Source organism: Bacteroides sp. HF-4919, from assembly GCF_018860125.1.
This window is the reverse complement of the sequence record NZ_JAHKNF010000010.1, coordinates 1-230,686: the sequence shown is the minus strand read 5'-3', so window position 1 is coordinate 230,686 and position 230,686 is coordinate 1. Positions and strand designations below refer to the sequence as shown.

Below are 230,686 nucleotides of genomic sequence, written 5' to 3'. Positions count from 1 at the left end.
TGGAATGCCTTTGTATGCGGCAGTGGTAATGAAGGGAGGAGCAGTTTTTATCGAACAGATTTTTCAGATTGATTTTAATGTCTCGCTTTTGATATTCACCCTGGTGATAGCAGCCTATGTGATAGCTGGAGGTATGAAGGGGGTGATGTATACGGATGCTTTGCAGGCGGTTATTATGTTTGGCTGTATGCTGTTCTTGCTTTTTTCATTGTATCGGGTACTGGATATGGGCTTTACGGAAGCTAATCAGGCGCTGACAGATATTGCTCCTTTGGTTCCGGAGAAATTCAAAGCGTTAGGACATCAAGGATGGACTGCCATGCCTGTTACCGGTTCACCTCAATGGTATACATTGGTCACTTCTTTGATTCTGGGAGTTGGGATCGGTTGTCTTGCTCAACCTCAACTGGTGGTTCGTTTTATGACTGTAGAGAGTAGTAAACAACTGAACCGGGGAGTCTTTATCGGATGTTTTTTCCTGATTATCACCGTAGGTGCTATTTATCATGCAGGGGCACTAAGTAATCTTTTCTTTCTTAAAACCGAAGGTGTAGTGGCTACAGAAGCAGTCAAAGATATGGATAAAATTATTCCATACTTTATAAATAAAGCAATGCCGGACTGGTTTGCCGCACTTTTCATGCTTTGCATTCTTTCTGCCAGTATGTCTACACTGAGTTCACAGTTCCATACGATGGGTGCCTCGGTCGGTTCTGATATTTATGGTACTTACAAGCCTCGTTCACGTGGCAAACTGACTAATGTAATTCGTCTGGGAGTGCTGTTCTCAATATTAGTTAGTTATATCATCTGTTACATGTTGCCCAATGATATTATTGCCCGTGGAACTTCTATTTTTATGGGTATCTGTGCAGCAGCTTTCCTTCCCGCATATTTTTGTGCCTTATATTGGAAACGCGCTACCCGGCAGGGAGTGATGGCAAGCCTTTGGATAGGAACTATAGGAAGCTTATTTGCTTTAGCCTTTCTTCATCAGAAAGAAGCGGCAGCTATGGGGGTATGCAGATGGCTTTTCGGTAAGGATGTGTTGATTGAAACCTATCCTTTTCCGATGATAGATCCTATATTGTTTGCATTACCATTGTCAGTGGCAGCTGTTATCATTATAAGTTTGCTGACAGGAAAAGGAAAAAAATAAAAATGCGTTGTCAAGAGTCTGCAATTTTTTTGATTGCAGACTTTAGAAGCATTTCAGCTTTTTATTTTTTTCTTGTACGATTCGTACCTCGAATTGATATCTCTCACAAAATTATATGTTTCTATTCCACGAAAATATCCGTTTTTACACACCGGATCGGTGAAGTACTCTTCATTGCTTTTCAGTAGGATGTAATTTTCTACATTATCGGTCCATACCGTTTTATTTTTGCCATATTTATCTGCCAGTGCAATAGCGTCAAAAATATGTCCCAATCCGGCATTATATGAAGCGAGGATAAATTTAATCCGCTCCTGTTTATCTGGAACCATACTCAGACTACGGTCTGTGGCTGCAATATATTTTACGGCAGCTTTGATACTTTCTTCCGGATTTTGCTCTTTTCCCGGTGGGACTCCCATTGCACGTGCGGTAGCGGGCATTAATTGCATCAATCCCTTTGCTCCTGCCCATGATACGGCAGTTGTATCGAAGTTGGATTCTGTATAAGCTAAAGATGCCAGCAGGCGCCAGTCCCAGCCTATCTCTTTGGCGTATTTTTTGAATAAGTTATCGTAGTGAGAGATTTTGCCTTCTTTTAAAGACAAGATGGGAGAGTGGGGCATTGCTTTGCTGATTTCGAAATATCTTTTCATACTGGCTGTATACGCAGGTGAGGTCATATTTTCTTTATGCCATTTGTTTGCTGCTTCTGCCAGTTGCGGGCAATCTTTACGCACTGCCCATGCAGCCCGTTGGTCAAAACTGATAGAAAGGCCGGTATTCAGATTGGGATAATAAGTAGCATTCAGTTTGGCTACATCATTATCCGCAACTGTATAGGGGATTTTACCTTGTGCAACCTGAGTTATCAGGTCTTCAGCGGTAATGCTGTCATTAGTTACTTTATGAATATGAATACCTCCGCCAAGCTCTTTATCCAGATTGACCAACCGCTCGTAATATTTGCCAGGTTTCACGTATATATCTTTGCCGATCAATTCGGTTACATCCTTCAGTGGTTTTATTTTTCCGGTGTTTCGTTGAACAATCACCTGGTGGGTGATCACTTCTTCACCGCAATAAATCAGACTGTCTTTTAATTCTTTGGTAATTGGAATATTATATGCGATAAGATCTCCTTCACCATTCAGCAATTTCCGGATTAATTCCGGTACATTCTTGGCAACCTCTATGCGTAATTTTACGCCTAAATTTTTAGCGAATTGTTCACTGAGCTCATACTGGAAACCCATGTCTTGCCCACGGTAAATGAAATAAGATGTTGAACTGTAAAGAGTGAGAACGACGAGTTCGCCACTATCTTTGATTTGCTCCAGATCGTGTGCCGAGGTATCTTCTGTAACGATTACCTGCTTATTACGGCAGGACAGTATACAGAAGAGCAGGAAAAAGAGAGAGTAAACTACGAGGTGCCGTTTCATGACTAACCGATGTGTTTTTTGATGTACATGGTCAATATATCGATAGCTACTTGATTGCTTCCCCCTTCAGGGACAATCAGGTCGGCATAACGCTTACAAGGTTCGATGAACTGCAAATGCATGGGTTTCAGGACGCGTGTGTATCGTTCCATTACAGCTTCTGCCGTACGGCCCCGTTCCACTACATCACGTTGGATGACGCGTATCAGCCGTTCATCAGGATCGGCATCGACGAATATTTTCAGGTCCATCATATTACGCAGTTTTTTGTCGCATAGGGCCAGTATACCTTCGATAATGACAACTTCACGTGGCTCAATATGTATCGTTTCGGGCTGACGGGTACAGGTCAGATAGGAATAGGTGGGCTGCTCAATGCACTTGCCTTCTCTCAGCATGGAAACATGTTTAGACAAAAGGCTCCACTCAAAAGCGTCCGGATGATCAAAATTGATGTTCTGCCGTTCCTCCACCGGCACATGACTGCTGTCTTTATAGTATGAATCCTGTGGCAGTAATACTACTTCGCCAGCCGGCAGACTCTCAATGATTTTCCGTACGACGGTGGTCTTTCCTGAGCCTGTTCCGCCTGCTATTCCTATTATTAACATCCTTTTATAGTGTATATTTGAAACAAATAGAGTAATTTTGCAATTGTAAAAAACAACTTCGGCTGACAAATATAAAAACAAATAATTAAAATAACAACGTAATGGTAAAACACATTGTATTATTTAAGTTAAGAGACGATGTTTCTGTAGAAAAGAAACTCGTTGTGATGAATAGTTTTAAAGAAGCTATCGAAGCATTGCCTGCTAAAATCTCTGTGATCCGTAAGATTGAGGTCGGGCTGAATATGAATCCGGGGGAAACCTGGAATATTGCGTTGTATAGTGAATTTGATAATCTGGATGATGTAAAGTTCTACGCTACCCATCCCGAACATGTGGCTGCCGGTAAAATTCTGGCGGAAACGAAAGAGAGCCGGGCGTGTGTAGATTATGAATTTTAGTTATAAAAAATGATAGCTATTTAAGATTTGCCGAAAACTCAAACCTGGAAATTTCGATAGCTGTTATATTTTTAGAAACATCATAAAAAATTAAAGAATGAAGAAATTATCCTCTTTTCTGCTTTTACTGCTGGTTGTGTTTACGACACAGGCGCAGATACAAGAGCCTGTAAAGTTTAAAACAGAGCTGAAAACCCTATCGGGTGCTGAAGCCGAAATCGTTTTTACTGGTACGATTGAAGCCGGTTGGCATGTATATTCTACCGATCTGGGTGATGGTGGTCCTATTTCTGCTACTTTTAATGTGGATAAGATATCAGGTGCCGAAGTGGTTGGTAAATTGACCCCGAGGGGAAAAGAAGTTTCGAGCTTTGATAAGCTATTCGAAATGAAGGTGCGTTATTTTGAAAAGACAGCCCAGTTCGTACAAAAGATAAAGTTTACCGGCAATGATTATTCAATTGAAGGTTATATGGAGTATGGAGCTTGTAACGATGAAAACTGTTTACCTCCTACACAAGTCCCTTTCAAGCTTTCGGGTAAGGCGGCTGTAACTGCTGCAACTTCGGTAAAAGAGACTCCTGCAGCATCGGTTGAAGAGCCTGTCGCATCAGTTTCTGATAGTATTATAGAACCGGCAGCTACTGCTGTTACTCCTGCTGTAGGCAGCATTGATTTATGGAAGCCGGTTATTAATGATTTGAAGAAGTTCGGAGAAGCAAATTCTCAGGAAGATATGTCTTGGATCTATATCTTTATTACAGGATTCCTGGGAGGTTTGCTGGCCTTGTTTACTCCTTGTGTATGGCCTATCATACCGATGACGGTAAGCTTCTTTTTAAAAAGGAGCAAAGATAAAAAGAAAGGTATCCGTGATGCATGGACTTATGGTGCATCTATCGTTGTGATCTATGTGGCATTGGGACTTGCCATTACTTTGATATTTGGTGCCAGTGCGCTAAATGCTCTTTCCACCAATGCGGTCTTCAATATTCTGTTCTGTCTGATGTTGATCGTATTTGCCGCCTCTTTCTTTGGAGCTTTCGAACTGACACTTCCTGCAAAATGGAGTACGGCTGTAGATAGTAAAGCAGAAGCTACCAGCGGATTACTGAGTATTTTCTTGATGGCATTTACATTATCGCTTGTATCTTTCTCTTGTACAGGCCCTATTATCGGATTCCTGTTAGTACAGGTTTCTACTACCGGCAGCGTAGTTGCTCCTGCGATTGGTATGCTCGGTTTTGCCATTGCGCTGGCTCTGCCGTTCACTTTATTCGCCTTATTCCCGTCTTGGCTGAAATCAATGCCTAAGTCAGGAGGCTGGATGAATGTGATTAAAGTAACATTGGGCTTTTTGGAATTGGCTTTTGCTCTAAAATTCCTGTCTGTTGCCGATTTGGCATATGGATGGAGAATTCTGGATCGTGAAACTTTCCTTGCTTTGTGGATTGTGATTTTTGCTTTGCTTGGTTTTTATCTGTTAGGCAAGATCAAGTTTCCACACGATGACGATGATACGAAAGTGAGCGTTCCTCGTTTTTTCATGGCACTGATCTCTTTGGCTTTTGCCATTTATATGATTCCGGGCCTGTGGGGAGCACCTTTGAAGGCTGTCAGTGCGTTTGCACCACCTATGAAGACTCAGGACTTTAATCTTTATACCAATGAGGTACATGCTAAGTTCGACGATTATGACTTGGGTATGGAATATGCCCGCCAGCATAACAAACCGGTGATGCTCGATTTTACAGGATATGGTTGTGTGAACTGTCGTAAGATGGAGCTTGCCGTATGGACTGATCCGAAGGTAAGTAGCATTATCAATAATGATTATGTATTGATTACCCTTTATGTTGATAACAAGACTCCACTTACTGAACCGGTGAAGATTACAGAGAATGGAACAGAACGTACTCTGCGTACGGTAGGTGATAAATGGAGTTATCTGCAGCGTGTGAAATTTGGTGCCAATGCCCAGCCTTTTTATGTTTTGATTGATAATGAAGGTAAGCCGCTGAACAAGTCATATGCTTATGATGAAGATATATCCAAGTATATAGACTTCTTGCAGACCGGACTTGAGAACTACCGGAAAGAAAAATAAATAGTGTGTTCAATAAATGAAAAGAAAGGCTGCCTTCGCATAAAGCGGGGCAGCCTTTCTTATGTTTTATTATTGCTTTATCGCATTGGTACTTCCATTAACAATAAAGTTGCTTCCTGGATTACCTCCACTTTAAAGTTCTTCGTATCCCAGAGTCCGATACCGTCACGCTTTGATAACAGATTATCTGCAACCTTCACATCCCCTTCGATGATGAAGATATAAACTCCGTTGCCTTCTTGGTGCAATTTGTATTCAAAGCTTTTTCCGGCATCAAATGTTCCCATGGAAAACCAGGCATCTTGTTTGATGGAAGCAGGTACCTTACCGTCAGGCGAGATAATCAAGATCGGTTCGTTTCTTTTCAGTAAGGGGCGGATATCGTAGTTGTTATATTCCGGTTCTGTATTCTCGATTCTCGGAAATATCCATATTTGTAGGAATTCTAACTGTTCTTTATCGCTGCCATTATATTCGCTGTGAAAGATACCTTTACCCGTACTCATTACTTGGATATCGCCGGGAGTGATGGTTTGGGTGTTTTTTACACTGTCACCATGTCTCAGATAACCTTTCAAGGGAATAGAAATCACTTCCATATTCTGGTGAGGATGTGTATCAAATCCCATTGATGGAGCTACACTGTCATCATTCAGCACTCTCAATGCGCCAAAATGCATTCTCGATGGGTTGTAATAGTTTGCAAAGCTAAATGTATGGTAGGTTTTAAGCCAGCCATGATTGAAATAACCTCTGGAGGAGGCTTTGTCTACTACTGTTTTCATATTTTTCCTTTCTTCAATAGAATATTCGTATAACAAATGAATGATAGATAAAGTTCTGGTAGCGAGAATTGTGCATTTTACAAAAAGATTTATATCTTTGAGCGATTTAAAATAGGAAAGTATGAAAAAGATTATTAATCCTTGGAAGGGAATGGAAGGATATAATTGCTTTGGTTGTGCTCCCAACAATGAAGCCGGTGTGAAAATGGAATTTTATGAAGAGGATGATGAAGTGATAAGTATCTGGCGTCCGCGTCCCGAATACCAAGGATGGATTGATACGTTGCATGGAGGCATTCAGGCGGTACTTCTCGATGAAATCTGTGCCTGGGTGGTTCTCCGGAAGTTACAGACGACAGGAGTGACATCGAAAATGGAAACTCGCTATCGTAAGTCGATCAATACTAATGATTCGCATGTAGTACTCAAGGCACATATTAAAGAGGTGAAACGCAATATTGTACTGATAGAGGCACGTCTTTATAACAAAAATGGAGAATTGTGTACGGAAGCGATCTGCACTTATTTCACTTTTCCGAAGGAAAAAGCTAAAGAAGAGATGCACTTTTTATCATGTGGAGTAGAAGATGAAGAGATACTCCCTTTGATTTGAAAGAAAAACGGAAGTTTTTCTGATAATTGTTTGGTGATTCGGAACTAATAGTTTATTTTTGTCGCATAAAGAATGAAGATATGAACATTACTATTACACATCGCCATCATCATTACTCGATCGAATAACTCGGTGGGCAGGATGATATTGTGTATATATATGATAGAATACGAGGCTTACCGATAAGGTGGGCCTTTTTTATTTTCCGGATATTGAATTTAAATTGTAAATTAAGATATTGTAATTATGTTAAGAATCGCAGTACAAGCCAAGGGGCGCCTTTTTGAAGAAACGATGGCCCTTCTTGAAGAATCAGACATCAAACTGAGCACAACTAAACGTACTTTACTCGTACAGTCGTCTAATTTTCCAATTGAGGTGCTTTTCCTCCGTGATGACGATATTCCACAATCTGTGGCTACGGGAGTTGCTGATCTTGGTATAGTGGGAGAAAATGAATTCGTAGAAAAACAAGAAGACGCAGAAATTATTAAGCGTCTTGGATTCAGCAAATGTCGTTTATCTCTGGCTATGCCCAAAGATATTGAATATCCCGGTCTAAGTTGGTTTAATGGAAAGAAAATTGCTACTTCATATCCGGGAATTCTGGATAATTTCATGAAAAGTAATGGAGTTAAAGCCGAGGTTCATGTCATTACCGGATCTGTAGAGGTTGCTCCAGGCATCGGACTGGCGGATGCCATTTTTGATATTGTCAGTTCCGGTTCTACGTTGGTCAGCAATCGTCTGAAAGAAGTGGAGGTCGTGATGAAGTCGGAAGCTCTGCTGATAGGCAATAAGAATATGAGTAAAGAGAAGAAAGAGGTATTGGACGAATTGCTTTTCCGTATGGATGCCGTGAAAACAGCCGAAGATAAAAAATATGTATTGATGAATGCACCTAAAGATAAGTTGGATGATATTATTGCCGTATTGCCGGGGATGAAGAGTCCTACCGTAATGCCATTGGCACAGGAAGGCTGGTGCTCTGTGCATACAGTACTTGATGAAAAACGATTTTGGGAGATTATAGGCAAACTGAAAGCACTGGGAGCGGAGGGAATTTTAGTATTGCCTATTGAAAAGATGATTATTTAAGCGAGTCTGTTTGTTGAACTTTTAATTAAAAAAATAATGAAACTGATTAAATACCCCGATAGATCGCAGTGGGATGAAATTCTGAAGCGGCCCGTACTCAACACAGAAAGCCTTTTTGATACTGTACGTGATATTATTAATCGTGTAAGAGTTGGTGGGGACCGGACGGTGATGGAGTATGAAGCTATGTTTGATAAAGCCGAACTCACTTCACTGGCCGTTACACTCGAAGAGATTGAAGAAGCTGAAAAAGAGGTTCCTATAGAATTGAAAGCTGCCATTTATCTGGCTAAACGCAATATTGAGGCTTTCCATGCTGCACAGCGTTTTGAGGGGAAAAAGGTAGATACTATGGAAGGGGTTACTTGTTGGCAGACGGCAGTAGCCATTGAAAAGGTCGGCTTATATATCCCCGGAGGAACGGCCCCTTTATTCTCTACCGTGCTTATGCTTGCAATTCCTGCCAAGATTGCCGGCTGCAAAGAGATTGTACTTTGCACACCACCTGACAAAAATGGGAAAGTGCATCCGGCAATCCTTTTTGCTGCCCATTTGGCCGGAGTCAGCAAAATATTTAAGGTGGGTGGAGTACAGGCCATTGCTTCTATGGCATACGGAACAGAGAGTATTCCTAAGGTTTATAAGATATTTGGTCCGGGAAACCAGTATGTTACAGCAGCCAAACAACTTGTTAGCTTGAGGGATGTAGCCATTGATATGCCGGCCGGACCTTCAGAAGTAGAAGTGCTGGCTGACGAATCTGCTAATCCAGTGTTTGTTGCCGCTGATCTTCTGTCTCAGGCGGAACATGGAGTGGATAGTCAGGCTGTGTTGATTACGACGTCTGAAAAATTGCAAACGGAAGTCGTATATGAAGTTGAGCGACAGTTGGGCTATCTGAACCGCCGCGACATTGCCGAGAAATCTTTGGCCAATAGTAAGTTGATATTAGTGAAGGATATGGATGAGGCGCTGGAATTGACTAATGCTTATGCGCCAGAACATCTGATTATTGAGACTAAGAATTACATGGAAGTATCCGGACGGATCATTAATGCCGGTTCTGTATTCTTGGGAGCCTTCTCTCCCGAAAGTGCAGGTGATTATGCTTCGGGAACTAATCATACCCTGCCAACGAATGGTTATGCCAAAGCTTATAGTGGGGTAAGTCTCGACAGTTTCATCCGTAAAATTACCTTTCAGGAGATACTTCCTGATGGAATGGCTGCTATTGGTCCGGCTATCGAAGTAATGGCTGCAAATGAACATTTGGATGCACACAAAAATGCAGTAACCGTTAGATTAAAGGAGATAAGAAAATGAGAACATTGCAAGAATTAACCCGGTCGAATATCTGGAGGCTAAAACCTTATTCTTCGGCTCGTGACGAATATAACGGAGCGGCTGCATCCGTCTTTTTGGATGCTAACGAGAATCCCTATAACTTACCGCACAATCGTTATCCCGATCCGATGCAGCGGGATCTGAAATCGGAGTTATCTAAAATCAAAAAAGTACCTCCCGCCCATATATTTCTCGGGAATGGCAGTGATGAAGCTATCGACCTGGTATTCCGTGCTTTCTGTGAACCGGGTGAAGATAACGTAGTAGCCATTGATCCTACATACGGCATGTATCAGGTTTGTGCCGATGTCAATGATGTGGAATATCGCAAAGTGTTACTCCACGATGATTTCCAGTTTTCGGCTGAAGAGTTGTTGGCGTCGGCGGATGAACGGACAAAGATGATTTTTATTTGTTCTCCTAATAATCCCACGGGAAACGATCTGCTTCGTTCTGAGATAGTAAAGGTCATTGGCGGATTCGAAGGATTGGTTATTTTGGATGAAGCTTACAATGACTTCTCTGACCAACCGTCATTCTTATCCGAGTTGGATAAATATCCGAATCTGGTTGTTTTACAGACCTTTTCCAAGGCATTTGGGTGCGCAGCCATTCGTTTGGGAATGGCCTTTGCTTCCGAAGGGATTATCGCAATCCTGAACAAAATTAAATATCCGTATAATGTGAATCAGTTGACCCAGCAGCAAGCTATAGAGATGCTTCACAAATATTACGAGATAGAACGTTGGGTAAAAACGTTGAAAGAGGAGAGGGGATATCTGGAAGAAGCTTTTATTGAGCTGCCTTGCGTGTTACAGGTGTTTCCGTCGAATGCGAATTTTTTCCTGGCGCGTGTAACCGATGCGGTGAAGATTTATAACTACCTGGTGGGAGAGGGAATTATTGTACGTAACAGAAATTCCATTTCATTGTGTGGTAATTGTCTTCGTGTAACTGTAGGTACACGGGCTGAGAATGCCAGACTGATTGGAGCACTGAAAAAATATCAATAGGAAAAATGAAAAAAAAAGTACTGTTTATAGACCGTGATGGCACTCTTGTCATCGAACCTCCCATCGACTATCAACTCGATTCTTTGGAGAAGCTTGAGTTTTATCCTAAAGTCTTTCGTAATCTGGGATTTATCCATAGTAAACTCGACTTTGAATTTGTTATGGTGACCAACCAGGATGGACTGGGTACTTCTTCTTTTCCGGAGGAGACATTCTGGCCGGCCCACAATCTGATGCTGAAAACTTTAGAGGGAGAAGGTATTACGTTCGATGATATATTGATAGACCGTAGTATGCCGGCAGATCATGCACCTACGAGGAAGCCGCGTACCGGTATGCTGACTAAATACATTTCTAATCCGGAATATGATCTGGAAGGCAGTTTTGTCATAGGTGACCGTCCGACAGATGTCGAACTTGCCAAAAATTTAGGTTGCCGTGCTATCTATCTTCAGGAGAACACTGACTTATTGAAAGAAAAGGGATTAGAATCCTACTGTGTCCTTGCTACTACAGACTGGGACCGGATAACTGAATTTCTTTTTGCAGGAGAACGAAAAGCAGAAGTGCATCGTACGACAAAGGAAACGGATATTTGGGTAGCTCTCAACTTGGATGGTAATGGTGCCTGTGAAATTTCTACCGGATTGGGCTTTTTCGACCACATGCTTGAGCAGATCGGTAAGCACTCCGGCATGGATCTGAGCATTCGGGTGAAGGGTGATCTGGAGGTAGACGAGCATCATACCATAGAGGATACGGCCATAGCTTTGGGCGATTGTATTTATCAGGCGCTGGGCAGTAAACGTGGAATTGAACGTTATGGCTATGCTTTACCCATGGATGATTGCCTTTGCCAGGTATGCCTTGATTTCGGAGGTCGTCCTTGGTTAGTATGGGATGCCGAATTCAAACGTGAAAAAATAGGAGAGATGCCCACTGAGATGTTTCTACACTTTTTTAAGTCGTTGAGCGATGCTGCCAAGATGAATTTGAATGTCAAAGCCGAGGGACAGAATGAACATCATAAGATAGAAGGTATTTTCAAAGCTTTGGCCCGTGCACTGAAAATGGCATTGAAACGGGATATTTATCATTTTGAATTGCCATCCAGTAAAGGGGTACTGTAAAGAATCAAGGATTATCTTTGCTTTTTTAATTATAAATCCCCCTTTTGTAATAAATGCACGTTTATTATAAAAGGGGGATTTATGAATAACTCTGTAACTTTCCTTATAGAACGTTTTGTGTAAGCTGAAAAAGAAGGATCTCTATTTCTTTTTCACGAACGAGTCCGGATAGGTGCAGACATTTAGCTTTTCCGTATTTTCTTTCTCACGAAGCCAAGTGTCGAATTCCCGTTTACCTTCTTTAAGAACGATCATACGGCTGCCGGGTGTTTTGTCACCATAAGTGTTTTTACCGCCCGAAGCGCGTCCGTACCCCAAAGCGATATTGTAAAGTGTAGCGATGTAGTCGTTCACATGGTCATGACCGGCAAAAATTCCCATCACATCACCGCATTCCAGCATTTGGGTAAACATTCCGCTATTTATGTTTGGGCTGCATTCTTTCTCGTTGCGGTCGCCGTATCGTTTGGTATCAAATGACTCCCATGCCTGAGTATATTCCGGCAATGGAATATGGAGGAAAGCTAATGCGGGCAGAGGTTGTCCTCCGTTCTGCTCGGTATATTTTTGGCTTTCACGGGTATACCAGTTGATTTGTGATTGTCCGATCCAATCGTATCCTTTCACTGTTTTGAGTTTTGAGTAGGCATTCGTGTCCAGACAGTAGAGCAGTGCAGCTACTTTTTTGTTATCTGCCGAACCATAGATTGGGATAATGTGATTACCTTCTCCCTTAATACCTTCAGCGATGTTTTTTATCATACAATAAGGTTGTTGCTGGATGATACGTATAATCTCATCCCGTTTTACTGCATATTCATCATCGTGGTTACCCAAGACGGCAGTCCAGGGGAGCTGGCGAGTGGCGAGTTCGCCGGCTATGGCTTCCCATGCCTGGCTGACCTCGTCCATCGTGGTAATGTCTCCTGTGAAAACCACAAGATCCGGCTTTTCAGAGTCAAGTACTTCTTTTATCATGTCTGCTACAATCATGTTTTTTTCCTGGTCATGTCCCAGGTGCATATCGGTAAACTGTGCAATCTTGAATTCTCCGTTCTTATTGAAGTTTATTTTTTCTGGAGCCTGTTGTGCCTGTCCGCATAAGCTTGCCAGTAGCAGTGCACTGCTTAGAATTATTTTTTTCATCGTTATAACTTTTTTGAATTTGGGTTAGTCTTTTTTTTGCCACCAGGTGGTTTGATTGATTTTATCATTTCCTGTACCAAACTGCCGCATGATGGCCGCTTCTACGTTAGCTCCGTTATTGTCGTACTCACCTTGCGGATACATCCAACGTTTAGGGATCTCTGTTCCGGCAGGCCGGCGGAAGTCCGGGTAACCGGTGCGCAATTGTTCGTAGAAAGAATCCCAGTTGCCTTGATAGAAGGTTACAAGGTACTTTTGCATAATGATGCGCTCTATCTGTTCGTCTACGTTGGCAGCTTTGTCGAAGGCGACCAAAGGTTCCTGTAAGTATCGGTTGACCGCATCGGCATTGAGATAAGAGGCGTAGGCTTTGGCATGTGTTTCATAAAAGGAGAAAGAGGCACGGATACCATTCTCATAATATGTTTGCGCATTGCCATTGATCCATCCTCGTACGACAGCTTCGGCGAGAATCTGTTGCAGTTCTGCATACCCCATTAACATGGTTGGTTCTACAATAGGGTCTGTGCGGAAACGGTCATTGATAGGTGATATGGTTCCTTCACTTACTTTAATGATAGCATCACTGTAAGGAGCTGCCGGGTCACCTCCTTCGTAAGAGCTGAAATCGTCGATGGCCTTTCCTTCAGTCTTTCCTTTATTGGTTTGTGCGCTGAAGATAAAAAGCCGTGGATCCCGACGTTCACGCATTCGTTGGATAAAAGTATCATCCATGTAATAGCCGGACCATTGTGCGTTAAACTGAGGGTATCGATTCCCTTGTTGATCCAGATAAACCAGCTGCCCGTTGTCGGTCAGGCTTTCCATTAGTGGGCTGCCTGTTGCAATGGCCTTGAATTCGGAGGCAATATTAAGATTCCCCACAGTCGTATGGTTCGAAAGAGTCATCAGTACTTTCAACCGGAAAGAGTTGATCAGCTTTCTCCATTGATTGCCATTACCATTGTAAATAATATCACCATCAATTACAGAGGCGTCATTTGCCAGTATTTCATCTGCCTCTTTCAGTTCTTGAAGGATGCCCGTGAAAACATCTTCCTGAGTATCGTATTCAGGAGTATAGATCTCTTCTTTTTCTCCTTTTAAGGCTTGGCGGTAAGGAATGTCCCCAAAGCGTAAGGTCAGTTCGTAGAAGTAATAGGCACGGAAGAATTTGGTAAGCGCCGTATATACCGGAGCGTTCACACGTTCGGCTTCTTCACCCATTTTTTGTACATTTCTCAGGTTATTGTAGTAGCCAAAGCTTCCCCGTGTCCATTTGTAGTATTGGTCGGCACTTTCTCCGTCAGTCTGAATCACTTTTTTAGTAGCATACATTCCGTCGGTTCCTCTTTTGAATGCATTCATACTGATTTGTGTCAGCAAAAGTTTGGGATGGGTTTGAGTGGCGTTGTCCGGATCTATATTCATCTTTTCCAGGTTTCCGCAGGATACGCACATCCATATGGATGCCATAAATAATAATATCTTTTTCATTTTATAAATTCTTATTGGTTTCATAACATGTTTAGAATTTTATGTTGACTCCCATACCGATATAGCGTGCAGTAGGATCGTTGGCCCCTCCGTCATTGCTGTCTCCCGTATAGTCAGGATCGACGAAAGGAACTTTCTTCCATACAGCAAGATTGTTGCCGAAGATTGTGGCAGTCAGTCCTTTCACGGGACTTTGTTTTGAAAGTAATTTAGTGAAGTTGTAGGTCAGGGCTACTCGGCGCAATTTAATGTAACTACGGTCGAATACATTGGCAAACTTCGCATTCTCTTTGGATGACACATAAGCCTGATAAGGGTAATTCTGACACCATTGCTGCCAATCGACGGCTGTTGTATTACGTCTGTATGTACGGGTATCCGAGATGACATTTCCGTCAATGTCACGTTTCAGTTCACCTCCGGTTACCACTACACCGTTGGGCACATATACCGGATGTCCGGCTGCGTATTGTGCATCTCTGTATTCAACAGACTCCGGATGTTTACCACCCCACCATAACTTTTCGCTCAGTACGGAATAGATGACTCCTTTGTACGCACCATCCAGATCGACAGACAGGGTGAAGTCTTTATAACGGAACGTATTCTGCATACCCATACGGAAGTTGGGGTCCAGATGTCCCAGATATTGCTTGTAGGCGTCTTTGGTCGGCATGCCATTTTCATCGAGAATCAGTTCTCCATCAGCACTTTTTTGCCATTGTGAACCGTAGAATGCGTCGGCACGGTCGCCTACTTTCAAGTCACCGAATTTTTTTTGTCCACCATATATTTCTGTCAGCTTCTTTATGCTTTTGCTCCAGTTCAGGGCAAATTCCCATTGGAAATCTCTATTTTGGATTGCCTGTACGTTTGCCATGATTTCCCATCCGTTAGTGGTATATTGATTACCGTTCACTTTACGGCTGGTGAAACCCGAAGCATTCGATATGTTCAGGTCGATGATCTGGTTCTCGTCAATCGTGTGATAATATGTCAGGTCGAAGGAGAGACGGTTCCGGAAAAAAGAAGTTGATAAACCTGCTTCCCAAGAGGTCGTTTTCTGGGGTTTGATGTAATAGTTCACCAGAGACGAGGGATAGGAGATAGACGGGTTTGAACCATAGTTGGTATCTTTAGTGTAGGTAGATATAATCTGGTATGGAGACAAGTCGGTAGAAACGACTGCCCATGAGCCATACATTTTAAGATAATCCATGAATGTAGGTAGTTTGACATATTCAGACACCATTGTACTGATTGCTACGGAAGGATAAAAGTAAGAATTGCTGCCTTTTGCGAGAGTGGATGACCAGTCATTACGTCCCGTCAGGGTCAGGTAAGCATATTTATAAAGGTCGAGGTTGACAGAGCCATAAATACTGCGGATGGATTTCTCGTTCCGGTTGGCATCGGTAATGGATGGTCCTTGGGTGTTTTTGATACTGTATACGAAAGGAACGATCAAACCGTCGGTAGACTGGTACTCTTGACGGTAATTTCGGTAAAATACAGAGCTACCCGCATTCAGTGTAAAAAGAATATCGGGAGTAAGATCTTGTGTATAGGTAGCCAGTACATCAGCATCCACATTGGTCTGGTGGTCATTCCAGACTTTGTAGTCGCCTTCACGTGAGTCACCATAGTTCATGTAAGTTTTGGGAACTTTCATTTCCTGTAGAATTGTCTTCTGACGTAAGGCTGCGCGTCCCTGAATGTTCAGGTTGGGCAGGAGTTGATAATTGAGACGTAGCTGACCGTTCACTACATCACGGTTTTCCGACTGCTGAAGCTCTTCGGCGGCAAAATAAGGGTTGTTGTACCATGCGTAGTTATAGCTGGCCTGGCGATATCCCTCCTGTCCCGGAACATATTTATGTTTACGGAGTTCTTTACCGTTCACATCGTCTCCCATCCATACAACAATGGTGTACATATGGTTTTTAGGTCCGTATCCATAGCGTGGATAGCTTGGAGAAACCACCTTGTTATACGCCAGATTGGCGTCAAGTTGCAGGTTTTGAGCAAGATCGAAAGTGGAGTTGAAGTTGACCCCTCCGCTGTGCATTTGTGTAGAGGGTACCTGTCCTTTTTGATAAGCATACTGTCCGGTTACAAAGTAGCGTGCTTTCTCTCCTTTATAGGCGATAGAGATGTTGTTGTTGGTTACTAATCCTGTTTGCAGGAAGTCTTTCAGGTTATCATGAGATACCCAGTCGATAGGAACTCGTTCATAGCGTGATTTGTCATCATATTGAGTCCCTTTCACATCTCCCCACCAAGAAATTTCTTTCCCGGTCACTTTGTCTCGGATGGGGCTATTCCATTGGGCTACTTTGGTCCCGACGTTTAGTTTGGGACCCCATGTCATATCACCATCTGAGATACCACCGTCGGCACCGTCCCAAAATTCGTATTTGCCGTTCGAACCACTACCATATTGATGCTGTGTTTCGGGTAATACGGCAAAACCGGCAGTAATCATATTGTTGGTGGAAAAGTTGATTTCCAACCCTTCTTTCTTGGCTGTTTTGCTGGTAATTAAGATAGCTCCGTTTTTTCCGCGTGAACCATATAACGCCGAAGCTGCTGTACCTTTCAACACGTTGACACTTTCGATGTTTTCACTCGATATATCGAAAAAGTCCGTTTCTACCGGAACACCGTCTAATACAATCAAAGGAGTATTACCGCGTAATTTGAAACTTGGTGCCTGAAAAATACCGGTCGGATTGGCTACCAATAAGCCGGCTACTTGCCCGGAAAGTGCAGAACCGACATTCAGGCTGGGAGTTGCATTCAATACGTCACTATTGATTTGCTGGGTGGTGTAACCGATCTTTTTCTTTTGTTGTTTGATACCGATAGCAGTTACTACTACTTCATCTATAGCCTGTACATCGTCTGTCAGTTCAACGTTGATCATAGGATTATTGCTTTTCACTTCTTTTTCTACCGTATTGTATCCGACGAAAGAGAAAGTCAGGATATCACCTATGGAGGCCTCGAGACGGTAACGTCCGTCTATGTCGGTGACCGTACCGTTCGTTGAGTTTTTTACCATGATTGTGGCACCGATTACCGGTCCCATTTTGTCTGTTACTGTTCCTGTTACTTTGATTGTCTGTGCAAAAGCAAGTGATGTGCACAAAAACATACAACAAAGAAACAGATAAAATTTACTGTTCATAAGTTATGTACTAATTTAGTGTTTGGGCATAGCAGATGCCGGGACAAGAGATTTACCATTGTCCGAGGCTTGCTACAAGTATAAGTTTACCTATTGAAAAAGTTTAAATATCGGTTAGTTTTACGTTTTGGAAAACGGAAAGAAGGGCGGCTGCATTTTTGCGATTTTGTTGTAAAGCGTCTTCGAATGATTCGGTTTCAGAGTCGAAAGCAGAGATGGCTATTTTGAGTACATTTGTAAATTCGGCAGTTACTTGTTCCTGCCCCATTTTGTTACTTTTGAGTTCTCTGTTCAGTTGTTTTTCGATAGAACGTACGGCATTGTAGATAGTAGGTTTCCGAATGACGGTACGACGGGTAGGATCACCCGGAACTACTTCTTCCCTTACCACATAGATATTCATGAACTGGTTATAGAGATAACCGGCTTCTTGTCCGAATTTGTAATTAGTTACATTGGCCAGTGCTTCTGCCGATGGCTGTTTAATGGCAGAATAGAACTCCCATGTTGTTTTTACGACTGAGCTTACTTCCGCTTTATTCTTGTTGTCGGATTTGTCATCATCCGGCACTGAATTTGCAGCGTTCAGGGCAATACTGGATACAAATAGTACAAATGCTAAAATAAATTGTCTTTTCATAACTTTACCTCTTTTTAATATGACGTTGCAAAGGTCGCGACATCATATTAAAAAGAGGTATCGTCATTGTTACAATTCGGATACTTCTTTCAGCCATGCAGCCGAACTGGCATCGCTTGGCATACGCCAGTCACCTCTCGGACTGATGGAGACACTTCCTACCTTTGGACCATCGGGCAGACACGAACGTTTGAATTGTTGATTGAAGAACCGGCGGAAAAAGGTTTGCAGCCATTTTTTTATGGTTTCAGCATCGTATATTCCGTTGAATACGGTTTGTGCCAGAAAGTATATTTTCGACGGGCGGAAGCCGAATCGCAGAAAATAGTACAGGAAAAAGTCGTGGAGTTCATAAGGACCTACCAGATCTTCCGTTTTTTGTTTGATTTCTCCATTCTCATCTGCCGGTATCAGTTCAGGACTGATAGGAGTGTCTACAATGTCCAGCAGGGTTATTTTAGATTCCCCGTCGACTTCATTTTCAGCTACCCATTGTACAAGATGTTGTACCAGTGTCTTGGGTATGCTTGCATTGACGCCATACATCGACATGTGGTCACCGTTGTATGTGGCCCATCCCAATGCAAGTTCAGAGAGGTCACCCGTCCCGATTACTAATCCACAGATTTGGTTGGCTACATCCATCAGGATTTGCGTGCGTTCGCGCGCTTGTGAGTTTTCGTATGTTACATCATGTACGTTGAGGTCATGTCCGATGTCCTTGAAGTGCTGGATACATGCTTCCCTAATACTGATTTCGCGAATCGAAATCCCTAACGAGTTCATCAAAGCGATGGCGTTATGATAAGTGCGGTCGGTCGTTCCGAATCCCGGCATGGTTATACCTAAAATGTCTTTACGGGATAATCCCAGCTTGTCGAATGTTTTGACGCATACTAATAATGCCAGTGTAGAGTCGAGCCCTCCGGAAATTCCCACTACAGCTGTTTTGGCTCCTGTATGTACTAAGCGTTGTGCCAGTCCGGCGACCTGTATGGAGAAGATTTCTTCGCAACGATTGTTGAGTTCAGCTCCTTGTGGAACAAAAGGGTGTGGGTTGAATGTACGGGTAAGATCCAGGTCTTTACTGTTGGTATATTCCGTAGAGACTCTGATTGCTTCTTTACCTGGGCAATTGGCTTTGTTGGCAGCAAAAGTTGTATTAATACGGCGTTCGGCACGGATACATTCTACATCTATTTCGCTGATAACTAATTGCTCTTCCAGGCAGAACCGTTCACTTCGTGCAAGCAGGCCACCGTTTTCGTATATGAGTCCGTTTCCTGCAAAAACCACATCCGTCGTTGATTCGCCGAAACCACTGGATGAAAAAACATAACCGGAGAGGCACCGTGCGGATTGCTGGCTGATCAGAGAACAAAGATAGCTATGCTTGCCGATCCCTTCATCGTCGGCAGAAAGATTAAAAATGATTTCAGCCCCTTGCAGCGCCAGTGAAGAACTTGGAGGAACCGTAGACCAAAGGTCTTCGCATATTTCTATTCCAAAAGTTGTTTCTGCTGTTTCAAACAACAGGTTGTTGCCCATCGGAACAATTTGTCCACACAAACGTACGCTGGTTTCCGAGACCTGCAAAGCAGATGTAAACCAACGCTGTTCATAAAACTCTTTATAATTAGGTAGATAGGTTTTAGGTACTACTCCCAGTATTTTGCCTTTCTGGATAGCGACTGCGGCATTGATAATCGTGGAATTGACTACTACCGGCATACCCAATATAGAAATGATGTCCAACTGGCGGGTATTGTTCAGAATCTGCATTAACGCCATTTCTGCTTGTTCAAGCAGAAGTTGCTGGGCGAACAAATCTCCGCAGGTATATCCGGTAATACACATTTCGGGAAAAGTAAGGATCTGCACCCCTTTGCCTTCGGCAATGGCAATAAGACCCTCCAGTCTTTCTGAATTAAATTTGCAATCTGCAACCTTTACGCGGGGAACAGCCGCCGCAACTTTTACGAATCCGTAGTTCATTTTCTATCAGGGTTTATCATTTCTACTGGCAAAAGTAGGCATTTTAATCGAATCTTTGTATTTTTGTCAAATTTGAATTGATACATTATAATATTAAATCGCACAAAAACATGAAGAAGATGCTTATGGCTGCCGGAATGGCTGCCGTGATGACTGCTTGCGGCACAAGTGCACAGAAAGCAGCCACCGATGCCGGAAACCCTTTTCTGGCTGAGTATTCAACTCCTTTTGGTGTTCCACCGTTCGACCTGATCAAAGTAGAGCATTACAAAGAGGCTTTCCTGAAAGGGATGGAAGAGCAGAAAAAAGAAATCGATGCTATTGTAAATCAACGTTCGGTTCCGGATTTTGATAATACTATTGCTGCATTCGATCAGAGTGGAGAGTTATTAAATAAGGTGAATACAGTATTTTATGGGTTGAACAGTTGTAATACGAACGATGAAATGCAGGCCCTAAACAAAGAGCTTACCCCATTGCTTTCGGCACACCGTGATGATATTAGTCTGAACCCTGCTCTGTTTGCTCGTGTGAAAGAGGTTTATGAACGACGCGAGCAATTGGGTTTAGATAAAGAACAGAATAAATTACTGGAAGAGACTTACAAGAAATTTGTTCGTGGAGGTGCTAATCTCGATTCTGTTGACCAGGCAAAGTTGCGCCAGTTGAATAGCGAGATTTCAATGTTGCAGTTGACTTTTGGGCAGAATCTGCTGAAAGAAACCAATGCTTTCCGGTTGGTTATAGATAAGGAAGAGGACCTTGCCGGATTGCCGGAAAGTCTCGTGGCATCTGCAGCCGAAGCAGCTAAGTCAGAGGGGCTGGAAGGAGAGTGGCTTTTTACTTTACACAATCCGAGTGTGATGCCTTTTTTGCAATATGCGGATAATCGTGAGTTGCGTGAAAAGATATTTAAGGGATACATCAATCGTGGCAATAATGGTAACGAGACAGACAATAATGAAATTGTGAAGAAATTGGTTACTTTACGTCTGGAGAAAGCTAAACTGATGGGATATGCCGATTATGCTTCTTATGTTTTGGAAGACCGTATGGCGAAGAACGAGGAGAATGTGTATCGTTTACTGAATCAGATCTGGACTCCTGCAGTTGCGAAAGCTAAGGAAGAGTTAGCTGACATTCAGGCTGAAATTAAAAAAGAAGGAGCTAACTTCACCCCTGAAGGATGGGACTGGCGCTACTATTTTGAGAAAGCAAAGAAAGCAAAGTTCAGTCTGGACGAAAATGAAATACGTCCCTATCTTGAATTGAATAATGTTCGTGACGGCGCCTTCTATGTGGCTAATAAACTTTATGGTATCACTTTTTCCGAAATAAATGACATACCAAAACCGCATGAAGAAGCACAGGCTTTCGAGTGCAAAGATAAGGACGGTAGTCATCTGGGGGTGCTTTATATGGATTTCTTTCCCCGTTCAAGCAAGCGAGCAGGTGCATGGTGCGGGACTTACCGCTCTCAAACCTATCGTGACGGCAAACGTTTGGCACCGGTAGTAACAATTGTGTGCAACTTCACCAAACCCTCTTCGGGTCAGCCTGCTTTGCTCAGTGCAGATGAAGCCAGCACTTTATTCCACGAGTTTGGGCATGCATTGCACAATTTGTTTAAAGATGTACGTTTTTATGGAGTATCCGGAGTGCCGCGCGATTTTGTAGAGCTACCGTCCCAAGTTATGGAACATTGGGTATTTGAGCCGGAAGTACTGAAGGTATATGCAAAACATTACCAGACCGGTGAGGTGATTCCTTCTGCTTTGATTGAAAAACTTGATAAGAGTGGCAAGTATGGACAAGGATTTGCTACGACCGAATATCTTGCTGCTTCTTTGCTTGATATGGATTATCATGTGCTCAAAGAAATTCCCGGAGATATGGATATCGTTAAATTTGAAACAACTGTACTTAAAGAACGAGGGTTGCCGAATCAGATACCTCCCCGTTATCGTACTACTTATTTTAACCATATTATGAATAGTGGATATACGGCTGGTTATTATAGCTATATTTGGGCTGAAGTGCTTGATAGTGATGCTTTTGAAGCCTATAGGGAGACTGGAGATCTTTTTAATCAGGAAGTAGCATCCAGATTCCGTCGCTATATTCTCACTCCGGGAGGAATTGACGATGCTATGAATATGTATAAGAACTTTCGCGGAAAGGAACCGGGTATAGAACCTTTGTTACGGAACAGAGGATTGTAGATTGGCTTATACAGGGCTTTTACATTGTACTATAGGGGAAGAAACAATCTTCCCCTTTTATTTTTTGCTAAAAATAAACGCAGAAAATATAAAAAATACAAATAATAGTTATTATATTTGCAGCGGTTTATTGAAATAAACACAAAATACCAACAATTATTAACTATTAAAAGAATTAGAAAAATGAAAGAGTACATTGATGTTTTGAAGAAGTGGAAAGACTTTGACGGAAGAGCCAGAAGACGTGAATACTGGATGTTTGTCTTGTTTATGGCTATTTTCGCTATTGTTGCAGGTATTATTGATGGCATTTTAGGTACAGTTTGTGTATTTGTAGGGCTTTATTATCTGGCTATGCTCCTGCCTATGATTGCTGTTAGCGTGCGTCGTATGCACGATATCGGTAAAAGTGGATGGTGGTTGTTTATCACTTTTGTGCCGGTAATCGGTAGCCTTTGGTATCTCTTCCTGACTATCCAAGATGGACAGCCGGGCAGCAACCAATATGGTGAAAACCCCAAAGGAGTTTAATACGTACATATTATTGTCATAAGAAACGGCATGCAAAAGTCATTTTGTATGCCGTTTTTCTATTTTATCAAAAAAATATCCGTATTTTGTTTGCGAAAATAAAAGAACTCTTTATCTTTGCATCAGATTTAAAATTGTAATGAATACAATTTTGTAAAAGAGGAAGAAGATGGAATCATACAACCGATTATTAGAGCATAACATCAAACCGTCCATGCAGCGTATTGCTATCATGAACTATTTGATGGAACATAGGACACATCCGTCGGCTGATGAAATATACACTGCATTATCTCCCTCTATGCCAACACTTTCGAAGACAACGGTTTATAATACTCTTAGACTGTTTTCGGAACAGGGAGCGGCACAAATGCTTACTATCGACGAACGGAATACCAATTTTGACGGAGATACTTCACAACACGCTCATTTTTTGTGTAAACGTTGTGGACGTATTTATGATTTGAAGTGCCAGGTTGAAATGAAACAAATAGAAGGACTTCAAATGAATGGACATGAAGTAAGTGAAATGCATTACTATTATAAAGGTATTTGTAAGAATTGTTTAAATGATATACGTATTGACTAATTAATTTAAAATTAAGACGAAATGAAAAAGTTTAGATGTACTGTCTGCGGTTATGTTTATGAAGGTGACGCAGCTCCTGAGAAATGTCCTTTGTGTAAAGCTCCTGCAAGCAAATTCGTAGAAGTTGTTGAAGAAGAAGGTGGTGCACTCACTTTTGTTGACGAGCACGTAATCGGTGTGGCTAAGGGTTGTGACGAAGAAATGATCAAAGACTTGAACAATCACTTCATGGGCGAATGTACTGAAGTTGGTATGTATCTGGCTATGAGCCGTCAGGCTGACCGTGAAGGCTATCCTGAAGTAGCTGAGGCTTTCAAACGTTACGCTTGGGAAGAAGCTGAGCATGCTTCTAAGTTTGCCGAACTGCTGGGAGATTGCGTATGGGATACTAAGACAAACCTTGAAAAGAGAATGAATGCTGAAGCCGGTGCTTGCGAAGATAAAAAGCGCATTGCTACACGTGCTAAAGCTTTGAATTTGGATGCTATCCATGATACAGTGCACGAAATGTGTAAAGACGAAGCTCGTCACGGTAAAGGTTTTGAAGGACTTTATAACCGTTATTTCGGTAAGAAATAAATCATATAGATGATTATAGAAAAAGGCTTGTATCTATACGGATACAGGCCTTTTTTGTTAAACTTTCTTTTGAAATGGGGCCGTTAACTGATGATTTTTTTATATTTGTATTTCACTTAAAAGAAAAAGGATTATGAAAAAACTACAGTCTTTAGTGTGTTTTCTTCTTTTGTCAATGACAATTTATGCTGCCGATCAGGTGATTCAGCTGCCCAAGCCCAATATAAATCGTAGCGGACAGTTAATGAAAGCGTTATCCGAGCGCCATTCTGTCCGTGAATATGCTTCCCAAGCTCTGAGCAACACCGATTTATCCGACCTGTTGTGGGCCGCCAATGGGATTAGTCGTCCGGCAGAGGGCAAGCGCACTGCTCCGTCGGCCATGAATCGTCAAGATGTTGATATCTACGTAGTCCTTCCGCAAGGTACTTATTTGTATGATGCTAAAGGACATAAGCTTAACTTGATTTCTGAGGGCGATTATCGTTCGGCAGTTGCAGGGGGACAGGCTTTTGTCAATAGTGCTCCGCTATCATTGGTACTGGTCAGTGATTTATCAAAATTGGGAGATGTGAAAAATAATCGCACTCAAATGACAGGAGCTATGGATGTAGGGATTGTTTCTCAGAATATTTCATTATTTTGTTCCGCAGCGCGACTGGCTACGGTTCCACGCGCAACAATGGATACAACCCGGCTCAGAAGTGCCTTGAAATTGAAAGATGGTCAGATTCCGATGATGAATCATCCGGTTGGATACTTTAAGTAATTGATAAAAGGGTATGGTTTGCCAAAGACGGCACCATACCCTTTTATCATGTTTTTTATTAAAACTTTATTTCTGTTTCAGCAAAAATTCGTCTATTGCTTTTTTATAAGTGGCTTTATCTGCTGCTCCACGGAACAATTGAGGTTCGCCTTCCATGGGAATAAATACAAAAAGAGGAATGCTTGTTGCATTGAACAGGGCAGCCAATTCTTTTTCTTTATCTACATTCACTTTATATATCACGATCTTCCCGTCATACTCTTTAGCGAGCGATTTCATGATAGGGGCTGTCATGCGGCAAGGACCACACCAATCGGCATATAAGTCGATGATAGCTGGTTTATCACCTTTGTATTTCCACTCTTTTGAGTTTTGGTAATCAAACACATCGTTGATAAACATCTCTTTATTCATCACAATGACTTCACCGCTTTTTGCTTCCTTTTTGTTTTGATTTGTCTTGGCTCCATCGTTTACAGCAAACATAATGGTGCTGATCATGGCCAAAGCTACTAATGATAATACTTTCTTCATTCTTTGTCTTTTATTGTGTATTGTTCAATAACTCCTTTCAGTTCGCTACCTTGGATCATACCGGAATGTCTCCAGACTGCTTCTCCCGTTTTGAAAAGGATGAAAGTAGGCACTGCCTGGATTCTGTATTTTACCGCCAAGTCCTCATGGGTATCCACATCTATTTTTACAATGCGGGCTTTTTCTCCTATCTGTTGTTTCAAATCTTCAAGAATCGGTTTCATTGCTTTGCAAGGTCCACACCATTCTGCAAAAAAATCTACTAAAACGGGACTTTGTGACTGTATCAAATCTTCGAATTTTTCCATAATTTTTTCCTTTCTTTTGATAAATATAAGCCCTCGTTTAGACAGGGCAAATATAGCTATTTGTTTTATTATAATAACAGAGAAACCCCGATTTTGTTCATCATATAGTAACCTTGCATTCATCCTCCTGTAATCTGGAAACAGGATCTTTGCGTAACGAAAAAACAAAAAGTTATGCATTTACGCACGTATTATCCCACAGTAGTTCTTTCGGATATTCATCTGGGAACACAGCATTCCAAAACAGAAGAGGTTACTCACTTTTTGAAATCGATTAATTGTGACCGCCTGATCCTGAATGGTGATATCATCGACGGATGGCATTTACAGAAAAGCGGTTTGGGCAAATGGAAAGCTAAACATACGGACTTCTTTAAAGTGATTATGAAAATGATGGAGAATTTCGGAACACAGGTGATTTATGTTCGTGGCAATCATGATGACTTTCTGGATAATCTGGCACCTTTGAACTTTTATAATGTCCAAATTGTGAAAGACTGCATCTATGAGAGTCATGGCAAACGTTATTATGTGACCCATGGAGATATTTTCGATACAGTGACCACCCAAATGAAGTGGTTGGCGAAACTGGGAGACACTGGATATACTTTTCTGTTGTGGTTGAATAAAGTTTATAACGCCCGCAGAATGAAGCAGGGTAAGCCTTATTATTCTCTTTCTCAATCTATCAAGAATAAAGTGAAGACCGCTGTTTCTTATATTTCTGATTTTGAAAAAGAGCTTGTAGGACTGGCAAAAGTTAAAAGGTGTGATGGGGTGATATGCGGGCATATTCATCACCCTGCCAATACTTATTGTGATGGTATTCATTATCTTAATTCGGGTGACTGGGTAGAAACACTTTCAGCTTTGACAGAAGATGAAGAAGGAAACTGGACTATCCGTTATTTTGATAGTGAACTATTGAAAGAAAATAATAACAAAGAGAAAAAAACTACACCAATAACTAAAGCATCATGAAATTTTTGTTTATCGTTCAAGGAGAGGGGAGGGGACATTTTACCCAAGCCATTACTCTGGAAGATATGTTGTTGCGTAATGGACACGAAGTAGTGGAAGTACTTGTCGGGAAAAGTTCATCACGTACTTTACCCGGTTTCTTTAACCGGAGTATTCAGGCACCCGTAAAGCGCTTCACCAGTCCGAATTTTTTGCCTACCACTGAAAATAAGCGGGCTAATCTGAAAAAGAGTTTTGTTTATAACCTGATACGTACACCGGAATACTTTCGCAGCATGTGTTATATCGATCAGCGTATTAAGGAAACAGGGGCGGAAGTCGTGATCAACTTCTACGAACTTCTGACCGGACTTACCTACGCACTCTTCCGTCCCTCTGTTCCTTATGTCTGCGTCGGGCATCAATATCTGTTCTTGCATAAAAACTTTGAGTTTCCACGGAAATCTATGATCCAACTTTCCATACTTCGCTTTTTTACACGTTTGACGAGTCTGCGTGCCAATAGGCGGTTAGCGCTTTCTTTCCATAAGATGAATCCGGACCGGGCAGAAGGTATAACCGTCGTTCCTCCTCTGCTTCGTAGGGAAGTGACTGCCATCCAACCGGAACAAGGCAATTATATTCACGGATATATGGTTAATTCCGGTTTTGCAGATAGTGTAGAAGCCTTTCATGTCTTACATCCTGAAGTACCTATGCATTTTTTCTGGGATAAACAGGATGTTGACGAGGTAATCAAGGTAGATGCTACCCTAAGTTTCCATCAGATTGATGATGTGAAATTCCTCAACCGAATGGCCGGTTGCAGAGCATATGCCAGTACGGCCGGTTTTGAATCTATTTGTGAGGCAATGTATTTGGGAAAACCTGTACTGATGGTACCTGCCCATATCGAACAGGATTGCAATGCCTATGATGCTTACCGGTCCGGTGCCGGAATTATTGGCGAATCTTTTGATTTGGAGTCGTTGCTACGTTTTGCCGGGACGTATGTTCCCAACAAAGAGTTTATTCGTTGGGCCCGTAGTAGTGAGCGGCAGATTATAGGAGAACTCGAACGACTTATCGACCAGCAGTCGGTCATTACTGTACCTACATTAACTAATTATTTTCCGATATGAAATTGAATAAAACTGATTATGTGCTTGAACGTACATCCGATGGAGGTTATTATGCCTGGCTTACTGTAAGTATGCAGTGTAATGCGTATGGTGATTCACCTGAAGAAGCGGTAATAAATCTGGAACAAACCATAGAAGATATGGTTGAAGAGATGTATTTGGTAGAAGATTTTGTCTGAAGCTATCAGGTAATCAGTGGGAGTGAAGAATTTTATTGAAAAATACTTCCATTGATATTTTAAAGAAAGAGAGTACACTTTAAGTGAAGTGCACTCTCTTTTTATATTATTCCACAATATCGAGTTCTTTGATGATATGTGAAGCACCTGCATATTTATCAATAATAAATAGAGTATAGCGGATGTCAACCACTGCTGCACGTTGTGAAGAAGGACGGAAAGCAATATCTCCTGTCAAACCTTCATAATTACGGTCGAATCCGGTACCAATCAGTTGACCTTTTCCATTGAATACCGGACTTCCGGAGTTTCCTCCTGTGTTGTCTGTATTGACAATGAAACATACTGGCATTTCTCCGTTTTTCATAGCGTAGCGTCCGAAGTCTTTCGCCTGATATAGTTGTTTCAGTTTGGTGGGTACTACAAACTCCCAATTGCCAGGATCTTCTTTCTGCATCACACCTTTCAGAGTCGTATAGTAGTTGTATACTGTTCCGTCAGCAGGTTCGTACGGCAATATCTGACCATAAGTCAATCTGAGAGTCGAGTTTGCATCCGGATAGATAGGTGTGCCGGCGGCCTGGCGCATGTCCATCATGCCTTTCACCCATACTTTGTGGGCGGCATCATAGTTTTTATTGGCATCTTTCATTGCGAGAGCTGTTTGCAGCAATCCGTCTGTGATGGAGTATTTGAAGAGAACCATCCAGTCCTTATCGAGCTTGTTCAGGGTAGGACGAGCGATAAACTTGTCGAAGTTTTCTTTCGACCCGAAGATTGAATACTTGAAGCAAGCATCGATAAAGGCATTCTTGTCTCCTTTGAAACGGCTGTTTATTACTTTGAAAATACCGATCTGTTGATCTTCCGGAATATATCCGGCATAGGTTTCGAGCATTTTTTTGCCTACGATTTGTTCTACTTTCGGGAAAGGGACAGATGCAAAATATTTATCTGCTGCAATTTTCAGTTTATCGGTTTCTTCTTTAATTTTTGAAGCATTTTTACTTTCAAGCGCTTTTTTCAATCCGTCGGTTGAAGGGATTTTCATAAAATCAAGTGCAGTTACCAATGCTTCGTTAATAGCCTGTTGATGATACATCGCATCATGGCGGTGAGCTACAATCGAACGTATTTCGTCGAAGGCCTTCTGGTAAGAATCATCTTTCTTCTCACGTCCCATTGCCAATAACTGTTCTTGTTGCTTTTCTTTGGTATCCAACACTTTCAGGCGAACAAGCCCTTCGTTCATGCCAATGGCATTTTTCCAGTAATTAGCTGAAGAGGCATATTTGCTTGCGTAATGTATGCGCACCGCAGGATCTTTCAGCATTTGTTCCATCAGTACAGCTTGTCTTGCTTCGCGTACATGATGGCGCATGAAGTTAGTGGTTTGCATCCGTTCTTTTACTTCGTCGGCAATCATGTAGCGCCAGTTACGTCCGGGAAATCCCATAACGAAGGTGAAGTCACCCTCTTTTACTCCTGCCAAACTAATTGTCAGGTGTTTTTTTACTTGTAGGGGCACGTTGTCTTTAGAATATTCTGCCGGCTGGCCACTTGGGTCTGCGTAAATGCGGAATAAAGAGAAGTCTCCTGTGTGACGCGGCCACATCCAGTTATCTGTGTCAGCTCCGAATTTGCCAATAGAGGAGGGAGGAGCACCTACCATGCGGATGTCACTGTAGACGGTCTTTACAAACAGATAGTACTTGTTACCGCCATAAAACGGTTTCAGTTCCAGGCGTGTTGCCGGTGTGATTTGGATTTTTTCCGCCTTTGCGAAACGGTCGGCAACCGTTGCCAGATATTTGGGAGACAAATAATTGACTCCGTTAGGATCATCATCTTTTTTGAGCTGTTCATTTACATAGTCCGTTACGTCGAGAATACGGTCGATAAAGGTTACTGTCAGTCCTTTGCATGGTAACTCTTCGTTTCGGCTCATTGCCCAGAATCCGTCTGTCAGATAGTCATGATCTACACTGCTGTGTTGCTGGATCGCCCCATATCCGCAATGGTGGTTGGTCAGTACCAATCCTTCCGCTGAGATAATTTCACCGGTACATCCGCCTCCAAAATGCACAACAGCATCTTTTAAAGCTATTCCGTCCGGATTGTAAACCTCTTCAATGGGGATTTGTAATCCAAGGTCCATCATGGCAGCTTCATTCTGCGCTTTCAGGTCAGTAAGCATCCACATTCCTTCGTCGGCACTGATGGTCAGTGCCATCAGTGCGAACGTAGTAGATAATAATTGCTTTTTCATCATTATTCAACAATCGTCATTTCGTTAATCAAATGTCCGCATCCTCCCAGTTTTTCAAGAATAAATAGTACATAGCGAATATCCAGATTGATACAGCGTTGCAGGTTGTTATCGAAATTGATGTCGCCACTCAGTGACTCCCAGTTACCATCAAACGCACAGCCAATCAGTTCTCCATTTTCATTCAATACCGGACTTCCGGAGTTACCACCGGTAATATCGTTAGTAGACAGGAAGCAAACAGGCATTTCACCATTCGGTAATGCGTAGCGTCCGAAGTTCTTTTTCTCAATCAGCTCTTTCAGTTTGGCCGGGACCACGAACTCACGGTCTTCCGGGTTCTCTTTTTCAAGGATTCCATCGGTTGTTGTGTAATATTTATAATATACACCATCTTTGGGGCTATATGGCTTCACATTTCCGTAAGTCAGTCGGATTGTGAAATTTGCATCGGGATAAGATGGTGTAGGCAATTTCATTTCACCCAATCCACGGATATATGTTTTATGTAATAAAGTCAGTTCTTCCGGCAGTTTGCCCATCTGTGCAGCCAGGTCGGTATATTTATCAAATTTAGCACGTGAGTATTGTGTGGCTATATCTTTTTCGATTGCCTTTACAGTTGGCTTTTTGATAAACTTATCAAAATTAGACTGATTTGCTAAAATTGAAGTATCATACATTGCATCCACGTATGCATTGTAGTCTCCTTTATATTCTTTTTCAATCACCTCGTAGATAGCGGGACGCTGTCCGGCAGGAACCATCTCTGCATAAAGTGGTAGCAAAGCTTTGGCTACTTTACGATCTACTTCGTGGTCGTAATCTTTATTATGGATGTTGTCAAACACCTCTTTTAATACCTTGATGTTAGCCTGAATATTAGAGTCGTTTTTCTGCTCTAACGCTTCTTTCAGTTTATCCATCACCAGATAAGGACTGCCAAATTCAATACCGCCGAAGAATGTTTCGGTCAGGCAGGTCTGCTGATATTTGATCGGAGAGGTTTTTGATACGGCTTCATTGATCTTAGATACAACCTGCATATAGTCAGTGTTATTTTTTTCTTTGGCGAATTGTGCAAATTTTGCTTCCTGGTCTGCTTTCGTGCCTAAAACATTATTATCGATAATGGCTTTGTTCATACCGATAGAATTTTTCCAATAATTGCTGGAACCTGCATATTTGTTGGCATATTGAATACGTACTTTGTCGCTGGCATTCATGGCTTCTTTCAGTACGTCCTGACGGGTGCCGCGGATGCGGATACGGGGAGCATTGCTTGCTTCCATACGCTCTTTTACTTCCGATACAGTGAGGTAACGGCTGGTACTTCCCGGGAATCCCATAATCATTGCATAATCTCCCTCTTTAAGCCCTTTGATAGAAATGTTCAGGTGCTTTTTAGTTTTCAAGGGTACATTGGAAGCATTGTATTCTGCCGGTTCTCCGTTGGCATCGGCGTAGATTCTGAACATTGAGAAGTCACCGGTATGGCGTGGCCACATCCAGTTGTCGGTTTCTCCGCCGAACTTGCCGATTGATGAAGGCGGGGCGGCAACCATGCGTACATCCGGATATACTTTCTTATAAAACATGTAGAATTTGTTTCCGGCATAGAAAGGCAATGCTTGCGGAACGATTCCTTTTTTTCCTTTCAGGTCACTCTTTTCGAACAATTCCTTGGCCAGTTTATTGAGAAAAGCACTGCTGAATGATTCTGTCTCGGTGATTTCTTTTGCAGCGATTTTGGCATTTACGATATTAGTGATGTCTTCTATACGTTCGATAAATGTAAACTTTAACCCCGGTGTAGGCAGCTCTTTGTCTCTTGAGGTTGCCCAAAAGCCATCTGTCAGATAATCGTGTTCAACAGAACTATGTTGTTGGATAGAAGCGTATCCGCAGTGATGGTTAGTTAATATCAATCCTTCCGGTGAAATGATTTCTCCGGTACATCCCCCACCGAAGATACCTACAGCATCTTTCAGTGAAACTCCGTTCGGATTATACAGGTCTTGGGCTTCAAGTTTCAGTCCCTGTTTTTTCATCATATCGATAGAGTGTTGTTCCTGCATCAGTTGCAGTAACCACATACCCTCGTCCGCCTTTGCGGAACAAACGACCAACGCAGTCAGCGCCAGTAAGTAAAGTTTGAGTCTGTTCATTAGTTTATTAAAAAATTAGTATGATTTGTTGCTTTTCTATTTTAATCTATGATCAATTTGTTTCCTTTGATAGCGTCCATCACATTAGCGGGCGGACGTTGGTTTATTAGTTCATTTTTCATAAAGTCCATGTAAGGAGCCACATGTTTGAAGAACTGATGATATCCTTTGCACAGGTAGTTGAGCCCCGGTTCGCCGTTTGCTGTGCGGCTGAAACGATTCTTAGGGCATTCGCCGTTGCAGGCAAACAGAAATTCGCATTCCTTACATTGGGTGGGCAGTGAGTTCTGTTTCATTTGTCCGAAAGACGTCTGGCGTTCGCTGTACATCATTTCCACCAGAGTCTGATTGTAAATGTTTCCCAATTTGAATTCCGGAAACACAAAATGGTCACATGAATATACATCGCCATTGAACTCCATTACACCGGCATGTCCGCAAGTTTTTGCCATAGAACAGACACCCGGTTGTTCTCCTACCCAGTTGGCAAGCGTTGAGTCGAAAAGTTGGATATAATAGTTACCTACATCTTCTTTCACCCACTCGTCGAAAAGTGTACAGAGAAAGTTTCCCCATTGTTCAGGAGTAACGGAGAATTCAGCTATTTTTCCATCTTCCCGTTGTGTCAGGGATGCCAGATGGCGTCCGTCTTTATGGGGAAAAATTCGTTCCACTATTGGGGCAAACTGAATATAATGGCAATCTAACTCCTTGAAAAAATGATAAAAGTCGAGCGGATAGTCTGCATTAAAATCGTTCACTACCGCCATGGCATTCCATTCTACTCCATGCTCTTTTAAAAGATTGATACCATTCATGACTTTCACAAACGATGGCTTTCCAAGTTTGTTCTTTCGGTATTCGTCGTGAAATTCCTGAGGCCCATCTATCGAAACTCCTACCAACCAATTGTTCTCACGAAAAAAATCGCACCACTCGTCAGTTAGCATGGTACCGTTGGTCTGTATACAGTTGTCTATGCTTCTTCCGCGAGCATATTTCTTTTGCAGTTCCATCGCTTTCTTATAGAAAGAGAGTGGACGCATCAATGTCTCTCCTCCGTGCCAGGTGAAGAGTACCTGCGGCATAGTTTGCGAATTGATGTATTGTTCGATGAACTTTTCGAGTAATTCATCACTCATCACATGTTTGGGATTTTCTTGATAAAGTCTGGACTTTTCCAGATAATAACAATAATCACATGCAAGGTTGCATACAGCCCCTACGGGCTTGAGCATTACGTATAGCGGCTTGGCAAAGGGTGCGTAGGTAGTAGACATTTTCTATATTATACGATTACAATTTTACGGGTTAACGGGCTGACTAATTCAATAACTCATTGACTATTTGTCAACTCCGAAAGTGCAAATTTAGATAAAGTAAATGAAAAATCCGTCCTTATATAGATGTTTATAAGGATTATTAAAGAAAAGAGTCTTACAAGTTTTAAATATTGATAAAATGTTTCATTTGCTTACGAATCCGTTGTACCTTTGTCACCGAAAAAGTTGTGTATCCTATGAATAAAGTATTGCCTTTTTTACTTTTGCTTTTTGTTTTCACTTCTTGTAGCCGTAAGTATAAGATTGAAGGCGCCTCTTCTGTAACCAGCCTGGATGGTAAGATGCTTTTTATTAAAGTGCTTCAGAACGGTGAGTGGCTTAATATTGATTCTGCAGAAGTGATACATGGATTGTTTTCGATGAAAGGCAAAGTGGATTCGGTAGTGATGGCTACACTTTATATTGGCGACGAGAGTATCATGCCTTTGGTAATTGAAAAAGGTAATATTCAAGTTTCAATTACAAATACTGAATTGGTTGCGAAAGGCACCTCCTTGAACAATGCACTTTATGCTTTTATTGATAAAAAGAACTCATTAGATATCCAGATAGAAGAGTTGCAACGTAAAGAGGCACGCATGGTGATGGATGGTGCTGACTTGGCAGATATTCATGAACAACTGACTCACGAAGGTGATTCGTTGATGCAGGATATGAATGGTTTTATCAAAAAATTTATTTCCGATAATTACGAAACGGTTTTAGGTCCAAGTGTATTTATGATGCTTTGCAGTACTTTGCCTTATCCGGTTATGACTCCTCAAATTGAGGACATCATGAAAGATGCTCCTTATTCTTTTAAAAATAATAAATTAGTAAAAGATTTTATTACAAAAGCGAAATCAAACATGGAGCTGATTGAAGAGCATCAGCGCATGGAACAAAATGCAACTTTAAATCGTTAAACTTTAAGTTTTTTCCGTATTTTTGCGAAAAACTTAATGAAAATGAACACGCACTTACGATTTGGTTATCTTTTTGTTGTTTTATTTGGTCTTTTGGTTGTATCATGTCATTCGACACCGGATACAGTTGTATTATCATTGTCTCAAGCTGAGAGAATAATGGAATCTGATCCGGATAGTGCTATGACTATTTTAAAGCACATCCCAACTCCTGAAAGCCTTCATGGCAAAGCTCAAGCAGATTATAGCCTGCTAATGACTCAGGCTATGGACAAGAATTACATGAAATTTACTTCGGATTCCCTTATTAAATTTGCGGTTGGTTATTATGGATCTTATACTGAAGATATTGTATCCAAAGGAAAAGCTTTCTATTATTATGGAAGAGTGATGGAAAGTCTTGATAAAGTGGAAGACGCTATGAAATTTTATTTGAAGGCGAAAGATGTACTTCAGAATACTAAGCAGTTTAAATTGTTAGGGTTAGTGTCAGAAGGAATAGGAGATTTGAACAGAAGGCAAAAATTATTTGATGCAGCATTGAATGACTATAGATTATCTTTTGCTTACTATTCTGGTATTTCAGATTCACTTTGTATGACATATGCTAATAGAAATATAGGAAGGGCGTTTTTATATAAGAATCAAATAGATAGTGCATATTATTATTATGATAAGGCTTTGTATATTTCTAGTCAGAAAGAATATTCGGCTGTGGGATCTATACTTTTAGAATTGGGGGTTATTCATCGTTCTCAAGGGGATTATGTTGGGGCTGAATATTATTTTCTGTCTTTCTTGAAGAAAGAAAAGGATCAGGAGAAATTATATTCTGGATATTTAGCTTTAGGTAATTTATATTTGTATATGGGTAGGTTGAAGGATGCAGAAATGTATCTTGCATTGTGTCTTGAGAGTGCGAATTTAATAGTAAAGAGAGATGCTTGTGAGTGCCTATATGATTTGAAAAAAGAATTGAATGATTTTAAGAGTGCTGTTGGATATAAGGATATAGCAGATTCTTTACAAATAATAACTCGAGATATTGAAACTCGGAATAACATAGCGGACTTGCAGGGTAAGTATGATAGTGAAAAATGGCAGAAAGAAAGTTTGCAAGCCAGTATTGAGAAAAAGAACATTCTCTTGATCGGTTCGTTTATAGGCTTTATTGCTATATTGGTTATTGTATACATCTATTATAAATATCGAACCAATCAGAAGTTGATCAGAGATATTAGCCAAAGAATTCGTCAGAACGTTACCGAGATAGAAATGTATCAAGAGCAAATACTCAATTATAGAAACTTGCAAAAAGAGACATTACGAGATTATCGAAATCAGATAGGAGAATTACAAGGAAAGGTGTCCGTTCTTGAAGATCAGAATAGAACATTATCTGTTCATTTAGTTGAGAAGAAGGGGAATATACCAGATAGTGATGATGGTGATCTTTATGCTATCTACATGCAAGGACTTCGTATACTACTAATGTTGAGAAAGAAAGAGGACATGGAAAATGCCTCTGATAAAAAACAACTTTTGGATGGTGATTGGGATAAGTTATTTCATCTATCCAATGCTTTACACAATGATTTCATTATACGTATTAAAAAGGAATTTCCTAATTTGACTAAGCATGATATCGAAATTTGTTGCTTGTTGAAATTTGGCATTACACATGAAGTTTTGGGACTCGCTTTTCTAACGACTTCTGAGTCGGTGACAAAAGCTAAAGGACGTTTAAAAAAACGATTAAATTTATCAGTATCCGATGATTTGGATGATTTCTTGCAGAAATATTAGTTTAATTTTATGCTATCTGTCCGGGTATATGCCTCTACTTGTTTGTGTAAACTGTTTATATATAGTGTTTTATGTGGTATTAACCCTTGCTGTATTTGTCCGGGTGATTTGTTTTGCTATCTTAGCCAAATGCGCTATATTTGACGAAACCAAAACAAATAAAATATGAAATTGCGTGTTATTTTATCATTGATTGTGGCATTGTTCATTGGACAATCCATGTATGCTATGTCAAATGAAGTCCTTCGTAGACCTATTATCTTGGATGGAGAAATTATAGAGGAAGGTAGCCGTTCCATCAATCCACTCATTCCTATTTCTGCAGATATCGATGGTTCTACCTTATTTATTAAGTTCTCAAAGGCTATAGGTAATGTAGATATCGCAGTGAAAGAAATTACAGATGCTAAAAAAGAAGTTTATTCGTCTTCTATGGATGTAAATGCTGCCGGTCAGATTACTTCGTTCTCTATTGCTGATTTAACTCCGGGAACTTATGTGCTTGAATTTACCAATGCAGCTGGTGGGTATGTATATGGACAGTTTATTGTAGAATAGTTGTTATAATGAAGAGAATTTTATTATCAACATGCGACAGAACGTATACGCAATTAGGTAATCTGGAAGCCTTGGTTTCCTTATTGAAAGGTGCGGGGTATGACGTGAACTATACATCGGAAGTAAGTGAACAAGAGTGGGTAAATTATCCTTTGATTATCACTTTTAAAGATGAAGAGTATGTTCGTGTTAAAGAAATGAATTTGCAAAACAATTTGTTGTCAGTCAATGAATTAATGGGTGATACTTGTTTGTTGCCCTCTCGTGACAGATGGACGAATAATGTGAATGATAATGAAAAGAAATCTATTTTGATTTGGGTTAATGAGTTTCATTCTATATTGAGGGTCTTAGCTCTGCTGAAAGGATATTCCACGTGGAGTACTACGTCTGTAGTCGATTTGAAACTACGTGATTTCACTCGGGTTGTACAAACTTTCCAAGCGCAGCTATGCCAGACCTCCGAAGTGATGGAGCATGCTTCGAAGGCTGATTTAATCATAAGTGATGGACTTTTCGCTGCTCAAGCTGTTTTAAATCATAAGCCTGTGATTATTGTTGATTCTTATGGTTGGAATGGTTTAGTTACTGATGCTACGTTTATGAGTCAATATGTTGCCGGTTTTACTGCAAAACCTGTTCAGAGTGATAGAGGGTATTTTCCATTATATGATTTATCTATTGCGATAAATAAGGCATTTGAAATGGAGCAGTCTGAGTTGAAAAGTTGCTCTAATAAACTCCTACAGGAGAATGAGTATATGTGTGAGAAAATTCTAAGAGTAGTTTCATCTCGGTGTTAACATTGATGTAACACTGGATTGGGACTTGTTTTTTTATATAGTACTATCATATGTTTTTAGTTTAATTGTTTAATACTTAAATGGTTGCTGTGTGCGGGGTGCGTGATGTATCTCGCACATTTTTTTATTCTGTATGCTTTTAGGGTTCTTATGGAGAGGAAGAAATCAATAAGATAGTCTACAAGAAGTTAACATCGTAATTTTACGAAGTTAATTTCTTGCAATTACGATGTTAACTTCGTAAAGTTACAATGTTAACTTCCTGTTTTTATGTAGTTTTGTCATCTACCAATATATAACATTCTTCGTTTTTTTTATCTGTTATGATCGTATATTTGCTGCCTATTTCTTCTAAAATTCTTTTTAATTTGTTGATGGCACTTGTCATATTATTGGTTGGATCAGCATTTTGAGGCCAGAATTCTTTCTTTAAATCACTTTTGTTTATTCTGTAATTTGGACTGTTTAAGAAAAAAGTTAATATTTTTTGTTGCTGATTAGGCATTTTGATCGGATGGTTGTTGAATAAGACAAAATCTTTTTCAAAAACAAATTGATCCTTTAATGATAACTCTTCTTTTATAGTAGAATTAGTTTGCTTTTCTGTTTCTACACTACTGCCGACTGGTATGGTTTCGATGATATGAGGTGCAGGCTCTGCTGTATCGGCTGCTGGTACTGATGTCTTTTTTCGATACTTCCTATGATACCGTATAAACAGAATGATGATGTAGATGAGAATCAGTTCCACTATTAAATTGATGTAGATATTGGTTTTAGGCATTCGCTTCCACAAAGTTGAGAAACTATAGTCGATATACATAATGTAATCTACGCTAATAATTTCATCCTCCAAATGGTAGATAATCTTTTCTGAATTATGAGGGATACTACTTGGGGGCTGACTCCATATTTCTCTCTGTAGATGTTTGGAAACAATGATTCCGGTATTGACATATCCCTGTATATCGTTTTTATTTAAGTGCTTAATTATTAGATCTTCTATATCATAGCTTTGTAAACGCTCCATCATAAGTAACCCTAATTGGCGGGCGAAGAATATTTCGGTATCGATATCTTGAATTTTATGTTGATAAGTAAATAGCGTATCTTTTGAACAAAAAGTACGAGTTTCGTATGTTCCTATTTTTTTAGGTGAATTACTAAGTCCATTCAAAGGTAAATCCTTGCACTTTTGAGCTATGCTGTTAATTACCGCTTCTTTTAAAATATTTTCGACTTGTGGCTTGAATGTTTCTTTTTCTTTTTGAATAAGGGAGTGGATAATTGTATAGGTTGAAGCACCCATAGCAATCATAATAAATAGTATAATGACTCCGATTATTAAAAATATTCTTTTATTCATATTGCCATATCTTGTGTTGGTGCTGCAAAGTTACTTTAAAAGTTTTAATTTACCGCCTTATTTGTTGAATTAGTGATAAAATCAATTACTACTTTATTAGAACTTAATATATTGATATTTAGACGTCATCAAATAAAATGACGTTATCAATAAAAGTGTTGACGTAGAATGTTTGCATGCTTTTGTCTGCTCGCTTATCTTTGCTGATATTTATTAATTTATTGGTAAAATGAAAATAAAGATTTTGGCAGTATTGGCCGTTATTACAGTAGTTATAGTCTCTATGTTTATAAGAGAAAAGAGAGAAAATCCTTCATCATTAGTAATGATGAACATAGAGGCATTGGCGACAGGTGAAGGGACTTCACCTGCTATATGTTTTGGATATGGTTCAGTGGTTTGTCCCAATGACGGATCCAAAGTATTATATTATCGGTAATTAAGAATTATGAAATACTATCTGACATTTCTCGTTCTTTTGGTAATATTTACCGGGTGCACTTTGGATTTGCCGAAAGATCGAGTGTTGTATGCTTCTTTCCCTAAGGAAGAGACACTACACTCCAAGGTCATTCAGCTTGATTCAGTTTATATGCGTTATCCGTTTCGGATTCATGTGTCCGGTGATCAGGCGGTCGTTTTGGATTTACATGGTAGTGATGTGTATTGTCATCTTTTTCATTACCCTGATTTCCACTATCTGTCTTCGTTTGGCAGGCGGGGAGACTCACCGGAAGAGATGCTTTCAGTAGAAACAGTGAAATGTATAGATGGTTCGTATTGGACTTTAGATGCCAACAAAGGCGAGTTAACTAGGTTTGAGTTTGTTTCGGATAGAGATTCGCTTCTGCGTGCAGAAGCGATCTCTTTCGATAAAGACAGCATTCTGCGTGCTCTTGATTTTGTTGCATTCAATGATACTACTTTTCTAATACCCGATTATTCGGGAGATAGTCGTTTTTGCTGGGTGAACCGGCAGGGGAAGTTCTTGAAGAAAAGTGGGACAATTCCTTCTTCCAATGAAGAAGCCTTGAAGGAAGCTCGTCCGGCTTTGGCACAAGCTTGGCGTAGTTTTATTGACTACAATCCTCACAATGGTGTGTTGATTGCCGCTACTCAATTAGGAGAGGTTCTTGAAATTTATAATCTTCAAAATGGTTCTCATAAAGTCTGTCAAGGTCCAAAAGGGGAGCCGGAATTTAAGTTGGCAGGTGGTTATGCAATTCCTGACGGGATCATGGGATTCTCGGATGTACAGGTTACAGATGATGCTATTTATGCTATTTTTCATGGACGCACATTTAAAGAGATCATGGCGCAACACCAGAAGGAAGGAAGAGCTACAGACGGTGGACAGTATATTTATGTATTTAATCTTGAGGGTGAACCTTTGTGTAAATACACCTTAGATCGTTATATCACAGGTTTCCATGTAGATGAAAAAAATAAGACTATTACAGCGACAGATGTTAATAATGACCAGCCCATTGTGGAGTTCCGCTTTAGTTAAGGTCAAGTGTAACAGGTTCGAAAAGGAGCGGGTAAAGCCGACTTGTCGATAGGGAAGCTATTTCTCCGCTCCTGACAACCTTTAGAAAAGGAGGTTTAACAGGCACAAATATAATAAAAAAAACTGATGAAAAACATTAATGAGGCATTTCGATTTTCTGCCGGAGGGAGTTGGCTCTTCCGAGAAAGGAGGCAGAAAATGTTTAGTCTTTAATTTATATTAATTTGGAAAAATGCAAAAAAAAATATTTGCGATACCGATAGTCGCTGTTGTTGCACTGTTTACAGGTTACAATATTTATCAGGGCCAGAGTGCGGAAGCCACTTTGTCGGATTTGGCTTTAGCTAATGTTGAAGCATTGGCTACAGGAGGTGGTGAACCTGGTACTCATAATCATGGTCCAACAAGAAATCCTTTCTTAGGAAAAAAATATTGTAAAAATGAGAATCAGGTAGATTGTGCTTATTAAATGTATGGCATATCATAAATACTGATAAAGAGATTTATGATATGCTTTTACTACTTTTTATATAGATGTATGAAGAATAGAATCTTTTATTTATTTTTGATTATAACTTTAGTATTAACAGCTTGTGATCAAAAACTTAAAAATAAGTCGGCGTTAATTAGTAACATTCGTGTTGATTTCAGTGAAGCTTCTTTTGAAAATTTCAAGAGATTAAATGTGGTAGATACAACTTTGTTAATAGCATTAGCAGAAGATGTTGAAAACGATCTTGTTTTAGGACAGTTAGATAAAATAATCATTTTAAATGATACTATTTATATTGCTGATACTTATCTGAAGCGATTGCTTATGTATGATATGCAGGGAAATATATTAGGAAAAATAGGAAATTTAGGTGGGGGCCCCGGAGAGTTTGCTTCTTTATCGGATTTTTGTGTAAAAAAAGATGGGAGCATTTATATTTATGATAGTGCGAGTAACAAAATACTTGTATATGGTAAAGAATCAAATTTTTTGAGAGATTATCCGATATCATTTAAGGCAGAACAATTTCAGGCAACTAAAGATGGATTTCTATTTGGATTGGCTCCATATAATCAGGATGATATGACATTAGGCAAGCAAATAGCGTATACTGATAATGAGTTTGCTCTTCTTGCCACGGCATTGGAATATGATAAAAATATAGATAGTAATTATGAATTTTTCTCTCCAATGATTCCTGTTGGTGATGATGTAATTTACAATCGTGTCATAAATAATAATATATATATATTGGGAAGCAAAGGTGAAAATAAGCAGATTCTTCACTTTGATTTTGGCGATTATAATATTGTTGCGGAGGATTTGAAAGATATCAATGCTCTACTGGATTCGGATAAAGATTATTGCTACATAGCTTGCCCACCGGTTATGATTGATAGTATGATAATGGGGGTTCTTAATAAGAAAGGGGAATTGTATACTTTCATTTATGATCAGAAACGAGATGAAATGGCTTTAAATAGGTTAGCTGATTTTTCTTGTAAGAATATTAATCTTCCGATTACTTCTATAGGATCTAATTTTTTGGTATCTTATTTTAATAAAGATATATATTCGAGCTATTCTCAATCAGATGAATTGAACTTTGAGTTAAAAAACAAGATAGATCAAGGGGCATTTGTCTTATGTTTGAATAAAATAAGAGGTGAGATATAAGAAGTTTTTTATCTATTTATTATAGTTATGTACAAGATTGCTTTTTATATTATTTCTGTTTTAACAGTGTTTACTTCCTGTACATCCACAGATGTACCTGATAAAATGAGTTTACAACCTCAGGTAATGAATGATAGTCTTTTGACGACTATGCCTGGTGATTTATTGCTGATAGACGATTATTTAGTATGGTCTGATCCTTTCTCTGATAACAAGTTTCTGCATGTACATCGTTCTTCCGATGGAAAATATATCGGTTCTATGGGGCAGAAGGGAGAGGGTCCGCAGGAATTTGTAAGTCCTTTGATCAATCGCTTTTCCATTAATCGCTGTATTGCTGCTCATGATGCTAACGGGAAAACCAGGGGCTATTTATCTATTGACAGTTTAATTGCCGGAAAAGAACCTTTTATGTCTTTATCAGATTTTGACCGGAATATACAAATGGCTAAACTGGACAAACAACTGTATCTGATTGAAACAGAAAATGGCGAGAACGATTATTTCAAGGTGAGTTCAAATGGGAAAGAATCTACATTTGGAGTCTATCCGGTTCGTGAAGTGAAACAGCATATGGGTACTTATAAAACATACGATAAAGATCGTGGACTGCTTGCTTTTGGTCCTTTTAATTTTTCTTATTTGGCCTTATATAAAAAGGAAGGAGACAATTTTAAGTTATTATGGGAACGTATGCCTGAAAAAGAAAACTATTCTGTTGTTGATGGGGCAATTAGGTTTGATCGTAGTGTGATGGGAGTGAGAGACATATGCATGACTAAAGAGTATATTGTTACTCTGGAGCGCGACCGGGAAGTTGATCCGTTGGATGAAAGGACTGTTGGACGTAATGCAAGTAAATGTCCCCGTACGGTTTTTGTATATGATTATAATGGCAAATTACTGAAAATAGTAGATTTGGGCATGCCTGTAATGCGTATTGCTGCTGACGGACGAAGCAATGCCCTGTATGCGATAGGAGTTAATCCTGATTTTGTGTTGGCGAAATATGATTTATAGAAATTGGCTTGGGGGCATTGGGATAACTTGTGTACTTTTTGTCTCATGTAAACCCGCGGAGGTTGATGTACCTGTTACTTATTGTTCGTCTTTCCTTTTGAAAGATACTACTGTTATGCTTTCTGAAGTAGAGATGAATCCTATACAGGTAAATGCACGGTGTATGGTGTGGGATGGTGATAAGCGGGTATTGGTTCGTACGTCGACTTCAGATTCTATTTATGCCGTGTTTGCTTATCCGGAAATGAGATTTTTAAATTACACAGGTAATCAGTCGGAGTTTGTAACACCATTAGTGGGATATGATAAGGCATTCTCTTTAGTAAATGGAGATTCTTTATATATATATGAATTGACAAATGATAATCAGTTGGAAAAAAAGTCTGTTCATTTTTTATGTAATTGGAATTATAGAAGAGTGTTAGGACTGAAAAGAATGAATGATATATTGTATGTTTATTCAGGTTCTTCTGATGATGCCGGACTAAATGAATTTTTTGTACTGAATGCAGAAACACATACTTTATCTTCAAAGGGACGTTATCCGGAAAGTTCTACCAGTAGATTTAAATCAATATCAGATTTTAAGTTTGCTTATGCGCATGAAATACAGGTAAAGCCCGATGGAGACCGCATATTGGTTTCTTATATAAGGACTCGGCGATTTCGTATTTATGATATAGATTTTAGATTATTGCACGATGTATGTCTTGATTATGCATCTAATAAATATGTTGTGGATGCAGACCCTAATCGTTGGACGACGTTTATTGAAGGCTGTTTTGTTACCGATAAATATATTTATTTGCTATGTCCGGAAGGTGAGAAATCCAGTCTGGTTATAGTAGATTGGGAAGGCAGGCCAATAGCGCGTTATCGTTTGAATGAAAAGATATTTTTCTTTTTTATCGATTCCGACCGAAATCTTTTTTGTGGTATTAATTCGAATCATGAGCGGTCCTTTTATTTTCTCGATTTGGATATAAATTAGTAGATATTTATGAAATATTTGTATGTATTGTTAGCTTTTTCCTTTTTGTTTTCTTGTAAAGATGAGAACAAGAAACAAGCGGAGTCTATTTTGAAAGAATGGATGAATAAGGAAATTGTTTTTCCAAAGAAAATGTATTTTAGTATTCAAGGTAAAGAGAATGTTGATTTTCGTATAAAAGACACCGAATATAAGATTGTCGCCTATGTTGATTCTGCCGGTTGCACCAGTTGTAAGTTACATTTATCTAAATGGAAAGAGTTAATTCACTATATGGATTCTGTGCAGCCTGAGCGTGTGCAGTTTTTGTTTTTCTTTTTTCCTAAGAATGGTAGAGATATATATCATACTATGCGGATGGATAAATTTACTTATCCGGTTTGCATTGATACTCTTGATCATTTCAACCAATTAAATCATTTTCCTTCAGATGTAAGATTCCAGACCTTTTTACTTAATCAAGACAATAAGGTTGTGGCAATGGGTAATCCTGTGCAAAATCCTCAAATAAAAGATTTATATTTAAATATTATTTCCGGTGATAAAGCTGATTTAAAAGAAAATCGCACTCAGACCGATGTCGAGCTTGAAGACACATTAGTGGATTTGGGAATTTTCGATTCTAAGAAAGAACAAAAATGTATTTTTACTATACAGAATACCGGTAAGAATCTATTAGTGATTGATGATATCAACACTTCGTGCGGGTGTACTACCGTAGAGTATTCAAAAGAACCGGTTCAATCAGGAAAATCGATAGATATAGCGGTAACTTATAAAGCTGAGCATCCGGAGCATTTTAATAAAACAATCACGGTTTATTGCAATTCGGAATCTTCGCCTTTGCAACTGAAGATAAAAGGAGACGCTAAATAAAGGTAAAAATATTGCCGGCTGACGATTGGGTTGTGGTGGACAAATAACCAAGGGGGGCGATTTTGTTCAATGGTTTATTTCTAGGAGTAGTTGGTAAACTTGCTGCAATTCATTGTAAGCCGGCTTTTTATGAAACATAGTATGATTGGGGTATTAGGAAAGAAGAAAATTATGATGAAGATCTATTTGCTTTGCGGATTATTGGGTGCTGTTGTCTGCTGTTCTTGTACGGAGAACAAGCGGCTGAAGTATGCTTTGGAGTTTGCCGGAGAGAATAGGGGAGAACTTGAGAAAGTTTTGGAACACTATAAGGATAGCGGGCTGAAACAGGATGCCGCACGATTTCTGATTGAAAATATGCCTCGTTATTTTAGTTATGAGGGGTGGCAGTTGGATACTTTAAAAGCAATTCATGCGGCTACAGTACATACGGATGGTTGGGTAAATAAGGAAGCTCGTAAAAAGTGGGAGCATTTCTCTTATCGGACTTTAAAAAGGGTATATGATGCTAAGGTAATTAGAGCTGAGTTCCTGATTCATCACATTGATCAAGCATTTGAGGTTTGGGAAAAACGACCTTGGAATAAATATTTGCCGTTTGATGATTTTTGCGAGTTGATTTTACCGTATCGGGTCGGGGATGAACCTTTAGAGGAGTGGCGTAGTTGGTATAAAGAGCGTTATGAATCTATATTGGATTCGCTCTACCAAGGGACAGATGTTGTGGAAGCTACTGATTGTTTGGGAGCCTATTTGCGTCAGGAAAAAGATTTCAGGTATAGTGTCGAGCTGGAACTACCGCATCTGGGTGCAGGATTTTTGCTGGCCAATAGGGTTGGAAGTTGTGAGGCTTCTTGTGATTTTACGGTTTATGTCTTACGTGCTCTGGGTATTCCCGCCGCTACAGACATTTATCATTATGGTCCTGGGAAAGGGGCCGGACATGTCTGGAATGTATTGAGGGATACAACAGGGGGATATGTACCTTTCTGGTTTATTCAGACTAAAGTGGAACGGGGAGGAAATGATAAACGTGAAAAAGGGAAGGTGTACAGGCAATGCTTTGGAGCGCAGCAGGAAAAGATATCGGGTATCCGGCGTGATCAGTCGGTTCCGTTCCCACTGAAAGATCCGTATCTGAAAGATGTGACTGATGATTATTTTCCGGCAAACCAGGTTGAAATCGAAATTGATTCTCAGGTTAACAAGAAATACATTTGTTTAGGCGTGTTTACGTTGGAAGGGTGTATGCCAATAGATATTACATCACAGAAAGGAAACAAAGCTACATTTACAAATGTGGAACCGGGCATTTTGTTTCAACCACTTTATTTTAATGGCATGAAGTGGGTAGCGGCCGGATACCCTTTTCTTGTGGATGAAAAGGGAGAGGTGAAGTATCATAAGCCTGATTTTTCCAAAAAAGAAAGTATGGATCTGAATCGTAAATTCTTGCTACGGCAATATCTGAAAGATTATCTCAGTGCTGTGGTGGGAAGTAAGATAGAAGGGGCTAATCATTTGGACTTCTCGGATGCTTGCCTGCTGTATCAGATAGTAGATACTCCTAAGGTAAGCTATCAGGCAGCTTATCCGCCATCGGAAAAGAAGTATCGGTATATTCGTTACACATCACCTCCCGATAAGCCACTTCAACTGGCTGAACTACAGTTGTTCCGAAATTCAGATGATCAAGAGAAGCTTTCTGCGAAAGTTGTTGGTGGCAGTCATACTTTTATTGCGGATGACCGGTTCGATAGTTTAAAAGTGAATGATGGCGATGGGCTGACTTTTTTTCTCACCAAAGAAAAAGGAGCTTTTGTGACACTTGATTTAGGGAAAACAGAAAAGATTGGAAAGATTGTCTATATGCCTCGTAACGATGATAACTTTATTCGGTTAGGAGATCAGTATGAGTTGTATTATCAGGATGGATTTAATGGTTGGATCTCGTTGGGTAAGCAAGTGGCCACAGAATTAACATTGCATTATGATAATATTCCCCAAAATGCAGTGCTTTGGCTCCGAAATTTATCAAGAGGAAGAGAGGAAACTGTATTTCGGAACGAAGAGGGCCGGCAGGTTTTCTTTGTGAAGTGGTAGAAAGATGAAAATATCAGACCATAAAAAGAAAGCTATGTTGATTTTCTTTGTCGGATATGATACAAACGCTCAAATGACCTGAATTTACTGCTTTTTGACCTGTAATTGTCCCTTAAAGCCCTTTTTTTTCTCAAACTTTGTGGTGTAAAGCTGACATAAAAGTTTGATGATCATGAAAAAAAAATTGAGAGTTCGTGGAATTTTATGGGTGATTCCATTAATCACGATATGGGGGCTTATTTCTTGCCAAACACTTGAGGAGAAACATCTTGAAGATGCTTTATCTCTCCCGTACGCTAATAAAGAAGAATTGCGAAAAGTACTGGATCATTATAAAGGAGATAGCTTAAAGTATCAGGCTGTTTGCTTTCTGATCCAGAGTATGCCTTTCCATGCCGGATATGAAGGAAATGCTTTGAAGCATTACTATCAATATTTTGATCTTTACGCCCAGGGAAAATTAGGACCGCATGAAGTGATTGATTCTTTAAAGGAAAATACGTTTTCTGTTTCGCAATTAAGACGGATAGAGGATATTGCCAATATAGATTCTTCTTTGCTGGTGCAGAATGTGGATTGGGCTTTTAAGGTGTGGAGAGAGCAGCCTTGGGGAAAGAATGTAAGTTTTGATAATTTTTGTGAGTTTATTCTACCTTATCGATTGGGAGATGAACCGCTTGGCTTCTGGCGGGAAGATATTTATAAACGCTATAATCCGATATTAGATAGTATCCGGTTGTTACCTCAAGCTCAGGATCCGTTGGTTGCTGCAAAGGTGTTGATGGATTCGCTTGTTGTGGAACAATCCCATTTTACCGGTCTGTTTCCCGCCGGTCCGCATTTAGGTCCTTCGGTAGTATCATGGCGTGCGGGGAGCTGTCGCGAGTTCGCCGATTTGGTAGTGTATGTAATGCGTGCTTTGGGCATTCCTTGCGGGACGGATTATATGGCGATGCGTGGCGATAATAACGTATCGCATTTCTGGAATTTTACATTGGATAAAGATGGCAAAACGTATATTACGGAATTTCCCGATCCTAACTGGAAACGGGCTGTGAGTATGTATAATCCTAAGGCAAAGGTATATCGGAATACGTATGGCTTAAACTGGAAAGATGTAAAGAGACAACAGGGAAAAATGATGCATCCGGCGTTTCGAAAACCTCTATATCAGGATGTCACGGCTGTGTATGCCGACAGCTTGAATCGTGATCTGGTAGTGTCTTCTGATATTTTGTGTAAGGAAGTTCACAAAGGAGATATTGTCTATTTTTGCCTTTCCACAAGGATGGATTGGGTACCTGTAGAATGGACTGTTTTTGAAGAAGACTCATTGCGCTTTCAAGATACGGAGGGTAGTGTGATTGGTTGTTTGGCTACATGGAATGGAAAACGTCTTGTGATGCAGTCCGAGCCGTTTACCTATGATAAGATGTCTGGAACGATTACTTTGCTCACTCCTCAAAATGAAAAAGAAGATATAACCTTGTATTTTAAGTTTCCGCTGTTCTGCGACTTAGGTATCCTTCGTATGCCCGGAGGAGTTTTCGAAGGAAGTAATGATCCGTTATTTCGCTCTGCAGATACATTGTATTATGTGAAAGAATGGCCTTTCCGCTTGAACAACACTATTTTCCCGGAGAAAGAAAAGTCTTACCGCTATGTTCGGTACAAAGGACCGAAGGGTAGTTACTGTAATATGGCAGAGATGGCTTTCTTTGAGGATACTTCGGATACGTTAGCATTGAAAGGGCGGATCATCGGAACTCCGGGTTGTTTTCAGGAAGATGGATCGCACGATTATTATAAAGTGTATGATGGGAATCCCTACACTTATATGGATTATAAGACACCTGATGAGGGATGGGTAGGGTTAGATTTGGGCACTCCCCACCGGATAAAGAAGTTTACTTATATCCCACGTAACTCCGATAATTTTATTCATAAAGGGGATGTGTATGAGTTATTTTATTGGCATGATAGGAAGTGGAACTCTTTAGGTCGGCAAACAGCGGAAGCTGATTCATTGAATTATGTAATTCCGAAAGGAGTAGCTTTGTTTTTAAAGAATCATACGCAGGGAAAGGATGAACGGATCTTTAAGAAGACAGATGGTAGACAACAATTTTGGTAGGAGATGAATGATAGTGGTATACGCCATCATTACTAAAATAGGAATATTTATTTAAAGAAGGAGGAGCTTCTGCCGGACTCTGCAAAGTATAGCTTCTGCTCCATCCTAAATTAGTCCGAGGAGGGACTTTTGAATGCAAACTTAGAGATAAAACAGGAATTATGCAATCGATAGATTGTTTTTTCCAATAGAAAGAAAGAGAAAAAGAAAATGAAATTAATAACCCATTAAAATAAAAACAGAAGTTATGGGAAAGAAAATTCTTACAGCAATGATTGTTGCTGTTGTAGCGGTTGTCACAGGTTATAATATTTATGCAGCACAGAAAGATATTACTTTATCGGAATTAGCACTAGCTAATATAGAAGCATTGGCTGAATATAATGAAGTGGATAAAGATGGTTACATTTGTTATACTACTTATACATCAGCAGATTGGTTTCATTCTGATCAAACATTTATTGATTGTGACAATTGTTATCAAAAGAAAGGGAGAAATTTGCAAGATAGATCTCATTGTAGAAAATAGAAATTAATTAGTTTGGCTCTCGGTTTATAATCGAGAGTCAGATACTTTAAAAGAGATAAATAATGAATGTTAGATGTTTTTTATGGGGGATTTTATTGATAACTGTATCAAGTTGTATAGAATCTGATAGGATTATGCATTATGCTCAATTTGAGCATACCATAAATTTGAAATCCGATAGAATACAGGTTCCTTCGGTGTTATTGTATCCACGGAGTTTAGTTTTATGTGATAGTAATCTGATAGTATTCAATGAAAAAATGGATACTATGTTTCAATGCTTCCATTTGCCGGATTTGACTTTTCAATATAGTTTTGGAACACAGGGGCAGGGACCGAATGATTTCGTTCTCCCTTCTATTACCCCTGTGAAATATCAAAAGAATGGATTTGTCATGTTAGACGGAATTAACCTGAAACATATTAGTGTTGAGAAAGATAAAGCTACCGTACAGACTTCGACTTTAAATTATGGATTTAATTGTTTTAATGACTTGATAAGTATTTCCGATAGCAGCTACTGTTGTAATGGCGGCTTTGAGAATGAAAAAGAATTTAGGTTTCTTTATCCTGACGGAAATCATGAATCATGGGGAGAATATCCCGAAACAGAGGAACGTTTCGGATCTGTTTTGGGCAGGAATCAAGCGTATATAAAGATGACCGTCGCCAAGCCTGATAAGAGTTGTTTCGTTTCGTTCTACCAACATATACGCCGTTTCAGAATTTATGGCCAGGATGGAAAACTAAAAAGAGATGTAATTTTAGATCTTTTCCCGGGACAGGAATGTCCGGAGGTAGATGATAATATGAGGCTTATACATCCTATATGTGTGTACACGACGGATAATTACATTTATTCGTTAAATCTGGATATGACAACAGAAGATGTAGAGGATAGGAAAACAACCCCTAATATTCAAGTCTTTGATTGGGAAGGGAAACCACTCATACAATATAAACTCGACTGTTTTATTAACACTTTTGCTGTTGATGAAGTTGCACATAAGATTTATGGCGTTTTTGTGGAGGACGAAGATCATATTTATGTATTCAATTTACCCCAGTTATGAAATTGACAGCTTTGCTTCTTTTAAGTTTTTTATTTTGTGCTCAGGTTGTTGCGCAAGTTTCTCAACCCCACGGAGATCGTTTGCGTGGTGAGACGTATGTGATTGAAGTGCCTAAAGGATGGAATCGCCCTTCTGCTGTGCGTTCCTGTGATGAACCTTTGAGGCGTACAAGAGAAGGGTATGAAACGACAAAGTTTATGAGGGTATATTCTAAGCGTAAAGATCGTTGTGGTTCTGTTTTGACTATTATAGAAGTACAAAACTGTAAATGTTATCAGGAAATATTTGAGAGGGACAGTGTTTCGGCATTAGCAGATGCTACTCGGGTAAAGGTTATATATAGATCGATTAATGGTAGAAAAAAGATGATTGTCTCTTCTTATAAAGCCGATCGCCATCCGGAAACTAATGAATTATCAGCGCTACAGAAAGTCGAATGGTATTTGCAAGGGAATAAATGCGTGTATTATATTAGTTTCTCATCCTGTTCTATGTTTCTGGAATTACTTCCACAGGTCAAAGGGATTGTAGCATCGTTAAAGGAAATCTGAGCGGAATTGAAAATTTAGTATAGTATAAATATAGCATTTTATTGGTATTATGATAATGATTAGGAGTTTTGTATTTGTAGTTTTATTGGGGATAGTTGTAGGTTCTTGTCAGCAGGATAAGAAAACTGTAATTCATAGAACTGATGATTATACATTAGTAGCGAAGGAAGATAAATGTTTTCCGTTGGACAGTGAAACGGTTCAATTATCAGATTATTTACAATTGATCTATATGGATGGAAAACTGGTTTTTTCGTTTATAAATAACTATGATAACTCGATTGTACTGTATGATTACGGGACTGTGAAAAATATGGGTAAGATTAAGTTTGAGCAGGAGGGCTCGAATGGAGTTGGCAGTATTACTTCATACTTGTTTTTGAATAAAGATTCGATTTATTTGTATGATAGGATGACACGTTATCTGTACCTGACGAATGATAGTAGTCATGTGAAAGATAAGAAACGAATAGACATTGTCAGACGTTTGAAAGGAGATTCCATTTTTGCACCTTCTGAATTGTTTCCACGTACAAATTCTCCTATTTTAAAAATAGGTGATGAATTATTGTTGTCCGGAACTCTTTTTTATGAATTTGAGGGTGAGAATGATTCAAATCGTCCTGTGATGGCTTTCTATAATTTGCAGAAGAACACTCTTAGGTATTCTGATAGTTATCCATCTATGTATCATTCTGGAAATTGGGGAGGAAGTTTTACATATCGTTTCCCTTATTATACCTTGTCTCCTAATAATGAACTGGTTATTAGTTTTGCTGCCGATCATAATATAAGAGTACATCATGTAGACTCACTGCAATATCATGAGTTTTATGCCGGAACTAAAGAAGATATCGTTATTGAACCAGTTGAGAAAAGTCTTGATTTCGAACATTTTTCTCCAGAAGCCGATAGAGATCACTATGTCCATAGTTTGAATTATGGATGCATTCACTATGACTCATATAGAGAGGTTTACTATCGTTTGGCAGGACATCCAGACAGTAGTATTGATCCTAAAGAGGGGGTGCTGCGCAAACCAATGTCAGTGACTATTTTAGATAAGAACTTTCAAATTGTGGGAGAAACAATGTTACCCCAAGAACTTTATTTATTAAATCAATGTTTTGTCGGTCCGGATGGATTTCACATTCAAGTGGAGTCAGAGGATGATGATATAATGCGTTTTAAAACATTTGAACTATTAAAATTATGAGGAAACTGGATATAGTATGGAAATATTGTGATTATATCTAATGTGGGCTGTGGTGGATGTATTTCGGAGTCAGAGGCTTTTTTGAAAAGGAATACAAATGATAGTATCTTTTTTGTTTTTACGAATATTTCATCTTTGAAAGCATGGCGTTTAAGAATGGGGGATAAGCTTCAGCAGAAAAATGTATATGTGGACGAAAATAATGATTTCTTGTTTAACGATGAGCGGATTGATAGTCATCCTGTAGTATTGCAGGTTAGCAATCCTAAAAAAGTAGAGTGGGATTTTGGGGATCCAGGGAACAGTTTTGAACAAACTATCCATATCCACAACGAAGATTATTCTAAAATGATATAGAAAATATTCCTTTATTAACACGCTTATAATAAGAATATTACGTCTTTATTCTGCACCGTTATCTAAGCCCGTGTACCCGGGCTTGTGAGCCTGTGTACCCGGGCTTATGGGCCCGCATACCTGGGCTCATGGGCACAGGTATGCGGGACGGGATAAAGAAAAGACCATTTTCACTAAAGATAGCAAGAAAAACAAAATACAATAATAGACATAAATAGATAAGAGGTTAGCTGTATGTGTCTGTGTATCAGATGTTTATTGTTTGTTTATCCCTTAAAAACGGAGGTGGAAGATGGAAGATGGAGGTGGAAGATAAATGGCTTAAAAACACGATCTTCCACCATGCTATTATATTGATTGTTAATAAATTAAACTTAAAAAGGTGGAAGATGGAAGATCGAAATGCGTTTTTTGTAGGAAAGTGTCTTTTCACCACAGGATTGCACAGGTTATGATACATCCTTATGATTAGTTTAGTCACTTCAAATAAAGCTATTATCGCTCAGATACGGAAACCTTCTTAATCTTTTGTTTCAATCATTTTTTAACAGGATCTAAAACATTTGGTAATGTTTTTACGAATAAGATGTGTTTATAATTTAAAATGTATTATTTTTGCGAGTATAGAAAAAATATCATAATATGTAGCCTTGACTAATATATGTGGAAGAAGTTGTTATTGTATGTTTGTTTAATAACTATTTTGTGTTCTTGTCAGAATCTAAAACCCGGGAATTTTATTTGCTCTCTTTTACTTTCGATTCTTGACAGGAGATCGTATTAAAATATATATGTAGATATGAAGAAAGAAGTTTGGGTGAAACTGGTGAAACGAATCGGAAACTGGATTGTGAATATCTGTTTCTATTCTTGTGTGGCTTTTGTAGCCTGGATGGTATTACAGGTATTTTGCTTGACTTCTTTCAAGATCCCTTCAAACTCGATGGAACCGGCCTTACTTTCGGGAGATAAGATATTAGTGGATAAATGGACCGGAGGGGCACGACTGTTCAATATCTTTGCATCGTTACGGGGTGAGGACGTTCCTATCTATCGTCTGCCGGGCTTTGGCTCGTTTAAAAGGAACGATGTGCTTGTATTTAATTTCCCTTATCAGGATGGGAGTGATAGTATCGGATTCGATATAATGAAGTATTATGTGAAGCGGTGCATTGCTCTTCCGGGAGATACGTTGGAAATACGCAGGGGATATTATCATATCAAGGGGATAAAAGACAGTTTGGGGAATGTGAAGGCACAACATCGGATTTCTCGGGTCAGAAGGGAGGATTCGCGAGGGATTGTGATAGATGCTTTTCCGTGGGACGGGCGTTTGGGATGGACCATTCAGGAGTTCGGTCCTCTTCCGGTGCCGGCAAAGGGGCAGGTAGTGAAGATTGATACGTTGTCCCGTTTACTTTATGGAAGATTGATTCATTGGGAACAGAAAAAGAGATTGCAACAAAAGGGGAATTCAGTTTGTCTGGGCGATAGTGTGATAAGAGAATATAAGTTTAGGGAGAATTATTATTTCGTATCGGGGGATAATATGGAAAACTCAAAAGATTCCCGCTACTGGGGCATGCTGCCCGAATCATATATTGTAGGAAGAGCATTTACGATATGGCGTTCGGATGATCCTTTGCGTGAAAAAATTCGTTGGGATAGGGTATTTAAAAAAATAAAATGACGGAGATGAAGGTAGATTATATACATATTATACTCCGTGGGGGACTTTTAGCGATAGTGTGCACATTGCTGTCTGTGGTATGGGTAAATGATCCGATGCTTCCGGCAGGTGAACTGTCCGGACAATGGGCTTATCTGGCAAAGGCCGCTATGGGGGCTGCTACAGGACTTTTATTGTTGGCTTTTGTCTATTATAAAAAGAGGTATGATATGGGGAGGGATTTTTATCAGGTAGTTGTCTGGAGTCTTATAGCGTTGGCTGCTTCCGAGGCTGTTTATGGATTAAGACAACTTTATGGTTTTACTTCTTCCCATCATTCTCTATACTCCCTGACCGGGTCTTTTTTTAATCCGGGGCCTTATTCCGGTTATCTGGCCATGGTCTTTCCGCTTTGTCTGGATCAATGGCTAAAATTGCGAAAAAGGATAAATAAAAACTGGATCGAGTGGACCGGATATTATGGGGCATTGGCAGTATTGTTTCTTATACTTTGTGTGCTTCCGGCAGGTATGAGCCGTTCGGCATGGTTGGCTACGATTGTTTCCGGTATTTGGGTATATGGTGTACATAAGTCCTGGCCGGTACATCTGAAGAGGATATGGATGCGTAAAAAAGCAAAGATGATAGCAATTGCTTCGGCTCTGTGCATAGTCGTGCTGGTGGGGGGAGTTTGTCTGTTTTATCTGAAAAAAGATTCAGCCAGTGGACGATTGTTCATGTGGAAAATCAGTACGCAGGCTGTTATGGAAAAACCATTTACAGGGTATGGTCAAGGGAGTTTTGCACTTGCATACGGGACAGCTCAGGAAACTTACTTTGCAAAAGGAGATTATTCTCTACGTGAAGAACTGGTGGCAGGAAGTCCGGAGTATGCTTTTAATGAATATTTGCAGATTGCAGTCGAACGGGGAATTCCGGTTTTGTTCTGTTTCCTGGCTTTTGTTGGTTTTTGCCTGTGGCGAGGTGTCGGCTTGAAGCGTTTAGGTGCATGTGGTGGAATAATCTCGTTGCTGGTGTTTGCTTTTTCTTCTTATCCGATGCAGTTGCCCGCCTTTGTTATCTCTTTCGTGGTTTTATTGATGGCTTGTGTCGCAGATCGTTTTCTTGCCTGGCAACTGGTCTTTGCCTGTGTATTGGGGATTTCCGGATACTATTGGCAGCAGGCGGACGTATATAAAGAGTGTAAAGACTGGGCTAATTGTCGCATGTTATATCAGGCAGGAGCTTATCAAAGTGCCAAAGAAGGCTATGAGCGTTTATATCCGAAGTTGAAGAAAAGAGGGGCCTTTTTATTTGAGTACGGGCATTGTTTGCATAAATTAAAGGAGGCGGATGCTTCAATCTTATTATTAAAAGAGGCTTCTACCCGAAGTTGCGATCCGATGATACTAAATATTATTGGTAAGAATTTTCAGGAAAAGGGAGAATATGCTGAAGCCGAAAAATGGTTATTACGTTCCACTCATTTATTGCCGGGCCGGATTTATCCATATTACTTGCTGGCAAAACTGTATGCTGTTCCTGAGTATTTACAACGGGATAAATTACAGAAAATGGCGGAATTGGTCTTGACTAAAGAACCTAAAGTGCAGTCGACTGCCGTAAGAGAGATGAGAGAAGAAATTAGGAAGCTACTTGTAAATGTAAGTAACGAAAAAATCGTAAAAAGCAGAAAAGTAAATGATTAATATGTTTTAAATGCAAAAAAAAGTCTGCTTTTTCTTTTGGCATTTTAAATATTAGCAATTATATTTAGGGTCTCGATTGAGGTCATTCCGGCTTTGGTTTCAGTGCCGGCTATATTTGTTCTCCGGAAATAGGATATCAGATAAGCAGGTTTCTACCGTGAAGAGGAATGAGTATAATAGTGAGAATAGATGATGAAATGCGATAGGATTATCTGATTTTTTACGGATTAACCGGGGTGAAATGTTTTTTGTCCACCTCTGTTAGTAACGTAAAAATCGTAAATGGCAAATTATCAGTGTTTTAATGACGGTGTGCCAGTAGGATTTAGTCCGCCATTTATTTTGTGTGTTAGAAAATAACCAACTATATTTGCAACCATAAATTAATAGAGAAAAGTTTAATAACATTATGAAAAACCAATATCCCTTCTATACGCTTTGCCTGGCATTGGCAATGCTGACAGCTTGTTCCGGTGAGAAGAAAGAAAGTGCTTCTGAAAAAGGAGTGGAAACTGTGTTGCCCGACACGAAAAATGAAGTGTCCGTTATGACCTTGAAGAAGCAGGTATTCAACCATGAACTGGTGAGTAATGGAAAAGTATCTGCCAAGGGAATGGCTGATCTGAGATTTGAAAGTGGTGAGGTGATAGCTCATATTTGGGTGAAGAACGGAGACCGGGTGCAGAAGGGACAAAAGTTGGCAGAGTTGGATAAGTTCAAACTTGACAATCTGTTGTCACAGGCAGAAGATGCTTTGAAAAAATCCGAGCTCGAGTTGCGTGATGTGCTTATCAGTCAAGGTTATCCGGCAGATGATATCAGTCAGGTACCCGAAGAAACCATGAAATTGGCGAAGGTGAAGAGTGGTTATGACCAAAGTAAATCGCAATATGAAATGGCAAAATACAATGCAGAGCATGCTACATTGATAGCACCTTTTGCCGGGGTAGTTGCTAACTTGTTTTCGAAGCCTTATAATTTGGCGAATACTTCGGAAATATTCTGCACGGTGATCGATATGCAGGGAATGGAAGTAGACTTTACCGTGCTGGAAAGTGAGTTGCCTTTAATAAAGAATGGAGATAAGGTGGTGATTAAACCTTATTCTGATGCGGCGACAGTACATGAAGGAAATATATCGGAAATCAATCCATTGGTGGACGATAAAGGAATGGTGAAGGTGAAAGCCCGGGTGAACGGGGCAGGCAGACTGTTTAGCGGAATGAATGTGCGTGTCAGTGTGCACCGTTCGTTGGGAGAGCAGTTGGTGATTCCTAAAAGTGCAGTGGTGCTTCGGTCGGGCAAACAGGTTGTGTTTACTTTGAAAGATGGAAAGATGGCTCAGTGGAACTATATTCATACCGCTCTGGAAAATGCTGACAGCTATAGTGTTGCCGATGGACTGACAGAAGGAGATACTGTAATTGTAACCGGAAACATCAATCTGGCACACGAAGCTCCGGTCACTATCATTGAATAAGGATGAATCACTAACACAAAACAATTATGATTAAATTCCTGATACAACGTCCCATTGCCGTATTGATGGCTTTTACGGCTTGCTTCATAGTGGGGTTGGTGACGTATTTCACGTTGCCGGTATCGTTGCTGCCGGATATCTCTATCCCAGAGATTACCGTACAGGTAGCAGCGAAGAATACTTCGGCACGTGAATTGGAAAACACAGTAGTGAAGCCTATCCGCCAGCAATTGATTCAAGTGGCTGCTTTGAAAGACATGTCCAGCGAAACACGTGATGGTGCAGGTATTATCCGGCTTAATTTTGATTTTGGTACCAATACGGATTTGGCGTTCATAGAGGTCAATGAAAAAATTGATGCGGCTATGAATTATCTGCCAAAAGATACAGACCGTCCGAAGGTGATTAAGGCAAGTGCAACCGATATTCCGGTGTTCTATCTGAACCTGACCCTGAAGACGGACAGTGCTTATGAAGAGACAGATCAAAGGGCATTTCTGAATTTATGTGAGTTTTCCGAATCGGTCATCAAGCGCCGTATCGAACAATTGCCCGAAGTGGCAATGGTAGACGTTACCGGATTATTGGAAAGACAGTTGCAGATTGTGCCTGATATGGACAAACTGGCTATGCTCGAATTGTCTATTGAAGATATTGAAACGGCTTTGGCACAAAACAATGTGGAGCCGGGGAGTATGACTGTGCGGGATGGATACTATGAATACAACATTAAATTTTCTACTTTACTTCGTACCTCGGAAGATGTGGAGAACATTTATATCCGGAAGGGAGACCGTATCATACAGTTGAAAGAATTCTGTCGCATAGCGGTGGTGCCGGTTAAAGAAAAAGGAGTATCCGTTTCGAACGGAAAGAGAGCGGTGACTCTTGCCATCATTAAGCAAGCTGACGAAAACATGGATAAAATGAAGGAGGCACTGTCGGAAACGATGGACTATTTCAAAAAGATCTATCCGGATATCGAGTTTAGTGTGAGTCGAAATCAAACTGAACTGCTGGATTATACGATATCCAATCTCCAGCAGAATCTTTCACTTGGTTTCTTCTTTATTTGTATTGTTGCCGTACTGTTCCTGGGCGATATCAAATCTCCTTTTATTATTGGACTGAGTATGGTGGTATCCATTGTCATCAGTTTCTTGTTTTTCTACTTGTGTAAGATGTCTCTCAACATCATCTCCCTGTCCGGATTGATCCTTGCATTGGGTATGATGATCGACAGTTCGATTATTGTAACTGAAAATATATCACAATACCGGGAAAAGGGCTATTCGTTGAGGAGAGCCTGTGTGGCAGGAACAAGCGAGGTGGTAACTCCTATGCTTAGTTCTTCTTTTACGACAATTGCCGTATTTGTGCCTTTGGTATTTATGAGCGGTATCGCAGGTGCTATTTTTTACGATCAGGCCTTTGCCGTAACGGTAGGACTGATGGTTTCATATTTTACAGGTATCATGTTGCTTCCTGTTTTGTATATGTTAGTCTATCGTACCGGAATAAAAGGAGGCCCGAAATGGCTGAGGCTGAAGATTAACAATCCGTTGAAAGAACATACCTTGGATCGTTTCTATGATAAAGGAGTCGATTGGGTATTTAGCCATAAAACGCTGAGTGTACTGTTCTGCGTTATTTCTTTCCCGCTATGTATTTTCTTTTTCTTCTTTATTGATAAGGAGAGAATGCCGGACATCGATGAAAATGAATTGATCACCCGTATCGAATGGAACGAGAACATCCATGTGGACGAAAATCAGCGTCGTGTAGACGAGTTGTTCCGTGAGTTGCAGGGGCAATCTGTAGAGCAGACGGCCTCCATCGGACTGCAGGATTACATCTTAAATCGTGAGCAGGAGTTGTCGTCATCAGAGGCAGAACTGTATTTTAAGACAGAAACTTCGAAGGAGATTGCTCCGTTGCAGTCAGAGATTTATAAAAGGCTGAAAGAGCGCTATCCCTTGGCGGTAATTTCGTTTTCTCCACCGGAGACTGTTTTTGAAAAACTGTTTGTGACAGGGGAGGCTGATATTGTGGCCGAGTTGTATGCCCGTAATAAAGACAAGGCACCCGAACCTGGTACCTTACGCGGACTGGAACAGACGTTCAGGCAAAAAACGGGAATACCTCCGACGGGTATTGCTTTCGAAAATCAGTTGAATCTTAGCATTAACCAGGAAAAGTTATTGTTGTATCAAATCTCTTATAATGAACTGTACCGGGTGCTGAGAACTGCTTTCAAAGAGAACAGTGTAGCTATGTTGCATTCTTATCAACAATATCTGCCTATCAGCATTGCAGGAGACGAAAAAACGGTCAATCAGGTTTTGCAGGAAACGTTGATTCAGACCCAGCCGGATAGTAAGACGGGAGAGGTGAACTTCATCCCCTTGCGTGAGTTGATAAAGGTAACTCCCGCCGAAGATTTAAAGAGCATCACGGCCGGAAGAAACGGAGAGTATATTCCTTATAAATTCTATGGAGTGGAGGATGCCGAACAGTTAATGACTGAGGTGAAAGAAGTGACTAATGAAACAGGAGATTGGGACATCGGCTTTTCCGGTAGTTTCTTTTCCAATCAGAAGATGCTGGACGAGTTGGTCGTGATTCTGTTTATTTCATTGTTGCTGATGTATTTTATTTTGGCAGCCCAGTTCGAGAGCTTTATGCAACCCTTGCTGGTGTTGATGGAAATACCGATTGACGTGGCGTTTGCATTGGTACTGCTCTGGATATGCGGACATACATTGAATCTGATGTCGGCCATCGGGTTGATTGTGACTTGCGGTATCGTGATCAATGACTCTATCCTGAAGTTGGATGCTATTAATGAATTGCGTAAAGAAGGGGTACCTTTGCTGGAAGCCATTCACGAAGCCGGGCGCAGAAGGTTACGTCCGATCATTATGACATCATTGACCACCATCTTCGCAATGGTCCCGTTGCTGTTCTCGTACGACCTTGGGTCCGAGCTTCAGAAGCCGCTTTCCATTGCCATGATTGGCACCATGACGATCGGTACACTGGTGAGTTTGTTTATCATCCCTTTACTGTACTGGTTTATTTATAGAAATAAAGTAAAACGATAGATATGAAGAAAAGATATTATATAGTAATGGCAACTTTGCTGCTTGGAGTTTCTGTAGCGAAGTCTCAGGATCATATAAAACTTGATTTGCAGAAAACGATACAATTGGCCAATGATAGTTCACTGGAAGCATTCCGCACACAGAATATGTATCTTTCCGGTTACTGGGAGTACCGGACTTACAAGGCCAACCGTCTGCCGAGCCTTACTTTGAATATGACTCCCGCCGAATATAACCGGGATATTACCAAGCGATACGATTCGGAAAATGACTTGGATGTTTATCGTAGTCAACAGTCGTTTTATGCTTCCGGTAATCTGGCTATCCAGCAGAATTTCGACTTGACGGGTGGTACTTTCTATCTGCAATCTCAATTGGGATATATGCGCAGTTTTGGCGGAAGTAAGTCGACACAGTTTACCAGTGTGCCCATCCGACTGGGATATTCACAAAGTCTGGTAGGATATAATTCGTTCAAGTGGGAAAGAAAAATAGAACCCCTTAAATACGAGAAAGTAAAGAAGGAGTTTGTATATAATGTGGAGGCTGTATCCGTGCAGGCTACTACCTATTTCTTTAACCTGGCAATGGCGCAGGCTGAATATAATCTGGCCAAAGAGAATATGGTGTCGTCGGATACGTTATACAGCATTGGAGTACAGCGTCAGAAGATAGCAGCCATTTCGAAGGCGGACCTGTTGACATTGAAACTGGATGTGGTAAATGCACGCAATACATTGCAAAATAAAGCGAGTGCCTTGAAACGTGCTATGTTTTCTTTGGTTTCTTTCCTGAATTTGGATAAGAATACGGTTATTGATATCGATTTGCCCGTACGTCCGCAGGAATTGGTGATACCTGTGGATAAGGCTTTGCAGATGGCACATGAAAACAATCCTCAGCTACTGGGATTGAAGCAGAATGTACTTGAAGCCGAACGCAATGTGGATAAAACCAAAAAAGAATCACGTTTTAATGCGAGTGTGAACGCCAGTATCGGTTTCAACCAGGTAGCTGATAACTTTGGGGATGTGTACCATAAACCCATGCAGCAGGATTTGGTGTCGGTCAGTGTCAGCATTCCATTGGTGGACTGGGGGGTAAGAAAGGGTAAGTATAACATGGCCCGCAATAACCTGAATGTGGTGAAGACTTCTGCCCGTCAGGATGAAATCAGTCTGGATGAAGAAGTGATTATGACTGTAAACGATTTCAATATCCAGCAAAACCTGATAACCAGTGCCGAAGAAGCACTTGATCTTTCCATTCTGGCTTATAACGAAACCCGCCAGCGGTTTATCATCGGGAAAGCGGACATCAACAGTCTGACTCTGTCCCTGAACCGTCAGCAGGAAGCACAGCAGAACTATATTTCCGCTTTACAGAACTATTGGCTGAACTATTATAAGATACGTAAACTGACGTTGCATGACTTTGCTACCGGAATCCCGCTGACTGAAAAGTTTGACTATGCGGGGGGACAATTGGTGAGATAGTGCTACCTAACATTGAAACGATGGATAATCCTTCTAAAATAAAAGCGCAGACGAAAGCCTCTTCTTTCACGCTGATTGTCGCCTTTATATGCGTGGCGTTGATTGGTTTGGCCTTGATTCCCCTGCTCCCCGTAAAACTGAATCCTTCAAGAACTTTACCGGGTTTTACGGTACAGTTCAGTATGCCCGGCACTTCGTCGAGGGTAGTGGAGATAGAGGCAACCAGTAAACTGGAGGCCATGTTGGCACGTATTAAAGGTATAAAGAACATCTATTCTACCTCCGATAACGGTTCGGGGAGCATTACCATTGAATTGGACAAGTATGCGGATATAGATGCGGTACGTTTTGAGGCATCAACCATTATCCGGCAGACCTGGCCTCAGCTTCCCGACGGAGTGAGCTATCCCTATATCAGGATGAAGCGTCCGGACGATAATGCCTCACGTCCTTTTATGTCGTTTACACTTAATGCTCCTTCTACTCCCATCTTGATTCAGCAATATGCCGATGAACATATCAAGACGAGGCTGGCACAGATTCAGGGTATCTATAAGATAGACTTGAGCGGAGCCACACCCATGGAGTGGGTGTTGGAGTATGATAGCGAACAACTGAGACGATTGGGTATTTCTTTGAGCGATATTCAGCAGGCTGTTGCCCGCTATTATCAAAAAGAGTTTCTGGGAACTTATAATATCGAGTCGGCTTCAGGTGGTAAAGAGTGGATCCGGCTGGCCCTGATGCCCGAGTATAAAGAGGAAGGATTCGATGCTTCCCGTATCCGGGTGAAAAGTACAGAAGGAAAATTGATCAGTCTGAACGAGCTTGTAACGGTGAGCCACATGGAGGAAGCTCCTCAGAGCTATTATCGTATCAACGGACTTAACTCCATTTATTTGTCGATTACAGCCGAGGAAACTGCCAACCAGTTGCAACTGAGTACACAGGTTAAAGAAGAGATGGAGGCGATACAGAAAGTGTTGCCAGCCGGATATGAGATCCACACAAGCTACGATGCTACGGAATTTATTCACGAAGAGCTGAATAAGATTTATTTGCGTACCGGGCTTACGGTCCTGATTCTGCTGTTTTTTGTGCTGCTTATCACGTTGAATCCACGCTATTTGTTTTTGATCGTGGTCAGTCTGAGTATCAATATAGCCGTAGCAGTGATTTTCTATTACCTTTTCGGACTGGAAATGCAGCTCTACTCACTCGCCGGTATTACGGTTTCGCTCAATCTGGTGATAGACAATACGATTGTGATGACCGACCATATCCTGCACCGGCGTAACCTGAAAGCCTTTATGTCCATTCTGGCTGCGACCCTGACTACAATGGGAGCTTTGGTCATCATTTTCTTCCTTGACGAGAAGATACGGTTGAATCTGCAAGATTTTGCAGCCGTAGTGATTATCAATCTGGCTGTATCTCTGTTCGTAGCTCTTTTCTTCGTACCGGCTCTGATCGAAAAGATCGGGTTAAGAAAGAGAAAGCGCCGTCAGACCAAATCCCGTTTCTTCCTTCTTCGTGCTTCTCTTCCGCGGAGAATAACAGTTTACTTTACCCGTTTCTATGGCTGGATGATACGTAAATTATGCCGTTGGCGTGTGGTTGTCTGCATCTTGTTGGTACTGTTGTTCGGACTTCCGGTATTTATGCTGCCGGAAAAGATGGAAGGTGAAGGGCGTGCCGTGGAGTGGTATAACAAGACCTTAGGATCATCTACTTACAAAGAAAAAGTGAAACCGGTTGTGGACAAAGCACTGGGAGGCAGTTTGCGCCTGTTTATCCAGAAGGTATACGAAGGCAGTTATTTCACCCGGAACGAAGAAGTGGTATTGTATGTTCATGCCAATCTTCCGAACGGCAGTACGTTGGAGCAGATGAATGAACTGATTAAAAAGATGGAGATTTATCTGAGTCAGTTTAAGGAAATCAAACAGTTCCAGACTTCGGTGTACAGTGCCCGTCGTGGTAATATTAATGTCTATTTTACCAAAGAGCATCAGAATAGCGGTTTCCCCTATACACTGAAAGCAAATATTATCAGCAAAGCCTTGCAATTGGGTGGAGGCAGTTGGGGGGTATACGGTTTGCAGGATCAGGGGTTCAGTAATGATGTGCGTGAGGGAGCCGGTTCTTTCCAGGTGAAGATGTATGGATACAATTACGATGAATTGTATGAATGGGCTGAGAAGTTGAAAGCCAAATTGCTGACTCACCGACGGATCAAGGAAGTTATAATAAACTCTTATTTCTCTTATTGGAAAGACGATTATCAAGAGTTCTACTTTGACCTCAACCGGGAACGTATGGCACAGGAGAACATCAATGCCAATATTCTGTTCTCTACGATCCGCCCTATTTATGGTAAGAATATGGAGATCGGATCGGTAGTGGCGGATAATGGTTCGGAAAAAATAAAGCTTTCCTCCAAACAGTCTCAGGAGTATGACATTTGGGCCATGCAATATTTTCCGTACGGAACGGATGACAAACAGTATAAACTGTCTGAACTGGCTACTATGGAAAAGGGACAAATGCCGCAACAGGTTGCCAAAGAGAATCAGCAATACAGGTTGTGCCTGCAATACGAATATATCGGTTCGGGGGAACAAGGAAATAAAATTCTGAAACGTGACCTGGAGGAGTTTAACAAAGAACTCCCGATGGGGTATACGGCTCAATCGGAGCGGGATAGCTGGGGATGGGGAAAGAAAGATAATAAGCAATATCTGCTTTTGCTGGTAGTGATTGCCATTATCTTTTTCACGACAAGTATCTTGTTTAATTCATTGAAACAGCCTTTGGCTATCATATTTATTATTCCGGTGTCATATATCGGTGTATTCCTGACGTTCTATTGGTTTAAGCTGAACTTTGACCAGGGAGGTTTTGCTTCGTTTGTTTTATTGTGTGGTATTACGGTGAACGCCAGTATCTATATTCTTAACGAGTATAACGCCATTCGTAGACGTTCTCCCCGAATGTCGGCCTTGAGGGCCTATACCAAGGCTTGGAATGCGAAGATCATTCCTATCTTCCTGACAGTTGTCTCTACGATCCTTGGCTTTATTCCTTTCATGGTAGGTACAGATAAGGAAGCGTTCTGGTTTCCATTGGCCGCAGGAACCATCGGTGGGTTAGTCATGTCAATCATCGGAATCTTCTTCTTCCTTCCGGTATTTGTGCTGAAGAAGAGAGTGGGGAAACGATGAACAAATACTCTTTCCACCACAGAGGGCACAGAGCAACACAGAGAAGAAATGAAGTTATTGATTGGGGATATTCCTAAAATAAGAAAATTAAAGGCAACTGATTCATTGCGAGTTAGTTGCCTTTTTTGTATCTTTAAGCAGGGACATTTACTGAATATCCCTGCTTAAAGATACAAAAACTTTGTGTTACTCTGTGCTCTCTGTGGTGAATCCTGTTCATCGTTCAAAACCGTTTATAAGTCCTGGTCTTCATTCTTCACCATCCCTTTGAATTTATCGGGGAGTGCACTTTCTACAGCAGTATAGGCTTCTGCCATGGTAGCTTTAATGTTATCCGCTCCCTGACCTTTGGGGGGGATAGGGTCATGTATGGTCAGAATCATGCGGTGGCGGTGAATCCATTTGCCGGTTCGTGGCAGGATTTCAAAAGATCCGTCTATGGTCACAGGAACTACGGCAAGTTGGAGGTCGTCCGCCAGTTGAAAAGCTCCTTTCTTAAAATATCCCATATGCCCGGTGAAAGACCGTGCCCCTTCCGGGAAGACCACTAATGACACACCGTCCTTCAGAGAGTCTTTGGCCTGGCGAATGGTTTCAAGTACCTTCTTCGGACCCGACCGGTCTACGAAAATATGTCCGGCACTTTCGCATGCTTTTCCTACAAAAGGTATTTTACGTAGACTTTTCTTCATCATCCATTTAAAGTTACGTCCTAAAAAGCCGTAAATGAGGAAGATGTCGAACGAGCCTTGATGATTGGGTACGAAGATGTAAGAGGTCCTTCCATGTAGCTTTTCGCGTCCACGCACTTTTACCGGAATCAACAGGAAAAGGCAGATCAACTGTGACCAGATTTTCCCCGGATAATATCCCCAGATGTGGGCACCTCCCAATAATGAACCAATGATGGTGACAATCGCCGTGAGGATAGTCAATACTAACAAAATGGGCAATGCAATGCAGATTTGATAAATATAGTATAGTATCTTCATAATGATTTTGATTTTAGCTTGTGCAAAAATAAACAAAATAATATTGCTGTCCTGAATAATTGCTAACTTTGTTTCAAATTTCAATAGCATGATACGTATACTACATACAGCCGATTGGCATTTGGGACAAACCTTTTTCGGATATGACCGGACACAGGAACATGAACACTTTCTGGACTGGCTGGCCGGTGTCCTGACTAAGAACAAAATTGATGTACTGATTGTTGCCGGAGACGTTTTCGATGTTTCCAATCCGTCTGCCGCCTCGCAGCGAATGTTCTATCGTTTCATTCACCGGGTGACAACCGAGAACCTGGGATTGCAGTTGGTCATTGTAGCCGGAAACCATGATTCGGCTGCCCGGTTGGAGTCACCTCTGCCGTTGTTGCAGGAGATGAGGACAGAGATTAAGGGGATTGTCCGTAAGCAGGACGGAGAGATAGATTACAGTCATTTACTGGTAGAACTGAAGAATGAATCGGGGAGGGTAGAAGCTCTTTGCCTGGCAGTACCTTTCTTGCGGCAGGGAGATTATCCGGTGGTGGAGACTGAAGGCAATCCGTATGCGGAAGGAGTAAAGGAACTGTATGCCCGTTTGGTGGAATATGCTTTGAAGAAGCGGACGGACGGGCAGGCATTGGTGGCTGTCGGACACCTGCTGGCAACCGGTTCGGAGATTGCCGAAAAAGATCATAGTGAGCGCATCATCATCGGTGGTCTGGAGAGTGTATCGCCCGAGTCTTTTCCCGAACAAATTGTTTATACGGCTTTAGGGCATATCCATAAGGCTCAGCGCGTATCGGGAAGGGAGAATATCCGTTATGCCGGCAGTCCCTTACCTATGTCGTTTGCCGAGAAGCATTATCACCACGGAGTAGTAAAAGTGATTCTGGATGAAGGGTGGGCAGTCGAAATAGAGAAACTTGAATATACACCTTTGGTACGTTTGCTGAGTATACCCGCCAAAGAGCCAGCGGCTCCGGACGAGGTACTGGATGAATTGTGCAGACTGGAACTTCCGGAGAATGGACCGAAGCCCTATCTGGAAGTCAAGGTGAAACTAAGTGAACCGGAGCCGATGTTGCGGCAGCAAATAGAAGAAATACTGGAAGGCAAGCCGGTCCGGCTGGCCCGTATTGTTTCTTCTTACAGGCAGGCGGCAGAGGGGAGCGTGGAAGAAGAAGTACTGGCTGCCGGATTGCAGGAGATGAATCCCTTACAGATTGTGAAAGCAACCTTTGAGAACAGTTACCAGGCGGAGATGCCGGAAGAACTGGTAAAACTGTTTCAGGAGGCTTGCCGGACAATCAATTTAGAATGAATCAAATAGGAATTCACCACAGATTACCAGAGATTACACAGATCACCATTAGGATTCACACAGATCTTTTAATCTTTACTATCAACGAGATCATCTATTGATCTGTGTTAATCCGTGTAATCTGTGGTGAAAGCAAACCGAATAACCATGAAGATACTAACCATACGATTAAAGAACCTGGCTTCCATAGAAGGAACCTTTGAAATTGATTTCCAAGCCGAGCCTTTACGTTCTGCCGGGATTTTTGCGATATCCGGTCCTACGGGAGCCGGAAAATCGACAATACTGGATGCACTCTGTTTGGCACTGTATGATAAGACACCTCGCTTTTCCGCTTCGGTCGAGAGTCTTTATATGTCAGATATCGGTGAAAGTCGGGTGAATCAGGCCGATGTGAAGAATATCCTTCGGAGAGGGACGGGAGAGGGATTTGCCGAGGTTGATTTTTTAGGAGCGTCCGGACACTGTTATCGTTCTCGTTGGTCGGTACGCCGGACAGGAAGCCGGGCTAACGGTTCTCTGCGGTCGCAGACGATACAAGTGACCGATCTGACTGCCAATCAGGAACTGCAGGGAACGAGGAAAGAGTTGTTGGCACAATTGGTGACTTTGGTCGGTTTGACTTACGAACAGTTTACCCGTACGGTGCTGCTTGCCCAGAATGACTTCGCTACTTTCTTGAAATCCCGTGAGTCTGCCAAAGCCGAGTTGCTCGAGAAGCTGACCGGAACGGAGATATACTCCCGTATTTCCAGTGAAATCTATCTGCGTAGCAAAACAGCCGATGCAGAACTGAATCAGCTGAAAAGCAATGCCGCCCTGATCGAACTGCTTTCCGAAGAGGAAATCACTCTTCTACGGACCGAAAAAGAGAGTCTGACCAACCTTCGTGAACAGGGAAGTAAAACCTTGGTAGAATTGAATGCGCAACTATCGGTGCTGCATACTTTGAAGTTGCAACAGGAGCAGCGTGATAAGAAAGTGCAGGACATGCGGCTGGATGAAGAAAAAAGTAAGAAGCTCCGGGAAGAACACACACGCCAGTCCGACTATCTTATTCACTTCAGGGAACAGTGCGAAGCCGTGCAACCCGATCTTAGCCGGGCACGTGAACTGGATGTTCAGATCCAATCACTGGTCAGCCAATCTAAGCAGGCGGAGGAGATACTGCAAGGTGCTGAAAAGGCAGCGACTGCACAAGCCGATAAATTGCAATCTGTGCAGGGAACTCTGCATACTTCCTGCCATGCGTTGAAGAACCTGACGGGAGAGATCGATCTACCGGTTACGGAAGAGATGGGGCTGTTTCTTGAATCTGTTCGGAATAGGCTGAAAGAGCAGGAAGACCACCTTGCCATTCTTCAGAAAGAGAACGAAGAGCGTGTGAACCGTCTGAACGCTTTTGGGGTTGAAGCGGTGACCGACGAGCAAGCCCGATGGATACAGGAACAAACCCGTTTGCAGAATGCCCGCCAGCAAATGTTGGAATGGGGAAAGGCGAGGACAGAAGCCGAACGTCTGAAAGTACAGCAGGAAGAGGTGGTGCACAAACAAGAACAGATGCGGAAAGAAATGGCCGCTCTGACCACCCGGTTGGCGGAGAAGGAGACTGAACTGAAAGTGCTGCAACGCCTTTTTGAGAATGCCCGTATCGCGATGGGAAAGGACGTTCGGACATTGCGGCAGAATTTGCGTGAGAATGAACCGTGTCCGGTATGTGGGAGCATTGGTCATCCTTATAGAAACGAGGAGCAGGTAGTCCATACCCTGTATCATAACATCGAATTGGAGTATCAAACCGCATCTGGTGAGTATCAGCAACTAAATAACTGGAATATCGCCTTGAAACAGGATTTGCTCCATCAGACGGAACTGTCCGGACAGATAACCGTACAGTTGCAGGCGTTGCTCCAGGAGGTTGAACAGAAACGTCCTTCGTCGGAAGAAGAGCAGAATCCGGACTATTTTGAGAAACAACTGCATACCGTACAGGGGAAGCTAAATCTGCTCGCAGAGAAAATGCGCCAATACCAGCAACTCCATAAGGAATGGCAACAGCACGAGGAGCGGATCAGGACACTTCGCTCGGCTTGTGAGGCTTTGCGTGAAGGTGTAGCCCGCTGCCATCTGTTGATGCAGCAAGTTCTGGCTGCTAAAGAGCAATTTACGTTACTGAAAACGGCGGAGATGACTGCTCGGGAACAGTTCCGGGTGGTCAGTGAGCGGTTGATAACTCTCCGTCAGGAACGGGCTCCTCTGTTGAAAGGCAAATCTGTCGAGGATGCGGAAGCCGCTATTCGGAAAAAAGAGAAACAATTAAACGACTCCCTGGAACAGGTGCGCAAGGAGGGAGAAGAAGTCCAGTCGCGTATTTCCGGCATACAGGGAGAGATCAGGCAACTGAACAGTTCCATCGACGAACTGATGCTTCGGAAAGAACAGATAGCCGATCCGGAACATCTGCCGGAGACGATCGCCCGCCAGCAAGCAACCAATCAGGAGACGGAACGTCGTCTGTCCACCGTAGAGGCACGTCTTTTGCAACAGGAGCAAAACCAGAAGAAGTTGAAGCAACTGGAACAGGAACTGACCGAAAAACAGGAGACAGCCAACCGATGGGGAAAACTCAATAAGCTGATAGGCAGTGCGGACGGGACAAAATTTAAGGTGATTGCGCAAAGCTATACGTTGAATCTGTTGCTGATGCATGCCAACAAACATCTGTCTTATCTCTCGAAACGTTACCGTTTGCAGCAGGTGCCGGGAACACTCGCCCTGCAAGTGATCGACTGCGATATGTGTGACGAGGTGCGTACCGTCTACTCTCTTTCCGGCGGAGAATCTTTTCTTATCTCCCTGGCGCTGGCCCTCGGGCTGTCGTCTCTTTCGAGCAATAACCTGAGAGTGGAGTCACTTTTCATCGACGAAGGATTCGGTTCGCTCGATGCCGATAGTTTACGCACTGTGATGGAAGCTCTCGAGCAGTTGCAGATGCAAGGACGGAAGATTGGAGTTATCTCGCATGTGCAGGAGATGAGTGAGCGCATTGCCGTACAGGTACAACTCCATCGTGCGGCGAATGGGAAGAGTGCTATCACTTTGACAAATTGATAATTGGAAATCGTCAGGCTGCGTTTTTTCGGGGCGGACGGCGGGCTGAATGGAAAAAACGCCTTATTTTAGCTTTTCTGATTACCGGATGGAAAGAGAATTTTCGTGTTTGCCGGTAGAATGTAAGTGAGGCTCCGCAATCTCTTCCGTAACGTACGTAAGAAAGGAAAAACCGTGTCTTTTTATTGTTCGGGTAAACTCTTGTAAGGACTCATAACTGGAGAAAAAACAGGTCCGATAAGCTAAAAAAATGCTAACAACAGATGTAATGAACAAAAACAATAGGAGATATTTGAAAAAGAAGTAAGCATATTCCGAAAATGCTTACTTCTTTCGGACCGAATGCTTACTTCTTTTCCGGGAAATGCTTACTGCTTTTGCCGAAAATCCCGGCTCTTCATCTCTTCAACCCCGGCTCTTCACCTCCGTAAGACCGGTTTTCCGGCTTTTCTTCCCCTAATTTGCCGTTTTTTTAAGAGAGTCTGTTTGTAAAACAGCTTATTTCCTTTCTTAATGTATTCCTATCTGTCGTGATTCCTTTCTTTATGATATTCCCCCTGTCCCGGATATCGAACCCGGTTCTCCTCCGTATCCTCCTTTGTGGCGGATACTTTACTTGAACTGCTCTTCGTTCAGCGAGTAGTATTTTCCTTTCAGTGCGAGTAACTCCTGATGGCTGCCTTGCTCGATAATCTCCCCGTGTTCCAGCACCAGAATCGTATCAGCATTGCGGATGGTAGACAGGCGGTGAGCAATAATCAGGCTGGTGCGTCCTTGCATCAATTGGTCCAGTCCTTTTTGAATCAGTATTTCACTGCGTGTATCGATGTTGCTTGTCGCCTCGTCCAGCAGCAGGATAGCCGGATCGGCCACTGCCGCGCGGGCGATGTTCAGTAGCTGCCGTTGTCCCTGACTCAGGTTTGCCCCGTCATTTTCGAGTAGCGTGTCGTAGCCCTGTGGCAAACGTTTGATGAATGAATGGGCCGCTGTCAGCCGTGCAGCCGCCACTACCTCTTCATCGGTCGCGTTGAGGCGGCCGAAACGGATGTTCTCCCGTACCGTACCCGTGAAAAGATGTGTATCCTGCAATACAATGGCCATCGACCGGCGAAGGCTGTCACGCCTGATACGGTCGATGGGATGATTGTCGATGGTGATCTCTCCGGACTGAATGTCAAAGAAGCGCGGCAGCAGGTTCAGTATGGTTGTCTTTCCTGCTCCGGTAGCGCCCACCAAAGCTATCTTCTTTCCGGCAGCCGCATGCAGGGATACTCCTTTCAGGATGGTTTTTTCCGGACGGTAGCCGAAATATACATTCTTCAAGGCTACATCTCCTTTTGTTTTTTCGAGTGTGATGGCATCCGGCGCATCCTTCTGCTCCGGTGCTTCGTCTATGATCTCGAAGATGCGTTCGGCTCCGGCAATGGCTGCCTGTATGCTGTTGTAGAGGCTCGCCAGTTCATTGATGGGGCGTCCGAATTGCCGGGAATATTGCAGGAAAGCCGCCAGTCCGCCCACGTCGAACCCGCGGAAGATGGCCAGTAAGGCTCCCACGATGGTGATGATCACATAGTTCAGCGTATTCAGGTTTTGCATGACCGGCATCATCAGCCCCGAGTAGAATTGTGCCTTCAGCGATTTCTCCTTCAGGCTTTGGTTCAGTATCCCGAAATCCGTTTCCACTTTTTGTTCGTGTCCGAAGACCTTCACCACTTTCTGTCCGCTGATCATTTCTTCCACATAGCCGTTCATCATCCCCAATGACTCCTGTTGTGCTTTGAAGTATTTCCGGCTTCGTTTTACGATTCCTTTGGCGCTGAGGAACATCAGGGGGACGGTAATCAGTGTTACCGCTGTCAGTATCGGACTGATGAAGAGCATCAGACAGAAAATGCCCGCAACTGTCAGTGCGCTCGACAACATGTCGGACAGGCTGTCGGTCAGTGCGTCGCTGATACGGTCTATATCATTGGTGTACCGGCTCATGACATCTCCGTGCTGATGGGTATCGAAGTATTTGACAGGCAAGCGTTCCATCTTTCCGAACAGTTCTTCGCGTATCCGGGTTACGGTGCGTTGCCCGATCTTATTCAGCAGAATATATTCGATGTAAGTAGCCGCTACCCCTGTCAGGTAAATGCCTGCCAGTATCAGCAGGATGCGTACCAATCCGTGGAAGTCTCCCGGCAGGATGTAGTTATTGATAATCGGTCGGAGCATGTACGATCCGGTGAGATTGGCTGCGATGCTCACAACGATCAGTACACCGATTACGATCAGCAACCGTCGGTCGCAGGCCACGTATGATACCAGGCGGAGGAAAGTTTTCTTTCCCGCCTTAGGCTTTCCGCTGTATTTCAGATGATCTCCGTGTGCCATGGTCAGATAACGATTTGTTGTGAGTGATAGATTTCCCGGTACATCTCCGAGCATTCCAGCAATTCTTCCGGTGTTCCGATGGATTCTACCTCTCCGTCGTCCAGCAGAATGACCCGGTTGGCCGATTGCATGGTATATATGCGTTGCGTGATGATAAGCACCGTGGTATCGTGCAGCCATGCATTCAGGTTGTTCCGGATGCGGAGTTCTGTTTCAGAGTCTACGGCACTGGTGCTGTCATCCAGTATCAATATCTTGGGTTTACGCAGCAAAGCCCTGGCGATGCAGATGCGTTGCTTCTGTCCGCCGGAAAGGTTTACTCCGCCCCGTCCTAACTGGGTGTCATATCCGGCAGGCAGCGAGCAGATGAACTCATGGGCTTCGGCGGCACGTGCGGCCTCTTCGAGTTCTTCCTGTGTGGCATCAGGTTTTCCCCACCGCAGGTTTTCCGCAATGGTTCCCGTAAAGAGCTCGTTTTTCTGCAACACCATGCCGATGCGGGCATGAAGTTCGTGCAGGTTGTAGTCTTGTACGGGGATGCCGTCAATCCGTATTTCACCGGAACTGACATCATACAGGCGGGGGATCAGTTGTACGAGTGAACTTTTAGCCGATCCGGTAGCGCCTGCCACAGCCACCGTCTCGCCCGGACGGATGTGGAAACTTATGTTCCGCAGCACATCCGTCTCGCCTCCGCCATAACGGAAGCTGACCTTCTCAAAGCGAATCTCTCCCTTTTCGATCTGCCGGGTGCTCCGCATTCCTTCGGGCGTATCGGTCAGTGAAGGCTGTGTATCCAATACCTCCAGGATACGTTTCGATGACGCTGAGGCACGGGCATAAGTCATGATAATCATGGACAGCATCATCAACGACATCAGTACTTGTGCCAGATAGTTGACAAATGATATCAGTTCGCCCACTTTCAACTCTCCTGCCATCACCTTCTGCCCACCCATCCAAAGGATAGCGATGATCGACAGGTTCATCACCAGTTGCATCACCGGAAAAATGGCGACAATGATGTTGGAAGCGTGAATCACCGTGTCGCGCAGGCTCTCGCTCTTGTCCTTGAACTTGCGTGCTTCGAAGTCCTCCCGCACAAATGATTTCACTACCCGGATGTTGATCAGGTTTTCGCGTACCACTTCGTTCAGTTGGTCTACTTTCTGTTGCACTTTCAAGAAGAAGGGGAACCCTTTCCGCAGGATGAAGAATACACTGAAACCCAACACCGGGATGGCAGCCAGCAGGATGCCTGCCAGTTCCGGGTTGATACGTACCACGAAGAACACTGCCATGACGAGCATCAGCGGAGAGCGCAGCATCAGACGCATCGATACCTGGATAACTTGCTGAATGCGGCTGATGTCACTTGTCAGCCGGGTGATCAGTGAAGCCGTACTGAACCGGTCTATATCGAAAAAAGAGAGTTGTTGTATCTTGCCGAACAGCTTGGTGCGCAGGTCGGTCCCGAAACCGATGGAGGCTTGCGAAGAGACATATACATTGGCAATACTGAATATCAGTCCGACAATGGAGATAAGTACCATCTTTCCGCCTACGGCAGTAATGACGGAGAGATCCCGCTGCATCACTCCGTTGTCTATAATATCCGCCATGTACATCGGCTGAATGGTTTCGCACATTACAGACACGAGTACCAGTAGCGGACATGCCAGCAGACTTGCTTTGTAGCCTTTCAGTATTTGCCAGTATTTTTTCATTTATCCAGTGTAATCACGGTAATCTCCGGCCATGCCCCGAAACGGAAAGGCAGTCCGACGAATCCCATCCCTACGTTTACGTATAGTCCCCGGTTGCCTTCTTTGTACATGCCTCCCCATTCCGGATAGATCCAGGAAGCAGGTGAATGATGTCCGATGGCCAGCTGCATGGCATGCGTGTGTCCCGCCAGCATCAGGTCGATGTCCGATTCGGGCAACACTTCACGTCTCCAGTGTGTAGGATTATGACTTAATAACAGCTTGAACAGGCCGTTTGTTCCTGCCTGTGCCTTGGGCAAGTCACCGTGCTGTGAGAAAGGAGGTTCTCCTTCGTTTTCTACCCCGATCAGGGCGATGCTGTCGTTTCCGCGGTGCAGTAGAGTGTGCTCGTTGTTCAGTAACACCCAGCCCATGTCGGCTTGCCGTTTCTTCAGGTCGTTCAGGTTGTTTACCTGGTCGCGTTTACTTTTCCATCGATAGTAGGGGCCGTAGTCATGGTTTCCCAGGATGGAGTATACGCCGTCCCGGGCATGTAGTTGCGAGAGTATCTCTTCAAATCCGTCCAATTCTATGGCCCGGTTGTTTATCAGGTCACCGGTGAATACGATCAAGTCCGGCTTTTGCGCGTTAACCAGGTCCACCATCTGTTGCAGGCTCTTGGCATTTCCTTGCCAGCTCCCGATGTGTATGTCCGACAACTGGACAATGCGGTATCCGTTGAAAGCTTCGGGCAGGCGGGAAGAACGGAAGGTAACCTCTTTTACTTCAAAACGGTCTTTGCCCACCATCGAACCATAAAGTATCAGGACTGCGTTGAGCACGGCCAGTACCAGTCCGGTTGCTATAAAAGGAGTCCGGGGCCAGTGCAGCCATCGGTTGAACGGGCGTCCGATGATGGAACAGATCGTAAAGAGCAGTTTCGGAGAGGCAAACAAGAAGAAGACAACGGCGAAGCGTCCTATCCATAACGTATGTTGTTCGGCGTATTCATAGTTGGCAAAGAAAGCTAACGATACTACTCCCGCCATCAGGAAAAGAGTGGGGAAGAAGTAAAGGATTCGCCAAAAAAGACTTAGAGTCATTTGTTTGATAAATGTCCGGTAAATGTAAATGTCCGGCAATACAAGGATTACGATCAGAAAGCCTAAAACTCGTTGCAGCATATTTTCTTAGCTATGGGTTGAATAAATAAAAAGAGGCGTAGGATATGTCTCGGGGGGACTTGCGAACGCCTCTTCAAAGTTAGAGAGAATTTGTAAAGTACGGTTTAAGTTAAGCTGTATGATTTAATTCTTTTAACTCGTTTAGGTTCTTCTTTATTTCTTTTATATGTCTGAGGTTCCGGCGATACACCGACAGGCAGATTCCAAGTCCGACGGCCCACACGATCAGACTGCTGATGATTCCTGCAGCACCGTATTGCCAGACCTGTTTGTAGAAAGAGAAAAAGGTAGCCATCACAAGCAGGTAGAGTATGCCTATGATCCATTCGCGAACCATCCATCTGTGATATCGGTTGATACGGGAGATTACTGTGACCAGAGGCATTTCATCTATCCGGGTCCGTCCCAGGTAATGGGCGGAATACAAATCCCAGCAAAGGGCCGGGATGCACAGGAAGAGGGCGATCCAATAATAAAAGTCCGTAAGTGCATCATCACATATCCAGAAGATCACTGCCAATGCCAGTATGCCGATTGCGGCAAAACGCAGCTTTCTGTTGAACCGTTCTATGCTGTTAATGTTGTTCCGGGTGCGTCCCAACAATTGTTTCATTTCTTCTTCCTTGATGAACTCCTTGCCTTTGAGGTGTTCATCCAGTGCGTTCCACGATTTCTTCAGATCATCCAGTTCCATATCTTATTCCTCCTTTTTCATCTTTTTTAGTTTGTCTTTAATCCGGCTCAGCTTGGTTGCTACATTGGTCACTGTCAGTCCGGTAATTTCCGAGATTTCCTCGTAACTTTTCTCTTCCAGATAAAGCAATATGATCGACTTATCCAGTTGTCCCAGTTGATTGATCATCCGGTACAGTTGCCGGAGCATTTCCGTCAGTTCGTCTTTTTCTTCCGTCAGCCAGTCGGCTTCGCGGGTGAGTGCCACGATTTCCGGAATGTTTTTCTCTTTGCGGATAAAGCTGATGCAAGTGTTCAGTGCGATCCGGTAAATCCAGGTCGAGACTTTGCACTCTTTCCGGAATCTGGGATAAGCCTTCCACAGATTGAGAATCACTTCCTGATAAAGATCGCCGAGTGTGGCGTGCTGGGTGGTATAAAGATAGCACACCTTGTAAATCACCCGCTCGTACTCCCTGACTACGGAGAGGAACTCTTGTTCTACGGGTTCGTTGGCTTGCGGCGGACTGGTGGGGTTCATTGTCTTCTTTTCGGGATTACTTTTGTATGGTTAGTCGCAAAGGAAAGGAAATAATCACAAAATAAAAGCGGAAATTAGTGGGAATTTGGACTATTTCCGGATATTTATTATATTTGGAAACGATAAGAATCTGTGGGTGACGGAGTTTGTCAAGTATGAAACGTTTTAAATAAATCCGTATTTTTATGACTGGATGTACAAGTATGGCTTCAAATAGCGAGGACCTGAAGGCCTTTATTTTATCTTTGGAAGAACAAGCTCTGAAGTTATGGAATCGTGGAAACCCGGATGGGTTTATAGAACTGTCATCTGATGATGTTGTCTATATCGACCCCGCTTTCAAAAACAAACTGGAAGGTAAAAAGGCTCTGGAAGAGTATTATAACAGCATTCGGGGAAAAGTCGAGATTGACAGGTATAAAATGATAGAACCCACTGTATTGCTGTCATCCGATGTCGCTGTTCTGGCATATGATTATGAAGCTTATAGAGATGACCGGACATTCAGGATGCATTGTACGGAAGTATTTAAACTGGATTCGTCTGAACAGTGGAAAATCATACATACCCATTGGTCTTTTTGTCCTGTCTGATAATGGCGGACAGAATGGGAATGGCCGGATCTTTTCCCTACAGGAGGATGCCGGGATATTGAGTCCCATAATATCCCATCCATACCTGAATCATGCTTTCTTCACAACAGTTTGTCTCTGTATCTTTGTAATACTTCTTTCGGATATGTAGTTTTGTCACGTCTTCTTGTATGTTACTGGAAGAGAGGACAGAGGTACTTCGGATTTGTTTGGAATCAAAATGTTCTCTTTTGTTATATTTATAATAAATATTGTAACTTTGCCGGCAATTAACACTATAAATAGACAAAGATGAACAAGAGAAGATTACTGGGCTTGCTCTGCCTGATGGCATTGCTGGCCACCTCCTGTGACAATAAGGGGGATTATTGGGGAGCCATGGAAACTTCCAAGACAACATTGACGCTGGAGCGCATTTGTGATATGGCTACGCTTTCACAAGATTCCGTAAATCTGCTATCTGATATTATGGGAGTGAATACAGAAGAACTGTATCGGGCAGACGCTGTCATGATAGGAAAAGTGACAGGTGGGGAAGCAGGTCATTATTACTATCCCAGGTTTCTGATTGCTAAAGATAAAGAAATGAAGGAAGTGATTATGGAAGCCTATATCCGTCATAATACAGGAAATACCTTTTATGCTTTTCTGGATCCGGATATGCTGACTTTGGGCGAAACTTATTATTGTGCAATGAACGATTATCAGTATGGCTATAGCGGACGCCCGGGGTTGCTGGATCATGTATTGGGCGAAAATTCAAACAAAGAACGTTTTAGTGAAGTAAAAGCATTCCGCCTTTCTGGTCTGCCAAAACTGATTGTACACGATACCCAGTTCACAGGATACAGTTATTATTTATCTGCGGAAGTACGTTTTAAAACCGATGCCGGAATTATAGAGCAAGGTGCTTGTTATAGTTCAGTCAAAGAATTGCCGGAAATTACCGATCAGAAGGCATTGGCACGGGGAACCCGGATGTATAATTACTCGAATTTTGAGGTGGAGGTGATGGACCTGCTACCTGCTACCCACTATTATATACGCCCCTATGTGACTACTGAGGAGGGGACAGGCTATGGGCCGGTGGCTGAGTTCACGACCGAACGGGGTACAGAACCGGTTATCAATAATTTTTCGTTGTATCAATATAATGGTACGGCGGTAGAGTTGTATGCTTCTTTCTATACAAATGATTTCCTTATTACAAATTATGGTTATAGTTATGGCGTTTATTCACAGGAAACGGGAGTGGTGACGAATGAACAGATGATAGAAGTACCTTTTACTGATGATTATAGACAGACGTTTGATGAAATCGTTACCGGATTGCGTCCCGGGACGCTTTATGCTTTCCGTGTTTATGCGAAAAATGGAGTAGGGATTAGTTACAGTAATTACCGGACCATTGAGATCCCTGCAGAATAAAATATAGATTTAAAGAACGAAAACAAATGAAAAGAATAATAATAGGAGTGATTGCCTGTATTTGTGCAATCACCGTGATGGCCCAGGTACAGACACACGATGTAAAAGGAGTAGTATTTGACAGAAAGCAGCAACCCATTGTGGGGGCATTAGTCACAGCCAAAGGGACCAATATCAGCACAATAACCGATGTCGACGGTAAGTTCTTCTTGCAGGAAGTTCCTCTTTCGGTCAAAAAGGTGATTGTTACTTCCATCGGTATGGAGACCCGGGAAGTGGACCTGAATGTACCGGTACAGCTCACCGGAAAGCGTAAGAAGCTTTCGTTTGTGGCACATGCCGGGATCAGCATGAGTAAGTACACTACATATGGTTCCGATTTTAAGGTGGGATATGAGTTTGGTTTGGGTATTGAAGTGCGCATGTCAAAACGATGGGCTTTCCAGCCTACTCTGCAAATTTGTAACCGTGGAGCAGAGTTCAATGCCGAAAGAAACGGTGTGAAATATCAGGAAACTTGGAATCCGGTTTCATTGGATTTGCCGATGTTGTTCATTCTTCGTTATCCGGTAGCCCGTAAAATGAATCTGACCTTTTCTGTGGGACCTGTGTTTTCGTATGGCTTTGCAGGAAAAGTAAAAGCTACGGAAACAGGTAAACCCGATGAAGAGTATGACATTTATAGCAAAGAGTATGAATATGATTATTATGGCGGGAAACATTCTTTGTTACATCCTTTCAGCTTTGGTGTTGCCTATGGCATAGGTGTGGAATACAAGAAGTGGTTGGTAGGTGTTTCTGGAAAGAGTATGTGTTTGGGACAGGATGATGAAGGTTTTGAAGCGAAAGAACATAACCTGGCACTTACTTTGGGACTTACTTACCGTTTCTGATCAAGCGGATATGAATAATCGGATGTTGAATGTAAAAAATAAAAAGATATGAAAAGATATATAGCATTGGCATTGGTCTGCCTGGCACTGACAGACGTTATGGCCCAAAAACAAAAAGTGGTAGAGAAGATCGTGGATGAAGATTACTATCCGGTAGACGGGGCGGTAGTTACCTTGAAACGTACGAACCAACAGGCTGTCACCGATAAAAATGGAGTTTTTGTACTGGAAGAAGTACCTGTCTATTTCGACTCACTACAGGTGACAAAAGGTAAACGCAGCGGATATGTAGATCTCCCGATGCGTATACAAATGCGTACACAAGTGATGCAACGCTTCTCGTTGATCGTGAAGGCCGGAATTGGAGCAGGTAAGTTTATGCAAGGACCCGAATCGAAACTGAAAGACGGTCTTAGTATCTATGGAGGGGTAGGGGCCGATATCCGGATGTCGAAACACTGGGCTTTCCAACCCTCACTTTTGTTGGTTTCCCGTAAAATGAAAGGGTATGATTTCTATGATTATTATACGGAAAATAACGGTGATGGCTCTTCATCCGTTTCTTATGATCAGGTGAGTGGTACTTACAATCCGTTCTATCTGGAGATTCCTTTACTGTTTGCACTGAAGTATAGAATAGGAAATGATCTGAATCTGGTATTCAGTTTCGGTCCTTATATTGACTTGGGGATCAGTGGAGACGTTAAGAAAGAATTTCGCAAGCGTTCTTATGATAGTAGTGGAGATTATAATAGAGTGGAATATGTTACTGAAAACCAGTCATTGTTCGGCAAACGGTTTACCGGAGGATTTGCCTATGGAATCGGAGTGGAATACGGGCACTTCCTGATAGGAGGAACCGGAAGAGTGGGGTGTACTTCATGGAATCACTCGGAAGGTTTTCTGGATGTCGCTTTTGAAATAGGATATCGTTTCTAAGTTCACCATAGATTACACGGATTTTCACAGATTATTGGCAATTATGATCTGTGATAATCTGTGAAATCTGTGGTGATAACGTATTGTATTTAAAATCTGTATCCTACTGTCAGAATCCCTCCGATCGGGTAATGTTTCTCGGTATCGCCTGCGTACAGTGTTCCTCCTTTAACCGGCTCCATGAATCCGTGCTGGAAAGAGGCATTGACCAGGTAATGTTTCCATATTTCAAAACCGATGCCTCCCTGAACCCCGATGTCGAAACGTTTCAACAAGGCATCTTTATTTTTCGCTTCAGCTAAGGAAGAGTAGGATTTGAAAGGGTTATGCGACTCACCTTTATGGCCGCCTTTGTTCGTCAGTTCATACTTTCCACCCATGCCTACGGCTAAATAAGGTCCGATATTGATTACAAACTTAACATGGTTTGACACATCCATCTTAAAAGCTGCCAGAATAGGGATGTCCAGATAAATAGGAGCTATTTTGGCTTTATAAGAAATAGGTTCGGTAGACGAGGACAGCGGAGAATACCCGTCGTACTCGGCAGTTGCTCCTTTGCTGGTGACCATCAGTCCCGATTGGATAGCCCAATGCCTGCTGAAATTATATTCCGCACCGACACCGGCACTGAATCCGGTGCGTTCGTCCAAGCCGTCCGGGCGGCGAAAACTGAACAGGCTGACTCCCGCTTTCACATTCCATGAAAAACCTTTCTCTACGGGCTGGAGCTGAATATAGACGTTGGGAGCTACGGCTACCTCTTTGCGTTCCATGCCTACGTGATAGACAACAAGCTGCTGTGCTGAAGCAGGTGCTTCTGCTATTACAAACTTGCCATCCACGTTGGTTACGGCACCAATATTGGTGCCTTTGACAACAATGGCGGCACCGACGGCGGGTTGGCCGTCACCAACTACAACAGTACCCGCTATCCGCTGAGTCTGTGCAAGGATCACTACGCTACAGGAGGGAAGTAACCATAATAACAGAATAAGAACCTTTTTCATAACTTTTTCTATTTTAAAGTATAGGATCAGTTACAAATATATCGAAAGAAAAGATTTACTGCAAGTTTGCTGCCAGAAATTTACGCATCTCTCCAACGCTTTTTCCTCTTCGCGCGGCATAATCCGCCAATTGGTCTTCACCGATCTTCCCCACCGAGAAATAGTGAGAAGCCGGATGTGCAAACATTAATCCGCATACTGAAGCGTGAGGATACATGGCTCCGTTCTCTGTCAGGCGGATACCGATCTGTTTCATATCAAGAATTTCGTCGAGAATAAAGTTCACAGACTGATCGGGTAAAGATGGGTAGCCTACAGCAGGGCGGATACCCTGGTATTTTTCGACAAGAAGATCGGGAATAGAGAGATTTTCGTCTTTTGCATACCCCCATACTTCTTTGCGGACATATTCGTGCATCTTTTCGGTGGCAGCTTCGGCCAGACGGTCGGAGAGTGTTTGTACCAGAAGATGTTTATAAGGGTCTTGTTCGTAAAGTCCCTCCATATCCGCATCAATGGAAGAGGCAAAAACTCCTACTGTATCAGTGATTCCCGAAGTCAGAGGACGTACAAAGTCGCTGAGGCATAAGAAAGGTTCGTTCTCTTTTTTCTTGACTTGCTGCCGGAGCAGCGGGAAAGTGATACCGTCGATAATCAGGTTGTCTCCGTCGGCATTGGCCGGGCAAAGTTTAAAAACGCTTTTCACTTCAAAGTCCCTGTCCAATTCGTCCAGCATCCGGTTGGCTTCTTTATAGAGTTGCATGGCTTCGGAAGCTTTGCCCCGTTCCTCTTCCGGAAAGGTTGTCAGCCAGGAAGCACGACAGGCGTCACATCCGTGGATATTGGCTATGGCAGCATAACGCGGCTGAAACCCCCAGGCGTGAAAAAAATAAATCCAGTTGATGTAGGGGGATAAATCATGGACACTGAACGATAAACGGTTTTCAAACGCTGAACGATCAACTGTTTCTGAACGATGGACGGGGGATGATGACGGGTTATGCTTTTCCATATTTGACTGTTTTAATGCTGGTGATAATAAGTTTCATTGATCCGTTTGCGTTGGCAAACATGCTTGAATATTCAGTTTCAGATAAATATTCGGTTTTAAATAACAATTCTTTCATTCAGAGACTTATGTAGGTTTACGATTCGTATCGCGAAGGTCCTGCTTTTATCTTTCAATATATTTCCCATTCTTCTGCATTTATCGTTCCCGGTTTACCCCCTTCTCCTTGTTTATCATTTAGATGGTTGATCGTTCAGAAATTGTTCATCGTTTAAAATAGATTTCTTGTCCGCGATAAGCTTCATCTACCTGTCCGTCAGTATACAATAGGTGTCCGTTGGCAAATGTCTTTTCTACTTTCCAGTCAAAGGTACGTCCTTCGAGCGGACTCCATCCACATTTGCTTAAGATTTGTTCTGCACTTACCGTCCATAATGCGTCCGGCCGAACCAGTACCAGGTCTGCCTGATAACCGGGACGAATGAAACCGCGGTTATGGATATTATATATTTGAGCGGGTGCATGGCACATTTTCTCAACGACTTTTTCAATCGTGAAGATACCTTCGTTCACCAGTTCAAGCATACTGATCAGAGAGAACTGGATCATAGGCATGCCTGACATTGCCTTTAACGGGCCTCCTTCTTTTTCACTGAGCAGGTGTGGTGCATGATCGGTGGCAATCACGTCTATCAGGTTGGAGTTGACAGCCTGACGAAGTGCATCCCGGTTGGTTTTAGCTTTGATGGAAGGGTTACATTTGATACGTGTACCTAATTCCGCATAATCTGAAGAGTCGAATAACAGGTGCGAAACACAAGCTTCTGCCGTAATCCTTTTTTCTTCCAATGGAATATCATTATCAAAAAGAGAAAGCTCTTTGGCTGTGGAGATATGCAGGATATGCAGACGAGCGTCTGCAATGCGTGCCAGGCGTACAGCCAGTTCGGACGACTCGTAGCAGGCTGCTATCGAACGTATCTTTGCATGGTAACCCATCGGAAGGGTTTCGTGGTGAACATGGTAGTACTGATAAGGATATTTTTCAATATATTCTCTTACGTATTTCTCCGTATTCTTTTTAATTGTTTCATGATTCTCACAGTGGGCGGCAATCAGCAAATCGGTTCCATTGAAGATGTTCAGCAAGCTGTTCATCTTGTCTACCAGCATATTGCCTGTACTCGATCCCATAAAGAGCTTGATTCCGCATACACGGCTTTTATCCAGTTTGTCAAACTCGGTATAGTTATTGTTTGTTGCTCCGAAATAGCATGAATAGTTGACACTGCATTTCTCGGCAAGCAAATCGAACTTGGCATTGAGTGCGTCCAGTGTGGTGGTTTGCGGATTGGTATTGGGCATGTCCATAATAGAGGTTACCCCTCCTGCTGCAGCAGCCCGGCTTTCGGTAGATATGTCGGCCTTATGGGTTAGGCCCGGATCGCGAAAATGCACATGATCGTCGATGACACCCGGAAGCAGATAGCATCCGTTGGCATGGATTGTCTCTTCACAGGGAGTGACCGGTTTCTGTCCTTTCTCCAGTATCTCGGCTATTTTTTCACCTTCGATGACTACCGAACCGCGTGTGGAGCGTCCTTCGTTTACTATGATGGCGTTTTGTATTAATGTTCTTTTCATATCTTAATTCATTTTGTTTTCTGCGGAAATTTGTGGAACCAGCTGTTCACTTTCAGTTTGATAACTCCAAATACCGCTTCTCCGAAAATACTGCTATTCATTTTTGATGTGCCCAGTTCACGGTTAATGAAAATCACCGGTACTTCGATAATCTTGAACCCGCATTTGTAAGCGGTGAATTTCATTTCTATCTGAAAAGCGTAACCCTTGAAACGGATGTGGTCAAGATCGATGGTTTCGAGTACCTGACGACGATAACACTTAAAACCGGCAGTAGTGTCATGTATCGGTAGTCCGGTAACGATGCGAACATATTTAGATGCAAAATAAGACATGAGGACGCGTCCCATCGGCCAATTCACTACGTTCACTCCGCTTACGTAGCGGGAACCGATGGCTACATCTCCTCCTTGGTTGGCACAAGCATCGTAGAGCCGTGGCAAGTCATTGGGGTTGTGGCTGAAATCGGCGTCCATCTCAAAAATGTATTCGTATGAATGTTCCAGTGCCCACTTGAACCCAGTGATATATGCTGTTCCCAATCCCAGTTTTCCTTTGCGTTCTATCATAAAGAGACGGTCGGGGAACTCTTGCTGCAAGGTTTTTACGATGGTGGCGGTTCCATCCGGAGAGCCATCTTCTATGATAAGAATATGAAAAATCTTTTCCAGTCCGAAAACGGCACGGATAATGTTCTCTATGTTTTCCCGTTCGTTGTAGGTAGGGATGATTACGATGCTGTCCGATGTCTGCATATTGTGTCTAAATTTGAAGACAAATGTAACGCTTTTCCGCTACTAACCAAAGATAGCGCATTAAAACTAAGGATAATTTAGTACTTTTGCGGTGAATTTGCATCACGGGTTACATGGATTCACACAGATTGGAAATTGATTTTGAGCGATCTGTGTGAGTTGGTGCGTTTGTGATGGACTAAAATGCTATTTATGACGATTACTGAACTGCAACATCAATATGCCGGGCACCCGAATGTGGAAGCCTTGAACAAACTGTTAGGGGAGCCCGCAGTCAGACATATCTATTGCGGTGGCCTGTATGCTTCCGCTGCTTCCTTATTCGCTTCGGCACTGGTAGAGAAGAGTCCTTGCCCGTTTGTTTTCATATTGGGTGATCTGGAAGAAGCCGGTTATTTTTATCATGATCTTACTCAGGTATTGGGTACGGAGCAGATTTTGTTTTTTCCTTCTTCGTTTCGCCGTTCGGTGAAGTATGGACAAAAAGATGCGGCCAACGAGATATTGCGTACCGAGGTACTCAGCCGGCTTCAGAAAGGTGAGCAAGGGTTGTGCATCGTCACTTATCCGGATGCGTTGGCCGAAAAGGTAGTCTCGCGCCAGGAATTGAGTGAAAACACATTGAAGTTACATGTGGGCGAGAAGGTGGACACCGGTTTTATCACGGATGTATTACATAGTTACGGGTTTGAGTATGTCGACTATGTGTATGAACCGGGACAGTATGCTGTTCGCGGCAGTATTATTGACGTATTTTCTTTTTCGTCCGAGTATCCCTATCGTATCGATTTTTTTGGTGATGATGTGGAGAGTATCCGTACTTTTGAGGTAGAGTCACAGCTATCGAAAGAGAAAAAGGAAAGCATTGTCATTGTACCCGACCTTGCCGTAACCGGAAAAGTTACTACTTCTTTCCTTGACTTTATTCCGAAAGACACGACTCTGGCAATGCGTGATTTTCTCTGGTTGCGGGAACGCATTCAGGCTGTTCGCGATGAATCGCTTACACCACAGGCTCTTGCTGCACAAGAGGCGGAAGAGAACGGAGGCATCACTCTGGAAGGCAAACTGATTGATGGTAGTGAATTTACTGTCCGTGCCTTAGATTTCCGGCGGATGGAGTTTGGCAACAAGCCAACCGGTACACCGGATGCCACGTTGACTTTCCATACTACGGCACAGCCCATCTTCCATAAGAATTTCGATTTGGTGGCAGAGTCTTTCAAAGATTATCTGAGCCGGGGATACACACTTTATATCTGTAGTGACAGTACGAAACAGACAGACCGTATCAGGGCTATTTTTGAGGACCGTGGAGACCGGATTCAGTTTACAGCTGTGGAACGGACACTGCATGAGGGGTTTGCGGATGACACTCTGAAACTTTGCCTGTTTACGGATCATCAATTATTCGACCGTTTCCATAAATATAACTTGAAGAGTGATAAAGCCCGTTCGGGAAAAGTTGCTCTTTCACTGAAAGAACTGAATCAGTTTACTCCCGGCGATTATGTGGTGCATACCGATCATGGAGTAGGACGTTTTTCCGGTTTGGTGCGTATTCCTAACGGAGATACGACGCAGGAAGTGATGAAACTGGTTTACCAGAATGAAGATGTGGTATTTGTCTCCATCCACTCGTTACATAAAGTCTCAAAATATAAAGGGAAAGAAGGAGAAGCTCCCCGGTTGAACAAGCTGGGCACCGGTGCCTGGGAGAAGTTGAAGGAGCGTACCAAGACAAAGATTAAAGATATAGCCCGTGATCTGATTAAACTTTACTCACAACGTCGTGAGGAGAAGGGGTTTGCATACAGTCCCGACAGCTTTTTGCAACGGGAGCTGGAAGCTTCGTTCATTTATGAAGATACCCCCGATCAGAGTAAAGCTACGGCAGATGTGAAACAGGACATGGAACGGGATATGCCGATGGACCGGTTGGTGTGCGGAGATGTGGGGTTTGGCAAGACGGAAGTGGCCATACGTGCCGCGTTTAAAGCTGTAGCGGACAATAAGCAGGTAGCCGTCCTGGTGCCTACTACGGTATTGGCATACCAACACTTCCAGACTTTCCGTGACCGTCTGAAAGGGCTTCCCTGTCGGGTAGAATATCTCAGTCGTGCCCGTACGGCAGCACAGGCAAAGGCAGTTATCAGAGGATTGGAAACCGGAGATGTAAATATTCTGATCGGTACTCACCGTATTCTGGGTAAAGATGTCAAGTTCAAGGATCTTGGCCTGTTGATCATTGATGAAGAGCAGAAATTCGGTGTGTCGGTCAAGGAGAAACTGCGCCAGATGAAAGTGAATGTGGATACATTGACGATGACGGCAACTCCGATTCCGCGTACGTTGCAGTTTTCATTGATGGGAGCACGTGATTTAAGTGTGATTTCTACTCCGCCTCCCAACCGCTATCCGATACAGACGGAAGTGCATACGTTCAGTGAAGAGGTGATTGCCGATGCCATTAATTTTGAAATGAGCCGCAATGGGCAGGTTTTTCTGGTCAATAATCGTATAGCCAATCTCCCGGAACTCAAAGCGATGATTCTCCGTCGTATTCCAGATTGCCGGATTGCTATCGGGCATGGGCAGATGGAGCCGGTGGAATTGGAGCAGATTATCTTCGGTTTTGTCAATTATGATTATGATGTGTTGATTGCCACCACCATTATTGAGAGTGGAATCGACATACCGAATGCCAATACTATTATTATCAATCAGGCTCAGAACTTTGGTCTGAGTGACTTGCATCAGATGCGCGGACGTGTAGGACGTAGCAATAAAAAAGCTTTTTGTTATTTACTGGCTCCCCCGTTATCGTCGTTGACGCCTGAAGCTAAACGTCGTCTGCAAGCTATTGAGAATTTCAGTGATTTGGGGAGTGGCATTCATATTGCCATGCAGGATCTGGATATTCGTGGTGCAGGAAATATGTTGGGAGCCGAACAAAGTGGTTTTATTGCTGATCTGGGCTATGAAACTTACCAGAAAATATTATCCGAGGCTGTACATGAACTGAAAACAGATGAATTTGCAGAGCTCTATGCCGACGAATTAAAGGGGGAAGGCATCATAAGTGGTGAAGAGTTTGTAGAAGAGTGCCAGGTGGAAAGCGATCTGGAATTGTTGTTACCGGCCAATTATGTGACAGGTAGCAGCGAACGTATGTTACTGTATCGTGAATTGGACGGATTGACTCTTGATAAAGATGTAAATGCTTTCCGTTTACGGTTGGAGGATCGTTTTGGCCCTGTTCCTCCCGAAACGGAGGAATTGTTACGTATTGTACCGCTAAGGCGTCTGGCTGCACGTTTGGGAGTGGAAAAAGTATTCCTGAAAGGGGGGCGTATGACTCTGTTCTTTGTCAGCAATCCGGATAGCCCGTATTATCAGAGTGCCGCTTTTGGCAAGATGATCGATTATATGATGAAATATACCCGCCGATGCGATTTGAGGGAGCAGAACGGACGTCGGTCTATGTTGGTGAAAGACATTCCGAATGTGGAAGCCGCCGTCAGTGTGCTTCAGGAGATAGTGGCATTGCCGGTGAGAGAAAAAGAATAGACAGTTCACTTCGGAGGATACAGAGGATAAATTTTATCTTCAAAGAGCGAAACTTTTGTGTCCTCTGTGTTCTCCGGAGTGAATAAAGCATGAATTATCTTTTTCCGTACAACTTGTCTATCAGGTCTGCCCGTCCGATGCGGCGCAGTTCATTGATGATGTTCCGTCGTTCTTCCGGTTTATACCAAAAAAAGAATTGTCTTTGGGCCAATTTTTCCCGTTGGGTTTTGGCACTGAATACCGGTTCGAGTGTGTATGGGTGGAAGCCGGTGTACCAGGCTTCGGTAGCTACGGTCATAGGGGTGGGAGTGAAGTCCTGCACCTGTTCCAAATGAAAATCCTGCCGCTTGGTAATTACTGCCAGCTCTGCCATATCCTCTTCTCTACATCCGGGATGGCTGGAGATGAAATAGGGGATTAATTGTTGGCGTAAGCCAAGTTCCCGGTTGATTCTGTCAAATATCTTTTTAAACTCCCCGAATTGGCTGAAGGCAGGTTTACGCATGATACTCAGTACCCGGTCACTGGTGTGTTCCGGTGCTACTTTCAGGCGGCCACTGACGTGGCGTGCTATTAGTTCGCGGGTGTATTCCGCCGTACTTTTATTGACGGAAGGGTCTTTGCTTTGATGAAGCAGTAAATCATAGCGTACTCCGCTGCCGATAAAGCTCCGTTTGATTTCCGGTAAAGAATCTACTGCATGGTAGATATCCAGCAATGGCCGATGATCTGTATTGAGGTTCGGGCATACTTTGGGATGGATACACGAAGGACGTTTGCAACGTTTGCAAAGTGCCAGGTCTTTTCCACCCATTTTATACATGTTGGCAGAAGGTCCTCCTAAATCGCTAAGATTTCCTTTGAAGTCGGGTAGTTGTACCACCTCTTTTACCTCTTTCAGAATGCTCTCTTTGCTTCGGCTCACAATAAATTTTCCCTGGTGGGCGGAGATCGTACAAAAGGCACATCCTCCAAAACATCCCCGATGGATATTGATGGAGAATTTAATCATGTCGTAAGCCGGAATACGTTTTCCCTTGTATTTGGGATGGGGTAAGCGTGTATAAGGAAGATCGAATGAATGGTCCAATTCTTCCTGTGTCATCGGTGGATAGGGTGGGTTTACCACTACTACTTTGTTGTCTACAGCTTGAATAATCCGGGCTGCTGCATATTTATTGCTTTCTTCTTCAATGTGCCTGAAATTGGCGGACTGCTTCTTTTTGTCAGCGAGGCATTCTTCGTGGGAATGGAGGGCAATATCTTGCTCATCAGGCTCATATTCATCGGTCAGATAAGCAATTTGCGGAATAGTAGTCAGTGAAGAACGACAGATGTTAAACGGTGAAGTCGTACTGTCCCGGTATTCATTGTGTGTTGTTAATCTGCGGACCAGTTCGCAAATGGGCTTTTCACCCATACCATAAATCAGCATGTCGGCACCACTTTCACAAAGGATGCTTTTTTTAAGCTGATCTTGCCAATAGTCATAATGGCTGAGGCGGCGCATACTTGCTTCAATACCTCCTAAAATGACCGGTACATCGGGATAGAGTTTTTTCAGGATCTGACTGTACACGATTGAGGGGTATTCCGGTCGCATATCCGGACGTCCGTCCGGTGTGTAGGCGTCATCGCTGCGCAAACGTTTATTAGCTGTATATTTGTTCACCATGGAGTCCATGCAACCTGCGCTGATGCCGAAAAAAAGGCGGGGACGTCCCAGTTTGCGGAAGTCGCGCAAGTCGTCACGCCAATTGGGCTGAGGTACGATGGCCACCCGTAAACCTTCGGCTTCAAGGATACGGCCGATGACGGCCGCTCCGAAGGAAGGATGGTCTACATAAGCATCACCGCTAAAAAGGATGACATCCAGTTCGTCCCAGCCGCGAAGCTCTACTTCTTTCTTAGTGGTGGGTAACCAATCAGTAAGTCGATATTCTTTCATGGGAGCAAAGATACGGATAATTTTGCTATACGAGGGCACGGATAAAGCAGAAGATGAACCAACCACATACGGCCACCTTCAGCACAGTACCCAACAGAAAACCTGCAAATGCTCCGAATCCGGCTTTCAGGGCGTATTTGGTCTCTTTACCGCCCAGCAATTCGCCTGCTACTGCACCTACAAACGGACCGATGAATACCCCCCAGGGAGGAAACAGGAAAATACCGGCAAAGGTACCGATGATACATCCCCATTTACCCCATGAAGTACCTCCGAGCCTTTTCACTCCAAACATTGGAATGAAATAGTCGAGTATTTGTATCAGTACCACAATGAACAGCCAAAGGAACAGTTGCGGAATAGTGAAGGAAACTTTATCGGTGAAGTGTAGACATACCAATGCCAGATAGGCAACAGGAGGTCCCGGCAACATGGGGACAATACATCCGGCCAATCCGACAAGCAGGCAGATACTGCCCAAAATAATCAGGAATAAATTCATGCGCTCAGCCGATTCTTTTAATAATAGCAATGAATTCCTCGTTGGTCATTCCGAAGTCTTGCTCACGATAGTTCACGAAATCCTCCAGATAGTCGCTGGCTATGGTTTCAAGAACTTCCTTACCGTTAAGTCCTTCTTCATCAAGCATAAAACGGATCATACCCTGATAGGCATGAATCGTTTTTAAGCGCTGTTCGGCTCCGGCTACTCCCATCATTTGACAATGATGCTCGTTGCGGGCAATAAGATAAACGGTAGCGTAGAACTTTTCTGCGCTACCGAATGTATTTTTTATTTTTTTGATTGCCGTTACCGGCCATTTCTTTATTTGATTTTGTACTTCGCTCATAAGATAGTAAACTGTAAAGTCATCCGCTCTCCATCATATATTTCGCGGAATCCGATACCTTGTTCTGATAAATATTCCTTAAGATCCTGAAATGCGGCTACCTGATCCGTTACAATCTCCATCTTGTCACCGGAACTGGCATTACACATCGCTTTTATGGCCGGAATCAACGGGCTATAGTTTGTCATTCCGCAGGTATCAATGGTAATCATACTTCCTCCTCTTCTTCTGCTTCCTGCTTCGATAGCCAGGTGAGATAAAGTTTGATGAGTTGCTGCAACCCGAATGCTTTCATATTATTGTGATAAATCACGTCTATGCAGAGGTCGAGCAGGTCCTTACTGTCTTCTTCCTGGCTTGCTATCAGCGAACGTATATTCAGTTTCAGCTTCTCCAAAACGGCTTCATCTACGATGCCATTGCTGTCTATCAGATGCTGGAATAGAGAGTATTTTTCGATGGTTACCAAATTCTCTTCAGATATTTCCATGCTGCGTGTACCGCTCGGATTTGCTTGTATTGTGTACATAGTGTTTTTATTTTAATAGTTATTATTAGGAGCAAAGATAGAATTTAAAATGAAGAATGGAGTATGCAGCAGGGATTTTTTTTGATGAATTCATATTTTCATAGAATTCCCTCCGTGAGCAGACATGCTCACGGAGGGAACCTTATGACTGTTTATCCGTCAATTGTCAAGGCCATGGCTGAACAATAATCTGAATGGTTTGCCGTCCTAATGGGGGCTGCCCCGGATTGAGCGGATTGTACCATTTCATATTAACCTGATATCTTCCTGCCATAACTCCTTTTATACGCAGAATAATCATAGGCCCAAGTACGTATGACTCTTCCTGTTCTATGCCTTCCGGTGGATTATCGCATTCCCATACCATTGATCCAAACATGGGATATGGAATATCAGCTATTTCACCCACATGAAGAAAGACCTGAGTTGGCAGTGGGGGAGGCGGAACATGAGGAGGTGGAATATCTTGTTCGATTCCTTCCACCTTTAAAATCGGAATGTTCACGGAAGGGCTGTATGCATAAGCTACACCTCTACAAAGTAGCATGACTACTACTAAAAAAAACATTTTTGTTTTCATAATTATAAAAAATTGGTTCATCTAAAATGCCACAAATGATTATCCAATCATAAATAATCAGATTAGAAGACTCTATTATGAAATTAGAAAAAGATAAGATGGCAAAAACAGTAATGGTAATGGGACAACCGAATGACGGCAGGAACAAAAACGATAGCAGCCATTATGTCAGATGGCAGTAAATCTTAAAATAAATTCACGTAAATAACAGACATTATGACAGTTTTGTCTGCAAAGAACTTGTTCTTTGCAGACAAAAGACTAATACCAAATACCGGGACATAACCATGTTTATTGAAAGTTTATTTTTCTCCGAAGAATTTTAGTATTGCTGCCATTACTGTGGCACGGTCCGTTTCGCTTTCAATGCTTTCGAATGGGAATCCCATTGCGAATACCCGATAATCTCCTTTATAGGCAATTCCGGCACTGCGTTGCCCGGGTTGATATGCGAATACCGGGAAAGCAGAGCCTACCGGCACAATGCAGTCGGGAGCAGTTACCGCATAAGACTTTTCGTTAGGCAAGCGGGGAATCTGTATGGTACCTCCCAGGCCCGAGATCTGTCCGGAACGGGTATCACTTAATGAACTCTGATAGCCGTATTTCAGTACAGTCTCTGTGAATTCTCGGTTACCTTGCGAATTACTCATGTCGCTGCCTATATAGGATCCGCTGACAAGCAGGTTTCCTCCTGACTGGCAATAAGCTGTCAGTAAGCGCTGCATAGGTGAAGAGAATGTTTTATAATACGTTTTGCGGGCCGGATCACTTTGGATATCATCTTTCTCCAGGCCCAGAATGAAATCTACGATCGGATAGTGTTCCAGTTGGACACGTCCGTTTTCAACGGCTTCGTCACTGCATGAAACGAAGCTGTAGTTTCCGGCAGCCTGAATCGCTTTGCCATGTATAAATGGATAGTCGAAGGTATTCCCGGCAATTTTCATTCCTTCCAGTTCGCCGCCGCTATAACCCAGGCTTCCTTTTCCTTCTTTTCCAGCTTGAGAGCGATCAAAGTCTGTTTGTGCTCCGCAAAACGAAATATTATATTGGTAGGCGACACCGGGATCTTGTTCCAGATCAAAGCCTGCTTCATCCGGTGTGTCAATAACTGCCGGTCCGCTTAACCGATTGAAACCGTTAATGATAAGCACTTTTCCGTGTTCTCGCTTGGCTTTGTAGGCCGCCAGAATTTCAGACGGGAAACTTTCTCCTCCCCGATTGACAGCCGTAACCTTAAATGAATAAACCAGACCCGGTTCTATTTTTAGAGAGTACGAAGGCTTGTCCACACGTACCCCGTTGTCGAAACCACCATATCCGATGCGGGTGTATACTATATATTCACGAGGACGGGCAGTGGGTTCCGATGGATCATTCTCTCCCTGCCATGAAAGTTCCAGAGTATTTTTCTTTTTACCGAATCCGATGGCAAAGTTGCTTACGGGAAGTGGTTGTACCACATACTCTTTGTTGTGCTGGCTGCTGACAAATTGCAGTACGGCTTTATAAATGGCGCGTCCTACGGTAAACTTGAAATTCGGATCGTGTCCGAGTTTCATGTCGGCAAAGTTCTGGTGCGACAGTAACTCGATGATGGTGGATGGGGTGGCAGGCAGGCGGGTTTCGCTGTAATTGCGGTCCCACATGCTGCGTCGGGTCCATTGTATATTAAAGTTGGCACGAATATCCTTTTGTATTTGGGTAAGCATGAGGTCGGCCAGATCCCGCGAAGCATATCGGTTATTTCCCGAGTTGAGCAGTCCGTTATTGAAGTTGGTTGTATAGATGCCGAGTGACCCTACTATATCGTCCGTTTTACTGTATCCGGCATCACTGTGTAGTGCCACATTCATTTCTAACGGTACACCCAATCCTTTCTGTACGGGATTGAATACGGAGCCCCCCGACAGATAATTGATGGTGTTGGAGCGTGCATTGATGTCGTCTGCATAATCGTTTTCTCCCTGTTTTCCTCCGTAAACGTCATAAGGCATTCCTGCCCATTGGGTGGAATAACGCGCACCCTCCAGATAGCGGGGTAATCCGCTCACTGTAGTACCCCGGACAATGTTTCCCATTCCTCCGCCGAAACGTACGGCGTCGGCACAGACAACTCCGCTTTCATTGCTTTCATTGCTCAGTACCACCATGCCGTAATCATTGCTGCCTTTGTCAAACTCAAATGTACCAAGGTATACCCATGTGCCACTGCCTATCTTCTGGTTGACTTTGAATTCCGTTACACCACCTTTGTGAAATACCAGATACTTGGCGTCACTGACGCTATTGGGGAGTGTTTGGTAAGATACATATACCGCATAATTTCCCGCTTCGGGAATGGTAGGTATCCATTCGGCGAATGCCTTATTCTTTTTCTTTTCTGTACGGGTGAAGCGTGCGGTACCTGTCAGGAAGGGATTTTCTCCATCTTTGTAGACAGATTTTCTTTGTGCGAATCCATAACCGTTTGTTTGATTCCAACGGGCCTTGCGGCTTTTCATTTCCAGATAGATGGAACCGTTTCGGGTGTCATTGTCTACAATCACTTCATTTTTCTGAGTATCCCGTTCACGCGGAGTATAAACATTAGCTCCAGCGTTTTCAAGCATGGGAATGACATAAGGCAGGATGAAAGATTGCGTGAATAAGTCTTCTGTGGTACAGAACAGTCGCGGACGTTGCCAACTCCATTCGCCTTTATCGTTTTTGAAATATTTGCCATGGCTTTGCCAGAGGGAGATGTGACGGTTTTGCAGTCCTTTGGTTACTTCATAGGGGCGGGAAACATTTTTTACCCAAGGTGCTCCTTTGTATTCCGCATTCGAGAGTCGCGACTTATCTTTCTTTTTCCCACGAAAGAAGTTGGGGACTAACTCTTCGATGGGTTGGTCGTTGACATAAACCGTGGTTCGGAAAAAGCGTACAGGGCCCGGAAGTAACTCTGCTATCTGATGGTAGATTTCATCTACTGTTTCCGATAGAAAGGGCTGATAAGCAAAACTTTCGGAAGCATAGATGGATAGTTTTTTACCTTCAAAGTCAATATCTACGCTTTTTAACTTACTACTTCCGGTATTGGCAGATGCCGGGATGTAAGTCTCAAAGTAATTGCTAAGCCGTTCTTTTACGCTCTTTTCAATTTCTTGCGCAAATAAGATACCTGTGCCCGTAAGGAGCAACAGGAGGAGTATACATAGTTTTTTCATATATTCGGTTGAGTAATAGTCCGGGTACAAAAATAGAAGAAATAAATGAAAAACCGGTGATCCCGATAAGTCATTAGCAATTCAGACTGTTAATGAACCGTTTATTCGGTATACAACGCCCTTAGTCTGTCGATATCTGCTCCTAATTGATTTCTCAGGAAGTTCTCCAGACCTTGGTAATCGGAATCAATAGCCTGGAAGGCTGCTTCCAGATATTCCTTACGCACGGTGGTAAGAGGCGCGAATTCGGGATGGGCCTGTACGATCGCATCGTATTTGCCTTTTAGGTATTCGGCAGACAGCATATAATCTTCCATAATCACTTTTCTGTCTACACCCAATGCTCCCAATAATAATGCGGCGGCAATACCGGTACGGTCTTTTCCGGCCGAACAGTGAAATAAAAGAGGAGTGTTCCGTTCTTCCGAAACAATCCGGAAAAACTCCCGGTAAGTATCCTGGGCATTTTGGATGATATAGACGTATGCCTGTTCAAGTATTTTCGGAATGTTGTTCAGGTTGAAGTGAGCCATGTCGGTCATGTCACCGGCTTCGATGGACAGAGGAATGTATTGCGTTACCGTTGCCGGTATTCTGTCTGCTGCCACTTTCTTTTCCTGTATACTTCTGAAGTCAATATCCGTACGGATGGATAAAGAGGCAAGATAGGCCAGGTCGGATTCTGTCAGTTTATTGAGATCGCCCGAACGGATAAATGTTTTCCACTTTACGTGTTTATGGCCTGCTGCGGGATAACCTCCCAAGTCGCGCATATTATATGCTCCCTCGACAGGGAGAAGACGGAGATATTCTTCTTGTTTCATGTATGATTTGTCTTTTTATTAAAGAAAAGAAGAGTGAAGAGTCTCAAACTCCTCACTCTTCTTTATTTTTATTTCACTAATAAGCTCTGATTATAGTGGAATGTATTCCACAAATGCTTCCATTGCTTCGTAAGAGGCCAATCCCAAGCTGTCGTAAAGAGCTGCGGTACCCCGGTTGCGGTCTTCGCTACGTTGCCAGAACAGGCGTTCGTCATTACCCAGGAACGGAGCACTTTCCATCTGGGACTGGTGCTTCAGGATGGAGTTACGTTTTGCACGCAATTCTTCCGGACTGATAGGCACAGCCATTTCGATGTTTTCGATTTCCCATTCGGCCCATGCACCACGATACATCCAGATACGGCAATCTTTCAACCATTCGGCTCCTTCTTCTTTTTCAAGGTCTACAGCAGCAAATACGGCATCTGTACACACACGGTGTGTGCCGTGCGGGTCAGCGAGGTCACCGGCTACAAAAATCTGGTGAGGTTTCACTTCACGGAGCAGATTGCGGACGATTTCTACGTCAGCCTCGCTGATCGGATTTTTCTGGATTTTACCGGTTTCATAGAAAGGCAGATCCAGGAAGTGACAACGTTCCAGTGGGATATTATTATAGGTACAAGCTGTACGTGCTTCACCACGGCGAATCAAGCCTTTGATGGTCAGGATATCGCGTGTATCCATATCACCGTCTTTCTTATCCTTCAGGAATTTACGGATTTCGGCATATTTTTCACTGATCACCTGATCTTCACTGTTTATAAAGATTTGGTTGAATCCGTTGATGAAATGCATGAAACGAACTACTTCCTCATCACCTACGGCAATGTTTCCGGAAGTCTGATATGCTACATGGACTTCATGCTTCTGTTCTACCAGACGGCGAATCGTACCTCCCATGGAGATCACGTCATCATCGGGGTGTGGAGAAAATACGACAACCCGTTTCGGATACGGTTTGGCACGTTCGGGACGATAGGTGTCGTCTGCCTTCGGTTTGCCACCCGGCCATCCGGTGATGGTGTGCTGCAGATCGTTGAATATCTTGATATTTACGTTATAAGCAGATCCGAATAGGGCAAGCAGTTCGCTCAGTCCGTTTTCGTTATAGTCTTTGTTGGTCAGTTTCAGGATTGGTTTTCCGGTCAACTGGCACAACCATACAATAGCACTGCGGATCAGTTTATCGTTCCATTCGCAAGAGGTGACCAGCCATGGACGCTGAATACGTGTCAGGTTGGAAGCTGCCGACAAGTCGATGGCTACATGTGCATTGTTGTGAGTCTGTAAATAAGATGCCGGAATGGTATCTGTTACATTACCTTCCACACACTCTTTCACCATGTGCGCCTTTTCTTCACCCCATGCCAGCAGATAGATTTTCTTTGCTGCCAAAATAGTGGCCACACCCATTGTAATGGAACTGATTGGCGTATTATCAATGGTTCCGAATATTTTGGATGCTTCATTGCGTGAACCGCTGTCCAGCAAAATCAATCGGGTGGTAGAATTCAGGCGTGAACCTGGTTCGTTGAAAGCGATATTACCTACGCGGCCGATGCCCAGTAAGGCGATATCGATACCGCCGAAACTCTCGATGCGCTGTTCGTACAGGCGGCAGTATTCAAAGATGGTATCTTTAGCGATCGTACCATCCGGAGTGAAGATATTCTGCTTGTCAATATCAACGTGATCGAGGAACATCTCTTTCAATGCGTTGAAATTGCTGTTGATAGCGTCTTGGGACAATGGATAGTATTCGTACATATTGAATACGATTACATTACGGAAACTGAGTCCCTCTTCTTTGTGCATGCGAATCAATTCGGTGTATACGCTGCGTGGTGAATTTCCACCCGGCAATGCCAGTACGCAGAAACGTCCTGCTTTTTGTTTATCGCGAATGACCTGTGCTATTTCGCAAGCGATATGATTTGCACCTTCTTCCACAGACTCATAAATATCTGTAGGAATTTTCTCTAATCGGGTTAATACCGATCTCTCGAATGCATTCTCCGGTCTATAATACCTGGGGGAGACCCTGTTGAGTGTAATCTGAGAACTAAGATTTGTCTTCATAAGTTTGTTATTAATTAAGTTTGACTGAGTCTTTGTCGTTATCGGAAACTCTGAACAAATATATATAAAAACAATCAACTATGCGATAAGGTTGACAGGGAATTTAAATTAAAATCTTTTTTTACCTATAAATGGGGAGGAGGGGAGTGATAAAACGATGAAGGTTAAACGATAAACGGTGGACAATGAACAGGCTGCGTTATAATGGTCTGTTCATTGTTCACCGTTTATGTTCAAAAAACGTCTATTCGATTAAAACAGCGTATTGGTTTCAGGCACCAGCTTACCCATGGCCCATACGGCTCTTACGTTGAGGTCCTCATCGAGTACCAGGATATCGGCATCTTTGCCTTTTTGCAAGGAACCCTTACGGTCGTATACACCCATGATACGTGCCGGGGTTTCAGAAGCCATACGGACTGCGTCTTCCAGTGGAATTTCTGCTTTCTGTACGACGGTACGAATCAGGCGGTCCATTGTGGCAATACTTCCTGCCAAAGCAGAATGGTCGGCCAACTTACATACTCCGTCTTCGATAATAACACGCGGGTCGAAAGCTTCTTTGCTGTCACTGTCGGCGCAAGCAAGGGCATCTGTAATCAGGCAGGTTCTTTCTACACCTTTTATTTTATATACAAGTCTCAGGATAGTAGGAGGTACATGGATTCCATCGGCTACTACTTCTACGGTCATATCATCCAACAGATAAATACTTTCGACTGTACCTTCATACTTGTATTCTCTGCGCTTGTGGAAACCGGGCATTGCATTGTAGAAGTGGGTGGCATGGGTATATCCGGCTTCATATGCCGTACGGATGTCTTCAAATTCGGCTTGTGTATGTGCCACGGAAGGGAGAATGCCTTTGGCAGCAATATATTTTCCGAACTGCATGGCTCCCGGAAGTTCCGGAGCGGCGTCCCAGCGCTTGATGCAATGATACTGTTCTACGATCGGAATATATTCATTCGGATCAGGGTTCTTGATGTTCTCGGGAATTTGTCCTCCTGCCATTTTCATGTTCAGGTAATGACCTTCAAGGTGCAGTCCCAGAATAGGGCTGTTTTTCTCTTCCATCAGTTTGGTGCAGGTTTCAGCAGCTTGCTGGATCATGGGGACTGTAGATGATGAAAGTGTAGGAAAGATACTTGTAGTGCCATGTTTCATGTGAGTATGGACCGCTGCCCGGAAGGCATCTTCCGTGCATTCCATAAAGTCGCGGCCTCCACCACCATGCACGTGGATTTCTACCCCACCGGGAACTACATACATACCTTTGACGTCAATAAGTTCAGCTCCGATAACGGCCAGATCGCAGTTTGTGACTTCTAAAATCTTATTGTCTCTGATAAGCACGGAACCGTCTTTCATCCATCCTTGGGGGGTGAGTATACGTGCGTTAATTAATTGGGTTAACATTCGTGTTATGAGTTAAATTAGGGTTTGTTTTTTGGTACAATAAATTGATTGTCTGGCAAAATTAGATACTTTTTTGCATTTATATACTATAATTCAAGAGATATTTTTATTAAATGCGGAAATTATGTCCTGTAGATTTAATAAAGGAGAAAAGAGTCTGCGTCTTTCCAGCCGGGGAATTTATGGCGAAAGGCAGTGAGGGTTTCTATATCAAGTTCGATGGTTTGTATCTTTTCTTCTGAGTCGGGAGTCCCTGTCAGTATCTCGCCTTTAGGACTATACAAGGCTGAATATCCCGGATAGTGAAGTCCGTTGCCGTCTCGTCCTGTACGGTTCACACCGCATACGTAACATTGGTTCTCGATAGCGCGTGCGCAAAGTAGTGTATTCCATGCATGGATGCGTGGAGTAGGCCAACTGGCTATGTAAATAAGAAGGTCGTATTCGTTGTTTATATTCCGGCTCCAGACAGGAAAGCGAAGATCATAACAGACCTGAAGGCAGATATTCCACCCCCGATAGGGGACGATCACCCTCCGGTTGCCTGCCGAAAAGTGTTCAGTTTCGCATCCCATGCGGAAGAGATGGCGTTTGTCATAGTAAAATTCCTGACCGTCCGGAGTAATCAGAAAGGCCCGGTTATAATAAGCACCTGCTTCTTCGCAGATGAAACTTCCGACCAATGCGAACTGAAACTCTGCGGCATACCCTTTGAGGGTCCGGATGGTGAAACCGGAAATCGGTTCGGCCAATGTCCGGCTGTTCATGCTGAATCCCGTTGTGAACATCTCCGGTAAAACAACAATCTCCGTTGTTCCGCGAAGAGGAAGTAGCTTTTCGCGGAGCAAACGGAGATTTTCCTGTTTATTTTCCCAGATAATATCTGTTTGTACAATCGAGATTTTCATAAATCATTCAACGTCTCCAATAGAGAAGTTTTCGGGGTGTTTCCCTTTGAAATCTTTGAAATAAAGTTTTATTTCACGCATGTCCTTGTCAATATCTCCACTTGGCATGACTGCTTTAGTCGACGTAATGGTCTTGGTTGTATAGTCGATGCCGACCAGGACAATGGGTACCTGTGCTTTGAGCGCAATGTAATAGAAACCTTTTTTCCAGTTGGGGTTGCGTTTACGCGTTCCTTCGGGAGTAATAGCGAGGTGAAACTTTTTGCTGGTATTGAAGTGATGAACCATTTGCTCTACCAATGAGGTCTTGCGACTACGATCTACAGGAATACCTCCTACAGCTCTGAAAAGCAGCCCTAAAGGAAAAAAGAACCATTCTTTTTTCATCATGAAACTGGTCTTTCCTCCCATGGCACCGTAAAATAGTTTACCAATAAACAAATCTAAATTAGTGGTATGGGGAGCTGCGCAAACTACACATTTATCATATTTGGGTACTGTCACGTTCATCTTCCATCCCAGCAGGCGATAGTAAATAAAGCTATATATTGCTTTTTTCATTCTTAGTTCAGTTTCGCGATGGCGTCAATGATTTCGTTTACTTTTGCATTGAAGTCTACACGGAATTTTTTGTAGAATCCTTTCACATTTCCCGGTTCGGTGTGGCTGATACGGCTGATAAATTCATCCTGCATTTTCAGGATTTCCGCCATCAGTTCGTCAGCTTTTGCTTTATCTGTACCCGGTACGAACATGCTGTTGATCAAACACTCTGAAAATAATTCACCTGCGATATAGTTTACGTTCTTTTTAAGTTCTCTTCTCTTTGCCATAATTCTAAATGTTTTATGTGAGTATATAGAAAATATTTTCGGTAAAGATAACGACTTTCTTCGGTTCTGAGTAATAAATTTGAAATAATTAAATAATTCCGTGCTATGTCTGTCTTGTTGTTTGGTGGTTACAGACGCATTTTAGCAGAGGGTGTAGCCATCCGTATGCCGGGGCTACACCCTATTGGCGGGAGGGCTACACCCTTTACCTCGTGGGGCTACACCCCCTGCCGGAAGAAAGAGGTTGGTATTGTCAGAAAGAAAATCCCAGGTTTACGTAAAATCCTACGTCCTTGGATTGGTTGGAATACCCCAATGATGCTTCTAATGGACCGAACATGCTGTCCAAGCCATATCCGATGCTACAACCGTAAATCCGGTTGCCCTTCAGGATCTTGAAAAAATTATCGTCACTCAAGGCAAAGTTTCCGGCTAACGTTATATAATGTTTGCTCCCCATGCGTTGGCGCAGCTTTAGAGAAGCCACGGCAACGGAATTGTGCGTTAATTCTATATTGTAAATTCCGGCGAACGGGAGTTGCTGGGGCAAATAACGTCCGAACACGTCACTTCCCAACGCATTCTCGTAGGCATAAGGAATTTCCTGCCCGATCAGTACTCTGCCGTAAATAGCCGGGATCAGGGCCAGACGGTTGCTGACAGAGAACACACTTTCCCAGGAGGCACTGAGTGCGGAGAAGGGGGCATGTCCGTTATATCGGGCGAAGTTGTCCGTATACAATGAATAAGCACCGGAGAAGTTGCTGCCTTTGGATGGGAAGTATCCTTTGTCGAAGGTGTTGTAACGTAACTGCGCAAAATAACTGATGAAGTATTCGGAGTTGACATCCATTGTAAATTCCGGTTTCTTGAAAAGGAAATCTTTGTATTTGAAATACTCGATTCGTGCGCCGAATCCAAACCGGAGATTTTTATACCACACATCCGAAAATCCGAATTCACCCAGATGATATTTATAAGTTGTGTTGTAGGCACGGTCGCCATGATCATAAATGTTGATGTCATTGTACTGGAACATGTACGAGAAATTGATGTTTCTTTGTTGCATGGGTTCCAGGGTATAATCTACCCGGGCCATGTATCGTTTGCCCAGTCGTCCGGTAACAGAAACTTTGGAAGGAATGTGGGTCTTTAATTGTGCTGTGGCATTTATCAATAGCGAAGCTATCTCTTCCGAGTCGAAGCGGAGACCTACATTGATAGTTTTCTCATACTTTTTCTCTAACAGGAAGGTTAAATTATAGCCTTCAGGGGTATTGGTTAACGTGTAACTGGCGTTTGAGTAAGATTGGTTCCCGCGCAGAATGAATAGTGCTTGTTCAATCTGTCGCATGCTGATTTCACTGTTTTCTTGCAGTTTGCATTTTTTCATTAACCACTTCTTGTCGTTTTCTTCTACATCAGAGAAAGTAATTTCCTTCACTGGCAAAGTCCGGGTGCTTGAAAATAAGGTATAAGGACCATGTGACTCGGGTTTGAAAGTGTCTGCAATACCGATTTTCTTTTTAAGAGCGAGCAGGGAGTTCCATTGCTTACGAGCTGCCTCTTCTCCTCGGTGCATCAGAGAATCAATGGCCGAAGGGGTAAAACTGGCCGAAGAATATCCCTCAACGTTCACCTTTATATAGGTATCGGTCAGGCTGATATTTTTTTGATGATTGTTTTTGGTCGTCAGGTCAATGATTTGGGAGAGTATGTCCGGAGCACTGTTAAGTTTGTCGATCCCTTTCAAGTTGTTTTGCACATCTACACCGATGATAACATCGGCGCCCATCGATTTGGCTACATCTACGGGATAATTGTTAATCATGCCGCCGTCAATCAGAATCATGCTATCCTTGCGCACAGGTGTGAACACTCCGGGAATCGCCATGCTGGCTCGCATTGCTGTGGCAAGCACTCCATTGTGGAATACAATCTGTTCGCCATTTACGATGTTTTGTGATACGCACGCAAAGGGGATAGGCAGTTTGTTGAAATCAACGGAATCATGATAGCCTACTGTCAGTTCCGTAAATAGGTTGGCCAGATTCTGTCCCTTTATGATTCCACCGGAAACGGCGTCTTTGGGGCTTTTGGTAAAGGGGAATGAAAAGACATATTTTTCTGATTTTTCGCGTTCGTTGAGTGACATGGCACTACGCTTTACACGATCACTGAGTAAAAACATCCAGTCTTGTTTGCGTACCATACTGTCCAGTTGATGCGGAGTATATCCGATGGAGTATAATCCACCGATTATGGATCCCATACTGGTGCCTACTATATAATCGATTGGGATGCCGGCTTCTTCAATGACTTTCAGAGCCTGGATATGTGCTACCCCTTTCGCACCTCCTCCGCTGAGTACCACTCCGACTTTTTTACGTTGCTGTGCCATAGCGGGCAATGCCAGAAAAAAAGCCGGTAACAGAACTAATATCAGTGACAAATGTTTTTTCATTATAGTGTTATTTTTATGAATGCACTACAAATTTATATTATTATTTGGTAAGTAAGTAGTGAATGACACTAAAAGTGCAAGTTATGGAACTTATGCAGAAAAGAATTATCTTTGTGACCCTTTTGTGGAATAATTCCCCAATCAGGGACACAATTCCACACTTTGGATAAACGGCAGTTATGTTCGGAAGATCACTAAAACAGCTTCTTCAGGGCATTGGAGAGAGCTTTTTAGTTAAAAAGATATATTCGGGACATAGTTTGGTATCTGATTTGTAAAGTAGCTAAGAAAGGATAAGTTAATTTTAATAATACAAACAAGCATGAGACTATTTTTAACGAGAAAAGAGCTGAAACTAAGGAGAAAAAGAACAATAGTGGGCATCGTCTGTTTGGCTTTGGTGGTAGGCATTTACTGGGTTCTGACGCGGCCACATAAAGCAAAGCCGGAGATACCTACTGTGATTGTAGAACCGGCAGAAAGGGACAATGTAGAGATTTTCGGAGAGTATGTGGGGCGTATACGTGCACAACAGTTTGTCGAAGTTCGGGCGCGGGTGGAAGGATATCTGGAAAGTATGCTTTTTGCCGAAGGAACGTATGTGAATAAAAATCAGGTGCTGTTTGTGATCAATCAGGATCAGTATCGTGCCAAAGCAGATAAGGCACGGGCACAATTGAAAAAAGATGAAGCACAAGCATTGAAGGCAAAACGGGATTTGGAACGTATCAAGCCGTTGTATGCGCAAAATGCGGCCAGTCAGTTGGATCTGGATAATGCGGAGGCAGCTTATGAAAGTGCGGTGGCGACCGTCGCTATGAGCGAGGCAGATCTGGCACAGGCCGAGTTGGAACTGGGTTATACATTGGTTCGTTCTCCGCTGTCGGGTCATATCAGTGAGCGTAACGTGGACTTGGGAACTCTGGTGGGACCGGGTGGTAAATCGCTGTTGGCTACAGTTGTGAAAAGTGACACTGTACTGGTAGATTTCAGTATGACTGCTCTGGATTATTTGAAGAGCAAAGAACGCAATATTAATATCGGGCAACAGGACTCTTCTCGTTCCTGGCAGCCGAACATCACTATTACATTGGCGGACAATACGGTGTATCCTTACAAGGGATATGTGGATTTTGCCGAACCTCAGGTAGATCCCCAGACAGGTACTTTTTCAGTCCGGGCAGAGATGCCGAATCCGAAGCAGGTGTTGCTTCCGGGACAGTTCACAAAGGTAAAGCTGTTGCTGGATGTACGCGAAGGAGCGATTGTGGTGCCGCACAAGGCGGTAACTATCGAGAAGGGTGGAGCCTATATCTATACCATGCGCAGAGATTCAACGGTAGAGAAACGATTTATAGAGCTGGGACCTGAATTTGGCAATAAACTTGTAGTGGAGAGAGGATTGGCTGCAGGCGAAGAAGTGGTAATAGAAGGATATCACAAACTGACGCCGGGAATGAAGGTGAGGGCTACTTTACCTCAGTCACTAACCGAGAAAAAGGAGAGCGAATGACTCCTTTCCTGAGATAAATAAGAACGTATAATTTAAAAGAAACTCTTCCTCCCTCTCGTTGGGAGAGGGGTGGGGTGAGGCCTTATAGAATATGAAAGTTAGTTTTTTTATAGATAGACCTGTTTTCTCGATCGTTATCTCGATACTGATTGTCATTATCGGCATCATTGGTCTGACCATGTTGCCTGTCGACCAGTATCCTCAGATCACTCCTCCGGTAGTGAAGATCAGTGCTTCTTATCCGGGAGCCAGCGCATTGACGGTTTCACAGGCAGTGGCAACTCCTATCGAGCAGGAGATTAACGGAACACCGGGTATGCTTTATATGGAGTCGAACAGTTCCAATTCCGGAGGATTTTCGGCAACGGTTACTTTTGATGTTTCTGCCGATCCGGATTTGGCGGCCGTAGAAATCCAGAACCGTGTGAAACTGGCGGAAAGCCGTTTGCCAGCTGAAGTTATTCAGAACGGTATCTCCGTAGAGAAGCAGGCACCCAGCCAGTTGATGACCCTTACGCTGATGTCGTCTGATCCGAAGTTCGACGAAATTTATTTGAGTAACTTTGCCACGATCAATGTACTCGATGTAATCCGTCGTATTCCGGGAGTAGGACGTGTTTCGAATATCGGTAGCCGTTACTATGCCATGCAGATATGGGCGGAACCGGATAAACTGGCAAACTTCGGACTGACTGTACAGGATTTACAGAATGCGCTGAAAGATCAGAACCGTGAGTCGGCTGCAGGTGTACTTGGTCAGCAGCCGGTGAAGGGACTCGATGTAACGATTCCTATCACTACACAAGGACGCCTTTCTACTGTAGAGCAATTTGAGAACATTGTGATCCGTGCCAATACGAATGGTTCTATCATCCGTTTGCGTGACGTGGCACGGGTTTCTCTCGAAGCTTCTTCATACAGTACGGAGAGTGGGATCAATGGCAAGAATGCTGCCGTTCTGGGCATTTATATGCTTCCGGGCGCTAACGCGATGGAAGTTGCAAAAAGTGTCAAGGAAGCGATGGATGAAATCAGCAAGAACTTCCCGGAGGGGTTGAGCTATGAGGTGCCATTCGATATGACGACTTATATTTCCGAGTCCATTCATGAAGTATACAAAACCCTGTTTGAGGCGCTGGTTCTTGTGGTGCTCGTCGTTTATCTCTCTTTGCAGAGCTGGCGGGCTACGTTGATCCCGATAGTTGCCGTTCCTATTTCATTGATCGGTACGTTCGGTTTCATGTTGATCTTTGGCTTTTCGCTGAATATATTGACATTGTTGGGGCTGATTCTTGCTATCGGTATTGTAGTGGATGATGCCATTGTCGTGGTGGAAAACGTGGAGCGTATTATGGAGGAAGAGAAACTTTCACCGTACGAAGCTACGAAGAAAGCCATGAACGGATTGGCGGGTGCGTTGATTGCCACTTCTCTGGTGCTTTGTGCGGTGTTTGTTCCGGTGAGCTTCCTCAGCGGTATTACGGGGCAGCTTTACCGTCAGTTCACTATTACCATTGCTGTATCCGTACTGATTTCTACTGTAGTGGCGTTGACGCTGAGTCCGGTCATGTGTTCGTTGATTCTGAAACCGGATAACGGTAAAAAGAAGAACATTGTTTTCCGCAAAATCAACCACTGGTTGAACGTGGGCAATCATAAGTATGTAGTCGCTATCCGCCGGGTAATTGGTAATCCGCGTCGTGTATTGGCCGGTTTCGGGGTAGTACTGATCGGTATTCTGTTGATTCACCGTCTGATTCCGACAAGTTTCCTTCCGGTGGAAGACCAAGGCTATTTCAAGATAGAATTGGAGTTGCCCGAAGGGGCTACGCTGGAGCGTACCCGGGAGGTAACGGATCGTGCCATCACTTATCTGGAAAAGAATCCGTATATAGCGTATGTACAGAATGTGACCGGAAGCAGTCCCCGTGTGGGCAGCAACCAGGCACGGAGTGAGTTAACCGTAATTTTGAAGCCGTGGGAAGACCGCAAGAATACTTCGATAGACGAGATTATGACAAACGTTCGTCGCGATCTGAGTGAGTATCCGGAATGTAAGGTTTATCTCTCCACTCCTCCTGTCATTCCCGGTTTGGGAACCTCGGGTGGGTTCGAAATGCAACTCGAAGCGCGTGGTGAAGCTACTTTCGATAATTTGGTGCAGGCGGCGGATACTTTGATGTATTACGCTTCCCAACGCAAGGAACTGACAGGACTTTCCTCTTCACTTCAGTCGGATATCCCACAACTCTACTTCGATGTAGACCGCGATAAAGTGAAGATGCTTGGTGTGCCTCTGGCGGATGTTTTCTCAACCATGAAAGCCTATACGGGATCGGTCTATGTGAACGACTTCAATATGTTCAACCGTATTTATAAGGTATACATTCAGGCTGAAGCACCCTATAGGGAACATAAAGACAATATCAACCTGTTTTTTGTGAAGGCCTCTAATGGAGCGATGATCCCGCTGACTTCTCTGGGTAACGCATCGTATACCACCGGCCCGGGTAGCATTAAACGTTTTAATATGTTTACCACTGCTGTTTTTCGTGGTGAGGCGGCGCAGGGCTATAGTTCCGGTCAGGCTATGGAGATTATGGAGCAGATTGCACGTGACCATCTGCCTGATAATATTGGCTTGGAATGGAGTGGTCTCTCTTATCAAGAGAAAAAGGCAGGTGGGCAGACCGGATTGGTACTGGCATTAGTGTTCCTTTTTGTATTCCTCTTCCTGGCTGCACAGTATGAAAGCTGGACAGTGCCCATTGCCGTATTGCTTTCGCTGCCGGTAGCCGCTCTGGGGGCTTATCTGGGGGTATGGATTTGCGGACTGGAAAATGATGTCTATTTCCAGATCGGATTGGTGATGCTTGTCGGATTGGCGGCCAAGAACGCCATCCTGATTGTAGAGTTTGCGAAAGTGCAGGTGGACCGGGGAGGTGATCTGGTGCAATCAGCCATCCATGCGGCACAATTGCGTTTCCGCCCCATCTTGATGACTTCGCTCGCGTTTGTACTGGGTATGCTTCCGATGGTGTTGGCAACCGGTCCCGGTTCGGCAAGCCGTGCGGCCATCGGCACGGGAGTATTCTTCGGAATGATTTTTGCTATTGTAGTGGGCATTATCCTTGTTCCGTTCTTCTTCGTACTGGTCTATAAAACAAAAGCAAAACTGAGAAATGTGCCGAATGTGAACGTGAAGTTACCGTTCAAGTCTAAAAAGAAAATTGATTGAATTATGAAAAGAAGCTATTTATATATTACTCTCTTACTAACTGCATTTACCTTGGGTTCTTGCAAGATAGGAAAAAGTTATGTCCGTCCCGACCTTAACTTGCCCGATAGTCTGGCACAGCATCAGGATACCCTGAGCTTCGGAGATAGGGAATGGTGGCAGATTTATACTGACAGTACCCTCCGGAGTCTGATAGACCGGGCACTGGAGCATAATAAAGATATGTTGATAGCCGCTGCCCGTGTCAAGGAAATGGCAGCTCAAAAACGCATTTCGACAGCAAATCTGTTGCCGGACATTAAAGGTACGGTGACTGCTGAACGGGAAAACGAAAACCATGGTGGAGATGCTTTCAAACGTAGAGATACTTTCGAGGCGCAACTTCTTTTCTCCTGGGAGCTCGACCTCTGGGGAAATCTTCGTTGGGCACGTTCCGCCAGCATTGCCGAGTATCTTCAGTCCGTTGAGGCACAACGCGCTCTTCGGATGACTATTGTAGCTGAAGTGGCTCAGGCGTACTATGAACTGGTGGCTCTTGATACCGAACTGGACATTGTCCGTCAAACGTTGAAGGCACGTGAAGAGGGGATGCGCCTTGCCCGTATCCGCTTTGAAGGGGGACTGACCTCCGAGACTTCTTATCGCCAGTCTCAGGTAGAGTTGGCACGTACTGCTACGTTGGTACCCGATCTGGAGCGTAAAATCTCGTTGAAAGAGAATGATATAGCTTTCCTTGCCGGTGAGTATCCCAATAAGATTACACGTAGCCGCTTGTTGCAGGAGTTCAATTTTCCGCAGGAATTACCTGTCGGTTTGCCTTCAGGACTGCTTGAACGCCGTCCTGACATTCGTCAGGCTGAACAGAAATTGATTGCCGCCAATGCCCGGGTAGGGGTGGCCTATACAAATATGTTTCCACGCATTTCACTTACCGGCAGGGTAGGATCGGAGAGCACTGCACTTTCCGAGCTGTTGAAGTCGCCTTATAGTATAATGGAGGGTGCTTTGCTTACACCAATTTTTGGCTGGGGTAAAAATCGTGCTGCCCTCAAAGCTAAGAAAGCTGCTTACGAGGCTGAAGTGCACAGCTACGAAAAGTCTGTCCTGACCGCTTTCAAAGAGACTCGGAACGCGATTGTGAACTTTAATAAAATCAAGGAAGTATATGATCTTCGTGCCAAATTGGAACGTTCGGCTAAGAGTTACGTAGATCTGGCGCAATTGCAATATATCAATGGAGTGACGAATTATCTCGATGTACTCGATGCCCAGCGTGGGTATTTCGATGCCCAGATCGGACTTAGCAATGCGATGCGGGATGAACTGATTGCTGTGGTACAGGTGTATAAGGCACTGGGAGGTGGATGGCAGATAAAATAATGGAATCTCGATTTTAGTCACGCTCCCATGAACAGCATGAAAAGATTAAGATTCTTTTTTAGAAATCTCAGAGCCAGGTTGATATGCCGCTCTATTGCTTTTTCGGTAATAGAAAAATGTTCTGCTATTTCTTTGTTGCTCATGTGCAGCTCCCTGCTCATACGGAATACTTCTTGTTGGCGGGGAGGAAGTTGCATGACAAGTTCATCGATGTATTTCTTTAAGTCAGCGGCATCCAGTTCTCCTTCCATATCATAAGATTCCTCGACTGCTTGTATCGCAGTTATTTTGAGGGCTGTTTCTTTATAGTATCTGCGTGAATGATTGAATATAACATTCCGGGTTATGATAAAGAGATAGCCCTCAAAACTTTTGTTTTCATCTAAAAAATGGTGAGATTCCCATACTTTCACAAATACTTCCTGCACAATCTCCTCAATGTCCATTGAAGCGGTGAAATAAAGCTTTGTGAAATTATAGACCTGTTTCCAGTAATGATTGTATAAAAAAGCAAATGCTTCCTGATCGCCATGCTTTAATTTCCTGACTGTTTCTTTCTCTTGCATCTGTTTTAGTAATTAGAGGTGCAAAAGTAATCTTTTTGTTCTAAATAGATGCAGTTTCTACAAGAATATTAAAAAATAACATATTTTGTTTAATTGATATTATGTTATGATGGCTGTATTGTCTTATTATATGGACTTAATAGAATAATGTATCCACTTATTATATAAATAAAATAATAGCAACATATATTTATTGGATAAGTTCTAAAGGAACTATTCTTTTGTGAACTTTTTTGCATCTGTTCTCGATCTTATTCCATATCTGATTTCCAATCTCTGTATCTACCGGATTATTTTTGTTTTCATTCCATTGTTTTCTCATTTGTTTCTTTATCAAATTCGAATGATAGAGCTTTTTACGTCCTTTTTTGTCTAATCGATCTGATAATAGTTTTTTGATCAGATCGATTTCCTTGTTGTTTTTATCCATTTCTTAAATCTATTTTGTGTTATCTAAAACTAAATACACAACAGACCTGCTTACCACCACATGTGAATTATAACTTTTTAATTGAAAATCGTCTCTGATGATATCGATAGCATACATATTTTGGTTTTTATGGATGTTAATTCATTGTTTTATAGTGCTATATGTGGTTTTTGTCCGATAATAATAATTGCTTGTTTTTTTTATGCGTAATAACGTTAGTTCCTTTAGAACTATGGTATATCGCTGCTTCTGTAGCTCTTGTTCTGATCGTGGGTGGACTTTGGATGTACTCTAATACGGGTAGAACTCAAATAGAGAAATATATTGAATTTACGGCACAAGAAAGCAGAATGTATCTATTGCCGGATAGTTCGAAAGTATGGATGCAGCCGGGGAGCTCCATACGTTTTGCCGAAAACTTTAAAGAATGCAGGGATGTATGGCTGAAAGGCAATTCACTTTTTGAAGTTCGCAAGAATTCGGGTAGTAAATTCAGAGTATACATTGATAAAGCATTTATCGAAGTGAAAGGAACCTGCTTTCTGATAAGACAGAATAACCCTAATGCGAATGAAATTACACTATTTAATGGGAGCATTGAATTTAATATAGAATCCACCCATGATAAAATAGCAATGAAACCACTCCAGGAATTAGTGTATAATCCTGTTAGTGCAAGAACTCAGCTGAGGCGGATAGAAAACATAGAATGGCAAAACGGGCGCTATAACTTTACCCAATTTAATTTGGAACACTTAACCCGTATTATGAATCAAATGTATGGCTCTCATATCACCATTAGCGACAAAGTGAATAAAAATTGTGCTTTCACCGGAAGTATCCGCTATGATGAATCTTTGGAAGACGTTATTGATAAAATCTGTTTTAGCCTGAATCTTAGAAGCAAAGAAATGAATGAAGGAATTCTTATTTACAACTAATATTTATTAACCCAATGTTAAATCTAAAAATTGAAGCATGAACAAGTTTTTATTTTCTTGTCAGAAGCGGTGTCTTAAATACATCGTCATGGCTCTGCTGCTTTATCCGTTGTCTGCACTTGCTGCGCAAGGACAGATTGTGGTTAAAGGTCAGTCTCTCACCATTCCTCAAGCCATCCGGCTTATAGAGAAAAGTAGTACATATACTTTCTTCTACAACGCTAATGATTTGAAAAACACAAATCTCAAGAGTATCGATTGTAAAGGTTCCATTAACGACGTCCTGAACGAAGTATTTAAAGGGAGCAATATCAGCTATGTCATTAAAGGTAATGAGGTTATTCTTAAAGTAGAGAAAACGGAAAGCACACAACAAAAAAAAGCCAAAATTATCGGTGTGGTAACAGATTCTAAAACCGGTGAACCTATCATTGGAGCAACTGTACAGCTACTGGGTACTACTACAGGCGTTATTACCGATGTGGATGGTAAGTTTGAACTTGCGGCAACTCCTAAAAATGAAATACAAATTTCATATATAGGATATGTTACCAAGAAAGTGAAAGTAGGTAGCCAAAAGGTTATTTCGGTCACCCTATCCGAAGATGCCCAGCAGTTGGATGAAGTGGTGGTGACAGCGTTTGGTACAGGACAAAAGAAGGAGACTATCACCGGGTCTATTCAGTCCGTACGTCCTTCAGACCTTTTGGTGCCTTCCGCCAATCTTTCTTCTTCATTTGCCGGACGCCTGTCAGGTGTGATTGCTTACCAGCGTAGTGGTGAGCCCGGTCAGAATTCTGCCGATTTCTTTATTCGTGGTGTTGCGACGATGAATGGGGCGACTTCTCCTTTGATTATTTTAGACGGAGTTGAAGTGTCTAAAGCAGACCTGAACTCGTTGGATCCTGAAGTAATAGAAAGCTTCTCTGTATTGAAGGATGCTACGGCATCGGCGATGTATGGTACTCGTGGAGCCAACGGTGTACTTATTATTAAAACAAAATCGGGTAGTGATCTTGAAAGGCCGATCATTGGCGTGCGTATAGAAGGATATGTGAATACTCCGATCAAGAAACCGGAGATCGTTGACGGACCTACATATATGCGTTTGTACAACGAAGCGGTTACCAATCAGGGAACAGGAGCCGTACTTTATTCTGATGAAAGAATTAACGGTACAATTAATAATCTGAACCCCTATATTTATCCTAATGTAGACTGGTATAAAGAAGTCTTCAAAGATGCAACATTCAATCAAAAGGCGAATTTTAATGTACGTGGGGGTACTTCTAAAATCACTTATTTTATGAATGTCAATATGAACCATGAAACCGGTATGTTGAAGGATCGTTCCAGTGATTTCTTCTCTTATAAAAACAATATAGACTATATGAAATATGCGTTTCAGAACAACGTGGATTTTCATCTGTCAAAGTCTTCTACTATTTCGCTGCATCTGAATGTGCAGTTGAATGACATGCATGGTCCTTTGACTACAAAGGACGGAAATGGAGTAGGAGATATATTCAGTGCTATTATGGGAACCAACCCTGTTGATTTTCCGGTTATGTTTCCGCAAGGATCGGATACATGGTACCATTGGGGAGGTATTCTTGCAGGTAACTATCAACCGCTCAACCCGGTAGCCCTTTCAAGTGCAGGATATAAAGATACATTCGAGAGCACGGTAGTGGCCAATGTGAATTGGGACCAGAAACTGGATTTTATTACGAAAGGTTTGAGCTTCAGGGCTTTGGTCTCATTTAAAAATAGGAGCTACAATCAGAAGTTCCGTCTGCAGGGATACAATAGTTACCAGCTTTCCGACTATAAACAAAATGAAGACGGTTCCTATGATTTTACCAATACACCTATCGGTGAACCGAGCAATCATACGATGGATGCTTTCTTTGGTACTAACGGCGACCGCAGGTTTTACATTCAGGGATATCTTAATTACGAACGTTCCTTCGGTTCACACAATGTAAGCGGTATGCTGCTTTATAACCAGGATGATTATAATACAAATGTAAACAGCAGTCTTATTGGCTCACTTCCCAAACGTAAGATGGGCGTTGCCGCACGTTTGTCATATGATTACGATCACCGTTACATGCTTGAAGTAAATGCCGGATACAATGGTTCCGAAAGTTTTGCCAAAGGACATCGTTGGGGATTGTTTCCATCCATATCGTTGGGATGGAATATCAGTGAAGAGAAATTCTGGAAATCTATTAAACCGGTTATTTCCAATTTCAAAGTCCGTGGTTCGTATGGCTTGGTAGGTAATGACCAGATTGGTAGCGATCGTTTTGCTTATCTGGCAATTGTGAATCTGAACAGCAGCCCGTCTTATACAACCGGATATGGTGGGAGTACAACTTCATTATCGGGCCCTACCTATAATCGTTTCCAGAATAACGAACTTACATGGGAAGTGGGACATAAACTGAATGTGGGTGCCGATTTGCAGTTTTTCAATTCATTAAATATTACTGTCGACGGATTCAGGGAGATCAGGGATAACATTTTCCAACAGAAAAATTCGATACCGAATTACTTGGGGACTGCCAATACTAAAATCTATGGTAACTTTGCTAAAGTGAAGAATACTGGATTTGATCTTGCTTTGGACTACGGAAAACAGGTGAACCGGGACCTCTCTATCCAGATGAAGGGAACATTCACCTATGCGCACAATGAAGTTTTGAAATACGATGAAGCGGCAGGACTTCGTCCGGCATTGTCGCAGGTTGGAAAGAGCTTGAACTCGATTTGGGGATATGTAGCAGACGGGCTGTATATTGATCAGGCTGATATTGCCAATAACCCTCAGTCGACTATCGGCAATATTGCCATTGCGCCGGGAGATGTGAAATATGTAGACCAGCCGGATGCTAACGGAAATTATGATGGGAAAATAACATCGGATGACAGAGTGGTATTGGGGTATCCCACAATTCCGGAGATAATATACGGATTCGGCCCTTCTGTTACGTGGAAGAATTGGGACTTCTCTTTCTTCTTCCAGGGACAAACCCATGTGTCACTAATGATGAGTGGTTTCGAACCGTTTGGAACACAGAGTAAAAGTAATGTCCTGAAGTGGATTGCTGATGACCATTGGAGCAAAGATAACCAGAATCCGAATGCAAAGTATCCAAGGTTGACACAATATAATAATAACAACAATACTGCATCATCTTCCTATTGGCTGCGCGATGCTTCATTCCTGAAATTGCGGAATGCGGAAATTGGCTATCGTTTCAAATGGGCAAGAATCTATGTGAATGGAAGTAACCTGCTGACCTTTTCTCCATTTAAGTTGTGGGATCCCGAAATGGGTGGAGGTGCCGGTATGAAATATCCGACACAGCGTACATATAATGTTGGTATTCAATTAACTTTTAAATAATAAATACTTATGAAGATAATATATAAACTCCTGTTCCTGCTTTTCCTGATGCTGGGATATAGTTCATGTGATTTCCTGAATATCGTTCCTGATGAAATAACGACCGAGGAAGATGCATTTAAAGATCGGAATGCAGCAAAGAATTTTGTTTATTCTTGTTATGGTTATCTGCCTCAGAGCAATGTAGCGTCGGCAAGTCTTGATTTGCTGACGGGAGATGAAGTGATTACAGCTTTTGAACATGAAACGTTTGCCAGTTTTCCGAAAGGAAACTATACGGCTTCGTCGCCGGTGATTTCTTATTGGAACACATTCTTTCAGGGATTGCGCCAATGTTACCTGTTTTTAGAGAATGTCGACAAGGTACCCGATCTGACTGAAAGTGTGAAGGCTGATTATATTGCACAGGTTAAATTCCTGATTGCTTATTATCATTATCAATTGGCACGTTGCTACGGACCTATTATCTTGATTAAAGAACTGCCGAATGTAAATGCTTCGCAGGCAGAATATTTGCCTCGGACTCCCTATGACGAATGTGTAGAGTGGATATGTAATCTGTTAGATGAAGCCGCAGCTTCATTGCCTGCCATACGTACCAATAAAGAAGATTACGGACTGGCAACCAGTGTGGGAGCAAAAGCGGTGAAAGCTAAGATGTTGTTGTATGCAGCTTCTCCGTTGTTCAACGGAAACTCGGCATTCTACAGTAACTTTGCGGACAAATCGGGCAATATGTTAATGCCTGTTACTTACGATCCCAACAAATGGGTAAAAGCGAGAACAGCCATAAAAGAGGCGATTGACCTTGCCGAGCAGAATGGGCATGCTTTGTATACGAAGCAAGACTATAAGATAGGTAATGAGGATGCGAACCCTTATCCGGCAGCCGGTCCCGTAAGATGTCTACGTACCAGTTTGGTCGATTGGGACTCTCGTAATCCGGAAGTACTGCTTGCAGAAACCCGTAGCGAAGGTTCATACGGTATACAGAATAAGTCATTGCCGTTTGTGACTGATGGCTGGGCATGGAATGGTATCGGTCCGACATGGACTATGTTGAATCGTTTCTATACCAAGAACGGTTTGCCTTGGGATGAAGATCCGGAGTATAAAGATAAAGACAAATTGAAGATTGTAAATGTGGATGCTGACCATGCTGATGAGGCCCATGAAGGTAGTAAAACGCTTCTGTTCAATCTGGAACGTGAACCTCGTTTTTATGCTTGGGTAGCTTTTCAGGGAGGATATTACGAAGTAATGAACGGGTCGACTAATCCCGCTTATGTGATGAGTAACGGAAAAAAAGACAATTCGGACAGCAGATTAATATGTGATTTTGTTTTGGGAGGTAACTGTAGCCGTGGTACTGCGACCGTACAACGTCCCGGAAATTATACTCCAAGTGGTTATCTGAATAAAAAAGGAGTCGACCCCAGTACGGTTGTATCTACCAATTCGACCAACCTGAATACATATCCTTGGCCTATCATCCGTCTTGCAGACCTCTATCTGGCATATGCCGAAGCGTGTGTGGAAACCAACGATCTGGAAACTGCCAAACAATACTTGAATAAAGTAAGAGAGCGTGCCGGTATCCCCACGGTAGAAAATGCATGGAGTGGCGTTGCTGCATTGGATCAGACGAAGCTCCGTCAGATTGTTCGTCAGGAAAGAATGAACGAACTCTATCTTGAGAATCAGAATTTCTGGGATATGCGTCGCTGGTTGCTGGCAGAGCAATATTTTGGAACTAAAGCCAAGGGATTGAATATCGCCGCCACCACTATTGAAGATTTTGCGGCAATTAAGACGATTGACTTTGAACGTAAATTTGAGGCACCGACTCAATATCTGCTGCCGATACCTTCTGACGACATTAATAGAAATGAAAAATTAGTAAACAATCCGGGTTATTAATCTTTATAAAGAGAATTGAAGATGAAAAAAATACTGCTTGGCCTATGCGCGATACTGGGCCTGATAAATATGACAGGGTGCTCCAGTGACGAGAAGTACCCCATGCCGACCACTATAGACCAGAATTCACTGTCGGCTGAAGCCAAAGCCGGGGCTATAAAACTGAAATGGACAGTGCCGGCTGATTCCAATTATTATTATGTGAAAGTGACTTATACGTTGCCGGAAGACGGAAAGAAATGCCTGAGACTTGCGAGTGTGAAGAGCGATACCATGCTGGTGGATAACTTGTTGCACCGCTATGGCGACATTGACTTTACACTGCAACCATGCAACCGTGCGGGGGAAGGATCACAGAGTTGCAGTATAACAGCACGGGCCTTGCCTGCCCCGAAGCAGATTAAAACAGACCGGAGTGATGTGACTTTGTCCGCTAAACAGTTGTATACGGATGATCAGGAAAGCAGTGAAGGTCCTATCGCCAATCTGATAGATGGAAAGAACGACACTTATTTTCACATGTCATGGAGCAGTCCCACACCTTTCCCACATTACATTGTGGTCGACTTGGGTGAGGAGAATGCTTTGTCTACTTTCCTGTTCTCTTATGTTTGTCGTGATAATAATAATAAGGATAATCCCAAAGAGATAGATATTCTGGGAAGCAATACTTTTGATGGAAAGAATTACGATGAAAGCCAGACAACCCTGTTGGCGTCTTTAAGTGATTTGCCCAATACCAAGGCTGCATCTTACGAGTCGGATATTATAAAAGCGGGCGCGTCTTACCGTTATCTCTGGTTTAAGGTGAAATCGTCTACAAGCGGTTCCAATTGGATTGCGCTGGCCGAACTCGCCCTTTCTAAAGTAATTGTGAAAACCTATGATCCGGAAACCGGAGAGACTACCATTGAATAAAACAGGATTCAATAGGGACTAAATAAAGTAGCATGAGTCTGCGCAACCGGTGGCTGTCGGCTTGATGCTAAATAGAAGAATCAAATAATTATCAAAAAGGAAATACAAATGACATTTTTTACCAGAACAAAATTTGTATTTCCTTTGTTTTATTTATCCTAATAACATGAAGAAACATCTAATTTCAATGATTTTTGCAGCAATCGTACCTTTGTTGCTGTATGCTTGTTCTGCCGAAGAAGAGAAAACGGTAACATCGACCACCCTTGAGGTGGCGCAGTCTGCAATTGACTTTAAAAGTGACGCAGGGACCCGTGACATTGCTATTGTCACCGATGCGGATAATTGGACGGCACGGTCTGATAAGGACTGGTGTTCGGTTGCTGTCAACGGAAGTACATTGACGGTGAATGTATCCGGATATGACGGGAAAGAGACCAGAGAGGCAGTGATCAAAGTGACTGCCGATGCATTGACGGAAACTGTTAACGTACGCCAATTGGGATCAGATCCTGCTATTCTGATATCCCAACAGACATTTACTGTTGAGGCCAGCGGAAGTGATATTGCGTTCGATGTAACTACAAACGTGCCGGTGACGATTACATTGCCGGAATGGGTCAAAGAAAAACCGGCGGATACGCGTGCATCCGAAATGGTGACTACGACACATAGATATATTGTCTCGGCCAATCCTGAAGACGGTGAACGCACTGGCAATATTACTGTAAAAGAGGTAGGTGGAGAGCTTGAGGCTCTGGTATCTGTTACTCAAAAAGGACTGGGAGAATATGAATCCGGAGATATGGAAGGTATTAAAGACGATATTAAGGTTCCGGTAGAATCGGGCGAGGCAAGTTCTTTCCAGGGAGGCTCAAATATTGATAAATCATTCGATGGAGATATGAGTACTATTTACCACTCTAATTGGAATAACGCAGGAGAGCATTATTTTCCTATCACGTTGACTTATAATTTCCCTGCGGGTTCGGATATGGATTATTTTATATATTATCCCCGTACTTCGGGACCGAATGGTAACTTCAAGGAAGTAGAGATCCGTGTGAAGTCAAATGCGAATACCAGAGGGGCCGATGAATGGAATACTGTAATGACTAAGAACTTTGGAGGTACCAATGCCGCAGTCCGTATTAATTTTCCGAAGGCACAAATCGGCGTCACATCCGTTCAGTTTATCGTAAAATCAGGTTCGGGAGACGGACAGGGATTTGCGGCCTGTGCCGAAATGGAATTTTATAAAAAGAATCCGGGAGCATTTGACCCGTTAACTCTTTTCACTGATGTAACTTGTTCTGAGCTGAGGCCTGGACTTACCGATGAAGAGATAGAAAACTGTCCTTATTCATTCTACAAGAACATAGCTTACTATATGAAGCAAGGCAAGTATCCGACAGAGTTCCGTATTCAAGATTATAAAGCGTGGCCCAATCCGGATGATCAGTCGAAAACACATAAGACCAGTCCCTACAGCCTGCGCGACAATCCTACGGGAATTTCGGTAAAAGACGGGGAACAGTTGATGGTCTTGGTCGGCGACACGCACGGGCAAATTATCAGTGCAGTGATTCAGAACCTTGACGTCCCCGGTGGTGACGGTTTCGGAGGTACCTTCTATCCGTTGTCTGAAGGAGCCAACAAGATTACGGCCCGGAATAAAGGATTGATGTATATTTTGTATCACACTCCTGACTATGAAACAGCTCAGCCTGTAAAGATACACATTGCTTCCGGACAGGTGAACGGGTATTTCGATGTAGCCAAACATCAGGCTTCCGATTGGAATAAATTGTTGAACAATGCGGTCGATAAGTATTTTGATGTGGTGGGACATTATGCACATCTCACATTTCCTACCGAGCGCTTCCGTGCTCACACTCCGGACGGAAAAGCATTGATCGATGCTTATGATCAGATCGTGAATTCGGAGATGGAACTGATGGGGCTGTATAAGTATAATAAATTGTTTAAAAACCGCATGTATCTGCATGTGATGTATACCAGTTATATGTATGCCACCAGTTATCACACCGCGTACAATGACGGTACACTGGCGGAACTTTGTAATGTGGATAAACTGAAAACTTCTTCATGCTGGGGGCCTGCACATGAAATAGGGCATTGCAACCAGACACGTCCCGGATTGAAATGGCTGGGAACTACGGAAGTGACGAATAACATTATGTCGGAGTATATTCAGACTACGATTTTCGGGCAGCCTTCACGCCTGCAGACAGAAAATATGGGAGATGGTAGCCGGAACCGATATTCCAAAGCTTGGACCCAGATCATCGCGGCAGGTGCTCCTCACGGAAACTTTGGCAGTGACAGTGATGTTTTCTGCAAACTCGTTCCTTTCTGGCAACTGGAGCTTTATTTCGGCAAAGTGCTTGGGCAGACACCGCTTCAGCAGGCTGATAAAGGAGGATTCTATCCGGATGTATACGAATATATACGTACGCACGATAACCTGAAGACTGCCGGAGAGCAACAGACTGAGTTTGTGTATATCTGTAGTTTGATAGCTAAAGCCAATTTGCTGGATTTCTTCACGAAATGGGGATTCCTGACTCCGATAGATGTCACTCTGGACGATTATGGAGTTGGAAAACTTACTGTCACTCAGTCCCGTATCGACGAGATAAAGAAGCGTGTAGAGGCTTTGGGATATCCGAAACCGGATGTTGCCTTAGAGTATATAACTGATAATTCGGTAGAACTCTATAAAACCAAACCCGGAATAATATCCGGAACAGCTACGCGAAGCGGTTCGACATTTACCATGACCAATTGGAAAAATGTGGTAGCTTATGAAGTAGTGGATGAAACGGGTAAAAAGGTTTGTATCTCCGATGGAGTATTAGCACCCTCAAATACTGCCACGTTTACCATGAAAACAGCCTGGAAGGACGGCTTCAAAGTGTATGCCGTCTCTGCTACAGGCAACAAGACAGTGGTGACGTTTTAAAGAGGAAGTTAGATATACCTTTAAGTAGCCGGGAAGGGCACAGAGTTCAGATCGTTGATTTTAGCTCTGTGCCCTTCGTTTGCTCTGTGGTATACCCGCAGAGAACAAAATCACCATTTTCTTTCATAATTCGGAAAAAAACACGAAATTTGCGACGCTTTTAAGTTCGAATTACTAACACCTTTAAATATAAGATAAAGAAAATGACTAAAAGTGCATTGCAAATTGCCAGGGCTGCTTACCAGCCCAAACTTCCGAAAGCGCTGAAAGGCTCAGTAAAAGCAGTTGAAGGCGCAGCTACACAATCTGTAGCCGACCAGGAAGCTATCCAGAAACTGTTCCCGAACACTTACGGAATGCCGTTGATTAAATTCGAAGAAGGTGAAGCTATCCAGCTTCCTGCCATGAATGTAGGTGTTATCCTTTCAGGAGGACAGGCTCCGGGCGGACATAACGTAATCTCTGGTCTGTTCGACGGTATCAAAACACTGAACAAAGACAATAAGCTGTACGGCTTTATCCTGGGTCCCGGCGGATTGGTTGACCATAACTATATGGAGCTGACTGCCGATATTATTGACGAATACCGCAACACCGGTGGTTTCGATATCATCGGCTCAGGACGTACCAAACTGGAAACTCCGGAACAATTCGAGAAGGGTCTGGAAATCATCAATAAGCTGGGTATCAAAGCACTGGTAATCATTGGTGGTGACGACTCCAATACAAATGCCTGTGTTCTGGCTGAATATTATGCTGCAAAGAATGCCGGTGTACAAGTGATCGGTTGCCCGAAAACTATCGACGGTGACTTGAAAAACGACATGATCGAAACTTCGTTCGGTTTTGATACTGCATGTAAAGTATACTCGGAAGTGATCGGTAACATCCAGCGCGACTGTAACTCAGCACGTAAATACTGGCACTTCATCAAACTGATGGGACGTTCGGCTTCTCACATCGCACTGGAATGTGCTTTGCAGGTTCAGCCTAATGTATGTATCATTTCTGAAGAAGTAGAAGCAAAAGACATGTCATTGGATGATGTAGTGACTTACATTGCCAAGATCGTGGCTGACCGTGCTGCTCAGGGAAACAACTTCGGTACTGTGCTGATTCCTGAAGGTCTGGTTGAATTTATCCCGGCTATGAAACGTCTGATCGCTGAGTTGAACGATTTCCTGGCTGCTAACGCAGTTGAGTTCGCCAACATCAAACGTTCTCGTCAGCGTGAATATATCATCAGCAAGCTGTCGAAAGAAAATGCTGACATCTATGCAAGCCTTCCCGAAGGTGTGGCACGTCAGCTTTCTCTGGACCGCGACCCGCACGGAAACGTACAGGTATCACTGATCGAAACAGAAAAATTGCTGTCTGAAATGGTTGGTACGAAACTGGCTCAGTGGAAAGAAGAAGGCAAATATGTAGGCAAGTTTGCTGCACAGCACCACTTCTTCGGTTACGAAGGACGTTGTGCTGCTCCGTCAAACTACGATGCCGACTACTGCTATTCACTGGGTTATACAGCTTCTATGCTGATTGCCAACGGTAAGACCGGTTACATGTCATCAGTACGCAACACAACTGCCCCTGCTGCCGAATGGATCGCAGGCGGTGTGCCTATCACGATGATGATGAACATGGAACGTCGTCACGGTGAAATGAAGCCGGTAATCCAGAAAGCATTGGTGAAACTGGATGGCAAACCGTTCCTGACATTTGCTGCCAAACGCGATCAGTGGGCGCTGACTACAGACTATGTTTATCCGGGTCCGATCCAGTACTTCGGTCCGACAGAAGTTTGCGACCAGCCGACTAAGACATTGCAGCTGGAACAGGCTAAGTAAGCTGTTCTCCGCATTACAATAACAGAAACCCATCGGGGCGGATTGATTCAATTCCCTTCGGTGGGTTTTTAGTTCATTTGAATATCCTTATTTATATGATGAAACGACTTTCTACTCTATGCCTGCTGGCGGCAGGTTTTTTTCTTCCGGGGCAGGCGCAACAAGCCCGTCCGTTAGTGCTCGATTCGGTCTGTGCTCCCTTGAAAGTAGCTACTCCGCCTTCCGATGCTTATATCGGTCTGTCGCTTCTTGACAATGGTGAAGTAAGACATTACAACTATGGAGAACAGGCAGTGGCAGGAGCCGTTTATCTGTCGAGTACCGATCACGGTCTGACCTGGAAACAGGTAAACCGGGCTAAAGAGATGCCTTTTGCAGACCGTCAAAGCCCTGTGAGCAAAGAGTATATCCGTTTGGTAGATATGGGGGCGATGGATGTTTATTGCATTCGTACTTCCGGTGGACTGGCAGGCGGACGTACCCTAACGAAAGTGGCTGACCGCGGTTCCATCATGATTAAACCACCCGTTTTTATCAGGAACGGCAAGCGTATTGTGGTGGCTGCCCATGGAGGCGTGACACCGAAAGGCTGTTATACTTACGTTTCCGATGATGACGGACTGACTTGGAAGTGCTCGAATACAGTCACTTCGCCCGACCATCGGGGAGGAGGCTTCCACAAAGGTATTCGTTGGAATCACGGTGCTGTGGAGCCTACTGTGGTTGAACTGAAAGACGGAACACTCTGGATGCTGATGCGTACTTCACAGGACCGCCATTATCAGGCTTTCTCGCAAGATGGCGGTCTGACATGGAGTGAATCGGAACCTTCGCCTTTTTACGGTACTATCACGATGCCCACCCTTGGCAGGTTGGTCGACGGTAGACTGTTACTTTTCTGGTGCAATACTACTCCTCTGTCTGAAAAAGAAGGGACGAATGGTGTCTGGGATGATGTTTTCACCAACCGCGACGTGACTCACGTAGCTGTGTCCGATGATGACGGCAAGACGTGGACAGGTTTTCGTGAACTTTATATGGACCCCATGCGCAATGACTCCGATTATGCTGTCAATGGCGGTGGAATCGACCGTGGTGTCCATCAGGCGCAGTTTGTAGAAGTAGCTCCGGGCAAGGTGCTGGCGTCCATCGGTCAACATCCCCTTCATCGTGCCATGATGATGTTCGACGTGAATTGGCTGTACGAGAAAAGCCGTTTTAATAATTTCAGCGATTCTCTTTCGCAATGGAGCACATTCAATTATATCGACGGCATTAAAGGTCATTGTGCCTATAACCGCATACAGGGGTGCCGGCTCGAATCCCATCCCGAGAAAGAGGGTTGTCAGGTGCTCCATTTGTCTTATCAGCCGGATGCCTCGCTGGTAGCAGATACACGTGGGGCAGTGTGGAACTTCCCGGCAATGAAGAAAGGGACGTTCACTGCCAGCCTGCGTATTCCGGAGGGAAGCCATTCGGTTTCATTGTTACTGAATGACCGCTGGATGAATCCTTCGGACACCGTGGCCCGCTATGAATCGATGTACGAACTTCCTCTGACCCGCAAGCAACTGGGAGTGAAAGATGACCGTTGGCATGAAGTTTCTTTGGAATGGGATTTGTCTCAGAAACGTCCGCAGGCACGTGTCCGGGTAGACGGACGGCTTCGGTCCCTGCGTCTTCCACTCAGAAACAAGTCGCAAAACGGAATTAGTTATGTTCACTTTATCGCTCCTCCAGCAGAGGCTGATCCGGGCATTTATCTGGAATGGGTCAGGGCGGAAGCTGATGGCACTATTTAGAAATGAATCCAACTCAAAATAAGAATACAATCAATGAAGTCTTCACGAACCACTTCTGTTTCTAATAAACCCGCTCCCCGTCGCCATACGTCGGTACGGAAGAGAAAAGCGAAAAAGAAAGCCTCCCGTACCATGCCTGTTTGGTTGCGCAACACCCTTGCGCTCGTTGTTGTCGGTCTGTTTTCTGTTGCTTTTTACTATTTCGTTATCCGTCCTTATTCCTATCGCTGGAAAGAATGCTACGGGCGGAAAGAGTATGGCGTTTGCATTCCTTGTGGTTACGAAGTGCATGGTATCGATATTTCCCATTATCAGGGAAACATCGACTGGGAGGAACTGAAACAGAACAAGGAGACTGATTTCCCGCTTCACTTTATTTTTATGAAGGCCACCGAAGGAGGCGACCATGGCGATGATACCTTCAAGCAAAACTTTGAACAGGCACGCCAGCATGGCTTTATCCGTGGGGCCTACCATTTCTTTACTCCCCGTACGGATGCCTTGAAGCAGGCTGACTTTTTTATCCGTACCGTAAAGCTCGATAGTGGCGATCTTCCCCCGGTGCTCGATGTGGAGCTGTCAGGCAAGAAATCTAAGAAGGAGTTGCAGCAGAGCATCAAGAAATGGCTCGACCGGGTGGAAGCGCATTATGGTGTGAAGCCTATCCTCTATACTTCATATAAATTCAAAACCCACTATCTGGACGATTCGCTTTTCAATGCCTATCCCTATTGGATTGCCCATTACTATGTCGACTCGGTGAAGTATCAGGGAAAATGGCATTTCTGGCAGCATACAGATATCGGAAGTGTACCCGGTATTCACCATGATGTAGATTTGAATGTATTTAACGGTTCGCTCGAAGAGTTGCGTAAGATGACTATGAGGTGAACTTTACCCGCTTTGCCTGCGTTATATTCCTAAAAAAAGGAGATTCAGATGAATATAGCAATTAGCGGGGCCTCCGGTTTCATAGGCAAGCATCTTACAGAGTACCTTACGGAAAGGGGGCACCGGATAGTCCCTCTGGGGAGACCCATGTTTCGTGAAGGTACATCGGGACATTTAATTCAGGCCTTGTCGCATTGCGATGTAGTCATCAATCTGGCAGGAGCACCCATCAGTAAACGCTGGATGCCGGAGTATAAGAAAGAGCTTTATGACAGCCGTATCAAGGTGACGCATCGCATCATCCGGGCCATGGATGCGGTAAAGACAAAGCCGCGGTTAATGATTTCCGCTTCTGCCGTAGGATATTATCCGGAAGATGGGACGTTTGACGAATATACCAATACTCGCGGCAGCGGTTTCCTGGCGGAACTTTGCTACGCCTGGGAGAAAGAGGCTCGCCGTTGCCCTTCACAGACAAGGCTGGCTATCACCCGTTTTGGCATAGTGCTCTCACCCGATGGCGGGGCAATGGAGCAGATGTTGCGTCCGCTTCGGATAACACGGGTAGCCGGTGTGATTGCTCCGGGCACACAGCCTTTTCCCTGGATTGGAATCCAGGATCTTTGCCGTGCGATGGAGTTCATCATCAACCACGAAGTATTAAGCGGAGTGTTCAATCTGGTGGTTCCGCAACAGGTTTCACAATATGCGTTTACCCGGGCGATGGCAGCGCGCTATCATGCCTGGATGAAGGTGGTGATACCACGTTGGTTTTTTCGGATGCAATATGGTGAAGCGGCTTCCTTCTTAACGTCGGGACAGAATGTGCGTCCCACACGCTTGCTCGAGGCAGGTTTCCGCTTTGATAAACCGACCATCGAAGCCTTTTTTGAGGGCACGGACCACAGTACGGTGGACGAACTGGATCTGCAACGTTATATGGGTACATGGTACGAGATAGCCCGTTTCGACCACCACTTTGAGCGGGGACTGTCGGAGGTGACGGCAACTTACACATTGCTGCCCGACGGAACCGTTCGCGTAGAGAACCGGGGATGTAAGCATAAAAAGCCGTATGATGTCTGTAAAACAGCGGAAGGACGGGCAAAGGTTCCCGATTCGTCGCAACCGGGCAAACTGAAGGTATCCTTTTTTCTGTCCTTTTATTCAGACTATTATGTTTTGGAGTTGGATCAGGAGGAGTATAATTATGTACTGATCGGCAGCAGTTCGGACAAGTATCTGTGGATATTGAGCCGTACGCCCATTCTGCCGGAAGAGATAAAGAAGAAATTACTGGATGCTGCCATCCGCAGGGGGTATGATGTGGATAAGTTGATTTGGGTGGAGCAGAGGGAGAAGAATTTTAAATAATCTATATTAACCTAAACAAAAAGGAGATTGGAAAATGGAAGAATATGAAGTAACTCACCGCCCGGAGCGGAATCGTTTTGAACTGGAAAAGAATGGAATGACTGCTTTTGTGGAGTATGAAGTAGAAGATGGAACGCTGGACATTATGCATACCATCGTTCCTCCCCCTCTGGAAGGAAAGGGGATTGCGGCAGCTCTGGTAGAAGCAACCTACAAATATGCTGCCGGACAAGGTCTGAAACCGAAAGCGACATGTTCGTATGCTGTAGCCTGGCTGAAGCGGCATCCGGTGGAATAAACGGTACCTCTTCCGATACAGCAGGAGATGTGTCAAACGCCTTTTCACCAGAGGATTACACAGATTGCCACAGATTAGAATATTAATCATCGATGACTTAAAATTCACTCTGTGTTACTCTGTGCCCTCTGTGGTGAGTTTCGACACATTCTCCTTTGTTTATGCGTCACAGATGTCTGTTTGAGTTATGTTTCACTGTTTCCATCTCTTCAGCATCGGGAAGAATTGCTTCATGTTCGCAATGGCCTCTTCCTTCGTCATTTTCACTTCCGAATCTTTGTTAAATTCGTCAACGAATTGTGCGCAATGGTTGATCATTTCGTCCATCGTGCAATCCACGGTGAAATGTCCGTCGGCATAACAATAGGTGCAGTATTCTTCGTTCTTGCTGCCATCTTTTTCTGTTCCCAATACTTCCGGGCTAAGCGGCATACCGCAGCTCTGGCAAAATTTCTGTTCCATTCTTTCTTTGTTTTTAATGAATTATTCAATAGGGATATATATTCTTGTCACATAGTCTTTCCTGTCCGTATCGGCAGCCGTTTCCATATCCAGCGCGGAATCATCCGCCAGAAAAAGACAATGACAGCATAGCGCCAGTCGATCACTGCCACTCGTTTCCGGTGGTGCAATGCCCGTACAATCTGCCGGGCTACCTTTTCCGGTTGCATCAATAGCGGATAACGTTTTCCGTCGTTCAGCAGGTCGGTAGACACAAAGCCCGGGCGGATGTCCGTAAAACAGATGTTCAGTTTTTGCATGCATGCCAACTGTTCCAGTGCGTCGATATAGGTGTTCTGAAAACGCTTTGTGGCAGAGTAGGCAGGTGCCACTCCCAATCCCTTTGTTCCCGCAACGGAACTGATCACAGCCAGTTGTCCGCCGCCGTGCTCACGGAAGTAATTGAAAGCAGTGTCCACCATACGGGTGAACCCTTCCACATTGGTACGGGTGGTTTCCAGTTCGATGTCCGGATTCAGCCCTATGTTCTGATAACCGATGCCGGAGCTCAGCAGAAACAGATCCATACCTCCGACTCGCCTGATCAGGTTACTCAATTTGGGGGCTGCATCCGGTTGGGTGACGTCCAGTGCGGCGACTTCTACGCGGTCCGGTGCGCTGCTCTGCAAAGCTTCGAGTGACGGAAGCCGGCGCCCTGCAATACCGAGGTGCCAGCCCTGTAGGAGAAGTTGTTTGGCTACTTCACGTCCAATGCCTGAAGTAGCTCCTATGATAACGGCTCGTTTCATATTTGAATTTACTTTTATGGTGTTCTGTTTCTTTGAGAAGAACGTTTTTTCCGTCCGGTGTGTTTATCCGTCCGGCGCTCTTTTGTGTACCATCGGGTCAGTTGTCCGGTAAGGATCCATCCTGCGAGTAGGAACACTGCCAGCATTGCGGGAGTCACCCAGATATGTTTTTCAATCAGGGCTTCGAACCATTCAGTGTTCCGTATCGGTATGAACCACAGGGCTGTCAGCCCGATGGACGAGAATATTCGTATGAGTATCCGTCTGTCTTTTCTTCTTTCTTTCTCCGAAAATCCGGTTTCCGGGTTGAAGCTGTCGGGTGCCGGCACCTTGACGATGAGTGTAGTCAGCAGTACGATTACGCAGCCCGATGCCAGCATTATCTTCTCCAATGGTTTGCTGCCTTTTGCCGCGAACTTCACAAAAAGAAAGATCAGGGCAGCAATAACAATGCCTGTAATCCAGCAGGCGGTTTGGTCGGCGGCGGAGGATGCTGTGTATATCATTTCCTTACGAAAAGGTGAAATATAACTGGGTTTGCAGCAACAAAGATAATTAAATCTTTCTAAAATGCGACCTTCCGTTTTAAAATGCTGTTTTTATAAGGTTGGCAGAATAAAGGAGGGGAAATTGTAGCGGCGATAAAATGTCATTTTGTATATTCTATCACTCTCAGGCAGTCTTGGTTTCATGCCCGGAGGATGTGGCGACTGAAAAAACGCTTGTAGGAGGATTAAGGTAAAGCAATATGATGGAGAATTTGGGATATTGTTGGAAAATTGTGTGATATATGTTTTTATGATCTTAGTAAATGATCTTTTTTGTGTGTGATTACTTTCTTTTAGTAGATTTGATTCGTGCGGCACGGTGGCTCTGATAGTTCGTAAACAGCCCATCTTACTCTTCTTTTTTACCCGTGCGGCGTTGCTCGTAGAGGAACGCACCGTCTCTTTGAAGCCAATGCACCGTCCGTTTGGGACTAACGCACCCTTTCTTTGCTGTCAACAAAGGCTCTGATAGAGTGGGGGACTGCATATATCTGCTTTTTATTGCATTTTTATGAGAGAATAAAGGCTTGTCCTTGCATGTTTTTTCATTATCTGTTGCTCCATCCCTCTATTTGTCTCTTTTTGTAAATGGAGGCTGTCGGCAGATAAGGGGTTTTACTGTCTTTTTGAAAGAAATCTATTGGAATTTCTTTCTTGGAGTGTTTGGCTTTTGAAGGACTTAATAGTTCTCTTTTAGCCAGATACCTAAAAATTGATCGTATATCTGGTATATTCCCAACTCCTGAGTGATGAAATCTTTTTCGAGCAGACCTTTCAGAGCCGATTGTACGGAGCTGGAAGAGGATAGCTTGTACTTCTTGATAAAAGCTGCCGAAGTAATGGCCTTCGCTTTTCCCTCTTTTGTGATGGCGATTAGTAACTCTTTCTGTTTTTCCGGTATGCGGAACAGTATTTCGGAATAGGTGAACTTGAACGAGTCGATGATTTGGCGGATGGCCTCCTCCACCATCTTCACTTCACAGGTTCCCTGTGCGGGAGTCATGTCGTAAAGTGTGTGGAGCACTTTCTGCATGTACCAGGTGATGCCGTCAAATCGTCGGTAGATGGTTTCAACCGTTTCATCGGTGATGCTTTTTCCTGCTTGGGCGAAGTGCAGTTGCGCGAAAGCAGTGTATTTTGCCAAAGGAATACTTTCAAGATGCATCATGGAAACACTCTGATAGAATGGGCGCGAAGGGGTGAGGAACATATTTCCCATGATGTGGCGCTGGCTTCCGGCAAAGATAAAATGGGCATTGCTGCAATGCTGGACATAGGTGCGCAAGGTTGCTTCTACATTATCCTCCGCATATCCGGCTATCTGCTGAAACTCGTCGATGGCTACCAGGCAGGGCTTGTCGGCATGGTTCAGGTAATGGAAAATTTCGTCCAGCGTTGTTGCCGGAGCTTGTATGTCTCCCAGTCCCAGACTCAGTGAAGGAGTGCCGTTGATGTCGAAAGATACGCTTGTATGCAATGATTTGACGCTTTTCCAAAAGAGTTGCAAAGCTTTCTTGCCGGAAGGTTTTAATTCTTCCAGAATCTCTTTGCTCAGTGCGAATACAAAGTCACGAAGTGATTTGGTGGCATATATATCTATAAAAAAGGTATAGTAGTCCTTCCGGATTTTCCTTTCGCGGAAGCAATGCTGAATCAATCCGGTTTTCCCCATTCTCCGGGTAGAGATCAGGGCGAGATTGTTTCCGTTGCTTACTTCCCGGATCAGGGTTTCGCTCTCTTTCTCCCGGTCGCAGAAATAATCGGAAGATACATATCCACTGGTTATAAAGGGGTTTCTGATGATAGTCATGGTTCGTTACTTTAATAAGCAAAGATAATTATTATAAAGTAATAATGCAATTATAATAATAATATTCTTCTCTGTGCCTGCTTATCCAAACAGATGCCTGATTGCTTCCCAAGGTGCATAAATCAGCATTCGGGGACCGGAGAAACGCATTACTTGTTTCATCCGTTCCCGCATGGCAGGTTTGTAGCAGTGTACGCTGCATTGCTTGCATGCTTTCTTTTTCTCCCCAAAAGGGCAGCGGTCCAGCCGGGCATGCGCATAGCGAAGCAACTCTTCGCATTGGGGGCAAAGCGTGACATTCTTTTCTTTTTTACGGCAGTAAAGACGGATCATCAGCTCTACCACTCTCTTTTCCTGATCAATACGGTTTTTGCTCAATTTTAATCTCTGTTAGAATTGACGCAAAAGTAACCAACATCTCCAAAAAACTGTATCTTTGCACCCCGAAAATTGAATATAATAATGAATATTAATAGTAAGGCTAAAGGATTTGTTTGCGGAGCTGTGGCTGCTGCTACTTACGGCATGAATCCGTTGTTTACACTGCCGCTCTATAAAGAAGGGATGTCGGTGGACTCTGTATTGTTCTATCGTTACGGGTTTGCCGTACTTATTTTGGGGATTCTGATGAAAGTGCAGGGACAGTCGTTTGCCCTGAAAAGGAACGAGATATTGCCTCTGGTTGCAGGCGGACTGCTTTTTTCTGCCTCTTCACTGCTGTTGTTTCTGAGCTATAAGCACATGGATGCAGGCATTGCTTCCACCATCTTATTTGTCTATCCGGTGATGGTGGCGCTTATCATGTTCCTGTTTTTCCACGAGAAAGTGTCGTTGCTGACCGTCTTTTGCATTCTGCTCGCCCTTTCCGGCATCGGACTGCTTTACAAAGGGGAGGGAGGCGAAACGCTGAGTCTGGTCGGTATGTTGCTCGTTATCCTTTCCTCACTGTCTTACGCTGTCTATATAGTCGGTGTCAACCATTCCACGCTGAAGTTGATGTCTACGGCCAAGCTGACTTTTTACGCGCTGTTGTTCGGTCTTTCCATTTATATAGTCCGCCTGAATTTCTGCGCGGATCTTCAGGCTGTTCCTTCGTTTCCTGCCTGGGGCAATATTCTTGCCATGGCTTTCTTGCCTACCGTCATATCATTGGTATGTACGGCTGTTTCCATTCATAGCATCGGCTCTACGCCTACTGCCATTCTGGGAGCATTGGAGCCGGTGACGGCACTTTTCTTCGGGGTGATGATTTTTGGCGAACGGCTGACTCCCAGATTAATGCTTGGCATTCTGATGATTCTGGTAGCGGTCATGTTTATTGTAGTGGGTAAGCCATTGATGACTTTTATCAAGGAAGAGTTAGCCCGGGGAATGAAGAAAAAACTGATAAGATAAGGAATCCTGAAAAGCTTATAGCCGTTATACATGACTACATTTCACTCTATCGACGAGTTGCTGAAGATGATGAGCCGAGAACAGCTCCTGCTGAAACAGATGTTCAGCAAGCGGAAACAGCAATCCTTCCGGCGGGAATATGCACTGGAACTGACAGAATATAAACTACAACGTATACAGAGCCTGATCGATCACGGAGTGCTTCGTGAGAATGGTTCGTTTCTTGAGATGGAGGATATTTATCTGCATTTCTTCGAGCAGGTACTCGAAGTGAATGAAGAGATCAACACTTCGTTTGTCAACGAGCATATCAGTTATCTCAAAGATACTATCTCCTATTATCAGCAAGAAAACCACGAGAAACGGAAAACTACCTATCTGCGTACCATCAAGCGGATATTACGTAATATCGCCCTGACTACCTTGCGCAATGTGATCGACCTGAAGCGTAACATCGACAGCACTTTCAAGAATGAGCCGAACTATCAGATCAAGAAGAAAAAACTGGTTCGCCTGGACGAGAAACGGCGGGATATCGAGGCATTGATAAAAGTGAGCGAGGAGCTTCTTGCCAATGAAGAAGACCGCTTCTTCCGGCGGATACCGGACGAGGAACTGGGGATTGTGGTGGCAAACGTACGAATACAGCTCAATGAATGTTTCCACAACCTGATCGAGATACAAAAGCAGATTATCAGCTATCTGAACAAAATAGAGTATCAGAACAAGATCCGGGTTAAGATCCGGCAGCTGAAATACCTGAAAGATCAGTTCGAACTGGAGGAACGAACCAATATCTGCGAGGTGTTGATGCAGAAAGACAGTGTCTGGTTCGAACCTGCACCGGCTTATCCGTTACGTCTTTCCGTAGAATATCTTCGTAATGATGATGAAGTGTTGGAGAGCATCCGTAAAGTGATAACCATGATCGGCAAGCGTGCCATCCTGACCCGGAATGTGGCCGGCAGTATTGCCGAAGACTCTCTTGAGACCCATATATCGGAAGAGGCTTATATCAATCTGGAAGAAGTGAAGAAGCGGTTTATGCAGGCTGAAGAAGATTTGTTTTCGTTTGTGGCTGCCTATCCTTTCGCACAAGAGGTTTCTTTTGATGAGCGGATAACGTTCTACTGCCAGATTGTATCCCAGTTTTACGAAGAACTCCGTATCACCGGTGATTATGGCAGAATGGGTGGGGTGGAATATGCACTGATTTATTCGGAAAGGACAGGCGAAATAGTTTAGAAACGAATACGATTCACCACCGAGGACACAGAGTTTTAATCTTTTGTTTATCAGGATGTTTAAGAGAAAGATATTCTCTGTGTCCTCTGTGTCCTCGGTGGTGAACCCGAACTCAAAGCCATTATAGTAATGATTAAACAAACTGCTGAAATATTTGAAATACTGAGTAAAGGAGGATTCATCTCTTCCGACAGTACCAATCCCAATATCCGCCAACTCTATACGGTGATCGAAGATAATCAGTCGGAGTTGTACGATTTCTTTGCCGCCATCAACTTTATCCTTGAGAGCGGGAATGAATATTATTATTTCTCCCGTCGGGAAAATAAAGTCGATCTGGAGCGTAAGTTAGAGATTGCCACCCGCTGGATTGATGTGCTTGATTTCATTAAAACCTACGATGCGGCTTTTTCATCCGGATTCCGTTTCCAGCCGGCCGATATGGTCGTAAAAGTAGGTACCGACCTGGAACTGAAAGAGAAACTCGCCGGATTGAAGAAACTTGTCGGACGGGAGAAGCACGAAGAGATGATCGATAAAATAGTGAATGACCTGAAACGTGACGGCTTCATTGAACTGGAGAACGAGATCACTTCCACCTATAAAGTAGTAGCGGCTTTCGGCTATCTGGAAGAGTTGGTCGCTTGTATTAACATATCAGAAGAAATACAGAATGAGATACCTGAATAAAATTGTTTTCATCAATAGTGCCCGTATACAATATGCCGAAATACAGATAGACGGCAATGTCCACTTTATCGGTACACAGGGGGTGGGGAAGAGTACGGCGTTACGTGCGCTGCTTTTCTTTTACAATGCCGACAAGACGAAGCTGGGCATATCAAAAGAGAAAAAGAGCTTTGACGAATATTACTTTCCGTACCTCAATTCATATATTATTTATGAAGTGACCGTAGACGATGCATCGTATTGTGTGTTGGCTTTTCGCTCCCAGGGGAGAGTTTGTTTCCGTTTTCTGGGAACGGGTTACAAAAAAGAATATTTTATTTCTCCCGAAGGAAAGGCTTATGAAGAGTGGGATCAGATACGCGATGCCCTTGGCAGCTTTGTCTATAAGAGCCGTCGCGTAGAGACGTATGAGGAGTATCGTGACATCATTTTCGGCAACAACCGGGGGCTTCCTCCGGAGTTACGGAAGTTTGCCATTACCGAGAGCCGTCAGTACCAGAATATACCGCGTACCATTCAGAATGTTTTCCTGAATTCAAAGCTCGATGCTGAGTTCATCAAGCAAACCATCATCATGTCACTGAACGAAGAAGATGTGCGTATCGATCTGGGGCAATATGCCCATCATCTGCGACGGTTCGATGAAGAGGTGACTGATATCAGCAAGTGGTTCAGGAAGAACAAGAACGGCGAGGTTACTGTTCGCCGGCAGGCTGACCGGGTAATTGAGCTTTATAGGGAAATGCATTATCTGGAGCAACAGGCGCGTACGCTGGCTGGGGAACTGAATTATACTTTCCGGATGGCACAGGAACTGCTCCCTTCACTGCAACAGAAGAAAGAGGAACTGTTGAAAGAGTTGGCAAAAGAGAAACACCAGCTTGAGGAACTTTCCGGGAAATTCCAGAGTGAGCGCGACCGTTTGCTGGGGCTTGTCAGGGTACAGAACGAGAACTTGAGAACTGCGCGTGAACGAAAGGAACGGTATGAGTCGCAGGATATTTATAATGTGTGCGACCGGGTGAATGCGGAGCCCGAAGCCATACTCCACAAACAGATGTTGGAGGAGCAGTTGACCATGTTGACTGCCCGCTTTGACGACATCAACAGCCAGTATAAGCTACTGAAGGAACAGGCTTCCAGTGCCTTTGAACGTTTCCGTAACGGTAAAAATGCTGAGCTGAATACGCTCCATTTACGTGCTATCGAACGTAAGGAGGCTGTACGAAAGGAGTACGATAAAATATTGAAAGAGGTGCGTGAGCAGGAAGTAGGGAAGTTGACCCTCCTGCGAGAACAGACAGAAAAGAAAAAAGAGGGCATCTATCAGTTGAAGATGGAACGGGAGAAGTGCCTGCACCGGACTTTCCATGAAGAAGAGTTACAGGCCTGCCGGACGGAACGCGTTGCATTGGAAAAGGAGAATCACGAATGCCGGTTGAAGCTGAAAGAGGCAGAACAACAAATGGGGCTGGTACGTCGGCAATGGGAACTGGATCAGACTGCCTGTGAGCAACAGTCGGGCGTCCGTCAGAAGGAAATAGAGCAGCAGATTGCGGTTGGTAGAGAAAAAGTGGCGGAGATAGACCGGTTACTTGATAACTGTCAGGGATCACTTTATGAATGGTTGAGCCGAAATTGTCCGGGATGGGAGAATACCATTGGTAAGGTGGTAGACGAAAAACTTGTTTTATTCAGTAAGGAACTCAATCCCCAATCTGTTCCGGATACCGGACAAGATTCTTTCTATGGCATCAAACTCGATCTTTCGGCTATCCGGAAAGAAGTGAAAAGTGTGCAGGAGTATGCCGCAGAGCAGGAAGCAATCCGTAAGGAGATACATGAATGGCAGCAGAATCTTGAGAAGTCGATAGAGGAAAAAGAGAAAGAGCTGGCTGCCATCCGGAAGAAACACCAGACTGTCCTTAATACTTATAAGGAAGAGATGGCTCAGTCCGCTTACTGTATGGAACAGAATGATAAGCGTATTCAGGTTCTGAAAGCAGATGAAATCATGCTGGAGCAGAAGGCAGGTGAGGAGAAACGTATATTGCTGGAACAGTTGGAAAAACAGTTGGCTGAGGCTACACACAGTTTGCAGGAGTCAGCGGCGGAACTGGAACAGTTCAATCACTTACTTGAAACCCGAATCCGCCAGAAAGAGAAGGAACGTAACCAGAGAATGCAGGAAGAAGACACTCTGATCCGTAACAAGCAGGAGGAGATCCATCAGTCCATTGCCTCTGAAAAGAAGAAAACCGATGAACTGCTGGAGACAATGGATAAGGACCTGTTGCATGAACTTTTCGGAAAAGGGGTGGATACGGAACGTATCACTGCCCTGCGTAATGAAGTGGCCCGCACGGAACAGGAGTTAGCGTTTATCGAGCAGCACCGCCGTCTGGTTTACGATTACGAAAAGGATAAGCGGGAATTCTTCGACCGTATGGACGAATTCAGAAATGGAAAGCAGTTGGCCGAGAAAGAACTGGACGGTGAGAAAGAGAAGTTCCGCTTGAAGGAAGAAGAACTGAATCAGAAAGTAACGGGACTGAACAAGCAATTAGTTGAGACAAATACCCGCCTGAAGCATTTAGAAGAGGATATCCGGGAGACTGAGAACTTCAAAACACTCAATATTTGTCCGCCTGTACTGCAAACGGGAGTGGAAGCAGAGAGTGTGAAGCGCTGCAAGAAAGTGATAGAGGAGCTGACACAGAATCATTATCGGCAGATTGAACAAGAAAAGGACTTCCGGGAAGCGGTCGGTCGCTTTACGGGTAACTTCTCCGAACAGAATACGTTCAACTTCCGTACACGTCTTACAAAGCGCGACGAGTTTATGACCTTTGCTGCCGATCTCAAAGAGTTCATTGATAATGATAAGATCATTGACTTTGAACGTCGTTCGAATGAAGCATATACCGACTTGATTCACCGGATCGGGAAAGAGACGGCGGATATGCTTTCAAAAGAAGGGTTGATTCGCAAAACTATCAACGACATCAATAGTGACTTTGTGGAACGCAATTTCGCCGGGGTCATCAAAAGCATTGCCTTACAGATTGTGCCCAGTGGCAATCGTATCATGCAACATTTTGTTACCATCAAAGAGTTTTGCGACCGGAATCAACCGGGTGCTCTGGGCATGTTTAGCCTGTTCGGTCAGGAGGAGCTTGTGGAACAGAATCGGCAGGCGGTAAGTTTATTGCAGTCGCTGGTGAAAGAACTGGCACTGAACAAGGAAAAGGAACTGACGCTTTCTGATACTTTCGAACTTCAGTTTCGCATTGTGGAGAACGATAATGACAGCGGATGGGTGGAGAAACTGGCAAATGTAGGTTCCGACGGAACGGATATTCTGGTGAAGGCCATGATTAACATCATGTTGCTGAATGTGTTCAAGGAAAAGGCATCGCACCAGTTCAACGATTTCAAGCTGCACTGCATGATGGACGAGATCGGAAAACTGCATCCCAATAATATTAAAGGTATTTTGGACTTTGCCAATAACCGGAATATTATCCTGGTGAATAGTTCGCCTACTTCTTACCGGGCAAGCGATTACAAATATACTTATATCCTGAATAAAGACAAGCGAAATATTACAAGCGTGACACGGCTGATAAAGCAAGAGGTGAGGGAGTAATTTCCCTCACTCACATCTGCAAAAGTCGTTGGCTCCGCAAGTACATCGCGGGAGCAACTGCTCCTTCAGAATATATTTTCATACCTTTTCCAAGCGAGGAAAGAAGAGCCTGTGCGATCCGGCTGCGGCAACTGTCAGCATTGCTAAGGATTAATATGTTCATAATGATGTATCGTTTTCCTATTAACAGTGTTAATTCGGAATGAATGATTCTGATTGTTTGCAAACAAAGGACTTCTTTTTCACAGTTAAAGGACAAGTCTTTTGTTTGTAGAAAACAAGTTTTAATACAGTGTTAAAACACGTTTTCCGGAATTTGTTTGTTTGGAGTGATAAACTGTTTAACCTCAATGATATCTCTGCATTGCGGATGATCTTTTATTAAGGCCGCCTCCTTGAAAGATTTGAGTAGATACTTGCTAATTTAGTAACTATATCTTTCTCAGAATCTCCATGTCAAAATCCGGCTGGTTTTACTACCTTGGTGCATCTCAATAATCCTATGTTCAGATATACCGACTGATTTGAGTTTGGCGGTCAGTTTACCCAGGTTCTTTTCTTTCGATACCAGACTGGTGAACCATCCGCAATTCTTTCGGTAGTTCCGGCTCTCTTCGATCATGGTCAGCAGAAAACGAAGTTCTCCACCTTCGCACCAGAGTTCGTTGGCATTGCCTCCGAAGTTGAGCCGGGCTTTGGTTATTTTTCTCCCCTTTAGGCTACTGAGTTTACGCAGCGTCCCGTTTTCAGCTTCTTCTCTGGAACTGTGGAAAGGAGGATTACAGATGGTTACATCGAAGTATTCATCCGGAGCAATGATCCCTTCAAATATCTTTTGGCTATCCCGTTGCAGCCGGAGTTCTATTTTATGGGCCAGTGCCGGATTGCAAGTTACAATCTTTCGTGCATTATCAATGGAGATAGGATCAATATCGGAACCGACGAAAGTCCATCCATATTCTGTTTGTCCGATAATGGGGTAGATACAGTTGGCACCTACACCGATATCAAGACACCTGCATGGGTGAGTGGCTTTTGTAGCTGCTTCTGTCTGTATCGGGTTTTCGGGTTGAATCAAATCCGCTATGTAATGGATATAGTCCGCTCTTCCCGGAATGGGCGGACACAGGTAATTCTTAGGAATATCCCAGTATCGTATGCCGTAACAGCTTATCAACAAGGCTTTGTTGAGTGCCTTCACCGCCTGCGGATTAAAGAAATCGATACTTGTCGTCCCGTATGCGTTCGGTGCGACGAACTTCTTCAACGGGGGATACTCTTCCATCAGTCTTGAAAAATCGTACTGTCCGTTATGCTTGTTCCTTTTATGTAATTCGTTTCTCTCTGCCATGCGGGCAAAGATACAGAGAATCTTTCGGCCGACAAATCGGGCTTGATTAAAAATGCGTATCTTTGCCGGCGAATTAAAAAAGAGCCAACCGTTGAAGTTACTTTTCTTATATCTGATAATCGTGAATACCGTTTCTTTTGTTATGTACGGTATTGATAAACGGAACGCATCCCGAAAACGATGGCGTACTCCCGAAGTCCACCTGCTGGGAATAGCCGTAGCGGGAGGGTCGTTAGGTGCATGGGCAGGGATGTATACGTTTCGGCATAAGACACGGCATCTTAAATTTAAATATGGTATACCGGTAATTGGGGTATTGCAGGTGGGGATGGAGATATATTATTTCTTGTCAGAATTCATATAGGGACGAATGTCTTTTAAGAGTGATTCTAAATACATTTGCAATGTCCTTTACTGTGTTTTTCCACTCGATTCTCTTCTATGCCTTTGGAATTGCTGACTACTTTTTCTATCATTTTTTTACAGTGTCACATTTGTAAAACCCTTTTCTCTCTACCCGTATTTAATAAGAGATGTCGTTTTAAAACCAGATAATATCATTATCTTAATTTAATTCCCAGTTTTTGTAATCTGGAACGTATCGCTCCGTCATTCCGTTCGAATATCTCTGTCAGTTCGTTAATGGTTTTGCCTTCCGCATACAACCGGAGAAGATAATCATCTGCACTCTTTTCCCATGGCAAATAGGCGTTGCCATACTCTTCTCTTTTGAAACTAAGAGTCTGTTTTTGCTTTATAGGGTTCAATCCCCAATATTCAATAGCTCGGTCTAATTCTTGTTTGAACTGGAGTATTTCATCCTTGTTGATGAAAATCGTTTCTCTGTGGAAACCCTTATTTCCTTGATGTTTACTTTGGGTAATTTTTAGATATTCTTGTCCGCTTAAGTCCTGTTTAATATCTAAAAAGAGTTCTCCTCCTTTTGTGGATGTCCTATAGGTTATAACATCACTGTCTGCCGCTCTCTCCATAAGGGTAGGTTCTGTCGGCAGGTAATTCGAATTGTGTAAAAATGTAATGTTTGTTTTTCCGCTAATTTGTCTGTCGATATTTCCTTCTGGTTTACAATAACCGATTATAACATGGTCCGCAAATGAAAGTATTATTTCATTCCGGTCATAGGCAGATTGATGATTGATTCTGTGTACCTGGCTATTACAGGCAGTTACTATCAATAGCCTCTTCTCTTTGAGTGCCAACTTAATATGATTACTCCATTCTTCTTTCATGCTTTCAGCTAGTACCAGAATGACTGGTATTTTCTTCTCCAATAGTATATTAAAGACCTCTTGTTCCATTTTTGAATGATTTCCGCAAAGGATGCAATCTCTTTCCGGTAATAATTGATTTGCCCAGCGATAAATAGATGCTGTTTTATTTTCAGGTACTTGCCGGGAACATAAGAAAGCAATTTTCTTCTTCGACATGAGTGCACTGTTACCTGATTGGTAGAGTTGGGGAGTGGTGTTCATTTTATATGCTGATAATTGTTTTTCAATGTATTAATTGTTAATTGTCTTATCGTTATGGGACTTACATTCCGGTGATTAACAAAGGTAGGGAAAATATTTAAGATTAGTCTTTATTACTTTTAATTTCCTCCTTTCCCACATTCTTTTATTACTTTTGCATCCATTATCTTCGAAACCCAATACCGCAGTCATTATGAAAAGTATAGAAGTCGTAGCAGCCGTTATCAGATCTGGAGGAAAATATCTTTGTGTACAACGGGGACGGACTAAATTTTCATATACTTCTTTCAGGTACGAATTTCCGGGTGGAAAAGTGGAGAAAGGTGAATCTTTGCAGGAAGCACTTCAAAGAGAAATTATGGAAGAAATGGATTATACTATTGAAGTGGGAGAGAAGCTTTTGACAGTCCATCACATCTATCCTGATTTCGAAATTACGATGCACGCTTTTCTATGTCATCCTATCGGGGAGCAATATGTATTGAAAGAACATATTGCTGCACAGTGGCTCTCTCCTGGGGAGATGGTAACATTGGACTGGGCGGAAGCGGATAAACCGGTAGTAAAAAAGATTTCGGAACAATAAAAAAGTATGTTTAATTACTTGATATCAAGACGCTTCTCTCTCCAGAGATATAAGTTTATACCTTTTTTCTACTCTCTCCAATAATGATCGAATAATAACTTTATGGAAAGGACGAATCACGAAAAAGTAGAGTTTTCCCAAACGGTTGTGGTATTTGACTATCGTGGTGATTCGTAAAGTTTGGCTGTTGGCTTCGGAAACCTTACACCAAAGGGATACGTAGAAAGTCAAGTGTTTATCGGACATTCCAAAGATTATTTCGTGTTGATTTCTTTCACACTCCATATCCGTGATTCGTCTGTTTGTATTGAGTCCGAAAGGCTTGACTATACTATTTCTTACTTTTAGAAGCCGGATAATCCAGGAGGGTAGTTGGTTAAAAGCTATATCTGCAAACTCGTCAGTGGAGATTGCATTCTTATTATGCAACTCTTTTGAAAAAGAGTCATAATAATCTGCCGGAAGATAGTTCTCAATTAGGCTGTCTGGATTAGTTTCTTGTTGCTTCATAGATCTGATTTCTTATGATTATGGGTTTTATTGTATCATGGTACGTCATGGCGTATTATATAATATCATGAAAATTAATTAGTTATTTAAGAACATATATATGTGTCGGTTAATAAGATCGTGTTGTTCTGCCGATCCGTTTTCTCCCATGTTACTGTGTGTAACTCCATCCAGTCGCACAACTTCTATTCGAAATTTCTGTTGCTCCTCGCTGGTTGGGAGTACACCCGGATCAGCATCATAATCACATCCTCTCAACGTGTATATCCGTGGCTTTTGTGTTCTTGGGATTATCATTCTCCGGTGGTCCATTGAGATAGCTTTCATTATCAGTTCCGGATGATTTGTTGCGGTGAGCATGGTTATATCACCTCCGTTTGAATGACCTATCACACAAAGTTTCTCCCATTGCAGGTTCGGTTTTAGCTTCTTAAACTCCCGGATTGTAAAGAGAATATTTTCTTCTCCTCTTTTCCAGTTAGGCATACGGGTTTCCATAAAATTTCCTTCCATAGCCAAAAGAGGATCATCGGACAATTCATGTTGGATACTTATCACATAATATCCTTTTTCTGCCAAAAAACGAGTCAGATATGAATAACTCTGGTTCGATTTATCGTTCTTGTTTCCGTCATATCCATGGTTGAATATAATGACTCCGGTCCTGGGCTTTCTTTTTTTGGCCGGTAAACAGCTACCGGCACTATCCGGTTACGTCTTGAATCAAGCAGGCTGGTTGTGAATTCTGTTTGTGCGTACACTTCTGCCAATGAGAGTAAAAGAAGCAGTATGGTGAATCCTTTTTTCATGTTGTCCCGTATGCTTGATGAACATGTTGCTATCTCACAAGTCCATTCTTACTGAAATCATAAAATGCTTCGATCTTTTCCTCCGTATCGGCTTTCAATGCTAATAGCAACTCACGGGTGAATTCCAGATAACCGGTACCGTTTGCCGTAACTATGTTCTTATCACCGACAGCTTGCTTTTCCAGGTAACCATCTTCGTTGGTATATCGTTCTCCGCCCCACTGTTTGAGCACGGCAAGGGTGTTTCCGGTATGCTTAACATTGTTTAGGAAGCCATGGGCGCACAGAAATGAAGCAGCGTTGCAGATACCGCCAATCACTTTCCCTTTTTCAAAAGCATTTTGCACGATGGGGAATACACGTTCTGCTTCAGGAGACTGCCATTGCATACCACCAATTAGGACCAAGGCAGCATAATCGGAAGGAAGGTTGTCGAAACTGTAGTCCGGCAGAGTACGGAAACCACCCAAAGAGCAGACTGGATCCAAAGTGGGGGCTACTGTTTTGACTACGTACTTGATTTCACTGCCCGGCATTAGTCCGGAATGAAAGGACGCTGCTACGAAAGCACTTTCCCAATCGGCATACTCGTTGAGAATGATAAATAATACTTCTTGTTTCATTGTTTTTTTTGTTTTTATAATTGAATAGTGACTGTGAGGGGCTTATTTCATTACCTGGCATCCCCTGCAATAATAAATGCTTCCTCCCAGATAGTTCTCTTTCACAATGGTTTCACCACATTTGGGGCACGCATGTCCCGCTGTATTTTTTGACAGGGAGGCTACATATTGCCCGGGAACTCCAAACAAATCAGTTTCGGTGCTTCGTCCGCCCAGGCGGTAGATATCTTGTAGTGTCTCTTTCACTTGTTCGTACATTTTCTCCTTTTCCTCTGCGCCCAGTTTGTCGATCTTTGTTTTTGGATGGATATGCGCATGGTACAGGATGTCTTGCAATACTCCGTTGCCCAGTCCGGGAATTGTCTGTTCCGTGGCCAGAAAAGCTTTTGCCGATTTCTTCTGTGCATCCGGCGCATTTACCAATCCAAGAAAGTACTCCTTGTCAAAGGCGTCCGACATCACTTGTGGCTTTGTTCTGGCCGTTTCGTAATAGGCGACCAATGGTGCGTCAAAATGCCCTCGGGTAAAGCACAACAGTGCTCCGTACATCCGTACAGATGCTAACAGGCAACTTTCGTCATCGAATGCCACCAGCAGTTGATGTTTGGTGGGTAACTTCGCTCCCGGTTCGAAATAACGAAGATTGACCCCGTCTGTCAAAACCAACATCGTGTCTCCAGCCGTTAGTTCGACCATTCCGCCTTGTGGGCAGGCTTTGTCAATGGTCTTGCCAACCAGGCGTTCGGCACACTCTTCCGGTTTACCATAAAACCAGGCAAATTTATGTGGTGTATATTGGGCGAATACATCCGTGATTCGTTTGCCGCATACGGTTTTGTTCAGTTGCTCGCACAGCAGGCGAGCTTCGGGAGCTTCTATCATGGGCGAAAGGATTAAAAGGTTTATAGATGCACAAAGATACGATTTTTTTAAAAAAAAGAGAATATAATAGGAAAATAAGGCAGCGTTACTTATAACGCTGTAAGTCGAAACATGCTAATTCCCTTGCTTTCATCTAATATTATTAAGTAGTTAATCAGGATTAGCTGAATCTATTAGAAGTATAATTTATTGGTCTTTAATATTATACTCAAATTGATATTGATAACTAAATATGCATTGGTACTTAATATATTAATATTTAAACAAGGGAATTATCCTTAAAAAGGCTTCAATCTATAAGATTCTTAAATTCTACTTTAAGGTAGTCTTCCATACCTTTCTTTTGATCTATAATGGTTTTACCGGTATGCAGATGTCAACAATGTGTTTCTTTTGCGGATGGGTGGTGTAGTCGTTGTGGTACAATTCATACGCACATCCATCTCCTTGCTGGTAGCCGCTTTCGGTGAACCAATGGCACATGGTGTTCCATGCCTTCTGAAACTCGTCCATTCCAAGTTCGAAATGCCCGACTGCATACTGACCGCCCGGAATCGTCATCTTACCGATTTCGCCTTCTACCTTCACCTCTTTGTCGACAATGATGCAGGCACTTTGCCTGATTTTGTCTTCATCGGTGATCGAAGGATCGTCGTGTGTGACGGTAGCGGTTTTAGTAACATTAGGCGTGTACAATCCCCTGGGTGTTGCCCATTGTCCCAATTTTGCGTAAGCCTGGCCAATCAGGTGGAACGGGCCGATGTGGCGGCAATAGATCGCTTTCATTTCCGGCATTTCTTTTACTTCTACAATTGATTCCATAAAATATAGTTGTTTTAGTTTTACACCGCAAAGGTCGAAATTTGCCACTGCACTGTGTGTCATATTCTTGCGGATCGCTTGCCCGTTCTTGCTAAATAGGTTTCCTTCGAATACATAGACCGGCTTATCCGTTCGGCTGAACTGGGTAGGGGTGATGCCGAAATACTTTTTGAAGGTCCGGCAGAACAGGGATGTACTGCCGAAACCGCAGCTGTAAGCAATCTCGGTGATGGACGGGAAGGGATCTTTCTGTAATTTCCATGCTGCCTTCTCCACCCTGAGACGCTGGATGTAGTCGGTCGGTGTTTCACCTATCAGAAAGGTAAATATCCGGTGGAAATGAAAGGGTGAAAAGTTGGCAACGGCAGCGATGTCTTTCAGTTCGATCGGTTGCTCCAGGTTCCGGTCGATGAAATCCATCACCCTATTAATCCTGGAATGATATTCTATCCTGCTTCTTTCTTGTATATTCATGCCTGTTTGTTTTGGTGGACAAAAGTACGTTCTAAATATCAGCTGCGTTTGTCCATTCTTGCTTTTCTTTGTCTCTTTTTTCCTATCCCTTCTTTTTCCCGTACCTTATCTTTGCCGTGATGATCTAAAAAACAATATATTTGTAGTCTATGCAATCATTCAGAATCATAAAACCTGCTGCGGCACTTGTCCCTTATGTCCGGCATTACTGGGTATTGAGCGACGATGCGCTTGCGCCGGTATCCGAACGGACGCTGCCCGTGGGGTGCGTCCAGATGGTCTTTCACCGGGGGCGGCAACTGCTTTCGCTGACCGAAGGCCGGTTGCAACCCTCTTCTTTCATCAGCGGGCAGGCGTTCGGCTATTCCGATGTCGAGTCTACGGGGATGCTGGAGATGATCGTAGTCGTTTTTCAGCCCTTTGCCGCAAAAGCTTTCCTTCACATGCCTGTTAGCGAGTTTCGTGGGATGAATGTAAATACCGAAGAGACGGACGATCCTCAGCTGGTTGATCTGGGCAGGCGGGTAGCCGATATGCCGGATCAGGCGGCGTGCATCCGCCTGATAGAAAAGTTTCTGTTAAGCCGTCTCTACGCTTTTTCCGAATACAACTTGAAGCGGGTTTCGACCGCTTTGGAGGCGGTAACCCTCCATCCGTACATCCGTACGGCACAACTGGCGGACGTAGCCTGCCTGAGCAATAAGCAGTTTGGGCGGGTGTTTGCGGAGTACGTAGGCGCTACTCCCAAGGAGTTTCTGCGCATTGTGCGGATGCAGCGGGCGTTGTACACCTTGCAATGCCAGCCGGGCATTTCGTTTGCGCAACTGGCCTGCGAATGTGGTTTCTTCGACCAATCGCACATGATTAAGGAGTTCAAACTCTTCTCGGGATATACTCCGGCGGAATACTTAGCTGTTTGCGCTCCTTATTCCGATTATTTTTCCGTGGAGGAATGATGTCTGTTTTTTACTATCCGGGGCGGGTGCTTTGCCCTACTTTTGCGGTGTGCTTGGGAGACGTGACTTCCGGCATACAGTATTCACCTTATTAATAGAAAGAAAATGGAAAAGTTTATTGCGTTTTTTGAGATTCCGGCGGCAGATTTCCACCGGGCGGTAGGATTTTATGAAACAGTGTTGGACATCAAATTGGCGGTCTCGGAGTATGAAGAGGAGAAGATGGCCTGCTTCATGGAGCAGGGCGAAGCGGTGGGAGCGGTGTCGTGGGCACCCGATTTCCTGCCTTCGGAGCGAGGAACATTGATTCACTTCTATTGCGAAGAGATCGGCAAGTCGCTGGAACGTGTCCTGCAGAAAGGCGGGAAAGTCATTATCCCCGAGACGAAGATCGACGCTGAAGGCAGGGGACATTTCGCTGTTTTTGCCGATAGCGAAGGAAACCATATCGGTTTGTATTCGGATAAATAGCAGGTGTGAGTGATTCTCACTATATTTGCCCGAAATTGAAGTATGTATAGAGAATATCAACCTTGTGGACTGCTGGCTCCTTACGTCGATAAAATCTGGGAGTTCAAAGGAAGTCCTGAGTATGGGATGCGTATCAACGTCCTGCCGGATGGGTGTACCGATTTGATTTTCGCTTTGGGCGGGATAACACAACCGGTAGGCAACGAAGGGCGGATCATGCCGTCTTGCCGTTCGTTTTTCGTGGGACCGATGAAACGCTATTCGGAGTTGGTCACGTATACCGAAACGGTTCACATGGTTGGTATTCGTTTTCATCCTTGCGGATTATTCCGATTCATGGACCTGCCCGTGCAGGAATTGGCTGGTCAGCGGATCGGCAGTGCCGACTTGGGAATCAAGCTGTTCGATGATTCGTTTACAGAGCGACTCTACGAGCTTCCGGATTTGCGGAGCAGGATTCAGTGTATTGAGACAGTATTGGTGCGGTCGATGTACAAGCACGATGTAGTGGACAAACAGATTGTTTTTGCGGTAAACCACATTCATTTGTACCACGGTCAGCGGGAGATCCGTTTGCTGGCAGAAGATGCCTGTTTGTGTCAACGGCATCTGGAACGGCGGTTCAAGCTGTTTACCGGATTTACCCCTAAAGAATACAGCCGGATTGTGAAGTTCAGGCAGGCGATCGATCTGCTGAAAAGTACGACGGAGGCAAATAACCTGCTCTCGGTAGCGGTGAATGCCGGATATTACGATGTTTCGCACTTCCTGAAAGAGGTTAAGACACTGTCCGGCGGTACGGCAGAATCATTCCTTTCTCCGACCTTACCGCAAGAGGGGCTGCTGACGTATATTGAGAAATAAAATATCGGTTGGGTGATAAAGGAAATCTCCTTTAGAAAAGCGTTTCGGATTTAGTTTCGGGTACAGGCATTGTATCGCGAGCGTAAAATAAACTATGTCTGTAAGAAATTTAGTCTGCTTCTTATTCTGTAAAAGTCGTTTTTTTACAACGCCGGGGTAGGTGGGCAAGCTTATATTTGCAGGGATTATCAATCTAAATATCATATACAATGAAATCATTAAACGAAAGAGCAGCAGATTTGCTGCAAGGTTGTGAAACGGTAATACTCAGTTCAGTCAATCAAGAGGGATATCCCCGCCCTGTCCCTTTGAGCAAGATTGCTTCGGAAGGTATTTCTGAGATTTGGATGGCAACCGGAGAACATTCTGTGAAAACGAAAGATTTCCGGAGCAACCCGAAAGCGGGTCTTTGTTTCTACGAACAAGGGAATAGCGTTGCCCTGACGGGTGAAGTGGAGGTAGTGACAGATGCCGGACTCAAACAGAAGTATTGGCAAGACTGGTTTATCGCCCATTTTCCAAAGGGACCGACTGATCCGGAATACGTTTTACTGAAGTTCCGTTCTGAGCATGCCACGTTCTGGATCGACGGACAATTCGTCCATCGGAACATTTAACCCGTTACTCTGTATTCTGCTTCTTTTATGGTAAATCTTTTAGCTTCTGAGAGGTAGGTACAAAAAAACGGTACTTCGATTCACATCGCAGCACCGTCACAACACAAACACAAAATAAAACACGACAAAACTACTATGCAATCTTACCTGTCTATGCCGGGGAGGCATACGGTGCGACTATTATGGATATTCCCATAGGCATAAAGCGCTTCAGGCCGATTTGCATAATTATAAACGCAGAAGAAATCATTTTGTTCAGGAGTGAGCAAAAAAAAATGTATTTTTTTCGAGTTATATGTATTTTCCCAAGTCTATGGCCGGCTCTCAATAGGCTATAACCGTGTATCGGGCACATTCAATAGAATCGCGTAGTTTGTTCGGTTCACATGGATATCTTTTAATAAAGTGATGGAATATGTTTCAACCGTATTTCCCTGTGTTTCCTCTTTTTGCCTGATGACAAAAGATGCATCCTTAGTTTTACTGACCAGTACTAACAAATATCGGTAATAGAATATTCTGAGTTAAGAATCAATCGATTGGATGATTTTCTTCTCAGAGTATCTATCAATATTGTCTACGAACAAGAAGATTCTCAAGTCCTTCGTGCACTTGTCCCGTGTTTTAATCAGAGTTTTAAGTTCCTTTTTAAATTTTGTAGTTTTATCATGGAAACTGACTCCCTTGTTCAATTGTGGACAATCATTAAGCTCTGTCTCTATTATGTTCAATCAAAGGTAGTGAGAAATATTATTGGTCAATGAACGGACAAAAACAGGAAACTATTGATAATTTTCCTATTTTATTCTCTTATAATCGGGAAAAAGAATACTTTTGTTATTGTAAAATAAGCATAATCTATGAAAGCATCTTCCAATAATCTTTTAAGCATCATAAAGGGACCACGACAGTTTGTAATTCCTATTTATCAGCGGACATACAGTTGGCAACTGGTTCAATGCAATCAATTGTTGAATGATATTTTGCGTATTAGCAACGACTCTGCCGTCCAGGGACATTTTATCGGTTCTATCGTTTATTTTCAGGAGAGTATACATACAGTGTCCGATGTGCCTAAACTTCTGGTTATTGATGGACAGCAGCGCTTGACCACCGTCTCTTTGCTGATAGCGGCTATTGCCGATTTTATAAAAGAGAATGCAGTAGAGATAGATACCAGCTTCACTAAACTTCAGAACTATTATCTGATTAACCCGGAAGAAGATAATGAATTGCGGTATAAACTTCTGCTGACCCGCAGAGATAAAGATACCTATATAAATTTATTGAAGGGGATTCCTCAGTCCGAGGGGATGTCACAACGCATCATTGAAAACTATGACTTCTTTAAAAGTAAGATAAACAAGGAGAATGTGGTAGCTATTTATAGCGGGGTACAGCGACTGTTTGTTGTGGATGTGGCTCTTGAAAAGGAGAAGGACAACCCACAATTGATATTTGAAAGTATGAACAGTACGGGACTTGATTTATCACAAGCCGACTTGATTCGCAATTACGTGCTGATGGGACAAGAAGTTCACTTGCAGACCTCACTTTATGAATCTTATTGGTATCCTATGGAACAAGGATATGGTAGTGAATATGCGGCGCTGTTTAATAGCTTCATGCGCGATTACTTATCAGTGAAGACAGGCACCATTCCTCGTATCGATATGGTGTACGATGCTTTCAAGGCCTATGTGATAGGGGGTAAAGCTCCCGATACGATCAGCGAAGTAGTCAAAGACATTTATACTTATTCCGGATATTACGTCAACATGGTGCTTCACAAAGAGCCGGATAAGCAGCTTTGCGGGGCTTTCAAACGCATCAGCCAGTTGAGGGTTGACGTTAGTTACCCGTTTTTATTACCGTTGTACAACGATTATGTCAACGAAGTTATCAGTAGGGACGAGTTCTACGAAGCTCTTTGTCTGGTTGAGAATTATGTGTTCAGACGCGCCATTTGCGGCATACCGACAAATAGCCTGAATAAGACGTTCGCTACTCTCTATAAGTCATTCGATAAAGCGAATTATATGGATGGCCTGAAAGCTGCATTCCTATTGCTGGATAGTTATAAGCGCTTTCCGAACGATACGGAGTTCACTACTTTCCTACAAACCAAAGATGTTTATAATTTCCGTAACAGGAACTACCTTTTAAATCGGTTGGAAAATTTTCAGCGTAAGGAGATGGTGAATATTTCTGATTATACCATCGAGCATGTTATGCCCCAAAATCCTAATCTATCACACGAGTGGCAAGAAATGTTAGGGGAAGGTTGGGTAGAAGTCCAGGGTAAATATTTACACACACTTGGTAATCTGACTCTGACTGGTTATAATTCGGAATTGAGTGATCGTCCGTTCCAAGAAAAGAAGAGTATGGAGGGAGGTTTCGACGATTCTCCTATTCGCCTCAATTCATATCTGAGGAAAATCAGTTCGTGGAACGAAGAGCAGATACTTGTGCGTGCGGGGCAATTGGCTGAGAAAGCTAAAGAAATATGGAGATTTCCGTTATTATCGCCGGAGACACTCGAAGTTTATAGATCTGCGGAGAGAGATTCTGCAGAGTATACGTTAGAGCACTATGAATATCTGAAGGGGGACATACTTACTCTGTTTCAGGCCTTGCGCAGAAGGATCATGAATATAGATCCTTCCGTAAAGGAGGAACTCAAGAAGTTGTATATTGCCTTTAAGGCTTATACTAATTTTGTGGATGTCGTGCCTCAGAAATCCCGGTTGCGCCTTTCTCTAAATGTAGCATTTGCAGATATACTTGATCCAAAAGGTTTGTGCAAAGATGTATCCAACTTGGGACGATGGGGCAATGGCGATGTAGAAGTCGGTATTTCGAATATGAATGAATTGGATGATATCATGGAGTTGATTCAACAAGCGTTTGATAAGCAAATGGAAGCGAACTGATTGTTTTTGTGCGTGATGTAGTCTGCTATGAATAACTTTTGTTCGGCATGTATTTAAATATGTTGGGCAAAAGTTATTTTTTAATTTCCGGATAGGTGGTTTGCTTTTGTATTAGTCGTGTCGGTTTTTGAATGCAATAAGGAAGGCTTTGTTGCTTTTAATTCTGTATTTTGATGGATATACTAAAAATCCTCTGTTTTATCAAAGAAAACAGAGGATTATATAAAATTATTATTAATATCTGCGGTGCGTACGGGACTCGAACCCGTGACCCCATGCGTGACAGGCATGTATTCTAACCAACTGAACTAACGCACCAATTTTATTTTTTTATTAAGATTTGAGATGCGGTGCGTACGGGACTCGAACCCGTGACCCCATGCGTGACAGGCATGTATTCTAACCAACTGAACTAACGCACCAGTATTTCATTTCTTAATCGCTATCTCTCTCGATTGCGGTTGCAAAGGTAGGCATTTTTCCGAAACCTGCAATAGCTGAACGAAAAGTTTTTTGAAAAAAATGAAGCGATTTTGGCTTAGTTCCTCATTTTTAAGCCATTTAGTTTGAAAAAAAAGTGTGAAAAAATAATAGTGTAATTGGTCCCCTGTTTTCCTTCTGTTTTCCCTTTCGGATAATACTTATTCGTTTTATATGCCGAAAATCTTTCTATCTGTTATAAATCTATCTTTTAATTCAAACTTCTTGCTCCGATTTTTCGTGGTTTTGCAATAATTCGTTATTTTTGCGGACTAAATGTAGTACATTAAAATGAAAGTAGCAGTTATCAAATATAATGCAGGTAACATCCGTTCTGTGGACTATGCATTGAAACGCCTGGGAGTGGAAGCGGTGATTACCTCTGACAAAGAGGTGTTGAAAGCCGCTGATAAAGTGATCTTTCCCGGGGTGGGGGAGGCTGAGACTACTATGCTTCATCTCAAAGAGAGTGGTATGGACCGTTTCATTAAAGAACTCCGCCAGCCGGTATTGGGCATTTGTCTGGGCATGCAGCTGATGTGTCGTTTCTCCGAAGAGGGGAACGTCGGTTGCCTTGGGATTTTCGATACCGACGTAAAACGTTTTGTGCCCCGGAAACACGAGGATAAGGTACCCCACATGGGATGGAATACCATCGGTCAGTTGAAGAGTGACTTGTTCAAAGGATTCACCCGTGATGAATTTGTTTATTTCGTACATAGTTATTATGTACCCGTCAGTGAGTTTACGGCTGCCGAGACCGATTATATCCACCCTTTCAGTGCCGCTTTGCATAAAGATAACTTCTATGCCACCCAGTTTCATCCCGAAAAAAGTGGGGTGGCGGGTGAGAGAATTATAAAGAATTTCCTGGAGCTCTGATTCCCCCGGAAGTTTAAACCGTTAATTGAGAACAGACAGATGATAGAATTAATTCCGGCCATTGATATTATCGACGGGAAGTGTGTACGCCTTTCCCAGGGAGATTATGATAGCAAAAAGGTATATAATGAAAACCCGGTGGAGGTTGCCAAGGAGTTTGAGGCCAACGGCATCCGGCGTCTGCACGTTGTGGATCTGGATGGTGCTGCTTCACATCATGTGGTCAACTACCGGACACTCGACCTGATAGCCAGCCGCACTTCGCTGATTATCGATTTCGGCGGTGGGCTGAAGAGCGACGAAGACCTGATAATCGCTTTTGAGAACGGGGCGCAGATGGTGACCGGCGGCAGTATAGCCGTCAGGAACCCTGATGTGTTTTGTCGTTGGATAGACCGTTACGGTAGTGAAAAAATCATTCTGGGCGCCGATGTCAAAGATCATAAGATAGCTGTCAACGGTTGGAAGGACGAAAGTGACTGTGAACTTTTCCCTTTTCTAAAAGATTATACGAAAAAGGGCGTTGAAAAGGTGATCTGTACCGATATCAGTTGTGACGGTATGCTGGCCGGACCTTCCCTCGAACTATATAAGGAAATACTGACAGAGCATCCCACCCTTTACCTGATAGCCAGTGGTGGAGTGAGCAGTGTGGCCGACATTGAAGCGTTGCATGAAGCCGGGGTGCCTGCCGTCATTTTCGGCAAGGCTCTTTACGAGGGTCGTATCACTCTTCAAGAGCTTCAGGCATTTATTTAACCACAGGGTAATGCGGAGTTTTACAGAGTTCTGTTTTTTTTAATCGTTGCACTCTTTGGAGTTCTGTGTAATTTTGTGGTCAACCATTAATCAAACGTAAAATCGTAAATATAGAATCGTGTTAGCAAAAAGAATTATACCTTGTCTCGATATCAAAGACGGGCAGACCGTGAAAGGGACGAATTTCGTAAACCTGCGCCAAGCCGGCGATCCGGTAGAATTGGGGCGTGCCTATAGCGAGCAGGGAGCCGACGAACTGGTGTTTCTTGATATTACCGCCAGTCATGAAGGGCGTAAGACCTTTGCCGAACTGGTCCGGCGGATTGCTGCCAATATCAGTATTCCTTTTACTGTTGGGGGAGGGATCAACGAATTGAGTGATGTAGACCGCCTGCTCAATGCCGGTGCCGACAAAATTTCCATTAACTCTTCCGCCATTCGCAATCCGCAGCTGATAGACGATATTGCCAAACATTTCGGGTCACAGGTATGTGTGCTTGCGGTAGATGCCAAGCAGACTGAGAACGGGTGGAAATGTTATCTCAACGGCGGGCGTATTGAGACTGACAAAGAACTGATGACGTGGACCAAAGAAGCTCAGGAGCGCGGAGCCGGTGAAGTGCTGTTTACCAGTATGAACCACGATGGAGTGAAGACCGGATACGCCAATGAAGCCCTGGCGGAGCTGGCTTCCCAACTCTCCATACCCGTTATCGCATCGGGCGGAGCAGGCCGGATGGAGCACTTCCGCGATGCTTTTACACTTGGTAAAGCAGATGCCGCACTGGCAGCCAGTGTTTTTCACTTCGGAGAAATTAAAATTCCCGAATTAAAATCGTATCTTTGCGGCCAGGGAATTACCGTCAGGTAGAAAGCGTAAGTAAATCTTAGCCTGAAGATAAAAGACGATATAGAAATGAATTAAATAAGAGTTCACCACAGATTACACAGATTAACACAGAACTTTTAATCGTAGATAATCAAAGAGATCAAAGATTAATCAGTGAAAATCCGTGTAATCTGTGGTGAACCCGAAAACATAAGAACCATGGATTTAGATTTTGATAAAATGAACGGACTCGTTCCGGCTATCATACAAGACAACGACACCCGCAAGGTGCTGATGCTTGGCTTCATGAACAAGGAGGCTTACGAGAAAACTGTTGAAACCGGGAAAGTAACCTTTTTCAGCCGTACCAAGAACCGTTTGTGGACAAAAGGCGAAGAGAGCGGTAACTTCCTGAATGTCGTGTCTATCAAAGAAGATTGTGACAAAGACACTCTGCTGATTCAGGTAAATCCGGTCGGTCCGGTATGTCATACCGGAACTGATACTTGTTGGGGAGAGAAGAACGAAGAACCTGTCATGTTCCTCAAGTTGCTGCAGGATTTCATTGACAGACGTCACGAAGAGATGCCCGAGAAGTCCTATACCACCAGCCTGTTCGAGTCCGGTATCAACAAGATTGCCCAGAAGGTAGGTGAAGAGGCGGTAGAAACCGTGATCGAAGCCACCAACGGCACAGACGACCGTCTGATCTACGAAGGTTCCGATCTGATCTATCACCTGATTGTATTGTTGACTTCCAAAGGATACCGCATCGAAGATCTGGCACGCGAATTGCAGATAAGACATAGCGACTCATGGACGAAACACTGATTCACTATACCGACGTAGAGATACATCAGCAGGAACTCTGTGTGCTGAGCGATGTCAATCTGCAACTGCACAAAGGTGAGTTCGTTTACCTGGTGGGTAAAGTAGGCTCCGGCAAGACCAGTCTGCTCAAGACCTTCTATGGTGAGCTTGATGTGGCTTCCGGCGAAGCCGAAGTGCTTGGTTACCGGATGACATCCATCAAACGCAAGCACATTCCGCAGTTGCGGCGCAAGCTGGGCATTGTCTTTCAGGATTTTCAACTCCTCACCGACCGTACAGTGAACGACAACCTTGAATTCGTGCTTCGCGCTACCGGGTGGAAGAATAAACAAGAGATCAGGGAGCGCATCGCTGAGGTGCTCAACCTTGTCGGGATGGAGAATAAGGGCTATAAACTGCCTAATGAACTTTCGGGTGGCGAGCAGCAACGCATCGTGATAGCGCGTGCCGTGCTCAACTCGCCGGAGATTATCTTAGCGGACGAGCCTACCGGGAACCTCGATGTGGAGACTGGAAAGGCCATTGTCGAACTGCTGCACAACATCTGTCAGGCGGGATCATTGGTAGTGATGACCACCCATAATCTCCAGTTGGTTACCGAATATCCCGGACAGGTATACCGGTGTGCCGAACACCGCATTGTCAATGTGACGGACGAATTTGTGAAAAGAGAAAATAATTAATATACATACTAATTTTAACACAGTAACGAAAATGAAAGTTTTAAAGTTTGGAGGAACTTCCGTAGGCTCTGCACAGCGGATGAAGGAAGTGGCCAAATTGATTACCGATGGTGAAAGAAAGATTGTTGTCCTCTCGGCTATGTCGGGCACAACAAACACATTGGTGGAGATTTCCGACTATCTGTACAAGAAGAATCCGGAAGGTGCCAACGAGATTATCAATAAGCTGGAGGCTAAATATAAACAGCATGTTGACGAGCTTTACGCTACTGAGGAGTATAAACAGAAAGGGTTGGAGATCATAAAATCTCATTTCGACTATATCCGTTCGTACACCAAAGACCTTTTCACCCTGTTCGAAGAGAAAGTGGTGCTGGCACAGGGCGAGCTGATCTCTACCGCTATGGTCAACTACTACTTGCAGGAGTGTGGCGTGAAGTCCGTATTGCTTCCGGCTTTGGAGTATATGCGTACAGATAAGAATGCGGAACCCGATCCTATCTATATTAAAGATAAACTTCAGGCACAACTGGAACTCTATCCGGATGCTGAAATTTACATCACCCAAGGCTTTATCTGCCGCAATGCTTATGGCGAGATTGACAACTTGCAGCGTGGTGGAAGCGACTATACCGCCTCACTGATCGGTGCTGCTATTCATGCTTCCGAAATCCAGATCTGGACTGATATCGACGGTATGCATAACAACGACCCGCGCATTGTCGACAAAACGGCGCCGGTGCGCCAGCTGCATTTTGAAGAAGCTGCCGAGTTGGCCTACTTCGGTGCCAAGATTCTGCACCCCACCTGTATTCAGCCTGCCAAATATGCCAACATTCCGGTCCGCCTGCTGAACACCATGGACCCTCTTGCGCCGGGCACGCTGATCTCCAACGATACGGAAAAAGGTAAGATCAAAGCTGTAGCTGCCAAGGACAATATTACTGCTATCAAGATCAAGTCGAGCCGTATGCTGCTTGCTCACGGTTTCCTCCGCAAGGTGTTCGAGATCTTCGAGAGCTACCAGACTTCCATCGATATGATCTGTACGTCGGAGGTAGGAGTTTCCGTATCTGTCGACAATACCAAGCACCTCAACGAAATCCTGGACGACCTGAAGAAATACGGTACCGTTACAGTCGACAAAGACATGTGTATCATCTGCGTCGTAGGCGACCTGGAGTGGGAGAACGTAGGTTTCGAAGCCAAAGCACTCGATGCTATGCGCGACATTCCCGTGCGTATGATTTCGTTTGGCGGTAGCAACTATAACATCTCCTTCCTGATTCGTGAGTGCGACAAGAAGGTTGCTTTGCAGTCGCTCAGCGATATGCTGTTCAACGGCAAATAGAAATGAATTAGGTTCACCACAGATTGCACAGATTAACACAGAACTTTTAATCTCGAAATATCAACGAGATAAATTGTTAATCTGTGAAAATCCGTGTAATCTGTGGTGATTCCAACTTAAACCTCATTAGTCACTTTTCAACATGAAAACTGTATTCCCCATTCATAAATTCCGCGAGTTGCAGACCCCTTTTTATTATTATGATACAAAGGTGCTTCGCGACACGCTGGCGTGCGTCAACCGTGAGGTGGCACGTTACGACAACTTCAGTGTACACTATGCCGTCAAGGCCAATGCCAATTCCAAGGTACTGACCATCATCCGCGAAAGCGGACTGGGTGCCGACTGTGTCAGCGGAGGTGAAATCCGTGCTGCCATCAAAGCCGGTTTTCCTGCCGGGAAGATCGTCTTTGCCGGTGTAGGCAAAGCTGATTGGGAGATCAACCTGGGACTCGATTACGATATTTTCTGTTTCAACGTCGAGTCGGTTCCTGAATTGGAAGTCATCAACGAACTGGCCGCTGCCAAGGGCAAAGTAGCCAACGTTGCTTTCCGCATCAACCCCAATGTCGGTGCGCATACCCATGCCAATATCACTACCGGGCTGGCCGAAAACAAATTCGGCATCAGCATGCACGATATGGATAAGGTGATCGATGTGGCTTTGGGCATGAAGAACGTGAAGTTTATCGGCCTTCATTTCCACATCGGTTCGCAGATTCTCGATATGGGGGATTTCATTGCGCTTTGCAACCGTGTCAACGAGTTGCAGGATAAGCTCGAAGCCCGTCACATCCTCGTGGAACATATCAACGTAGGCGGCGGACTGGGCATTGATTACGATCACCCCAACCGTCAGGCCATTCCGGACTTTGCCGACTACTTCCGTACGTACGATGAACATCTGAAACTTCGTCCGCACCAGACTTTACATTTCGAACTGGGGCGTGCCATTACGGGACAATGCGGTTCGCTGATCTCCAAGGTGCTTTATGTCAAGCAAGGCACCAACAAGCAGTTTGCTATTCTCGATGCTGGTATGACCGACCTGATTCGTCCGGCACTCTATCAGGCCCATCACAAGATGGAGAACCTGACTTCCGAGGATACGACAGTCGAGACCTACGATGTGGTAGGTCCCATCTGTGAGTCGTCCGACGTTTTTGGCAAAGCCGTCGATCTGAATAAGGTGAAGCGTGGCGACTTGATTGCCCTTCGTTCCGCCGGTGCTTATGGCGAGATTATGGCTTCCGGCTATAACTGCCGTGAATTACCGAAGGGCTATACTTCGGAGGAATTAGTGTAATCTCCGAACAATCTATCTTTTAAAATTGTTATTTTTGTAGTGATTTTAATAACTTAAAATGAATACGATTATGATTTCAGAGAAATTACAGAATGCAATTAACGAACAGATTACAGCCGAGATGTGGTCTTCTAATCTGTATTTGTCTATGTCTTTCTATTTTGAAAGAGAAGGTTTTAGCGGTTTTGCACATTGGATGAAGAAGCAATCTCAAGAAGAGATGGGGCATGCTTATGCCATGGCCGAATATATTATTAAACGTGGCGGTACGGCCAAAGTAGATAAGGTAGATGTTGTTCCTACCGGTTGGGGTACTCCCCTCGAAGTGTTTGAACACGTCTTTGAGCACGAACGCCATGTATCGAAATTAGTGGATGCATTGGTCGACATGGCCGCAGCCGAAAAAGATAAAGCGACTCAGGATTTCCTTTGGGGATTCGTTCGCGAACAGGTAGAAGAAGAAGCTACTGCACAGGGCATTATCGATAAGATTAAGAGAGCCGGTGATTCCGGTATTTTCTTTATCGACTCTCAGCTCGGTCAGCGATAAGGTTGTTCACCACAGAGTACACGGAGTACACAGAGTTTTAATGTTTTTCACCACAGATTACACAGATTAACACAGATTGAGAAATAGATAAATCTGTGTTAATCCGTGTACTCTGTGGTGAGCGATTGATTTCTCTCATAGTTCCGGTTCTATTTTTCGGTGTTCCCCTTTTAAATTTAAATCTGTGTTAATCTGTGAAATCTGTGGTGAACCCTGATTCGTTTATATATAATGTACGCGCGCGTGTACCTTACATTTCATATTCATTCAGAAACGCTTTATCCGCCAGATACATCGCTGCTTGTTTGCAGAACCGTGTGTCATTCAAGTGACAATAGTATTCCTCCACGCTTTCGATGGCTGCCTGTCGTTCGGGTTCGCTCAGCTTTTTCCATTCGCGCCTTGCACGTCCGATGTTTACTTTGGCTGTTTGCGTCATCTCGTGATACTTTTCCCAGAAGAGGTGGAAACTCCGGTCCGACGAACTGTTTCCCGTTTCATACGCTTTCAGCTTCCCCGTCCATAAGTCGTAGTTGTTGACTCGTATCCGCATCATTCCGTTGGGAGAGGGTAGCCGCTCGATGATGCCTTCTTTGATCATTGCATTGAAGAAGTGCCGGGTTTGCGTGCGTTTCCAGCCCAGCAGGCTCGCCCAGTGGAGCAGGCTGTGGGGTGATTCTCCGCGGTGGCAGATGAAGTGCTGTCCGCACGAGTCGCACTCCGTATCCGAGTAGTTGACGTTCATCAATACCCGTATCAGGGCTTCGAATCGTCCCTCTGTTTGTCCGTGAGTGGCGAAATAGTTTTCTAACAGAGATTTTGGGATGACGATATAGCCTTTTTTCAGCATTTCGACAGTTGGTGTTTTCATGGCAGTTTTGTTTTTAATGGATTTCTAATCTGATTTCTCACCACAGAGTAACACAGAGTAACATAGAGAAAATATTTTTTCAAGTGTACCGGTTATCAAAAAGAAACAAAAACTCTGTGTCGCTCTGTGCTACTCTGTGGTGAACTCTCCGCAAAAGTACCCTCCCTTCGCCCTCTCTCCAAAAAACGGGTTCTGATTGGTTGGAACAAGTCACTCTCTGTTGCTTCCTGTTTGTTTTTCGGGGGGGATAGGCTGGGGAGGGTGGCTACAGAGGCTCCGTTTCTCTCCGGCAGAGCCTCTGTCGGCCTGTGACGGAGGCTCTGTTTGCCTGCGTTTGAGGCTCCGTTTCCTCCCCGTTTCGTCCTCCATAGGTGGGCCAGTGCCGGAGCCACCTTTTCTCTGTCTCTTATCGTTTGGTTCACAGATGTTTATGCGGTGTCTTGTCACCCTTCAAAAATATCAGGTGGGCCATATAATAAATACTAACAAAAAAAGATATATGAATATATCAGTCGAATTTCCGGTCACGATTGAGCAGAGTCTCCCTCAATTCCGGGTTTCGGGTGATCAATAATCCTGCTTCGTCCGGCATGCCCCAATGCCGGATGATGATACTGATTTGTCTGGGAGAAAGCATCAGGGTGTGCGGGTGGTATTCCGCTTCCGCCAGTTCCCGGGCAAGTCGGGGGTGCTTCTGTATTTCGCTGCGGAAGCGGCGGATTGCTGAACTGCTGGCCTGTAAGTCCGGAAAATAAGCGATGGCTACGGTGGATATCGGATGGAATCCTTCGAGTAGCCAGTTTGGGTGTTGATTGTTCATGTTTTTAAATCATTTAAATGTTTATAATTTCTGCCGAAAAGCAGTTAATTTACATTTTGGGGCGCAAAGATATATGAATTTTTTGAATAGTTCTTTTCCCCCGATCCCTCTGTTTATCGGGCATTTGGTCATTTGTCCTGATGTTTCATCGCGTGCGCCCGCAATGAACCGGAACGCGCGAGAGGTGTTATTTGTAATTAAATTGATAAAATATGAAAAAACAAAGTTTAACATTTTATTTGGCTTCTCTGGTCAAAAAGATGAAGTCGGGCGGGCGTTACGGCACTGCCCACGTGTACGATTGTGCCATGAAGTCGTTCTCCGCTTTTTGCGGAAATAAGGCTGTTCCGTTCGGTGTGCTCACGCCCGAATGTCTGAAACGGTACGAAAATCATTTGAGGGGAGCGGGTAAGAGGGAGAATACGGTTTCCACCTACCTCCGTATGCTCAAAGCCGCTTATCGCAGGGCAGTTCGCGAGAAGATAGTAGAGGACTATGACCCTATGCTGTTCAGCGACGTCGGCACCGGTACGCGTGCCGGTATCAAGCGTGCCATCGAACCCGATGTCATGAGCAGGATACTCAATGCCGACCTTTCCGCACTTCCCAAGTCGCTTCGTACGGCATGCGTACGCGCCAGCCTGATGTATCGTTTCCGTGGGATGTCTTTTGCCGACTATGCCTATCTGCCTGCCGAGGGCTTGCAGCCCAAGAAGCGGCTGACGTACAAGCGTAAGAAGACGGGGCGTGCGCTGACTGCCCTTGTTTCGGCGGAGACGCAGGCTCTGATCGATCTCGATGCAAACCCTCAGGAGGGATCGGACTATCTTTTCCCCATCCTAGGGACTTGCGAATGGGGGAGCGAGGCGGGATATAAAACGTATCAACGGGAACTCCGCAAGTTCAACCATCGCCTGGACAGGCTTTCCAAGGTGTTGGGGCTGGGTGTCCGCATCAGTTCGTATACCATCCGCCATACATGGGCAACAACCGCCTTCCGTCAAAAAGTACCGATAGGCTTGATTGCCAATGCTATGGGGCACTCGTCCGTTAAAGTGACGGAGACGTACCTGAAACCTTTTGAAGAGGAAGAGTTGAACCGTGTCAACGAAGGAATCATAAAGTACACTATGGGACAGATGAATGCTGCTGTGTAGTAGTATCTGTCTGATAATCAGCCGTTACTTTGTAGGTAACGGCACGAATATAATTGCACAAAAGTGAACAAAACAAAGCAAATATCCAAATAAAACCGTAAATAATTTCGTTTAAATCTCCAAATAATCTTCCATACTGTCTTTTTTACCTGCCTTTTTATCTTTTTATGAAGAAAAACCGCATGTGAGTGGCTTTCACATTTAAATGTTTAAATGCGATATTGACATTTTATGCCGGTTGCTAAACGTATAAATGTTTTTATTTCTGATGTTTAGAGAGTAAGACGCCCGCTGACACTTCGGTCTGTCATGTGCCGTTACCTACAAAGTAACGGCCATCACACAACAAAACAAGAAAATATGCTTACAGCAATTACTCAGGAAGCCATCAGGCTTTTGCGTTATATCTATTATCGGGACACATCCTGCGGCTGTCCTTACCATCCTGCTGACTGTATTTTTGAAGATGCTTCCGTACTTCTGCTTCAATTAGAAGGCGGAGGCTTGGTTCGTTGTGTCTGTCGGGAGGCTCCGGATAAGCCGGAGTCGTACGAACTCTGTAAGCCTTTGGAGTCCGTCAACCTTTTATCCCTTTTGCTGATACTGAACGAGGGTGTACACCCGGTTTCTCCCGACGTGGACGAACAGCGTGTCTACGGACGCTATGGGGTAGTCGCTTCCCGTATGGGTGTGGTCAACCAGATGATGCGCAGCATCTTCGGTGAGATTCATTTGACGGAATTGTGTTTGTAATTTGATTTTTAGAGATTGTCTGCCATGAACCGGATTTTACTTCTGCTCCTATATGTCTTTCTGCTTTCCGCCCCTGCCTTGGGACAAGAGGGCGGCGTTTGCCCTGCCCGGCGGTGCGATTCGCTGCATACATTCCGTTTTGTACAGGGGCGTGATGTGCTGTATGCCGACTATCGTGGCAACGACCACGAACTGAAACGGCTTTTTGCGGCAGTCACCGCTTTCCGTTCCTCCATCGTGGATGGAAAGATGCGCATCCACGTAGACGGTTACTGTACATCGGGGAGCAGTGTGCGCGATAATCTCCGGCTGGGTTATGTACGCAGCAGCCGTGTGAAATCCGAACTTATCACCCGCAAGGGGATGAAAGAAGCCTGGTTTGTGACACACAACCATGCCGTGCCGTGTCCCGACGAGGAGCGCGATGTGGTGGTGGTATGCCTGCGCGAACCGTTGGCGGCCGATACCCTGAGCCGTTCCCGCTATGCCGGGTATGCCTCCCGTTATCCGCTTTTGCCCGCACGGGCTCCTTCGTTGCCGGAGGGCGGAACGTGCCCGGTACCCGCTCTTCACGAACAGTCCCGCCCGCTCGCGGCGGAGCACGCATACCCTGCGCAGGTCGGGCCCTCGCGGGTCATCTTCTCCCTGAAAACCAATCTGTCCGACTGGGCGGGTCTGACGCCGGAGGGCCGTTTGGCGGCTTTCCGTCCCAACCTGGCTGCCGAACTGTGCTTTGCCCGTCGTTGGTCAGTGGTGGCTTCGGCGGCATATTCCGGTTGGAAAGGGGGGAAGGAGCACCGTTTCTGGGGTGTTTCGGGCATTAGCCTCGAACCCCGCCTGTGGCTTAGGGGAGACGGGCGTTACCGCCGGTTCTATCTGGGAGTTTACGGGCAACTGGGCGACTTCGATTATCAGCCTTCACCTTCGGGAGATGCGGGCGCTACAGGTGCCAGCCGCACGGGATGCTACTGGCATACCGGACTTTCTTTCGGTGTCTATCTGCCCCTGTCACGCCATTGGGGGATAGAAGCCGGGATACGTGGAGGCTATCGCAATGCCTCGGCGAAGGCTTACGACAACGAGCCGCCCCATGCATACTATCATCACGATGCCTCGTCCGTCCGTTGGGGGCTGACGGGGATCAACGTGGGCGTGGGATATAGGTTTTAATAATAGTGGTGAACTAAAACAAGAAGATTGGGAATATGATATTCAAGCCGAAATATATGATAAAAGTGGTCGCTCTTATTGGCTTCTGCTTCTGCTCCTGCACCGAGCGCACCCTTGAGCCGCGTCCCGAGGTAGAGCCTGTCCCCATCCGGCTTTACACAGGCATCCGCACCCGTGCGTTGGTCAGCACCTTTGGCGAAACTTCTGTGGGCATTGCCTATGGAAGCCGCACGGGAGAGTACGACGGTGCTTGGGACGGGGTGGCTACGGACAACGAAATCCGCCTCACCCCCGAACGCTATTATCCCGCTGACGGTTCGGCGCTCTTTCTGAGGGGATATTATCCCCCGGCTCCCCTGGAGGCGGACGGCAGCCTGACTTACCGGCTCACGGGCGAAGAAGACCTGATGCTGACCGGGGAACAGTCCGGTTCGCTGTCGTCACCTTTCGGTCCGGCGGAAGAACAATCGCTGATGTACCGCCATCTGCTGACCCGGCTCAGTTTTGCCCTCACCATCGAGGCGGAAAACACCGAAGGGTTTCGCATCCGTGAGCTCCACCTCAATGGCCTGGCGGGCGAGGTCAGCCTTTCGCTTGCTACGGAACTGCTTACCGCTGCGGATGAAACGGTTTCGGTGCCCATCTATACCGTTGAGGAAGGAGGGGACGGATTAGGGTTTACCGATGGCAAACTTTCTCTTCCGGGCTATGTATTGGTGCAACCTTCGGCTACGTTCACCCTCGACCTGACGCTGGCCGTGGACGATGACCGTACGCACGACCGGGTCTACCGGGAACTTCCCATCCGTTTCGAAGGAGGCGGGGCAGGCGAGGGAGGCATCTCGTATACGGTGAAGGTGGAGTTACCCTCACCTTCCGCACCCGATCCTGTAGAGATAAGCGCCGTGGCCACAGTAGGAGAGTGGCAGGCGGGGAAACCGGGAAGCGGCGAACTGGATGGAGGCAAGGTAAGCGGTGAATCCTTGAAATAACAACTATATTATTAACTATAAACTTAAGAAAAAATGATGAAAACGAAATTAAGTGTAGCGGTCATGGCATTCCTATTGGCGGGCTGCTCAAGCAATGACACGGACAGTCTGCCCGAGAATCCGGTGAACGCAACCCCTATCCGGGTGTCGCAGAGCGTACAGGGCCTGGCCACCAGCCGTGCTGTGGCTGCCGAAGGAGCCGAGGTGACAGCTACCGTGCTGATGCACGACGGAACATCGGGAAATTGGTCGGGTTTTACTCCGGTCACCAAGAACGAGGTTGGCGATGACGGAGCGCTGAATGCACGCGCCACTGTGTCGAACACCACTTTCACGGTAGGCGGTTCTGCCGCCGATTTAGGGCTGAACCCTACTCTTTACTATCATGCGTCAAATACGAGTGAGAATTCTTTCCTGGCGGCAGTCTCTCCCGCAGGTGAGGTGAGTGCGACTACAGTAAAGATCCTTCAGACAGACGGACAGCAGGACGTGATGTATGCGAAGGAAGTAGCGGCCGGCAACAGCGGGGCATCGCAAACAGCCGCCCTGGTTTTTGAGCACCTCACCACTCAGCTTAATTTTGCGATGAAACTGGAACCGATTGCCGAGAGCAAAGGAGAGTGGGCAGGTAAAACGGTCAGCCTGAAAAGCATTGAGGTGCAGGAGGCTTATCGTCCTACCATGGTGAACGCCACCAATGGCGATGTGACGTGGGATAATATCAATAGCGGTACTCTTCCTGTCCCGGGCATTTCTAACAATGTGCTGTCGGCGGAAGCCGTGAAAGTGGGTACACCGGTCATGATCCGTCCTGCGGCTAAACTGACGGTTTGCGCCATTATCAATGTAGGTGGCACAGACATTCCTTTCCACAATGTGCCCGTTAAGGCTGCGGGCGGAGACGATCTGGCTACAGTGAAAGGCGAAGCCCACCTGATCACCTTGACAGTGAAAGAGCCGAAGGGTGCGAATGCTACCAAAGTGACGGCTACCGCTACCGTGACTCCATGGAAGGCCGGTGCTGCCGGCAGCGCGACATTAGAATAAATCTCCCTGTTGCCCATGTTGACGAAACACTCTTTTACACAGATAGGCCTCTTCGCCCTGCTGGGCGCATGGGTTTCCGGCTGTACGGCCGCCGGCGACTCTCTCTTGACGGAAGAGAGGGTCCCGGTGCAGCTCTGTGCCCGGGACGGAGCGCTGTCGAGGGATGCCGCTGCCGGCAATCTGCCGGAACAGGAGTTCGAAGCTACGGTGGCACTTTCTACTGTGAAGGGTGACTACGCTTCTTTATCGGAGGCATACGAAGGCGCTTGGGACGCCACGGTCCGGACTGACGGCTCTATGGAGTGGAAAGCGGCGGCGGAAGCCGAGCCTGTATTCCCCCCTTCGGGCGACTGGCTCTACCTGACCGCTTTCGCTCCGGCGGCCGTTCCGGTAAGCGGCGTGGCGTCTTTCGTGCTTACGGGACAGACCGACCTGCTTTATGCCGCCGAGCTTCGTGGCAACAAGTGGGAAGGTGAGCGCTTTGCCGGCAACCGCTTGAAGGCGGACCGTCCGCTGGAGTTCAGCCATCTGCTCACACAGCTCTGCTTCAAAGCCTGCAAGGGCCTGACGGACGGAGTGGCTGTAAGCATCCGCCGGATTACGGTGAACGGGGCGCTGCCTTGCGCGGACTTGACGTTGGCTACGGGAGTGCCGGCGTTCAGCGCTACGGCGGATCATCCCGCCGGACTCTCACTGAGCCTTGCCGGACCGGGAACCGAGGTGACCGGCACCGTTCCCGTGGAAATAGGAACGATACAGGTGCCTCCTTTACAGGCGGGCGGCACCTATACACTGACTGTAGAAACTTCCATAGGCACGTTCAGCGGTTTAACGGTGAACTACGCCGCCGGAGAGAATCTGTTGCAGGCAGGCATGTCCCATACCGTGACGCTGACCATCGGTGACCATGAATTAGGAATCACCTCCGTGACCGTGCAACCGTGGACTACGGTGACGGTGGACGGTGACCTGGAGGCGGAATAATTTCACCACAGAGTAATTTCACCACAGAGTACGCAGAGTACACAGAGGGGATTTATTCAAGAGGTAATAGATAGAAAGACTAAAAAAAACTCTGTGTCCTCTGTGTCCTCCGTGGTGAACTCAAAAGAAAAACGAATTATATATTAAAGGAAAAACGAAACATGATGAACCATAATATGAAAGTTCATTGGCTGCTTGCTCTTCCGGCAATGCTTCTTGCCGTAGGGTGCGGTGAGAGCGCATTGCCCGAAGAAGGGCCGGACGAAGAGGAAAGAGTAGAATTGCAGGTGTCACCGCAGGTGGCACTGACACGCAGCGCGATACAAGGCACAGATGCGGCTACGGACGGAGCTGCGATGGGAAGCATCGCGGTATACGCAAGCAACGCGACGACCAACAATGCGACGAATAATTACGGGCTCTATGCCTATAGTGGTGGCAGTTGGAGTAATAGCGGTACGGATAAGATTTATCTCTCGGCAGAAGAGGCGAACATTTATGCGCATTATCCGGCCTATAAACCGGGGACAGGCGGGGCGCTTGCGACAACCGGTACCGCTTTGAAGGTGAACGGAAGCGGGCAGGTGACTGCTAATTCTACCGTGAATATCTCTGTATTTCCGGGGACAGAATCTGCTGCGATTGATGCTTCAACAGATAATAGCGGTAGCAGTACAGCGCTTCTTACGGCTTCGGGAGAAGTGGACTATATGTATGCCGATCAAACAAGTACTCCGAAAGCCAGCTATAAAAAAGGCGTATCCGCTAAAGACGGAAAAGTCACTCTCTCCATGAAGCATGCCCTTGCCATGGTCAGCTTCCGGGTATACGCGGATCATACTTATAAGAATACCGGTGCGTTAACCAAGTTGGTGCTTAAGAATGTAAATTCTGCCACTATACTGAATAATGGCGGTACCAATCCTACAATGAAGATTTCGGACGGTACGATAACCCCGGGAAGCAGCCCTGCGGCAGCGACCTATACACGAGGTATTTCGAATTATACTTTGCAGAAAGCCTCGGCTGACGCTGATAATGCCAAAACCACAGCCCAGAACGCCTCGAAAAAAGTAAGTATCTTGGTGCTTCCCGAATCGACGCAGGACAAAACGAATGTAGAGGTCACCCTCAAGATTGACGGTCAGGATTATGCGGTCAGTCTCGGTAATGCTGCGACGAATGCCTGGAAAGCCGGCGAGAATTACCTCTACACCGTCAAGCTCAGCGGTAAAGAACTCTCTATCACCAGCGTGACCGTAGCCCAGTGGAGTGGAAAAACCGGAGGTTCTTTAGAAATACAATAGGTAATAGTTATGAAATACATTCACCACAGAGGACGGAACGATCAATGATGAACGACCAGCGATCAATGATCAATGATGAACAGTTTAGAACAGTAAAACTCTGTGAGACTCAGTGTCCCTCTGTGGTGAATTAAACCAAATAATAGATGACCCGACCATTTACCTTTTTACTCCTTTGGAGCGTAGCTCTGTTTTTCGGTGCCTGTTCCGGCGAAGACTCTTCCGCCACCGACGGAGACCGCGTCCCCTTGCGTCCCGGTATTCATGCCGGTGCTACCCTCGTCTCCAGCCGTACCCTTGTCAATGGCATCGGTACGGGTGCAGACCGGATCAATAGCATTGGCATCTACCTCGCAGCTCCGGATGGTAGTCTCTATCCCGGTAGCAGTGCCACGGGAGCCACCTTTACCAAAGGGTCCGGCAACAGTTGGAGCAGCACCCCGCCTACCTATGTCAGTCTCCGGACGGCAAGGCTCCATGCCTGGTCACCTGCCACCGTGACGTTGACGGCCGGTAGCGGAACCACTCTGCCCACACTTCCGGTAACTCTGCCTGAGGGGCAGACCTTTGACGGAGCCAATGACTACGGTTGTTCCGTCCATGACTATCTGTACGGTTCCGCCACTTCCACTCAGGGATCGGCTGAGCCCATCACTGCCAACAGCCAAAGTGCCACTCCTGCCATTTACTTGCAACATGCGTTGGCACAACTGGTGTTTCGCATCCAGAATGCGACTGACCGGCCTGCGGATGCGGTGTATGACTATGTAAAAAGCGTTCACCTGACCGCCGAGGGAGGCGCTACACCCTTTCTTACGGGCACTTCGGGCGCGATGGCTTTATCGGATGGGACGCTATCCGGATTGTCTGCAAGTGGTAAGCTAACCTTCACCCCTTCGGCAAACCCGCAGAAGATAGGAACCACCGGAGCTGTTACCGTGGCCTATGGACTGGTGGCGCCGAAAACGGCGGCAGCATCGTCTGCACGGGTCACTTTGACTTTGCGGCTGGGCGAAGCCGGTTTGGGTAACACCGCCACCGAACGTGAACTGACCCTTACGACCGATGTCTTCAATCAGGCATGGGATCGGGGAAACCAATACATATATACGTTGACGCTGGGTAAGCGGGGACTGACCTTGCAGGACGCGGCCATTCTGCCTTGGAATGCTGAGACTCCGGTGGACCAGGATATGAAGCCGATAGGATGATAATTTTTTAAATGATGTGTATGAAAGCAATTCAATTCTATATCGTGTGTCTGCTGCCGGTGCTGGCCGGATGTGCCGACGACACGGCGTTGCCCTCCGTACCGGAGGGAACTCCGCTGACGGTGACCGCCGAAATAGGTGTGCCGGATGCGGCGCAGACGGTGGCGCCCACCCGTGCCGTTGCCGCTGACAATGGTTACGACCGCAGCACTTTCGTTACTGCCGACCGCATCCGTATCATCCGTACGCGTGGTGGAAGTTCGTCCGCTCCGGTGGATTATACGCTTTCCGCCACAGGAGAGTGGACCCCTTCGGCAGCGGGCTCGGAATTGCTTTTTGAGTCGGGAGCTACCTATCAGGCTATGTATCCCGCCGATTACTCCGGCATTTATGCCGATCAACGAAACAAAACGGGAGGTGTGGACGGTGAGAACTACCGCAACAGTAACTTGCTCCGTACCAGTGCCGGGGTGACTTCCGGTGCAACCGGGGTGCTCTCCTTCACGGGAGGCGAGAATGCCTTTGTGCACCGCAACACCAAGTTGACCTTGACATTTGAGGGTAAGAATGCGTTGACACAACCCTTCGCATATATGACCGTGCAAGGTCAAGGGCTTTATAGCGGCGGAACCGCTGACGAAGATATCTACCTGTATCGTCCGGACGAGACGAAATACACCTGGCACGGCATCCTGTCACCGCTGACAGCCGAATCACCTACGCCGGAGCAGAAGAAGGTTACCGTTACGGTGACCGACTACAACGGAGTGAGCTATACCGCCAGCCTGACTTGCGAGCGGAAGGCGGGCAGCCATTACAGTTACACCCTTACGTTGCAAAACAACATCCTGATGCCCGTAGGAGAAGAGATCAAAGGATGGGAGAACGGAGAGTCGCATACGGGAAGTCTCACGTAACAATGAATTATGAACGAATAACCTCTGTGTGACCTTGTGTCACTCTGTGGTAAATTAAATGATGAACAATGAACGGTAAGAGAACGAATTGGATAGGAGGAGTATGGATTGCGCTGGCTCTGGCGGCGTGCGCCCAAGGGGATCCGTTGCCTGTTCCGTTGGAAGTATCGGCGAAAATAGGACAAGGAGAGACCCGTGCCGGGGACACGCACGCGACTGACTATGACAAACGGACGTTCGTCGCCGGCGACCGGATAAAAATATCGAAATCCGGTGGTGCTGCCGAAAGTGCACTCTATCAGCGCAAAGCGGAGGGTGGCTGGGGGCTGGCCGACGGACAAACAGCGCTGACCACTACCGGATCAGAGTCTTTTGCGGCTTCCTTTCCGGAGGAATTCAGCGGTATCCTTGCCGATCAAAGCACGCCAACCAATTTCTGGAAAAGCAACCGGTTGACGGCGGCAGGAGTATCGAACGGAAATAAATGCAGCTTCACCTTTGCGCCGGCAGCGGCGAAGGTGACTGTGGTGGTGACTTATCAGTCGTCGCAGACACCTGAGAGCGCCAGTCTGTCCGGGACGGGAATTCGTACCGATGCAGGTACCTCGGAAACCATAACCCCGTATTGCGCCTCGGGAAGCACGACGGCTTCCGTTCGCCATACCTATGTGGCGATAGTCTGTCCCGGCTCGCGGCAGTTCACCATCAGGCTGAAAACGACGACGGAGGCGCAAAAGACTTATACCGACACGTCACCGTTTACGCTACAGGCGGGATATAACTACCAATATAACTTCACCGCCACCAACGAACTGATTCTGACGGGTGTCACCGTGGCGCCTTTCAGCGATGTGGCGGAAGAAAATGTGGGAAGCGCAACCTGAGAAAAGAAGAGAGATGAAACAGAAAGAATATAGACCGATGAAGAATAGGAAAGCCCATAAGGGCACGATGGGAGCCGTACTGCTACTCGCAGCCTTATTCACCTCGTGCGGGGCGGACGATCCGTTGCCTGCGGGCGGCCCTTTGCGGCTGACCGGGGTGGAAGTGGAAACCGGAGAGGGAAGTGCCGCCACCCGTGCGGCCGTCACCACCGTCGAGGCGATCAGTGTATATGCCACTACTGAGGCTCACGTGGCTTATGGCAGCAATCCGTTTTCGGAGTATCGGCTGCAGAACAACTCCTGGAGCGCGGATGCTGCTCCGGTGATTACCGCCAATGCCCTTCTGTATGCCTGTCATCCTCCGGTGGCGGGAGTGACCCATCAGGCTGACGGCAACCACACTGTACCCGTATCGGTGATGACTACCGCCAGTGCCACCGATTTTCTGGCGACGGATCAGCCGGACTATCTCTATGGAGTATCTCCCGCTTCGGGGCTGGCACCGGTCACGGCCACTTCGGGTGCCCGGGCGGTCAGCTTCAGGATGAAGCACGCTTTGGCAAAGGTCAGTTTCCGGATTGTGAAGTCGGCTTCGGCGAATAAAGATAAGCTGGAGTTGGTGCAGATAGAGATACAGAGCGGAACCAGCCGTTTGCAGTCGGGTACGGGTACAATGAACCTGAAGACCGGTGTCCTCAATGGCCTGTCGTCCACCTCCCTGTTGACGCTTGCCGATGCGGCAAGGCCGGTCGTGCTGAAAGAGCAGCAGGCTACACCGAATGTGAGCTGCCTGACAGCCCCGATGACGGGAAAGGAAACTGTGCTTTCGTTCCGCCTGAAGGTTCGCATCAATGGTGAGTCGGCAGAAAACGCCCATGCGTTTGAGACGAAATCGGTAAGTGCCGAATGGAAAGCCGGTTACCACTACGTCTATCAGATTACGGTGGACAAGATGGGGGGCAGCTTGAGTTCGGTGAAGATAGATGACTGGAAGAGTGACGCGAACCAGAACACGAGTATTGGAATTTAAGTTTCACCACAGATTACACGGATTAACACAGATTATTTACTCTTCAATATCAACCAGGATAAATTATTAATCCGTGAGAAGTCTGTGTAATCTGTGGTGACAAAAATAGAACGATGATGAATAAGAGACTGAAATATTGGATAGGTTGTGGCCTTTGCTGCTTGGGGAGTCTTGGGCTGTCTGGGTGTTCGGGGGATGACATGCCCGGGGCGTCCGGTTCCGGCGGAGATGAAGGAGAGCCGGTGGCACTCAGTTTCCGGCTCTGCCGCTTGGTGGCAGGAGAGGCGTCGACGCGTGTGGACGGTGATCCGGCGGATATGGCGGACGGAAAGACATTCCAGGTTTACGCTTTTCCGGCCAATGCTTCCACAACAAAGACCCAACCGCTGGACGGTAAGACCTATACGGTGAAGAATGGAGTGGCCACGGGTGAACTCTATTTATACCGCGGGACGTACGATCTTTATCTGGTGTCGTATAACTCCTCGACCGAAGTACCGGAACTAAAGACGGACGGTACGATTCCGGTCGGGAACGGCAAAGACTTTATGTATACTACGCTGAAAGGGATTGTGGTACAACCCAACCAGATGGGAGAGACCCACATGAGCGTGACGCTGCCCAATCCGTTTAAGAGAATGGGGGCACAGGTGCAGGTGAGGGTAAGAGCCAAAGACGGCTCGCCGGTGCGTGTCGAAAAATTGAAAGCCAATAGGGTGACTATAACGGGACTGCCGCCTTCATTGACTTATACGCTGGGACAACCGGCATGGGGGACGGCGTCCGGTTATGACTCTTCATTCGCTTTTGAATCGTTTCAGGAACCGGCTGGTGGAAATCCGACTGCATGGCGTGAGAGCAGCAAAGAGGTATTGCTTCCCGTTGATGGTTCGACGTTGATAAAGTTCGATGTAGATCTGACAGTGGATTATTATACGAATACCCCTTATGTCAGTTCGTTCCCTGCCGAGATACAGAAAGTGTTGTTGCCGGGAATGACCTATCAGTTTGACTTTACGTTGACGTTTTATGGTATTCTGAAACCAACCGATCTGACGCTGGCCGTGAAAGAATATAATACAATTACGCTGAATACCGACGATTTGGGAAAGGGATAGATACGCTTTTCCGGATCATCGTTTTGAAGAAACAGACAAAGTTATAATAGCAATATGGATGGAGTAAAAATAGGATTCAGGAATCTCTGGGGACAAGTGGCAATGGCATTGGTTCTATTGTCGTCGATGGGAGGCTGCACTGAGGAAGAGACTTCCGCCGGATCGCGAAACATGGTCTTCCGGTTGAGTTTGCCGGGAGTGTTGGAGGTGAACACACGGGGAGGAGGAACGCTGAACGAGGTGATGATTGATAATGTATGGGTAGTGCAATATAGTACCACTGGTGACAGCGGAACGCAGTTGGCGGATGGAACATTTCTGAAAGCCCGGTATTTCGACAATTCAAAGCTGAGCACTCCGAAGGATAACATGACTATTGAAGTCGCTACTTCGGACTTCTCGACAGCGGCAAGCCGGTTTTACGTGATAGCCAATGCCGGTTCCGATTTGTTTGCGGAACAGACGGTTGCAGGTGGCAGCGGAATTGAAAAAGAATCGAAACTGAAAGCGGTCACTGTTGATTTTCAAAGTAGCAATCCTACTTTGCTGTCTTCCGGCCCGTTGATATCGGCCAGTGCCGAGGGTAAATTGGTGGTGGTAGCCCCGTTGCTTCGTGCATTTGCCAAGGTAAACGTGACATGGAGGCTTTCGTCCGATATAACTTCAATGGATGGAGCAAACTATGGCGCAAAGGCGACAATCACCGCTTTAAAAGTATATAACTTGCCTGAGAAGAGTGCGCTTTATGCACGTGGGGGTGGAGCATTGACAGCTCGGTATCCCGATCTGTCGTCGGTTAGCGGTTCAGTTGTGGAAATTAAAGCTTCAGATGGCACAAGTACTTTCCCGGTGAACACAACCCGCAGTTTCCACATGGCTGAGAATCTCCGGGGTACAGGTACAGGGGGGAGTTTCGCTGAAAAGAACTTGACAGGAAAAGGACCGGGAGACGGTGGAGCGTTGACGGGATGCACGTATCTGGATTTGGAGGGAACTTATACTTATTCTGGTGCGACGGACGCAATCGGCATGAAATACCGTGTTTATTTGGGAGGTAACTTAATGAATGACTATAATATCCAGCGGGGCTATCTTTATGATTTGACCGTCAACATCAGCGGAGCCAATAGTGCGGACGTAAGGGTGACCATTACGGATGGTAACGTGATTATGTTCGATGAAGTGGAAGTCATCTCGAATGAAGTGAATTTTAGATAATATGAAGGAGGTAAGATGAAATACAGCAGTTGTATGAAATTGTATGGAGCTGGCACCTTTGGATAACCGATTATGTGCCGCAGGGGATTACTTCCTCTGTTACTTATGCCCAGGCACAGCAGTTGACTCAGAACGGGAGTGTACATCAGTATGCTACTGATGCTTTCAAAGATGGGGGAGCGCATGTTGGGAAAGTGATTATGGACCGGAACCTGTGCGCGACTGCCGGAGGATTTCCCAGTGAGAATGCTTCATTGCTGGAATTTGCAAAGCGGATAGGCTATCTGTACTATTGGGGGCGCAAGGACCCGTTCTTGGGGTCGATAGACGGAACAGCGAATGAACTCAACGTTATTTATGATGGAGAAGGACGAGGGGTAAAACTGGGAAAGGCCGCTTATTCCAATATTACATTAGTAAATGGCAATACGCTGCAATATGTGATTGAGCATCCTGAGCATATTATAACGGGTTCGCGCAGCGATCAGGACAATAGCAAGTGCTCTTGGTATAGTTTGAATGAAACTACTACGGAGTATCAGTATTTGTATAATAACTCTAAAACTCTTTATGATCCTTGTCCGGCAGGGTGGAAGACTCCCTATCAAACAGTGTACAAGGGCTGGAACACGGGGCAGGGATATTGGTTTAATGCGAATGGAGCATTTGTGCAAAATGGTAGTGCACACGAGCGGGGTGGACGTCTGTATAATGTATCCGGTGGAGGTGGTGTGCCCTCTCCCCGTACAGAAGATAATACAGCCTGGTTCCCGGTCACGGCATACCGGTCTTTTGCCAATGGAAATTTGATATTTGATGGAAGTGCCGCCGGATACGAAGGAACGAATACGATAGCAAAAAATGGCAATAACTACCGGATATATTATACAAAAATAGCGGCAGGAGAATTGAGTACCCCGGCTAATGCTTGGGGAGTTATCGGTGAACCTTATCCGTTTCGATGTGTACAAGAATAATAATGATATGAAACAGACTTGGAAGAATAAATGGTTAATGCTCTTGGGAGGAGTGATCCTTCTGGCAGGGTTGAGCGGATGCGAGGACCGGACGGAAGAGGCGGTGCTTCCTCCGGCAGATGGTGAAGAGGTGACGGTATCGATGGTCTTCGGCTTTGCCGAAGATTCAAGTGATAATGATCCTCAACGGCTCGCCGTTGAAAGCAGCAAAGCTGCTTTTGAGGTGAAACGGTCACCAAAAGCGGTGACTCGTGCTTCGACAGACGTACCCGATCAGTTATATAACTTGGAAATCTATCAGTATGATGGGCAAACAAAAGCCCGTTTGAGTGGAGGAGTATACGGTGATGTAAAGATCGGTCAGCGTTTAGACGTGACATTAACTCCTGCGAATGGCTGTCAATTGCTGTTAGTGGCGCGGGGTAATGGAAATGCCATAGCTACACTGAGTAATAACAAATTTTTATCGGATGTGCAGGTGATGGAGGTAGATGCGTCGGTGATCAATGCTATTGATCCTTCGAATAGTGAAGATATGAAGAAGATGCCTTATGTACTCCATTTGGAGCATGTGAATGTGGCGCAATCAGGTGGTAAGTATGTGATTCAAAGTCCGGACGGCAACTATGATACCCGTTTGTTGCTGAAGCGTCTGGCCGCACGGTTGACAGTGAGCTGGAACTACAACGTGAGTGGATATGCTTTGAAACAACTGTTGCTCCAAAGTGTCCCGTTGAACTATGCGGTTATCCCTACCCCCGATAGTGAGGGAAATTATCCTTCTATCCTGGATCAGTTTACTACTTTGCAGATAAAAAATGTGGCACAAAGCGGAAGTTACTCTTGCTGGGTACCGGCCAATATGCGCGGAGAGAAACCGGCAGCGAACTCTGAAACCCAACGGACAAAAGAGAATGCTCCTAAAGGAAGTTCTTTCTTTAACTTTGTCGCGGTGAGCGATCAGGATGCAAAAGTTAAACTGGACTATCGTGTTTATATCGGCGGGAGGCAGTCGACGAATTTCGACATTAAGAGTAATGCGAATTATGATTATACGGTGAACTTTGCACATAGCGGTATCCCGACAAGTGATAAACGGGTGACCTATATCAACCCTGTACCCGCTTCGGAAAATAATGAAAACTTTGTGCCTACGGCCAATTGCTTTATGGTATCCGCCGGAGGTGGCTTCTGCTTTGATCCGCTGGCATACCAACAGAATGGAGATCCGGATAAAACGAACGATGTATTGAAAGGTTGGTGTGAGGCTTCCGGAGGAATCACTACGATGAAACTGCTCTGGCAAACCAAAGAGGATGGAGACATCGGTGAGCCGGTAATGGGAATCGTAACTTCGGAGGATGACCATACGAACATCGTGGATTTGAAACGGACAGATGGAACCGATCCGACGTTGTATCCGGTGAAGAATAAAGGGGAAGCCCGTGTTTATTGCCGTGTGGCTCCGGGAACTACCGGTGGTAGCGGGGTGATTGCCGCTTATGGTGCGGATGGTAAGATACTCTGGAGCTGGCATGTGTGGGTGACGGACTACCGCCCGGACGCGACAGGTGATGCGGATGTGCAAGAGCCGTTGACTAAAAGAAAACTGAAATTTACATATGGCAATCATGGAAACCAGTTACCGATGATGGATCGTAATCTGGGGGCTATGGCCGGATATGCCGGCGTGCCGCCGTCGGATGTGGAGAAGTTTAAGACACATGGATTCCATTATCAATGGGGAAGGAAAGATCCATATCCGAGCAGTTATTCGAATAAGCCGATCACGATAGTGAATCTTCCTACTCCGATGACTAAACCGATTGTGGGAATATTAAGCTTATATAAGCCGGATGGAGTCACTTTCCTGCCTTTTGATCCGGCTGTAAATGCTCAGGCGACTTATCGGACGGCTTACCAGAATCCGTTGAATATATATAAAAAGACAAATGTACATAAATGGATAGCGGACAGTGATCGGAATAATACATATCTGAATGCTTGGAATATTCAGAAGACAGTTCATGATCCGTGTCCGGCAGGATGGCGTGTAGCACTGATTGAGAATTATCTTTCACTGTTTAGCAATGTGAATCAAGCAGTCAAAGCATCAGACAATGGTGCTAATGTGATGAATTCGGATAGTGTTGGTGCACATGGAGGAATGGTTATGGCATATGATACAAATAAAAAACTAACGACTTATGTTCGGCTCACCGGTTATTATTATTTGGATAGTCAGTTTGCGTATATTGGAGAATCTGCTTTAATTTGGTGCGGAAATAAGTTAGGTACTGCTTCGGGAGGGGAAACAGTGAGTTATTTTAAAATAGGAAAAACTGCTTCGACAAAAGCAAGTATTGTTCTTACAGGACATGAACGTGAAGCAATTCCCCTACGTTGCATTCAGGAGCGGGCTGACTGACCGGTATGGATTGATAAAGTAATAAACGATCTGTTGTTTTGTTTGTGAAAGTTCCGCTTGCTTCCGGTGGGGAGGAGCGGAACTTTATTTATGTGGCTCCTATGGGCGTGGTGTGGAAATGTAATTTTTAATGTTTTAGTTTTCCTTCCATTGTGCTCAGGTAGATGTCCAAGGCACGAGTCGATATCTGTATCTCACGGAGAGAAACACCTAAAGAGGCGATTAACAGAAGCAGTGCAAGTCCGAAAATATAGATGGAAAGCAGGAACAACCCGATGTAGATAAGAAACATAGTAACTACGCAGAAGAATAGGCTGGCAATGCCGAATACCTGCATCATACGGGTCAGGTTGAGGCGTTTGCGCAGATTCTCGATTTGAGCTACATTGATATCAGAGGGATCTTCCATGTAGCGGTCGCGAAGAGTGCGTACCAATTGGGCATACGAGAGAAAACGGTTGGTGTATGCCAAAAGAATAAGTGAAACGGCTGAAAATAGCAGCGCGGGTGTCGTGAGTGTAAGTTCTTCCATTGTTATCGTACTTTTATATACAATAACAATGGAAGAGAAATAAAGGTTTACTTCAGTACACCTAATTCTTTACCTACTTTGATGAATGCAGCGATACATTTATCGAGGTGTTCTTTTTCGTGACCGGCTGAAATCTGTACACGGATACGTGCCTGGTCTTTCGGAACTACCGGATAGTAGAAACCTGTTACATAAATACCTTCTTCCTGCATGCGGGCCGCATAAACCTGTGACAGTTTGGCATCGTACAGCATCACGGCACAGATAGCACTCTGAGTCGGTTTGATGTCAAATCCGGCTGCAGTCATCTTGTCGCGGAAGTAGTTTACGTTTTCTACCAGTTTGTCATGGATTTCGTTGCTTTCTTTCAGCATCTTGAATACTTCGAGGCTGGCACCGATAATACCCGGAGCGAGTGAGTTTGAGAACAGGTACGGACGGCTGCGCTGGCGAAGCAGGTCGATGATCTCTTTGCGGCCGGTGGTGAATCCGCCCAAAGCACCACCAAAGGCTTTACCCAGAGTTCCGGTGTAGATATCTACACGTCCGTAAGTGTTGTACTGTTCGCTTACTCCATGACCGGTTGCACCAACTACACCGGCAGAGTGAGATTCGTCTACCATCACCAGGGCATCGTACTTCTCGGCCAGATCACAGATTTTGTCCATTGGAGCTACATTACCGTCCATTGAGAATACGCCGTCGGTAACGATAATTCGGAAACGCTGGGCTTGTGCTTCCTGCAGGCAACGTTCCAGGTCGGCCATGTCTGCATTGGCATAACGATAGCGTTTTGCCTTGCAAAGACGTACTCCGTCGATGATAGAAGCGTGGTTCAGTGAGTCGGAGATGATGGCATCTTCGTCGGTGAACAACGGTTCGAACACACCGCCGTTGGCATCAAAGCAAGCTGCGTACAAAATAGTGTCTTCGGTTTTGAAATAGTCTGAAATTGCGGCTTCCAGCTCCTTATGTATATCTTGAGTTCCGCAGATGAAACGTACAGAAGACATACCGTATCCACGACGGTCCATCATCTTCTTTGCACCTTCGATCAGGCGGGGATGGTTAGACAATCCAAGGTAGTTGTTGGCACAGAAATTCAGTACTTCCTTGCCTTTAACAGTGATAGCAGCTTGTTGTGCACTTTCGATTAAGCGTTCCTCTTTGTAGAGGCCTGCTTCTTTAATTTCAGCAATCGTGTTGCTGAGGTGTTCTTTCATTTTACCGTACATAGTGTTTGGGGTTTTAGTTTCTTTTGCAAAGGACACAATTTTTCTTGGAATAAACAACATATATTTGGTATAAAAATGAAAAAAAAGTGCTTACTTTGCGCACCATTTAGCTTAATACACCTTATTAGTAAAGATAATGAAAAATATTTTGGTAATTGGAGCAACCGGCCAGATTGGTTCGGAGCTCACGATGGAACTACGTAAACGCTACGGAAACACACATGTAGTAGCAGGTTATATTCACGGGGCAGAGCCCAAAGGGGAATTGAAAGAATCCGGTCCGTCGGCGGTAGTCGATGTAACAGATCAGGAGATGATCGCCTCTGTAGTGAAGGAGTATAATATCGACACAATCTACAACCTGGCAGCCCTGCTGTCTGTTGTGGCCGAATCGAAGCCCAAACTGGCTTGGAAAATCGGTATCGACGGATTATGGAATGTACTCGAAGTGGCCCGCGAAAACAAATGCGCCGTGTTTACTCCGAGTTCGATCGGTTCGTTTGGCGAAAGCACACCTCACGTGCAGACACCGCAGGATACCATTCAGCGTCCGCGCACTATGTATGGTATCAGCAAGGTAACCACGGAGTTGCTGAGCGACTATTATTTTAATAAGTATGGCGTAGATACACGTGCCGTGCGTTTCCCGGGAATCATTTCGAATGTGACACCTCCGGGAGGTGGTACGACTGACTACGCAGTAGACATCTACTACTCTGCCGTAAAAGGAGAGAAGTTTATCTGTCCGATTCCGGAAGGAACACTGATGGATATGATGTATATGCCGGATGCGCTGAACGCAGCTATCTCGCTGATGGAAGCTGATCCGACGAAACTGGTACACCGTAATGCTTTCAACATCGCTTCTATGAGCTTTGCACCCGAAACAATTTATGCTGCCATCAAGAAACATGTTCCTGACTTTGAAATGGAATATAAGGTAGACCCGCTGAAACAGCGCATCGCCAATAGCTGGCCTGACAGTATGGATGATTCTTGTGCCCGCGAAGAGTGGGGCTGGAAACCGGCTTACGATTTGGAGAGTATGACAGTAGATATGCTTGAAAAACTAAGAGCTAAATTAAAATAATGTGATGATATAGGCCCATGTGCCCGCCGGAATAATGAAATGGTTTTGAAAACCGGTTGGCACATGGGAATATCGACACATTGCTAACTATTAAAATGAAAACAATAATGGCGGGAGTCACCGTCCTGGTGTTGTTTGCCGCATGTGGAAACAACAAAAAGACTGACGCTGACCCCTTTGCATCTATTACACATCTGGTAGATTCGGCTATGGTGAACAAAGCCGACTCCATTGATAAAGAGAAGGCTTCGGACGAACCTAAACCGATTGAAGCTGACGAATCGTTTGACGACTTTATCTATAACTTTGCTTCTGATGACGCTCTGCAAAGGCAGCGCGTAGTGTTTCCGTTGCCCTACTACAGCGGAGAACGAGCTTCAAAAATTGATAAGAAGTACTGGAAGCACGATGACTTGTTTACTAAACAGAGTTATTATACCTTGCTCTTCGACCGGGAAGAGGACATGGACATGGTAGGGGATACTTCACTCACTTCCGTTCAGGTGGAATGGATTTTCATCAAGAAACGAATGGTGAAGAAATATTATTTTGAAAGAATTAAAGGGGCGTGGATGCTTGAAGCAATCAATCTGCGTCCGATTGAGAAAAGCGAGAATGAGGATTTCGTCGAATTCTATGGGCACTTTGCAACAGACAGTATCTTCCAGAGTCACCGAATCCGGCAGCCGCTTGCGTTTGTTACCACCGATCCGGATGATGATTTCTCAATACTCGAAACTACACTTGACTTGAACCAATGGTTTGCCTTTAAGCCGGTATTGCCTACTGATAAGCTTTCGAATATTAATTACGGACAGCAGAATGATGACAATACTTCACACAAGATATTGGCATTGAAAGGTATTGGCAACGGGTTCTCCAATATCCTCTATTTCCAGCGCAAAGACAGTGGATGGGAACTGTATAAGTTTGAGGATACAAGTATTTAGTGATTGCTTTTTATGATTATGGAACAAAAATACTCTCTTTTATCACATAACACTTTTGGCATCGATGTGTCCGCAGCTCGTTTTTTGGAGTACTCTTCAGTGGATGAATTGCATCGGTTGATTGATTCAGGACAAGTGACTTCTCCTTATTTGCACATTGGGGGAGGCAGTAACCTGCTGTTTACTAAAGATTACGAAGGTACTGTTTTACACTCACGTATCGAAGGAGTAGAGGTGGTGGACGAAACGGATGATGATATTGTCGTTCGTGTAGGTGCAGGTGTAGTCTGGGACGACTTTGTGGATTATTGCGTGAAGCATAATTGGTACGGTGCGGAAAATCTCTCCCTGATTCCCGGAGAAGTGGGAGCCAGTGCGGTGCAGAATATCGGGGCTTATGGGGTTGAGGTAAAAGATCTGATTGTGCGGGTGGAGACCTTGAACATTGAGGGGAAAGAACGTGTTTATGATATTTCGGAGTGTGGATATTCCTATCGGGACAGTATCTTTAAGCGTCCTGCAAATAAGAGTGTTTTTGTCACTTATGTCAGCTTTAAGTTAAGTAAGAAGGAATATTATACGTTGGATTACGGTACTATCCGCCGGGAATTGGAGAAGTATCCTACGGTGACATTGGAGACCGTGCGCCGGGTGATTATCGCCATCCGTGAGGAGAAATTGCCGGACCCCCGGGTGATGGGTAATGCGGGAAGTTTCTTTATGAATCCGATTGTGTCCCGCATCAAATTTGAAGCGTTGCAAGAAGAGTATCCACATATGCCTTTTTACGAAATCGATGCCGACCGGATAAAGATTCCTGCCGCTTGGATGATTGATCAGTGTGGCTGGAAAGGTAAAGCTTTGGGACCGGCAGCGGTACATGATAAGCAAGCGCTGGTACTGGTGAATCGCGGAGGAGCCAGAGGCGCGGATGTTATAGCACTTTCGGATGCAGTACGCGCTTCGGTTAGAGAGAAATTTGGAATAGATATTCATCCGGAGGTGAATTTTATCTGAAATGAAAATAAGAATACTTGGTAGCGGGACTTCTACCGGAGTGCCCGAGATTGGATGCACTTGTGCGGTTTGCACTTCAAAAGATCCGAGAGATCATCGTCTTCGTACCTCGGCGTTGGTTCAGGCCGGGGATACTGCTTTATTGATGGACTGCGGTCCGGATTTCAGGGAACAGATGTTACATGTCCCGTTTGGTAAGATTGATGCAGTATTGATTTCCCACGAACATTACGACCATGTGGGAGGATTGGACGACTTACGCCCTTTCTGTCGTTTCGGAGAAGTGCCTATTTATGCCGAAATGTATACGGCTGAGCGTTTGCGTAGCCGGATGCCTTATTGTTTTGTGGAACATACTTATCCGGGAGTTCCGAATATTCCTTTGCGTGAGATTGAACCCAATCGTCCGTTTCTTGTTAATCATATCGAAGTGTTGCCCTTGAGGGTAATGCACGGCAAACTGCCCATTCTGGGATATCGGATCGGTAAGCTCGGATATATTACTGATATGCTGACCATGCCTGATGAATCGTTTGAGCAGTTGCAAGGGGTAGATGTGCTGGTGATGAATGCATTGCGCGTAGCGCCACACAACACCCATCAAAGCCTTTCTGAAGCGCTGGAGGCTGTGAAACGCATTGGGGCAAAGGAAACCTGGTTTATTCACATGAGTCATCATATTGGACTTCAGGCAGATGTGGAAAAACTACTTCCTCCGCATGTGCATTTTGCATTCGACGGGCTTGAAATAGAATGTTAGTGATTAATGCTTAATAATTCTTTCTTTAAGTATATTTTGTTTTATTTGGAGAATTTATTATTTTTGCAGTGAGCCGATAAACAACGAACGCCATGAAACTCCGTACGATAGTGAAAATAGCCGTAATCTCGTCTGTTGTACTACTGTGTACAGGCTTTGCTATGTTTTCTTTTTTCAGATTATCGGCGGTTGAGGGGCGTAAAGACTTTAATCTTTATGCGCTTGTTCCGCGCTCGGCCACTGTGGTTCTCGAAACGGATGATCTTGCCGGAATGATACAGAGTATCAATGAACTGAGCTGTAGCAAAGATCAGCATTTCCTTTATATTTCCAAATTATTTTCTTATTTGAAACTCCATCTTTATACATTGTTGGAAGATACGCCTCACGGGTTGAGTAAACAGATGAATAAGGTGTTGCTGAGTTTTCATGAGCCGGATAATGACCGCAACCAGGTGTTGTATTGCAGTTTGGGAAATGGTGACTATGAGTTAGTGGAGAAATTTATACGTAAATACTGTTCAAGCAGTTTCCCATCAAAACTGTTTGATTATAAAGGGGAGGAGATACGTATCTATCCGATGCCGGATGATAGCTTTTTAGCTTGCTACTTCACTTCCGATTTTTTGGCGGTGAGCTATCAGAAGAAGCTGATAGAACAAGTGATCGACGCACGTTTGTCGAAAAAGTCTTTGCTGACCGACAGCTCTTTTGTAAAAGTGCATGAAGACAAGCGTGCCCGTGTAGCGGCTACTATTTATGCTCGTATGCAACCCCTGAGTATGGGCAAGGCTACCGATGGGATTCGTTCGTGTACACAATTGGGGGGATGGACCGAATTTGATATGAAAATGAACGGGGATGCCATTTACTTTTCTGGAGTCAGTCATGATACTGATACCTGTATGACTTTTATGAACGTGCTTCGGCAACAACAACCTGTAGAAGACTTTCCGGGAGACATCCTGCCGGCTTCTACTTTCTTTTTCAATAAACGGTCGGTGACGGATATGCAGGCGATGCTTGACTTTACTGCCCGGCAGGAATATACAACATCAACCTATTCAGACTATATCAGGGACCGGGACGGAGAACTGCTTGCATTCCTCAAGGATAATGCCGGAGGCGAACTTGTGACCTGTCTGTTCCATTCGGCGGACACTCTTGCGAATCCTTGTGCGGTGATGAGCATTCCCTTGAAGGATGTCCAGCAGGCTGAGCGGGTGTTGCAAGGAGTACTCCGGAGTGCTCCGAAAGAAGTGGACGGCCCTCCGAAGCCACGTACTACTTTCTGTAATACGCCTTTAAGAGCTTATACGCTTTATGTGTTGCCACGTAATACATTGTTTACGCAATTGACCGGAATCACGGAATCTGCCTTATATGTCTATGCTTGTTTCTATGGAGAGAGACTGATTTTGGCTCCGGATGCGGAGAGTCTTGCCACATATGTCCGTTGCCTGGATAAAAAAGAAATTCTGAACGATACTCCCGGATACGAGGAAGCGGTAGTAAATCTTTCTCCGTCATATAACTTTATGATGGTGGCTGACTTGGGAGAAACTTTTTCCCAGCCGGAGAACTACGTCAGGTTGATACCTGCATTTTTCTTTCGCAATCAGGAGTTCTTCCGTCATTTTATTCTTTCTGCACAGTTTACCTGTACTGACGGAGTTGTCTATCCTAATGTGGTTTTGATTTATAAAGGTGATTCTGACGATGTTTCCTGACTACGGTAAGAGACACAAAACCCCGAAAGAAATTGGATAGCTTTCGGGGTTTTGTGTCTTATACTAAGGCATGTTTGCTTAGAAAGGCAAGTCGTCTTTTGCATCACCGGCAATGAATTCCGGTGCTGAAGATGGTGCCGGAGGAGGAACCGGAGCTCCCGGAGTCATGGGTGCGCCTGCGCCTACACGCTCTACTTTCCATGCACGGATACTGTTGAACCAACGATCCTGCCATTGACGTGCATCGATATCGAATGATACGGTCAACTCTTCACCCATCTGGATGTTGAATTGTTCTATTTTGTCTGCTCCGAAGATGTCGAAACACATTTTCTTTGGATATTGATCATGATTTTCGATTACATACTCCTGAGCCTTCCATTCGTTGCCGCTTGTCTTAGAAACTCCACCTCTGGGTTGGAGTATAGCGATAATTTTTCCTGTAAATTCCATTGCGATAATTTTAAATTGTGCGGCGAAGTTACAATTTTTTAGGGATATCCGACGAATATTCTCCTGTTTTTTCTTCTCTTTTATTGTGCTGCCTCGATCTTTTTTGTAACTTTGTGCTTTGCAAAAATATAAAATTTAAAATCACAGATTATATGAAATTTATCGTTTCAAGTACTGCACTTTCCAGCCATTTACAGGCTGTTAGCCGTGTGATAAACTCAAAAAATGCGCTGCCTATTTTAGATTGTTTTCTCTTTCAGTTGGAGGACGGAACACTGTCTGTGACTGTTTCTGATAGTGAAACTACGATGGTAACCTCGGTTGAGGTGAACGAGAGTGATTCTAACGGAAAGTTTGCCGTCGCTGCAAAAACGTTGCTCGATGCATTGAAAGAGATTCCGGAACAACCGTTGACATTCGAAATAAAGCCGGATACCTATGAAATTACGGTACAGTACCAAAATGGTAAATATAGCCTGATGGGGCAGAATGCCGATGAGTTTCCGCAATCGGCTACACTCGGTGATAATGCGGTTCGTGTGGAGATGGAAGCACAGATATTGCTGGGAGGCATTAACCGTTCGGTATTTGCTACTGCCGATGACGAACTCCGTCCGGTGATGAATGGTATCTACTTTGACATTACGACTGAAGACATTACAATGGTAGCTTCGGACGGACACAAGTTGGTACGTTGTAAAACATTGGCTGCACGCGGAAATGAACGTGCTGCATTTATTTTGCCCAAAAAACCGGCAACTTTGTTGAAGAACCTGTTGCCTAAGGAATCGGGTATGGTGGTGATCGAGTTTGACGAACGCAATGCTGTCTTCACGCTCGAAAGTTATCGTATGGTTTGCCGTCTGATTGAAGGACGCTACCCCAATTATAATTCAGTGATTCCACAAAACAATCCGCACAAAGTGACGGTAGACCGTATGCAGCTGATAGGTGCTTTGCGTCGTGTATCCATTTTCTCTTCACAGGCAAGCAGTCTTATCAAACTCCGTATGCAGGAAAACCAGATAGTGGTTTCGGCTCAGGATATTGATTTCTCTACTTCTGCAGAGGAAACACAGGTGTGCCAATATGCCGGTGCAGCAATGAGTATTGGCTTTAAATCTACTTTCCTGATCGATATTCTGAATAATATCTCGGCAGAGGAAGTGATCATCGAATTGGCTGATCCGTCAAGAGCAGGTGTCGTTATTCCGGTAGAACAGGAAGAAAACGAAGATTTGTTGATGCTGCTGATGCCGATGATGCTGAACGACTAACTGCGGAACAGAAATAGAATCGGATTCATTACAGAGGACACAAAGATCACAGAGATATCATTCTTTTGAATTGAAGCTCTGTGTACTCGGTGTCCTCTGTGGTGAATTTAAACAAAACCGTATAAATAATGAAACTCAACCTAAAGAACCCTATTGTCTTTTTCGACCTGGAAACGACCGGGACTAACATCAACTCAGACCGAATTGTAGAAATCTGTTATCTTAAAGTATATCCGAACGGGAATGAAGAGTCGAAAACTCTCCGTATTAATCCCGAAATGCCTATTCCTGCCGAATCATCTGCCGTTCATGGTATTTTTGATGCTGACGTAGCTGATTGTCCTACTTTTAAGGAGGTGGCAAAAAGCATTGCGAATGACATTGAAGGTTGTGATCTGGCTGGTTTCAACTCCAACCGTTTTGACATTCCTGTGTTGGCGGAAGAGTTTCTTCGTGCCGGGGTTGATATTGATATGAGTAAGCGCAAATTTGTTGATGTACAGGTAATTTTCCATAAGATGGAACAACGTACTCTTTCGGCTGCTTATAAATTCTATTGTGGCCGTAATTTGGAAGATGCACATACAGCGGAAGCCGATACCCGCGCCACGTACGAGGTTCTGATGGCTCAACTTGACCGCTATCCGGAAGATTTGCAAAACGATATGTCTTTCCTGGCCGATTACTCAAGCTATAACAAGAATGTGGATTTTGCCGGACGTATGGTGTATGATGACAATGGAGTGGAGGTTTTTAATTTTGGCAAATACAAAGGCCAGCCGGTGAGTGAAGTGCTGAAAAAAGATCCCGGATATTACAGTTGGATTCTCAATAGTGACTTTACGCTGAATACAAAAGCCATGTTGACGAAGATTCGCCTGCGTGAGTTAACGGGAAAATAACTATGCTGAACGGAAAGAAAATTATACTTGGCATTACCGGTAGCATTGCTGCTTATAAGGCTTGCTACATTATACGCGGCTTGATTAAACAGGGAGCGGAGGTACAGGTCGTAATTACTCCTGCCGGAAAGGAGTTTATTACTCCGATAACTTTGTCCGCTTTGACCAGTAAGCCTGTTATCAGTGAGTTTTTTGCCCAGCGGGACGGAACGTGGAACAGCCACGTAGACTTGGGGCTTTGGGCAGATGCTATGCTGATAGCGCCTGCGACGGCTTCTACCATTGGTAAAATGGCAAATGGCATAGCAGACAATATGCTGATCACGACTTATCTGTCAGCGAAGGCACCGGTGTTTATCGCTCCGGCCATGGACTTGGATATGTTTGCGCATCCCAGTACCCAGAAGAATCTGGATACGCTGCGTTCATACGGTAATCATATCATTGAACCGGCTTCGGGAGAATTGGCAAGCCATTTGGTAGGTAAGGGGCGCATGGAAGAACCGGAGAATATTATCCGGGTACTTGATGAGTTCTTTTCCTCTACGGGCGAGCTGGCTGGAAAGAAAGTGCTGATTACAGCCGGACCAACTTATGAAAAGATTGATCCGGTACGTTTCATTGGTAATTATTCTTCCGGTAAAATGGGATTTGCATTAGCAGAGGAGTGTGCCCGTCGCGGAGCGGAGGTAGTGCTGATAGCCGGACCGGTGCAACAGAAGGTATATCATTCACACATTACCCGTATTGATGTGGAGTCTGCTCAGGAAATGTATGAGGCTGCTATGGCGCAATACCCATTGGTGGATGCCGGAATATTATGTGCTGCAGTAGCAGATTTTACTCCGGATGTTGTAGTCGATAAGAAGATAAAACGGGAGGGAGATGATTTGATGTTACATCTCAAGCCCACCCACGATATTGCTGCTGCATTGGGTAAACTGAAGACACCGGGGCAGAAATTAATTGGTTTTGCTCTTGAAACGAATGATGAACAGCGTAATGCCGAAGGAAAACTGATCCGGAAGAACTTCGATTTTATTGTGCTGAATTCATTGAATGATGCAGGTGCGGGTTTCCGTTACGATACAAATAAAATCAGTATTCTCAGTTGTAGAGGCAGAACCGATTATCCGTTAAAATCCAAGACTGAAGTAGCCAGAGATATTATTGATCGAATGATAAAAGAATTGTGATTTATGTTACGTTCATTATACATCCAGAATTATGCTCTGATTGAGAAACTTGATATCCGTTTCGAAACCGGATTTTCTGTGATTACCGGTGAAACCGGTGCCGGGAAATCCATTATTCTGGGCGCAATCGGACTTTTACTCGGACAGCGTGCTGATGTGAAGGCTATTCGGCAAGGTGCTTCGAAATGTATTATTGAGGCCAGGTTCGATATATCAGCTTATCATATGGAAGCTTTTTTCGAAGAGAACGAGCTGGAGTATGAGCCTGAATGTATACTTCGCCGTGAGGTACAGTCTTCCGGCAAAAGCAGAGCATTTATTAACGATACGCCTGCATCGCTCACACAAATGAAAGAATTGGGCGAGCAATTGATCGATGTACATTCGCAGCACCAGAATCTGTTGCTTAACAAAGAAGGTTTTCAGCTCAATGTACTTGATATACTTTCCCACAACGAAGAGGCTTTGGATGTATATCATTATTTATATCAGGAATGGAAGAAGCTCGGTAAAGAACTTGACGAACTGATTGTACTGGCCGAACAGAGCAAAACGGATGAAGATTATATCCGTTTCCAGTTAGAACAATTGGAGGAGGCACATCTTTCTGCCGGAGAGCAGGAAGAATTGGAACAGGAGGCCGAAACATTGGCACATGCCGAAGATATCAAAGCCGGATTATATCGGGTAGGGCAAACTCTTGTCTCAGACGAAGGAGGACTGTTGCCTGCTTTGAAAGAGAGTTTGGGTACTCTGAATGGATTGCAGCGGGTATACCAGCCTGCCGGAGAATTGGCTGAACGGATGGAGAGCACTTATATAGAACTGAAAGATATAGCTCAGGAAATATCGGATCAGGGAGAGAGTGTCGAGTTCAATCCATCCCGGCTGGAAGAAGTGAATGACCGGTTGAACCTGATCTATTCTTTGGAACAAAAACACCGTGTTCAGACAGTAGAAGAGTTGATCGTCCTTTCAGAGCAATATGCAACGAAACTTGCTGCCATTACTTCGTATGATGATCGGATAGCTCAATTGACGGAACAGAGAGATGCGCAATATAATAAGGTAAAGAAACAGGCGTTTGTCCTGACGAAGGCCCGTACGGAGATTGCCCGTGAAGTGGAAAAGCAGATGGCAGCTCGTCTGATTCCTTTGGGAATGCCCAATGTCCGCTTCCAAGTGGAAATGGGGCTGAAAAAAGAATTGGGTCCCCAAGGAGAAGATACGGTGAACTTCTTATTCTCTGCCAATAAGAACGGAGCGCTGCAGAGTATATCTTCAGTTGCGTCCGGTGGTGAAATAGCTCGTGTTATGCTGTCTATCAAGGCAATGATAGCAGGAGCCGTAAAATTGCCCACTATTGTGTTCGATGAAATCGATACCGGAGTATCCGGTGAGATTGCAGATCGCATGGCGGACATCATGCAAGAGATGGGTGAACAAAACAGGCAGGTGATCAGTATCACCCACTTGCCTCAGATTGCTGCCCGTGGATGTGCCCATTATAAGGTATACAAGCGGGATAATGATACGGAAACGAATAGCCATATTCGTCGTCTGACTGACGAAGAACGGGTAGAAGAGTTGGCACATATGCTGAGTGGTGCCACTTTGACCGAGGCTGCACTAAGCAATGCAAGGGCATTGCTGGAACCTTCTTTGAAAGAGAGAAAAATAATAAAATAAGTATATAGTGGCGTGCAATGAACAATGGCGAGTTGCATACTCTAAAAATGCAGACAATTACATGATTGATAAAAGCGAAATGATTTTCGGCGTCCGCGCCGTGATTGAAGCCATTCAGGCTGGTAAAGAGATAGACAAGATTTTGGTGAAGAAAGACATTCAGAGTGACTTGTCCAAGGAGCTGTTTGCTGCTCTGAAAGGTACGCTGATTCCTGTTCAGCGCGTCCCAGTGGAACGTATCAACCGCATCACCCGTAAAAATCATCAGGGTGTAGTGGCATTCATATCTTCGGTGACGTATCAGAAGACCGAAGATCTGGTACCTTTCCTCTTTGAGGAAGGTAAGAGTCCGTTCTTTGTTATGCTCGACGGGATTACGGATGTGCGTAATTTTGGTGCCATAGCCCGTACTTGCGAATGTGCCGGAGTGGATGCTGTCATTATTCCTGCGAAAGGAAGTGTTACGGTCAATGCGGATGCGATGAAGACTTCAGCCGGAGCTCTGCATACTTTGCCTGTCTGTCGTGAACAGAACTTAAAGACAACTTTACAATATCTGAAAGATAGTGGATTCCGCATTGTGGCTGCTACCGAAAAGGGTGATTATGATTATACGAAGGCCGACTATACCGGTCCGATGTGCATCATTATGGGCGCCGAGGACACCGGTGTTTCGTACGATAACCTTGCGTTATGCGACGAATGGGTCAAGATTCCGATGTTGGGCAGTATTGAGTCACTCAATGTGTCGGTAGCCGCTGGTATCCTGATTTATGAAGGCGTGAAACAACGTACAAACTAAAACAACATTCAAATACATGAAAAAGAGCATATTATTCACATTTGTGCTTTGTCTCCTGTCACAATGGAGTGTAGCGCAAGCCCCCAAATGGGTAGAGAAGGCGAAACGATCGGTGTTTTCCATCGTTACGTATGATAAAGACGACAAAATTCAGAATACCGGTAACGGATTTTTTGTGACCGAAGACGGAGTGGCTCTGTCTGACTATTCTTTGTTTAAAGGAGCTCAGCGTGCTGTTATCATTAATTCCGAAGGAGAGAAAATGCCGGTTGAATGTATTCTGGGAGCCAATGATATGTATGATATCATAAAGTTCCGTGTCGGCATAACAGTAAAGAAGGTGCCGGCATTACAGGTATCCACTGTAGCTCCGGCTGTAGGTGCCGAAGTCTATCTGTTACCTTATTCCACTCAGAAAGGTGGAAACGTGACCAGCGGCAAAGTGAAAAAGGTGGATAATATCGGTGGTGATAAATATCATTATTATACACTGGATATGGTATTGAAAGATAAGATGGTAAGTTGTCCGGTAACGACAGCAGACGGTAAAGTGTTCGGAGTGGCACAAAAAGCTTCCGGACAGGATACTACCTCTATTAGTTATGCAGCAGGTGCAGCTTTTGCCATGTCACAGAATATCAATGCTCTTGCACTGAGCGACGCCGCGCTGAATGCAATCGGTATAAAGAAAGGCTTGCCTGAAGATGAAGATCAGGCTTTGGTTTACCTGTTTATCGCTTCTACGCAAACTACTCCTGAGGCTTATGCCGTTGCCCTTGATGATTTTATCAAAACTTTCCCGAACAGTGCGGATGGCTATCTTCGCCGTGCAGGGAACTATGTGTTTGCAGGTAAAGATATGGATAAAGCAGCTGCCGATTTGGAGCATGCCCTGAAGGTTGCACAGAAAAAGGATGATGTTTATTATAACATAGCCAAGTTGATATACAACTATCAATTGAGTAAACCTGAAACCACTTATAAGGATTGGACATATGATAAGGCTCTGGCGGATGTGCGTAGTGCGATAGCTGTTCAGGATTTGCCTGTATACCGTCAACTTGAAGGAGATATTCTTTTTGCCAAGCAGGATTATGCCGGTGCATTTACCAGCTATGACAAAGTGAACGGAACCGAATTGGCATCTCCGGCTTCCTTCTTCAGTGCTGCCAAGGCAAAGGAATTGAGTAAAGCTGCTCCCGAAGAGGTCGTTGCTTTGCTGGATAGTTGTATTGCCCATTGTCCGACGCCCATTACAGCAGATTTGGCTCCCTATCTGTTGGAACGTGCCCAGATGTATATGAATGTAGAAAAGTATCGTCCGGCTCTGGCCGATTATGATGCATATTTCAATGCAGTGAATGGCAGTGTTAACGATTTGTTTTATTATTATCGGGAACAGGCTGCCTTCAAAGCCAAACAATTCCAGCGTGCTTTGGATGATATCACAAAGGCAATCGAGCTGAATCCGGAAGATCTCACTTATCGGGCAGAGTTGGCAGTGGTCAACCTGCGTGTGGGACGCTATGCGGAGGCCGAGAAAGCATTGAAAGATGCATTGACTGTTGATCCGAAATATGCCGAAGCATATCGTTTGTTAGGAATTTGCCAGATTCAGTTGAAGCAAGAAAAAGAGGCTTGTGCAAGTTTTGCCAAAGCAAAAGAACTTGGCGATCCTAATGTGGATGAACTGATTAAGAAGCATTGTAAATAAAGTGCCGGAAATATAAAAGAGAAGAGGTTATCGTCATTGCGATAACCTCTCTCTTTATGGGGGAGATCCATTTCTAACATCTCCATTTTGTTAAAGTTTAGGTCTTATTCGGTTAAAGTTATTCTGATTCTTTTGTGTATTCATATATATAAATACGTTTGTTTGCCAAATACTGCATAGCTCTTATATTTTTTTCTTATCTTTGTTTTCATAAGAACTTTCCTGATAGGAGTTTTTTATCATCCTCAGGATATCAACTTTACCATAAATGTCAATCATTAATAAACCAAGTAAAATGAAAAAAGTAATTTGCAGTGATAAGGCACCGGGAGCTATCGGTCCTTACAGTCAAGCTATTGAAGCGAATGGAATGGTATTTGTTTCCGGTCAGCTTCCTATCGATGCAGCTACGGGGCTGATGCCCGACGGTGTGGAAGCACAAGCCCGTCAGTCTCTTGAAAACATAAAACATATCCTTGAGGCTGCCGGTCTGACCATGTCAGATATTGTAAAAACGACAGTTTTCCTCCAGGATATGTCTTTGTTTGCCGGAATGAATGGGGTATATGCAACTTATTTTGAAGGCGCATTTCCCGCCCGTTCGGCTGTTGCCGTGAAAGCCTTGCCTAAAGATGCTTTAGTCGAGATCGAGTGTATCGCGGCACGATAATAAGTCGGCTACAATAAAGCTACTGCCTCCTACGAAGATCAAGTCTTTCGGGAGGCTTTTTTCTTGTGCGGCCTTTACAGCCGATTGAACATCAGGATAAGTGTTGCCCTGTAGTCCGGCAGAGGCTCCGATTTGCTGTAACAGAGTCTCTGACAGAGCTCTTTTGACGCTCGCTTTGGTGAAATAGTAGACTGCATTTTTAGGCAGTAAAGCCAGTACTCCACTGACGTCTTTGTCATTCACCATACCGATGACCATGTGGAGACGTTCATATTTCATTTGCTTTAGTTGCTCTACGATATAAGAGATACCTGCTACATTGTGTCCCGTGTCACAAATGATGGTGGGAGAGTTTCTCAATTTTTGCCAGCGTCCTTGTAGTCCGGTCATTTGGTCTACTTGCCGGAAACCGTTTCTTACGTCATTGTCACTGATCTTATAACCTGACTTCCTCAGGATGGGAAGAGCAGACAAGAGTGTATTTGTGTTTTTTAGTTGATATGAACCTCCCAATACTCCTTCCAGTTCGGGATATGTCTCGTTTTCGTAGATCCAGCCGGAAACAGCTTCTGCTTCTTCTGCTTGTACAGCACTGGAGTGTTTTTCCGGACATTCTGTCCATTTTCTGTTCGTACAGGCTTTGAATTTTGTTGCTCCTTTTAGTCTTTGTTCTTCTTCTGCGAAGATGATAGGAGCTTCCACTTCCTGAGCTTTCTGCAAAAATACGGGCTTAGTCTCTTCGGTTGTTTCACCAATGACAACCGGTACACCTTTTTTTATGATACCTGCTTTTTCTGTCGCTATTTTTGCCAGTGTATTGCCCAGAAACTGCATGTGGTCGAAACTGATATTGGTGATAATACTCAAATCCGGATGAATGATGTTGGTGCAATCCAGGCGTCCTCCCAGTCCAACTTCGATTACAGCTACGTCGATATGCCGGTCGGCAAAGTATCGGAATGCCATGGCTGTAGTCAGCTCGAAGAACGAAGGATGCAATGGTTCAAAAAAAGAACGGTGGCTTTCCACAAAACGGATCACGTATTCTTGTGAAATGGTCTCGCCATTGATGCGGATACGTTCGCGGAAGTCGACTAAATGGGGCGAAGTATAGAGCCCGACTTTATATCCGGCCGACTGCAAGATTGCTGCCAATGTGTGTGAGCAAGAGCCCTTTCCATTAGTTCCGGCGATGTGGATACTTTGAAACGTGGTGTGAGGATGTCCCAAATATTCGTCTAATGCATGGGTGTTTTCCAGTCCCTCTTTGTATGCACTGCTTCCTACCTGTTGGAACATGGGAACGCTGTTGTATAGGTAGTCTAAAGTTTCCTGATAATTCATGTTTTATAATATTTAACGGGCAACTTCTTTTGTTTGCCTTTTTATTTGTTATCTTAGTTGCAACAATTCAACACAGAGGTGTCGATTGTCTTTTTGATTGCAAATATCAACATTTAAATCTAAGAATCATGGGAACAAAGAAAAATTTTGTGCTCGACACGAATGTTATTCTCCACGACTACAATTGCCTGAAGAATTTTCAGGAGAATGATATTTATCTTCCGATTGTTGTTTTGGAAGAATTGGATAAATTCAAGAAAGGTAACGAACAAATCAATTACAATGCGCGTGAGTTTGTGCGCGAACTTGATTTAATAACCGACGATAGCCTGTTCACCCATGGCGCCCCTTTGGGCGAAGGACTGGGCAAGTTGTTTATTATAACAGGTGATTCGGAAGCTCCTAAAGTACATGAATCGTTTCCTGCCCGTAAACCGGATCATCAGATATTGGCTGTAGCCGAGTTTCTGGCGCGGAAATATCCGAAAATGAAAAATATCCTGGTGACTAAGGATGTCAACTTACGGATGAAAGCCCGTTCCATAGGGATACTTTGCGAGGACTATATCACCGATAAGGTTGTGAATGTCGATATTTTCGAAAAATCGAACGAGGTATTCGAAAACATAGAACCGGAGTTGATCGACCGTATTTACTCGTCCAGAGAAGGGCTGGATATCAATGAATTTGATTTTAAGGACATTCTTCGTCCCAACGAATGTTTCATTCTTAAGAGTGATCGCAGCAGTGTGCTTGCCCGTTACAATCCCTTTACACACATGGTCTGCCGGGTAAATAAAACGAAAAATTATGGAATCGAACCGCGTAATGCGGAACAGAGTTTCGCTTTCGAAATTCTGAATGATCCCGATATAAAACTGGTGGCTTTGACAGGTAAGGCCGGAACCGGTAAAACATTGCTTGCCCTGGCCGCAGCTTTGGGAAAACTTACTGAATATAAACAAATTCTGCTGGCACGTCCTATTGTAGCCCTTTCCAATAAAGATTTGGGATTCCTTCCGGGAGATGCGACTGAAAAGGTAGCACCCTATATGCAACCCCTGTTCGATAACCTGAATGTAATAAAACGTCAGTTTGCCTCAAACTCTACCGAAGTGAAGCGGTTGGAAGATATGCAGAAGAGCGAGCAATTGGTGATCGAGGCTTTGGCATTCATTCGCGGACGAAGCCTTAGCGAAACCTACTGCATAATTGACGAAGCACAGAATCTGACCCCACACGAAATTAAAACTATTATCACCCGTGCCGGAGAGGGAACCAAGATGGTGTTTACCGGAGATATCCAACAGATTGACCAACCTTATCTGGACAGTCAGTCTAATGGTCTGGTGTATATGATCGATCGCATGAAAGATCAGAACCTGTTTGCACATGTCAATCTGGTGAAAGGTGAACGCAGCGAATTGAGTGAATTGGCAAGTAACTTAATGTAATATCCATATTTTAAAGGGACGGAAGAAGAGAATTCCGTCCCTTTTTTACACTATTATTCCACTTTTATTGTGTTAAAAACTTTATTTTGTCAAATAAAAACGCACGGGTTAGTGAAAATAGTGTATCTTTGCACCGCCTAAAACAAAAACTGTAAAACAAATGAAACAGAATTTTTTCCATCGGTATCTTTCCGCGAAGGTACTGCCCATTTGGACTATCCTATTGATTGACATATTTATTATTGTCGCATCCTGTTTGCTTGCCTATTCGCTTCGTTACGATTTTCGCAGCATTTTTCTGGATTCGTCTACGATAGATAAGACCATTCTTTGGACAGTAGTGGCTAATTTGATTTTCTTCCGGGTATTCCGTACCTATTCAAATGTACTTCGCTTTTCTTCGTTTGTGGACATTATGCGCATTTTTGTGTCGCTTACGGTCTCTTATGGGGTACTGATGATTCTGAGTGTTCTGCTGGACGCTTATCTGGGTGTCCGGATTGGTGCCATCAGCGTGCTGTTTATGGCGTACGTGATCAATTTTGCCATGATGGCTTGTTCGCGTATAGTAGTTAAGATGTTTTTTGAAGTGCTCAACTTCGATGGTAGTCATACCACTAACGTATTTATTTATGGTGCCAAAGAGGCCGGAGTGAACATAGCCAAGTCTCTGCGTGTAAATTTGCGTAATCATTATCGTCTTCGTGGTTTTATAGCCGACGAGCCGGAGTTGATTGGTAAAGTTATGATGGGAGCTAAGGTGTTTCCAAACGACGAACTACTAATTGAAAACATGAACGACCGTGATGTGCATACCATCATTGTTTCTCCGGCTAAGATGGAGAAACTGAAAAAGTCCGACATGATTGATACGCTGCTCTCCAATAACGTGAAGTTGCTGACCGCTCCTCCTCTGAGCGAATGGGGCGGACAATCACTCAATAAAACCCAACTGAAGGAAATACAGATTGAAGATCTCTTGCAACGCGAACCTATCGAGGTAGATATTCATAAGATTGCTTCCCATTTGGAAGGTAAACGAGTGATGATTACCGGTGCTGCCGGTTCTATTGGTAGTGAGATTATGCGTCAGGTTGCTTCTTTCAACCCATATAAGTTGATCCTGATTGATCAGGCTGAGACTCCGTTACATGACATTCGTCTGGAATTACAAGATCGTTGGCGTGATATCGATGCTGAGACGATTGTTGCTGATATATCGAACGCTACCCGCATGGAAGCTATTTTCCGTGAATACAAGCCTCAATACATATTTCATGCAGCCGCCTACAAGCATGTGCCGATGATGGAAGACAACGTGTCGGAGTCTATTCAGATTAATGTGTCGGGTACACGTACGCTTGCCGATCTTGCTGTTAAATTCGGTTCGGAGAAATTTGTGATGATTTCTACGGATAAGGCTGTCAATCCGACCAATGTAATGGGATGTTCAAAGCGTATCTGTGAAATCTATGTACAGTCATTAGCGAAAAAATTACAGAAGGAAGGCACTCGTTCGGTGCAGTTCATTACCACTCGTTTCGGTAATGTATTAGGCTCTAACGGTTCGGTTATTCCCCGTTTCCGCGATCAGATTCAGCGTGGAGGTCCTGTAACTGTTACTCACCCTGAGATTATCCGTTATTTCATGACTATACCCGAAGCTTGTCGTCTGGTATTGGAGGCCGGTAGTATGGGTAATGGCGGAGAAATCTACATCTTCGATATGGGTAAACCCGTGAAGATTGTCGATCTGGCTAAGCGAATGATCAGCCTTTCGGGACGTACGGACGTGAAGATTGAATTTACCGGTTTGCGCCATGGTGAGAAGCTGTACGAAGAGTTGCTCAACGTGAAAGAGCTGACCAAGCCCACTTACCACGAAAAGATTATGATTGCCACTGTGCGTGAGTATGATTATGACGAAGTGAAAGAGAGAATCCAGAAATTAATCGATGTAAGTTATACCTATGATCAGATGAAGATCGTAGCTGCCATGAAAGATATTGTTCCGGAGTTTGTGAGCAAAAACTCTTGTTTTGAGGCATTGGATAAGAAAGACTAATCATCAGAACCTGCCGGAATATCTTGATCTTAATTATATAATCAGAAGCTATAGGTTTAACTATAACTTCTGATTTTTTTATGTATTAATACCTTCTGCTATTTCGCAAATTTGTTAAACATATCTTTTACTTTGCCTGTTTCAGGCATATTCAATAAATAGAACTTTTCACAGGTACTTGCTCCGTATTGGCAGTTTACTGTACCAAAATCTTCTTCTTTAGCCGACCGGTTATTTCCGTCCATGCGGAGGAATACATTCGGGAAGGCAACTGATTCAATGGTATATGAACCGTCGTTCTGTTCGTGCAGCTTGAAGTGTTCCCAGTCACTCGCTCCAAACTGACAGTTTACATGTCCTGCACCCGATCCTGCAAAGCCACGAATGCCACTTCCGTCCATGCGGAGAAATACCCCGGGATACTTTACTGATTCAATGGTAAACGTACCATTTTTCTGTTCTTGTACTTTAAATGCTCCGGTAGGAGACATATTTCTCTGGCAACTTACTTTTCCTGCACCTGCACCATTGGCTTGGGTAATTCCATTTCCATCCATCCGAAGGAATACATCTTTGAAAGCTACTGATTGAATCAGCAGCGGTTTCGGGAAATTTACTTTAATCATAATTCTTCTTGAGAAATATTTTATTCTCCTGTATTGAAGAGAACTTTCTTCCTACTCTATTTCCGGCTTTTCGGTTCCGCCCGTTTTTATTTATTCTTTGTAAGCTTACGACAGCAAAAGTGAAAAGAAAAGCCCTATCCTGAAAATATAAATTCCGAATAAGCTATAGTTCCTTTTAAAAGGAGGAATCGGTCTTTTGATTGCTTTCCTTGAGGGACAAGGACACGCGGCCCTGTATGCTTATAAGACAATAGCATTCATTCGGAAAAACATTCTTCCGGTTTAAAATATAAAATTGTAACCGGGTCGGGCACTCTCTATTTTTGCCGTCATAAAAGTCTGAATAGAAAATTGAAATTTATAAATAATCACAGATATGGCTGCAAAAATATTAAGTGTAGATGATGAACTCGATTTAGAGGTATTGCTTACCCAGTACTTCAGGCGACAGATACGAAAAGGTGAATACGAGTTTGCCTTTGCCCATAATGGGTTGGAGGCTTTACAGAAACTTCTGGAAACTCCTGATTTCGATATTATCCTAAGCGATATTAATATGCCCGAGATGGATGGATTGACCTTGCTGGCCAAGATCAATGAATTGAAAAATCCGGCGATGAAATGTATTATGGTCTCTGCTTATGGAGATATGGACAACATACGTTCTGCCATGAATAAGGGGGCATTCGACTTTGCTACCAAGCCGATAGATCTGGAAGACTTATCGCGGACTATTGAAAAAGCAATTGAACAAGTCCGTTATATCCGGGAGTCACAGCAGGAACACAATCAACTGGAGTCTATCAAGAATGACCTGGCCATTGCAGGAGAAATCCAGCAAACCATTCTTCCCCGTTCTTTTCCGCCTTTTCCTGAGTTGGCGGGAATGGTCGATATCTATGCCTCCATGACCCCGGCCAAAGATGTAGGTGGTGACTTTTACGACTTTTTCCAGATTGACGACGAGCGCATAGGTCTGGTGATTGCCGACGTATCCGGGAAAGGTGTACCCGCATCTTTGTTCATGGCCGTTAGCCGGACACTGCTTCGGGCAACCGCTCTCCGGGGAGTATCATCGGCTGAATGTCTCACTTATGCCAACAAACTGCTGTGCAAAGAAAGTATGGACTCTATGTTTGTGACGGTTTTTTATGGGATCTATAACTGTAGGACCGGTGTAATGGATTATACCAATGCCGGACATAACCCTCCATCTATTCTTCGGAGAAACCGATCGGCAGCGTACTTGCCTGTCGCTTCCAATTTTGTGGTCGGAGTGTTCGATGACATTGAATTTGAAAGTAATACATTGGAGTTTGGAGTCGGAGATACTCTACTTCTGTATACCGATGGGGTAACGGAAGCCTTCAATGATAAACGCGAACAATTCTCGGAAGGCAAACTGCAGGAAGTTCTGGGTGCTTTGCAAGAAGATACTTCAGCGAAAGAGGTCGTTACGCAGGTGCTTCACTCTGTCAGGGCTTTCTCCGGAGATTATCCTCAGTCCGATGATATCACTTTACTGTCTCTTCAACGAATCAGATAATACTAAAAAATAAGAAAACTATGGAAAAGTATGAAATTCATCCAGTTGGTGCCGTTTTGGATTCAAATACAAGCGCTGACGAACAAACTAAAATTGTAGCTCTTATTGAGCAAGGGCATTCTGTGGCGTTGGACCTCAGCAATTGTTCCTACGTATCCAGTGCCGGATTACGCGTTATGCTCTACGCCTTTAAACTGGCAAAGGCTAAAGGCAGGAATGTATGTCTTGTCGGTGTGTCGCAAGAGATTAAGGACGTAATGCACATGACCGGATTCGATAAGTTTTTTCGTTTCTATCAGACCCTTGACGAATTATCACAATCTTAAAAAATACCTGAGCAATGACGTTACTTCAGTTTCGCCCTGTCGTCGGGAGGTTGGATGAAATTCTCGATATGCTGATGCATAGCCGTGAAGTTACTTCACATCCCTCCCTGTCTTATGCCCTCCGTTTGGTAAGTGAGGAGATAATAGTCAATATTATCAATTATGCTTATCCGCAGGAAACGGACGGTTACCTGACTCTGTGTTTATGGGATGAAGGTGGAGAGATTGTCCTGGAATTCATAGATGGAGGTGTTCCGTTCAATCCTCTGGCTAAAGCCGATCCGGACATTTCATTACCGCCGGAACAGCGTGAGATAGGGGGATTGGGGATTTTTCTGGTACGTGAAATGATGGATGATGTGGCGTATGCCTACGTCAATAAAGAGAATCGGTTAACCATTAAAAAGAAGTATCCGCAATCGGAAGATGAACCTGTATGATGATCAAGTTAAGCCAAAATATAATCCGTTGGATCATAGCAGTCCCTTGTGTACTGTTGACTGTTTGTCTGGTTTTATACCGGGCCTATCGTCATTCGGAATTGGAGAAAGACCGTCTGACTTTGTCTTTGGAGGAGTTTCAGGACAAAGAAAGGCAGTCGGTTCTTATCCAACGTGTCAGTCAGCAAATGGAGGAGATTGCCTATCAGCAAAAAGACATTTCCGAAAAGAGAAGGCAGGAAGCTGTCGCGCAGACCCGGAAAGCTAATCAAATGCAGCAGCAGGCGGAAATAGCTCGTGAAAAGGCATTTACTGCACAATGGGAGGCTGAGAAAGCCTATCGGTTGGCGGATGAACAGAAGAATCTGGCAATGGAACGACAACTACAGGCTGAACAATCGAAGAGAGTGGCCGATACGTTGGCTTTTCTGGCCTTGGGACGTTCATTGGGTACGCTTTCTGTCACCCAATACCGGTCCGGCAACATGGAACTGGCCTCGTTGCTGGCATATACTTCCTGGCAGTTCACAAAACACTATGATGGTGATGTGTATCATCCGGCTGTCTTCAACGCTTTGTCCTTATCTTGCAGGCAAGATCAACTTTGGTTTAGACACAAGGGGGCTATCACCGGCATCAGGTTGTTGCACGAAACAATTGGAAACCCGCAGACTTGCCGGGATTCTCTGCCGGGATTGGTCACTGTCAGTAAATACGGTGAAATGATATGTTGGAAGTCGGGAGATGGACAAACGTACACATCCGGATTTCTGTTGAGTGATTCCCGTTATGATTTTCGGGATGTGCTGATCCATTCGGATTCTCTGGTGTATGCCCTGTCCTATGACGGATGCCTTGTCTCCGTGAACTCTGCCGGTATGGCTGCTTACCTTTTGCCTGAAGGTAAATACCGGCAATTGATTCCGGCTGCTTCCGACCGGCTTTTAGCTATTTCTGCAACGGGTATTTATGCTTTTGACTGTATCAGCCATCAGATACAGCTTTGTTTTCAGCCGGAGTATCCGGTCACTTGTGTCGGGAAGTCAGGAGATAACCTCTATGTCTTTTTAAAGAATGGAACAGTAGCCTTGCTTTCATCTGCCGGTCAATTTGTCCGGTTTATAGAGGGGTGGTCGCAAGGGGGGAGGGTTACCTCTTTTTGCTCTCTTTCTGATGAAAGGTATGCCGTGGGGTGTAGGGAAGGAACCATTTTAATATGTGACAAAGATGGGAATGTCCAGCAAAAGCTGATCGGACACCAGGCCGCCGTCACCGCCATTTTCCGGAAAGGGAATAAACTGTTTTCAAGCAGTTATGACTGTACACTTCGTTTATGGGATCTTCATAAAGGGAAGACGGAATCTGCTGTAATTATGACAAGCAGCGGATGGATTCACTCTTTCTGCCTTCATCCGGATGGTACATCCATTTTTATGGGAGACGAACAGGGCCGGTTATACCGGATACCCGTTTCGCCCGATCATATGGCTACTGTTGTCCGTCAGGGATTGCGACGCGACTTCACACAGGAAGAATGGGAGTACTATGTCGGCAAGCAAATACCATTTGAATCTTATTATTTAAAAACGTACCAGCCATGAAAAAGATACTCTTATTGATGTTGTGTCTTTGCCCGATATGTGCGGATTCACAAGAAGGAGTTCCATTCTTTGTGAACTATCCGTCTTCTGTGTATCAGGCGCACAATCGTAATTTCGACGTTGTGTGTGACAGCTGCGGGAATGTTTATTTTGCCAATTTCGAGGGTATTCTTCATTATGATTACAATCGTTGGGAAACAATCTATACGCCCGGATTTTCCCGTGTCACCCGTCTGTTCCGCGATTCGGGGGATAGGATATGGGCAGGAGGATACAATGTATTCGGAAGGATAGAGCGTGATGAACGCGGATGTGTCGTGTTGAGAACCATTGTGTCCGATCTGGACCCTTCTTCTTTCGGTGAATTGGATGATATGGCGGAAGTTGACGGACTTATTTACCTGAAAACGACATCGGGCCGATGTTATACGGTTCAGGAAGATACCCTCCTGTTTCCCACACAGATACTTCCGGTTCAGTTGCAGGAGAAGTGGCAGAAGCAAACGACATTGGAGGATATCGGCCGTGGATTGTCGGTGAACGACAGTGAAGGGAAAGAACTACTTTCTATAACCGAGAATAACGGTCTGTGCAGCAATTCCGTATCTTCTGTTGCCACCGATGGGCGGGGGAACCTCTGGGGGGCCACTGATAATGGGGTATTCCATGTATTCACTCCTTCTTTATTCAGCCGCTTTACTTCCTATGAAGGTTTGAAAGGAGAGGTCGTGTCAGTCATCCACTACAAGGGGATGCTGTATGCCGGCACCTTACAGGGGTTATATGTATGGAGGCACAATGTCTTTGTACCTGTCAGGGGGATTACGCAAGCTTGTTGGCAACTTGTGCTTTCTCCGGAAGGAGAGTTATATGCGGCTACCAGTGATGGGATATATGCTGTCGGGGATTATGACCGTTTGAGAAAACTTACAGAGGTCGCAGCTTATTCGCTAACATTCGCGGATGGCACCGATATTTTAATGGGAGCTATGGACGGGATTTATCGGTATTCTACCCGGACAAGGCAGGTCGGGAGAGTTTCCGGAATTGAGAAGGTGGTACATTTGGAAGTGAAAAAAGATCATTCTGTATGGGCAAAAACCATGTATGGAGAAATCTATCTGCAGAAAGGGGATGGAACTTCTTTCGTCCTTCAGCCAAGGGGAAACGAAGAAGTGATGACCGGATATACGGACAGCCGCGGATACAATTGGCAAACGAATCTGAAGGGTAAAGAGTTGCAAGTGACGCATCCGCAGGACAATACCGGGAAATTAAACCAATGCCTGCATGCAATTCGAAACTATGTTGTGCGGGTAATTTATATAGAAGAAAGGAATGCAGCCTGGTTTGGGGGGGATTTTGGTTTGATCCGGATGGATCTTGGCAAAGCACAGGCGTTTACTCCGTTTGTTCCTCGTATTTATCTTCGTGAGGTTTGTCTGAACCGCGATTCCATATACCGGGGAGGGGATTTACCGATAAATCCGGAGGCAGCAAACCAACGTATCGACGATATATCCCGTTTTGGAGATGATGTCCGCGCCATTCGTTTCTCGTTTGCCACGGATGCGGCCTGTTTCACGGGCTCCAATGAATATAGATCCCGTCTGGTCGGTTACGATCCGGAATGGAGTTCGTGGGATTACCGGACAGAGAAGGAATATGCCAATCTTCCTTCGGGTACATATACATTTTGCGTGCAGGCACGTGATATTTACGGTACGATAAGCGAAATAAAACAATTCCGTTTTTCGCTGTCACCTCCTTTTTACTTACAGTGGTATAGCCTCGTTTTGTATGCCGTCACTTTGGGAGGGATACTGTTCCTGCTGTTTAAATGGCGGATGCACAACTTGCTGAAAGAGAAGGAAAGGTTAGAGAATCTTGTAGGTCAACGTACCGGACAGTTGGTGCGGCAAAAAAATGAAATAGAGGAAAAGTCCCTGAAGCTGGAAGAGGCATTGAAAGAGCTGAGGCAGGCACAAGATGATTTGGTGCGACAAGAGAAAATGGCCACTGTCGGTAAACTGACACAAGGGCTGATCGACCGTATCCTGAATCCGTTGAATTACATTAATAATTTTTCTCACCTGACTTCGGGGTTATTGCAGGATTTATATCAGAACCTGGAAAGTGCACAAAAGCTTTTGGATGAAGACACTTATCTGGATTCGGTAGATGTCATAGCCATGATGAAAGATAACCTGGCAAAAATAGAAGAACACGGAAGCAATACTACTCGTGTGCTGAAGGCTATGGAGGAGGTTTTGAAAGACCGTAACAAGCAACTGGAGAAGATAGAATTGACGGGTTTGTGCCGGAAAGACATGGAACTGCTGGAGAGTTATTACCGGAAGGAGATCAGTGAAATGCACATTTCGGTCCGGACTTCTCTTCCCGATACACCATTGTTCATTAACGGAAATGCCGAGCAACTGGGGAAAACCATTATGAGTCTTCTTAACAACGGCATGTATGCCATAATCAAGAAGTATGGCAAGAATATATATCCGGCTGAGATTGGTCTGTCATTGGAAAGCCGAAACGGACAGGCAGTCATCTGCTTATACGACAATGGGGTGGGCATTGAACAAAGTATCCTTGAGAAAATCTTCGATCCGTTCTTTACGACGAAGACAACCGGTGAGGCGGCAGGTATCGGATTGTATCTGAGCAAGGAAATCATACTCAATCATCGTGGAAAGATAGCAGTACGCTCAGAGAAAGATGAATATACGGAGTTTGCCATTACTTTGCCTCTATGGGAGGACGGGACAGGATGATCTGTACCTTCCGGACGGAACATCCGTTCATCCTGCTTTTTACAAGCATATGTAAATGCTTTTACATACCGGCGTAAAGGCATTTACCTGCCGACGTAAAAGCATTTACATGCCGGCGTAAAAGCATTTACCTGACGGTGTAATAAGTCGGTAAATGCACTGTTTTGATTAACAGCGTAGTATCCCGTCGGATTATATAAGCTAATAATGATATAGTACTTAAAAAGATTGATTATGGAAAGAAACATTTCACAAGAAAAACGAATTGAAGAGCTGGAAGCACGGCTCAGAGAACAGGAAAAGTTGGGGTCATTGGGATTGTTGAGTGCCGGTATAGCCCACGAAATACAGAACCCACTGAACTTTGTCATTAATTTCAGTAAATTGTCCGGGCAGTTGTTGTCCGATCTGGATACCATTGTTGATGAAACCGGGAACCGTATTCCGGAAGAATCGCTGGAAGATATTAAAGATATACTTTCCGGATTACGTGAGAACATGGACAAGATCAGAGAACATGGTGACCGGGCTATTAGTATTATCCGTGGCATTCTACTCTATTCCAGGGGTAAGGATGATGAGTTTATGCCTTCACAGATACAGAAGTTGACCAAAGAATATGTGTGGCTGGCTTATCATGCAATGCGTGCCAACTACAAGAATTTTAATATTGCCATTCATGAAGACTATGCCAAAGACATTCCTCCGGTCCGGCTGATTCCGCAGGATTTCAGCAGGGCAGTGCTGAATGTGATGAACAACGCCTGCTATGCGGTATGGAGAAAATGGCTGGATACTCCCGAAGGATATTCTCCTGAGATAACGGTGAGTCTGGAAAAGCTGGATAAAAGAATCGTGCTTACCATCCGTGATAATGGAGAAGGTATGAGTCCGGAAGTCAAGCAAAGATTGTTCGACTCTTTTTTTACGACTAAACCGGTCGGGCAGGGGACAGGGCTCGGAATGTCGATCGTCCGCGATATTATAGAAAACAAACATCACGGAAAGGTGCTGTTTGATTCGGTTCAACATGAATATACTTGTTTTCGTTTTATCATCCCGGTCACATGAAACGCTACCTGTTGTTATATATCTTCTCCTGTTTTTTTGCCGTGCAACTGACAGCACAATCGGCAGACAGTGTCCGAAATTCATTTGTAAGGGCAGAAGCGCTTTATAAAACTGGAGATATTGATCAAGCCTGCCGTATATTGGAGGAGAATCTGCCGTTTTTTCGGGGGACGATGCGCACCGAGGCATGCCGCCTGGCTGCTTTATGTCTTCTGGCTTTGGACCGTTTTGCAGAAGCGGAACAATATGTTTCATTGTTGTTGAAGGACGAACCCTACTATTATATCTCGTTACAGGATCCGGAACGTTTTGCGGACATGGTCAGGAAGCACAGGGAGACTAAAGTAACCTTGGTCACGGCTTCGCAACAGGTGGAGACTCCGGAAGAAGCTCCTGTACCTGTCACTCTGATTACAGAGGAGATGATTCGGGCTATTCATGCCCGATGCCTGCGTGACGTATTGATTGCTTATGTTCCCGGCATATCCGGTTTGTCTTCCAATGAAGAGATGAATCTGGCTATGAGGGGAGTCTATTCGTCCGGACAGGAAAACATACTGGTTATGCAGGATGGGCAGCGCCTGAACAGTTACATCACGAATGCTGTTTCGCCGGATTATGGTATTAGTCTGGCTAAAGTCAAACAGATAGAAGTGCTTCGCGGACCGGCTTCTTCGCTTTACGGTAGCGTGGCGCTGACAGCCGTGATTAATATTGTCACTAAGGACGGGGTGGACATTCGTAATGGTGCCGTATCTGTCGGTGCCGGAGACCGGGGGCAGCTGGCTGTCGACTTGTTATTGGGCAAACACGACATGAACATGGATTTTATGGCATGGTTTTCCTTGTATCGTGCAACGGGAGAGCCGGTTTTTGTCCCTGCCGGCAAACAATATGCCCTTTATCCGAGAGACGGATTTATTTATCTGGACGGTTATTCCGAACTGCCCGCTCTGGATGGCGGCATTAAACTGCAACGGGGAAACTTACTTTTCAGTTTTAGTATGAACTATGCTAAAAAAAGGCAGCCTTATAGCATGTGGCTTTTTGCTTCACCCTACTCTTATAAGAAGTTCCGCACTTTTGATGGTGCCGGTCCGGGATATTCCAGATGGTCGGCCAGAGAGCAGGCGGTTTACAGTCGTACGTGGCAAAATGTGAGCTTCAGTACGACGTTCTACACCGACTGGAACAAAAATGTACGTTATGAAACCGCAGGAGATACATTGCAGGATTACCCTATTTACCTCAATCCCAATGACAGCACCAAACTCATTTTTCCGGATCGTGGAGTTTTTCAATACATCCGCTGGATGGACTTCAATGTTGGCTTTAACACTCGTGTGAGCTATACTTACGATTGGGGAAGATACGGAAAAGGTAATATGCTTGGCGGCGTGGAGTGGAATCGGTATGCACTTTATGATTCTGAATACCTGGAAGGTATGAATTTCAGAGAAATAGTCAGGACATGGACCGACAAGCGGCTTTACACTGGTCACGAAATGAACGCAAACGTATTTCTTCAATTCAAACATAATCTGCATAAAAACTGGATTGTAAATGCCGGAATCAGATACGACTATAAGAAACGGAGAAATAACCGGATAATGCAGGCCTTTTCTCCCCGTGTATCGCTTATTTATCTTCGGGACGGACTGAATCTGAAAGCCAGTTATTCCAGGTCGTTTGTCGATGCACCCTATTATTACAGAAACAACGATATGGATACTTACTCCGGTGGCGAGAATCTGCAGGCTGAATATCTGAGTTCGTACCAGTTGACTTGTGCCTATCATTATCGCCCCTTTCATATAGATGTTGAATGCAACCTTTTCTACAACCGGGCTTCCCATTTTCTGTTTACCCAACCGGAAACCCGTATTTACGAAAATGCCGGTCTGCTGGATATGGGAGGTATCGAGGTAACCGCGCGTTACCGGGCAAACCGATTAAATCTGGATGCAAACTTGTGCTATCAGAGAGTATTGGGTTATACCAATTTCTTTGTTACCGACGGGTCGGTTAACAATGTGCCGGATTTTTCCGTAAACCTTGTAGCCGGCTATTTCCTGGTAAAGAAGAAAATATGGAACTGGTCTGCCCATGTAAAAATGAATTGTAATAGCCGTTGCTATACACAGGTCAGCGTATTGGAAAACGGACTCAACGGAGATGCCACCAATTATACTGTCCGTCTGCCGGGCTATACTGTTTTCTCTTTCACTACCAGATGCAGGTACAAACAGATAGAAGGCAGTCTGGGAGTTGAGAATCTCTTTAATAACCGATATGAATGTGGAGGAGCAAATATCCCCATCCGGCAGAAAGGACGGTGGATTTCCGGTAGTATATTGTATAATTTCTAAATCAAAAAACAATAATGAAAACAAATATTCAAGAAACTTTTTTTCAGTCATTCTCTACTTGGGGTGACCAAACGGCCGTCATTGCGAAAGACGGTACTGTCTCTTATCAGGAACTGGAACGTTATTCCGGGAAAATAGCGCAAATTGTCCGTCAACATTTTCCGGTGACTCATGCATCCGGCTTCCGCAATGTCTGTATCGGAGTTTGTATGGGACGGAATAAAACGCTGGTTCCTGCTATTATGGCCATTTTTCGATTGGGGGCGACTTATCTGCCCATAGATCCTGCTTTGCCGGATAACCGTAAACGATACATGGCCGAAAATGCAGGTATGGTTTTGTTATTGACCGATTCACCGGATGAAGTCAGTGGAATTCCGGAAGTCTGCCAGCTCCATCTGGACTTGTCAGCACTCTCCGGCCCCTCCATTGACGGATATGCCGAGGTCTTCCCCGATGATTGCGCCTACATCATATATACTTCCGGGACGACAGGAAATCCCAAGGGGGTACAGATCAGTTATTCCAATCTGGGGACATTTACAAAGAACCTGATGAATACGGAACTTTATCATTTAGCCAACCCCTCGGACAGGTATCTCGCCTTTGCCAGTATCAGTTTTGATGCCTCCATATTAGAGTTAATGATGTGTGTGCCGATTGGGGGGACTTTGGTTTTGGCGGGGGAGGAGGAACGCAGGGACATTTCTTTGCTGGACGTACTGATCAGGCGTGAGCAAGTGAATGTGGCCTTTTTCGCTCCTTCATTATTGGGCATGTTTGCCAATCTTGACTTTCCGTTCATGAAGACTTTGCTGTTTGGTGCTGAGGCTATCAGTGAAAAGTTGTTTAATAGGCTGAAACAACAGCCATACCGGTTGATGAATGTCTATGGTCCGACAGAGAATACGGTACTCAGCACCATACGGATTGTAAATGATGAGACTTCGTACGACAATATCGGTTATCCGCTGGAAGGAACCACCTGCCATATCTTGTCCGAAGATCTTCAACAGGTGGTTGGTGGAGCAACAGGAGAGCTTTATTTGAGTGGTCCACAGGTTTCACCCGGATATATCGGGAATAAAGAGTTGAATGAAAAATCATTTATCTTCTATCATGGGGAACGGTTGTACAGGACGGGCGATTTGGTCCGGCAACAGCCTGACGGTTCTATACGTTTTATCGGACGAAAGGACACACAAGTCAAGATACGGGGATTCCGTATTGAACTGAGGGAGATAACGGAATGCCTGAATAAGGACCCGGAGGTTGAGAAATCTCACGTAGTGGTAGTGGAGCAAAATGGACGGCAATTATTGGGTGCTTACTTGCAACCATCAGTGCCCGGCTGTTTTCATCCGGAAGATGTAAAAGAACGTTTACGGTCGGAACTTCCTTATTACATGATACCTAATTTATGGCAGGTGGTAGATCGTTTTCAGCGTACAATGAATGATAAGATCGATACTCGTTCACTCCCGCCTTTTGCTCCGGTGGAGTTGGAGTATGTCCCTCCGGTGCATCCGGGAGAAATCATTTTATGTGATATTTTGAAGGAAATGCTGAATTTACCCCGGGTCAGTGTTGAGGCCGGTTTGATTGATGACCTCGGAATGACTTCGTTGGATATACTGAGGCTGGTTACCGAGGCAAATAAAAGAGGATGCCCGATTAGTGTATCTGCCGTTTATGCTACCGATACTCTGCGCCGGCTGTTGGTGGTTCCCCGGCAAGAACCCGTTTATTGGTATAAGCAGCAAAATCTCAAAAAGCCGGTTATCATTCTGGTTTGCGGGTCTGCTTATTTCAATCATTGGTATTTTCATTTTGCCGACCGCTTATACGAAAAATATGATATTCTTGTGATAGATGCTGTTTACGATCACTTCTGGAAAGTGGCCGCGGATGTTACGGGATTGCTGGAATATTATGCCCGGGCGGTACAACCAATGATCCGGGAACGTACTGTTTACGCGCTTACCGGTTTCTGTATGGGTGCCGAACTGGCAATCGGCCTGGCCGAGTTGTTACGCCGCTCTATGGGGATAACACCGAAGGTTTTCGCACTCGACGGACAGGCCTGGCAGAATCCCGCTTTGTGCCGGAATTATCCTTTACTGATATTCCCCGGAGATACTGACGAGATGATACGTGAACGGAACGAAATCATTGATATTTATTTCAGTACGACTCCCAACCTGATTTATCAGGGAGAGGTGATTGTGTTGTTATCCGGATTATTCCATCAACAGGCCGGATTGTCTCCCGAAGAGGCATGGACAGAGGAAAACTACCGTATATTCCGGACTGAATATGACAATTGCGAAAGATTGTGGAACAAATATTATCCGAATGCTTCTGTCCTGCGATTACCGACAGATCATTGGCACTTTCTGGAAGGCGAATCACTGGAACAACTGATCACTGTTTTTTTTAAGTAAGTATCTATGCAGACAGACAATTTCACTTTGGGTAAGAAGGATCTTCTTATTTTGCTTGGGCTGACTCTTGTACTTCCTTTTCCGATCAACTGGGCATTGATCAGACTGAATCCGTTGACCCTGATGCCGGGTGCGGACGATGTGCCCACCTGGATTGGTTTCGGAGGTAGTTACATCGGAGGAATCATTGGCGGAGTCATTTCAATCTTGATTTTAAACAAGACACTTCGTCAAACCGGTGTACTCCACCATGACCTGAAACTTTTGCAGTTGGATACCATCATCTATACTCAGCAACAAGATTGGTTTACCGGTTTTAAACAAGAATTGGCAGAGAATCTGAAATCCATTGATCTCTATGTGTTGAATACCATCGTTTCATCCATATCCATGAAGAATTATGCATATGCCAAAGAGGTCTTGAGCGAGATCAATAAAAATCTCGAATATCAGATGGTTGCTGCATCCTTTTCTTTCACCTCCTCCCGCCTTTCGCCGGAAGAGCAAAAATATATGCAATTGGTGCGTCGGATACAGACTGAATACAGTTCTTTTATCAAAGATATTCTTTACTATATTCCTTTGGCGGAAACGATGGCTTCCCGGAAAAAACTGAACTATGAGCAGTTGATGGACTATACGCTGTCCCAATACGATTATTTGCAGGGGCAGGAAGGAGAATCTGCTGTTTCCAGAGCCGTCATACCACGTGTTATGGAGATCGATCCTTCTGATAATATAGGTAAGGAGTTGGAACGGATTATGGAAGAAAGATTAACCGGGCGTACTTATCTATATCACATGAAGTCTGATCTTGCAGAGGTTACCCATCAATTAATTATTTATGAAGAACAGCGTATCAATGCCATCCTATATAAACCTGTGGGAGAAACACATTGACAGATATTAATATAAAATGGTATTTTTTTATTTCAGTATTAAAAGTGAATTTATATTTGTTTTTCTATTGATAAAAGGGTGTTTTAAACTTTATATGTGTTTTATAAGAGAATACTTTCGGAAAGAATAATCTGGTATTCGGAAAAAAAAGCGCACTATACAGAACGTAAAATTTCTATAAGTTAATAAAATCCTATTTTTGCACTAAATGAAATTTAATAAGTTAAGTTATGAGCAAAAATAGAGGTCTATACAGGCTGTTTTTGTATTTTGTCTTTATCATGCCTGTGTTTTTAAGCTGCCGGCATAGTCCGGTAGAAATGCCGGACGGTATGTATGGAAGATGGAAATCATCCACAGACCGTCCGGACATAACATTAGGGACAGACAGCATAGGATATTTTGCTATTGTTCATCATCGTATTAATGACGGACGAGTCTGTCCGGTCCGCTATCCTCTTCATCTTAGTTCACCCACAAAAGGGTATATCCGGGCAGAGGGTTGTATTCTGTTTTATTATGACAGCCTGAAACATACTTTGTACTTTTCTCCCGGAGGAGATTATGCTAAATAATCGCATGGACGTACTTCAGTTAACTAACAATAAAATAATTATGAAAGAGAACTTGATCAAACCGTATTGTTATTGTGGTGAGTCGGAAAACTCATTGGTTGATAATGCTATTTTTGTGTACTTCAGTGATGAGTACAGAAGGGTGCTTCTGGATGAAATCTTATGGGTGGAAGCATCCGGAAGTTATTGTGTCATTTATATGGAGGATGGTGCCGAGATAACAGTGAGCTATCCTTTGGATCGTGTTTTCAACAATGATCTGCCTTGTAGCAAATTTAAAAGGATCCACCGGTCGTATGCTATCAATCTTTTTAAAGTGACCGGGTTTGCCGGTAACTACGTACACATCGGGAAAAAGATGTTGCCGGTGAGTGAATCTCACAAAAAGGACTTTCAAGCCTGTTTCCATAAGATTTATTCAAAACGGGCATTGGGAAAGTGACGAAAGGGAGTGGGAAGAAATCCGGCTCCGTCTAAAATTAAAAATTTACTACGCAAAGAACGTGCACTACCTTTGCATCGTAAGCTTACAAAAGAGAAAAAACAATTAAGTAACAAATTTAAAAAACAATTATTATGGCAGTTGACAAAACACCGTCGCAAGTTGCAACCAGTGCGTTGCAGTCGATTCCGTTTGGTTCTATTATTGGTGGCCCGTTGAAGGCATGTGTGGAAGCGCAGGCTTTAGCAGCAAAAACAACTTGGGAGTTTATTCAGAACGTGGGTATTAATGTGAATCCGGAAACCGGTGAGAAAACAGCGGTTAACGTTTCGTTCTCATTCATTCAGGGCGGACGCCTGGTTCAGTTGAATATTCCGTTGCTGACTATCGTTCCTATTCCTTATATTGCAATCCGTGAAGTGGACATCAATTTTAAGGCTAATATCAGTGCTTCTTCTTCATCGGCAGCAGAAACAAACGAGTCAGTATCCAAAGATGCGGCCCTGAAGGCTTCGGCCAGTTTGGGATTGGGATGCTTCAAGATGAATGCCAATATGAATGCAAGCTATTCATCGAAAAAGGACTCTAAAGCGACTTCCGATTCTAAGTACAGTGTAGAGTATACTATGGACGTGGCTGTAAAAGCCGGACAGGACAGTATGCCGGCAGGTCTTTCTAAAATCCTGGAATTGCTGGGTAATTCATTGGATGTTTCCGATCCAACCGGTACATTGGAAGTGAACAGCAACTTGCTGCTGATTGAAGATGGCAAAGAGAAAGTACAGCTGATTGCTACCTATAAGGATCCTAATGGTCTGCTGGCTCCTGAAAAACTGACTATTTCCGGAACCGGTGCCAACGCTGCTGACTTTAAGGTAAGTGGTGACAGTAAAATTATCGATTTGCCGGAAGGTAAATACACTGTCAAAGCAGAGGGAAGCAAGAAGGAAGTTATTATCGAAGTGAAGAAAGATACGGCAGCTCCTCAGACTGGGACACCGGCATAACATTAATTAAAACTTAAGAACTCATAATATGGCTCAGTTAAGTTCAGTAATCGGCTCTATATTGCGTGATATTGTTTCGGCACAGCACGAGGCCAACCTTTATTCATTGTCGCTTGGCGACTCTTACGGGAAAGACGGAAAGGCGAAAGATTTTCAACTGCCTAATGTCATGGTCAGCGATATGGAACTGGATTTAAAATATGGTGTGAAAAGTGCATCGGAAAGTCAGCAACAGTTTAATATCAAATATGATAAGTTCCGTCAATTCCTCAAGGAACTGTGCGAACAGGTTGCGAGGGTAGCTATCAGCAGTGCCGCCACTACAGTGATGACCTCGGATATAGAGAGAAATGAAGGAGAGAAACACTTCTTTGAACGGCTTAAAAAAGAAAACAAACTTCATCAGGAATTCTGCACTTTTCTGAGCCGTAATATGAGAAACTCTTTCCGGAATAACCTCTATGATGCTGTGGACAGCAGTAATGGTTCTGTGAACAACGATGTTGTGATCAGCAGGCTGACGGATGTCGTGCGTAAAAAGTTTCTTTATGATACGGACCTTGATGATCTTTTTGCCGGAGAAGATGGAGAAAAACTTCGTGATACCGCTGAAAAGAACATTATAAAAGCGATGGAAGCTATTGTGAAAAAGCTCTCGGTAGACGCTAACTTCAAAAGTCTTCATTCATTTCCACAGCTGGATGTGGCCATCACGGCTGATGAACTGATGAATATGCCTGAAGAAGCGATACACAGTTTTAAGATCAAGTTCAGTCCTCGCAATTATTCAGTCAGTCAAACGGACGATGATTCGTTACTGGAAGATTTTGTGATGCGATAATCAATCCTAATCAATTGGTACAATATGGATAAAAAGAAAGTTAGGAGCGTTAGTAGTCAGGTAATGGAACTTCAGCAATTAATTGCCGGTCCTTTGATCGCAACAATTGAAGCAGATTCATTATCTTCGCAAAGATATCTGGATTATTTGATGAAAATAGCATTTGAATCTTATGATCCTGCAACAGGACGGACCGGTAAGATACGTATGCTTACGTTCAACTATCAGAGTCAGGATGCCGGTGGAGGAAGAAAACAAAGTGTGAGTATCCCGATACTTACGCTGGTACCTTTGCCACTGTTACAAGTGCAGGAGGCGGATTTCGATTTTGATATTAAAATCCTGGATGCTTTATCGGAGACAGCAGAAGAGAAATTCTCGCTGGAAGAAGGCAAAAGCGTGAGTGAGCCGCAAAGTGGGGGAGGATTTAAACTCCGGGCTTCGCTGGCTCCCAAACAGGGAGAGGGCAGCAGCACCTCAAATGTGCAGCAGAGCTTGTCGGCGAATATGAAAGTAAAGGTGAAGATGCGTCAGGCAGATGTGCCTGCCGGATTGTCCAACTTACTACATCTGACGGCAAGCAATATGCAAGTAGAAGAGACTGAAACTGAAGAAATAACGGAAGGAGGAAAGAAATGAATAATGTAGCAGAACATGCCCGTGAACAGAAAGCCGGGATGAAGTGTCCGCAATGCGGAACGTTTATTGAAACATCGATTTTTGAGTTGTTGACATCCAATGCTTTGCAATGTCCATCCTGTCACTTGCGTCTGAACATAGACCGTATGAAATCAAAACCGGCTTTTGACGCATTACGGAAAGTGCAGAATGCACAAGAGAATCTGGAGAGAAAGAGCAAATTCAACGGCTAAGTGTACGGACTATGAAATTAACTTTTTTCAAACGGGTGGGGGAGAAGATCCGCCATCCGTTCCGAAAGGAAAATACGGAAACTGTTGTAGTTTCGGAAGCCGTTCCTCAGCCGGAAGTGGATAATGCAGCTGAAATAACGATAAATGAACCTTCCGTTGCGATGTCGGCAGACAAATGTGCGGAACAGGCACGTTGTTTTCTGTTGAAAGATAACAAACTGGTCGGTAAGCCTCTCAGTAGTTATCATCCCGAAATACGGATTATCCATGTCGATAGTTTTGTAAATGCCTTTTTGTTTTTCTTGCGTATGTGCGATCAGCGTTTGCTGACTTATCGCCAGACAGGAGAGCACTTGCATTGCACTGCTGTTTTTCCGGACGAAAGCGGGAATTTGTATTTTACTAACAAGGTGACTTGTCGTAACAAGGAAAATACAGTTGCGGTCTTAAAGATTGACTATATGGGTCTTAAACCCAGGATTAGTGAAATAAGATTTGAATTAAACATTAAAAAATAAAAGAGTATGAATCCTATATTAAATAAAATGGGCGCAAACGCCAATGAACAAAAAAAACTCCTGATGGAGTGTGCGGCAATGCTGGAAAAGTACGTGAACAGATTTCCGGCAGAAAAGGGATGTGCTTCATTCTCAGGTGAAGACATGAAATTATGGAAAGAAGTTTATTATCCCAAACTTGTCCAGACGGACATTCTGCCGGACGGAAAATTCTTTAGTGGTACTTCATCGGGAAATAGCGGTATTGGTACAGACGGTTATTTTACCGGTTATGAATTCTTCCAGTTTATATATCGTGCCTATAAGTCGCTTTACGAGCTGGAAAAGGCAGGACAGATGAGATGATAAATAAAAACTAATTGGAATATGAAAACGATTAAATTGGATTATGAAGGCGAAGAAGCTCTCTTGTTGTGTCAGGGGCTGAAACGCAATGGCTATTCAGTGAATGAAAGCCGGATTTTCACACAGGAAATGAAAGAATCGGTTGTTGATTTTCAACAGAAAAGCCAACTGGATGCTGATGGGATCGTGGGATACCGTACCTGGGAATCCCTGTTTTTTACAGGACGTCCCACTACTGAACGTTTGACAGAAGAAGATTTTGTTCTTGTTGCCCGATTGCTCGATGTGGAAGTGGCTGCTTTAAAAGCCGTACAGCAAGTGGAGACAGGCGGAAAAGGAGGATTCTTTTCTCCCGGTAAGCCCGCTATCCTTTTCGAAGGTCATATTTTCTGGAATCAGTTGAAAAAGCGGAATATCAATCCTGAATCGCATGTGAAAGGGAATGAAAACATTCTCTATCCCAAATGGGAGAAAGGACATTATAAAGGCGGTATGGGTGAATACGATCGTTTGGAACAAGCCCGCCAAATCAATCATGAAGCAGCGGATGCTTCTGCCAGTTGGGGGATGTTCCAGATTATGGGTTTTAACTATGCGGCCTGCGGAGAGAAGAGTGTCGACAGTTTTGTAAAAGCTATGTGTGCGAGTGAATGCAGCCAGTTAATATTGTCTGCCCGATTTATCAAACAATCCGGAATGCTTCCCGCTTTGCAAGCCAAAGACTGGGCAGAGTTTGCCAGACGTTACAATGGTCCTGCTTATAAGGAGAATCGTTATGATGAAAAATTAGCAAAAGCTTACCAGAAATTTTTGTAGGCCAATTACAGACCTGAAGCGTCTCAATGAAATTTGAATTTAAAAAGAACTATGGATTAAAAAGAGCGGTGAGCAAGCTGTGAAGCTTGTTCACCGTTCATCGTTATTATCTTTATTTCTCAGAAAAATATTTCAGGAATTGAGTACGTTCAAACATATTGATACCTTCTACATCTTTGGCGTTCAATTTACCTTTGAATTGCGAGATGTGTTTGAAGCCTTTTCTTTCCATCCATGCACCCAGGAAACGGTTCATTTCTCCTATAAACAAGTTGGTGTTCTGATAAATGGCACTGCATACCTCTATGGCAGATGCTCCGGCTAAAATGGCTTTTACGATTGCGTCCGGTTTATGAATACCTCCCGAAGCGGCATAATCTATTTTAGTAACCAATGATGAAGAAATACCTATCCAACGCAGGGTTGCCGAAAGGTCGGACGCGTTGCTGAACACGTCTCCTGAAGTATGCTCCATCTTCTCTACATCAATATCCGGTTGATAGAAACGGTTGAAGAGAACAACTGCCGCTGCACCGTTGGCATATAGTTGATCGATCAGGGCTACCGGATTCGTAAAGTTACTGCCTAACTTCATAATAACCGGAATACGAATCGTTTTCTTTATATGGCTTAAGATATCGATGTGACGCTGTTCAAATGAACCATATTTATATTGGATGTCCGATTGCAAAGCAAGAATGTTGATTTCCAGCGCATCTGCACCGGCTTCTTCTATTTGCTTGGCAAAGTCTATCCATTCTGAGTCAGTATAGCAGTTTATACTTGCAATGACGGGAATGGTGCAGGCCTTTTTGCTTTCTTTAATCAGTTCCAGATATTCAGCCAGTTTGTGATTGCGGATATATTCAGCCAGATAGTCACTTCCTTCCGGATAATAAGACGGGTTTCTCAAGCGGTCAGCTTCCAGCATAATTTGCTCTTCGAACAGTGATTTCAGGACAATAGCTCCTGCACCGGCTGCTTCCAGCTTAGCGTTTTTAGCAGCGCTGTTAGTGAGTCCCGAACTACTGATGATAACAGGATTTTTTAAAGTCAATCCCGCAAAGGTTGTTTTTAAGTCGGCCATGGTAATTATTGTTAATGGTTTTTCAATGAATTTTCTGTCTCATTGTTTCAATTATTAATAAACTCTTTCCCCGAAAATTTTACTTCCTACTCTTACCAGCGTGCTGCCTTCTGCAATGGCGAGGTGATAATCGTGGGACATCCCCATTGAGAGTTCGCAAAAAGTCGGTTCGTCAGCAAAATATTGTTTTTTCACTTCGTGGAAGAAACAATTTAAAGAACGGAATTCCCGTTCGATTTGTTCTTTCGAATCTGTGTTGGTAGCCATTCCCATCAGTCCGCATATCTGTATGTTTGCCAGTGCTTTCCATTCGTCGGCATTCAACATCTCCTTGCATTCGTCAAAACTGAAACCAAATTTGGTTTCTTCCTGGGCAATATGTATTTGCAGCAAACAGCGAATGACTCTTCCTGCTTTGATAGCTTGTTTATTTACTTCCGCTAACAACTTGTACGAGTCGATTCCATGAATCATGGACACATACGGAGCCATATATTTGATTTTGTTTGTCTGCAAGTGCCCGATAAAATGCCACTCAATGTCCTTGGGCAGGCTTTCATACTTGCCTGTCATCTCCTGCACTTTGCTTTCTCCGAAAATTCTTTGTCCTGTACGATAAGCTTCTTCAATAGCTTCGTTCGGGTGGAATTTCGAAACCGCAACCAGTCGAACGCCGGATGGCAATTCGGCCAGGACCTGCTTTAAGTTATCAGTAACATTCATTTTTTACCAGTTTTGAGTTCACCACAGATTACACAGATTAACACTGATATTTTAATTTAACTCCCAGTAAAATAAATTATTAATCTGTGAGAATCCGTGTAATCTGTGGTGAGTTATATTTATTTCTATTCCAAAATTATACTTCCGGTTTATCATTAGGCTCAGAACTATACGGATATACATCCATAATTGCTGTTTCAGCAACAGAACCGATCTGATAATCAGCCATTGTACCTTTCATGCCTTCATCCAGCTTCTTTACAGCATCGCGCAGATCGGCGGCCTGCACCAAAACTTGAGTCGATGTTTTCTTTTCGGCACCGCTTTTTTCGTCCAGTGTGATAAAAATCAGTTTACACTTAAACCAGCGGTCAGCAGCCTCTTCTTCGCTGGGGAAAAGTTCACTATAGTTGGCTCGTTTGATATCCGATACGGTAAATTCTCCTGTAATGAACGGGGTCATCTCCTCAATAATGCGTGCTTCTGCTTCTGTAAAGCTGAGTGCATCCACGAGATAAGGTTCAGTAACTTTCTTGTTCATTCCGTTTTCCATCAATTTCTCGTAACGGATCTTACACTCAAACCAAGTATGCATTGACATATTCTCTTTTGATTTTTAAGTAGTTAATATATGATTTACTATATAGATCTGCTTGTTTGCTAATCTATTCTACCACAAAGATAGTTCAAAATCTCTCTTTATGCTGTGATAAAGATAAGAATTTATTGCCAGTTTATTGTAATTTATCACCTCGTAGCCCGGAATAGGGGCTTATTGAGGGATTTTTAGTTGATGAATTCGTAAGTTGATACTTGGTATACAATTTCATACAACATATCAAGTATGTGGGATTTAGTGCCTGTAATTTATGGCAATAGTGATTGCCTGAGGAGTGGCCCGCAAGTGGAGGGTAAATTGAGGCAACATTACCTCGATTTTAATAAAAAGCCTGTTTCCCGGTAATATTCAGCGGTAAATTTACCTGTTTCCAGATAAATTACACACCTGTTTCCGTGGTGCGTTTCATTAGGAACTGCAGGGGTTTCGGATTTAGAGAAATGGTATCATTTGATGGCGAGAGACCGGAAAGAGAAGAGGTGTTAGAAGCAAGCAAGAAGGAACTGATTATACAAAAATAGCCTATACGGTTTATATAGACTATTCTTTTTTATATCCGGGTTACCACAAAGCGACTTTTCCTAAATTGCCAATTTCAAGTTTAGCGCTTATTCCCATAGCCTTGAAAACTCTGGAAATAGTAGAAAAAGTCAGGTTCTTCCCGTTCTCGATCCGGGAGATCTGCGCTCTTTGCACCCCGATCAAGTTACCTAATTCTTCTTGGGTCAGATTCTTTGATTGCCGGGCTTGTTTGATCGCTTCGCCAATCAGAAACGAATGCAGGTCCGCTTCAAACTTATCTCTCTTGGGAGTGTCTTTTTCTCCTATGTGCCTATCTAATATTTCTTCTTCTGTATAAAACTTCATTGTTTCCATACGCTTTATTTTTTTGAGTTAAAATATGCTTTTCTGATCTCTTCGGCTTTGGCTGTTTCTTTGGGCGGTGTCTTTTGAGTCTTCTTGATAAATCCATGCGTGGCAATCACCAACGTGTCTGCGCCGCTATCTTTGTCCCAAAAGGCCAGCAGCCTGTATTTTACTTTCTTATAGAATGTCCTGAACTCCCAAATGTCCGTATCATCTAATTTTTTAAAGAGTTCGGGGTCAATCACAAACTTCGCTTTGGCAATGTTGTAGATGATCTTGTCTTTGATCTTTGAGGGTAAGTGATTCAGAAAATCGTCTGCCTCCTTTGAATATACAACCTTGAATTTAGCTTTTACTTCCATTACTTTTATTTTGATGCAAAAATAAGTAAATGGTTCCATATAAAGAAACATTTTCCCAAAGAAATAAAATAAATTAATATAAAAGACAGCTTCCCGGTATGGGGCTTTTTTTGTACCGTTTCTTAATTGGATAATAATAAACAAGGCATTCAGGAGTAAAAAATGTTCCCGTTGTTCAAAGGAAGAAGAACGAGTGGAGTTATCGGTGGAATAAATGGAAGAAAACCATTACAGTTACTGAAATCAGACCAATTGTAACTTTAAGAAGGTTTGTGTTTTCTATGTCGATTGTTTTATCTGATGATGCCTTAGTTAAGATTATGATCTTGTTGGATATAAACTACACAATGATAGTTCTTTAGATACTGAGTTTGAGAAACTGGAACAGGTAATCTATTTTTCCTTTATTTTCTTTTTTGCCTTTACTTGTTCGTCCCATTGTCATTACATTTTAATCATTGTGTCGTGATGTCGTGTTGTTTGTCGCTACAGAAAATGATATCCAAAAGTTCGGTTGCAAGTTTGAAACCTGGACATTTTATGATACTATCTTCTTCTGTCGGATAACCAAGGAGATTAATGCTACCATACCAAACTATAGATTTATCTATGACACATGAACATAATGACAAATTGGGTACAACCCTTACGAATAATCCTTGATTTTTTAGATACTCTGTTTGTTCGTTTGAAGCGGATGTAATAATCGCTACTTCAATGCCGTTTGTTTGAAGTTTTTTTAGGATTTTGACAAATGCATTTCGTTCTGTGTGATAGAGTTTTGGAGAAGATACTACAATGGATTGTTTTGAACTTTTCAATGCTTTTGTAAATGACTGACGGAATGTGCTTCCATTGAAAATCTGTCCTTCATACGAAGATGATTGTAAACTATCGATATTGTTAAACAAGGTAGGGTTGTCTTTGGACAATACACTATAACCAATAGCAGCATATCCCTTGAGCCGTTTTCGGTACATATTTTCACAAACAGGTTCGTGTATATCAACATAATCATAGACACGCACATCCGTTTTACCTTCTCTCTCCCGGTGTAAACGACCTGCATATTGGGCAACCAGCCCTTTCCATGATATAGGAAGAGCAAGAAATAGCGTATCCAATCGTGGATAATCAAATCCTTCGCCAATGTATTTTCCTGTAGCCACTATCACAAGAGGGGCATCTTGCGGTATGTCATACAGTCTTTGAAAGGCTTCTCGCTTGTTCCTAGTTGACCCTTCTCCTGTCAGTTGGATTACATTGGCGATATGTGGTTCCAGCATCTCGGCAAGCAATTTCACATGAGATGTTCTGTTTGTCAATATAATAGGAGTGCGACTTTCCGCTACATTATGCAGCACGTCTTCTACAATAAGTGTGTTTCGGATTTCAGACTCAGAAAGCGATTGCGATAATGCCGTAAACGACTGTTTGTCATCAGTTATTGGACGATAAGATGTGAATCTGGGCACAAGATAACGCCGAAACGATTGTTTTTCTATTTGCGCTTTAGCATCAGACGAGTATCGAATCGGTCCGCATTGCATAAAGATGATGGGTTGCAAACCATCCTTACGGATTGGCGTAGCCGTAAGCCCGTAAACAAAATGCGATGTGATGTTTTTAAGTACATTTTCGAATGTTACGGAAGACACGTGATGACATTCATCCACAATGACCATTCCGTATTCTTGAACGAAAGGCTTGACTTCACCATTTTCAAAGCATGATTGCATAAGTGCAATATCGATAACTCCATGTAGTGTGTTTGAGGTTGAATCTAAACAGCCGATGGGTGAGAAAGCATTCTTTCTACCACGCTTCTTGGGAATATCTGGTTCTGTGAAATCAATGTCAAGAAATTCGGAAAGGCGTTCGTGCCATTGCAAAAGCAATGCTTTTGAGTGAATCAGTATGAGCGTGTTTACCTTTTTTCGGGCAATCAATGCTGCTGCCGTTACGGTTTTTCCAAAAGCGGTTGTTGCTGATAGTACCCCATTGGTGTGAGCCATGAGGGTATTGATGGCATTTAATTGCTCTTCACGTTCCTTGCCTTTAAATGCTACGGCAATATGTTTGCCTTGATTAGTTCTATCTACTATTTCATAAGTGACGCCAAGAGATGATAGCATTGCTGTTATTGCGTCTTCGCAACCACGAGGCATTACAATATATTCATCTGTGAAATCGGCACGACAAATAATGCGAGGAACATTGTAAGTGGAGATTCGCATAGCCTGTTTACTGTAGAACTCAGGATTCTTGAATGCTGCGATACGTTTAAGATGATTGACTACCGTATCGGAAATGGAGTGCAGCGGAATGTATATCTTATCCGACTTGTTGATTTTCAGCCTCCCATCGAAATCATTCCGTGTAATATTCTGAATAATAGGGGACTCCCACGGTTTTGTCTCTGAAGATGTTGCCAATGCTCCAAAATCTTCCTGCCGGTATTGAGCCAGTAATCCATCCACAACACTTTCATCTATCTTCTTTATACCGTATAAATAAGCCCATTGGTCTTTGAAAGGTAGAAATTCTTCATCTACAAAAACACTGTTGCCTGCTTTTCTTGCTCTGCCTTGCAATGGCAAGGCTATCAGATTTCCGAAACCACCTTCTGGTAGCCTGTCTTGATTGGGGAAGAAGCGGTCGTATGAATCAAATGTAATACGCCCGTTTAGTTTCATGGCTTCTGTCAGGATGGTGTTACCTAATTTCCTTGCTTTGTAGGAAGGTATAGGTTCTTTAAAGAAAGTCCATACGTGCGCCCCGTTACCGGAGCGTGAGCGTTCTATGCTGTATGGAATTTCCCAGTTCCTGCAAACTGCAATGAAAGCCAATACATCCTCTTTGTATCCGTGAGTGCAATTCTTGTCGTCAAAATCGGCACATAGAAAAGAGCATTTATTGTCGAGGGTGATAGCATATAGCCCAATTACGTCACATCCATTTTCATCTTTTCCCTCCAAATGGCGATAGATGTCTTGGTTTGCCAAAGGAGCAAAGTTTCGGTTCCGGCATTCTGTACACTTGTTTCGTTTTTTGTCACAGACACCTCTGTACCATTCGTTGATACAGACCGGTTGATAGCCACCTTTTTCAGCGGTCTTGCTAAACCATCTTCGTGCAAAGACATCTTCACGACCTTTGAAGAAACTGCGAAACAAGGCAACTTTTTCATCGAGAGAGAGCTTGATGGGAGGGAACGTGATGGAAGAGAATGTCGACTCGTTCGTAATATTCTTGGCAGGATATACAATGCCGTGTTGTAGAAGAATTGATTTCAACTCTTCGTTTTCATCCAATAGGGTATTATACCTCTTAATTAGAGCATTGTATTTCTCCTGAAGATTTTCCATCTCATTTTGCAGCCAATAATTCGCAAAGCAGTGCTATTCCAAAATTTAAGAAGGTCCCTGCAAGAACATATTCGGTTTTAGCGGTATCCTTAGTAATAACCAATTGTTTGTATTTTTCGGAATTTATTTTGAAGCAAGTGGCATAGTTTCTTTGCTTCAGTTCAATGGCTTTAGATGCTGATAATGAAGTGGAAGACACTATATCTGCAGAAATGGTTGCATACATATTTTTTGCTTTTTGTTTCAAGTGCAAAAATAATAATTTTATCTGTCGCTGTCAAGAACAATAGCTTATAAAAGCTATAATGTTAATTTATAGATGATTTAGGATGTAATTTGGAAATATGCACTTATAGGCTATGCAGTGATTCTGCATTATTATATGTGAAAATGATAGTCAAGACTAAAAATGGTTGCTTTTAATTCTGTATTCCATACACTTGTGAAGTAATGCTTAATGATATTAAATATTATGGGGGTGCGTAGGGGCAAATCGAAGTTTCACGTTCTTAATTATAATATATGGTTACTTGTTTATCCATTGTATGAAAGTAAGGAAATGCAATATATTATTGATTATTCTTAATTAATGGCAAAGTGTTGATGAGATTCATTTTATTTATCATATTTTCTTTATGTTTGCCTTTGGTCATGCAAGGACAAGAACAAAATGTGTGGACACAAAATGACTCTTTGAAGTTAAAGAAAGTATTGGCAGGACAAGCTGAAATCCGAATTAACCAGAAGGTATTGAGAGAACTTGACAGAGTTTTTTCTTCTCCACGACGCTTATTTAAATTTCAATCTCGTTCTGCCATTTTACCAATCAAAGATTTCCTATTCTACAGACCTAACGTCTTTAGTAAATACCATATATCCACTTTTAAAGTTAATGAGTTGAATATCTGGCAAGATTCACTCTTCATGAAGGTCTACATGTTGGGCAATAAACAGTTATTTATAAAATCCCAGTTAGACACAGGGGATCCCCGAGTATTGATAAAGAGGAAAACTGATATACAGTTCAAGTTTACAGACCATTTGGCGTATCGTGTTTATGGTGGCTATACTATTGATAAGAACCGAACAGTAATATTGCCAACTACAGCTACTCCATATTATGTGGGCACAGGTTTTTCTTATAGCCTTAATAAGAAATTACAGTTAAAAACAGGGGTAGAGTATCAGTACAACGTTGTTTATAAGCGTTGGGAATGGGTTTGGAATTCCGGTATCCGTTTTAGCTTTTAATGATTTCAGGCTAGATTCTCTATTTGTGTTGAACCATGGAATAAACCTTTATGCGCTTTACTATATAGATTGGAAGATTTCGTTAAAATAGAGTGGTCTCTCTGATACAAGAAAGTATTCTTATATAGTAGTACGTAAATACAGTTTGTTATCCTTATTATTAACATTGTTAACACCCTTTCTCGGCCATTTTTATTCTTGTGTGCAAATAACAAGTCTTTTGCATTTAAAACACTTGTTATTTGCATCCAAAGAATAAACTTTAACTCTGTGTTAAAACAAAGCTTTTACTGACAGATGTTTTGTACTTTGAATAGCTTGTTTTTCAGCTTGTTAAGTTTGACCTTTACTTCTTTGTCTCACTGAAGGTCTCTGCTGGCTAAAACCGATATACTTGCTTTTTTGTCAACTATACACAGAGGACTTGCACTATCCGTTTATTTCCTTTTTGCCTTATTCAGTGCCGCTATCAGATACCTTCCTTTTGCCCCTATGTCACTCCAGCAAGTGTTGGCAATCAGCCGCCACACCGTCGTTCCCTTTCTTCCATAGTCCGACAGCCTGAGAATGGCATTTACCTCGCTTACCTCGTTGATCCCCAATCTTTGGAGCGTATCCGTCAGTCCCGGATAATTGTGCGTCATCGTATTGAAAGCGTATCCCGGTATCGGGAGAGAAGCAGAATCCTCCTTCCTTTCTTCCTCCTTCCCCTTGGGGGGAGCTGAGGGGGGTAATTCTTTATTTTCCTTTGCTTTACTTTTCTTTACTTTACTTTGTCCGGAATTGCATGCATTTTTTGCGTTAACGGCTACATCATGTACTACATTTCCTGTGCCGGCAGATGCTTTCCCTTCTTTAAGCGGCTTGAGTTGCTCAATTTCCTGTTGTGTGGATGCATTGTCCGGTTTGCCGCTTTCCTTTTCCGGTCTCACCATCAGGTAGGGGAGCTCCGACAGCTCTCGCTTTCTCCGCTTCGTAGCTTCCAGCCATACCTTCTGTAGGCTTTCCGAAGTCAGTATTCCGTTTTCCAGATAACTGTTTCTGTCCAGTATCCCTTTGATGAAGAGAATTTCGATGATCCCCTGTACCTCAGCGGCCTGCACTTCCCTTCCTGCCTTGTTGGCAAAGATCAGGCACTGCTCCTCATCCCAACGGATGAAGTATCCCTCCTTGTATATTTTGCAAAGCAGCTTCAATACGATTGCCGAACCCTTTATTCCGTATTTTGCCTCTATCACTTCCATTGCGTTCTCTTCCATGAAGTTTACGCCTATCGGGAAATAGTTGATCCCGTCATATGCTATTGCCATTGTTTTTTTAGATTAGTTGTTTTTTATCCGTAATACTTTTATCCCGAATTACACCGGATTCCCAAAGACGTTTTCACTTGATTCCTCAAAATAGAAATCATTCATCTGTGAAAATCCCGTGTAATCTGTGGTGCCCACCTTATACGATCGGTCTCCACTCCATGAAGTTCTCCACCTGGAATGTCGTCCATCGCTGTTCGTCCACATTCCAGTAGACTACTGCACCTTCAATTTGTGTGGGATCATACTTCTTGTGGAATTCCGCTTCATAGTAGATCAGTGTCGCTTTCACCAGCTTGAAATCTCCGTTCTGCTTCTGATAAGCGATGGCTGCGTGCCCGTATTGCAGGTGGTCTGTTAATGCTTCCAGGCGCTCCGCCATCCATTCGGCACATTGTTCGGTATATCCTTTCTCAAAGACAATCCGTCTCTTCCATCTCAGTTTCATGGCTTCACTTTGTGATGCCGGTCTTTTTTTCCGTTTCATACGTATATTTTTTAAGTTGATAAAATGTTATCGCCACGAAGATAGGGGGCGTTTCATGTAAGACGGATTATCATAATTCATTGTGCGTATTTTTGTGGATGGCGGGTTTGTGCTGTCTATTCTTTTCTACTTCTTCCCAAATGCTGCTGATATAGACTAATATTGAACTGATGGATAATGGTTTAAATACTCCGTTTTTAATATTTCCGATTAGTCTTTTTTCATTGATGTAGCGTGCGAGTGAAGCCTGACATGTATTGATATTTTGTATGTTCGCATCTTCTATGTAGGATTTTATCAACGCTTTGATAAGTTCTCCTTTATGCGAAATTATTCCACGTATCGGTATTCCTTTCTTTCTGCCTCTTGTTTTTTTAACTATTTCTGTATTAGATTGTTGTGCTTCGCTAATGGCGTTTTTTTACACTTTTGTCCGCAATCTGAAATAATCCTTTTTCTTTGTCCATAATTTCTTTTATTTTGTTAATAACTAAATGTTGTTAATTTGTGGCAAAGGTAGAAAGGAAACTATCGGTAGGCAAGTAAAGATGGAATTAAAGAGAAAATGAACGCTTCTGATTAGATAACTATTTGGTATATAGTATGATATTAATTGAAAAAGCGAGTGTTTCAATAGACGTTCGTTTAATTGAACGCAAAGATAGGGGGTATTTTTAGAACTACAAAATGTTTAATAAAAAAAATGATTTTCCTCTTTTGATTGTTATCCCAATATCTTAAACCACAGGTATTTATGAATTAACAAAAAACAGTTTATTATCTGTCTGATTTTGTTTTCTGTTCTCTTCTGATTTATATACAAAAATCATGTGTTTTTA

At 43.9% G+C, this 230,686-nt stretch carries 196 protein-coding genes, 2 tRNA genes and 1 pseudogene (1 of these 199 cut by a window edge); 127 read left to right on the top strand and 72 right to left on the bottom strand.

Annotation, left to right across the window (positions count from 1 at the left end; translation table 11 throughout):
- A protein-coding gene (locus KO473_RS17660; RefSeq protein WP_005780348.1) for a sodium:solute symporter crosses the window boundary here: on the top strand, positions 1–1,159 show its 3' portion. The gene continues 395 nt to the left of window position 1, outside the view; 1,159 of the gene's 1,554 nt are visible here — the last part of the coding sequence; its start codon lies beyond the left edge, outside the window; its stop codon occupies positions 1,157–1,159.
- A 53-nt stretch (positions 1,160–1,212) separates the two neighbouring features.
- Here KO473_RS17660 and KO473_RS17655 read toward each other — a convergent pair whose 3' ends face one another.
- Positions 1,213–2,604, bottom strand: a complete 1,392-nt coding sequence (locus KO473_RS17655; protein ID WP_005780346.1) for a transglycosylase SLT domain-containing protein — start codon at positions 2,602–2,604, stop codon at positions 1,213–1,215.
- Between the two features lie 2 nt (positions 2,605–2,606).
- Complete coding sequence (udk, locus tag KO473_RS17650) at positions 2,607–3,215, bottom strand: uridine kinase (protein ID WP_005780344.1); 609 nt, start codon at positions 3,213–3,215, stop codon at positions 2,607–2,609.
- A gap of 101 nt (positions 3,216–3,316) precedes the next feature.
- Here udk and KO473_RS17645 point away from each other — a divergent pair, with 101 nt between their 5' ends.
- Positions 3,317–3,616, top strand: a complete 300-nt coding sequence (locus KO473_RS17645) for a Dabb family protein (RefSeq protein ID WP_005780342.1) — start codon at positions 3,317–3,319, stop codon at positions 3,614–3,616.
- 97 nt (positions 3,617–3,713) lie between these two features.
- Positions 3,714–5,723 carry a protein-disulfide reductase DsbD gene (locus tag KO473_RS17640; RefSeq protein ID WP_005821038.1) on the top strand — a complete coding sequence of 670 codons (2,010 nt, stop codon included), beginning with the start codon at positions 3,714–3,716 and terminating at the stop codon, positions 5,721–5,723.
- A gap of 77 nt (positions 5,724–5,800) precedes the next feature.
- Here the strand turns inward: KO473_RS17640 and KO473_RS17635 are convergent, their stop codons facing one another.
- A complete protein-coding gene (locus KO473_RS17635; RefSeq protein WP_005821036.1) occupies positions 5,801–6,508 on the bottom strand; it encodes a pirin family protein in 708 nt (235 codons plus the stop codon).
- 121 nt (positions 6,509–6,629) lie between these two features.
- On the opposite strand from KO473_RS17635, the gene KO473_RS17630 reads away from it, so the two are divergent.
- The 5 genes from KO473_RS17630 to hisB all read left to right on the top strand — a co-directional run bounded on the left by KO473_RS17630 (position 6,630) and on the right by hisB (position 11,706).
- Entirely contained in the window at positions 6,630–7,121 is a 492-nt protein-coding gene (locus KO473_RS17630) for a PaaI family thioesterase (RefSeq protein ID WP_005780335.1), read from the top strand.
- Positions 7,122–7,367: 246 nt separating this feature from the next.
- Complete coding sequence (hisG, locus tag KO473_RS17625; protein WP_005807457.1) at positions 7,368–8,219, top strand: ATP phosphoribosyltransferase; 852 nt, start codon at positions 7,368–7,370, stop codon at positions 8,217–8,219.
- A 36-nt stretch (positions 8,220–8,255) separates the two neighbouring features.
- Positions 8,256–9,542, top strand: coding sequence for a histidinol dehydrogenase (gene hisD / locus KO473_RS17620; RefSeq protein WP_216035111.1), 1,287 nt, complete (start codon positions 8,256–8,258; stop codon positions 9,540–9,542).
- Entirely contained in the window at positions 9,539–10,576 is a 1,038-nt protein-coding gene (gene hisC / locus KO473_RS17615; RefSeq protein WP_005821031.1) for a histidinol-phosphate transaminase, read from the top strand. The genes hisD and hisC overlap by 4 nt, the downstream gene beginning before the upstream one ends.
- 5 nt (positions 10,577–10,581) lie before the next feature.
- Positions 10,582–11,706 carry a bifunctional histidinol-phosphatase/imidazoleglycerol-phosphate dehydratase HisB gene (gene hisB, locus KO473_RS17610; RefSeq protein ID WP_005807455.1) on the top strand — a complete coding sequence of 375 codons (1,125 nt, stop codon included), beginning with the start codon at positions 10,582–10,584 and terminating at the stop codon, positions 11,704–11,706.
- A 141-nt stretch (positions 11,707–11,847) separates the two neighbouring features.
- Here hisB and KO473_RS17605 read toward each other — a convergent pair whose 3' ends face one another.
- The 5 genes from KO473_RS17605 to KO473_RS17585 all read right to left on the bottom strand — a co-directional run bounded on the left by KO473_RS17605 (position 11,848) and on the right by KO473_RS17585 (position 20,174).
- Positions 11,848–12,852, bottom strand: a complete 1,005-nt coding sequence (locus tag KO473_RS17605; RefSeq protein WP_005780325.1) for a metallophosphoesterase family protein — start codon at positions 12,850–12,852, stop codon at positions 11,848–11,850.
- Positions 12,853–12,876: 24 nt separating this feature from the next.
- Positions 12,877–14,349 (bottom strand): SusD/RagB family nutrient-binding outer membrane lipoprotein, encoded by a 1,473-nt coding sequence (locus KO473_RS17600; protein WP_005821028.1) that lies wholly within the window; start codon positions 14,347–14,349, stop codon positions 12,877–12,879.
- 31 nt (positions 14,350–14,380) lie between these two features.
- Positions 14,381–17,539 (bottom strand): SusC/RagA family TonB-linked outer membrane protein, encoded by a 3,159-nt coding sequence (locus tag KO473_RS17595; RefSeq protein WP_005821026.1) that lies wholly within the window; start codon positions 17,537–17,539, stop codon positions 14,381–14,383.
- Positions 17,540–17,642: 103 nt separating this feature from the next.
- The gene (locus tag KO473_RS17590; protein ID WP_005780318.1) at positions 17,643–18,179 is read right to left on the bottom strand and encodes a hypothetical protein; all 537 of its coding nucleotides are present in this window, start codon (positions 18,177–18,179) and stop codon (positions 17,643–17,645) included.
- Positions 18,180–18,248: 69 nt separating this feature from the next.
- Positions 18,249–20,174 (bottom strand): NAD(+) synthase, encoded by a 1,926-nt coding sequence (locus KO473_RS17585; protein ID WP_005821024.1) that lies wholly within the window; start codon positions 20,172–20,174, stop codon positions 18,249–18,251.
- Positions 20,175–20,284: 110 nt separating this feature from the next.
- On the opposite strand from KO473_RS17585, the gene KO473_RS17580 reads away from it, so the two are divergent.
- The 5 genes from KO473_RS17580 (at position 20,285) to KO473_RS17560 (ending at position 24,864) form a co-directional block, all read left to right on the top strand.
- A complete protein-coding gene (locus KO473_RS17580; RefSeq protein ID WP_005821022.1) occupies positions 20,285–22,396 on the top strand; it encodes a M3 family metallopeptidase in 2,112 nt (703 codons plus the stop codon).
- Between the two features lie 183 nt (positions 22,397–22,579).
- Positions 22,580–22,927 (top strand): DUF805 domain-containing protein, encoded by a 348-nt coding sequence (locus tag KO473_RS17575; RefSeq protein ID WP_005780313.1) that lies wholly within the window; start codon positions 22,580–22,582, stop codon positions 22,925–22,927.
- A 169-nt stretch (positions 22,928–23,096) separates the two neighbouring features.
- Positions 23,097–23,516 (top strand): Fur family transcriptional regulator, encoded by a 420-nt coding sequence (locus KO473_RS17570; RefSeq protein ID WP_005807446.1) that lies wholly within the window; start codon positions 23,097–23,099, stop codon positions 23,514–23,516.
- A gap of 21 nt (positions 23,517–23,537) precedes the next feature.
- Positions 23,538–24,095, top strand: a complete 558-nt coding sequence (locus KO473_RS17565) for an NADH peroxidase (protein WP_005780311.1) — start codon at positions 23,538–23,540, stop codon at positions 24,093–24,095.
- 133 nt (positions 24,096–24,228) lie between these two features.
- The gene (locus KO473_RS17560; protein WP_022012470.1) at positions 24,229–24,864 is read left to right on the top strand and encodes a SagB/ThcOx family dehydrogenase; all 636 of its coding nucleotides are present in this window, start codon (positions 24,229–24,231) and stop codon (positions 24,862–24,864) included.
- A 66-nt stretch (positions 24,865–24,930) separates the two neighbouring features.
- On the opposite strand, the gene KO473_RS17555 is transcribed toward KO473_RS17560, so the two are convergent.
- Together KO473_RS17555 and trxA are read right to left on the bottom strand one after the other, a co-directional pair.
- Positions 24,931–25,398 carry a co-chaperone YbbN gene (locus tag KO473_RS17555; protein ID WP_005780298.1) on the bottom strand — a complete coding sequence of 156 codons (468 nt, stop codon included), beginning with the start codon at positions 25,396–25,398 and terminating at the stop codon, positions 24,931–24,933.
- Positions 25,395–25,706 (bottom strand): thioredoxin, encoded by a 312-nt coding sequence (trxA, locus tag KO473_RS17550; protein ID WP_005807441.1) that lies wholly within the window; start codon positions 25,704–25,706, stop codon positions 25,395–25,397. The genes KO473_RS17555 and trxA overlap by 4 nt, the downstream gene beginning before the upstream one ends.
- Before the next feature lie 174 nt (positions 25,707–25,880).
- Here trxA and KO473_RS17545 point away from each other — a divergent pair, with 174 nt between their 5' ends.
- From KO473_RS17545 to KO473_RS17535, 3 genes are read left to right on the top strand one after another with little or no spacing between them, the layout of a single operon-like run.
- Positions 25,881–26,687: a UDP-2,3-diacylglucosamine diphosphatase gene (locus KO473_RS17545; RefSeq protein ID WP_005780295.1), complete on the top strand. Its 807-nt coding sequence runs from the start codon at positions 25,881–25,883 to the stop codon at positions 26,685–26,687.
- The gene (locus tag KO473_RS17540; protein ID WP_005780293.1) at positions 26,684–27,808 is read left to right on the top strand and encodes a glycosyltransferase family protein; all 1,125 of its coding nucleotides are present in this window, start codon (positions 26,684–26,686) and stop codon (positions 27,806–27,808) included. Before KO473_RS17545 ends, KO473_RS17540 begins: the two co-directional genes overlap by 4 nt.
- Positions 27,805–27,987: a type II toxin-antitoxin system HicB family antitoxin gene (locus tag KO473_RS17535; RefSeq protein WP_216035112.1), complete on the top strand. Its 183-nt coding sequence runs from the start codon at positions 27,805–27,807 to the stop codon at positions 27,985–27,987. Before KO473_RS17540 ends, KO473_RS17535 begins: the two co-directional genes overlap by 4 nt.
- Positions 27,988–28,093: 106 nt before the next feature.
- On the opposite strand, the gene KO473_RS17530 is transcribed toward KO473_RS17535, so the two are convergent.
- The 3 genes from KO473_RS17530 to KO473_RS17520 are packed head-to-tail and all read right to left on the bottom strand — an operon-like array spanning position 28,094 to position 33,704.
- On the bottom strand, positions 28,094–30,256 hold the full coding sequence (locus KO473_RS17530) for a S46 family peptidase (protein WP_216035117.1): 2,163 nt from the start codon (positions 30,254–30,256) through the stop codon (positions 28,094–28,096).
- Positions 30,257–30,258: 2 nt separating this feature from the next.
- Positions 30,259–32,424, bottom strand: coding sequence for a S46 family peptidase (locus KO473_RS17525; protein ID WP_181996054.1), 2,166 nt, complete (start codon positions 32,422–32,424; stop codon positions 30,259–30,261).
- Between the two features lie 41 nt (positions 32,425–32,465).
- Positions 32,466–33,704 (bottom strand): anaerobic sulfatase-maturation protein, encoded by a 1,239-nt coding sequence (locus tag KO473_RS17520; RefSeq protein ID WP_005821013.1) that lies wholly within the window; start codon positions 33,702–33,704, stop codon positions 32,466–32,468.
- 239 nt (positions 33,705–33,943) lie between these two features.
- Between KO473_RS17520 and KO473_RS17515 the strand changes: the two genes are divergently transcribed.
- From KO473_RS17515 to KO473_RS17500, 4 genes are all read left to right on the top strand, one after another.
- Positions 33,944–34,672 (top strand): DUF4369 domain-containing protein, encoded by a 729-nt coding sequence (locus tag KO473_RS17515; protein WP_005807430.1) that lies wholly within the window; start codon positions 33,944–33,946, stop codon positions 34,670–34,672.
- A 42-nt stretch (positions 34,673–34,714) separates the two neighbouring features.
- Positions 34,715–36,478 carry a hypothetical protein gene (locus tag KO473_RS17510; RefSeq protein WP_032541780.1) on the top strand — a complete coding sequence of 588 codons (1,764 nt, stop codon included), beginning with the start codon at positions 34,715–34,717 and terminating at the stop codon, positions 36,476–36,478.
- A gap of 165 nt (positions 36,479–36,643) precedes the next feature.
- Positions 36,644–37,036, top strand: a complete 393-nt coding sequence (locus tag KO473_RS17505; RefSeq protein WP_005780278.1) for a DUF3244 domain-containing protein — start codon at positions 36,644–36,646, stop codon at positions 37,034–37,036.
- Between the two features lie 8 nt (positions 37,037–37,044).
- Entirely contained in the window at positions 37,045–37,839 is a 795-nt protein-coding gene (locus tag KO473_RS17500; RefSeq protein WP_005780277.1) for a hypothetical protein, read from the top strand.
- Between the two features lie 268 nt (positions 37,840–38,107).
- Here KO473_RS17500 and KO473_RS17495 read toward each other — a convergent pair whose 3' ends face one another.
- A complete protein-coding gene (locus KO473_RS17495) occupies positions 38,108–39,205 on the bottom strand; it encodes a helix-turn-helix domain-containing protein (RefSeq protein WP_005780275.1) in 1,098 nt (365 codons plus the stop codon).
- A 229-nt stretch (positions 39,206–39,434) separates the two neighbouring features.
- Here KO473_RS17495 and KO473_RS17490 point away from each other — a divergent pair, with 229 nt between their 5' ends.
- The 20 genes from KO473_RS17490 to KO473_RS17395 all read left to right on the top strand — a co-directional run bounded on the left by KO473_RS17490 (position 39,435) and on the right by KO473_RS17395 (position 65,916).
- A complete protein-coding gene (locus KO473_RS17490) occupies positions 39,435–39,644 on the top strand; it encodes an NVEALA domain-containing protein (RefSeq protein WP_005780273.1) in 210 nt (69 codons plus the stop codon).
- A gap of 9 nt (positions 39,645–39,653) precedes the next feature.
- Positions 39,654–40,715 (top strand): TolB-like 6-bladed beta-propeller domain-containing protein, encoded by a 1,062-nt coding sequence (locus KO473_RS17485; protein ID WP_216035113.1) that lies wholly within the window; start codon positions 39,654–39,656, stop codon positions 40,713–40,715.
- Positions 40,716–40,947: 232 nt separating this feature from the next.
- The gene (locus tag KO473_RS17480) at positions 40,948–41,184 is read left to right on the top strand and encodes an NVEALA domain-containing protein (RefSeq protein WP_032542529.1); all 237 of its coding nucleotides are present in this window, start codon (positions 40,948–40,950) and stop codon (positions 41,182–41,184) included.
- 69 nt (positions 41,185–41,253) lie between these two features.
- A complete protein-coding gene (locus KO473_RS17475) occupies positions 41,254–42,384 on the top strand; it encodes a 6-bladed beta-propeller (RefSeq protein ID WP_250716559.1) in 1,131 nt (376 codons plus the stop codon).
- Positions 42,385–42,411: 27 nt separating this feature from the next.
- Entirely contained in the window at positions 42,412–43,404 is a 993-nt protein-coding gene (locus KO473_RS17470; protein WP_101603325.1) for a BF3164 family lipoprotein, read from the top strand.
- Entirely contained in the window at positions 43,394–44,395 is a 1,002-nt protein-coding gene (locus tag KO473_RS17465) for a hypothetical protein (protein WP_122130640.1), read from the top strand. Before KO473_RS17470 ends, KO473_RS17465 begins: the two co-directional genes overlap by 11 nt.
- A 9-nt stretch (positions 44,396–44,404) precedes the next feature.
- Positions 44,405–45,271: a DUF1573 domain-containing protein gene (locus KO473_RS17460; RefSeq protein WP_101603323.1), complete on the top strand. Its 867-nt coding sequence runs from the start codon at positions 44,405–44,407 to the stop codon at positions 45,269–45,271.
- A gap of 141 nt (positions 45,272–45,412) precedes the next feature.
- A complete protein-coding gene (locus KO473_RS17455; protein WP_122130641.1) occupies positions 45,413–47,374 on the top strand; it encodes a transglutaminase domain-containing protein in 1,962 nt (653 codons plus the stop codon).
- Between the two features lie 172 nt (positions 47,375–47,546).
- A complete protein-coding gene (locus KO473_RS17450; RefSeq protein WP_005823422.1) occupies positions 47,547–49,508 on the top strand; it encodes a transglutaminase domain-containing protein in 1,962 nt (653 codons plus the stop codon).
- A 247-nt stretch (positions 49,509–49,755) separates the two neighbouring features.
- Positions 49,756–50,037 carry an NVEALA domain-containing protein gene (locus KO473_RS17445; RefSeq protein WP_005823420.1) on the top strand — a complete coding sequence of 94 codons (282 nt, stop codon included), beginning with the start codon at positions 49,756–49,758 and terminating at the stop codon, positions 50,035–50,037.
- 62 nt (positions 50,038–50,099) lie between these two features.
- On the top strand, positions 50,100–51,110 hold the full coding sequence (locus tag KO473_RS17440) for a BF3164 family lipoprotein (RefSeq protein ID WP_005823419.1): 1,011 nt from the start codon (positions 50,100–50,102) through the stop codon (positions 51,108–51,110).
- Positions 51,107–51,661 carry a hypothetical protein gene (locus tag KO473_RS17435; protein WP_005823418.1) on the top strand — a complete coding sequence of 185 codons (555 nt, stop codon included), beginning with the start codon at positions 51,107–51,109 and terminating at the stop codon, positions 51,659–51,661. The genes KO473_RS17440 and KO473_RS17435 overlap by 4 nt, the downstream gene beginning before the upstream one ends.
- A 49-nt stretch (positions 51,662–51,710) precedes the next feature.
- Positions 51,711–52,877 carry a DUF4221 family protein gene (locus tag KO473_RS17430; protein WP_032537755.1) on the top strand — a complete coding sequence of 389 codons (1,167 nt, stop codon included), beginning with the start codon at positions 51,711–51,713 and terminating at the stop codon, positions 52,875–52,877.
- Between the two features lie 27 nt (positions 52,878–52,904).
- A complete protein-coding gene (locus KO473_RS17425) occupies positions 52,905–53,234 on the top strand; it encodes a hypothetical protein (RefSeq protein WP_232303489.1) in 330 nt (109 codons plus the stop codon).
- A gap of 799 nt (positions 53,235–54,033) precedes the next feature.
- Positions 54,034–54,924, top strand: a complete 891-nt coding sequence (gene lepB / locus KO473_RS17420; protein WP_005807398.1) for a signal peptidase I — start codon at positions 54,034–54,036, stop codon at positions 54,922–54,924.
- Positions 54,921–56,612: an O-antigen ligase family protein gene (locus KO473_RS17415; protein WP_005823415.1), complete on the top strand. Its 1,692-nt coding sequence runs from the start codon at positions 54,921–54,923 to the stop codon at positions 56,610–56,612. Before lepB ends, KO473_RS17415 begins: the two co-directional genes overlap by 4 nt.
- 409 nt (positions 56,613–57,021) lie before the next feature.
- A complete protein-coding gene (locus KO473_RS17410) occupies positions 57,022–58,092 on the top strand; it encodes an efflux RND transporter periplasmic adaptor subunit (RefSeq protein WP_005780239.1) in 1,071 nt (356 codons plus the stop codon).
- A 26-nt stretch (positions 58,093–58,118) separates the two neighbouring features.
- Complete coding sequence (locus tag KO473_RS17405) at positions 58,119–61,196, top strand: efflux RND transporter permease subunit (RefSeq protein WP_005780238.1); 3,078 nt, start codon at positions 58,119–58,121, stop codon at positions 61,194–61,196.
- Positions 61,197–61,198: 2 nt separating this feature from the next.
- Positions 61,199–62,692, top strand: a complete 1,494-nt coding sequence (locus tag KO473_RS17400) for a TolC family protein (RefSeq protein ID WP_005780236.1) — start codon at positions 61,199–61,201, stop codon at positions 62,690–62,692.
- A gap of 20 nt (positions 62,693–62,712) precedes the next feature.
- Positions 62,713–65,916 carry an efflux RND transporter permease subunit gene (locus KO473_RS17395; RefSeq protein WP_005823413.1) on the top strand — a complete coding sequence of 1,068 codons (3,204 nt, stop codon included), beginning with the start codon at positions 62,713–62,715 and terminating at the stop codon, positions 65,914–65,916.
- Between the two features lie 233 nt (positions 65,917–66,149).
- On the opposite strand, the gene KO473_RS17390 is transcribed toward KO473_RS17395, so the two are convergent.
- Positions 66,150–66,908: a 1-acyl-sn-glycerol-3-phosphate acyltransferase gene (locus KO473_RS17390; RefSeq protein WP_005780232.1), complete on the bottom strand. Its 759-nt coding sequence runs from the start codon at positions 66,906–66,908 to the stop codon at positions 66,150–66,152.
- Positions 66,909–66,996: 88 nt separating this feature from the next.
- Between KO473_RS17390 and KO473_RS17385 the strand changes: the two genes are divergently transcribed.
- Both KO473_RS17385 and KO473_RS17380 read left to right on the top strand, forming a co-directional pair.
- Complete coding sequence (locus tag KO473_RS17385) at positions 66,997–68,229, top strand: exonuclease SbcCD subunit D C-terminal domain-containing protein (RefSeq protein ID WP_122130643.1); 1,233 nt, start codon at positions 66,997–66,999, stop codon at positions 68,227–68,229.
- 147 nt (positions 68,230–68,376) lie between these two features.
- Positions 68,377–71,340, top strand: a complete 2,964-nt coding sequence (locus KO473_RS17380; protein WP_122130644.1) for an AAA family ATPase — start codon at positions 68,377–68,379, stop codon at positions 71,338–71,340.
- A 612-nt stretch (positions 71,341–71,952) separates the two neighbouring features.
- Here KO473_RS17380 and KO473_RS17375 read toward each other — a convergent pair.
- From KO473_RS17375 to KO473_RS17355, 5 genes are all read right to left on the bottom strand, one after another.
- Positions 71,953–73,719, bottom strand: coding sequence for an ABC transporter ATP-binding protein (locus tag KO473_RS17375; RefSeq protein WP_122130652.1), 1,767 nt, complete (start codon positions 73,717–73,719; stop codon positions 71,953–71,955).
- Positions 73,720–73,721: 2 nt separating this feature from the next.
- A complete protein-coding gene (locus tag KO473_RS17370; RefSeq protein WP_122130645.1) occupies positions 73,722–75,446 on the bottom strand; it encodes an ABC transporter ATP-binding protein in 1,725 nt (574 codons plus the stop codon).
- Positions 75,443–76,609: a metallophosphoesterase gene (locus KO473_RS17365; protein WP_005823407.1), complete on the bottom strand. Its 1,167-nt coding sequence runs from the start codon at positions 76,607–76,609 to the stop codon at positions 75,443–75,445. The genes KO473_RS17370 and KO473_RS17365 overlap by 4 nt, the downstream gene beginning before the upstream one ends.
- A gap of 109 nt (positions 76,610–76,718) precedes the next feature.
- Positions 76,719–77,303: a hypothetical protein gene (locus KO473_RS17360; protein WP_005823406.1), complete on the bottom strand. Its 585-nt coding sequence runs from the start codon at positions 77,301–77,303 to the stop codon at positions 76,719–76,721.
- A 3-nt stretch (positions 77,304–77,306) separates the two neighbouring features.
- The gene (locus KO473_RS17355; protein WP_005780219.1) at positions 77,307–77,822 is read right to left on the bottom strand and encodes an RNA polymerase sigma factor; all 516 of its coding nucleotides are present in this window, start codon (positions 77,820–77,822) and stop codon (positions 77,307–77,309) included.
- A gap of 185 nt (positions 77,823–78,007) precedes the next feature.
- Here KO473_RS17355 and KO473_RS17350 point away from each other — a divergent pair, with 185 nt between their 5' ends.
- The 4 genes from KO473_RS17350 to KO473_RS17335 all read left to right on the top strand — a co-directional run bounded on the left by KO473_RS17350 (position 78,008) and on the right by KO473_RS17335 (position 81,675).
- Complete coding sequence (locus KO473_RS17350) at positions 78,008–78,415, top strand: DUF4440 domain-containing protein (RefSeq protein WP_005823405.1); 408 nt, start codon at positions 78,008–78,010, stop codon at positions 78,413–78,415.
- A 291-nt stretch (positions 78,416–78,706) separates the two neighbouring features.
- Positions 78,707–79,843: a fibronectin type III domain-containing protein gene (locus KO473_RS17345; protein ID WP_005807380.1), complete on the top strand. Its 1,137-nt coding sequence runs from the start codon at positions 78,707–78,709 to the stop codon at positions 79,841–79,843.
- Positions 79,844–79,869: 26 nt separating this feature from the next.
- Positions 79,870–80,736: a porin family protein gene (locus KO473_RS17340; protein WP_005823404.1), complete on the top strand. Its 867-nt coding sequence runs from the start codon at positions 79,870–79,872 to the stop codon at positions 80,734–80,736.
- Positions 80,737–80,784: 48 nt separating this feature from the next.
- Positions 80,785–81,675 carry a porin family protein gene (locus tag KO473_RS17335; RefSeq protein WP_005823403.1) on the top strand — a complete coding sequence of 297 codons (891 nt, stop codon included), beginning with the start codon at positions 80,785–80,787 and terminating at the stop codon, positions 81,673–81,675.
- Positions 81,676–81,764: 89 nt separating this feature from the next.
- Here the strand turns inward: KO473_RS17335 and KO473_RS17330 are convergent, their stop codons facing one another.
- The 4 genes from KO473_RS17330 to KO473_RS17315 all read right to left on the bottom strand — a co-directional run bounded on the left by KO473_RS17330 (position 81,765) and on the right by KO473_RS17315 (position 86,093).
- On the bottom strand, positions 81,765–82,685 hold the full coding sequence (locus KO473_RS17330) for a porin family protein (RefSeq protein ID WP_005823402.1): 921 nt from the start codon (positions 82,683–82,685) through the stop codon (positions 81,765–81,767).
- A 55-nt stretch (positions 82,686–82,740) separates the two neighbouring features.
- Positions 82,741–83,697, bottom strand: coding sequence for a vitamin B12 dependent-methionine synthase activation domain-containing protein (locus KO473_RS17325; protein WP_122130646.1), 957 nt, complete (start codon positions 83,695–83,697; stop codon positions 82,741–82,743).
- A gap of 261 nt (positions 83,698–83,958) precedes the next feature.
- Positions 83,959–85,338 carry a dihydroorotase gene (locus tag KO473_RS17320; RefSeq protein ID WP_122130647.1) on the bottom strand — a complete coding sequence of 460 codons (1,380 nt, stop codon included), beginning with the start codon at positions 85,336–85,338 and terminating at the stop codon, positions 83,959–83,961.
- Positions 85,339–85,346: 8 nt separating this feature from the next.
- Positions 85,347–86,093 carry a polyprenol monophosphomannose synthase gene (locus KO473_RS17315; RefSeq protein ID WP_005780203.1) on the bottom strand — a complete coding sequence of 249 codons (747 nt, stop codon included), beginning with the start codon at positions 86,091–86,093 and terminating at the stop codon, positions 85,347–85,349.
- A gap of 192 nt (positions 86,094–86,285) precedes the next feature.
- Between KO473_RS17315 and mfd the strand changes: the two genes are divergently transcribed.
- Positions 86,286–89,663, top strand: a complete 3,378-nt coding sequence (gene mfd / locus KO473_RS17310; protein WP_005823394.1) for a transcription-repair coupling factor — start codon at positions 86,286–86,288, stop codon at positions 89,661–89,663.
- Between the two features lie 94 nt (positions 89,664–89,757).
- Here the strand turns inward: mfd and KO473_RS17305 are convergent, their stop codons facing one another.
- The 14 genes from KO473_RS17305 to KO473_RS17240 all read right to left on the bottom strand — a co-directional run bounded on the left by KO473_RS17305 (position 89,758) and on the right by KO473_RS17240 (position 105,313).
- Entirely contained in the window at positions 89,758–91,611 is a 1,854-nt protein-coding gene (locus KO473_RS17305) for a YgiQ family radical SAM protein (RefSeq protein ID WP_005780199.1), read from the bottom strand.
- 25 nt (positions 91,612–91,636) lie between these two features.
- Positions 91,637–92,113 (bottom strand): DUF456 domain-containing protein, encoded by a 477-nt coding sequence (locus KO473_RS17300; protein WP_005823390.1) that lies wholly within the window; start codon positions 92,111–92,113, stop codon positions 91,637–91,639.
- 4 nt (positions 92,114–92,117) lie between these two features.
- Positions 92,118–92,462 (bottom strand): hypothetical protein, encoded by a 345-nt coding sequence (locus tag KO473_RS17295; RefSeq protein ID WP_005823389.1) that lies wholly within the window; start codon positions 92,460–92,462, stop codon positions 92,118–92,120.
- Positions 92,459–92,674 carry a sulfurtransferase TusA family protein gene (locus KO473_RS17290; RefSeq protein ID WP_005807358.1) on the bottom strand — a complete coding sequence of 72 codons (216 nt, stop codon included), beginning with the start codon at positions 92,672–92,674 and terminating at the stop codon, positions 92,459–92,461. The genes KO473_RS17295 and KO473_RS17290 overlap by 4 nt, the downstream gene beginning before the upstream one ends.
- Entirely contained in the window at positions 92,671–92,991 is a 321-nt protein-coding gene (locus KO473_RS17285) for a hypothetical protein (RefSeq protein ID WP_005780191.1), read from the bottom strand. Before KO473_RS17285 ends, KO473_RS17290 begins: the two co-directional genes overlap by 4 nt.
- 166 nt (positions 92,992–93,157) lie before the next feature.
- Positions 93,158–93,559 carry a hypothetical protein gene (locus KO473_RS17280; RefSeq protein WP_005823388.1) on the bottom strand — a complete coding sequence of 134 codons (402 nt, stop codon included), beginning with the start codon at positions 93,557–93,559 and terminating at the stop codon, positions 93,158–93,160.
- A 314-nt stretch (positions 93,560–93,873) separates the two neighbouring features.
- Positions 93,874–96,783, bottom strand: coding sequence for an N-acetylmuramoyl-L-alanine amidase (locus KO473_RS17275; RefSeq protein ID WP_216035114.1), 2,910 nt, complete (start codon positions 96,781–96,783; stop codon positions 93,874–93,876).
- A 101-nt stretch (positions 96,784–96,884) separates the two neighbouring features.
- Positions 96,885–97,607: a tyrosine-protein phosphatase gene (locus tag KO473_RS17270; protein WP_122130649.1), complete on the bottom strand. Its 723-nt coding sequence runs from the start codon at positions 97,605–97,607 to the stop codon at positions 96,885–96,887.
- Positions 97,608–97,697: 90 nt separating this feature from the next.
- Positions 97,698–99,689: a glucosamine-6-phosphate deaminase gene (locus KO473_RS17265; RefSeq protein ID WP_005780179.1), complete on the bottom strand. Its 1,992-nt coding sequence runs from the start codon at positions 99,687–99,689 to the stop codon at positions 97,698–97,700.
- A 252-nt stretch (positions 99,690–99,941) separates the two neighbouring features.
- Positions 99,942–101,108, bottom strand: coding sequence for an N-acetylglucosamine-6-phosphate deacetylase (gene nagA / locus KO473_RS17260; RefSeq protein ID WP_005780176.1), 1,167 nt, complete (start codon positions 101,106–101,108; stop codon positions 99,942–99,944).
- Positions 101,109–101,245: 137 nt separating this feature from the next.
- The gene (locus KO473_RS17255; RefSeq protein WP_216035115.1) at positions 101,246–102,016 is read right to left on the bottom strand and encodes an amidohydrolase; all 771 of its coding nucleotides are present in this window, start codon (positions 102,014–102,016) and stop codon (positions 101,246–101,248) included.
- Positions 102,017–102,019: 3 nt separating this feature from the next.
- Positions 102,020–102,577: a 1-acyl-sn-glycerol-3-phosphate acyltransferase gene (locus KO473_RS17250; protein ID WP_005780170.1), complete on the bottom strand. Its 558-nt coding sequence runs from the start codon at positions 102,575–102,577 to the stop codon at positions 102,020–102,022.
- A gap of 2 nt (positions 102,578–102,579) precedes the next feature.
- Positions 102,580–102,849 (bottom strand): hypothetical protein, encoded by a 270-nt coding sequence (locus tag KO473_RS17245; RefSeq protein WP_005780168.1) that lies wholly within the window; start codon positions 102,847–102,849, stop codon positions 102,580–102,582.
- 253 nt (positions 102,850–103,102) lie between these two features.
- Positions 103,103–105,313: a patatin-like phospholipase family protein gene (locus KO473_RS17240; RefSeq protein WP_005807345.1), complete on the bottom strand. Its 2,211-nt coding sequence runs from the start codon at positions 105,311–105,313 to the stop codon at positions 103,103–103,105.
- A 322-nt stretch (positions 105,314–105,635) separates the two neighbouring features.
- On the opposite strand from KO473_RS17240, the gene KO473_RS17235 reads away from it, so the two are divergent.
- From KO473_RS17235 to KO473_RS17225, 3 genes are all read left to right on the top strand, one after another.
- Positions 105,636–106,826 carry an efflux RND transporter periplasmic adaptor subunit gene (locus KO473_RS17235; protein ID WP_005780164.1) on the top strand — a complete coding sequence of 397 codons (1,191 nt, stop codon included), beginning with the start codon at positions 105,636–105,638 and terminating at the stop codon, positions 106,824–106,826.
- Positions 106,827–106,917: 91 nt separating this feature from the next.
- Entirely contained in the window at positions 106,918–110,064 is a 3,147-nt protein-coding gene (locus tag KO473_RS17230) for an efflux RND transporter permease subunit (RefSeq protein ID WP_005780162.1), read from the top strand.
- A 3-nt stretch (positions 110,065–110,067) separates the two neighbouring features.
- The gene (locus KO473_RS17225) at positions 110,068–111,444 is read left to right on the top strand and encodes an efflux transporter outer membrane subunit (RefSeq protein ID WP_005807343.1); all 1,377 of its coding nucleotides are present in this window, start codon (positions 110,068–110,070) and stop codon (positions 111,442–111,444) included.
- Between the two features lie 17 nt (positions 111,445–111,461).
- Here KO473_RS17225 and KO473_RS17220 read toward each other — a convergent pair whose 3' ends face one another.
- Complete coding sequence (locus tag KO473_RS17220; protein WP_005780158.1) at positions 111,462–112,010, bottom strand: RNA polymerase sigma-70 factor; 549 nt, start codon at positions 112,008–112,010, stop codon at positions 111,462–111,464.
- Between the two features lie 190 nt (positions 112,011–112,200).
- On the bottom strand, positions 112,201–112,440 hold the full coding sequence (locus KO473_RS17215; RefSeq protein ID WP_022012434.1) for a hypothetical protein: 240 nt from the start codon (positions 112,438–112,440) through the stop codon (positions 112,201–112,203).
- A gap of 284 nt (positions 112,441–112,724) precedes the next feature.
- Here KO473_RS17215 and KO473_RS17210 point away from each other — a divergent pair, with 284 nt between their 5' ends.
- The 10 genes from KO473_RS17210 to KO473_RS17165 all read left to right on the top strand — a co-directional run bounded on the left by KO473_RS17210 (position 112,725) and on the right by KO473_RS17165 (position 128,832).
- Complete coding sequence (locus KO473_RS17210; RefSeq protein ID WP_032537505.1) at positions 112,725–113,381, top strand: FecR family protein; 657 nt, start codon at positions 112,725–112,727, stop codon at positions 113,379–113,381.
- A gap of 37 nt (positions 113,382–113,418) precedes the next feature.
- Positions 113,419–116,796 carry a TonB-dependent receptor gene (locus KO473_RS17205; RefSeq protein WP_122130708.1) on the top strand — a complete coding sequence of 1,126 codons (3,378 nt, stop codon included), beginning with the start codon at positions 113,419–113,421 and terminating at the stop codon, positions 116,794–116,796.
- 9 nt (positions 116,797–116,805) lie between these two features.
- Positions 116,806–118,716, top strand: a complete 1,911-nt coding sequence (locus KO473_RS17200; protein ID WP_005780152.1) for a RagB/SusD family nutrient uptake outer membrane protein — start codon at positions 116,806–116,808, stop codon at positions 118,714–118,716.
- Between the two features lie 21 nt (positions 118,717–118,737).
- Positions 118,738–119,634 carry a discoidin domain-containing protein gene (locus KO473_RS17195; RefSeq protein ID WP_122130709.1) on the top strand — a complete coding sequence of 299 codons (897 nt, stop codon included), beginning with the start codon at positions 118,738–118,740 and terminating at the stop codon, positions 119,632–119,634.
- Positions 119,635–119,800: 166 nt separating this feature from the next.
- Positions 119,801–122,620, top strand: a complete 2,820-nt coding sequence (locus KO473_RS17190) for a M60 family metallopeptidase (protein ID WP_122130710.1) — start codon at positions 119,801–119,803, stop codon at positions 122,618–122,620.
- 203 nt (positions 122,621–122,823) lie between these two features.
- The gene (locus tag KO473_RS17185) at positions 122,824–124,467 is read left to right on the top strand and encodes a diphosphate--fructose-6-phosphate 1-phosphotransferase (protein ID WP_005780146.1); all 1,644 of its coding nucleotides are present in this window, start codon (positions 122,824–122,826) and stop codon (positions 124,465–124,467) included.
- 98 nt (positions 124,468–124,565) lie between these two features.
- Entirely contained in the window at positions 124,566–126,269 is a 1,704-nt protein-coding gene (locus KO473_RS17180; RefSeq protein WP_122130736.1) for a sialidase family protein, read from the top strand.
- 33 nt (positions 126,270–126,302) lie between these two features.
- The gene (locus KO473_RS17175; RefSeq protein ID WP_005780142.1) at positions 126,303–127,160 is read left to right on the top strand and encodes a glycoside hydrolase family 25 protein; all 858 of its coding nucleotides are present in this window, start codon (positions 126,303–126,305) and stop codon (positions 127,158–127,160) included.
- 48 nt (positions 127,161–127,208) lie between these two features.
- Positions 127,209–128,534: a TIGR01777 family oxidoreductase gene (locus tag KO473_RS17170; RefSeq protein WP_216035134.1), complete on the top strand. Its 1,326-nt coding sequence runs from the start codon at positions 127,209–127,211 to the stop codon at positions 128,532–128,534.
- A 34-nt stretch (positions 128,535–128,568) separates the two neighbouring features.
- Positions 128,569–128,832, top strand: a complete 264-nt coding sequence (locus KO473_RS17165; RefSeq protein ID WP_005780139.1) for a GNAT family N-acetyltransferase — start codon at positions 128,569–128,571, stop codon at positions 128,830–128,832.
- A gap of 192 nt (positions 128,833–129,024) precedes the next feature.
- On the opposite strand, the gene KO473_RS17160 is transcribed toward KO473_RS17165, so the two are convergent.
- The 5 genes from KO473_RS17160 to KO473_RS17140 all read right to left on the bottom strand — a co-directional run bounded on the left by KO473_RS17160 (position 129,025) and on the right by KO473_RS17140 (position 132,818).
- Positions 129,025–129,294, bottom strand: coding sequence for a zinc ribbon domain-containing protein (locus KO473_RS17160; protein WP_005807327.1), 270 nt, complete (start codon positions 129,292–129,294; stop codon positions 129,025–129,027).
- Between the two features lie 47 nt (positions 129,295–129,341).
- On the bottom strand, positions 129,342–130,082 hold the full coding sequence (locus tag KO473_RS17155; RefSeq protein WP_005820920.1) for an SDR family oxidoreductase: 741 nt from the start codon (positions 130,080–130,082) through the stop codon (positions 129,342–129,344).
- Positions 130,083–130,096: 14 nt separating this feature from the next.
- Positions 130,097–130,588 (bottom strand): accessory gene regulator B family protein, encoded by a 492-nt coding sequence (locus KO473_RS17150; protein WP_005820917.1) that lies wholly within the window; start codon positions 130,586–130,588, stop codon positions 130,097–130,099.
- 721 nt (positions 130,589–131,309) lie between these two features.
- On the bottom strand, positions 131,310–132,440 hold the full coding sequence (locus tag KO473_RS17145) for an ATP-binding protein (protein ID WP_005820915.1): 1,131 nt from the start codon (positions 132,438–132,440) through the stop codon (positions 131,310–131,312).
- Between the two features lie 81 nt (positions 132,441–132,521).
- Positions 132,522–132,818 carry a nitrous oxide-stimulated promoter family protein gene (locus KO473_RS17140; protein ID WP_005780129.1) on the bottom strand — a complete coding sequence of 99 codons (297 nt, stop codon included), beginning with the start codon at positions 132,816–132,818 and terminating at the stop codon, positions 132,522–132,524.
- Positions 132,819–132,902: 84 nt separating this feature from the next.
- Here KO473_RS17140 and KO473_RS17135 point away from each other — a divergent pair, with 84 nt between their 5' ends.
- The 4 genes from KO473_RS17135 (at position 132,903) to KO473_RS17120 (ending at position 139,419) form a co-directional block, all read left to right on the top strand.
- Positions 132,903–133,835, top strand: coding sequence for a DMT family transporter (locus KO473_RS17135; protein ID WP_005807317.1), 933 nt, complete (start codon positions 132,903–132,905; stop codon positions 133,833–133,835).
- Positions 133,836–133,865: 30 nt separating this feature from the next.
- Positions 133,866–135,080, top strand: a complete 1,215-nt coding sequence (locus tag KO473_RS17130; protein ID WP_032530368.1) for a hypothetical protein — start codon at positions 133,866–133,868, stop codon at positions 135,078–135,080.
- Between the two features lie 129 nt (positions 135,081–135,209).
- The gene (locus tag KO473_RS17125) at positions 135,210–135,770 is read left to right on the top strand and encodes a hypothetical protein (RefSeq protein ID WP_005780122.1); all 561 of its coding nucleotides are present in this window, start codon (positions 135,210–135,212) and stop codon (positions 135,768–135,770) included.
- Positions 135,754–139,419, top strand: coding sequence for an ATP-binding protein (locus KO473_RS17120; protein ID WP_122130711.1), 3,666 nt, complete (start codon positions 135,754–135,756; stop codon positions 139,417–139,419). The genes KO473_RS17125 and KO473_RS17120 overlap by 17 nt, the downstream gene beginning before the upstream one ends.
- A 10-nt stretch (positions 139,420–139,429) precedes the next feature.
- Here KO473_RS17120 and KO473_RS17115 read toward each other — a convergent pair whose 3' ends face one another.
- Positions 139,430–139,582, bottom strand: a complete 153-nt coding sequence (locus tag KO473_RS17115) for a hypothetical protein (protein WP_005820910.1) — start codon at positions 139,580–139,582, stop codon at positions 139,430–139,432.
- A gap of 279 nt (positions 139,583–139,861) precedes the next feature.
- Complete coding sequence (gene rlmF, locus KO473_RS17110; RefSeq protein ID WP_122130712.1) at positions 139,862–140,770, bottom strand: 23S rRNA (adenine(1618)-N(6))-methyltransferase RlmF; 909 nt, start codon at positions 140,768–140,770, stop codon at positions 139,862–139,864.
- A 91-nt stretch (positions 140,771–140,861) separates the two neighbouring features.
- Between rlmF and KO473_RS17105 the strand changes: the two genes are divergently transcribed.
- Positions 140,862–141,134 carry a DUF1294 domain-containing protein gene (locus tag KO473_RS17105; RefSeq protein WP_032537503.1) on the top strand — a complete coding sequence of 91 codons (273 nt, stop codon included), beginning with the start codon at positions 140,862–140,864 and terminating at the stop codon, positions 141,132–141,134.
- 196 nt (positions 141,135–141,330) lie between these two features.
- Here the strand turns inward: KO473_RS17105 and KO473_RS17100 are convergent, their stop codons facing one another.
- Complete coding sequence (locus KO473_RS17100) at positions 141,331–142,218, bottom strand: DUF3276 family protein (RefSeq protein ID WP_234060313.1); 888 nt, start codon at positions 142,216–142,218, stop codon at positions 141,331–141,333.
- Positions 142,219–142,456: 238 nt separating this feature from the next.
- On the opposite strand from KO473_RS17100, the gene KO473_RS17095 reads away from it, so the two are divergent.
- On the top strand, positions 142,457–142,849 hold the full coding sequence (locus KO473_RS17095) for a (deoxy)nucleoside triphosphate pyrophosphohydrolase (protein WP_005780108.1): 393 nt from the start codon (positions 142,457–142,459) through the stop codon (positions 142,847–142,849).
- A 24-nt stretch (positions 142,850–142,873) separates the two neighbouring features.
- On the opposite strand, the gene KO473_RS17090 is transcribed toward KO473_RS17095, so the two are convergent.
- The 5 genes and pseudogenes from KO473_RS17090 to KO473_RS17070 all read right to left on the bottom strand — a co-directional run bounded on the left by KO473_RS17090 (position 142,874) and on the right by KO473_RS17070 (position 146,969).
- A complete protein-coding gene (locus KO473_RS17090) occupies positions 142,874–143,359 on the bottom strand; it encodes a DUF2867 domain-containing protein (protein WP_005820907.1) in 486 nt (161 codons plus the stop codon).
- Positions 143,360–143,437: 78 nt separating this feature from the next.
- Positions 143,438–144,168 (bottom strand): annotated as a pseudogene (locus KO473_RS17085) (alpha/beta hydrolase).
- 29 nt (positions 144,169–144,197) lie between these two features.
- Positions 144,198–144,791 (bottom strand): type 1 glutamine amidotransferase family protein, encoded by a 594-nt coding sequence (locus KO473_RS17080; RefSeq protein ID WP_005780102.1) that lies wholly within the window; start codon positions 144,789–144,791, stop codon positions 144,198–144,200.
- Positions 144,792–144,833: 42 nt separating this feature from the next.
- A complete protein-coding gene (locus KO473_RS17075; RefSeq protein ID WP_122130713.1) occupies positions 144,834–145,673 on the bottom strand; it encodes an endonuclease VIII in 840 nt (279 codons plus the stop codon).
- 348 nt (positions 145,674–146,021) lie between these two features.
- Positions 146,022–146,969: a GyrI-like domain-containing protein gene (locus tag KO473_RS17070; protein ID WP_032541704.1), complete on the bottom strand. Its 948-nt coding sequence runs from the start codon at positions 146,967–146,969 to the stop codon at positions 146,022–146,024.
- Between the two features lie 149 nt (positions 146,970–147,118).
- On the opposite strand from KO473_RS17070, the gene KO473_RS17065 reads away from it, so the two are divergent.
- The 5 genes from KO473_RS17065 (at position 147,119) to KO473_RS17045 (ending at position 152,813) form a co-directional block, all read left to right on the top strand.
- Positions 147,119–147,925 carry a helix-turn-helix domain-containing protein gene (locus KO473_RS17065; RefSeq protein ID WP_122130714.1) on the top strand — a complete coding sequence of 269 codons (807 nt, stop codon included), beginning with the start codon at positions 147,119–147,121 and terminating at the stop codon, positions 147,923–147,925.
- A gap of 105 nt (positions 147,926–148,030) precedes the next feature.
- Positions 148,031–148,396 carry a VOC family protein gene (locus KO473_RS17060; protein WP_005780096.1) on the top strand — a complete coding sequence of 122 codons (366 nt, stop codon included), beginning with the start codon at positions 148,031–148,033 and terminating at the stop codon, positions 148,394–148,396.
- A gap of 42 nt (positions 148,397–148,438) precedes the next feature.
- Complete coding sequence (locus tag KO473_RS17055; RefSeq protein ID WP_005807288.1) at positions 148,439–149,260, top strand: helix-turn-helix domain-containing protein; 822 nt, start codon at positions 148,439–148,441, stop codon at positions 149,258–149,260.
- Between the two features lie 209 nt (positions 149,261–149,469).
- Entirely contained in the window at positions 149,470–149,877 is a 408-nt protein-coding gene (locus tag KO473_RS17050) for a pyridoxamine 5'-phosphate oxidase family protein (protein ID WP_005780089.1), read from the top strand.
- 860 nt (positions 149,878–150,737) lie between these two features.
- Positions 150,738–152,813: a DUF262 and DUF1524 domain-containing protein gene (locus KO473_RS17045; protein WP_005807282.1), complete on the top strand. Its 2,076-nt coding sequence runs from the start codon at positions 150,738–150,740 to the stop codon at positions 152,811–152,813.
- A 244-nt stretch (positions 152,814–153,057) separates the two neighbouring features.
- On the opposite strand, the gene KO473_RS17040 is transcribed toward KO473_RS17045, so the two are convergent.
- Both KO473_RS17040 and KO473_RS17035 read right to left on the bottom strand, forming a co-directional pair.
- A tRNA-Asp gene (locus KO473_RS17040) sits at positions 153,058–153,131 on the bottom strand.
- 30 nt (positions 153,132–153,161) lie between these two features.
- Positions 153,162–153,235 (bottom strand) — tRNA-Asp (locus KO473_RS17035).
- 349 nt (positions 153,236–153,584) lie between these two features.
- Here KO473_RS17035 and hisH point away from each other — a divergent pair.
- The 8 genes from hisH (at position 153,585) to KO473_RS16995 (ending at position 160,484) form a co-directional block, all read left to right on the top strand.
- Complete coding sequence (gene hisH, locus KO473_RS17030) at positions 153,585–154,175, top strand: imidazole glycerol phosphate synthase subunit HisH (protein WP_005780065.1); 591 nt, start codon at positions 153,585–153,587, stop codon at positions 154,173–154,175.
- 39 nt (positions 154,176–154,214) lie between these two features.
- On the top strand, positions 154,215–154,934 hold the full coding sequence (hisA, locus tag KO473_RS17025) for a 1-(5-phosphoribosyl)-5-[(5-phosphoribosylamino)methylideneamino]imidazole-4-carboxamide isomerase (RefSeq protein WP_122130717.1): 720 nt from the start codon (positions 154,215–154,217) through the stop codon (positions 154,932–154,934).
- A gap of 118 nt (positions 154,935–155,052) precedes the next feature.
- A complete protein-coding gene (gene hisF / locus KO473_RS17020; protein WP_005780061.1) occupies positions 155,053–155,805 on the top strand; it encodes an imidazole glycerol phosphate synthase subunit HisF in 753 nt (250 codons plus the stop codon).
- A 177-nt stretch (positions 155,806–155,982) separates the two neighbouring features.
- The gene (hisIE, locus tag KO473_RS17015) at positions 155,983–156,594 is read left to right on the top strand and encodes a bifunctional phosphoribosyl-AMP cyclohydrolase/phosphoribosyl-ATP diphosphatase HisIE (protein ID WP_005780060.1); all 612 of its coding nucleotides are present in this window, start codon (positions 155,983–155,985) and stop codon (positions 156,592–156,594) included.
- Entirely contained in the window at positions 156,579–157,277 is a 699-nt protein-coding gene (locus tag KO473_RS17010) for a cell division ATP-binding protein FtsE (RefSeq protein ID WP_005780058.1), read from the top strand. The genes hisIE and KO473_RS17010 overlap by 16 nt, the downstream gene beginning before the upstream one ends.
- Positions 157,278–157,308: 31 nt before the next feature.
- A complete protein-coding gene (locus KO473_RS17005; protein WP_005780056.1) occupies positions 157,309–158,628 on the top strand; it encodes an aspartate kinase in 1,320 nt (439 codons plus the stop codon).
- A gap of 142 nt (positions 158,629–158,770) precedes the next feature.
- Positions 158,771–159,934 carry a diaminopimelate decarboxylase gene (lysA, locus tag KO473_RS17000; RefSeq protein ID WP_005780054.1) on the top strand — a complete coding sequence of 388 codons (1,164 nt, stop codon included), beginning with the start codon at positions 158,771–158,773 and terminating at the stop codon, positions 159,932–159,934.
- A gap of 70 nt (positions 159,935–160,004) precedes the next feature.
- Positions 160,005–160,484 carry a ferritin gene (locus tag KO473_RS16995; RefSeq protein ID WP_005807003.1) on the top strand — a complete coding sequence of 160 codons (480 nt, stop codon included), beginning with the start codon at positions 160,005–160,007 and terminating at the stop codon, positions 160,482–160,484.
- 250 nt (positions 160,485–160,734) lie between these two features.
- On the opposite strand, the gene KO473_RS16990 is transcribed toward KO473_RS16995, so the two are convergent.
- The 3 genes from KO473_RS16990 to KO473_RS16980 form a co-directional block, all read right to left on the bottom strand.
- Positions 160,735–161,355 (bottom strand): hypothetical protein, encoded by a 621-nt coding sequence (locus KO473_RS16990; RefSeq protein ID WP_005780050.1) that lies wholly within the window; start codon positions 161,353–161,355, stop codon positions 160,735–160,737.
- Between the two features lie 95 nt (positions 161,356–161,450).
- Positions 161,451–161,777: a hypothetical protein gene (locus tag KO473_RS16985; protein ID WP_122130718.1), complete on the bottom strand. Its 327-nt coding sequence runs from the start codon at positions 161,775–161,777 to the stop codon at positions 161,451–161,453.
- A gap of 86 nt (positions 161,778–161,863) precedes the next feature.
- Entirely contained in the window at positions 161,864–162,175 is a 312-nt protein-coding gene (locus tag KO473_RS16980) for a DUF4248 domain-containing protein (protein WP_122130719.1), read from the bottom strand.
- A gap of 212 nt (positions 162,176–162,387) precedes the next feature.
- Between KO473_RS16980 and KO473_RS16975 the strand changes: the two genes are divergently transcribed.
- From KO473_RS16975 to KO473_RS16905, 15 genes are all read left to right on the top strand, one after another.
- Positions 162,388–163,332, top strand: coding sequence for a site-specific integrase (locus KO473_RS16975; RefSeq protein ID WP_005807001.1), 945 nt, complete (start codon positions 162,388–162,390; stop codon positions 163,330–163,332).
- Between the two features lie 360 nt (positions 163,333–163,692).
- Entirely contained in the window at positions 163,693–164,085 is a 393-nt protein-coding gene (locus tag KO473_RS16970) for a hypothetical protein (protein ID WP_005806999.1), read from the top strand.
- Positions 164,086–164,109: 24 nt separating this feature from the next.
- Positions 164,110–165,255, top strand: coding sequence for a DUF3575 domain-containing protein (locus KO473_RS16965; RefSeq protein WP_122130720.1), 1,146 nt, complete (start codon positions 164,110–164,112; stop codon positions 165,253–165,255).
- A gap of 35 nt (positions 165,256–165,290) precedes the next feature.
- Positions 165,291–166,247 (top strand): fimbrillin family protein, encoded by a 957-nt coding sequence (locus tag KO473_RS16960; RefSeq protein ID WP_122130721.1) that lies wholly within the window; start codon positions 165,291–165,293, stop codon positions 166,245–166,247.
- Between the two features lie 33 nt (positions 166,248–166,280).
- Entirely contained in the window at positions 166,281–167,294 is a 1,014-nt protein-coding gene (locus KO473_RS16955; protein ID WP_122130722.1) for a fimbrillin family protein, read from the top strand.
- Between the two features lie 15 nt (positions 167,295–167,309).
- The gene (locus KO473_RS16950) at positions 167,310–168,278 is read left to right on the top strand and encodes a fimbrillin family protein (RefSeq protein WP_122130723.1); all 969 of its coding nucleotides are present in this window, start codon (positions 167,310–167,312) and stop codon (positions 168,276–168,278) included.
- Positions 168,279–168,439: 161 nt separating this feature from the next.
- Positions 168,440–169,585 (top strand): fimbrillin family protein, encoded by a 1,146-nt coding sequence (locus KO473_RS16945; RefSeq protein WP_122130724.1) that lies wholly within the window; start codon positions 168,440–168,442, stop codon positions 169,583–169,585.
- 146 nt (positions 169,586–169,731) lie between these two features.
- Positions 169,732–170,796 carry a fimbrillin family protein gene (locus KO473_RS16940; protein WP_005780031.1) on the top strand — a complete coding sequence of 355 codons (1,065 nt, stop codon included), beginning with the start codon at positions 169,732–169,734 and terminating at the stop codon, positions 170,794–170,796.
- 20 nt (positions 170,797–170,816) lie between these two features.
- Complete coding sequence (locus KO473_RS16935; protein ID WP_227559666.1) at positions 170,817–171,713, top strand: fimbrillin family protein; 897 nt, start codon at positions 170,817–170,819, stop codon at positions 171,711–171,713.
- Between the two features lie 68 nt (positions 171,714–171,781).
- On the top strand, positions 171,782–172,597 hold the full coding sequence (locus tag KO473_RS16930; protein ID WP_005780027.1) for a fimbrillin family protein: 816 nt from the start codon (positions 171,782–171,784) through the stop codon (positions 172,595–172,597).
- Between the two features lie 37 nt (positions 172,598–172,634).
- Positions 172,635–173,627 carry a fimbrillin family protein gene (locus KO473_RS16925; protein ID WP_101604333.1) on the top strand — a complete coding sequence of 331 codons (993 nt, stop codon included), beginning with the start codon at positions 172,635–172,637 and terminating at the stop codon, positions 173,625–173,627.
- A 116-nt stretch (positions 173,628–173,743) separates the two neighbouring features.
- Entirely contained in the window at positions 173,744–174,745 is a 1,002-nt protein-coding gene (locus KO473_RS16920) for a fimbrillin family protein (protein WP_032541772.1), read from the top strand.
- Positions 174,746–174,799: 54 nt separating this feature from the next.
- Positions 174,800–175,963, top strand: coding sequence for a DUF4906 domain-containing protein (locus KO473_RS16915; RefSeq protein ID WP_005780023.1), 1,164 nt, complete (start codon positions 174,800–174,802; stop codon positions 175,961–175,963).
- Between the two features lie 29 nt (positions 175,964–175,992).
- Positions 175,993–176,940: a hypothetical protein gene (locus KO473_RS16910; protein WP_005780021.1), complete on the top strand. Its 948-nt coding sequence runs from the start codon at positions 175,993–175,995 to the stop codon at positions 176,938–176,940.
- Positions 176,941–176,947: 7 nt separating this feature from the next.
- Positions 176,948–179,368, top strand: a complete 2,421-nt coding sequence (locus KO473_RS16905; RefSeq protein ID WP_250716554.1) for a DUF4906 domain-containing protein — start codon at positions 176,948–176,950, stop codon at positions 179,366–179,368.
- A 127-nt stretch (positions 179,369–179,495) separates the two neighbouring features.
- On the opposite strand, the gene KO473_RS16900 is transcribed toward KO473_RS16905, so the two are convergent.
- Positions 179,496–179,900: a DUF2721 domain-containing protein gene (locus KO473_RS16900; RefSeq protein WP_005806973.1), complete on the bottom strand. Its 405-nt coding sequence runs from the start codon at positions 179,898–179,900 to the stop codon at positions 179,496–179,498.
- A gap of 47 nt (positions 179,901–179,947) precedes the next feature.
- Positions 179,948–181,135 carry a glycine C-acetyltransferase gene (kbl, locus tag KO473_RS16895; RefSeq protein ID WP_005806971.1) on the bottom strand — a complete coding sequence of 396 codons (1,188 nt, stop codon included), beginning with the start codon at positions 181,133–181,135 and terminating at the stop codon, positions 179,948–179,950.
- Positions 181,136–181,271: 136 nt separating this feature from the next.
- Here kbl and KO473_RS16890 point away from each other — a divergent pair, with 136 nt between their 5' ends.
- The 5 genes from KO473_RS16890 (at position 181,272) to KO473_RS16870 (ending at position 186,682) form a co-directional block, all read left to right on the top strand.
- A complete protein-coding gene (locus KO473_RS16890; RefSeq protein WP_005780013.1) occupies positions 181,272–182,225 on the top strand; it encodes an NAD-dependent epimerase/dehydratase family protein in 954 nt (317 codons plus the stop codon).
- Between the two features lie 95 nt (positions 182,226–182,320).
- A complete protein-coding gene (locus KO473_RS16885; RefSeq protein WP_101603290.1) occupies positions 182,321–183,175 on the top strand; it encodes a DUF4348 domain-containing protein in 855 nt (284 codons plus the stop codon).
- Between the two features lie 18 nt (positions 183,176–183,193).
- On the top strand, positions 183,194–184,192 hold the full coding sequence (gene murB, locus KO473_RS16880) for a UDP-N-acetylmuramate dehydrogenase (protein ID WP_122130737.1): 999 nt from the start codon (positions 183,194–183,196) through the stop codon (positions 184,190–184,192).
- A 1-nt stretch (position 184,193) separates the two neighbouring features.
- Positions 184,194–184,952 (top strand): MBL fold metallo-hydrolase, encoded by a 759-nt coding sequence (locus KO473_RS16875; RefSeq protein ID WP_122130727.1) that lies wholly within the window; start codon positions 184,194–184,196, stop codon positions 184,950–184,952.
- A 92-nt stretch (positions 184,953–185,044) separates the two neighbouring features.
- Positions 185,045–186,682 (top strand): DUF3352 domain-containing protein, encoded by a 1,638-nt coding sequence (locus tag KO473_RS16870; protein ID WP_122130728.1) that lies wholly within the window; start codon positions 185,045–185,047, stop codon positions 186,680–186,682.
- 78 nt (positions 186,683–186,760) lie between these two features.
- On the opposite strand, the gene KO473_RS16865 is transcribed toward KO473_RS16870, so the two are convergent.
- On the bottom strand, positions 186,761–187,135 hold the full coding sequence (locus KO473_RS16865) for a DUF3127 domain-containing protein (RefSeq protein ID WP_005780004.1): 375 nt from the start codon (positions 187,133–187,135) through the stop codon (positions 186,761–186,763).
- A 152-nt stretch (positions 187,136–187,287) separates the two neighbouring features.
- Here KO473_RS16865 and dnaN point away from each other — a divergent pair, with 152 nt between their 5' ends.
- The 7 genes from dnaN to KO473_RS16830 all read left to right on the top strand — a co-directional run bounded on the left by dnaN (position 187,288) and on the right by KO473_RS16830 (position 195,385).
- Positions 187,288–188,412: a DNA polymerase III subunit beta gene (gene dnaN, locus KO473_RS16860; protein WP_005780003.1), complete on the top strand. Its 1,125-nt coding sequence runs from the start codon at positions 187,288–187,290 to the stop codon at positions 188,410–188,412.
- A 128-nt stretch (positions 188,413–188,540) separates the two neighbouring features.
- Positions 188,541–189,314, top strand: a complete 774-nt coding sequence (locus tag KO473_RS16855) for a 3'-5' exonuclease (RefSeq protein ID WP_005780002.1) — start codon at positions 188,541–188,543, stop codon at positions 189,312–189,314.
- Positions 189,315–189,316: 2 nt separating this feature from the next.
- Complete coding sequence (gene coaBC, locus KO473_RS16850) at positions 189,317–190,510, top strand: bifunctional phosphopantothenoylcysteine decarboxylase/phosphopantothenate--cysteine ligase CoaBC (RefSeq protein ID WP_005820845.1); 1,194 nt, start codon at positions 189,317–189,319, stop codon at positions 190,508–190,510.
- A 3-nt stretch (positions 190,511–190,513) separates the two neighbouring features.
- Positions 190,514–192,199 carry a DNA repair protein RecN gene (gene recN / locus KO473_RS16845; protein WP_005820843.1) on the top strand — a complete coding sequence of 562 codons (1,686 nt, stop codon included), beginning with the start codon at positions 190,514–190,516 and terminating at the stop codon, positions 192,197–192,199.
- Between the two features lie 61 nt (positions 192,200–192,260).
- Positions 192,261–193,001, top strand: a complete 741-nt coding sequence (rlmB, locus tag KO473_RS16840; protein WP_005779999.1) for a 23S rRNA (guanosine(2251)-2'-O)-methyltransferase RlmB — start codon at positions 192,261–192,263, stop codon at positions 192,999–193,001.
- A gap of 16 nt (positions 193,002–193,017) precedes the next feature.
- The gene (locus KO473_RS16835; RefSeq protein WP_005820839.1) at positions 193,018–194,715 is read left to right on the top strand and encodes a serine protease; all 1,698 of its coding nucleotides are present in this window, start codon (positions 193,018–193,020) and stop codon (positions 194,713–194,715) included.
- A gap of 295 nt (positions 194,716–195,010) precedes the next feature.
- Positions 195,011–195,385 carry a RidA family protein gene (locus KO473_RS16830; RefSeq protein ID WP_005806951.1) on the top strand — a complete coding sequence of 125 codons (375 nt, stop codon included), beginning with the start codon at positions 195,011–195,013 and terminating at the stop codon, positions 195,383–195,385.
- Here the strand turns inward: KO473_RS16830 and KO473_RS16825 are convergent.
- Positions 195,353–196,729: a folylpolyglutamate synthase/dihydrofolate synthase family protein gene (locus tag KO473_RS16825; protein ID WP_005820837.1), complete on the bottom strand. Its 1,377-nt coding sequence runs from the start codon at positions 196,727–196,729 to the stop codon at positions 195,353–195,355. The genes KO473_RS16830 and KO473_RS16825 overlap by 33 nt on opposite strands.
- Positions 196,730–196,857: 128 nt before the next feature.
- On the opposite strand from KO473_RS16825, the gene KO473_RS16820 reads away from it, so the two are divergent.
- Together KO473_RS16820 and KO473_RS16815 are read left to right on the top strand one after the other, a co-directional pair.
- On the top strand, positions 196,858–198,183 hold the full coding sequence (locus KO473_RS16820; protein WP_005779995.1) for a PhoH family protein: 1,326 nt from the start codon (positions 196,858–196,860) through the stop codon (positions 198,181–198,183).
- A 160-nt stretch (positions 198,184–198,343) separates the two neighbouring features.
- Positions 198,344–200,248, top strand: coding sequence for a nucleoside-diphosphate sugar epimerase/dehydratase (locus KO473_RS16815; protein ID WP_005820835.1), 1,905 nt, complete (start codon positions 198,344–198,346; stop codon positions 200,246–200,248).
- Positions 200,249–200,346: 98 nt separating this feature from the next.
- Here KO473_RS16815 and KO473_RS16810 read toward each other — a convergent pair whose 3' ends face one another.
- The gene (locus KO473_RS16810; RefSeq protein WP_122130729.1) at positions 200,347–200,874 is read right to left on the bottom strand and encodes a hypothetical protein; all 528 of its coding nucleotides are present in this window, start codon (positions 200,872–200,874) and stop codon (positions 200,347–200,349) included.
- A gap of 376 nt (positions 200,875–201,250) precedes the next feature.
- Between KO473_RS16810 and KO473_RS16805 the strand changes: the two genes are divergently transcribed.
- The 18 genes from KO473_RS16805 to KO473_RS16720 all read left to right on the top strand — a co-directional run bounded on the left by KO473_RS16805 (position 201,251) and on the right by KO473_RS16720 (position 219,773).
- Positions 201,251–202,420 carry a PP2C family protein-serine/threonine phosphatase gene (locus KO473_RS16805; RefSeq protein ID WP_005779991.1) on the top strand — a complete coding sequence of 390 codons (1,170 nt, stop codon included), beginning with the start codon at positions 201,251–201,253 and terminating at the stop codon, positions 202,418–202,420.
- 20 nt (positions 202,421–202,440) lie between these two features.
- Positions 202,441–202,746: an STAS domain-containing protein gene (locus KO473_RS16800; RefSeq protein ID WP_005779990.1), complete on the top strand. Its 306-nt coding sequence runs from the start codon at positions 202,441–202,443 to the stop codon at positions 202,744–202,746.
- A 14-nt stretch (positions 202,747–202,760) separates the two neighbouring features.
- Positions 202,761–203,186, top strand: coding sequence for an ATP-binding protein (locus tag KO473_RS16795; RefSeq protein ID WP_005779989.1), 426 nt, complete (start codon positions 202,761–202,763; stop codon positions 203,184–203,186).
- Positions 203,186–204,787, top strand: coding sequence for a WD40 repeat domain-containing protein (locus tag KO473_RS16790; RefSeq protein ID WP_065739538.1), 1,602 nt, complete (start codon positions 203,186–203,188; stop codon positions 204,785–204,787). Before KO473_RS16795 ends, KO473_RS16790 begins: the two co-directional genes overlap by 1 nt.
- Positions 204,784–207,573 carry an ATP-binding protein gene (locus KO473_RS16785; RefSeq protein WP_122130730.1) on the top strand — a complete coding sequence of 930 codons (2,790 nt, stop codon included), beginning with the start codon at positions 204,784–204,786 and terminating at the stop codon, positions 207,571–207,573. The genes KO473_RS16790 and KO473_RS16785 overlap by 4 nt, the downstream gene beginning before the upstream one ends.
- Before the next feature lie 234 nt (positions 207,574–207,807).
- Positions 207,808–208,644 carry a sensor histidine kinase gene (locus tag KO473_RS16780; protein ID WP_005820824.1) on the top strand — a complete coding sequence of 279 codons (837 nt, stop codon included), beginning with the start codon at positions 207,808–207,810 and terminating at the stop codon, positions 208,642–208,644.
- Positions 208,641–211,013: a TonB-dependent siderophore receptor gene (locus tag KO473_RS16775; RefSeq protein WP_122130731.1), complete on the top strand. Its 2,373-nt coding sequence runs from the start codon at positions 208,641–208,643 to the stop codon at positions 211,011–211,013. Before KO473_RS16780 ends, KO473_RS16775 begins: the two co-directional genes overlap by 4 nt.
- Positions 211,014–211,027: 14 nt before the next feature.
- Positions 211,028–213,457, top strand: coding sequence for an amino acid adenylation domain-containing protein (locus KO473_RS16770; RefSeq protein WP_122130732.1), 2,430 nt, complete (start codon positions 211,028–211,030; stop codon positions 213,455–213,457).
- A gap of 6 nt (positions 213,458–213,463) precedes the next feature.
- Positions 213,464–214,357, top strand: a complete 894-nt coding sequence (locus KO473_RS16765; protein WP_122130733.1) for a hypothetical protein — start codon at positions 213,464–213,466, stop codon at positions 214,355–214,357.
- A gap of 230 nt (positions 214,358–214,587) precedes the next feature.
- Positions 214,588–214,932, top strand: a complete 345-nt coding sequence (locus KO473_RS16760; protein WP_005779973.1) for a DUF3876 domain-containing protein — start codon at positions 214,588–214,590, stop codon at positions 214,930–214,932.
- 40 nt (positions 214,933–214,972) lie between these two features.
- Positions 214,973–215,374 (top strand): LytTR family DNA-binding domain-containing protein, encoded by a 402-nt coding sequence (locus KO473_RS16755; RefSeq protein WP_032535999.1) that lies wholly within the window; start codon positions 214,973–214,975, stop codon positions 215,372–215,374.
- Positions 215,375–215,508: 134 nt separating this feature from the next.
- Entirely contained in the window at positions 215,509–216,381 is an 873-nt protein-coding gene (locus tag KO473_RS16750) for a DUF2589 domain-containing protein (RefSeq protein ID WP_005779967.1), read from the top strand.
- Positions 216,382–216,409: 28 nt separating this feature from the next.
- The gene (locus tag KO473_RS16745; protein ID WP_005779965.1) at positions 216,410–217,222 is read left to right on the top strand and encodes a hypothetical protein; all 813 of its coding nucleotides are present in this window, start codon (positions 216,410–216,412) and stop codon (positions 217,220–217,222) included.
- A 24-nt stretch (positions 217,223–217,246) separates the two neighbouring features.
- The gene (locus tag KO473_RS16740) at positions 217,247–217,861 is read left to right on the top strand and encodes a DUF2589 domain-containing protein (protein ID WP_005779963.1); all 615 of its coding nucleotides are present in this window, start codon (positions 217,247–217,249) and stop codon (positions 217,859–217,861) included.
- Positions 217,858–218,094 (top strand): hypothetical protein, encoded by a 237-nt coding sequence (locus tag KO473_RS16735; RefSeq protein ID WP_005779961.1) that lies wholly within the window; start codon positions 217,858–217,860, stop codon positions 218,092–218,094. Before KO473_RS16740 ends, KO473_RS16735 begins: the two co-directional genes overlap by 4 nt.
- 11 nt (positions 218,095–218,105) lie before the next feature.
- Positions 218,106–218,612 (top strand): hypothetical protein, encoded by a 507-nt coding sequence (locus KO473_RS16730; RefSeq protein ID WP_005820817.1) that lies wholly within the window; start codon positions 218,106–218,108, stop codon positions 218,610–218,612.
- Positions 218,613–218,618: 6 nt separating this feature from the next.
- Positions 218,619–218,957, top strand: coding sequence for a hypothetical protein (locus tag KO473_RS16725; RefSeq protein ID WP_005779958.1), 339 nt, complete (start codon positions 218,619–218,621; stop codon positions 218,955–218,957).
- Positions 218,958–218,978: 21 nt separating this feature from the next.
- Entirely contained in the window at positions 218,979–219,773 is a 795-nt protein-coding gene (locus KO473_RS16720) for an N-acetylmuramidase family protein (RefSeq protein WP_022011874.1), read from the top strand.
- 112 nt (positions 219,774–219,885) lie between these two features.
- Here the strand turns inward: KO473_RS16720 and KO473_RS16715 are convergent, their stop codons facing one another.
- From KO473_RS16715 to KO473_RS23520, 7 genes are all read right to left on the bottom strand, one after another.
- The gene (locus KO473_RS16715) at positions 219,886–220,860 is read right to left on the bottom strand and encodes a dihydroorotate dehydrogenase-like protein (protein ID WP_005779954.1); all 975 of its coding nucleotides are present in this window, start codon (positions 220,858–220,860) and stop codon (positions 219,886–219,888) included.
- 54 nt (positions 220,861–220,914) lie between these two features.
- Positions 220,915–221,583, bottom strand: coding sequence for a YggS family pyridoxal phosphate-dependent enzyme (locus KO473_RS16710; protein WP_101603277.1), 669 nt, complete (start codon positions 221,581–221,583; stop codon positions 220,915–220,917).
- A 136-nt stretch (positions 221,584–221,719) separates the two neighbouring features.
- A complete protein-coding gene (locus KO473_RS16705) occupies positions 221,720–222,184 on the bottom strand; it encodes a DUF4494 domain-containing protein (protein ID WP_005788684.1) in 465 nt (154 codons plus the stop codon).
- Between the two features lie 579 nt (positions 222,185–222,763).
- Positions 222,764–223,078 carry a helix-turn-helix domain-containing protein gene (locus KO473_RS16700; RefSeq protein ID WP_005820814.1) on the bottom strand — a complete coding sequence of 105 codons (315 nt, stop codon included), beginning with the start codon at positions 223,076–223,078 and terminating at the stop codon, positions 222,764–222,766.
- 5 nt (positions 223,079–223,083) lie between these two features.
- Complete coding sequence (locus tag KO473_RS16695) at positions 223,084–223,470, bottom strand: type II toxin-antitoxin system RelE/ParE family toxin (protein WP_005820812.1); 387 nt, start codon at positions 223,468–223,470, stop codon at positions 223,084–223,086.
- Positions 223,471–223,886: 416 nt separating this feature from the next.
- On the bottom strand, positions 223,887–226,799 hold the full coding sequence (locus KO473_RS16690; protein ID WP_122130734.1) for a DEAD/DEAH box helicase family protein: 2,913 nt from the start codon (positions 226,797–226,799) through the stop codon (positions 223,887–223,889).
- A gap of 1 nt (position 226,800) precedes the next feature.
- Positions 226,801–227,025 (bottom strand): hypothetical protein, encoded by a 225-nt coding sequence (locus tag KO473_RS23520; protein WP_005820808.1) that lies wholly within the window; start codon positions 227,023–227,025, stop codon positions 226,801–226,803.
- Positions 227,026–227,402: 377 nt separating this feature from the next.
- Between KO473_RS23520 and KO473_RS16675 the strand changes: the two genes are divergently transcribed.
- On the top strand, positions 227,403–228,050 hold the full coding sequence (locus KO473_RS16675) for a DUF4858 domain-containing protein (protein ID WP_005820806.1): 648 nt from the start codon (positions 227,403–227,405) through the stop codon (positions 228,048–228,050).
- Positions 228,051–228,487: 437 nt separating this feature from the next.
- Here KO473_RS16675 and KO473_RS16670 read toward each other — a convergent pair whose 3' ends face one another.
- Complete coding sequence (locus KO473_RS16670; protein WP_122130735.1) at positions 228,488–229,360, bottom strand: DUF4373 domain-containing protein; 873 nt, start codon at positions 229,358–229,360, stop codon at positions 228,488–228,490.
- 139 nt (positions 229,361–229,499) lie between these two features.
- Complete coding sequence (locus KO473_RS16665) at positions 229,500–229,847, bottom strand: SH3 beta-barrel fold-containing protein (protein WP_005820800.1); 348 nt, start codon at positions 229,845–229,847, stop codon at positions 229,500–229,502.
- Positions 229,848–230,686 lie beyond the last annotated feature (839 nt).

Excerpts from the sequence above, each read along its gene's own strand:
- KO473_RS17655 (WP_005780346.1), bottom strand. The coding sequence starts at position 2,604 with ATGAAACGGCACCTCGTAGTTTACTCTCTCTTTTTCCTGCTCTTCTGT.
- udk (WP_005780344.1), bottom strand. The coding sequence starts at position 3,215 with ATGTTAATAATAGGAATAGCAGGCGGAACAGGCTCAGGAAAGACCACC.
- KO473_RS17645 (WP_005780342.1), top strand. The coding sequence starts at position 3,317 with ATGGTAAAACACATTGTATTATTTAAGTTAAGAGACGATGTTTCTGTA.
- KO473_RS17640 (WP_005821038.1), top strand. The coding sequence starts at position 3,714 with ATGAAGAAATTATCCTCTTTTCTGCTTTTACTGCTGGTTGTGTTTACG.
- KO473_RS17635 (WP_005821036.1), bottom strand. The coding sequence starts at position 6,508 with ATGAAAACAGTAGTAGACAAAGCCTCCTCCAGAGGTTATTTCAATCAT.
- KO473_RS17630 (WP_005780335.1), top strand. The coding sequence starts at position 6,630 with ATGAAAAAGATTATTAATCCTTGGAAGGGAATGGAAGGATATAATTGC.
- hisG (WP_005807457.1), top strand. The coding sequence starts at position 7,368 with ATGTTAAGAATCGCAGTACAAGCCAAGGGGCGCCTTTTTGAAGAAACG.
- hisD (WP_216035111.1), top strand. The coding sequence starts at position 8,256 with ATGAAACTGATTAAATACCCCGATAGATCGCAGTGGGATGAAATTCTG.
- hisC (WP_005821031.1), top strand. The coding sequence starts at position 9,539 with ATGAGAACATTGCAAGAATTAACCCGGTCGAATATCTGGAGGCTAAAA.
- hisB (WP_005807455.1), top strand. The coding sequence starts at position 10,582 with ATGAAAAAAAAAGTACTGTTTATAGACCGTGATGGCACTCTTGTCATC.
- KO473_RS17605 (WP_005780325.1), bottom strand. The coding sequence starts at position 12,852 with ATGAAAAAAATAATTCTAAGCAGTGCACTGCTACTGGCAAGCTTATGC.
- KO473_RS17600 (WP_005821028.1), bottom strand. The coding sequence starts at position 14,349 with ATGAAAAAGATATTATTATTTATGGCATCCATATGGATGTGCGTATCC.
- KO473_RS17595 (WP_005821026.1), bottom strand. The coding sequence starts at position 17,539 with ATGAACAGTAAATTTTATCTGTTTCTTTGTTGTATGTTTTTGTGCACA.
- KO473_RS17590 (WP_005780318.1), bottom strand. The coding sequence starts at position 18,179 with ATGAAAAGACAATTTATTTTAGCATTTGTACTATTTGTATCCAGTATT.
- KO473_RS17585 (WP_005821024.1), bottom strand. The coding sequence starts at position 20,174 with ATGAACTACGGATTCGTAAAAGTTGCGGCGGCTGTTCCCCGCGTAAAG.
- KO473_RS17580 (WP_005821022.1), top strand. The coding sequence starts at position 20,285 with ATGAAGAAGATGCTTATGGCTGCCGGAATGGCTGCCGTGATGACTGCT.
- KO473_RS17575 (WP_005780313.1), top strand. The coding sequence starts at position 22,580 with ATGAAAGAGTACATTGATGTTTTGAAGAAGTGGAAAGACTTTGACGGA.
- KO473_RS17570 (WP_005807446.1), top strand. The coding sequence starts at position 23,097 with ATGGAATCATACAACCGATTATTAGAGCATAACATCAAACCGTCCATG.
- KO473_RS17565 (WP_005780311.1), top strand. The coding sequence starts at position 23,538 with ATGAAAAAGTTTAGATGTACTGTCTGCGGTTATGTTTATGAAGGTGAC.
- KO473_RS17560 (WP_022012470.1), top strand. The coding sequence starts at position 24,229 with ATGAAAAAACTACAGTCTTTAGTGTGTTTTCTTCTTTTGTCAATGACA.
- KO473_RS17555 (WP_005780298.1), bottom strand. The coding sequence starts at position 25,398 with ATGAAGAAAGTATTATCATTAGTAGCTTTGGCCATGATCAGCACCATT.
- trxA (WP_005807441.1), bottom strand. The coding sequence starts at position 25,706 with ATGGAAAAATTCGAAGATTTGATACAGTCACAAAGTCCCGTTTTAGTA.
- KO473_RS17545 (WP_005780295.1), top strand. The coding sequence starts at position 25,881 with ATGCATTTACGCACGTATTATCCCACAGTAGTTCTTTCGGATATTCAT.
- KO473_RS17540 (WP_005780293.1), top strand. The coding sequence starts at position 26,684 with ATGAAATTTTTGTTTATCGTTCAAGGAGAGGGGAGGGGACATTTTACC.
- KO473_RS17535 (WP_216035112.1), top strand. The coding sequence starts at position 27,805 with ATGAAATTGAATAAAACTGATTATGTGCTTGAACGTACATCCGATGGA.
- KO473_RS17530 (WP_216035117.1), bottom strand. The coding sequence starts at position 30,256 with ATGAAAAAGCAATTATTATCTACTACGTTCGCACTGATGGCACTGACC.
- KO473_RS17525 (WP_181996054.1), bottom strand. The coding sequence starts at position 32,424 with ATGAACAGACTCAAACTTTACTTACTGGCGCTGACTGCGTTGGTCGTT.
- KO473_RS17520 (WP_005821013.1), bottom strand. The coding sequence starts at position 33,704 with ATGTCTACTACCTACGCACCCTTTGCCAAGCCGCTATACGTAATGCTC.
- KO473_RS17515 (WP_005807430.1), top strand. The coding sequence starts at position 33,944 with ATGAATAAAGTATTGCCTTTTTTACTTTTGCTTTTTGTTTTCACTTCT.
- KO473_RS17510 (WP_032541780.1), top strand. The coding sequence starts at position 34,715 with ATGAACACGCACTTACGATTTGGTTATCTTTTTGTTGTTTTATTTGGT.
- KO473_RS17505 (WP_005780278.1), top strand. The coding sequence starts at position 36,644 with ATGAAATTGCGTGTTATTTTATCATTGATTGTGGCATTGTTCATTGGA.
- KO473_RS17500 (WP_005780277.1), top strand. The coding sequence starts at position 37,045 with ATGAAGAGAATTTTATTATCAACATGCGACAGAACGTATACGCAATTA.
- KO473_RS17495 (WP_005780275.1), bottom strand. The coding sequence starts at position 39,205 with ATGAATAAAAGAATATTTTTAATAATCGGAGTCATTATACTATTTATT.
- KO473_RS17490 (WP_005780273.1), top strand. The coding sequence starts at position 39,435 with ATGAAAATAAAGATTTTGGCAGTATTGGCCGTTATTACAGTAGTTATA.
- KO473_RS17485 (WP_216035113.1), top strand. The coding sequence starts at position 39,654 with ATGAAATACTATCTGACATTTCTCGTTCTTTTGGTAATATTTACCGGG.
- KO473_RS17480 (WP_032542529.1), top strand. The coding sequence starts at position 40,948 with ATGCAAAAAAAAATATTTGCGATACCGATAGTCGCTGTTGTTGCACTG.
- KO473_RS17475 (WP_250716559.1), top strand. The coding sequence starts at position 41,254 with ATGAAGAATAGAATCTTTTATTTATTTTTGATTATAACTTTAGTATTA.
- KO473_RS17470 (WP_101603325.1), top strand. The coding sequence starts at position 42,412 with ATGTACAAGATTGCTTTTTATATTATTTCTGTTTTAACAGTGTTTACT.
- KO473_RS17465 (WP_122130640.1), top strand. The coding sequence starts at position 43,394 with ATGATTTATAGAAATTGGCTTGGGGGCATTGGGATAACTTGTGTACTT.
- KO473_RS17460 (WP_101603323.1), top strand. The coding sequence starts at position 44,405 with ATGAAATATTTGTATGTATTGTTAGCTTTTTCCTTTTTGTTTTCTTGT.
- KO473_RS17455 (WP_122130641.1), top strand. The coding sequence starts at position 45,413 with ATGATTGGGGTATTAGGAAAGAAGAAAATTATGATGAAGATCTATTTG.
- KO473_RS17450 (WP_005823422.1), top strand. The coding sequence starts at position 47,547 with ATGAAAAAAAAATTGAGAGTTCGTGGAATTTTATGGGTGATTCCATTA.
- KO473_RS17445 (WP_005823420.1), top strand. The coding sequence starts at position 49,756 with ATGGGAAAGAAAATTCTTACAGCAATGATTGTTGCTGTTGTAGCGGTT.
- KO473_RS17440 (WP_005823419.1), top strand. The coding sequence starts at position 50,100 with ATGAATGTTAGATGTTTTTTATGGGGGATTTTATTGATAACTGTATCA.
- KO473_RS17435 (WP_005823418.1), top strand. The coding sequence starts at position 51,107 with ATGAAATTGACAGCTTTGCTTCTTTTAAGTTTTTTATTTTGTGCTCAG.
- KO473_RS17430 (WP_032537755.1), top strand. The coding sequence starts at position 51,711 with ATGATAATGATTAGGAGTTTTGTATTTGTAGTTTTATTGGGGATAGTT.
- lepB (WP_005807398.1), top strand. The coding sequence starts at position 54,034 with ATGAAGAAAGAAGTTTGGGTGAAACTGGTGAAACGAATCGGAAACTGG.
- KO473_RS17415 (WP_005823415.1), top strand. The coding sequence starts at position 54,921 with ATGACGGAGATGAAGGTAGATTATATACATATTATACTCCGTGGGGGA.
- KO473_RS17410 (WP_005780239.1), top strand. The coding sequence starts at position 57,022 with ATGAAAAACCAATATCCCTTCTATACGCTTTGCCTGGCATTGGCAATG.
- KO473_RS17405 (WP_005780238.1), top strand. The coding sequence starts at position 58,119 with ATGATTAAATTCCTGATACAACGTCCCATTGCCGTATTGATGGCTTTT.
- KO473_RS17400 (WP_005780236.1), top strand. The coding sequence starts at position 61,199 with ATGAAGAAAAGATATTATATAGTAATGGCAACTTTGCTGCTTGGAGTT.
- KO473_RS17395 (WP_005823413.1), top strand. The coding sequence starts at position 62,713 with ATGGATAATCCTTCTAAAATAAAAGCGCAGACGAAAGCCTCTTCTTTC.
- KO473_RS17390 (WP_005780232.1), bottom strand. The coding sequence starts at position 66,908 with ATGAAGATACTATACTATATTTATCAAATCTGCATTGCATTGCCCATT.
- KO473_RS17385 (WP_122130643.1), top strand. The coding sequence starts at position 66,997 with ATGATACGTATACTACATACAGCCGATTGGCATTTGGGACAAACCTTT.
- KO473_RS17380 (WP_122130644.1), top strand. The coding sequence starts at position 68,377 with ATGAAGATACTAACCATACGATTAAAGAACCTGGCTTCCATAGAAGGA.
- KO473_RS17375 (WP_122130652.1), bottom strand. The coding sequence starts at position 73,719 with ATGGCACACGGAGATCATCTGAAATACAGCGGAAAGCCTAAGGCGGGA.
- KO473_RS17370 (WP_122130645.1), bottom strand. The coding sequence starts at position 75,446 with ATGAAAAAATACTGGCAAATACTGAAAGGCTACAAAGCAAGTCTGCTG.
- KO473_RS17365 (WP_005823407.1), bottom strand. The coding sequence starts at position 76,609 with ATGCTGCAACGAGTTTTAGGCTTTCTGATCGTAATCCTTGTATTGCCG.
- KO473_RS17360 (WP_005823406.1), bottom strand. The coding sequence starts at position 77,303 with ATGGAACTGGATGATCTGAAGAAATCGTGGAACGCACTGGATGAACAC.
- KO473_RS17355 (WP_005780219.1), bottom strand. The coding sequence starts at position 77,822 with ATGAACCCCACCAGTCCGCCGCAAGCCAACGAACCCGTAGAACAAGAG.
- KO473_RS17350 (WP_005823405.1), top strand. The coding sequence starts at position 78,008 with ATGACTGGATGTACAAGTATGGCTTCAAATAGCGAGGACCTGAAGGCC.
- KO473_RS17345 (WP_005807380.1), top strand. The coding sequence starts at position 78,707 with ATGAACAAGAGAAGATTACTGGGCTTGCTCTGCCTGATGGCATTGCTG.
- KO473_RS17340 (WP_005823404.1), top strand. The coding sequence starts at position 79,870 with ATGAAAAGAATAATAATAGGAGTGATTGCCTGTATTTGTGCAATCACC.
- KO473_RS17335 (WP_005823403.1), top strand. The coding sequence starts at position 80,785 with ATGAAAAGATATATAGCATTGGCATTGGTCTGCCTGGCACTGACAGAC.
- KO473_RS17330 (WP_005823402.1), bottom strand. The coding sequence starts at position 82,685 with ATGAAAAAGGTTCTTATTCTGTTATTATGGTTACTTCCCTCCTGTAGC.
- KO473_RS17325 (WP_122130646.1), bottom strand. The coding sequence starts at position 83,697 with ATGGAAAAGCATAACCCGTCATCATCCCCCGTCCATCGTTCAGAAACA.
- KO473_RS17320 (WP_122130647.1), bottom strand. The coding sequence starts at position 85,338 with ATGAAAAGAACATTAATACAAAACGCCATCATAGTAAACGAAGGACGC.
- KO473_RS17315 (WP_005780203.1), bottom strand. The coding sequence starts at position 86,093 with ATGCAGACATCGGACAGCATCGTAATCATCCCTACCTACAACGAACGG.
- mfd (WP_005823394.1), top strand. The coding sequence starts at position 86,286 with ATGACGATTACTGAACTGCAACATCAATATGCCGGGCACCCGAATGTG.
- KO473_RS17305 (WP_005780199.1), bottom strand. The coding sequence starts at position 91,611 with ATGAAAGAATATCGACTTACTGATTGGTTACCCACCACTAAGAAAGAA.
- KO473_RS17300 (WP_005823390.1), bottom strand. The coding sequence starts at position 92,113 with ATGAATTTATTCCTGATTATTTTGGGCAGTATCTGCCTGCTTGTCGGA.
- KO473_RS17295 (WP_005823389.1), bottom strand. The coding sequence starts at position 92,462 with ATGAGCGAAGTACAAAATCAAATAAAGAAATGGCCGGTAACGGCAATC.
- KO473_RS17290 (WP_005807358.1), bottom strand. The coding sequence starts at position 92,674 with ATGATTACCATTGATACCTGCGGAATGACAAACTATAGCCCGTTGATT.
- KO473_RS17285 (WP_005780191.1), bottom strand. The coding sequence starts at position 92,991 with ATGTACACAATACAAGCAAATCCGAGCGGTACACGCAGCATGGAAATA.
- KO473_RS17280 (WP_005823388.1), bottom strand. The coding sequence starts at position 93,559 with ATGTTTTTTTTAGTAGTAGTCATGCTACTTTGTAGAGGTGTAGCTTAT.
- KO473_RS17275 (WP_216035114.1), bottom strand. The coding sequence starts at position 96,783 with ATGAAAAAACTATGTATACTCCTCCTGTTGCTCCTTACGGGCACAGGT.
- KO473_RS17270 (WP_122130649.1), bottom strand. The coding sequence starts at position 97,607 with ATGAAACAAGAAGAATATCTCCGTCTTCTCCCTGTCGAGGGAGCATAT.
- KO473_RS17265 (WP_005780179.1), bottom strand. The coding sequence starts at position 99,689 with ATGAAGACAAATCTTAGTTCTCAGATTACACTCAACAGGGTCTCCCCC.
- nagA (WP_005780176.1), bottom strand. The coding sequence starts at position 101,108 with ATGTTAACCCAATTAATTAACGCACGTATACTCACCCCCCAAGGATGG.
- KO473_RS17255 (WP_216035115.1), bottom strand. The coding sequence starts at position 102,016 with ATGAAAATCTCGATTGTACAAACAGATATTATCTGGGAAAATAAACAG.
- KO473_RS17250 (WP_005780170.1), bottom strand. The coding sequence starts at position 102,577 with ATGAAAAAAGCAATATATAGCTTTATTTACTATCGCCTGCTGGGATGG.
- KO473_RS17245 (WP_005780168.1), bottom strand. The coding sequence starts at position 102,849 with ATGGCAAAGAGAAGAGAACTTAAAAAGAACGTAAACTATATCGCAGGT.
- KO473_RS17240 (WP_005807345.1), bottom strand. The coding sequence starts at position 105,313 with ATGAAAAAACATTTGTCACTGATATTAGTTCTGTTACCGGCTTTTTTT.
- KO473_RS17235 (WP_005780164.1), top strand. The coding sequence starts at position 105,636 with ATGAGACTATTTTTAACGAGAAAAGAGCTGAAACTAAGGAGAAAAAGA.
- KO473_RS17230 (WP_005780162.1), top strand. The coding sequence starts at position 106,918 with ATGAAAGTTAGTTTTTTTATAGATAGACCTGTTTTCTCGATCGTTATC.
- KO473_RS17225 (WP_005807343.1), top strand. The coding sequence starts at position 110,068 with ATGAAAAGAAGCTATTTATATATTACTCTCTTACTAACTGCATTTACC.
- KO473_RS17220 (WP_005780158.1), bottom strand. The coding sequence starts at position 112,010 with ATGCAAGAGAAAGAAACAGTCAGGAAATTAAAGCATGGCGATCAGGAA.
- KO473_RS17215 (WP_022012434.1), bottom strand. The coding sequence starts at position 112,440 with ATGGATAAAAACAACAAGGAAATCGATCTGATCAAAAAACTATTATCA.
- KO473_RS17210 (WP_032537505.1), top strand. The coding sequence starts at position 112,725 with ATGTACTCTAATACGGGTAGAACTCAAATAGAGAAATATATTGAATTT.
- KO473_RS17205 (WP_122130708.1), top strand. The coding sequence starts at position 113,419 with ATGAACAAGTTTTTATTTTCTTGTCAGAAGCGGTGTCTTAAATACATC.
- KO473_RS17200 (WP_005780152.1), top strand. The coding sequence starts at position 116,806 with ATGAAGATAATATATAAACTCCTGTTCCTGCTTTTCCTGATGCTGGGA.
- KO473_RS17195 (WP_122130709.1), top strand. The coding sequence starts at position 118,738 with ATGAAAAAAATACTGCTTGGCCTATGCGCGATACTGGGCCTGATAAAT.
- KO473_RS17190 (WP_122130710.1), top strand. The coding sequence starts at position 119,801 with ATGAAGAAACATCTAATTTCAATGATTTTTGCAGCAATCGTACCTTTG.
- KO473_RS17185 (WP_005780146.1), top strand. The coding sequence starts at position 122,824 with ATGACTAAAAGTGCATTGCAAATTGCCAGGGCTGCTTACCAGCCCAAA.
- KO473_RS17180 (WP_122130736.1), top strand. The coding sequence starts at position 124,566 with ATGAAACGACTTTCTACTCTATGCCTGCTGGCGGCAGGTTTTTTTCTT.
- KO473_RS17175 (WP_005780142.1), top strand. The coding sequence starts at position 126,303 with ATGAAGTCTTCACGAACCACTTCTGTTTCTAATAAACCCGCTCCCCGT.
- KO473_RS17170 (WP_216035134.1), top strand. The coding sequence starts at position 127,209 with ATGAATATAGCAATTAGCGGGGCCTCCGGTTTCATAGGCAAGCATCTT.
- KO473_RS17165 (WP_005780139.1), top strand. The coding sequence starts at position 128,569 with ATGGAAGAATATGAAGTAACTCACCGCCCGGAGCGGAATCGTTTTGAA.
- KO473_RS17160 (WP_005807327.1), bottom strand. The coding sequence starts at position 129,294 with ATGGAACAGAAATTTTGCCAGAGCTGCGGTATGCCGCTTAGCCCGGAA.
- KO473_RS17155 (WP_005820920.1), bottom strand. The coding sequence starts at position 130,082 with ATGAAACGAGCCGTTATCATAGGAGCTACTTCAGGCATTGGACGTGAA.
- KO473_RS17150 (WP_005820917.1), bottom strand. The coding sequence starts at position 130,588 with ATGATATACACAGCATCCTCCGCCGCCGACCAAACCGCCTGCTGGATT.
- KO473_RS17145 (WP_005820915.1), bottom strand. The coding sequence starts at position 132,440 with ATGACTATCATCAGAAACCCCTTTATAACCAGTGGATATGTATCTTCC.
- KO473_RS17135 (WP_005807317.1), top strand. The coding sequence starts at position 132,903 with ATGAATATTAATAGTAAGGCTAAAGGATTTGTTTGCGGAGCTGTGGCT.
- KO473_RS17130 (WP_032530368.1), top strand. The coding sequence starts at position 133,866 with ATGACTACATTTCACTCTATCGACGAGTTGCTGAAGATGATGAGCCGA.
- KO473_RS17125 (WP_005780122.1), top strand. The coding sequence starts at position 135,210 with ATGATTAAACAAACTGCTGAAATATTTGAAATACTGAGTAAAGGAGGA.
- KO473_RS17120 (WP_122130711.1), top strand. The coding sequence starts at position 135,754 with ATGAGATACCTGAATAAAATTGTTTTCATCAATAGTGCCCGTATACAA.
- KO473_RS17115 (WP_005820910.1), bottom strand. The coding sequence starts at position 139,582 with ATGAACATATTAATCCTTAGCAATGCTGACAGTTGCCGCAGCCGGATC.
- rlmF (WP_122130712.1), bottom strand. The coding sequence starts at position 140,770 with ATGGCAGAGAGAAACGAATTACATAAAAGGAACAAGCATAACGGACAG.
- KO473_RS17100 (WP_234060313.1), bottom strand. The coding sequence starts at position 142,218 with ATGTCGAAGAAGAAAATTGCTTTCTTATGTTCCCGGCAAGTACCTGAA.
- KO473_RS17095 (WP_005780108.1), top strand. The coding sequence starts at position 142,457 with ATGAAAAGTATAGAAGTCGTAGCAGCCGTTATCAGATCTGGAGGAAAA.
- KO473_RS17090 (WP_005820907.1), bottom strand. The coding sequence starts at position 143,359 with ATGAAGCAACAAGAAACTAATCCAGACAGCCTAATTGAGAACTATCTT.
- KO473_RS17080 (WP_005780102.1), bottom strand. The coding sequence starts at position 144,791 with ATGAAACAAGAAGTATTATTTATCATTCTCAACGAGTATGCCGATTGG.
- KO473_RS17075 (WP_122130713.1), bottom strand. The coding sequence starts at position 145,673 with ATGATAGAAGCTCCCGAAGCTCGCCTGCTGTGCGAGCAACTGAACAAA.
- KO473_RS17070 (WP_032541704.1), bottom strand. The coding sequence starts at position 146,969 with ATGAATATACAAGAAAGAAGCAGGATAGAATATCATTCCAGGATTAAT.
- KO473_RS17065 (WP_122130714.1), top strand. The coding sequence starts at position 147,119 with ATGCAATCATTCAGAATCATAAAACCTGCTGCGGCACTTGTCCCTTAT.
- KO473_RS17060 (WP_005780096.1), top strand. The coding sequence starts at position 148,031 with ATGGAAAAGTTTATTGCGTTTTTTGAGATTCCGGCGGCAGATTTCCAC.
- KO473_RS17055 (WP_005807288.1), top strand. The coding sequence starts at position 148,439 with ATGTATAGAGAATATCAACCTTGTGGACTGCTGGCTCCTTACGTCGAT.
- KO473_RS17050 (WP_005780089.1), top strand. The coding sequence starts at position 149,470 with ATGAAATCATTAAACGAAAGAGCAGCAGATTTGCTGCAAGGTTGTGAA.
- KO473_RS17045 (WP_005807282.1), top strand. The coding sequence starts at position 150,738 with ATGAAAGCATCTTCCAATAATCTTTTAAGCATCATAAAGGGACCACGA.
- hisH (WP_005780065.1), top strand. The coding sequence starts at position 153,585 with ATGAAAGTAGCAGTTATCAAATATAATGCAGGTAACATCCGTTCTGTG.
- hisA (WP_122130717.1), top strand. The coding sequence starts at position 154,215 with ATGATAGAATTAATTCCGGCCATTGATATTATCGACGGGAAGTGTGTA.
- hisIE (WP_005780060.1), top strand. The coding sequence starts at position 155,983 with ATGGATTTAGATTTTGATAAAATGAACGGACTCGTTCCGGCTATCATA.
- KO473_RS17010 (WP_005780058.1), top strand. The coding sequence starts at position 156,579 with ATGGACGAAACACTGATTCACTATACCGACGTAGAGATACATCAGCAG.
- KO473_RS17005 (WP_005780056.1), top strand. The coding sequence starts at position 157,309 with ATGAAAGTTTTAAAGTTTGGAGGAACTTCCGTAGGCTCTGCACAGCGG.
- lysA (WP_005780054.1), top strand. The coding sequence starts at position 158,771 with ATGAAAACTGTATTCCCCATTCATAAATTCCGCGAGTTGCAGACCCCT.
- KO473_RS16995 (WP_005807003.1), top strand. The coding sequence starts at position 160,005 with ATGATTTCAGAGAAATTACAGAATGCAATTAACGAACAGATTACAGCC.
- KO473_RS16990 (WP_005780050.1), bottom strand. The coding sequence starts at position 161,355 with ATGAAAACACCAACTGTCGAAATGCTGAAAAAAGGCTATATCGTCATC.
- KO473_RS16980 (WP_122130719.1), bottom strand. The coding sequence starts at position 162,175 with ATGAACAATCAACACCCAAACTGGCTACTCGAAGGATTCCATCCGATA.
- KO473_RS16975 (WP_005807001.1), top strand. The coding sequence starts at position 162,388 with ATGAAAAAACAAAGTTTAACATTTTATTTGGCTTCTCTGGTCAAAAAG.
- KO473_RS16970 (WP_005806999.1), top strand. The coding sequence starts at position 163,693 with ATGCTTACAGCAATTACTCAGGAAGCCATCAGGCTTTTGCGTTATATC.
- KO473_RS16965 (WP_122130720.1), top strand. The coding sequence starts at position 164,110 with ATGAACCGGATTTTACTTCTGCTCCTATATGTCTTTCTGCTTTCCGCC.
- KO473_RS16960 (WP_122130721.1), top strand. The coding sequence starts at position 165,291 with ATGATATTCAAGCCGAAATATATGATAAAAGTGGTCGCTCTTATTGGC.
- KO473_RS16955 (WP_122130722.1), top strand. The coding sequence starts at position 166,281 with ATGATGAAAACGAAATTAAGTGTAGCGGTCATGGCATTCCTATTGGCG.
- KO473_RS16950 (WP_122130723.1), top strand. The coding sequence starts at position 167,310 with ATGTTGACGAAACACTCTTTTACACAGATAGGCCTCTTCGCCCTGCTG.
- KO473_RS16945 (WP_122130724.1), top strand. The coding sequence starts at position 168,440 with ATGATGAACCATAATATGAAAGTTCATTGGCTGCTTGCTCTTCCGGCA.
- KO473_RS16940 (WP_005780031.1), top strand. The coding sequence starts at position 169,732 with ATGACCCGACCATTTACCTTTTTACTCCTTTGGAGCGTAGCTCTGTTT.
- KO473_RS16935 (WP_227559666.1), top strand. The coding sequence starts at position 170,817 with ATGAAAGCAATTCAATTCTATATCGTGTGTCTGCTGCCGGTGCTGGCC.
- KO473_RS16930 (WP_005780027.1), top strand. The coding sequence starts at position 171,782 with ATGAACGGTAAGAGAACGAATTGGATAGGAGGAGTATGGATTGCGCTG.
- KO473_RS16925 (WP_101604333.1), top strand. The coding sequence starts at position 172,635 with ATGAAGAATAGGAAAGCCCATAAGGGCACGATGGGAGCCGTACTGCTA.
- KO473_RS16920 (WP_032541772.1), top strand. The coding sequence starts at position 173,744 with ATGAATAAGAGACTGAAATATTGGATAGGTTGTGGCCTTTGCTGCTTG.
- KO473_RS16915 (WP_005780023.1), top strand. The coding sequence starts at position 174,800 with ATGGATGGAGTAAAAATAGGATTCAGGAATCTCTGGGGACAAGTGGCA.
- KO473_RS16905 (WP_250716554.1), top strand. The coding sequence starts at position 176,948 with ATGAAACAGACTTGGAAGAATAAATGGTTAATGCTCTTGGGAGGAGTG.
- KO473_RS16900 (WP_005806973.1), bottom strand. The coding sequence starts at position 179,900 with ATGGAAGAACTTACACTCACGACACCCGCGCTGCTATTTTCAGCCGTT.
- kbl (WP_005806971.1), bottom strand. The coding sequence starts at position 181,135 with ATGTACGGTAAAATGAAAGAACACCTCAGCAACACGATTGCTGAAATT.
- KO473_RS16890 (WP_005780013.1), top strand. The coding sequence starts at position 181,272 with ATGAAAAATATTTTGGTAATTGGAGCAACCGGCCAGATTGGTTCGGAG.
- KO473_RS16885 (WP_101603290.1), top strand. The coding sequence starts at position 182,321 with ATGAAAACAATAATGGCGGGAGTCACCGTCCTGGTGTTGTTTGCCGCA.
- murB (WP_122130737.1), top strand. The coding sequence starts at position 183,194 with ATGGAACAAAAATACTCTCTTTTATCACATAACACTTTTGGCATCGAT.
- KO473_RS16875 (WP_122130727.1), top strand. The coding sequence starts at position 184,194 with ATGAAAATAAGAATACTTGGTAGCGGGACTTCTACCGGAGTGCCCGAG.
- KO473_RS16870 (WP_122130728.1), top strand. The coding sequence starts at position 185,045 with ATGAAACTCCGTACGATAGTGAAAATAGCCGTAATCTCGTCTGTTGTA.
- KO473_RS16865 (WP_005780004.1), bottom strand. The coding sequence starts at position 187,135 with ATGGAATTTACAGGAAAAATTATCGCTATACTCCAACCCAGAGGTGGA.
- dnaN (WP_005780003.1), top strand. The coding sequence starts at position 187,288 with ATGAAATTTATCGTTTCAAGTACTGCACTTTCCAGCCATTTACAGGCT.
- KO473_RS16855 (WP_005780002.1), top strand. The coding sequence starts at position 188,541 with ATGAAACTCAACCTAAAGAACCCTATTGTCTTTTTCGACCTGGAAACG.
- coaBC (WP_005820845.1), top strand. The coding sequence starts at position 189,317 with ATGCTGAACGGAAAGAAAATTATACTTGGCATTACCGGTAGCATTGCT.
- recN (WP_005820843.1), top strand. The coding sequence starts at position 190,514 with ATGTTACGTTCATTATACATCCAGAATTATGCTCTGATTGAGAAACTT.
- rlmB (WP_005779999.1), top strand. The coding sequence starts at position 192,261 with ATGATTGATAAAAGCGAAATGATTTTCGGCGTCCGCGCCGTGATTGAA.
- KO473_RS16835 (WP_005820839.1), top strand. The coding sequence starts at position 193,018 with ATGAAAAAGAGCATATTATTCACATTTGTGCTTTGTCTCCTGTCACAA.
- KO473_RS16830 (WP_005806951.1), top strand. The coding sequence starts at position 195,011 with ATGAAAAAAGTAATTTGCAGTGATAAGGCACCGGGAGCTATCGGTCCT.
- KO473_RS16825 (WP_005820837.1), bottom strand. The coding sequence starts at position 196,729 with ATGAATTATCAGGAAACTTTAGACTACCTATACAACAGCGTTCCCATG.
- KO473_RS16820 (WP_005779995.1), top strand. The coding sequence starts at position 196,858 with ATGGGAACAAAGAAAAATTTTGTGCTCGACACGAATGTTATTCTCCAC.
- KO473_RS16815 (WP_005820835.1), top strand. The coding sequence starts at position 198,344 with ATGAAACAGAATTTTTTCCATCGGTATCTTTCCGCGAAGGTACTGCCC.
- KO473_RS16810 (WP_122130729.1), bottom strand. The coding sequence starts at position 200,874 with ATGATTAAAGTAAATTTCCCGAAACCGCTGCTGATTCAATCAGTAGCT.
- KO473_RS16805 (WP_005779991.1), top strand. The coding sequence starts at position 201,251 with ATGGCTGCAAAAATATTAAGTGTAGATGATGAACTCGATTTAGAGGTA.
- KO473_RS16800 (WP_005779990.1), top strand. The coding sequence starts at position 202,441 with ATGGAAAAGTATGAAATTCATCCAGTTGGTGCCGTTTTGGATTCAAAT.
- KO473_RS16795 (WP_005779989.1), top strand. The coding sequence starts at position 202,761 with ATGACGTTACTTCAGTTTCGCCCTGTCGTCGGGAGGTTGGATGAAATT.
- KO473_RS16790 (WP_065739538.1), top strand. The coding sequence starts at position 203,186 with ATGATCAAGTTAAGCCAAAATATAATCCGTTGGATCATAGCAGTCCCT.
- KO473_RS16785 (WP_122130730.1), top strand. The coding sequence starts at position 204,784 with ATGAAAAAGATACTCTTATTGATGTTGTGTCTTTGCCCGATATGTGCG.
- KO473_RS16780 (WP_005820824.1), top strand. The coding sequence starts at position 207,808 with ATGGAAAGAAACATTTCACAAGAAAAACGAATTGAAGAGCTGGAAGCA.
- KO473_RS16775 (WP_122130731.1), top strand. The coding sequence starts at position 208,641 with ATGAAACGCTACCTGTTGTTATATATCTTCTCCTGTTTTTTTGCCGTG.
- KO473_RS16770 (WP_122130732.1), top strand. The coding sequence starts at position 211,028 with ATGAAAACAAATATTCAAGAAACTTTTTTTCAGTCATTCTCTACTTGG.
- KO473_RS16765 (WP_122130733.1), top strand. The coding sequence starts at position 213,464 with ATGCAGACAGACAATTTCACTTTGGGTAAGAAGGATCTTCTTATTTTG.
- KO473_RS16760 (WP_005779973.1), top strand. The coding sequence starts at position 214,588 with ATGAGCAAAAATAGAGGTCTATACAGGCTGTTTTTGTATTTTGTCTTT.
- KO473_RS16755 (WP_032535999.1), top strand. The coding sequence starts at position 214,973 with ATGAAAGAGAACTTGATCAAACCGTATTGTTATTGTGGTGAGTCGGAA.
- KO473_RS16750 (WP_005779967.1), top strand. The coding sequence starts at position 215,509 with ATGGCAGTTGACAAAACACCGTCGCAAGTTGCAACCAGTGCGTTGCAG.
- KO473_RS16745 (WP_005779965.1), top strand. The coding sequence starts at position 216,410 with ATGGCTCAGTTAAGTTCAGTAATCGGCTCTATATTGCGTGATATTGTT.
- KO473_RS16740 (WP_005779963.1), top strand. The coding sequence starts at position 217,247 with ATGGATAAAAAGAAAGTTAGGAGCGTTAGTAGTCAGGTAATGGAACTT.
- KO473_RS16735 (WP_005779961.1), top strand. The coding sequence starts at position 217,858 with ATGAATAATGTAGCAGAACATGCCCGTGAACAGAAAGCCGGGATGAAG.
- KO473_RS16730 (WP_005820817.1), top strand. The coding sequence starts at position 218,106 with ATGAAATTAACTTTTTTCAAACGGGTGGGGGAGAAGATCCGCCATCCG.
- KO473_RS16725 (WP_005779958.1), top strand. The coding sequence starts at position 218,619 with ATGAATCCTATATTAAATAAAATGGGCGCAAACGCCAATGAACAAAAA.
- KO473_RS16720 (WP_022011874.1), top strand. The coding sequence starts at position 218,979 with ATGAAAACGATTAAATTGGATTATGAAGGCGAAGAAGCTCTCTTGTTG.
- KO473_RS16715 (WP_005779954.1), bottom strand. The coding sequence starts at position 220,860 with ATGGCCGACTTAAAAACAACCTTTGCGGGATTGACTTTAAAAAATCCT.
- KO473_RS16710 (WP_101603277.1), bottom strand. The coding sequence starts at position 221,583 with ATGAATGTTACTGATAACTTAAAGCAGGTCCTGGCCGAATTGCCATCC.
- KO473_RS16705 (WP_005788684.1), bottom strand. The coding sequence starts at position 222,184 with ATGTCAATGCATACTTGGTTTGAGTGTAAGATCCGTTACGAGAAATTG.
- KO473_RS16700 (WP_005820814.1), bottom strand. The coding sequence starts at position 223,078 with ATGGAAACAATGAAGTTTTATACAGAAGAAGAAATATTAGATAGGCAC.
- KO473_RS16695 (WP_005820812.1), bottom strand. The coding sequence starts at position 223,470 with ATGGAACCATTTACTTATTTTTGCATCAAAATAAAAGTAATGGAAGTA.
- KO473_RS16690 (WP_122130734.1), bottom strand. The coding sequence starts at position 226,799 with ATGGAAAATCTTCAGGAGAAATACAATGCTCTAATTAAGAGGTATAAT.
- KO473_RS23520 (WP_005820808.1), bottom strand. The coding sequence starts at position 227,025 with ATGTATGCAACCATTTCTGCAGATATAGTGTCTTCCACTTCATTATCA.
- KO473_RS16675 (WP_005820806.1), top strand. The coding sequence starts at position 227,403 with ATGAGATTCATTTTATTTATCATATTTTCTTTATGTTTGCCTTTGGTC.
- KO473_RS16670 (WP_122130735.1), bottom strand. The coding sequence starts at position 229,360 with ATGGCAATAGCATATGACGGGATCAACTATTTCCCGATAGGCGTAAAC.
- KO473_RS16665 (WP_005820800.1), bottom strand. The coding sequence starts at position 229,847 with ATGAAACGGAAAAAAAGACCGGCATCACAAAGTGAAGCCATGAAACTG.